The sequence below is a fragment of the Nonomuraea sp. NPDC001831 genome, assembly GCF_042892035.1.
Lineage (GTDB): Bacteria > Actinomycetota > Actinomycetes > Streptosporangiales > Streptosporangiaceae > Nonomuraea.
Genome location: NZ_JBIATU010000003.1, coordinates 1 through 226,305 on the forward strand (window position 1 = coordinate 1; position 226,305 = coordinate 226,305).

The window sequence follows — 226,305 nt, forward strand, 5'->3', positions numbered from 1 at the left end:
ACAACGCCAAGCCGTTTCGATGGACCAAGACTGCGGACCAGATCCTCGACCGCATCTGCCACTACTGCGACCGAATCTCAAAACCGGCTCACTAGGGACGCGCGCTCAGGAGTGCGCCGCCGAGACCCAGGAGGCGTGCAGGTCGGCGTAGACGCCGGGCTGGGTGACCAGCTCGGCGTGCGGGCCGCGCTGCACCAGGCGGCCGGCGTCGAACACCAGCACCTCGTCGGCGTTCTCCGCCGTCGAGAGCCGGTGGGCGATCGAGACGGCCGTGCGGCCCCTGGTGACGCCCTCCAGCGCGCGGGCCAGGCGCACCTCGGTGGCCGGGTCGACGGCCGAGGTGGCCTCGTCCAGCAGCAGCAGGTCGGGGTCGGCGAGGTAGGCGCGGGCCAGGGCGACGAGCTGGCGCTCGCCCGCCGACAGCGACTCCCCGCGCTGGCCGACGGGCGTGTCCAGGCCCGCGGGCAGGCCCTCGACCCAGTCGGCCAGGCCCAGCTCGGTCATCGCGAGCTGGATCTCCTCGCGGGTCGCCGGCGGCCTGCCGTACCGGACGTTGTCCTCCAGGGTGCCGTCGAACAGGAAGCCGTCCTGGGGGACCATGACGATGCGTTCGCGCAGGGAGGAGAAGCGCACGTCGCGCAGGTCGTGGCCGTCCACCGTGACGCGGCCGCCGACCGGGTCCATGAGCCGGGTCAGCAGCTTGGCGAACGTGGTCTTGCCCGACCCGGTCTCGCCGACGACGGCGACGCGCGAGCGCGGCGGGATCTCCAGCGAGACCTCGCGCAGCACGGGCGGGCCGCCCGGGTAGGAGAAGTGCACGTTCTCGAAGGCCACCGAGATCGGGCCCCGGGGCAGCTGCACGCCCTTCTCGCCGGGGTCGGCGACGTCCGGCGGGGTGTCCAGCACGCCCAGGATGCGGCGGTACCCGGCGACCGCGTTCTGGGCCTCGTTCAGCACCTCGGTGGCGGTCTGCAGCGGCGAGACGAACAACGTGACCAGGAAGAGGAAGGCCACCAGCTTGCCCGCGGTGATGTCGCCGGACACGCCGAGCCGGACGCCGAGCAGCACGATCCCGGCGATGGCCAGCGCGGCCACGATCTCGGTCAGCGGGAAGACGAAGCCGACGATGGTCTGGGCCTTGATCTGCGCGCTCCTGTTGGCGTCCACGGCCTTGTCGATGCGGTCCGCGGTACGCCGCTCGGAGGCGTAGGCCCTGATGACGGCGGCGCCGACGACGGACTCGCTGACCGCGGCGAGCATGTCGCCGGTCCGCTCCCGCACGGTCGTGTACGCCCGCGACAACAGCCGCTGGAACCGCGGCAGCGCGATCATCAGCGGCACGAAGCACACCCACACCAGCAGCGTGAGCTGCCAGGAGTAGACCAGCATGAGCACGCTGGCCACGAAGAGCTGGCCGAACGCCACGATGATCATCAGCCCGCCCCACTGCATGAACGTGCTGATCTGGTCGATGTCGTTGGTGACCCGCGAGACCAGCGCGCCGCGCCGCTCGCTGTTCTGGGTGAGCACCGACAGGTCGTGCACGTGCCGGAACCCGCGCACGCGCAGGCTGGCCAGCGACGACTCGGTGGCCTTGTACAGGCGCACGTTCATGATGTAGCCGGCCAGCGCGGTCAGCAGCACGGCCGCGGCGCACACCAGGACGGCCCGGGTGATGTACGGCAGGTCCGGCGTGCCGCTCTTGATGCCGGTGTCGATCGTCTGCTGCACCGCGATCGGCACGATGATCTTGCCGATGGTCGCCACGACGGCCAGCCCGAGCGTGCCGGCCAGCCCCTTGCGGAACTCGGGGGTGAGCGACAGGCCGTGCCAGATGGTGGCCAGCGCCGACCGCTCGACGTTGCCCTGGAGCGCCTCGCTCATGCGCTGACCTCTTCCTCTTCCTCTTCGGCGTCCTGGGCCAGCGACAGGTCGATGGCGGCCCGTTCGGCCTCCTCGCGCTCGTAGGCGGTCACCAGGTTGCGGTATCCGGGACAGCGCACGAGCAGCTCCTCGTGGGTCCCGCGGTCCTCGACCCGGCCGTGGTCGAGGTAGACCACCTCGTCGGCCAGGGCGATGGTGGCCATCCGGTAGGCGACGACCACGACGGTGGAGGCCTCCGCGCTGTCGCGCAGCCCGTGCAGGATCTTGGCCTCGACCTGGGGGTCCACGCTGGAGGTGGCGTCGTCGAGGATGAGCAGGCGCGGGCGGCGGACCACCGCGCGGGCCAGCGCGATGCGCTGGCGCTGGCCGCCGGACAGCGACGCGCCGCGCTCGCCGACGCGGGTGTCGAGCCCGTCGCCCAGGCGGCCGACGAAACCGTCGGCCTGGGCCAGGCGCAGCGCCGCCCACACGTCCTCGTCGCCGGCGTCCAGGCCGAGCGCGACGTTGCCGCGTACGGTGTCGTCGAACAGGAACGTCTGCTGCGGCACCAGCGCGGCCGAGCCGGCGATGGCGCCGTAGGGCAGGTCGCGCACGTCGACGCCGTCGAGCAGCACCTGCCCGGAGTCGGGGTCGACGAGCCGGACCAGGAGCTGGACCAGCGTCGACTTGCCCGACCCGGTCGGCCCCACCAGCGCGACGGTACGGCCGGGCGGCACGTCGAAGGTGACGTCGTGCAGCACCTCGGCCTGGCCGTAGGCGTAGGACACGCCGGCCACCTTCAGCTCGGCGGGCCCGGACGAGGCCACGGGCGTGTCGCCGTAGTCCATGGAGCCGTCGGCGTCGAGCACGGCCTGCACCCGCTGCCAGCCGACGACGCTGCGCGGCAGCTCGGCCAGCACCCAGCCCAGCGCCCTGATCGGGAAGGCCAGCAGCGTGAACAGGTAGGCGACCTGCACCAGGTCGCCGGAGTCGATCGAGCCGGTGGACAGGCGCAGCGCGCCGACCCCCAGCACGGCGAGCACGCCGATCGTGGGCAGCGCCTCCAGCATGGGGTCGAACAGCCCGCGCACCCGGCCGACGGCGATGTTGGCGTCGCGCAGCTCGTGGGCGCGGCGGCGGAACCGGTCGGTCTCCAGCTCCTCACGGCCGAGGGTCTTGATGACCAGCGCGCCGTCGAAGCTCTCGTGCGCGATCTCGCTCACCTCGGCGCGCAGCTGCTGGGCGCGGGTGGCCAGGGGGCTGAGCCTGCGCTGGTAGACCAGGTTCAGCACGGCGATGGCCGGGAAGATCAGGAAGCCCACCAGCGCGAGCACGAGGTCGGTGAACAGCATGGCGACGGCCGCGGTGAACAGCATGACCAGCACGCCGACGGCCATCGGCAGCGGCGCGAGCGGCGCCCAGGCGGCCTCGGCGTCCGCGCTGGCGTTGGACAGCAGTTGCCCGGTCGGGTGCCGGTGGTGCCAGGACAGCGGCAGCCGCAGGTACTGCTTGGTCACGTCCCTGCGCGACCTGGCCTGCATGCGGTACTGCACGACGCCGGCCAGGATGCGCCGTCCCGCCACGCCGATCGCCTTGAGCAGGGCGGTGCCGATGATCAGCAGCGCTCCCGTCCACAGGGCGCCGGCGGAGGTCCGGCCCTGGTCGAAGGCGGGCAGCACCACGTTCTGCGTCGCCCAGCCCAGTGCCCAGGCCGAGGCGACGGTCATGCCGCCGTAGACCGCGCTGGCCAGCGCGGCCATCGCGAACACGGCTCTCTCCGTGCGAATGGCCACCCCAAGGACACGCAGCCCTTGACGCATGACGGCCGAGGTGACCTTGCTCGCCACTCCGTGTTTTTCCCTTCAAACGTCGATATTTCTATCTATGTCCCTATCACGACCGATCATCTCCTTATTCCCACAGGTAGGCTTGGCGGGGTGACTCACGCTCGTGGCGAACGCACCGCGCTCTGCGACCTGTTCGACCGGCTCGGCCCCGACGCGCCCACCCTGTGCGAGGGGTGGACCACCTACGACCTGGCCGCCCACCTCGTGCTGCGCGAGCGCCGGCCGGACGCCATGGGCGGCATCGCGATCAGCGCGCTGGCGGGCTACACCGCCTCGGTCCAGAACGGCCTGAAGGCCAGACACCCCTACCCCGAGCTGGTGGGCATCGTGCGGCGGCCGGGCGGCGTCTACGGGCTGCTGCCCTTCCTGGACACCGCGGTCAACACCCTGGAGTTCTTCGTCCACCATGAGGACGTGCGCCGCGCCCAGCCCGGATGGGAGCCGCGCGAGCTGCCGGCCGACCTCGACGAGCTCATCTGGAAGCGGGTGTCGGCGGGCGCCCGGCTCATGCTGCGCCGCTCGCCGGTGCGCCTGGTACTGCGCCGCGTGGGCGGCGGTGCGGCAGGCGGCAGGGTGGCAGGCGGCAGGGTGGCAGGCGGCGGGGTGGCAGGCGGCGGGGTGGCGCTCGGCGGGGCGCGGGAGGGCGCCAAGGTTCAGGTCAGCGGCACGGCCCAGGAGCTGCTGCTGTTCTGCTTCGGCCGGCAGGAGCACGCCAGGGTGGAGCTGACCGGCGACGACGCGGCGGTGAGCCGGGCAACCGAAGCCCGGCTCGGATTCTGACCGAAACCCTCGGCCCAGAAACCCCTCGTCTTAAACCTCCAGCCCGTACGATGGCACAGGAAAGAAGCCCCCCGGTTAGGATCTTGGACATCTTCACAGAAGATGACCGTGATCGCCCAGATCCGGGTATATACGGCTGGGAATGGACTGCAGGAGGCCCCCCATGCAGGTCAAGAAGGTGGCTACGTACGTTCTGGTGGCGTTCGTGGTCTTCTACCTGTTCACCCGGCCGGCCCAGGCGGCGGCCGCGGTCAACGGCGTGTTTGACGGAATTGTCCAAGGAGCCAACCAATTGGCGGTCTTCTTTACGAATGTTCTGACCTGATGTTCGCGTTCTGTCCGCGCTAGGTGCTTCCACGCGCTGACAGATCGTGTTACGCAGGCAGGATGAGAGATCGCCCCAGCGGCAACAAGATCAATCAGCTCGATCCGCAGGCTCGGCGCGTCCTCGAACGGGCAGAGCTTGAGGGCATCGAGCTGATCCGTTTCCTGTACGCCGACCACGGTGGCGTGGTCCGTGGCAAGGCGGCGTCCCGGTCCCGGTTGGCCGAACGGCTCAACTCGGGCATCGGGCACACGGTGGCCATGATGGCGATGAACATGCTCGACCAGCTCCAGGAGGTCGAGCACCTGGGTCCGGTGGGCGAGGTTCGCATTGTCCCCGACCCGGCCACGTTCGTCCCGTTGCCCCATGCGCCGGGCGCCGCCGCGATGCTGTCGGACCTGCGCCGGCCCGACGGCTCACCGTGGGAGGCCTGCGCACGCACGTTCCTCAAGGACGCCGTGGCGGAGCTGGCCGGCGACGGCTACCGGATCGAGGCGGCCTTCGAGCCCGAGTTCACGCTCGGCCGCCGCCTGCCCGACCCCAATGGCGGCCCCGACCGGCTGGTGCCGCTCGACGACTCTCTCTGCTACGCCGGCACGGGCTTCGACACCGCGCACGACTACACGATCAAGCTCATGCGCGCGCTGGAGACCCAGGGCCTGCGCGTCGAGCACTACCACCCCGAGCTCGGCCCCGGCCAGCAGGAGCTGTCGGTGCGCCACGCGCCCGCGCTGCGCGCCGCCGACAACCACGTGCTCTACCGGGAGACCGTGCGCGGCGTGGCGATGCGCATGTCGATGTGGGCCTCGCTGGCCCCCAAGCCCCTGGCCGACCAGGCCGGCAACGGCGCCCACCTGCACCTGTCGCTGTGGCGCGACACCCAGAACCTGTTCGCCGAGGACGGCGCGGAACGCGCGCACTTCATCGGCGGCCTGCTCGCCCACCTGCCCGGCCTGACCGCCCTGACCTGCGGCAGCGTCAACAGCTTCCGCCGGCTCGCACCCCGCATGTGGTCCAGCGCCTACGCGGTCTACGGCCCCGACAACCGGGAGGCGGCCGTGCGCGTGTGCTCGCCGCTGGGCGAGAGCGGCGAGCCGAACCTGGAGCTGAAGCCGTCGGACTCCTCGGCCAACCCGTACCTGTCGCTCGGCGCGGTCATCCACGCCGGGCTCGACGGCGTCCGCCGCAAGCTCGACCCGGGCGAGGCCGTGGACATCGATCCCGACACCATGCCGGACCGCTACCCCCGCCTGCCCGGCTCCCTGGAGGAGGCGCTCGACGCGCTGGAGGCCGACGAGGTGCTCATGGAGGCGCTCGGGCCGTTGCGGCGCAGCGCGTACCTGGCGGTCAAACGTTCGGAGGCGGCCGCGTTCGCCGCCAAGGACGCCTCCTACGAGCTCTTCCACCACATGCGCGTGTTCTGACCGCCTGCCGGCCCCAGCGCCGCCGACCCCGCGCGGGCGGGGCCGGCGAGCGGCCTCAACGGACCGGGGACCGCAACGGACCGGGCGGCCCCAGTGGACCGGGCGGCCTCAAACGGACCGGGCGGCCCCAGTGGACCGGGCGGCCTCAAACGGACCGGGTGGTCTCAGCGGACCGGGTGGCCCGCCATCCGCAGCGTCTCCTTGACGTCGCCGATCTTCAGCGTGCCGAAGTGGAACACGCTGGCGGCCAGCACGGCGTCGGCCCCGGCCGCGATCGCCGGCGGGAAGTCCTCCAGCCGGCCGGCCCCGCCGCTGGCGATCACCGGCACCCGCACCGCGGCGCGCACCGCGTGCAGCAGTTCCAGGTCGTAGCCGTCGAGGGTGCCGTCGCCGTCCATGGAGTTGAGCAGGATCTCGCCGACGCCCAGCTCCTCGCCGCGCGCCGACCACTCCACCGCGTCGATGCCGGTGCCGCGCCGGCCGCCGTGGGTGGTGACCTCGAACCCGCTGGGCATGCCCGGCGCCCGGCGGGCGTCGACCGACAGCACCACGCACTGCGCGCCGAACCGCCGCGACGCCTCGGTCAGCAGCTCGGGCCTGGCGATGGCCGCGGTGTTCAGGGACACCTTGTCGGCCCCGGCCCGCAGCAGCCGGTTGACGTCGTCGACCGCGCGCACGCCGCCGCCCACGGTGAGCGGGATGAACACCTGCTCGGCGGTCCTGCGCACCACGTCGAGCATGGTCTCCCGCTCGCCCGAGGAGGCGGTGATGTCGAGGAAGGTCAGCTCGTCGGCGCCCTCCTCGTCGTAGCGCCTGGCCAGCTCGACCGGATCTCCCGCGTCGCGCATGTTCTCGAAGTTGACGCCCTTGACGACCCGTCCGGCGTCGACGTCGAGACAGGGGATCACTCTTACCGCTACGGTCATGCTCGCAGTGCCTCGATTTCGATCTCGACCAGCATTCGAGGGTCCACCAGTCCGGCGACCCTCACTCCTGTGCAGGCGGGCCGCACGTGCCCGAAGACTTCGTAGATGGCCCGGCCGACGAGGTCGAAGTGGCGCTGCTCCACCACGTAGTAGCGGACCATGACGACGTCCTCGCGGGTCAGGCCGCCGACCTCGACGGCGTCGAGCGCGATGTCGATGGCGGTCAGGCTCTGCCGGTAGGCGTCGCCGACGTGGCGCACCTCGCCGTCGATCGTGGCCGTGCAGCCGGAGACGATCACGCGCTCGCCCACGACCACGGCGCGGGCGTAGCCGTACTTCTCCTCCCAGATGCCGCCCGAAAACACCCTCGGACCGGTGCTTTCCATGCTGACGCTCATTCCGCCCCCTCCCGGCGAAGCTAAACGCGTACCGCGGCCAGCGCGTCCTCAAGAGTGAACGCGTGAGCGTACAGGGCCCTGCCCACGATGGCTCCCTCCACTCCGTCCGGGACGAGAGAAGCCAGTGCCACCAGGTCGTCAAGACTGGACACGCCGCCACTGGCGATCACGGGCTTGTCGGTGTGTGCGCAGATCCGCCGGTAGAGGTCGAGGTTGGGCCCCTGCAGCATGCCGTCCTTGGTCACGTCGGTGACGACGTAGCGGGGGCAGCCGTCGGCCTCCAGGCGGTCGAGCACCTCCCACAGGTCGCCGCCCTCCTTCGTCCAGCCGCGGGCGGCCAGCGTGGTGCCGCGCACGTCGAGGCCCACCGCGATCCGGTCGCCGTGCTCGGCGATGATCTTCCGGCACCAGTCGGGGTTCTCCAGGGCGGCGGTGCCGATGTTGACCCGGCGGCAGCCGGTGGCCAGGGCGGCGGCCAGCGACTCGTCGTCGCGGATGCCGCCGGACAGCTCGACCTTGACGTCGAGCTTGCCGATCACCTCGCTGATCAGCTCCTTGTTGGAGCCCCTGCCGAACGCGGCGTCGAGGTCGACCAGATGGATCCACTCGGCGCCCGCCTCCTGCCAGGCCAGCGCCGCGGCGAGCGGCTCGCCGAAGCCGGTCTCGGTCCCGGCCTCACCCTGGACGAGGCGTACGGCCTGGCCATCGGCGACGTCCACGGCGGGAAGCAATACGAGCGACATTCAGGTCCTCCGGTCGAAAGCGAGGGTCACGACAACAGGTGCGAGCAGCAGGGAGAAGACGAACACGGCGAGGCTCACCGCCGGCGAGCCCCAGACCAGCCACACGATCGCCTGCACGATCAGGAAGCCGAGCGCCACCGCGACGTTCTGGGCGCGATGGCGGCGGGCGATCAGGCCGCCCTGCCGGGCGAACCTCACCGGGCGCGGGATCAGGCGGGCGGTCAGGGCGCGGCGCCGGGCGCGGCGCGCCTGCCGCTCCTCGTTGAGCCGGATCGCGCGCGCCCGCCCGGCCTCCCGCTCGGCCCGCCGGCGCGCCCGCTCCTTGCTCATACCGTCTCTAGCCAGTTCCTCAGCAGGGCGGCTCCGGCGTCGCCGGACTTCTCCGGGTGGAACTGGGTGGCCATGAGCGGGCCGTTCTCGGCGGCGGCCACGAACGGCACGCCGTGCTCGGCCCAGGTCACCACGGGCGCGGCGAAACCGGGGTCGGCCGGCTGCAGCTCCCACTCGCGCACGCCGTAGGAGTGCACGAAGTAGAAACGGGTGTCGGCGTCGAGCCCGGCGAACAGCACGCTGTCAGCGGGCGCCTTGACCGTGTTCCACCCCATGTGCGGCAGCACGGGCGCCTCCAGCCGCTCGACCGTGCCCGGCCACTCGCCGCAGCCCTCGGTCTCGACGCCGTGCTCGACGCCCCGCGCGAACAGGATCTGCATGCCGACGCAGATGCCCAGCACCGGACGCCCGCCGGCCAGCCGGCGGCCGATGACCCGGTCGCCGTGCACGCCCTTGAGCCCGGCCATGCAGGCCGCGAACGCACCGACGCCCGGCACGACCAGCCCGTCGGCGTCGAGCGCCGCGTCGAAGTCGGCGGTCACGGTGACGTCCGCGCCCACCCTGGCCAGGGCCCGCTCGGCCGAGCGCAGGTTGCCCGAGCCGTAGTCGAGCACCACGATGTTCTTGCTCACCACCACAACACCCCCGCCGTGATCGCCATCGCCGCGCCGAGCGCGCAGCACGCCGCGCCCACCTTGAGACCCTGCTTGGCCAGCGAGAACACGCCTCCGGCGAGGAACAGCCCGAGGAACACCATCACGCCCGCGATGAGGTTGTCGGTCATAGCACGCCCTTGGTGCTCGGCACGCCCGAGGCGCGCGGGTCGAGCTCGGACGCCTCGCGCATCGCCCTGGCCAGCGCCTTGAACTGGGCCTCGACGATGTGGTGGGCGTTGCGCCCGTACGGGACGTGCACGTGCAGGCAGATGGCCGCCTGGGCCACCAGTGACTCCAGGATGTGCCGGGTCATCGTCGTGTCGTAGTCGGGGCCGATCATCGGGGCCATGCCCGCGGGCTCGGTGTGCACGAGGTACGGCCGCCCGGACAGGTCGACCGTGACCTGGGCCAGCGACTCGTCCAGCGGGCACGACGCGCTGCCGAACCGCCGGATGCCGGACTTGTCGCCCAGCGCCTGGCGGAAGGCCGCGCCCAGCGCCAGCGCGGTGTCCTCGATCGTGTGGTGGGAGTCGATGTGCAGGTCGCCCTCGGTCTTGACGGTCAGATCGAACAGACCGTGCTTGCCGAGCTGGGCCAGCATGTGGTCGAAGAAGCCCACCCCGGTCGAGACGTCGACCAGCCCGGTGCCGTCGAGGCCCACCTCGACCAGCACCGAGGTCTCCTTCGTTGCCCGCTCCACGCGCCCTACGCGACTCACAGAACCTCCTCCATCGCGGCGCGGAAGGCCGCCATCTCCTCGCCGGTGCCGATCGACACACGCAGCCATTCTGGCGGGCCCACCTCGCGGATGAGCACACCGCGCGCCAGCAGCCCCTCCCACACCTTGCGCCGGTCGGGGAACCGCCCGAACAGCACGAAGTTGGCGTCGGAGTCGGCCACCGACAGCCCCTTGCCGCGCAGCCACGCGACCGTGGCGTCGCGCTCGGCGCGCAGCGCGTCGACCGTGCCGAGCAGCTCGGCGCGGTGGCGCAGCGCGACCCGGGCGGCCGTCTGGGTGAGCGTGGACAGGTGGTACGGCAGCCGCACCAGCAGCAGCGCCTGCACCACGGCCGGGTGCGCGGCCAGGTAGCCGAGGCGGGTGCCGGCCATGGCGAACGCCTTGGACATCGTGCGGGTGACGATCAGCCTCGGGTGGCGCGGCAGCAGCGTGAGCGCCGACGGAGTGCCCTGGCGGGCGAACTCGGCGTAGGCCTCGTCGATCACCACCACGCCCGGCGCGGCGGCCAGCACGGCCTCGATCGTCGACAGCGGCTGCGCGGTGCCGGTCGGGTTGTTGGGCGAGGCCAGGAAGACGATGTCGGGCCGGTGCTCCTCGATCGCCGCGACGGCCTTGCCGGGGTCGAGGGAGAAGTCGTCCTCGCGGACGGCGCTGATCCATTCGGTGCTGGTGCCGGTGGTGAGGATCGGGTGCATGGAGTACGACGGCTCGAACCCGATGGCGGTGCGCCCGTGGCCGCCGAAGGCCTGCAGGATCTGCTGGAGCACCTCGTTGGAGCCGTTGGCCGCCCACACCTGCTCGGGGCTCAGCCCGTGGCCCAGGTAGGCGGCCAGGTCGGCGCGCAGCTCGGTGGCGTCGCGGTCGGGGTAGCGGTTGAGCTCGCCCGCGTTCGCGGCCACGGCCCGCGCCAGGTCGGCGACCAGCGCGGGCGAGGGCGGATAGGGGTTCTCGTTGGTGTTGAGCCGGACCGGCACGTCGATCTGCGGCGCGCCGTAGGGCGAGCGGCCCTTCAGGTCGTCGCGGATCGGCAGGTCGGCGAGGGTCAGGTCGTCGGACGCGTTCACTCGGTCTCCGTGGGGACTCGCCAGTCGAAGCGGGCGCGGATCGCGGCGCCGTGCGCCGGCAGGTCTTCGGCGTCGGCCAGCACCGACACGTGGGCCGCCGCGCGGGCCAGCGCGTCGCGGGTGTAGTCGACGACGTGGATGCCGCGCAGGAACGACTGCACCGACAGGCCGCTGGAGTGGCAGGCGCAGCCGCCGGTGGGCAGCACGTGGTTGGAACCGGCGAGGTAGTCGCCGAGCGAGACCGGCGCGTAGGTGCCGACGAAGATCGCTCCGGCGTTGCGGACGCGGGCCGCGACCTCGGCCGCGTCGGCGGTGTGGATCTCCAGGTGCTCGGCCGCGTACGCGTCGACGACCTTGATGCCGTCGTCGATCGAGGAGACCAGCACGATGCCCGACTGCCGGCCGCCCAGCGCCTCGGTGATGCGCTCGGAGTGGCGGGTGGCCGAGACCTGGCCCGGCAGCTCCTTCTCGACCGCCTCGGCCAGCTCGAGGCTGGTGGTGACCAGGACGGCGGCGGCGATCGTGTCGTGCTCGGCCTGGCTGATCAGGTCGGCGGCGACGTGCACCGGGTCGGCGGTCTCGTCGGCCAGGATGGCGATCTCGGTGGGGCCTGCCTCGGAGTCGATGCCGATGCGGCCCTTGAGCAGGCGCTTGGCTGCGGCGACCCAGATGTTGCCGGGGCCGGTCACCATGGTCGCGGGCGGGCACTCCTCGGTGCCGTAGGCGAACATGGCCACGGCCTGCGCCCCGCCCACGGAGTAGACCTCGTCGACGCCGAGCAGCGCGCACGCGGCCAGGATGGTGGGGTGGGGCAGCCCGCCGAACTCCTTCTGGGCCGGGCTGGTGACGGCCAGCGAGGCGACGCCCGCCTCCTGGGCCGGGACGACGTTCATGACCACGCTGGAGGGATAGACGGCACGGCCGCCGGGCACGTAGAGGCCCACGCGGTCGACCGGCACCCAGCGCTCGGTCACCGTGCCGCCGGGCACGACCTGCGTGGTGACGTCGGAGCGGCGCTGGTCGCGGTGGACCAGCCGGGCCCGCCTGATCGACTCCTCCAGCGCGGCCCTGACCCGGGGGTCGAGCTCGTCGAGCGCCCGCCGGACGGCGTCGGCGGGCACGCGGGCGGAGGCGATCTCGACACCGTCGAACCTGGCGGTCAGCTCCCGTACGGCTGCCGCCCCGCGATGGCGCACGTCGTCGCAGATGGGCCGCACCTTCTCCAGGGCGGCCTCGACGTCGAGCTCGGCGCGGGGCAGCACGTCGCGCAGGTCCGCAGGAAGGGAACCGCGCATGTCAATACGGGAAATCACCCTGACAGTCTACGGAGTCCGGGCCCCGCATCCGCTTCTGTCCAGAATGCGGGACGCAGGTTGGACACGTTACGGGGGCCGCGAGCGCGGCGTTCGCCGGACGCCGCGCTCGCGGCCGCCAGAGCCCCGGACCGGGCCAAGCCGGGGCCGAGTGGCCGTGGCCGCCACGGGGGCGCGGTCACGGCCGGGGGAATGGCCTGGCCCCCTCCTGCCCGGCCCGCCAGGTGTCTAACACCCTGCGGCAAAGAAAACTCTCGGTGAGTTAAAAATAATCTTGCGGCTGTTTGCCCCGCTCGGCGCGGCGTAGGCGGTTCATAACGCCTTTCGCATTACATGTCCATTATGTCCACTCGCCTACCCTGGGCGGCATGGGACAGTGGCGAGCCCCCGGCGGCATCCTGGTGGAGGCGATCATCCTCGATGATCGCCCACTGCTGCGCGTCTCCCACCGCGTCAACGGCCGGACGTACCTGCGCGGCTACTGCAAGACGGTCTCCGAACTCGACGAACACGGCGTGGACCTCGGCGAACTGGTGGAAGCCGGCCCGCTTGACCATTTGTAGACCCCGGCCAGCCGCTGTCGATCAACCCCCCGGGGTACGGCATGGTCCATGGTGGGGCTGCCGGCCTACGCGCCGATGATGGCCCAGCTGGGCACCCTGACCTCCGTCCAGGGCGAGGGCTGGGCCGTGGAGATGAAATGGGACGGCGTACGCGCCCTCGCCTACGTCGAAGGCGGCTCGGTGCGCCTGATGTCCCGTAACAACAAGGACATCACCCCCGCCTACCCCGAGCTGCAGCTCATGGCCGGCTCCACCGGCCGGCACGCGGCCGTGATCGACGGCGAGATCGTCGCCTTCGACGAGACCGGACGCCCCAGCTTCGCCGCCCTCCAGCCCCGCATGCACCAGCGCAACCCCGCCACCGTCGCCGAGCTCACCCGGGCGGTGCCGGTGACGTTCATGGCCTTCGACATCCTGCACCTCGACGCCGACAGCCTGATCGGCCGCCCCTACCGCGAACGCCGCGAGCTGCTGGAGGGCACCCTGCGGCCCGGCTTCCGCTGGGAGGTGCCCGTGTGGTTCGCCGACCACGCCGACCGCGCCTTCGACTCCTCCCGGCAGCTCGGGCTCGAAGGGATCGTCTGCAAGCGGCTCGGCTCCCCCTACCGGCCCGGCCGGCGCAGCGGCGAATGGACCAAGGTCAAGAACGTCAGCGCCGCCGAGGTCGTCATCGGCGGCTGGCATCCCGGCGGCGGACGGCGGTCCGGCATGATCGGCTCGCTGCTGCTCGGCGCCTACGACCCGCGCGGCCGCCTGCTGTACGTCGGGCACGTCGGCACCGGGTTCACCCAGCAGATGCTGCGCGACCTCCAGGACCTCCTCGCCCCCCTGGAACGCCCCGGCCCGCCCTTCGACGAGCCCGTCCCGCGCGAGCACGCCCGCCACGCCCGCTGGGTCGAGCCCCGCGTCGTCGGCGAGGTCCAGTACGCCGAGGTCACCGGCGACGGTCGCCTGCGCCACCCCTCCTGGCGCGGCCTGCGGCCCGACCGCGAACCCGGCGAGGCGAGCACTGCCGAGTTCCTCGCCCCGGGCGACGCCGCGGCGGGCTGAGCGGCCGCAGGACATGGCGCGACACGTCCCGTTCGGCCACGTTGAGCGATGAAGTCATGACTTACAGTGATCGGAATCGCTTCGGACCGCTCAAGAGGACATCGTGTCGAAGACTCTGGTCACCACGCTGGCCGCGTTCGCCGGCGTCTCACTCGCCACCACACTCACCACGGCACTCACTGCCGCGCCCGCCACCGCCCTCGTCACCGCGCCCGCCACCGCCGAACCGCCGCCGCTCAAAGCGCCCGCCGCGCGGGGCTCTGCGCAGAGCCCCGCTCAGCGCCCTGCCCAGCGTCCCGCCCAGCGCTCGGCTCAGCGTCCCGCCCCGAGCCCTGCGCGGAGCCGGGACCGCAGCCCCGGCGCCGCGTCGTCGCCGCTCATGCGCCCGGGACGCGCCGCCCGCTACTGGACGCCCGGCAAACAGGCCAAGGCCAAGGCCGCCGCCCTCCCCCTCAGCACGACCGGCCACGACAGGGCCGCCCAGAACACCACTGCCCCCAGCACCACCGGCCCCAGCACCACCGGCCTCAGCACGGCCGACCCCAGCACGGCCGACCACAGCACGGCCGACCACAGCGCGGCCGAGCGGCGCAGCGTGCCCGGCGCCAAACGGCTCACCCCCGGCGGCGACGCCAACGGCTACGCCCCCGTGCGCCGGCCGTACACCGCCGACGGCACCAGCCGCGTCACCGGGCGCCTGTTCTTCGTCAACGCCACCGGCCGCGACGACTCCTGCAGCGCCTCCGTCGTCCGCTCGGCCAGCAGGCTGCTGGTCATCACCGCCGCCCACTGCGTCTACAGCAGCCCCGACGGCTCAGCGTCCGGCACCTGGCACACCAACTTCGCCTTCGTCCCCGCCTACGACGGCCGCGCCGCCACCGCCGCGCAGCGCGAGCCGTACGGCAGATGGGGCGGACGCCGCGCCTGGAAGCCCGACGCCTACACCGGACGCACCGGCGGCGACTGGAACTCCGTCTACGACGTCGCGCTCGTCGAGGTCGGCGGCCGCAACCGCACCCTGCAGGACACCGTCGGCGCCTTCACCCCCCTGCGCAACGAGGGCGGCCGCTTCACCATCGCCGCCCCCGGCTACCCCGGCGTGCTCGGCCGCCGGCCCTACGACGGCCGCGACCAGCTCTGGTGCCTCGGCCGCACCCAGCAGGCCCGCGGCGAGAACACCACCGGCGACCTGCTCGCCGCCCGGCTGGCCGGCGCCGCCGACCCGGCCGGACGGATGGAGACCTACAACTGCCACCTGGCCAAGGGCCACAGCGGCGGGCCGTGGGTCGTCCGCGGCAGCGACGACCTGGTCGGCGTGCTGTCGGCGGGCAAGGAGGACGGCGAGCCCGACGGCAACTCCGTCGCCACCGCGCTCAACGTGGAGGGCTACGGCGCGATCGTCCGCCAGGCCGACCCCAAGGGCGTCTACGACTCCCTCTCCCTCGACGCCGCCGGCCCCGGCGCGCCCGTCCGCCGCGGCGGCACCGCCACCGTCACCGCGACCGTCACCATGCGCGGGCTCATGGCCGCCGCCCAGGTGCCCGTCACCCTCACGCTCCCGACCGGCGCCACCCTGGCCTCCGTCGACGGCGCCACCTGCCGCCACGGCGACCACCGCGCCGAATGCGTGATCGACGTCATCCACCCCGGCCGGCCGGTCCGCATCTCCGCCAAGGTCGCCGTCGGCCGCGACGCCGACGCCGCCCTGCCGGTCACCATGCACGTCACCTCCACCCGCCTCGACCCCGCCCAGCGCGACAACTCCGCCGTCCTGCGCCTGCGCACCGCCGCCGGCTAGGCCGGGTCCGGCGCCTGCGCAGCCACTGGCTGAGCCGGGTCCGGTGCCGGCTCCCGCAGCGTGCGCGCCAGCAGCCAGGCCAGCACCGGGAAGGCGATCAGGCAGGCCAGCGCCGTCCTGATCGAGGCGGCCTCGGCCACCGCGCCCACCAGCGGGCTGGTCAGGCCGCCCACGCTCACCGCCAGCCCCAGCGTGACGCCGCTCGCCGTGCCCACCCGGTTCGGCAGGAGGTCCTGCCCCAGGGTCACGTGCAGCGAGAACGGGACGTACAGGGCGACCGACGACGCGGCGACGAAGACGTAGACCAGCGGGCCCGGCGCCAGCACCACCCCAGCCACCGCGGGCACCGCCGCCGCGTACGCCGCCCGCATCGCCCGCACCCGCCCCCACCGGGCCGCCAGCCGGCCCCCCAGCACCGTGCCCGCCGCCCCGCCCGCGAACAGCACGAACAACGCCACCGCGCCCGCCGCGCCGCCGCCCACGTACAGGGCCACGAACGCGCTCAGACCGACGTACACCACCGACCGGAAGACGATCACCGACGTCAGCCGGGCGAACCCCGGCCAGTCGTCACGACCCGCCGCCCGCCCCGCCGGACGCGCCCGGCCCCGGCCACCCGCCAGGGCCCGCACCGCCGGGAGCGTCAGCACCGCCCCCAGCACCGCCGGCCCGGCCAGCAGCGGCGAGGCCCCCAGCCCCCACGCCGACAACAGCGGTGTCACCAGCACCGGCGCCGAGGCGAACCCCAGCGTCCCGCCCAAGGAGAACCAGCTCATCCGCACATGGCCGCCCTCGCTGGCGATCCTGGCCAGCCGCGCCGACTCCGGATGGTAGGCCGCCACCCCCAGCCCCGACACCGCCGCCGCCAGCCACGTCACCGCGTACGACCCCGTCACCCCGGCGCACGCCACGCCCGCCCCCGCCACCACCATGGCCGACGGGATCAGCCACGGCATCCGCCACCGGTCCGTCAGCAGCCCGAAGACCGGCTGCACGACCGACGACGACAACGTGGCCGCCAGCACGATCCCCGACACCGCCACATAGCCGTACCCCCGCCCCGACACCAGGAACGGCACCAGCGCGGGCACCGCGCCCTGGTAGAAGTCCACGCACGCGTGCCCCGCCGCCAGCGACCGGATCCTGTTCACGCCACCGATGATGTCCCCGGCCCGACCTGGCCTGCTTCCGATAAAGTGCCAACCTATGCCGAATATCCGCCACACCCCCGTGGCGCCCACCGGCCGCCGCCCCCTGGCCCCCGGCACGGGCATCGACGCCCACCGGCACGACACCCACCAGATCGCCTACGCCTGCGCCGGCATGCTCTCCGTCACCACCGACGCCGGCACCTGGGTCGCCCCCGCCAACCGCGCCATCTGGGTGCCCGCCGGCACCGTGCACGAACACCGCGCCCACGGCAGCACCGACCTGCGCCTGGTCGGGCTCACCGACAACCCGCTCGGCCTCGACCGGCCCGCCGTCCTCGCCGTCGGCCCGCTGCTGCGCGAGCTCGTCATGGCCTGCACCGACGACGACGCCCCCGTGGGCGAGGAACGCGAACGGCTGCTCGCCGTCCTGCTCGACCGGCTCAGACGCGCCCCCGAGCAGCCCTTCCACGTGCCCGCCGCGCGCGACCCGCGCCTGGCCGCCGTCTGCGCCGTCCTGCACGACGACCCCGCCGACGGGCGCACCCTGGCCACCCTCGCCGCCCTGGCGGGCACCAGCGAGCGCACGCTGGCCCGGCTGTGCCGCCGCGAGCTGGGCATGAGCTTCCCCCAGTGGCGCACCCAGGTCCGCCTGCACCAGGCGCTGCTGCTGCTGGCCGACGGCCTGCCGGTGACCGTGGTCGCCCATCGCTGCGGCTGGGCCTCGGCCAGCGCGTTCATCGACGTCTTCCGGCGGGCGCTGGGGTACACGCCGGGCCGCGCCTTTACAATGTAGATTCGCTACACTTGTCAGACGTGAGCAAAACGAAAGGCAAGGGCGGCGGCACCCCGGCCACCATGGCGCTGACCAAGGCCAAGGCCGACTTCACGCTCCACCCCTACGACCACGACCCGAGCGCCCAGGCCTACGGCGAGGAGGCCGCCGACGCGCTCGGCGTGCCCTACGACCGCATCTTCAAGACGCTGGTGGCCGAGACCGAGAGCGGCCTCGCGGTGGCGGTCGTGCCGGTGTCGGGCAAGCTCGACCTCAAGGCCCTGGCCTCGGCGCTGGGCGGCAAGCGGGCCGCCATGGCCGAGGCGGCCAAGGTCGAGCGGGTGACCGGCTACGTGGTGGGCGGCATCAGCCCGCTCGGCCAGCGCAAGCAGCTTCCCACCGTGGTCGACTCCTCGGCGCTCGACCACGAGACGATCTACTTCTCGGCCGGCCGGCGCGGGCTCCAGATCGAGACCGCCCCCGACAACCTGATCACCCTCACCCGCGCGGTCACCGCCCCCATAGGCAAGGCGGGCTGAGGCGTCCGGCCGGGCGGCTACCGGGAGGCGCGGCCGGCGGAACGACGGGTCGGGCGGCCACCGGGAGCGGTGGCGCGGCCGGCGGAACGACGGGTCGGGCGGCCACCGGGAGCGGTGGCGCGGCCGGCGGAACGACGGGTCGGGCGGCTACCGGGAGCGGTGGCGCGGCCGGCGGAACGACGGGTCGGGCGGGCCCTGCCCGAGCAGCCACTCGAACAACCGCCGGTGATGCCGGAAGAAGGCGCGCTCGCCCTGCCGCCGGTTCTTCTTCTTGTCCTGCTCCTGCGCCTCGGCCTCCTTCAGGCCGGGCGTGAACCCGCCGCCGAACCGGCCCATGTCCGGCCCGGGGAAGCCCCTCGGCTCGGTGTGGTCCAGCGCCTGCTGCATCGACTCGACCCAGATCGGGCCGGGCAGCGACGCCCCCTGCACCGCGCCGTAGTACTGGTCGCCGATCTGCACGCCCTGCAGCGGGTAGCGGTAGGAGCCCCGGATGTCGCCGAGGCTCACCGCCGCCGCCAGGTCCGGCGTGTACCCGGCGAACCAGGCCGAGGTGTAGCCGTTGTTGGTGCCGGTCTTGCCGGCCGCCGGGCGGCCGATGCTCTGCCCCTGCATGGTGCCCTTGTCGAACACCCCGGACAGGACGTGGTTGACGGCGTCGGCGACCGGCCGTTCCATGACCTGCTCGCAGGACGGCGGCACGTGCGCGCGCCGGCCGCTCCGGTCGGTGATCTCCACGATCGCCAGCGGCCGGCAGTGCACGCCGCGGGCCGCGAACGTGGCGAAGGCCCCCGCGACCGTCACCGGGTCCATCTCGTTGACGCCCAGCGTGAACGTCGGCACCTCGCGCAGCGGCCGGCCGTCGGCCCGCACCGCCCCGAGCGCCCTGGCCGTCTTGACCACGTTGCACAGCCCGACCTTGCGCTCCAGCATCATGTAGAAGATGTTCACCGACTTCCAGGTGCCGGTCTCGATGCTGTGCGGGCCGCCCGAGCCCTCGCCGCTGGCGTTGAGTATGCGCGTGCCGGGGTCGTTGACCGGCCGGCCGTCGCAGTTGCGGTAGCCCTGCGCGGGCACCAGCTCCCCCGGCGTCTGGAAGCCGTCGCCGAACCGCCAGCCCTGCTGCAACGCCGTGGCCAGGGTGAACACCTTGAACGTCGAGCCGGCCTGGAAACCCTGGCCGCCGCCGTGCGCCACGTCGGCGGGCAGGTTGAAGGTGGTCCTCGGGCCGTTCTTCTTGTTGCCGCGGTTGCGGCCGAACTCCTTGCTGGCCGCCATCGCCCTGATCCGGCCGGTGCCGGGCTCGATCATGGCCTCCGCGGCGACCTCGGTGTCCTCGGGCGAGACGTGCCGCCGGATCGCGCGCTCGGCCGCGCGCTGCGCGACCGGGTCGAGGCCGGTCCTGATCACCAGGCCGCCCCTCGCCATCCTGGCCCGCCGCTCGGCCGGGGTGTTGCCGAACGCCGGGTTCGACAACATCTCGTTCTGGACGTACAGGCAGTAGTAGGGGTACGCGCTCTGCCCGCAGCCGCCCGGCTCGGGCTTCAGCCGCAGCGCCAGCGGCGTGCTCTTGGCGGCGTTCGCCTGGGCCTGCGTGATCAGCTTGAGCCCGGCCATGCGGTCCAGCACGAGGTCGCGCCGCTCCTTCAGCCGCGCCTCGTGCGAGCGGCCGAGCGAGGGATCGGTCGAGTACGGCATCCGCACCGCCCCCGCCAGCGTGGCGGCCTGGGTCAGCGTCAGCTTGGAGGCGGTGGTGGAGAAGAAGCGCCGGGCCGCCGCCTCCACGCCGTGGGCGCCGGCGCCGAAGTAGGCGATGTTGAGGTAACGCTCAAGGATCTCGTCCTTGCGGTACTTGTGTTCCAGGGCCATCGCGTACCGCAGTTCGGTGATCTTGCGGGCCAGGTTGGGGGCGCGTGCCTTGTCCCGTTCGGCATCGGTGCGAGCGCTCTCGACCAGGATGTTCTTGACGAGCTGCTGCGTCAGCGACGAGCCGCCCTGCCGGATGCCGCCCGCCTGCGTGTTGGTGAGCAGCGCCCGCAACGTGCCCCGGACGTCGAGGCCGCCGTGCTCGTAGAAGCGGGCGTCCTCGATGGCCACGATGGCCTTGCGCATCAGGGGCGCCACGGCCCCGAGCGGCACGGCCGTCCTGTTGGCCTCGTAGAACTGGGCGAACTGCCTGCCGTCCTTGTCCAGCAGCCTGGTCACCTGCGCCAGGGGCTCCTCGCGGGGCGCGGGCGGCAGGTCGACGAAGGTGTCGGCGACGTTCTTGGCGGCCAGGCCGCCGCCGCTCACCACGGGAACGGCCAGTGCCGCCGCCAGCACCCCGCCGAGCGCCCCCGCCATGGCGAGGCCACCGATGGATCTGAGTACGGTCACGCAGATGATCTGCAACCAGCAGATCATCGGCAAACGCCCACTTCCCCGGTCTTTACCGTTCTCTTCGGATGTTCAGACCAAGCGAGGCGAACTGCTCGTACGGCCGGTGGTAGCCCCGCTCGATGTGGTGCACGCCGCGCAGCGTGGACGTCCCGTCGGCCACCGCCGCGGCCAGCACGGCCGAGAACCCGGCCCTGATGTCGGGCAGCGTCACGTCGGCGCCCCTGAGCTTGGAGACGCCGCGCACCACGGCCGAGTGCCGGGCGTTGGTGTCGTGGTAGCGGCAGGCCGGCCCGCCCAGGCACTGGTCGAACACCTCGATCTCACAGCCCATCCGCTGCAGCGCGGGCACGTAGACCAGGCGGTTCTCGAAGACCGTCTCGTGCAGTACCGACATGCCCTGGCTCTGCGTGAACAGCACCATGAGCGGCGTCTGCCAGTCGGTCATGAAGCCGGGGTGGGTGTCGGTCTGCACGGCCGCCGAGCGCAGCCCCTCGGGCGGGGCGGTGGCGCACAGGTACTCGTCGTTGATGTCGAACCGGGCGCCCATCCTGGCCAGCGTGGTGATCGCGGTCACCAGGCGGTCCTGGGGGCAGCCGTGCACCCGCACCTCTCCCCCGGTGATCAGCCCGGCCGCCAGGTAGGAGAACGCCTCGATGCGGTCGCCGGTCAGCCAGGTGGAGGCGCCGCGCAGGTGCTCGACGCCCTCGATGACGATCCGGCGGTCGGGCGACAGCTCGATCCGGGCGCCCATGCGCTGCAGGAACAGCGCCAGCTCCACCACCTCGGGCTCCATGGCGGCGTTCTTCAGCACGGTCTTGCCCTCGGCCAGCACCGCCGACATGAGGATCGTCTCCGTCGCCCCCACGCTGGGGTACGGCAGTTCGAGCCGGGCCCCGTTGAGCCGCTTGGCCTTGGCCGAGATGCCGGTGTCGCCCACCTCCACCTCCGCCCCCATCGAGCGCAACGCCTCCACGTGGAAGTTCACCGGCCGCCGCCCGATCGGGTCGCCGCCGACCAGCGGCACGAACGCCTCCCCCGCCAGGTGCAGCAACGGCCCGAGCATGAGGATGGGGATGCGGTTGAGCCCGGTGAACGCGTCGGGCACCCGCGGCCTGATCTCCGCGCCGCGCTCGATGCGGATCTCGGGGCCGGCGATCTCGACATGGATGCCGAGCGCCTCCAGCATCGCCGCGGTGATGCCCACCTCGCCCACGTCGGGGGCGTTGTGGATGCTGCTCTCGCCGTTGCCCAGCATGGCGGCGACCATGTGCTTGGACACACCGTTCTTGGAGCCCCGTACGACGACGTCCCCGCGGAGGGGGCCGGAGGGCTCGATCAGCCAGACCTCTTCTGCAATCACGAAGCGAGCCTAACCGGGAGATACCATCGAGCTGGTTCGGATGCAGTTGTGAGGGGGAATGGCGTGACGAGGGAAGTACGCGCTTTTGCGGTAACTGTCCTCATACTCGCCACTCTCGGGGTCGCCGCCGGGCTGAGCTGGTCCGCGATCTCGCCGCGGGCCCCGTACCAGGTGACCGAGCACGGCCTGGTGCTGGCCGACCTCACCACGCAGGCGCTGATCGCGGCCGACGGCTGGTTCGCGGTGATCACGGGCGCGCTGGGGCTGCTCTGCGGCGGTCTGGCGTGGTTCGCCGGGCGGCGCTGGATGCTGGCGGTGCTGCTCGGATTGTGCGCGGGCGGGGTGGTGGGCAGTTTCCTCACGCTGTGGGCCGGGTCCACGTTCACGATCGGCGCGGTGGCCGTGGAGGCCGCGGCCGAGCCCGGGGTGCGGATCGTCCCCGGGGCGCTGAAGCTGACCGCCGAGGGGGTGCTGGTGGCCTGGCCGCTGCTCGCGGTCGGCCTGTTCGGGCTGCTGGAGGGCATGCACGGCTACCGCGAGTCGCCGCTGCGGCACCCGTACGGCATCGAGCCCTAGAGCGGCGGGCGGCGCAGGCCGTGGCCGGTGGCCTGCTCGAACGCGCGGGCCACGCGCAGCACCCTGGCGTCGGCGAACGGCCGCCCGACGATCTGCACCCCGACCGGCAGTCCCTCGGGCGTGAACCCGGCCGGCACCGAGGCCGCCGGCGCGTGCAGCACGCTGATCCAGTACGCCGAACGCATCCAGGCCAGGTAGTCGGGCAGCGGCTCGCCGTTGATCTCGCTCACGTGCGGCTGCTCCACCGGGAACGGTGGCACCTGGCTGACCGGCGCGAGCAGCACGTCGTAGGTGTCGAAGAAGCCGGCCATGCGCTGGTAGAGGCCGCTGCGCAGCCGTTCGGCGCGGGCCAGGTCGGCGCCGGTGACCGCGCGGCCCCGCTCGACGTTCCAGCTCGTGTTGGGGCCGAGGCCGGTCAGGTCGCCGAAGGACAGGGCGTAGTACCAGGCGCGGTAGATCCGGAAGGCGTCCTCGGCGTCGGACAGGTCGAGCGCGACCTGCTCCACGTGCGCCCCCAGCTCCTCGAACACGGCCGGCGCCGTCGCGGTCACCGCGGCCGTGCGCGGATCGACCGGCAGCCCGCCCAGGTCGGGGCTCCACGCCACCCGCATCCCGCGCACCCCCTGCTCGGGCTCGGGCGCGAACCGCTCCTTGATCGCGAACGGCGAGCGGGCGTCGAACCCGGCGACGGCCCCCAGCATCAGCGTGAGGTCGTCGACCGTGCGCGCCATCGGCCCCGGCACCGCCAGCGTGTACCAGGCGGCCGTGTCGGAGGGGTCGGGGACGCGGCCCGGCGTGGGGCGCAGGCCCACGACGTTGCAGAACGACGCGGGGTTGCGCAGCGAGCCGCCCATGTCCGAGCCGTCGGCCAGCGGGACCATGCCGGTGGCCAGGGCCGCCGCGGCCCCGCCGCTGCTGCCGCCGGCCGACCTGGCCAGGTCGTAGGGGTTCCTGGTGGCGCCGAAGACCTCGTTGACGGTGTGCGAGCCGGTGCCGAACTCGGGCGTGTTGGTCTTGCCGATCGTGATCGCCCCGGCGGCGCGTAGGCGGCGCACGATCAGGTCGTCCTTGTCGGGGACGTTCCGCGCGAACAGCGGCGAACCGTACGTGGTGCGGATGCCCGCGGTGTCCACCAGGTCCTTGTGGGCCACCGGGACGCCGTGCAGCGGCCCCTCGGGCTCGGCCGCGTCGGCCGCCCTGGCCGCTTCCAGCGCCTGCTCGGCCACCAGCGTCACGATGGCGTTGACCCGGGGGTTGACCTGCTCGATGCGGTCGAGGTGGGCCTGGAGCAGCTCCACGGCGCTCACCTGCCCGGCCCTGATCAGGCGGGCCATCTCGGTCGCGGTCAGGTAGTGCAGTTCGCTCACCCTGCGATCCTGCCCCACCCGCGCGCCGGGACACGACGGCGACCTTTGCCCACCTCCCCGGCCCGCCTTGGCACCCGCCCACAAGGCGGGCCCGGCAGCCCCGGCACGATCAGGCGCCGAGGCAGGCCGGGCCGCTTTCGGAGGGTCAGCCCCTCAGGCGGGCCCGGCCGCTTCGGAAGGTCAGGCGCCCAGGCAGGCCGGGCCGAGGAGTTGCTTGAGGTCGCCCATCAGCGCCGGCGACGGCGAGACCCGCAGGCGGTCGTCGACCCGCATGACGGTCGTCTTCGGCCCGTTGTGCACCTGGAGATGCACCTCCGAGGTGCCCGGATGCGTGGTGAGGATCTCCTTCAGCCGCCCGACCACCGGCGGCGTGCACCGGGTCAGCGGCAGGCTCACCAGCAGCGGCCCGCCCGCCTCCTGGGTCAGGTCGGGCGCGGTCACCTCCATGGCGATGACCTTCGCGACGTCCTCCCGCTTGTCGATGCGCCCCTTGACGAAGACGATCGCGTCCTCGGCCAGGATCGTCGAGCACAGCTGGTACGCCGACGGGAAGATCATCACCTCGATCGCGCCTTCGAGGTCCTCGAGCTGGGTGAGCACCCACGTGTCACCCTTCTTGGTGACCTTGCGCTGCACCCCGCTCAGGATGCCGCCCAGCGTCACGACCTGCCCGTCGGCCCGGCTCTCGTCCTGGACGGCGGCGATCGAGCAGTCGGCCCCCGCGGCCAGGATGTGCTCCACGCCGAACAGCGGGTGGTCGGAGACGTAGAGGCCGAGCATCTCCCGCTCGAACTGCAGCAGCGTGTTCTTGTCCCACTCCCCCGGCGGGATCTGCACGTCGAAGGTCTGGTCCTCGCCGCCGTCGATCGCGCCGAACAGGGAGTCCTGGCCGATGGCCTCGTTCTTCTTGATGTCGATGATCGCGTCGACGGCCTGCTCGTGCACCATGACCAGGCCCTTGCGCACGTGGCCGAGCGAGTCGAAGGCCCCGGCCTTGACCAGCGACTCGATCACGCGCTTGTTGCACACGATCGCGGGCACCTTGCGCAGGAAGTCCTTGAAGTCGGCGAAGCGGCCCTTGGACTTGCGCGCCGAGATGATGCCGTCGACGACGTTGCCGCCGACGTTGCGCACCGCCGACAGGCCGAAGCGGATGTCGGTGCCGCGCGGGGTGAAGTCGAAGTCGGAGTCGTTGACGTCGGGCGGGAACACCTTGATGCCCATGCGGCGGCACTCGTTGAGGTAGAGGGCCGACTTGTCCTTGTCGTCCTTGACGCTCGACAGCAGCGCCGCCATGTACGCGGCCGGGTGGTTGGCCTTGAGGTAGGCCGTCCAGTAGGAGACCAGGCCGTAGGCCGCCGAGTGGGCCTTGTTGAAGGCGTAGTCGGAGAAGGGCAGCAGGATGTCCCAGAGCGTCTTGACGGCCTCGGCGGAGTAGCCGTTGCTCTTCATGCCGCTCTCGAAGGACTCGAACTGTTTGTCCAGCTCGGCCTTTTTCTTCTTGCCCATCGCCCGGCGCAGCAGGTCGGCTTTGCCGAGCGAGAACCCGGCGACCTTCTGCGCGATGGCCATGACCTGCTCCTGATAGACGATCAGGCCGTAGGTCGTGTCGAGGATCTCGGCCAGCGAGTCCTTGAACTCGGGGTGGATCGGGGTGATCTCCTGCTGGCCGTTCTTGCGCAGGGCGTAGTTGGTGTGGGAGTTGGCGCCCATCGGGCCCGGACGGTAGAGGGCGCCGACGGCCGAGATGTCCTCGAAGTTGTCGGGCTTCATCAGCCGCAGCAGCGAGCGCATGCCGCCGCCGTCGAGCTGGAACACGCCCAGCGTGTCGCCCCTGCCCAGCAGCTCGTACGTCTTCCGGTCGTCGAGCGGCAGCTTCAGCAGGTCGATCTGCTCGCCGGTGGTGGACTCGATCATCTTCAGGCAGTCGTCGATGATCGTGAGGTTGCGCAGGCCCAGGAAGTCCATCTTCAGCAGGCCGAGCGTCTCGCAGGTCGGGTAGTCGAACTGCGTGATGATCGCGCCGTCGGAGTCGCGGCGCATGATCGGGATGTGGTCGGTGATCACCTCGCGGGACATGATCACGCCGGCGGCGTGCACGCCCGTCTGCCTGATCAGGCCCTCCAGGCCCTTGCCGAGGTCCATCGTCGCCTTGACGTCGACGTCTTCCTCGTAGAGCCGGCGCAGCTCGCCGGCCTCGTTGTAGCGCGGGTGGTCCTTGTCGAAGATGCCCGACAGCGGGATGTCCTTGCCCATCACGGCCGGCGGGAACGCCTTGGACACCTTGTCGCCCAGCGCGTAGGGATAGCCCAGGACGCGACCGGCGTCCTTGATGGCGGCCTTCGCCTTGATGGTGCCGAACGTGGCGATCATGGCGACCTTGTCGGCGCCCCACTTCTCGGTCACGTAGCGGATCACGTCGCCGCGCCGGCGCTCGTCGAAGTCGATGTCGACGTCGGGCATGGAGACGCGGTCGGGGTTGAGGAAGCGCTCGAAGATCAGGCCGTGCGGGAGCGGGTCGAGGTCGGTGATGCCCATCGCGTACGCCACCAGCGAGCCGGCCGCCGAGCCACGGCCCGGGCCGACCGGGATGCCGTTCTGCTTGGCCCACATGATGAAGTCGGCGACCACGAGGAAGTAGCTCGGGAAGCCCATCTGCTCGATGATGCCGATCTCGTACTCGGCCTGCCGCTTGTGCTCGTCGTCGTAGCCCTCGGGCCAGCGGCGGTCCATGCCCTCCCAGACGGTCTTGCGGAAGAACTCGCTCTCCGTCATGCCGTCGGGGATGGGGTAGGTGGGCATGAGGTTCTTGAACTCGAAGAACCCGGTCGGATCGACCTTCTCGGCCACCAGGAGCGTGTTGCGGCAGCCCTCGGCCCACAGGTCGGAGGAGTCGACGGCGCGCATCTCGTCGGCGGTCTTGATGTAGTAGCCGGAGCCGTCGAAGCGGAAGCGGTCGGGGTCGGACAGCTGCTTGCCGGTCTGGATGCACAGCAGGGCGTCGTGGGAGGCGGCGTCGGACTCGTAGGTGTAGTGGGAGTCGTTGGTCACCAGCGGCGGGATGGCGAGCTCTTTGCTGATGCGGGTCAGGCCGTCGCGGACGCGGCGCTCGATGTCGAGGCCGTGGTCCATGATCTCCAGGAAGAAGTTGTCCTTGCCGAAGATTTCCTGATATTTCGCGGCGGCCTTGAGCGCCTCGTCGTACTGGCCGAGCCGCAGCCTCGTCTGCACCTCGCCCGACGGGCAGCCGGTGGTGGCCATCAGGCCGTCGGCGTGCTCGGCCAGGATCTCGGCGTCCATGCGGGCCCACTTGCGCACGAAGCCTTCGGTGTAGGCGCGCGAGCTGAGCTTCATCAGGTTGTGCAGGCCGGTCTTGTTGCGCGCCCAGATCGTCATGTGGGTGTAGTAGCCACCCGCCGAGACGTCGTCCTTCTTCTGGTGCGGCTCGCCCCACAACACGGGCTTCTTGTTGTGCCGCAGCTCCGGCGCGACGTAGGCCTCGATGCCGATGATCGGCTTGATGCCGGCGCCCGTGGCCTGCTTGTAGAAGTCGTACGCGCCGTGCATGTTGCCGTGGTCGGTGATCGCGATGGCGGGCATGCCCAGGTCGCCGACCTGTTTGAACATCTGCTTGAGCCGGGCGGCCCCGTCGAGCATGGAGTATTCGGTGTGCACATGCAGATGGACGAACGAGTCGCTGGACGACATGGAGCGGCGCCTCCCCGGGTCTGGATGCGATGGTGCGCTCCGACTCTAGTGGGCCGGACCGACATCCCGGAGCCGCCTCGCGCGCCCCGCGGGACCGGCGCGCCGGAAGCGTCGCGGCCACCGGCCTCGATATCGTCTCCCTCACTCAAAGTAATGAAGGAGACACCGGGTGCGCACGCAGTCCGACGAGGGGTACAGCCACGCGCTGGGCAACCGCCAGATCCAGATGATCGCGATCGGCGGCGCGATCGGGGTCGGCCTCTTCCTCGGCGCGGGCGGCCGCCTGGCCGCCACCGGGCCCGCGCTCGTGCTCTCCTACGCCACCGCCGGGCTGGCCGCCTTCTTCGTCATGCGGGCGCTCGGCGAGCTGGTGCTCTACCGCCCGGCCTCGGGCTCCTTCGTCGAGTACGCGGGCGAGTTCATCGGCCCGTGGGCGGCCTTCGCCAGCGGCTGGATGTACTGGGTCAACTGGGCCTTCACCGGCATCGCCGAACTGACCGCCATCGCCGCCTACGTCCACTACTGGGCCGGTGGATTCCCCCAGTGGCTGACCGCGCTGCTCGCGCTGGGGTTCGTGCTGGCGGTCAACCTGCTGTCGGTGCGCGTGTTCGGCGAGCTGGAGTTCTGGTTCGCGATGCTCAAGGTGCTGGCCATCGTGATCTTCCTGGTGGTCGCGCTGGTGCTGGTGGTCTTCACCGTCGGCGACGCCGGGCCGCGCAACCTGGTCGCGCACGGCGGCTTCTTCCCCACCGGCTTCCCGCTGGTGCTGATGAGCCTGCAGTCGGTGGTGTTCGCCTACGCCTCGATCGAGCTGGTCGGCATCACCGCCGGCGAGACCGCCCGGCCGCACGAGGTCATGCCGCGGGCGATCAACGGCGTGGTCTGGCGCATCGCGATCTTCTACGTGGGCTCGGTGCTGCTGCTGGCGATGGTCCTGCCCTGGACGGCCTACAGCGCCGGCACCTCGCCGTTCGTCACGTTCTTCGCCGGGCTCGGGGTGCCCTGGGCGGCCGACGCGATGAACCTCGTGGTGATCACGGCCGCGCTCTCGTCCTGCAACTCGGGCCTGTACGCCACCGGCCGCATCCTGCGGTCGATGGCCACCAAGCGGGAGGCCCCCGCCTTCGCCGCCACGCTCAGCTCCCGGCACGTGCCGATCGGCGGGATCGTGTTCACCGCGGCCATGTTCCTCGGCGGCGTGGCGCTGTTCTACTACCTGCCCGAGCGCGCCTTCAACATCGCCACGGCGGTCGCCTCGCTCGGGGTGATCACCACGTGGGGCGTGCTGGTCCACTGCCAGACCCGGCTGCGCGCCACCGGGCACCGGTCGGCGTTCCCCATGCCGGGCTCGCCGTACACCAACTGGCTGACGCTCGGGTTCCTGGCGCTGGTGATCCTGCTGATGCCGTTCGCCGACCGCGATCAGCGGGTGGCCTTCTTCCTCATCCCGGCCCTGGTCGCGGGCATCGCGCTCGGCTGGCTGGTGGTACGCCGCCGCCGGACGCGGGCGGCCGCGCGGGAGGCGGGTTAGTCTCGTCCGGGCAGGAGTCGCCGCTCGGGGGAGGCCACACTGGACAAGCTGGACGACACACTCGATCCCGCGCTCGGCCGGGCGGCGAGCGCCGTCCCCGTCGCCGGGCCGCCGCACACCGCGGGGCCTGAGCCCGCCACCGAGTCCGCAACCAGGCCCCTCAGCGTGTCCGGCCCCGGGCCCGCCACCATGCCCCTCACCGTGTCCGCCCCCGGGCCCGCAACCGTGTCCGCCCCCGGGCCCGCAACCGTGTCCGCAACCGCGCCCGCAACCGGGCCGTCCAGCGGGCCCGCCGTCGAGCCCGCAGCCCCGGTCGGGGTCGGGGCGGGGCGGCGGGGGCGGCAGGTGTGGCGGGTCGTGGCGGCGGCAGCGGCGGTGGGAGCCGCGCTCGCGCTGATCGGCGTGCCGCTGGGCGTCTACCCGAAGCTCGCCTGCGCCGTGCTCTCCCCCGGCTGCGGGCCGCTCCAGGAGCCGCCCGGCCGGCTGCCGCGGCTGACCCGGCTGACGCCCGTCCAGGCCGCGCTGAGCGGCACGTACGTCGCGCTCGGCGACTCCTACTCCTCCGGCGAGGGCGTCTACGAGCAGGACGCCGGCCCCGTCAACGACGGCGCCGACCGCTGCCACCGCGCCCGCGGCTCCTACGTCCCGCTGGTGGCGCAGGCCCACCCGTTCACCGGCGGCAGCGCCTTCTACGCCTGCAGCGGCGCCACCACCCGCCAGCTCCTGTCCGGCCAGTACGGCCAGCGGCCCCAGATCACCCGCGTCGGCCCGTCGGCCAGCCTGGTGACGCTGAGCATCGGCGGCAACGACGCCGGGTTCACCGACGTCCTGACCGGGTGCATCGTCAAGCTGCCCTGGTCGTCGGCCTGCGTCAACCAGGACGCCGCCGTCGCCCGGCGCATCGCCGAGCTGCGGCCCAGCCTGACCAGGGTGCTCGGCGAGCTGCGCGCCCGCGCGCCGGGGGCCCGGATCATCGTCCTCGGCTACCCCAGGCCGTTCCCCGTCTCGCCGGTCCGCACGGTCGACAACCTGAGCGTGGCCGACCAGCGGTGGCTCAACTCCGTCACGCGCCGGCTCAACGACACGGTGGGCGCCGTCACGGCCGAGCACGACCGCGGCCTGGCCGGCCTCGGCGCCCCCGGCAGCGTCGAGTACGTCGACGCCTACGAGGCGTTCACCGGCCACGAGGCCGGCACGCCGCAGCCGTACCTCAACAGCCTGGCCGTGGACATGGACCCGCTGACCGTCAACGCCCGCAGCTTCCACCCCACCGGCGACGGCTACCGCCGATTCGCCGAGCTGATCAACCAGCAGATCGCCGCCGGCCCCGGCCGCCCGTTGCACAACTACCGCCTCACCACCCCCTGAGCCGCAAGCGGACGGGTGGCCTGCCCACGGCTCAGGCGTGACTCAGACACGGCCCGCCGCGGCTCGGCGGTGGCCAAGGCCCTCCTGCGGCTCAGAGGCGGCCCGCCGCGGCTCAGCGCTGGCCAAGAGGGGGCCCGCCCGCGGCTCAGGGGGGCTCAGGAGCGGGCGCGTTCCTCGGCCAGGTGGAGGCCCGCCTCGATGACGGCGTTCATGACGGACGCCAGCCGCTCCTCGCCCAGCTGGGGCGCCCGCGCCGCCATCCGCGCCACCAGCGCCCGCTCCCGCGCCAGGTCGCGCCCCGCGAACCCGCCCACCGGCTTGAGCCGCTGCACGACCCCCGCCAGGGCGGCGCGCCGCTCCAGGAGGGTGGCCAGCGCCGCGTCGACCCGGTCGATCGCCTCCCGGCACTCGGCCAGCGTGGCCGGCGACTCCGGCCGCAACAACGCGCCGACCAGCGTCACGGCCTCCTCGGCCGCCCGCACGTCCGCAGCCTCCTCCGCCCGCCCGGACGCGCCGGAGCCGCCAGAGCCGGCGGGCCCGGCGACCACGAGGCCGTCGGCGCCCGCCGCCACGGCCGCCGCCGCCAGCCCCGGGTCGCGCGAGACGTCGGCCAGCACCGGACGCCCCGACGCGGCCCGCGCCGCCCGCAGCACCCCGAGGTCGAGCCGGCCCCCCTCGCACAGGACCACTTGATCGTTCCCCTCGGCGGCGCAGTAGCCGGCCAGGCCCACCCATTCCTCCACCGACGCCGACGGCCGCCGCTCGACCACCACCGGCAGCCCGAGCCCGGCCGCCGCCCGCACCAGCGGGATGTCGCGCGTCCACGTGGCCCCCACCACCACGGCGTCGGCCAGCGCCGCGATCGCCGGCAGGTCGGCCGCCGAGTACGGCTCCACCAGCGTGGCCCGCTCCCCCAGCGCCTCACGCGCGTCGACCTGCCCGCGATGCGGGCGCAGGCTCACCCGCCCGCCGATCACCACGGCCGGGCCGTGGCCCACGCGCAGCCCGCCGATCGTCACCATGTGCCGCTCCAAGGTCGTTGTCATCTCGACTCCCCACTCGGGCCGGCCCAGCGAAGCCGGCAGGAAAACCAAAAAGGCAGAGACGGGGCGTCTCTGCCTTGTGCCGACTCCAGGTGGTCGCTAGCTGACGACCGGCCCTCCCGGAGCCGGCTCGGTAAAGGTGTAGCGACAAGTCATGTCTGAAACCTTACACCCGCCTCCACCTGCTGGACGTTCCTTCTCATATGGCGGACTGACCTTCCGGCGAGTCGCCGATGATCCCTCGCTATGGGAGTATTTCTTGGCCGAGAGGGAGGGTTTGAGGCCGTTGATGTCGGATCGCAAGCAGGACGGACGCCGCATCGCCGGCCGGTACGAGCTGCTGGAGCCCATCGGCAAGGGCGGCATGGGCATCGTCTGGCGCGCCCACGACGAGCTCCTCGACCGCACCGTCGCCATCAAGGAAGTCCGCTACGCCGCTGCCCTGGGCGACGAGGTGCAGCTGCTCAACCGGCGCACGATGCGCGAGGCGCGGGCCGCGGCCAGGTTCGAGCACCCCAACGTGATCGTCGTCCACGACGTGATCGAGGAGGACGGCCGGCCCTGGATCGTCATGCAGCTGGTCCAGTCGCGCTCCCTGGGGGCGGTGATCAAGCAGGAGGGGCCGCTGCCGCCCGAGCGGGTGGCCGAGATCGGCGTGGCCGTGCTCGACGCGCTGCACCGGGCGCACGAGGCCGGGGTGCTCCACCGCGACGTCAAGCCCGAGAACGTGCTGCTGGCCGACGACGGCAGGGTCGTGCTGACCGACTTCGGCATCGCCACGCTGGAGACCGAGACGCAGCTCACCGTGACGGGCCTGGCGGGCACCCCCGCCTTCATCGCGCCCGAGCGGCTCAAGGGGCTGCCCGCGCGCCGCGAGTCCGACCTGTGGTCGCTGGGCGCGACGCTCTACACGGCCGTGGAGGGCCGCTCGCCGCACGAGCGCGGCATGGCGCTGGCCACCATGCACGCGGTCCTGACCGACGAGCCCGACCCCGCGCCGCACGCCGGGCCGCTGGCCGGGGTGATCAGCGGGCTGCTGGTCAAGGAGCCGGTGCAGCGCCTGACGTACGAGGAGGCCGCGCGGATGCTGCGCGAGGCCGCCACCGCGTCGAGCCCGGCGGAGACCAGGCGGTTCCCCAGCCGGAAGCTGCGCGCCGCCGTCCCCGCCCCGGATCCCGTCGAGGACGAGGACGACACCCCGACCGACCCCGACCTGGCCGTCCCCCCGCCCAGGTCCGCCCCCCGGACCCCGCCCCGGACCACGCCGAGGCCCGCGCCCCGGACCGCGCCCACGCCGAGGAGCAGGGCCGCCGGCACGCCGCCGCCCGTCGGGGCCGGCCGCCGGATCCCGCCCGTGACCAGGGACACCGCGCTTCCCGACGAGCTCACCGGCGAGCCCACGGTGGGCAGCCGCCAGGAGGGCCGCAAGTTCGGGCCGATCGCGCTGGCCGCCGCGGCGGTCGTGCTGGTCGCCGGGGTCGGCGGCTATCTCGGCCTGCGCTCGGCCCCCGAGGACCACTCCTCCAGGCCGCCGCAGGCCAGGCAGTCGGCCAAGGCCCACACCTCGACGTCCGCGCCCGCCTCGGGCACCGAGTCGAAGCCGCCGGCCACGAGCACGCCCTCGTCCTCGCCGTCCTCCTCGCCCTCGGCCACGCCGGACAAGACCGAGGACGCCGACCCGCTGCCCAGCGGCTGGAAGATGTACAAGGACAAGGAGCTCGGCTTCTCCATCGGGCTCCCCAAGGGCTGGGACGTCTGGGACCGCGGTGGCCGTCAGGTCAAGTTCAAGGGCCCCGGCGCGGCCTCGAACGCCTACCTGATGATCGAGGAGGCGGCCAAGCCCGGCAAGGACCCGTACAAGGACTGGAAGAAGCAGGAGCCGTCGCTCAAGCACAACTTCGGCGGCTACAAGAAGATCGGCATCAAGAAGGTCGACTACATGAAGGCCGCCGCCGACTGGGACTTCACCTGGAACACCAACACGGGCAAGACCCGGGTGCGCGACCGCGGCTTCATCACCGAGAACGGGAAGGCGTACGCCATCTACTGGCACACCCTCAACAGCCACTGGAAGAAGGACTACCACTTCTTCGAGGGCTTCGCCGCGACCTTCAAACCCGCCAAGTAGGCTTCCCTGCGTGGAAAGGCAGGTCAGCAACCGGTATCGCCTCATCGAGCCCCTCGGGGAGGGCGGCATGGGGGTGGTCTGGCGTGCCTACGACGAGCTGCTCGACCGTACGGTGGCGATCAAGGAGGTCCGCTACACGGGCGTCGGCGACGCCAAGCGGGCCGACCTCAACCGCAGGACCATCAGGGAGGCCAGGGCAGCCGGCCGCCTCGACCACCCGTCGGTGATCGTCATCCACGACGTCGTCGAGGAGGACGGGCGGCCGTGGATCGTGATGCAGCTCGTCCGGTCCCGTTCGCTGGCCGAGGTGATCGGCGAGCGCGGGCCGCTGCCGGCGGCGCTGGTGGCGATGGTCGGCGGCCGGGTGCTCGACGCGCTGCGGGCCGCCCACGCCACCGGGGTGCTCCATCGTGACGTGAAGCCCGAGAACGTGCTGCTGGCCGACGACGGCAGGGTCGTGCTGACCGACTTCGGCATCGCCGCGCTGGAGGCCGAGTCGGGGCTGACGGCGACCGGCGGGCTGGTGGGCACCCCGGCGTACATGCCGCCGGAGCGGCTCAACGGCGAGGCCGCCCGTCCGGAATCCGACCTGTGGTCGCTGGGGGCCACCCTGTACGCGGCGGTGGAGGGGCGGCCGCCGTTCAAGCGCGACTCGTGGGCGGCCACGGTGGCGGCGGTGCTGCGCGACGAGCCCGAGCCGCCCGTGCGGGCGGGGGCGTTGCAGCCGGTCGTCATGGGGCTGCTGCGGCGCGACCCGGCGGCCAGGATGCCGGCCGGCGAGGCGGCGCGGCTGCTCCACCAGGTGGCGACCGGGCAGCCGCTGCTGGCCGACCAGACCCCCATGTGGTCGGCCCCCTTCCCGGCCCCCGCCGCCCCCGGCCCGTACCCCCAAGGCCGACCCCCGCACGGCCCGCCCGCCACCCCCATCGGCTCCCACCCCGCCCCCAGCGGCCCTTACCCGTCGCCGCAGGGAGCGCAGCCCGTCACCGGCGACGCGCGGCCGCCGCACCGGACGGTCCCGGGAGACCCGCGGCGGCGCGGCCGGACGATGTGGATCGCGGTGCCCGCCACGGTGGCCGCCCTGGCGCTCCTGGGCGGCGGCGGCGTGCTGCTCTACGACCGGTTGTCAGGGTCCGCCACGCCCACCCCGACGGCCGGCGCCCAGCCGCCCGCCACCGGCGAACCGGTCCCCGCCCCCTCGACACCGCCGTCGAAGTCCCCGTCGAAGTCCCCGACGCCCGAGCCGAGCCCGCAGCCGAGCGAGGAACCCACCGGCGAACCCACCGGCGAGCCGACCGCCACGGCCCCGGCGGTGCCCGCCGGCTGGCGCCCCTTCACCAGCGCCGCCGGCCACTTCTCCATGGCCGTCCCCAAGACCTGGACCGCCGCCAAGAACCCCACCAGGGACAGCATCCGCCTGTCCGGCCCCGGCACCCCCGGCGCGATGATCGTCGAGTGGACCGTCCCCGACATCCCGTGGAAGGACCCGCAACAGCACTGGCTCGGCCTGGAGAAGGAGATCAAGGCCAAGGGCGAGTTCGACCACTACACCAGGATCGGCATCACCCCCACCGAATACCTCGGCCTGCGCGCCTCCGACTGGGAGTTCACCCAGATGCGCAAGGGGCAGCTCATCCACGTCATCAACCGCGGCTTCCACACCGCGGCCGGCCGCCCGTACGCCCTGTACTGGGAGACCCTCGACTCCCGCTGGGCCGCCGACCGGCACTGGTTCGACACCTTCGTCAAGACCTTCCGCCCGGAATGACGCCGGAGCACGACGGCGAGCGCGAGCGGGCCCGGTTCTGGCGGCATCCGGCGGTCCCCGAGACCGACCTGCTCAAGGCCCGCTACGTCACCCACCGCTTCTCCCGGCACGTCCACGACGGGTACGCCATCGGGCTGATCGTGGCGGGCGTGGAGGAGTTCGACTACCGCGGCACCCTGCACCGGGCGGGCGCGGGCGAGCTGGTGCTGGTCAACCCGGACTCGGTGCACACCGGCCAGGCGGGCACGCCGGGCGGGTGGGCGTACCGGATGTTGTATCCGTCGGTCGAGGCGCTGGCCGGGATCGCGGCCGAGCTCGACGCGCCCCTGGCCACCCCGTACTTCCCCCGGCAGGTGGTGCGCGACCCGGAGGTGGCGGCGCTGCTCGGGCGGGCGCACCAGGCGGCCGAGCGCGGCGACGCGCTGGCCGCCTCCACGTTGTCGCGCACGCTGTTCGCCCGGCTGCTGAGCAGGCACGCCGCGCCCAGGCCGGACGCGAGCCCGCCGGGCGCGGGCCGGCGGGCGGTGCGCGAGGCGATGGCGCTGCTGCACGAGAGCCTGCTCGACCCGCCGACGCTGGAGGCGCTGGCGGCGGCGGTGGGGGTGCGGCCGTTCCCGCTGCTGCGCGCGTTCAAGGCCGTGACGGGTCTGCCGCCACACGCCTATCTCACCTCGCTGCGTGTGCGGCAGGCCCGCCGGCTGCTCCTTGAGGGGGTACGTCCGGCGCAGGTGGCGGCCGACGTGGGCTTCACCGACCAGGCCCACCTGAACCGGCACTTCAAGCGCGTCGTGGGCGTGCCACCCGCCGCCTACCAAAAGGCCGCAGGAACGTACAAGACCGGATATTTGCCCAGTTCATAAGCTGTTTCCCATGGAAACGACAACTCGCCGTTCCGCCGCGGTGCGTGACGGCCTCGGTGTGGGTCTGGCCGTGGGGTTGTCCGGTCTCGCGTTCGGCGCGGCGGCGATCACCGCCGGGCTCAGCGTGCCCCAGGCGTGCGTGCTGAGCCTGCTGGCCTTCACCGGCGCCTCGCAGTTCGCGCTGGCCGGGGCGATCGGCGCGGGCGGCGACCTGACGGCCGCGGCCGCGGGCGCGCTGCTGCTCGGCGGCCGCAACACCCTTTACGGCCTGCGCCTGGCCGACCTGCTGAACGTCCGCGGCCCGCGCCGGCTGCTGGCCGCCCACGGCGTGATCGACGAGACCACGGCCGTCACGCTGGCCCAGCCGGACGAGCCGTCGGCGCGCACCGGCTTCCTCACCACCTTCGCCAGCCTGTACGTCACCTGGAACCTCACCACCCTGGCCGGCGCGGTCGGCACGTCCTTCCTGGGCGACCCGCGCGTGCTCGGGCTCGACGCCGTGGGCCCGGCCACCTTCCTGGCCATCCTGTGGCCGCGGCTGGCCGGCAGCGGGCGGCTGCGGGTGCTCGCGGTGGCCGGGGCGGCGGTCGCACTGGCGGCCAGCCCCTTCTTCCCGCCGGGCGTGCCGGTGCTGCTGTCGGCGGTCGCGGTGCTGGTGGTGATGGTGCGATGACGGCGTGGTGGGCGATCGTCGCGGTCTGCCTCGGCTGCTACGCGCTCAAGCTGGCCGGGCTGGCCGCGCCGCGCCGGGTGCTGGACCATCCGGCGGTGCGCAGGTTCGCCGAGCTGGTGCCCGTGGCGCTGCTGTCGGCGCTGATCGCGGTGCAGATGTTCACCGAGCAGGGCAGGCTCGCGTTCGACCCGGCGCGTACGGCGGGGCTGGTGGCGGCCGTGGTCGCCCTGGTGCTGCGGGCGCCGTTCCTGGTGATCCTGGCGGCGGCGGCCGTCGTCACCGCGCTTGCCCGGATGTTTCTTGGGTAGTCGCCGTGCATGTCCGATTCTGCGGGGATGGTCGGTGGCCGCTACCGGCTGCTCAGGACGATCGGCCAGGGCGGTATGGGAACCGTGTGGCAGGCGCACGACGAGGTGCTCGGCCGTGACGTGGCCGTCAAGGAGGTGCTGCCGCCGCCGGATCTGAGCGGCCCTGAGCGCGAGGTGTTCGCCGTGCGCACGTTCCGCGAGGCGCGGGCGGCCGGCCGGGTGGCGCATCCGGGGGTGGCGGCCGTCTACGACGTGCTGGAGGAGGGCGGGCATCCGTGGATCGTCATGCAGCTCGTGCACTCCCGTACCTTGGGCGAGACCATCCGCGCCGACGGCCCGCTGCCGCCGGCCAAGGTCGCCGCCATCGGGTTGCAACTGCTGGAGGCGCTGCGCGCCGCGCACGCGGCGGGCGTGCTGCATCGTGACGTCAAGCCCGACAACGTGCTGCTGACCGAGGACGGCCGGGCGGTGCTCACCGACTTCGGCATCGCCACCACCGAGGACGAGGCCCCCGTCACCAGGACCGGCATCCTCATCGGCACCCCCGCCTTCATGGCCCCGGAACGGGCGGCCGGCGGCCAGGCCAGGCCCGCCTCCGACCTGTGGTCGCTGGGCGTGACGCTGTACATGGCGGTCGAGGGCCACTCGCCCTTCCACCGGGACAACGCCCTGGCCACGCTCGGCGCGGTCATGCACGCCGAGCCGGAACCGCTGGCCCGCGCCGGCGTGCTCGCCCCCGTGCTGCTCGGGCTGCTGCGCAAGAATCCCGCGCAGCGCATGTCGCTGGAGGAGGCCGAGCAGCGGCTGAGACTGGTCCTGACCGGCGGGCCGCTGGAGCAGACCGGCCCGGTGCCGGTGCCCCCGATGGCCGTACGCCGTCCGCGCAGGGCGCCGATCCTGGCCGTCGCGGCGGGCGCGTTGCTCGTGGGCCTGGTCACCGGCGGCGCGGCCTGGTGGACGAAGCAGTCGGACCAGCCGGTGCAGGGCCGCGCCCCGACGATCCCGGCGGTCGTCACCCCGCCCGGCAGCGACGCCCCGACCGACGCCCCGACGGACGCGCCGAAGACCGCCGTCACCGACTCCGAGCCCGCCCCCGCGACCTCGCCTCCCTCGCGGTCCGCCGCGCCCCGGCGCAGCGCCCCCTCGCCCACCAGCGGTGAACGGACCAGCACCCCCGCGAAGTCCCCGGCGAAGAAGCCGACGCCGACCAGGTCGGCGGCCCAGCGGGACGAGCAGGAGGACAAGAAGGACGACGCCCCCTCCAGGACCCCCGGCCAGGTCGACCCGTCGCAGGACGGCGAGGAGTAGCGGCCGGCTCAGGTGTCGGCGGCGACGGCGTCGAGCGCCTTCTGCAGGTCCTCGGGGTAGTCGGTGCTGAAGGACATCCACTCGCCGGTGGCCGGGTGCTCGAAGCCGAGCGAGACCGCGTGCAGCCACTGCCGGGTGACGCCCAGCCGGGCCGCGAGCGTGGGGTCGGCGCCGTAGAGCATGTCGCCGACGCAGGGGTGGCGCAGGGCCGACATGTGCACGCGGATCTGGTGCGTACGGCCGGTCTCCAGCTTGATGTCGAGCAGCGAGGCCGCCCGGAACGCCTCGATCGTGTCGTAGTGGGTGACCGACGGCTTGCCGCCCGCGACCACGGCGAACTTGCCCTCGCCCGAGGGGTGGCGGTCGATGGGCGCGTCGACGGTGCCCCTGAACGGGTCGGGGTGGCCCTGGACCAGCGCGTGGTAGCGCTTGTCGACCGTGCGCTCCTTGAAGGCCCGCTTCAGCGCCGAGTACGCGTGCTCGCTCTTGGCCACGGCCATCGCGCCCGTGGTGTTGGCGTCGAGCCGGTGGACGATGCCCTGCCGCTCGGCCGCGCCGCTGGTGGCGATCGTGTGGCCGGCGCCGAGCAGGCCACCGATCACGGTCGGGCCGGTCCAGCCGACGGTGGGATGGGCGGCCACCCCGATCGGCTTGTTGACCACGATGATGTCGTCGTCCTCGTAGACGATCGTCATGCCGGGCACCGGCTCGGCCACCGGCATCGGCGTGCTGGCCGGGGGCGGCAGCGTCACCTCCAGCCAGGCGCCGGCGTGCACGCGGTCGGACTTGGCCGGCTGCCCGCCGTCGACCTGCACCTCGCCGGCGGCGATCAGCTCGGCCGCGCGGGTGCGCGAGAAGCCGAACAGCCGCGAGATCGCCGCGTCGACGCGCTCGCCCTCCAGCCCGTCGGGGACGGGCAGACTCCGCCGCTCAGCCATCCTGGGGCTCCTTCCCGGTCCCCGCGGTGTCCCCCGCGGTGGTGTCGGTCTCCCTGGTGCCGTCGATCTGCACGTTGCGCCAGGCCAGCAGCACCGCCAGGATGCCGCCGCAGACGATCGCCGAGTCGGCGACGTTGAACACCGGGAAGTAGTCGATCACCGGGAAGTGCCCGGGCAGCACCTCGATGAAGTCCACGACGTGCCCCTGGAGCTGCGTCGAGCGGCCGAACCCCGACGGGTAGCGCAGCAGCCTGTCGGTCAGGTTGCCGAGCGCCCCGCCGAGGAGCAGCCCGAGGGTGATCGCCCACGGCAGGCTGTGGAGCTTGCGCGCGGTGCGCACGATCGCCACCACCACGCCCGCCGCGATGAACGTGAACACGAACGTCATCCCCGTGCCGATGCTGAACGCCGCGCCCGAGTTGAAGATCACCCGGAACTGCAGGACGTCCTGGAGGACGACGAGCGGCGCCTTGCCTTCGAGCGTTCGCAGCACGATCGTCTTGCTGATCAGGTCAGCCGCGTAGACGACGACCGCCAGCGAGGTGAGGATCGCGAGGAGACGTCCGCGTGGCCTGCCTAGCGGCGTTCCTCCTTCTGCTTGCAGGCCACGCACAGCGTCGCCCTCGGGAACGCCTGAAGACGTTCCTTGCCGATCGGCTTGTGGCACGATTCGCACACTCCATAGGTCCCTGCGTCGATCCTGGCGATCGCACGTTCGTTCTGCGCGACCAGATCGCGCGCATTCAGGGTAAGGGCGATCTCGCGTTCGCGCTCGTACGTCTTGGCGCCGGCGTCCGCCTGGTCGTCGCCCGCGCCCTGGGTGACGTCACCAGAGGCTATCTCCGACTCGTGGCGGAGGATGTCGGCCTCGAGCTCGTCGATCTCGGTCCGCAGCCGGCCGCGTACCTCGGCCAGCTCCTCTTCCGACCACATCGACGGTGTAGCGGTCTGCGTGACTGCCGCCATGGCTGCCTCCATGCTGATCAAGGCCGTGAATGGTGCGGGCAGCTTAGGATCCTCATAACGGAACGGCAAACGACCCGCCGGATGGTTTACCTCACCCGTACTATCCCGCCTCGCCCGTTCAACTCCTCCCCGGGGACGTCCATTCCCACAAATTTCCTCCTTGCCTACCAACGCCGCCGCCTGCGGGAGGAAACCTGGAAGTCTTCGGCTCCACTCTGCGTTATGGTTTGAGACTGCAAGGCGTTGATGGGGCCCCGCTGTGAGGGATATCACCCCGGAGCCGCCGGAAGAACGGCTCGGCAGAGCTCACTAGACCCGGCAGCAAGCGAATGAAGAGGGCCTCCTCCGGAGGCCAAGAAGGGTGGTACCGCGGAGCCGCGAGGCTTCGTCCCTTCGCGCACGCCACAACCGGCCGACGACGCGTGGAGGTCCCGCCCGACATGTCTTCCCCATCATTCCGCTCTCTTCCCGCGCAGGTCGACCTGCCCGCGCTCGAGCGCGAGGTCCTCGACCGCTGGCGGGACGGGAAGATCTTCGAGCGGTCCGTCGAGCAGAACGCCGGCAACCCCGCCTGGGTGTTCTACGAGGGCCCGCCCACCGCCAACGGCCTGCCCGGCGTGCACCACGTCGAGGCCCGGGTGTTCAAGGACCTGTTCCCGCGCTACAAGTCGATGCGCGGCTTCAGCGTCCCGCGCAAGGCCGGCTGGGACTGCCACGGCCTGCCCGTCGAGGTCGGCATCGAGCGTGAGCTGGGCCTGACCGGCAAGAAGGACATCGAGGACTACGGCATCGCCGAGTTCAACGCCAAGTGCCGCGAGTCGGTGCTGCGGCACGTCGACGCGTTCGAGCAGATGACCGAGCGCATGGGCTACTGGATCGACCTGTCCCAGGCGTACCGGACGATGGACCCGTCCTACATCGAGTCGGTCTGGTGGTCGCTGAAGGTCGTCTTCGACAAGGGGCTGCTGTTCCGCGACTTCCGCATCACGCCGTACTGCCCGCGCTGCGGCACCGGCCTGTCCGACCACGAGCTGGGCCAGCCGGGCGGCTACGAGAACGTCTCCAGCCCGTCGGTCTACGTGCGCATGCCCGTGACGTCCGGGCCGCTGGCCGAGCTGGGCGCGGCGCTGCTGATCTGGACCACCACGCCCTGGACGCTGGTGTCCAACACGGCCGTCGCCGTGCACCCCGACGTCACCTACGTCGCGGCCAGGACCGCCGACGGCGAGGTGCTGGTGGTGGCCGAGCCGCTGCTGTCCGTCCTCGGCGAGGACGTCACCGAGGTGGCCCGCTGCACGGGCCGCGAGCTGGAGCGCACCCGCTACAGCCGCCCCTTCGACCTGGTCGACATCCCCGGCGCCCACTACGTCGTGCTCGGCGACTACGTCACCGTCGAGGACGGCACCGGCCTGGTCCACCAGGCCCCCGCCTTCGGCGCCGACGACATGGCCGTCATCAAGCGGTACGACATGCCGATCGTCAACCCGATCGGCCCCGACGGCCGCTTCCTCGACGACGTCCCCATGGTCGGCGGCCGCTTCTTCAAGGACGCCGACGAGGAGCTCACCGAGGACCTGCGCCGGCGCGGCCTGCTGTACCGGGGCACGCACTTCGAGCACGCCTACCCCCACTGCTGGCGCTGCCACACCGCGCTGCTGTACTACGCGCTCCCGTCCTGGTACATCCGCACCACCGCGGTCAAGGACCAGATGTTGTCGGAGAACGCCAACACCAACTGGTTCCCCGAGACCATCAAGTGGGGCCGGTTCGGCGAGTGGCTGCGCAACAACGTCGACTGGTCGCTGTCGCGCTCGCGCTACTGGGGCACGCCGCTGCCGCTGTGGGTGTGCTCGGCCGACGAGAGCCACGTCACCTGCGTCGGCTCGCTGGCCGAGCTGGGCACGCTGGCCGGCCAGGACGTCTCCGCGCTCGACCCGCACCGCCCCTACGTCGACGACGTGACCTTCGACTGTCCCTCCTGCGGCGCGCTCGCCACCCGCGTGCCCGACGTCATCGACGCCTGGTACGACTCGGGCTCGATGCCGTTCGCGCAGTGGGGCGAGCACGGCAAGCCGGAGGGCGTCTACCCCGCGCAGTTCATCTGCGAGGCCACCGACCAGACCCGCGGCTGGTTCTACTCGCTGATGGCGGTCGGCACGCTGGTCTTCGGCCAGTCCTCCTACGAGAACGTGCTCTGCCTCGGCCTCATCCTGGCCGAGGACGGCCGCAAGATGAGCAAGCACCTGGGCAACATCCTGGAGCCGATCCCACTGATGGACCAGCACGGCGCCGACGCGCTGCGCTGGTTCATGGCCTGCTCCGGATCGCCGTGGGCGGCCCGCCGGGTGGGGCACAACGCGCTGGAGGAGATCGTCCGCAAGGTCCTGCTGACCCTGTGGAACACCTCCTCCTTCTTCACCCTGTACGCCAACGCCGAGTCCTGGAGCCCGTCCGAGCCCGCTCCCCCGGCCGCCGAGCGTCCGCTGCTGGACCGCTGGGTGCTGGCCGAGCTGCACCGGACGGTCGCCGAGGTCACCGCGTCCCTGGACGAGTACGACACCCAGCGTGCCGGCCGCCGCCTGGCCGACTTCCTCGACGACCTGTCCAACTGGTACGTCCGCCGCTCGCGCCGCCGCTTCTGGCAGGGTTCGCGCGAGGCGTTCGCCACCCTGTACGAGTGCCTGGAGACGGTCACCCGGCTGATGGCGCCGATCACGCCGTTCGTCACCGACTACCTCTGGGACGTGCTGCGCGCGCCCGGCGCGCCCTCCTCGGTCCACCTGACCAGCTGGCCGCAGGTGCGCGAGGACCTGCTCGACCCGGCGCTGTCGGACCAGATGGCCCTGGTGCGCCGGCTGGTCGAGCTGGGCCGCTCGGCGCGCGCCTCCTCCGGCGTGAAGACGCGGCAGCCGCTGCGCCGGGCGCTGGTGGGCGCGCACGACTGGCCGTCGCTGCCCGCCGAGCTGCGAGGGCTGGTGGCGGACGAGCTGAACGTCCAGGCCCTTGAGGACATGTCCGGATTCGACGCTGATCTCGTGTCGTACACGGTGAAGCCGAACTTCCGGGCGCTCGGGAAGCGGTTCGGGTCGCGTACCAAGCTGGTGGCCGCCGCGGTGACCGCCGCCGACGCCACCCGCGTGGCCCGCACGCTGCGTGGCGGCACCCCCGTCATGATCGAGGCGGACGAGCTGGGCGAGATCATGCTCGGCCCCGACGAGGTGATCGTCACCGAGCAGCCGCGCGCGGGCTGGGCCGTGGAGACCGGCGCCATCGGCACCGGCACCGGCGAGACCGTCGCCCTCGACCTGGAGCTGTCCGACGAGCTGCGCCGCGCGGGCCTGCTGCGCGAGGTGATCCGCCTGGTCCAGGAGGCCCGCAAGTCCTCCGGCCTGTCGATCACCGACCGCATCGACCTGTGGTGGACGGCCTCCTCGCCCGACCTGGCCGCCGCGCTGCGCTCCGGCGGCGGCACGGTCGCCGAGGAGGTCCTGGCCGCGTCCCTCACCGAGGGCGCCCAGGAGGACCTCCCGGCCCACCGCGACGAGGACCTGGGCCTGACGTTCCACCTCCGCCGCGCCTGACCCCGGCCTGCGCGGAGCCCTCGCCCCCGGACCGGCCCACGGAGTCCTCGCTCCCGGACCGGCCTGCGGAGCACTCGCTCCCCGACCGGCCCGCGGAGCCCTCGCTCCCGGACCGGCCTGCGGCGTGGCGGGCACGGTCCGACCGGCGACCGCGCGGGGGCGCCACCGATCACCTCAGTGGCGTCCCCGACGCGTGTGGCCGCCTCCTGCCACGTGACGAAGGGATCCGGTCCCGTGCCGAGTCTGATCCGCCGTGCTTCCGCTCAGGTGTTCGTCGACGCGTCCACCGTCGATCTGACCGGCGAGGAGCTCGTGGCGGAGTTCGAGTGGGACATGACCGCGACCGGCCTCGTCCAGGCCGATCCCGGCGGTGACGGCGCGCGCGTCGTGTGCGGCCAGGAGATCGGCGACGTCGGCGTCACCGCCGAACTGTGGGACGCCGCCCCGCCGTTGGCCGCCGACGACTGGCAGGACGTCGCCGAGGTGTCGGTGGCCTGGCGCTCCGCGTTCATGGACTTCGCGACGACGGACGGCGGGGAGAACCCGGCCGCACAGCTGGAACTGCCCGGCCCCGACGACTACCGGCTGCGCGTCCACGGACGCAACCGCGACGACGGCGACCCCCGGGACGACGACGCCCCCGTCGAGGAGTACCTGATCCAGGTGTGGCCCGCCCCCCAGGCCGGTCCCGTCACGGCCAAGTCCACCAGCCGGACGGCGGCCACGTGGAGAGCGCGGTGAGCTCCGCCCGGTCGCGGGGGCGTTCGGGCCGTCCCGGCGGTACCTCGTCCGGAGAAGGGCGGACAAATGGCCAGATGGACGTGGCCGTCCCTGAGCCCGGCCCGCCGGCGGATGCGCAGCGGGGCCGGGGTGGGCGGGTGTTACTCGGCCGGGTCGCGGTCGTGCTGGCACACCGGGCAGCTGGTCAGGCCGGCGTCCTCGGCCTCGGGGATCGTCATGGTCTCCACGCCCGTCTCCCCCGCGCCCCTGATCAGCGGGCAGGTGGCGCTGTGGTAGCGACGGGTGCCGGTGATGACCTTGACCGTCCGTGAGCTGCCGGCGGGCCCGGACGTGCCGCCGGTCTCGCCCTTCGAGCCCTCGCCCGTGTTGCCGGGCTTGTCGCCGGACGTCTCGCCCTTCGCCGCACTCTCCTTGCCGGCGGCCGTGCCGGGCTTGGCGTCCTTGCCCTCGGCCTTCGGCGCCTGGGCGGCCGTTCCCGCCGGACGGGCGGAAGGGGCCGGCGCAGCCCCAGAAGGCCGCTCGGACGCCCCGGCAGCCCCACCCGAGGACTCCGGCTGCACAGGCAGCCCGGAGGCCGTCACGCGAGGCTGCGGCGCCGTGTCGGGGTCGGACATGTCGTCGGCGGACGCTTCGGCGGGCCGTCCGGGCCGCTCAGCAGCCGGCGCGGGCCGGTCGGCGGGCCGGTCAGCAGTCGGCGCGGGCCGGTCGGTGGGCGACGGCCGGGCGGCCGAGGACGGCTTGCCCGGCTTGCTCTCAACCGCCGGCTTGCCGGAAACAGCCGCGTCATCGCCCGTCTGCCCCGAAGCCGCCGCACCCGCACCGGCCTTGGCGGGAGCCGCGCCCTTGGCCGACGAAGCCGGAGCCTCACCCTCACCCGCCCCGCCAGCCGACGGCTTCTCGGACGGGCTCTTGGGCGCGCTCTTGGACGGGCCAGGGGCCGGCGAACTCGTGGAGGCCGCAGTCGTGGAGGCCGCAGCAGGGCTCGAAGGAGCGGCCGACGGGCCCTTGGCGTCGTCCGGCGAAGGCGAAGAGGGACGCGCGGGCCGCTCGCGCTCCGACGGCGGCCGGAAGTAGGAAGTCTGGATCTCCCCCTGCTCGTCGTCCGGACCGGCCTCGGAATCAGGCGCGGCGGCGGAGGAGGGGGACTTGGCCGGGTCGCTCGCCTGCGCGGCGGCGGCCGGACGGCCGAACCACCCGGTGGCGCCCTCCTCGCGGGGGGCGGCGGGCTCCGGGGTGGGGGTGGAAGCCTTCGTGTCGGGCTTCGGCGGTACGACCGGCGGGCGCAGGTCCCGGGTCTCCGCGGAGGTCTCGGCCCGGCTCTCCGCCACGGCGGAGGGGGTGGCACCGGGGCCGGGGGCGACGACGGGCTCGGGGTCGGCGGCAGGCGGCAACTGCCGTCCGCCGAGCGCGGCGTCCGGAAGGCACGTGGTGCAGGGCGTGAAGCCCTCCTCGCGTGCCTCCTCGTGGGTGAGCTCCTCGTGATCCCGTCCGGCCAGCTGGCGGCAGCCCGGCACGTGGTATCTCTTGCGGCCCGGGATCACCAGCACGATCGCGTCCGGCGAGATGCCGCTCGCCGCGGGGCGGCGAGGCGCGGAGGCCGGAACGGCGGTCCGCTGAAGCGTCTGCGGGTGCGGATGCGGGTGGGGTTGTGGCCGCGGGTGCGGCTGGGGCCCGGCAGGACCGGTCTGGTTGTACGGCAGGCCGGGCGGCGGGAGCGGGGCCGGAGGGGTGGCCGGCGCAGCGGCCCGCCCACCACCGGGAAACAGCTCGTGACGCCGCAGCAACGCCCCGATCACCAGGAACAGCGCGGACAGCACGCTGACCACGATGGACCACATGATCAGGAACGGCTTAGCCAGTACGAAGCCCGCGATCAGCAGCACGACCGCCGCGAGCACCAAACCAGCACTGATAAGGATCACAGGGGGCTCTTTCGAGTGACAGGTCCTAGTGACCCGTTACTTTACCGGCGGTCGTTGTGCGGACCGTCGCCGCCGGGGAAGGCGCCCTGCGGAGCCTCGCCGCCGAACGGGTTGGGGCCACCGGGAAGAGGCTGCTGACCACCCTGGGGAACCGCGTGCGACATGGCGGGAGCCTGACCCTGCGGACCGGACATGACCGGGAACCCGCCGCTGCCCTCCGCGGAGACGTTGAGCTCGGCGAGCTGGTTCTCCAGGTAGAGCTTGAGGCGGCTGCGGTATTCGCGCTCGAAGCTGCGCAGCTCCTCGACCTTGCGCTCGAGCTCGTCGCGGGTCTGGACCAGCGAGCCCATCGCCTGGCGGTGGCGCTCCTGCGCGTCGCGCTCGAGCGTCTCGGCGCGGGCACGGGCGTCGCCGATGACCTGCTCGGCCTGGCGGCGGGCCTTGGTGAGGATCTCGTCGGCCTCACGGCGGGCGCGGGTCACCGTCTCGTCCGCCTCCCGGCGGGCGTCGGCGATCGCCTGGTCGGCGGTCTGCTGGGCGAGGGCCAGCACGCGGGCCGCGGTGTCCATGTTGTCCTCGGCGGGAGGCATGCTCATGGCCACGGGCTGCGGCTCGGGGGCGCGCATCGGCTGCGGCTCGGGGGCCCGCATGGGCTCCGGCTGCGGCGGCGCCATCATCTCCGGCTTCGGCTGCTCCTGGACGGGCGCGGAGGCCATGGGCATGCCCATGCCGCCCGGCACCTTCCCACGCAGGCACTCGGCCAGTTTGGCGCGTAGCTCCTCGTTCTCTTGGATCAGGCGGTCGAGCTCAGCCTCCACCTCGTCGAGGAAGGCATCGACCTCCTCCTCGTCGTAGCCCGGCCGCAGCCGGGTGGTACTGAACTGCTTGTTCCGCACATCAGCGGGCGTCAGCGGCATTTTTTGGTCTCCTTGGCGCGCTTGGAGTCTGTCCGGAGGGACGGTGAACCCGAATCACTTCAGCGCGGACACGAGTTGGATCACGACCGGCCACCCCACCAGCCCGCCTCACCGGCCGCCCAGTGACCCAGCGATCTGGATCAAGATCAGAACGACGATGAACAGGACAGTGAAGCTTAGGTCAAAGGCCACCGTACCCAACCGGAGCGGAGGAATGAAACGGCGGAGGAATTTGAGAGGTGGGTCTGTCGCGGTGTACGTGGCCTCCGCCAGCACCAGCACGACCCCGGAAGGCCGCCACTGCCGGGCGAACGCCTGCACCGTCTCAAAGATCATCCTGCCGATGAGCAGTACCAAATACAGAGACAGGACTACGACCAAGATCCCACTCACGATCTCCACGGCCCGGCCGCGCCTCCACTTCTGGTGTGCCCTCCCGGCCGCGCGTGGACCCGGTTGGGTGCGATGGACATACAGAGACTCTAACTCTGGTTGAAGAACCCGCGTTCCGCGATTCGGGCCTTGTCCTCGGCGGTCACCTCGACATTGGCAGGGGACAACAGGAACACCTTGTTGGTAACACGTTCAATGCTTCCATGTAGGCCGAAGACCAGACCTGCCGCGAAATCCACGAGCCGCTTCGCGTCGCTGTCAACCATTTCGGTCAGATTCATGATGACCGGGGTGCCGTCGCGGAAGTGCTCTCCGATGGTTCGGGCCTCGTTGTAGGTCCGGGGATGGAGGGTCGTGATGCGCGCCAGGTCGGTCGTACGGCGCTCCAGGATCGTCGTGGCGGGCCTGGGCGCGGGGACCCCGGAGTCGGCCTCCTCGTCGCGGTCCTGGACCGCCACGGGCCGTTCCTCGCCGGTCCGCTGGACATCGTCGTCGTAGGCGTACTCGTCGGTGTAGGTCTCGTACCTCTCGTAGCGGTCGTCCTCCACGAGACCGAGGTAGACCGCCATCTTGCGCATCGCGCCGGCCATCGCTACGTCGTCCTCCTGCTCATGGTCGCACTGGCTCGGACCCGTCGCCGGGGCCGAGGCGGCAGCCGTACCCCCTTGGAGCTCACCGCGGATCGACCTCTACTTGATCATGGGCCTGAAGACCCACTTGAGGGGACATTACCTGACGAAGGGCTTGCGACGGCCGAGCAACGCCGTACCGATCCGCACGTGTGTCGCACCGTACGCGACCGCCTCGTCGAGGTCCTGGCTCATGCCCGCGGAGACCATCGTGGCCCGCGGATGCTGCTCCTGGACGCGGGTCGCGACCTCGCGCAGCACGGCGAACGCGCGGCCGGGCTCCACCCCCAGCGGGGCGACCGCCATGACGCCGCCCAGCCACACCCCGTCGGCCAGCGCCACCTCGTCGGCCAGCGCGAGCACGTCGGCGGGCCGGGCGCCGCCCCTGGAGGGGTCGTCGTCGAGCGCCACCTGGATCAGGCAGCCGACCTTGCGCCCCTGCCGCACGGCCTCCTTGCTGATCGCCTCCAGCAGCCGGAGGCGGTCGAGCGAGTGGATCACGTCGGCGTACCCGACGACGGACCGCACCTTGTTGGTCTGCAGCTGGCCGACGAAGTGCCAGGTCAGCGGCAGGCCGGCCAGCTCGTGCGCCTTGGGCGCGGCCTCCTGGTCGCGGTTCTCGCCGACGTCGCGCACACCCAGCTCGCACAGGATGCGCACGTCTTCGGCCGGTCTGGTCTTGGTGACCGCGATCAGGGTGACCTCGCCGCGGTCGCGGCCCACCGCGTGGCAGGCCGCGCCGATGCGGGCCTCGATCTCGGTGAGACCGGCCGCGATCTCGTCCCTCCGCACGCCTGCCTCCCTCTCCCTGCCTCCATCGCCTCGCAGTTCGGCCTGCACGCCGTACGCCACGATGGCCCCCTTTCCGTGCCGCGGGTTGGATCCCGGCACACACGACGGCGCCGCTCCCGGATGCCTGCGGGGAGCGGCGGTGGGTGGTGAGCTACTTGAGGAAGTCGGGGACGTCGAGCTCCTCCTCCTGCTCCTCGAAGATCACCCGAGGACGTTTGGGAGGCTCCGACATGCGGGAGGTGATGGGCGTGGGCGGGTTGGCCGGTTCGGGCGTGGGCCTCGGGATGGAGACCGGGGCCTGCGGCTCGTCGTCGCCGAGTGCGGCGACGGGCTCGGCGGGCTGGACCGACTCCACCGGGCGCACCGGCTCCGGACGCGGCTCCGGGCGGGGCTCGGGACGCGGCTCCGGCCTGAACTCGCGCGGCTCGGGACGCGGCTCGGGGCGCGGCTCGGGCCTGAACTCCTGCCGGGGCTCCGGCCTGAACTCCTGGCGCGGCTCGGGCCTGAACTCCTGGCGCGGCTCCGGCCGCAGCTCGGCACGCGGCTCAGGACGAGGCTCCGGCCTCGGCTCAGGGCGCGGCGCGGGCGGCTCGGACTTCACGCTGGGCGAAGCCGGGACCCCGGGCCGCAGGGCCGAGGACGACACCGGCGCCGCGGGCTGCGCGGCCGGCCGGGCCGCGGGCCTGGGCAGCGGCTTCTCGACCGGCGGCGGCACGTCGTCGAAGCCCGCCGCGATCACGGTGACCCGCACCTCGTCGCCGAGCGCGTCGTCGATGACCGTGCCGAAGATGATGTTGGCGTCGGGCGCGGCGGCCATCGAGACGAGCTGGGCCGCTTCGTTGATCTCGAACAGGCCGAGGTCGGAGCCGCCCGCGATCGACAGCAGCACGCCGTGGGCGCCGTCGATGCTCGCCTCCAGCAGCGGGCTGGAGACCGCCATCTCGGCGGCGGCGACCGACCGGTCGTCGCCGCGCGCGTGGCCGATGCCCATGAGCGCCGAGCCCGCACCCGACATGACCGACTTGACGTCGGCGAAGTCGAGGTTGATCAGGCCGGGCGTGGTGATCAGGTCGGTGATGCCCTGGACACCGGACAGCAGCACCTGGTCGGCCGCCTTGAACGCGTCGAGCACGCTCACCTGGCGGTCGGAGATCGACAGCAGCCGGTCGTTGGGGATCACGATGAGGGTGTCGACCTCGTCGCGCAGTGTCTCGATGCCGGCCTCGGCCTGCGAGGCGCGACGCCGTCCCTCGAAGCTGAAGGGCCGGGTCACCACGCCGATCGTCAGCGCGCCGAGCGAGCGGGCGATGTTGGCCACGACCGGCGCGCCGCCGGTGCCCGTGCCGCCGCCCTCGCCGGCCGTGACGAAGACCATGTCGGCCCCCTTGAGGACCTCCTCGATCTCCTCACGGTGGTCTTCGGCCGCCTTGCGCCCCACGTCGGGGTTGGCTCCGGCGCCCAGTCCGCGCGTGAGCTCGCGGCCCACGTCGAGTTTCACATCGGCGTCACTCATCAGCAGCGCCTGGGCGTCGGTGTTTATGGCGATGAACTCGACGCCCTTGAGTCCCTCTTCGATCATCCGGTTGACGGCGTTCACTCCGCCGCCGCCGATGCCGACGACCTTGATGACCGCGAGGTAGTTCTGCGGTGCTGCCACGACGAGGGGCCTTTCCGCTCGTTGACTTGCCATTTCGGTGCGGATCGTCTCCGCTTTTTCTCAGTTTTCGTAACTCTCAACCTCAGGTTGAGATTTAGATTTATGTCAACCTGAGGATTGATACGGACAGTAGGAGGCCCCTACCAGGCGGGTCAACTAACCGCGCCGCAAGCACGTCCGGCGTGTCGCGGGCTGTCCGATTCGCTCCGGAGTCGCGCCTGGTCGGGGCCTTCCTGTGCCGAAGCTCCGATCTACAGGCTCTCACGCCGCGACCCCCACCTCGCACAGGCACGCGATGCCCTTGCCACGGAGTTGCCAGACCCTGACACTCGTGATCACTTCAAGGTGACGACGTCGGGAGAGCTGACGTCGTACAGGGTGGCCTTGCGGCTCAGGAGCGAGACCAGGATGCGGCCTTTCTCCTGCGGCCTGTCGGCCCCGCCCCACAGGACGGTACGGCCGTCGGACAGCTCCAGCGTCACGCCCTCGGCCGAGGCGGCGCGCACCTGACGGACCTTGCCCGCCACCACGGGCGGCAACGCCTGGACGACCTGGAGCGCCGCCATGGTCGCCGGGTCACCGGCGGCCGGCCGGTCGACCTTGAGCAACGGCAGCATGAACGGCGACGTGTCCTTGACCTCGATCACCACGCCCTGCTTGTCGACCACCGCGAACCGGCCGCCCGCGGGGATCACCGCGACCGGCTCGCGCTCGACCACCTCGATCTTGAGCGTGCCCGGCCACACCCGGTCGACCTTCGCCGTCGCGAGCTGCCGGATGCCGAGCACACGCGCCTGGACGTCGGCCAGGTCGACCGTGGCCAGCGGGTGCAGGTCGGGCACGGCGGCCTGCTGCTTGATGCGCTCGCTGGTGACTGTGAGATTTCCCACGATCTCGATCGACCGCACGCCCAGCACCGGCGAGAAGAACACCAGCCAGGCGGCCGAGCCGACCACGCCCGCCGTCAACAGCACCAGGAACGCGTTACGCGCCTTCATCGCCCTCCTCGCACGCCGGCTTCGAACGTACGCCGCCGGACCGCCCGGCGCCCGCCCGCCACGCCCGCACGGCTCAGGACAGGCGCGCCACGAGCTGCGGCCCGAGCTCGGTCACGTCGCCCGCCCCCATCGTGAGCACGATGTCACCCGGACGCGCCCGCCCGGCCACCAGGTCGGGCACCGCCGCCCGGTCGGGGGCGTAGGCCACCCGCTCGGCGGGCAGCGGCACGCGCCCGGCCACCATCGCGCCGGACACGCCGGGCTCGGGGTCCTCCCGCGCGCCGTAGACGTCGAGCACGATGACCTCGTCGGCCAGCCCGAGCGCGGCGCCGAACTCGTCGGCGAAGAACCGGGTGCGCGAGTACAGGTGGGGCTGGAAGATCGCGATGACCCGGCCGGTGCCCGAGTAGGAGGCCACGACGTCGCGCGCGGCCCGCAGGTCGGCGGCCAGCTCGGTCGGGTGGTGGGCGTAGCTGTCGAACACCGCGACGCCGCCCGCCTCGCCCTTGGCCTCGAAGCGCCGCTTGGCCCCCGTGAAGGCCGCCAGGCCGTCTCTGATGTCCTCGAACGCCAGCCCCAGCTCGTCGGCCACGGCGATGGCGGCGGTGGCGTTGAGGGCGTTGTGCGCCCCGGGGACGGCCAGCCGCACGTCTCCCCTGCCCTCGATGGAGAAGACCGTGCCGAAGCCGTCGGGACGCACGCCGGTCACCCGGTAGTCCTCGCCCCGCTCGCCGTAGGTCCTGACCCGCAGCCCGCGCTCGCGCGCCCGCCCGGCCAGCTCGGCGGCGCCCGGGTCGTCGGCGCAGACGATGAGCAGCGAGCCCACCCGGTCGGCGAAGCGGGCGAAGCTGTCGTGCACCGCGCGCGGATCGCCGTAGTTGTCGAGGTGGTCGGCCTCGACGTTGGTCACCACGGCGATGTCGGGGGCCAGCATGAGGAAGGAGCCGTCGCTCTCGTCGGCCTCGGCCACGAACACCCGGCCCGCGCCCTCGTCGGCGCCCAGCCCGGTGGTGACGAGCTGGCCGCCCACGCAGTAGGACGGCTCGGCGCCGCACTTCTGCAGCGCCACGGTCAGCATGGAGGTGGTGGTGGTCTTGCCGTGGGTGCCGGCGATGGCCACGCCGGTGCGGCCGCCCATCACCGAGGCCAGCGCGGCGGCCCGCGGGATGATCCGCAGGCCCTGCTTGAGCGCCTCGCCCAGCTCGGGGTTGGAGTCGCGGATGGCGGTGGAGACGACCACGGTGTCGACGTCCCGGATGTGCGAGGCGGCGTGCCCGATGTGCACGGTCGCGCCCAGCTCGCGCAGCTCGGTCACCAGCTCGGAGCTGCGCGCGTCGCTTCCGGTGACGCGGACGCCGCGCTTGAGCAGGATGCGGGCGATGCCCGACATGCCCGCGCCGCCGATGCCGATGAAGTGCACGCGGCCGAGGTCTTCGACGGCTACGGGATCGACCAGCTTGACGAGACTCATCGGGCTATCTCCAACACTTTCCTGGCAAGCATGATATCGGCGTCCTTGCGCCCCAGCCGGGAGGCGGCCTCCGACATGACGGCGACCCGTTCGGGGTCGTGGAGCATGGGCAGCACGTTCTGGATGATCCAATCGGGTGACAGGTCGGCGTCGCCGACCATCAGGCCGCCGCCGCCGCGCACGACGCGCTCGGCGTTGACGGTCTGCTCGCCGTTGCCGTGCGGCAGTGGCACGTACGCGGCCGGCAGCCCCACGGCTGTCAGCTCGGCGCAGGTCAGGGCCCCGCTGCGGCACAGCGCGACGTCGGCGGCGGCGTAGGCGAGGTCCATGCGGTCGACGTAGGGCAGCAGCACGTACTGGGGGTCGCCGGGCGGCGGCTCGTGCTCGACGGTGTTGTTCAGGCCGAGCACGTGGAGCACCTGGATGCCGGCCCCGCGCAGCACCGGCGCGGCGGCCAGCGCGGCCTCGTTGATCGACCTGGCGCCCTGCGAGCCGCCGAACACCAGCAGCGTGGGCCGGTCGTTCTCCAGCCCGAACCAGGAGCGCGCCTTGTCGCCGGTGGACAGCCGGTCGAGGGTGACGATCTCGCGGCGCAGCGGGGTGCCGATGAACTCGGCCTTGGGCAGCGCGGCGTCGGGGAAGCCGGTGAAGACGTGGTCGGTCAGCCGGGCGCCCAGCCGGTTGGCCAGACCGGGACGGGGATTGGCCTCGTGGACGACGATCGGCAGGCCCTTGCGCTTGGCCGCCAGGTAGGCGGGCGTGGCGACGTAGCCGCCGAACCCGACCAGGATGTCGGCGCCGACCCGGTCGAGCACGCCCGACACGGCGTTGATCGCCCCGGCCAGCCGGCCCGGCACGGTCAGCAGGCTCGGGGTGATCGCCCTGGGCAGCGGCACGGCCGGCACCAGTTCGAGATCGTAGCCCCTGGCGGGCACGAGCCGCGTCTCCAGGCCGCGCTCGGTGCCCACGCAGGTGATGCCGACGCTCCGGTCAAGATGGCGCAGCGCGTCCGCAAGGGCGAGCGCGGGCTCGATGTGCCCGGCCGTCCCCCCACCGGCGAGGACCACCCTCATCTCGGTCACTCCCTAACGTCTCACTCGGCCTCTGGACGTACCTCCCAGGCCCAGCCAGCTTAGGCCCCGTGCGGCGGGTCCGGGGCCACGCGCGGCCAAGGCTTCGCGCGCGCCGGGCTCGCGTTTGGCGAACGACAGCAGGATGCCCAGCGCGGCGAGCGTGGGGAGCAGGGACGATCCGCCGTAGGAGACCAGCGGCAGCGGGATGCCGGTGATGGGCAGCACGCCGAGCACGGCGCCCATGTTGACGGTCGCCTGCCCGACGATCCAGGCCACCATGGCGGCCGCGGCCAGGCGGACGAAGCCGTCGTTGACCCGGACGGCGACCCGCAGCCCCGCGTAGCCGAGCAGGCCGAACAGCGCCACCACGATCAGCGTGCCCATCAGGCCCAGCTCCTCGCCGAGGATGGCGAAGATGAAGTCGCTCTCGCCGTGGGGCAGCCAGCTCCACTTCTGGCGGCTGCTGCCCAGGCCGAGCCCGAACCAGCCGCCCGAGCCCATCGCGATCTGCCCCTGCACGGCCTGGTAGCCGGCGCCCTGGGCGTCGGCCCACGGGTCGAGGAAGGCCCCGATGCGCGCCATCCGGTACGGCTCCACCTTGATCATGATGACCGCGGCCAGCACCGCCAGCGCGAGGATGCCGCCGAACAGCTTGACCGGCGCCCCCACCACCCACAGCAGCGCCAGGAAGATCATGAAGAGCACGAGGGTGGTGCCCAGGTCGCGGCCGAGCAGGACCATGACGACCAGGATCGCGGTGCCGGGCATGAGCGGGATCAGCATCTGCCGCCACTCGATCCGGCCCTGTCTGGCCCGCCTGGCCAGCAGGTCGGCCCCCCACAGCACGAGCGCCAGCTTGGCCGGCTCCGATGGCTGGAGGGTGAACGGGCCGAGGTAGATCCACCGCTGCGCGCCCAGCTCTGACTCGCCGATGAACAGCACCATGACCAGCGCCAGCACCGCCAGCGCCATGAGCGGGTAGCCCGCCCAGCGGAAGAACTTCGGCGGCAGGCGCGAGCAGGCGTACATCACGGGCACGCCGACGCCGGCCGACAACGACTGCTTGATGAACCACGAGAACGGGTTGCCGGTCTTCTGCTGGGCCTCGATCGCGGAGGCCGACAACACCATCATGAGCCCGAGCGCGAGCAGCAGCGCGCTGCACATGATGATCAGGTAGTAGGTCGTCAGCGGCTTGTCGAGCAGCTCCTTCAGCACGGCGCGCTGCTCGCGGACCCAGCTCGCCGGGCCCTCCTCGGCCTTGGACCGGGCGGGCTCGCCGGCGGCCGGACGGGCGCCGGCGGTGCCGGTGCTACTGCTCACGCCGCCGCCTCAGCTCGTGGACGGCACGGGCGAAGGCCTCCCCTCGTGCCGGGTAGCCGGGGAACATGTCGAGCGAGGCGCCCGCTGGGGAGAGCAGCACGGTGTCCCCGGGGGAGGCCAGGCGCGCGGCTTCGGTGACGACGGTGTCCATCACACCAGTGTCTTGGCCCGGGATGTCCACGACGGGGACATTCGGCGCGTGTCGCGCGAGTGCTTCGGCGATCGCCGCGCGGTCGGCGCCCAGCAGCACCGCGCCGCGCAGCCGGGACGCCGCCCGCCGGACCAGGTCGTCGACGTCGGCGCCCTTGAGCTGACCGCCCGCCACCCACACGATCGAGGGGTAGGCGCTCAGCGCGGCCGCGGCGGCGTGCGGGTTGGTGGCCTTGGAGTCGTCGACGTAGTCGACGTCGCCGACCCGGTCGACGTGGGCCAGGCGGTGAGGGTCGGGCTTGAAGGCGCGCAGGCCCAGCCGCACGGCCTCGGACGGCACGCCGAGCGAGCGGGCCAGGGCGGCGGCGGCCAGGGCGTTGGCCACGTTGTGGGGGGCCAGGGGCCGGATGTCGGAGAACGTGGCCAGCTCTTCGGCCGCCTCGACCGGGTCCTCCACGAACGCCCGGTCGACCAGCAGGTCCTCGACCACGCCGAGCTGGCCGCTGCGCGGCGCCCGCAGGGTGAAGCCGACGGCGCCCTCGTACGGCTCGGCCAGGCGGGCGCACTCGGGGTCGTCGGCGTTGTAGATCACGGTGCCGGCGCGTTCGTAGATGCGGCCCTTGGCGGCGGCGTACTCGGCCATGGAGCCGTGCCAGTCGAGGTGGTCGGGGGCGATGTTCAGGATCGCCGCGGCGTGCGGGGCCAGGCTGCTGGACCAGTGGAGCTGGAAACTCGACAGCTCGACGGCCAGGGCGTCGTACGGCTCGGCGACGGCTTGGACGACCGGGACGCCCACGTTCCCCACGGCCAGGGCGTCGAGCCCGGCGGCCTGGAGGATCGAGGTGAGCATGCGCACGGCCGTGGTCTTGCCGTTGGTGCCGGTCAGCGCGAGCCAGGGGGCGGCGTGCGAGGGGCGCAGCCGCCAGGCCAGCTCCACCTCGCCGACGACCTCGACGCCGGCCGCCAGCGCGGCGGCCACCAGCGGGTGGTGCGGGGCCCAGCCGGTGGTGACGAGCCTGGTCGTGCCCTCGGGCAGCACCATCTCGCCGAACCTGGTCTCGACCCCGGCGCGGGCCAGCTCGGCCGCGGCGGCCAGCTGCCGCTCACCCTCCACGGCCTCCACGACCACGACCCGCTCGCCGCGCGCGGCCAGCGCCCCGGCCACCGCGGTGCCGGAGACGCCGAGCCCGGCCACGCACGTCAAGGTCATGGCTTGGGCATCCACTCGACGTAGAACAGCCCGAGCCCGAGCGCCGCGCAGAGCCCGGCGATCAGCCAGAACCGCACCACGATCGTGGTCTCGGCCCAGCCCTTCAGCTCGAAGTGGTGCTGCAGCGGCGCCATCCTGAACACCCGTTTCCCGGTCATCTTGAAGAACCCGACCTGGATGATGACGGACGCCGTGATGATCACGCACAGCCCGGCCAGGATGATCAGCAGGAGCTGCGTACGGGTGGCGATGGCCAGGCCGGCCAGCACGCCGCCCAGGGCCAGCGAGCCGGTGTCGCCCATGAAGATCTTCGCCGGCGGGGCGTTCCACCACAGGAACCCGACCAGCGCCCCCAGCACCGCCGCGGCCACCACCGACAGGTCGAGCGGGTCGCGCACCCAGTAGCAGTTGGGGCCGAGCTGGTCGATGCAGTTGTTGCGGAGCTGCCAGTTGCCGATCAGCACGTACGCGCCGAGCACGACGCCGGTCGCGCCGCTGGCCAGGCCGTCGAGGCCGTCGGTGAGGTTCACGGCGTTGGAGAACCCGACGATCATGAACAGCACCCAGATGGTGAAGCCGACGATGCCGATCGAGGGGCCGATGTCGCGCAGGAACGACAGCCGGGTCTCGGCGGGGGTGATGCCGTAGACGTTGGGCTGGCGGGTGATCAGCACGGCGAACACGGCGCCGACGACGAGCTGGCCCAGGGCCTTGGCGCCGCTGCGCAGGCCCAGGCTGCGCTGCTTGTAGATCTTGATGAAGTCGTCGAGGAAGCCGACCGCGCCGAGGCCGGTCATCAGGAACAGCACGAGCATGCCCGACACCGTCGGCGGCGACAGCGTGGCCAGGTGGGAGCCGCCGTAGGCCAGCAGCGCGGCCAGCACGAAGACGATGCCGCCCATGGTCGGGGTGCCGCGTTTGCCCAGGTGGGCCTGCACTCCCTCCTCGCGGATCTCCTGGCCGTAGCCGCGCCGCGAGAACAGCCTGATCGCCAAGGGGGTCCCCAGCATCGACAGGACCAGGCCCACCGCGCCGGCGATGACGATGTTGATCACTGAGCGGCACCTCCGAGAAGGAGCTCCGCCGTGCGTTCCAGGCCCATCGCGCGGGGGCCCTTGACGAGCACCGCGTCGCCGGGGCGCAGCAGGCCGGCCAGTGCGGCCGCCGCTGCCTCGGCATCAGGGACGTGTACGATCCGGGTCATCTGGGGAGCATATGGCCCTTCGCCACCTGGCGGTCCCGCGGCGGCCGAGGCCGCCTCGTTCGCGCCCTCCAGCACCGGGCCCGCGTCGGGACCGACGACGACCAGGCCCGTCAGGCCGGAACCGCCCGCCAGCCGCCCCAGTTCGGCGTTGAGCGCCGCGCTCTCCTCGCCCAGCTCGCGCAGCGCCGCGATGACCGCGAACCGCCGCCGCTGCTGCCCCATCACGCCGAACATGTCGAACGCGGCCCGCATCGAGTCGGGGTTGGCGTTGTAGGCGTCGTTGACCACCGTGACGCCGTCGGGCCGGTCGGTGACCTCCATGCGCCAGCGGCTGCGCGGCGTGGCCTCCGACAGCTCCTCGGCGATCGTGGCGACCGGCAGGCCCAGCTCGTAGGCCGCGGCGGCGGCGGCCAGGGCGTTCTCCACCGCGTGGGCGCCGTAGAGCTGGAGCGTGACCGGCGCGGCCCCGGACGGGGTGCGCAACGTGAACGAGGCGCGCCCGCGCCCGTCGACCGTCTCCTGCTCGGCCCTGATGGCCGCGCCCTCGCCGCGCCCGAAGTACGTGACGCGCGCGTCGGTGCGCGCGGCCATCTGCGACACCAGCGGGTCGTCGGCGTTGAGCACCGCCACCCCGGTGCGCGGCAGCGCCTCCACCAGCTCGCCCTTGGCCTTGGCGATGGCCTCCTTGCCGCCGAACACGCCGAGGTGGGCGGTGCCGACGTTGAGCACCACGCCGATCGTCGGCGGCGCGATGCGGGTGAGGTCCGCGATGTGGCCGATGTTGCGGGCGGCCAGTTCGAGCACCATGAACCGGGTGTCGACGTCGGCGCGCAGCACGGTCAGCGGGTGGCCGAGCTCGTTGTTGAAGCTGCCGACGGGCGCGATGGTCGGGCCCATCCGGCCGGCCAGCCTGGCCAGCAGGTCTTTGGTGCTGGTCTTGCCCGCCGAGCCGGTCACGCCGATCACGGTGGCCTGCGGCAGCGCGGCGGCCTGGGCGGCGGCCAGCGCGGCCAGCGCGACCGCGGCGTCGGGGACGATCACCGCCGGCGCGTCGACCGGCCTGGAGGCCAGGACGGCGACCGCTCCGGCCCGGATCGCCTGCGCGGCGTAGTCGTGGCCGTCGACCCGCTCGCCGGCGAGGGCGACGAACAGCGATCCCGGCTCCACCGCGCGTGAGTCGATCACTACGGGCCCGCGCACCACGGCGCGGGGGTCTGCCATGCCCGACAGGGCGCCCGAGGTTATCTCGGCGATCCTGGCCAGCGGCAACGGGATCATCGGTGCTTCCTGCTTTCCTTGCGTGCGTCGATCGCTTCGGCGACCACTTCGCGGTCGTCGAACGGGATCACTTCGCCTGAGACGTACTGGCCCTGCTCGTGACCCTTGCCCGCGACGACGATCACGTCACCGCGGCCGGCCCGGCCGACGGCCAGGTCGATCGCGGCCGCGCGGTCGGGCTCAATGATCACATGGGCGCGGTCGCGGGGCGGAACGCCGAGCGCTCCCTCCATCATCGCGGCCAGGATGGCGAGCGGATCCTCCGAGCGCGGGTTGTCGTTGGTGAAAATCGCCACATCGGCCAGCCGGGCGGCGATCTCGCCCATGAGCGGGCGTTTGCCGGTGTCGCGGTCGCCGCCGCAGCCCAGCACGATCGTCAGCGTGCCCGCGGTCACCTCCCGCAGCGAGCGCAGCACCGACTCCACGGCGCCCGGCTTGTGGGAGTAGTCCACGAGCGCCTGGAACTCCTCCTCGGCGGAGGTGATGCGCTGCATGCGCCCGGGCACCCCGGTGAGGCTGCCCACGCCGTGCACGGCGGTCTGGAGCGGCACCCCCGACTCCACCAGGCAGACGATCGCGCCGAGCGCGTTGGCGACGTTGAAGGGGCCGGGCAGCGAGATCTGCGCGTCGGCCTCGACCCCGCCAGGACCGGCCACCCGGAACGCGCTGCCGTCGGCGCCGAGCCGGACCTCCAGGGCCCGCCACTCCGCCTCCGGGTCGCCGAGCGCCGAGAACGTCGTCATCGGCACCTTGGCCCGGTGCAGCAGCTCCCGGCCGTGCGGGTCGTCGATGTTGGTCACGCCGACGCGGCTCAGCTCGGGCTGGAACAGCCTGGCCTTGGTGGCGAAGTAGTCCTCGAAGTCCTTGTGGAAGTCGAGGTGGTCCTGGGAGAGGTTGGTGAACAGCGCGACGTCGTAGAAGATGCCGTCGACCCGGCCGAGCGCCAGCGCGTGGCTGGAGACCTCCATGGTGGCCGCGGTGACCCCCTGCTCGCGCATCAGCGCGAACAGGGCGTGCAGCTGCGGGGCCTCCGGCGTGGTCAGCGTGGGCTCGAAGCGGAGGTCTCCGGCGGCGATCTCGACGCCGCCGACCAGGCCCGTCGTGTGGCCGGCCGCCCGCAGGCCGGCCTCCACCATGAAGGTGGTGGTGGACTTGCCGCTGGTGCCGGTCACCCCGATGACCTGGACGTCGTGGGCCGGCTGGCCGTAGACCCAGGAGGAGACCTGCCCGAGCAGCGCGCGCGGGTCGGGCACGATCAGCACCGGCAGGCCGGTGGCCACGGCGGCCTCCCGCCCGGCCGGGTCGGTGAGGACGGCCACGGCTCCGCGCGCCATCGCCTCGGCGGCGAAGGTCGCGCCGTGCACGCGGTTGCCCGGCAGCGCCACGTAGAGATCGCCGCGCTGCACGGCGCGGGAATCGATGGTGACGCCGGTCAGGGCGGCATGGGGCGACCTCGACGTGCCGGAATCGGCGTCGAGCATGGTCGCGAGCCCGGTCAGCGGACGGGGCGGGCTGGTCTTGGGACGCATAGACGACGGGGGACGCACGGCGAGAGCGTACCTTCCCTGCTCACTGTCCCGCGCGCGTACGCACCGGCGACGCGTCCGAGCCTGTGGGAGGAATCTTCCTGCTCTTGATGGCGAACGTCATCACATCCTTGAACACGGGGGCCGCGAGCTGGCCGCCGAAATGGCCGTTCTTGGGGTTCTGGAGCACCGAGAGCACCACCAGCCGGGGCGCGTCGGCGGGCGCGAACCCGACGAAGGAGGCCGTGTAGCCGTCGTAGCGGCCCAGCTCGGCGTCGTAGCGGTCGGCCGTGCCGGTCTTGCCCGCCACCCGGTAGCCGGGGATGGCGGCCAGCGCGCCGGTGCCCTCGGCGCTCACCGCGGTCTCCAGCATCGTCGTGATCTCCTTGGCCGTCGTCTCGCTCACCACTCTGGTCTGCCTGCCCGCGGGAGCCGGGACGAACCTGCCGGACGCGTCGGTGGTGCCCGCCACGATCTGCGGATCGACGCGGACGCCGCCGTTGGCGATGGTCTGGTAGACGCTGGCCGTCTGCAGGGCGGTCACCGACACGCCCTGGCCGTAGGCGACCGTGCAGCTCTGGCTGCCCGACCAGTTCTTGTAGTTGGGCAGCAGGCCCGCCTCGGCGTTGGGCACGCCGCCCGCCGGGGTGGTGCCGAACCCGAACGCCCTGAGCATCGCGTACAGGCGCTCGCTGCCGACCTTGCGGGCGGCCATGATCGTGGCGACGTTGCTGGACTGGGCCATGGCCTGCCGGAAGGTCATGGCCTCGGGCTTGTGGGCGTGGGCGTCGCGCAGCACCCGGTCGGCGCACCTGATGTTGTCGGGCACCTGGAACACCGTGTCGGGGGTGACCTCCTTGGCCTCCAGCGCGGCGGCGGCGGTGATCACCTTGTTGGTGCTGCCGGGCTCGAACACGTCCGCGGCGGCCTTATTGACGTAGGAGGAGGCGGGGGCCCGGCGCCAGTTGCCCAGGTCGAGCTCGGGCGCGTTGGCCATGGCGATGATCTGGGCGGTCCTCACGTCCATGACGATGACCGCGCCGCTGCTCGCGCCCGACTCGCGCACCTGCTCGGCGACCGCCTTCTGGGCGGCCCACTGGATGTCGCGGTCGATGGTGAGCCGTACGTCCTGGCCGTTGACGGGCGCGGTGCGCTCGCTGCTGGTCATGGGGATGCGCAGGCCGTCGCGGCCGGTCTCGACCCGCTGCTTGCCGTCGCGGCCGGCCAGGATCGTGTTCTTGGCCTGCTCCATGCCGCCCAGGCCGTTGCCCTCGTCGCCGACGAAGCCGATGAGGCTGCCGGCCAGGTCGCCGGCCGGGTAGTCGCGGCGGTAGGTCTTCTTCGCGCTGAGCGCGGGCACGCGGGCCTGCAGCAGGCGGGTGGCCACGACCGGGTCGACGTCCCGGGCCAGGAGCTGGTAGCGGCTGCCGGTCCTGGACAGCTTGGCGGTCATCTCCTCCACGGTCTTGCCGAGCTGCCTGGCCAGGATCGCGGCCACGTTCGCGCGGGCGGCAGCGGGGACCTTGGAGGGGTCGATGGACACCTCGCGGGCCTCCGACGTACGGGCCAGGGCGTTGCCGTTGACGTCGGTGATCGTGCCGCGCTTGGCGGGGATCTCCTCGACGTGCTGGCGCTGGCCGACGGCGGCGGCCTCGTAGACCTTGGAGTCGAGGCCCTGCATCTGGATCAGTCGGCCGGCGAAGATCGACAGGATGAAGGTCATGCCGATCAGGCCGATGTTGATGCGCCGGCGCGGGCTGCCCAGGCGCAGCACCAGCGGGGGCCTGGGCGGGCGCGGCGGGGTGGGCGGGCGGCGCGGGCCCCTGGGGGGCGGCACGTCCGCGCCCCGGCGCAGCATGCCGCGCTCACGCCCGCGCGCCTGGTCCAGCCCTGAGGCGCGCACCTGGCCGGACGCCGGGCCGCGCGCCTGACCGGCCCTGGGACCGCGGGTCTGGTCGGGCCTGCCGCCGCGCCCCTGGTCGGGCCGGGATCCCCGGCTCTGGGCCGGCCCCGAGCCGGGCCGCGCCGATTCGGACCGCGAGCCGCGCGCCTGGTCGGACCGCGAGCCGCGCCCCTGGTCGGATCGCGAGCCGCGCGCCGGGTCGGGCCGGGAGCCACGGGCCTGGTCGGGGCCGGGACCGTCGCCGCGGCGGCGCGGCCCCTCCTGCGGCGCCCTGTCCCGGGCGCCGTCGTCGCGCCCCTGGGCGGCGCGCCCGCGCGCCCGGTCGCCCTCGTCCCGGGCGGCACGGCCACGCGAACGGTCCTCGCCGTCGCGGCTCTGCGGGGACCGCCCGCGCGGGCGGTCGTCGTCGCGCCCCTGGGCGGCGCGGTTGCGGGAGTCGTCGCGGGAGTCGTCGCGCGGGCGGCGGCGTGGGCCGTCGCCCGGGTCGCGGCGCGAGCGGGCGCCCTCGTCGTCGTCGCGGGGCCGGGCGCGGTCGCCGTCGTCGCGGCGCGGCCGGCCGCGGGAGCCGCCCGCGGAGTCGCGGCGGGCGCTGCCGCGCGCGTCGTCGCCGGGGTCGTGGGGCCGACGGCCCCTCAGGTCGTCGTCGAACGGCAGGTCGAACGGGTCGGGGGGACGCTTGCGCGGCGAATCGTCCGGTGCCGCCGGGCGGCCGGCCCCGTCGGAACGGGCAGAGCCCCCTCGCCCTGACCGCCCCGGACCCCCCGGCGTACGACGAGCGGCGCCGGGCCCTCCGGGAGAGCCGGCGCCGCCAGCGCCGCGGCCGGGACCCTGTCCCCTGCCGCCTGAATCCCTCACCGCTCCGGGACCGCCTGGGTACTCGGCTCGCCCTTGTCCCAGGGCCGCAGGTTCTTGTCCAGGTGGTAGCCCTGCGCCTCGGCGCGGTCGGCGATGTTCTGGGGCTGCATCTTGCGCTCGTACTCCAGCCGGAGCGCTTCCTTCTCCTGCTGGGCCACCGCGATCTCCTCGCGCAGCTTGGCGTCGGTGATGGCGTCGCGGTTGAGCATGATGTTGAGCAGCAGCAGGCTCACCAGCCCACCGCACATCAACCCGACGACGAGCAGCACGAACGGCGCCCGCTGCCGCTTGGTCGAGGTTCGCCGCGCGGCGGGACGGCGCGCGGCGGGACGGCGCGCGGGCGCGGCGCTCTCGCCGGGACGCGCGGCCGCCGGCCGCCGGCCGCCGGTGTCAGGACGGGGCCGCGGCTTGGTCTGGTGCGAGACGCCCGGCCTGCGCGTGCCCGGCTTGGGCATGGCGCGGCGGACGGGCGCGACCCGGCCGGTCTCCTGCTCAATCGTCAACGCGGATCCTCTCTGCCGCCCGTAGCCGGGCCGAGGCCGCCCGCGGATTACGGGCGAGCTCTTCATCGCTGGGGAGCTCGGCTCCCCTCGTCAGCAGGCGGAACCTCGGCTGGTGTGCCGGTAGCGGGACGGGCAGCCCTGGCGGGCTGGTGTCCTTGGTTCGCGCCGTGAGGGCCTGCTTGGTGAGCCGGTCCTCAAGGGAGTGGTAGGCGAGCACGACGACCCGCCCACCCAGCGCCAGCGCGTCGAGCGCCGCGGGCAGCGCCGCCTCCAGGGCGGACAGCTCCGCGTTGACCTCGATGCGCAGCGCCTGGAAAGTCCTCTTGGCGGGGTTGCCGCCGGTGCGCCTGGTCGCCGCGGGGATCGCGTCGCGCACGATGTCGGCGAGTCTCTTGGTGGAGGTGATGGGCTCCTTGGCGCGTTCCTTGACGATAAGCCCCGCGACCCTCGGCGCGAAACGTTCCTCGCCGTAGTCGCGCAGGATTCGTGCCAGGTCGGCGGCCGGATAGGTGTTGACCACCCGCTCGGCCGTCAGCTCCTGCTCGGTGTCCATGCGCATGTCGAGCGGGGCGTCGTAGGAGTAGGCGAAGCCGCGTTCGGCCTCGTCGAGCTGCGGCGAGGAGACGCCGAGGTCGAACAGCACGCCGTTGACCGTGGGATGTCCGGCCTCGGCGATGACCTGGGCCAGGTCGCCCGAGGAGGCGTGGACCAGGGTGGTGCGGCCGGCGTAGGGGGCGAGCCTGCGGGTGGAGAAGTCGATCGCGAAGGGGTCGCGATCGATCCCGATGAGACGAAGGGAGGGGAAGGCGGCGAGCAGGGCCTCGGAGTGGCCGCCGAGCCCGAGATTGGCGTCGACGACGACCGGCTCCGGCCCCGACAGCGCCGGGCCCAGCAGCTCCAGTACGCGCTCGAGCATCACCGGAACGTGACCGCCCGTGCCTGCGTTGTCGTCCATCTCCAACCCCCCCTCTCGCGTCCTGCTCGCGGATGAACGCGTATCGGTCAATCGTCAGTCATTCCTGGGTCCCCACCCGGCGCCGCCCGGCCAGGTCCCCATCCGCACCCTCTTCGTGGACGCCCGCCCTCTGACACCGGGGAAGGTGCATCAGTTGGCAGGCAGTGGTTGCGGGTGGAGACCTCGCCGAACGACATCACCGACGGATCGACCGTGGTCACTACAAGATCCCTGGCAGCACCTCCTCCGACAGATCGGCGAACGCCTGCTCCTGCGCGTTGAGATAGGTGTCCCAAGCCTGGGAGTCCCAGATCTCCAGCCGGGTGTTGGCCCCGATGACGACGCAGTCACGTTCCAGGCCGGCGTACTGGCGCAGGCTCTGCGGGATCGTGACGCGTCCCTGCTTGTCTGGTTTCTCGTCGGACGCGCTGGCGAAGAAGACGCGGCTGTAGTCACGCACCGCCTTGGCGGTGACCGGGGCGGTGCTGAGAGCCTCGGTTATGCGCTGGAACTCCTCTACTGGAAAGACGTAGAGGCATCGCTCCTGGCCTTTGGTGATCACAAGACCCTCCGCCAGCTCCTCACGGTACTTAGCCGGCAGGAACAGCCGTCCCTTGTCGTCAAGACGCGGTTGATGGGTGCCGAGGAACATCGGCGCCACCTCCCGTGCCTCAGTGAAGCGCTCAGCACTGGTGCACCGGGCCCTCCACTGCGCACCACCATACTCCACTTCTCCCCACCGTCAACTGATTCGAACCGTCTTCATCATCAGTTTCCGTTGCGTTACCGCAGGTCAGGGCGGTGGAGCGGGGGTGGGGGGCGCCGGGGGGCGGGCCAACCCTCATGGGCGTGTCGAGGGTTGGAAAGACCGGCGGTATAGGGGCTCGCGGCGGGCGTGAAGGCGGGGGTGGAGGAAAGTGGGACGGCCAAGGGGGTCAGTGTCACGGGATTCGCACTGCTATGCGACAAGAACAGGAACATCAGCGGGGTTCCCTGGAATATCCACAAATGTCGCTCAAGAACCCGCAGCGTCGTAGGGTCGTACAGACAATGGAAAAGGAATGGCATGGCTCCCGTAATGGCACCGTGCGGGACAGCCGTCGCACTATGGAGGCCTGGTGGCACTAACCCATGACGTCCCTCCCCAGCTTGACGAGCTGGTCTCCACCGCCCACCGAATCCGGCAGGCCATCGAGTCGGTGATCGAGGGAAAGAGCGACGCCGTCCGTCTCACGCTGACCGTCCTGCTCGCCGAGGGCCACCTTTTGATCGAGGACGTGCCGGGCGTCGGCAAGACGATGCTCGCCAAGGCGCTGGCGCGGTCCATCGACTGCCCGGTGCGCCGCGTGCAGTTCACGCCCGACCTGTTGCCCAGTGACATCACCGGGGTCAGCGCCTACAACCAGCAGACGCGTGAGTTCGAGTTCAAGCCCGGGCCGGTGTTCGCCAACATCGTCGTGGGCGACGAGATCAACCGCGCCTCCCCCAAGACGCAGTCGGCGTTGCTGGAGTGCATGGAGGAGCACCAGGTCACCGTGGACGGCGTGACGTACTCCTTGGACGCCCCCTTCATGGTGATCGCCACCCAGAACCCCATCGAGATGGAGGGCACCTATCCCCTCCCCGAGGCCCAGCGCGACCGGTTCACCGCCCGGGTCGCCATGGGCTACCCGGAGCCGACCGCCGAGCTGGAGATGCTCGACGTGCACGGCAGCACCTCGCCGCTGGACAAGCTGGAGCCGGTCGCCACGACCGCCGAGGTGCGCGCCCTGATCGAGGCCGTGCGCGGCGTGTACGTCTCGCAGCCGGTCAAGAAGTACGCCATCGACCTCGTCGTGGCCACCCGGCACTCCCCCGACCTGCGGCTGGGCGCCTCCCCCCGGTCCACGCTGCAGCTCGTCCGCGCGGCCAGGGCGCACGCGGCGCTGGCCGGGCGCGACTACGTCATCCCCGACGACCTGCAGGACCTGGCCGTGCCCGTGCTGGCGCACCGGCTGCTGCCCAGCGTCGAGGCCCAGGGCCAGCGCCGTCTGCCCGAGCAGGTGGTGACCGACCTCGTCAGGCGGGTGCCGGTGCCGGAGACGCGAGCGTCGTGAGGGCCGGACTGCGGGCGCTGACCTCCCGCGGCAGGTCGTTCCTGGCCTCGGGGATCGCGGCGCTGCTGATGGCGCTGATCCTGGGCGAGAACGACCTGTTCAGGATCGGCGTGCTGGTCACGGCGCTGCCGCTGCTGGCCGCGCTGGTGGTGGCGCGCACCAGGTACCGGCTGAGCTGCGCGCGGAGGCTGGACCCGCCCAGGGCGGAGGTGGGCGGGGAGGCCACGGTGACGTTGCGCCTGGAGAACGTGACCAGGCTGCCGACCGGGCTGCTGCTGATCGAGGACACCGTGCCGTACGCGCTGGGCGTGCGGCCGCGGTTCGTGCTCGACCGGGTCGAGTCCAAGGGGGTGCGGGAGATCGACTACCGGGTCCGGTCCGACCTGCGGGGCAGGTACACGATCGGGCCGCTGTCGGTGCGCATCGCCGACCCGTTCGGGCTGGTGGAGCTGACGCGGGCGTTCACCATCAGCGACACGCTCGTGGTGACGCCGCAGGTGGTGGCGTTGCCGCACGTACGGCTGTCGGGCGAGTGGACGGGCGGCGGCGACAGCCGCACCCGGAGCGTGGCCGCGGCCGGCGACGACGACGTGGCGCCGCGCGAGTACCGGCAGGGCGACGACCTGCGCCGGGTGCACTGGCGCTCGACCGCCCGGCACGGCGAGCTGATGGTGCGCCGCGAGGAGCAGCAGTGGCAGAGCCGCGGCGCGCTCCTGCTGGACACCCGCAGGCACGCCCACCGCGGCGAGGGCCCGCGCTCCTCCTTCGAGGTGGCGGTCTCGGCCGCGGCCTCGATCGGCGTGCACCTCGCCCACGAGGGCCTGGGCCTGCGGCTGGTCACCGACCAGGGCGCCGAGCACCTGACCGACCAGGGGCTCAGCTACTCGCTGCTGGACACGCTGGCCGTGGTGCGGCACAGCTCGGCCCGCTCGCTGGAGATGGGCATCTCGGCCCTGCGCCAGGGCGGCGGCGACGGCCTGATCGTGGCCGTGCTCGGCGCGCTCGACCCGGAGGAGGCCAGGGAGCTGGCCAGGCTGCGGCACAGCGGCGTCACCGGTGTCGCGGTCCTGCTCGACGCCGGCACCTGGGAGGGCGCCGGCCGGGGCTCGCACGAGAACTTCGACGCCGTGCAGGGCGTCCTGGCCGGTTACGGCTGGCGGATCGTCCGCCTGCCCGCCGGCACCTCCATCGCCTCGGTCTGGCCGGACGCCGCCAACCGCGGCAGGTACGCGCTCAACCCCACGGGAGGTGCGGCATGAGGCTGACGGCCGCCTCGGGTGTGGCCGCGTTCACCGCGGCGATCCTGCTCTATCCGCTCTTCCAGGGCGGCGCCTGGTTCTGGACGTCGCTCGGCGCGGTGCTGGCCGTGATGGCCGCCGGGCTGATCAGCTCGCGCCTGTCGCTGCCCGCCTGGGCCGCGCCGCCGGCCGGGCTGGCCGCGTTATGGATCTTCCTGACCGTGGTCTTCGCCTCCGGCAAGGCGTGGGCGCTGGTGATCCCGACCAAGGAGTCGGTGTGGGAGCTGGGCCGGCTGCTCGGGGCCGGCTGGGCCGACATCCAGCGCTACGCCGCGCCCGTGCCGCCCACGGACGGCATCACGCTGCTGACCGCGGGCGGCGTGGGCGTCATCGCGATCGCCGTGGACCTGCTCGCCGCGCGGCTGCGGCGGGCGGCGCTGGCCGGGCTGCCGCTGCTGGCGCTGGCCACCGTCCCGGCGACGATCCTGGCCGAGCCGATCAGCTGGCCCGCCTTCATCATCGCCGCGCTCGGCTTCGTCAGCCTGCTCATCGCCGACGGGCGCGAGCGGGTGGGCCACTGGGGACGGGCGGTGCTCGTCCGCCGGACCAGGGCGGCGACCGGGCCGCGTCCGGACACCGGCGGGGCCAGGGCCGACACCAGCGGCCTGCGGCTGTCGGGCAAGCGCATCGGGTTTGCCGCCATCGCGCTGGCCGTGCTGCTGCCGGCCGCGCTGCCGGTGATGGAGCCGGTCTCCTTCTTCCAGTTCGGCGTCGGCGGCCGGGGCGGCGGCAAGGGCAACTCGATCAGCATCGCGAGCCCGATCGCCAGCCTGCGGGGGCAGCTCGAACTGCCCGAGCGGCGCGTGGTGCTCACCTACAACAACAACGACAACAAGCCCAGGTACCTGCGGATCTACGCGCTGGACACCTTCGACGGCCAGCAGTTCGGCATGACCGAGCCGAAGGGCTCGCCGGACAACAGGACGGACAACGGCCCGCTGCCGCCGCCTCCCGGCCTGAGCGCGAGCACGAAGGTCAGCAACGTCGTCACCCGGATCCGGATGAGCGACGAGATCGAGCGGCTGCAGTTCCTGCCGCTGCCGTACCCGCCGCGGCAGATCCGGGTGGACGGCGACTGGCGCGCCGACGTGGGCACGCTGATGGTCTTCTCCATCCCCGACGAGGCGGCCGGCCTGGAGTACGAGGTCGCCACCAGTGAGCCGGCCGCCACGCCGGAGCTGCTGGAGTCGCTGGAGGGCGTCCAGCCGAGCGTGGACCGGCGGTACCTGAAGCTGCCGGACAACCTGCCGCCGGAGATCGTCCGGCTGGCGCGTTCGCTGACGGCGCAGACCAACTCCAACTACGAGGCGGCGGTGAAGCTCCAGCAGTTCTTCACCAAGGACGGCGACTTCCGCTACGACCTGCGCACGCAGGGCCACGGCAACTCCGCGCTGCGGGACTTCCTGCTGCGCGACCGCACGGGCTACTGCGAGCAGTTCGCGGCCTCGATGGCGGTGCTGGCCAGGATCGTCGGCATCCCGTCGCGGGTGGCGATCGGCTACACCGGCGGCACGAAGGCCGGCGACAACTGGACGGTCACGACCGGCGACTCGCACTCCTGGCCCGAGCTGTACTTCGAGGGCGTGGGCTGGCTGCCGTTCGAGCCGACGCCGTCCGGGTCGCTGGGGCAGGGCAGCGCGCGGGTGCCGGACTACACGGTCCCGCCGGCACCTTCGACCACGCCGTCCACCTCGCCGAGCAGCGGCGCGACCGAGTCCGGCGCCGACGACCCGATCAACCCCTCCACCCGGCGCAACCCGCGCGAGCTCGACCGTGAGGGCCTGATCGCCACGGGCGGCCTGCCGCCGGACGACTCGATGCCGCTGATCGGCAAGATCGGCATCGGCGCGGGCGCTCTGCTGCTGCTCCTGCTGGTCCCGGCGGCGCTGCGGCTGCTCACCAGGAACCGGCGGGTGCGCGCGCTGGGCTGGAAGGTCTCGCAACCGGCCGACGACCTGACGGCCAGGATCGCGACCGCCCACCACCCGTCGATCGCGGCCGTGTGGGCCGAGCTGGACGACGTGCTGTGCGACTACGGCATGACCCGCGGCGCCAGCGAGACCCCGCGGGCGCTGGCCCGGCGGCTGAGCCAGCAGTACGAGTTCGACGCCGAGTCGGCGGCCGCCATGACGGCCATCGCGACGACGGTCGAGCGGGTGCTGTTCGCCAGGGACCCGGGCACGATCGGGCCCATGAGAAAGGACCTGCGCAAGGTGCGGCAGGCCCTGGCGGCGACGGTGTCGCGGGGAAGGCGGATGCGGGCGGTGCTGCTGCCGCCCTCGACGCTGCGGCGGCTGCGGGCGCTGGGCGAGCGCCTGCTGGACGGCTTCGACCTGCTGGAGAACATCAGGCTGCGGCGGACGGCGGCCCACAAGGGCGCCTGAACCGCCTGTCCAGGACCGAGCGTGCGGTCGCTCCCCTGAAGGGGAACGGCCGCACGTTCGCGTAAGGCGGAGGTTCGGAGCCGGTGAGCAGCGGCGAGGAGGTCAGCGCTCGTCGTGACGACGGCGCCAGCGCTCCTCCATGCGCTCCATGAAGGTGCCCCGGCCGGCGCGCCGGGGCTGCCTGCCCGCGCCGCCCGCGCCCGGGGCCGGCGGCGAGTCGCCGAACCCGTTCATGCGCTTCCAGCTGGACAGACCCCACAGACACGCGGCGAGCATGACCACGAAACCGCCGACGCCGAGCGGGATCTGACTCATGACCACGCCGACCATCATGATCACGACGCCGAGCGCAAAGCCGATGGAGGCTTTGATCAGGCGACGCTTGTAATGGCTGCGCGGGTCACTGATCCTTACGGTGTTGGCCCACTTCGGGTCCTCGGCGTAGAGGGCCTGCTCGATCTGGTCGAGCAAGCGCTGCTCGTGCTCAGAGAGCGGCACGGCGCCTCCCAAGGACAGCCCCAGGACGGGGAAGACGGCAACGGACGACACGGGGTGTCCGAACCTCGCGGTCGGTTATCCCCAGAATACGAGGCTGTAGACGTAGGCGAAAGCAAACGTCCAACGCAGACCAAACCGGAGGTGACGTCATGGCTCCATTGTGGACCATCTCGCACCCCTTCCCCCAAAATCGCGACATCCTTCTCCTACCCGACTGACCGATCAAGTAGGACATGGGCGTCATGTCTCTATTTCATCAAGCTTGCCACGTACCAGCGACGCTGGGAGCACCGCATCGGGGCCAAATCTCCGGATCGCCTTGTCCATCGCCTGTTCGGCCTCGCGCCAGCCGGTCTCGCGCTCGCCCAGACCGAGTTGGTGAGTGGCCTCGCCGGCCGGGCGGAGGTTCTCCATCCGGACCCCGACCAGGCGCAGGCGCACCCGCTGGAGACCGGCGGCCTCGAACAGCTCGCAGGCGGTGGCGTAGATCACCTGGGCGACGTCGGTCGGCTCCCGCAGGGTGCGCGAGCGGGTGATCGTGGTGAAATCGGCCCGGCGCAGCTTCACACTTACCGTTCTGCCCACGTGTCCGCCCTTACGCATCCGGGCCGCCACGCGCTCGGCCAGGCGCAGCAGCTCGCGCCGGATCACCTCGGGATCGTCGACGTCGGCGGCGAAGGTCTCCTCGTTGCCGATGCTCTTGTCGGGCACGTGCGCGGTCACCGGACGCTCGTCGCGCCCCCAGGCCAGCGTCGCCAGGTGGCCGCCGACGGCCTGCCCGAGCTCGCGCTGGAGCGTGCCCAGGGGCACTCTGGCCAGGTCGCCGACGGTGCGGATGCCGAGCCGGACGAGGGACTGCTCGGTGCGCTCCCCCACGCCCCACAACGCCGAGACCGGCAGCGGGTGCAGGAAGTCGACCACCTGCCCTTCGGGCACCACCAGCAGCCCGTCGGGCTTGCACTGCTTGGAGGCCAGCTTTGCCACGAATTTGCTGGAGGCCACCCCGACCGAGCAGGTGATGCCGTAGCGGTCGAGCACCTGCTCCCTGATCATGGCGGCGATCGCCGCGGGCGGGCCGAGCCGCCGCCGGGCGCCGCCGACGTCGAGGAACGCCTCGTCGGAGGCGATCGGCTCGACCAGCGGGGTGATCGAGTGGAAGATCTCCATGACGCCCCTGGAGACCTCGGAGTACTTGCCGTGGCTGGGCGGGATGATCGTGGCCTGCGGGCACAACCGGCGTGCCCTGCTCATCGGCATCGCCGAGTGCACGCCGAACGCCCTGGCCTCGTAGGTGGCGCTGAGCACGACGCCGCGCCCGGCCGGCGAGCCGACGATCACCGGGCGGCCCCGCAGCTCCGGCCGCTCCAGCAGCTCGACGCTGGCGAAGAAGGCGTCCATGTCGACGTGGAGAATCGGGCAGCCGCTGTCATCGACCCCGGTCCGCGGCGCGGGGCCGATGCCTGTGATCTGCTTGCGGGACACGCCTGCGAGTCTATCCGAACAGACGTTCCAGACTAGGGGCGGTGGCCGAGCACGTGCACCTGGGTGGCGACGTCCCGCAGCACGGGGTGGACGGCGGCGGCCTGCTCCAGCGCCGCCAGCGCCTCGGCCGCGCCGGGCTCGCCGTCGACGAGCCGGCTGGGCACCAGGTCGGCGAAGACGCGCACGCCGTGGACCGCGCCGACGGTGAAGCCCGTGGCGGTCAGCAGCTGCGCCAGGGTCTCGGCGGTGAACCGCCGCGGCGTGGGGTCGCGGTCGCCCCACGTGCCGCGCGGGTCGGCCAGCACGGCCCTGGCCTCGTCGAACTGCCCGGCCAGCGCCCGGTGGATCGCGCTGGCCACGGGGTTGGCGGCCAGCACGCTGACGGCGCCACCCGGGCGCAGCAGCCCGGCGACGGCGGCCAGCGCGCCGGTGGGGTCGTCGACGTACTCCAGGACGCTGTGGCACAGGACCAGGTCGGCGCTGTCGCGGTCGAGCAGGTCGCCGAGGTCGGCGGTGTCGCCCTGCAGGCCGCGCACGCCCACGCCCTTCTCCTTGGCCCGGCGCTCCAGCGCGGCCAGCGAGTCGGGGCTGGGGTCGACGACGGTGACGGTGTGGCCGAGCTCGGCCAGCGGCACGGCGAACCCGCCGGTGCCCCCGCCGGCGTCGACGATGTCGAGCCTGGCCCGGCCGACGGCCTCGGCACGCTCGGCCAGCACCGACCGCAACGCGCCCCACACGACGGCGGTGCGCACCGCCGGGGTCTTCGTGGTGACGCCTTCTGCTCGCAACGTCGGCTCGCCTCTCTCTCCTCCGCGGGCGGCCCTCGCCCTGTGCGGACGGGCCCAGCCTACGCGGTACGCGCCGTCGCCCGCAGGCCGGACCCTGACCGTCGAAGGGCGCCGCCATCCTCTCGGGCGACCGCGGCCGCCAGGCGTCGGCCGGCACGCCGTCCTTGTGCGTGAGCCGGGCGAACCACCTGCCGCGCACGGTGGCAGGCAGGGGTGCCGTACGCGGGATTCGCAGCGGTCTCGGGGGCTGCGGTCACGCTGGGACCGATGCTCACCCGGGAAAGCCGGACAAGGCCGGAAAAGGGCGCGTCGCGGCTGGTGACGCGCCACTTCCCCGGACCGGCTCACGGCCCCGCGGCAGGCCGGGGACCGCACCGGAAGGCCGCGCGCCGGCGCGCCTTCCGCCGCCTCTTCGCGAGCCGTACGGACCGTCTGAGTGGAACGTACCCCGAAACGGCCTTCGCGGCCTTTGTCTAAAGGGTGAGGCTTGGCTTGAGTTGCTTGAACCGGGCCAGCAGGCCGTTGATGAACTGCGGCGACTCGTCGGTCGACAGCTCGCCCGCCAGGTGCACCCACTCGCTGATGACCACGCCCTCCGGCACGTCGGGCATCCACAGCAGCTCGTACGTGCCCCCGCGCAGCAGGTTGCGGTCGACCGCGGGCATGCGGTCGAGCGTCCAGCCCTCGGAGTAGGTGGTGATCAGCTCGTCGATGCGGGCATGGTGGCGGGCGACGCCCTCGACGATGGCCGAGGTGTACTCGTTGACCGGCGGCTCCTGCCGCTCGACGCGCTCGGCGAGGATCTTCAGCGGATCCTCCGAGCGCAGCTCGGCCTCGAAGAGGATGTCAAGGGCGCGCCTGCGTGCTTTGCCGCGTGCAGACACCTCAGGCCCGGCCGAGGTATTCGCCGCTACGGGTGTCGACCTTGACCTTCTCGCCGGTGGTGATGAACAGCGGCACCTTGATCTCGGCGCCGGTCTCCAGCGTGGCCGGCTTGGTGCCGCCGGTGGAGCGGTCGCCCTGCAGGCCGGGCTCGGTGTTGGAGATCAGCAGCTCGACGGCGGCGGGCAGGTCGACGTAGAGCGCCGAACCCTCGTTGAAGGCGATCGTGGCGAGGGTGTTCTCCAGCATGTAGTTGGCGGCGGTGCCGACGGTGCGGGCGGGCACGTTGACCATGTCGTAGGTCTCGGTGTCCATGAAGACGAAGTCGTCGCCGTCCTTGTAGGAGTACTGCATCTCGCGCTTGTCGACATTGGCCACGTCGACCTTCACGCCGGCGTTGAAGGTCTTGTCGACGACCTTGCCGGAGAGGACGTTCTTGAGCTTGGTGCGCACGAACGCGCCGCCCTTGCCCGGCTTGACGTGCTGGAACTCGACAACGCTCCAGAGCTCACCGCCCTCGAGCTTCAGCACCATGCCGTTCTTGAGGTCGTTGGTCGTCGCCACTCGTTCTCTCCCGCGTGTGGCCGCTCTAAAGGACGAGCAGCTCCTTGGTGGTCTTGGTGAAAAGTTCCGGCCCGCCCTCACGGGTCACGAGGGTGTCCTCGATGCGAACCCCGCCCCGCTCGGGGAGGTAGATCCCAGGCTCGACGGTGATCGGAACTCGATCCTCTAGTCTACCGGTCCTGGAGGGGCCCAGGAACGGGTCCTCGTGGATCTCCAGGCCGACGCCGTGGCCCAGGCCGTGCCGGAAGTGCTCGCCGTGGCCCGCCGCCTCGATCAGGCCGCGGGCGGCCGCGTCGACGTCCTTTGCCAGGGCTCCCGGGGTCAGGGCGTGCCGGCCGGCTCGCTGGGCGCGCCTGACCAGGTCGTACAGGTCGCGCTGCCAGGCGGCGGGCGCGCCCAGGCAGACCGTCCTGGTCATGTCGGCGTGGTAGCCGTGGTAGCGGGCGCCGAAGTCCATCGTGACCAGGTCGCCGGCGCGCAGCTCGCGGTCGGTGGGGGCATGGTGCGGGATCGCGCCGTGCTCGCCGGCGGCGACGATCGTGTCGAACGCCGGCTTGTCGGCGCCCAGCTCGGTCATGCGGTTGTCGAGAAGGCGGGCCAGGGCGCGCTCGGTGAGGCCCGGCGCGATCATCGGGAGCACGTCGGCGAAGGCCTGGTCGGTCAGGGCGCAGGCGGTGCGGATGAGCTCCAGCTCCGCCTCGTCCTTGACCGCGCGCAGCTCCTCGACCAGCGGGCCGAGCGGCACCAGGCCCCCGCCCTTGCCGTCGCCCTCCTTCAGGCCCGCCTCCAGGCGGCGGAAGGTCGCCACGGTCATGGCGGCGGCCTCGATGCCCACGCCCGGCGCGGCCAGCCGGCCGGCCACGTCGGGCGCCTCGACCGCGGGCACGTCGAGGGCGCGCGTCTTGTCGATGTAGCGGTTGTCGGTCGCCAGCAGCGCCGAGCCGTCCGCCCTGACCAGGACGGCCGCGTTCGAGCTGACCAGCCCGGTGAGGTAGCGGACGTTGACGGGGGAGGTGACGAGGAGCGCGGGGACCTCGTGGGCGGGCAGCGCCGCGGCCAGGCGTGCCCGGCGCGCCGCGTGGTCGATGGTCATCCCGCCAATGTACGCGCGCCCCGGCCCTCCCCCACCCGGTCAGGATCGGGGGAAAGCACGGGCCTCCCGTCCGTCACGGTCAGGAGAGGGGAAACCGTCCCGTCACGGTCAGGAGAGGGCGAAGTCGTCCAGGAAGGAGGCGAGCGGGCCCGACAGGGGGACGTCGCCCTTCACCTGGGCCTTGCGCAGGTCACGGTAGACGCCGGCGATCTGGCCGCGGGCGGGCTCGAAGTGGCCGTCCTGGAGCTTCTCGGCGGCCTTCCTGAGCTTGTCGTGGACCTTCTCGGCGACGTGGGGGTTGATGTCGCCGATGTCCTCCTGGGCCGTCACCGCCTCGTCGAACTTCACCAGCCAGTGGTCCCAGCCGCCCGCCGGGGTCTGCCGGGGGCCGAGGGTCGCCTTGGGGCCGACGGTCTGGACCAGGCTGGTGGCGGTGTCGCCCGGGGTGAGGTCGGTGGGCTCGGCTTCGGGCGGCTCGGAGGTCGGGCCGGCGGTCAGCGTGACGTCCGGCGACAGGACGGGCGTGGGGGGCGCGCTCGCGCTCGGCTCGGCCACCGGCGTCTCCTTGCGCGAGCCCGCCCACACCACCATGGCGACGGCCACCACGGCGATGACGGCGACGGCGATCCCCATCTGGACCAGCAGCTTGTTGCCGGTACGCGGCGGCGCCTGGTCCAGCCCGGCGGACTCGTAGACGGCGGTGTCGCCGGCCCGCGGGACGCCGTTGAAGTCGTAGACCCGCGTGTCGCCCGGCCGGCCCGCCGCGGCTCCGGCGAGGTTCGGGGCGGTGTTCACGCCGGTGTTCGCGCCGGTGTTCGCGCCGGTGTTCGCGCCGGTGTTCGCGCCGGTGTTCGGGGCCGCTCCCGGGGCCGCGCCGGGCCGGGCGATGGCGGCCAGGGCCCGGCGGACGGGCTCGCCGCCCGAGGGCCGCCTGGCGGGGTCGGGCGCGAGCATCGCGAGGACGAGCCGGTCCAGCTCGGCGGGGATCTCGGGCCGGATCGCACTGGGCGGGACGATCCCCTGCCCGGCACCCCCGGGGGTCCCGGTTCCGGATGCCGGGGTTCCTGGGGCCGGGGTTCCTGGGTCCGGAGTTCCTGGGGCCGGAGTTCCCTGGGCCGGAGTTCCGGGGGCCGCGGTTCCCGGGGCGGCGGGCGGGGACGGCGGGGTGGCGCGCATGCCGGTCACCGGCAGGTCAGGGGTGGCGGCGGGCGGGCGGCCGCACAGGAGCTCGTAGCAGACGGCGCCGAGGGCGTACAGGTCGGCGGCGGCCGTGGCGGGACGGCCGGAGGCGCGCTCAGGGGCCAGGTAGCGGCGTTCGGCCTGGGACGGCTCCTCGTCCGGCAGCCCGAACCCGACGACCTTCAGCACGCCGCTGGCCGCCCGCCGGAAACTGCCGGAGTCGATCTGCCCGTGGAACACCCCGGCGCGGTGCGCGGCGTCCAGCCCCGCGGCCGCCTGCCCGACCAGGTCGCACACCTCGACGATCGGCATGGGTCCCTCGGCCGCCAGGTCCTCCCCCACGCTGGTCCCGGTGAGGAACTCGGTCACCAGGAAGGGGGCGCCCTCCTGGTCGCCCACGTCGAGGACCATGGCCACGTTGGGGTGGATCACCCTGGCCACCGCCTGCGCGTGCTGCTTCAGCGCCTCCCGGGCGGCCTCGCCGGCCGCGCCCGCGCCCAGGATCTTCACGGCCACGACCCAGTCGGCGCGGGTGTCGTAGGCCCGCCACACCTCACCCATCGGACCGCTGCCGATGAGCTCGTCAAGCCGGTACCGGTCGGCGACCATCGAAGGCGTAGCGTCGGACATATCCCCGCCAAAAACTCGAAAAGTGGGCTATTTCCGACCCACCATAGGGCCCTCCAGCCCCTCCCCGCCCCATGATCCACACTTCGCACCCCCCACCACACCGCGCCTGCCGCCCCTCGACATAACGACTTTCGTTATTTACGATTATCGTTATGCCCATGAAGTGGATCAACCGGCTCGAGGTCCTGTTGAGCATCGGCCTCGTCCTCGGCTGCCTCGGCGCGCTCACCGCCCTGGGCGCCACCGTCCTGATCGCCGTGTTCGGCACGGCCAACGGCATCGGCGTGCCGCTGCACGTCTCCGGCGTGACGCCGCCCGTGACCCCCGTCCCGGGGGTGGAGATCGTCGGCGCCACGGCCGACGTGACACTCCGCCCCGTGGGGCCCTCGCCCGCGGCGGCGCTGCTCTACCTCCTGCTGTGGGCGCCGCCCACGGCGACCGGGCTGCTCGCGCTGTACACCGTGGTCCGCGCGTTGCGCAGGGCGCGGTCGGGCGACCGGGCGCTGTTCTCCGCCGTCACGGCCGGGCACCTGCGGCGGCTGGGCTGGATCCTGATCGCCGGTTCGCTCGTGTCGGCCGCGCTCGGCACGGCGGCGCAGGCCATACTGTCCGGCATGCTGCTGACGACCGGTCCGGCGTTCGTCCCGGCGCCGGGCGTGCCGCTCGCGGGCCTCGTGGCGGGGCTGTGCGCGCTCGGGGTGTCGGAGATCGTCCGCCGGGGCGTGGCCCTGCTCGACGAGGTCGAGGCCACGATCTGATGCCCGCAGGCACCATCCGGGTACGCCTGGACGAACTGCTCGCCCAGCGCGGCATGACGCTCACCGAGCTGTCGCACAAGGTCGAGATCACCGTCGTGAACCTGTCGATACTCAAGAACGGCCACGCCAAGGCCATCCGCTTCTCCACGCTGACCCGGCTGTGCGAGGCCCTGGACTGTCAGCCCGGCGACCTGCTCACCTACGACTGAGGGCGGGTGGCCGTACGGCCACCCGCCCTCAGGAGAACTCCGGTCAGGCCGTCGCGGGCTCCGGCGCGCGCGGCGTGCGGGCGGCCGAGGCCGGGGCGTCGTCGAGCGGCTGCGGCGGCGCGTTGAAGACCGCCTCGTCCAGGCGGCCCTCCGAGCGGGCCACCAGGACCGGGACGACCATCTGGCCGGCCACGTTGGTCGCGGTGCGGATCATGTCGAGGATCGGGTCGATCGCCAGCAGCAGGCCGACGCCTTCGAGCGGCAGGCCCAGCGTGCTCAGCGTGAGCGTCAGCATGACGATCGCGCCGGTCAGACCGGCGGTGGCGGCCGAGCCGACGACCGAGACGAACGCGATCAGCAGGTAGTCCCCCACCCCGAGGTGCACGCCGAACACCTGCGCGACGAAGATCGCGGCCAGCGCCGGGTAGACCGAGGCGCAGCCGTCCATCTTGGTGGTGGCGCCGAAGGGCACCGCGAAGGAGGCGTAGTCACGGTCGACGCCGTTGCGCTCGACGGTGACGCGCTGGGTCAGGGGCAGCGTGCCGACCGAAGAGCGGGAGACGAAGGCCAGCTCGATGGCGGGCCAGGCGTTGCGGAAGAACGTGATCGGGTTGACCTTGCCCCAGACCGCGAGCAGCGTCGGGTAGACGGCCAGCAGGACGATGAAGCAGCCGACGTACACGCCGACGCTGAACTTGGCCAGCGGGGCCAGCAGGTCCCAGCCGTACGTGGAGACGGCCTTGCCGATGAGGCCGGCGGTGCCGATCGGGGCCAGGCGGATGACCCACCACAGGGCCTTCTGCACCAGTTCGAGCACCGAACGGCTGAGGTTGAGGAACGGCTCGGCCTTCTCGCCCACCGCCAGGGCCGCCGCGCCGAGGACGACACCCAGGAAGACGATCTGGAGGACGTTCACCTCGGTGAAGGCCGTGACGATGTTGGTGGGCAGGATGCCGGTGACGAAGTCGAGCCAGGTGCCGGCGCCCTCGGTGTCGACGGCCTTGGCCGCGCCGGTGTCGAGGGTGACGCCCTGGCCCGGGTTGATGATCAGGCCGAGCGCGATCGCGAAGGCCACCGAGACGAACGCGGTGATCAGGAACCACAGCAGGGTCTTGGAGGCCAGGCGGGCGGCGCCGTTGACGTTGCGCAGGTTGGCCACGCTGACCAGCACGGCGGTGAACACCAGCGGCGGCACGGCGAGCTTGAGCAACTGGACGAAGATCTTGCCGACCTGGGTCAGCGTCTCGGCCAGCCAGGCCACGTCCCAGATCTTGGCGACGAACCCCAGGGCGACGCCGACCACGAGGCCGAGCAGCAGCTGAAGGGAGAAGGTGAATCTCTTCACGGGAGGAAGGCTCCGGAAGTCAGGCATGCCGCGGCGAAGGGGGCATGCGGGTGAGGAAGGGGGGAGTCTGGGGGACGCGCCGATCAGCGACAGAGGGATCCGTGCAGACGGCACAGATCCACGTGCAGACGCTCGACGAGCCGCACGATGACCACAGAGAACCTCACGAGGACGTACAACACCATCCCAAACGGGGCATATTCCCGCTCGGCATTGTGACGTGCGTCACACCCCTTCCGGAGCCCGCCCGATCAGGCGGCCAGCTCCTTGACCTTCTCCAGCAGGCGGACGCGCTCCTCGTGGGTACGGCCGAGCGGCGCGACGTTGAGCGTCGTCACCCCCGACTCCTTCAGCGCCGCGATCCGGTCGCGGACGAAGCCCTCGCTGCCGATCAGCGACATGTTCTCCAGCAGCTCGGCGGGCACCAGCGCGGCGGCCTCGTCCTTCTTGCCCTCCAGGTAGAGGTCCTGGATCTGCTCGGCCTCCTTCTCGTAGCCGTAGCGCCGGGCCAGGTCGTTGTAGAAGTTCTTGCCCTTGGCGCCCATGCCGCCGATGTACAGGGCGGCCATCGCCCGGCCGAAGTCGCGCAGCCCGGCCACGTCGTCGCCGATGGCCAGCGCCGCCTGGGCGATCACGTCGAGCTCCCCCAGCTCGGGGTCGCGCTTCGCGCGGCCGGCGGCCAGCGCCGGGCCCCACACGTCGGCGGCCTTCTCCGGGTAGTAGAAGATCGGCTCCCAGCCCTCGGCCAGCTCGGCGGTCATCTCCACGTTCTTGGGGCCGATGGCGGCGACGACGATCGGGATGCGCGGGCGCACCGGGTGGTTGATGATCTTCAGCGGCTTGCCCAGGCCGGTGCCCTCACCGGCGGGCAGCGGCACCTGGTAGTTGCGGCCCGCGTGCTCCAGCCGCTCGCGCCGCCACACCTTGCGGCAGATCTCGATGACCTCCCGGGTACGCCCGATCGGCGCGGTGTACGGCACCCCGTGGAAGCCCTCGATGACCTGCGGCCCCGACGTCCCGATGCCCAGCGTGAAGCGCCCGTCGGAGACGAAGTCCATGCCCGCGGCGGTCATGGCCAGCAACGTCGGCGTACGGGAGTAGATCGGCAGGATGCCCGAGGCGATCTGCACCCGCTCGGTCTTCGCCGCGATGTACCCCATCTGGCTGACGGCGTCGAAGCTGTACGCCTCGGCCACGAAGACGATGTCGAGGCCCGCCTTCTCGTAGTCGGCCAGCTCGGCGACCGTCTCCTTGAAACCGCCCGAGTAGTTGAGTGCCATACCGATGCGCATGCCGGGCTCCCGATGAACCGAATGTTGTTCCGTTGCGACGTCAACAGGTTAGCGTGTCGGCGTGTCGCGCGGCGAAGCACTAGCCTGGTTCGGGTGCTGAGCCGGGTCGTCGTCATCGCCTCCGCAGTGGTCGCCCTGGCCCTGGCGGGTCATTCGCTCATCCCGTCGCTCGGCGGATTCACGCCCGTCCTGGAGAGCCTGCTGCCCTGGATGGGGCTGGCGGTGCCGCTGCTGCTGCTCCTCGCCCTGCTGGCGCGGTCCAGGGCGGCCGCGCTCGCGGCGCTGGCGCCCGGCCTGGTGTGGGCGGCGATGTTCGGCTCCACGCTGCTGGCCGCGCCGCCCGGCGGCCCCAGCGACCTGGCCGTCGGCACGGTCAACGTCGGCGTGCGCAACAGCGCCTCCGGCGAGGCGGTCAAGGCCATCGCCGAAGGGCTCGACCTGCTGGCCGCCCAGGAGCTGACCCCGGGCGGGCCCGCGGCCAAGCAGCTCAACAAGCTGTTCCGCTACCACTACCCGGTCAGCACGGTCGGCCTGTGGAGCCGCTACCCGATCAGCGAGACCCGCCCGCTCGACGTCGGCATGGGCTGGCCGCGGGCGCTGCGCGCGGTGGTGAGCACCCCCAAGGGCAAGGTCACCGTCTACGTCATGCACCTGGCCTCGGCCAGGCCCGGTCACACCGCCTCCCGCGACGCCTCTCTGGCCCACGCCCGCCGGCTCGTCGACGCCGACCCCAGCAAGCGCGTCCTGCTGCTCGGCGACCTCAACACCGCCACCACCGACCGCGGCATGCGCGGCCTGACCCCGCCGCTGACCGACGCCCAGAGCGTGGCCGGCGACGGGTTCGGCTTCACCTGGCCGGCCGAGTTCCCGATCACCCGGCCCGACCACATCCTGTTCAGGGGCATGACGGCGACCAAGGCGGGGGTGGCCCCGGCGACCGGCAGCGACCACCGCGCGGCGATCGCCTCCCTGCGCTTCTAACCGCTTCCAACCGCCTTCCAGCGGCCTTCCAGCAGTTCCCGGTGCGCCTCCAGCGGCTTTCCAGCAGTTCCCGGTGCGCCTCCAGCGGCTTTCCAGCAGTTCCCGGTGCGGCTCTAGCGGCCTTCCAGCAGCTCCAGGTCCTGTGGCGTGTCGATGTCGGCCGGGTCGCCGTGCTCGTCGCAGGCGACCTCGGTGACCAGCCCGGGATGCGCCTTCATGAACGCCCGCGCCCCCACGTCGCCCACCGCCAGCTCCGCCACCCCGGCGAAGTGCTCGCGCGCGATCAGCACCGGGTTCGCCCGCCGTCCGCCGTAGGTGGCCACCGCCAGCCCGGCCCCCGACGCGGCCAGCGCCCGCACCGCGCCCGCCCGGACGAGGGGCTGGTCCACCAGCGCGACCACCACGGCCGTCGCCTCCAGCGGCAGGGCGGCCAGCCCGGCCCGCAGCGAGGAGCCCATGCCGGTGCGCCAGTCCGGGTTGCGCACGGTGACCGCCCCGCGCAGCTGCACGGTCGCCGCGCCGAGCACGACCACCACCGGATGGCAGCCGCCCTCCTCCAGCAGCCGCACCCCGCGGTCGACCAGCCGTTCGCCGCCGAACTTCACGAGCGCCTTGGGCGTGCCCAGCCGGGCGCCCTCCCCCGCGGCGAGCAGCAGCCCGGCGATCACGCCGGCTCCCCGTGGATGCGGCCGCCCGTCTGCGACAGGGGCCGGCCCGAGCCGCCCCACCGGAGCTGGATCAGCTCGGCGGCGATCGACACGGCGGTCTCCTCCGGCGTGCGGGCGCCCAGGTCGAGGCCGATGGGCGATCTCAGCCGGGCCAGCTCGGCCTCGGTGAGCCCGGACTCTCGCAGGCGGGCCAGCCGGTCCTCGTGCGTACGGCGCGAGCCCATGGCCCCGATGTAGCCCGCCTCGGTCCGCAGCGCCACCTCCAGGAGCGGCACGTCGAACTTGGGGTCGTGGGTCAGCACGCAGATCACCGTGCGCTCGTCCACCTGGACCGAGGCCAGGTAGTCGTGCGGCCACTTGACCACCACCTCGTCGGCCTCGGGGAACCGCTTGGCGGTGGCGAAGACCGGCCGGGCGTCGCAGACCGTGACGTGGTAGCCGAGGAACTTGCCCACCTTGGCGACGGCCGCGGCGAAGTCGATCGCGCCGAAGACCAGCATGCGCGGCGGCGGCGCGAACGACTGGACGAACACCGACAGGTCGTCCAGGCGCCGCTCGCCGTGCCCGCCGTAGTGCCTGATGCCGGTCAGGCCCTGGGCGAGCATGCCGCGGGCGTCGTCGTCCACGGCCTCGTCGAGGCGGTCCAGGCCCAGGGTGCCCGACGAGCGGCCGGGCCAGACGATCCGGCGGGCGCCGATCGGGCCGGGGCCGGCGACGATGGTGGCGACCGCGACCGGCTGGTGCGCCTCGACCGCGGCGAAGATCTCGCCCAGCTCGGGGAAGGTCTCGATGGAGACCGGCTCGACCAGGATGTCGATGATGCCGCCGCAGGTCAGCCCGACGGCGAAGGCGTCGTCGTCGCTGACGCCGTACCGCTGCAGGACGGGGGCGTCGGCCTCGGAGGCCAGCTCGAAGACCGCCCCCTCGACGCACCCGCCCGAGACGCTGCCCACCACCTCGTCGCCGCGCACCGCCATCGCCGCGCCCGGCGGGCGTGGCGCGCTGCTGAACGTGCTCACCACGGTCGCCAGCCCGAACCTGAGCCCCGACCTCCACCACCGCATGATCTCCGGGAGCACGTCACGCATGGGCGAGCCTTTCGCTGAGTTCCTCGTAGGCGGCCAGGCTGTGCCCGGCCACCAGGTCGTCCAGATGCGGCAGGGCGGCCCGCATGCCTCCGGTCAGCGGCTGGTAATCCTCATATCCCTTGTGCGGATTGACCCAGATGAGCCGGTACGCCTGCCGGGCCAGCCTGGCGAGCTGGGCGCCCAGGAGCGCGGGGTCACCGCGTTCCCAGCCGTCGGAGGCGATGACCACGATCGCCCCCCGGGCGCTGTGACGGATCAGGTACTCCTTGAACTCCTCTCCGAGCCGGGTGCCGCCGCTCCAGTCGGGGATGACCGCCGACGCCGCGTTCAGCGCCGTGCCGGGGTCGCGGTGGCGCAGCTCGGCGGTGACCTCGGTGAGCCGGGTGCCGACCGAGTAGACCCTCGTGGCCCGCGGCTCGGTCCTGACCAGCGCGTGGGCGAACCGCAACAGGGTCTCGGCGTAGGGGGCCATCGACCCGCTGACGTCCACGAACAGCACCACCTGCCGGGGCCTGGTCGTGTGCCGGCGCCGCCGGAGCCGGGCCACCTCGCCGTTGCGCAGCGCCTCGCGCACGGTGCGGCGCTGGTCCAGCCTGCCCCGGTGGGCCCGCTCGAAACGGCGCGAGCGGCGCGCGGCCCGGCCGCGGCCGAGCAGGGCCAGCATGCGGTGCACCTCGGCGCGTTCCGCCTCGGTGAGCCGGGCGACGTCCCGGTGCCGCAGCACCTCGGCGCGGCTGGCCGTGGCCGGGGCGGCGGCGTCCTCGCCCGCGCCCGCCTCGTCGCCGTCGCCGGCCGCCAGGTGCCGGGTGACGCTGGTCGTCGCGGTACGGGCCGCCGCCGCCCGCCGTCCGCCGAACCAGGCGGCGAAGCAGCGGTCGTAGCGGGGCAGGTCGTCGGGGGTGGCGCACAGGGTGAGCCGGCCGGCCCAGTAGAACGCCTCCCGGTCCCCGGCGTCGAGGTGGCCGAGGGCCTGCAGCAGGCTCCGCGTCCGCTCGTGGTCGGCGTCCACGCCCGCCGCGCGCAACGTCCTGACGAAGCCCGTCACGGTCCGGACCAGCTCATCCACCGGACAGCAGCCCGTCGGCCAGGACGGCGGCGACGTCCTCGCGGTACTTCAGCGCGGCGCCCAGCGTGGCCGCGGCCAGGTCGGGATCGAGCTCCCTGGCCCCGAGCGTCAGCAGCGCCTCGGTCCAGTCGAGCGTCTCGGCCACGCCCGGCGGCTTGACCAGGTCCGCCTGCCGCAGCCGTTCGGCCGCCCGCGCCACCTGCAGGGCCAGCTCCTCGGTGCAGCCGGGCAGGCGGCGCAGCAGGATCGCGACCTCGCGGTCGAAGCTCGGGTGCTCCAGCCAGTGGTAGAGGCAGCGCCGCTTGAGCGCGTCGTGCACCTCGCGGGTGCGGTTGGAGGTGACCACGACGACCGGCGGCGTCGCGGCCCTGATCGTGCCCAGCTCGGGGATGGAGACGGTGAAGTCGGAGAGCACTTCGAGCAGGAACGCCTCGAACTCGTCGTCGGCCCGGTCGATCTCGTCCACCAGCAGCACGCTCGGCTGGGTCTCCACGGCCTTCAGCAGGGGACGGGCGATCAGGAAGCGGCGGTCGTAGATCTCCCCCTCCAGCCGGGCGGCGTCGGTGATCCCGGCGGCCTCGGCGGCCTTGAGGTGGAGGAGCTGGCGGGCGAAGTCCCAGTCGTACAGGGCCTGGGACGCGTCGAGGCCCTCGTAGCACTGCAGCCGGATCAGCGGGGCCCTGAGCATCGTCGCGAGGGTCTTGGCCAGCTCGGTCTTGCCGACGCCCGCCTCTCCCTCCAGGAACAGCGGCCGCCCCATCCGCAGCGCCAGGAAGGCGGCCGTGGCCAGCCCCCGGTCGGCCAGGTAGTCGTGCCGGTCGAGCAGCTCGGTGAGCTTGTCCGGCGACTCGATGTCCATTGCCCTGATTGTCCGCCGCAGCACGCCTTCAGGCTACGTCGCAACCCCGGCCCGGCGATATCGGCTCGCCCTCATCATCGGGTTTCAGTCGCCGGACTTCCTCGGGTTTCAGTCGCCGGACTCGGCCGCCTCGCCGCGTTCGCGGATCAGCGCGGCCAGCTCGGCCGTGGCCCGGCGGGCGCGGGCCTTCTCCGAGCCCTGGATGCCCATGGCGCCGATCGTCCGGCCGTCGGAGAAGTCGATCTTCGGCCACGGGTCGCCCACCAGGAGGGTCACGTCGATGACCTCGGGCCAGGTGTAGCGGTGGACGCGCAGGGCGTTGACGACGGTCAGGCCCTGCTCGTCGGCCTCCACCCGGACCCGGCCCAGCAGGTGGAGCACATACGCCACCGCCAGGCCGAAGCCCACGATCGCCACCCGGTCGGGCAGCTTGAACGGGTCGGCGATGAAGATCGCCATGAGGACCGCCCCTGCCACCACCACCAGGGCGAAGGCGTAGGGCACGACCCGGCCCCGGCGGGGACGCCAGGTCACGGGCAGGGGCGGCGGGGTCACGGGCTCGGGCACGAGGGAAACCTACCGCAGGTCAGTGGAGGTCCCTCAGGAGGAGGGCGGTCTCCAGGGCGGCCAGGGCCGACTCGTAGCCCTTGTCCTCCTTGCTGCCGGGCAGCCCGGAGCGGTCGAGCGCCTGGTCCATCGTCTCGCAGGTGAGCACGCCGTTGCCGACGGGCGTCTCCTCGTCGAGCGAGACGCGGGTCAGCCCGCTGGTGACCGAGTCGCAGACGTAGTCGAAATGGGCGGTCTCGCCCTTGATGACCGCGCCGAGGGCGACCACCGCGTCACAACGCCGGGCCAGGGCCTGGGCCACGACGGGGATCTCCAGCGAGCCGGGCACGCGGACCACGGTCGCGGTGGCGCCGCTGTCGTCGCACGCCTGCACGGCCCGCGCCACGAGCTGGTCGGTGATCTTGGCGTGCCAGCTCGCCGCCACCACGCCCACGACCAGGCCCGCCGCGTCCACCACGGCCACTCCGGGACGGCCTTCGCCACTCATGACGCCTCCGAGATCTCGTGCGGGACGCTGGAGGAGATGTCGTGGCCGAGCCGGTCGCGCTTGGCCTCCAGGTACCGCTCGTTGTGCGGGTTCAGGGCCACGGGCATGGGCTCGCGGCCGAGCACCTTGATGCCGTAGCCGTCCATGCCCTTGAGCTTGGCCGGGTTGTTGGTGAGCAGCCGCACCGAGCGCACGCCGAGGTCGGCCAGGATCTGCCCGGCGTTGGAGAACTCGCGGGCGTCCACCGGCAGCCCCAGCTCGACGTTGGCGTCGACGGTGTCGCTGCCGTTGTCCTGGAGGCTGTAGGCCTTGAGCTTGGCCAGCAGGCCGATGCCCCGGCCCTCGTGGCCGCGCAGGTAGACGACGACGCCGCGGCCCTCCTGCGCGATGGCGCCCATGGCGTGGTCGAGCTGCACGCCGCAGTCGCAGCGCAGCGAGCCGAACACGTCGCCGGTCAGGCACTCGGAATGGGCCCTGACCAGGATGTTCTCGCCGCCGCCGAGGTCGCCGTAGACGAGCGCGACGTGCTCGCCGCCGTCGAGGGCGCTGGAGTAGCCGTAGGCCCGCCACATGCCGTACGCGTTGGGCAGGCGGGTCTCGGCGACCCTGGTGACCATGCTCTCGGCGCGGCGGCGGTGGTCGACGAGCTGCTCGATGGAGACCAGCGCCAGGTCGTGCTCGTCGGCGAAGCGGCGCAGCTCGGGCAGCCTGGCCATGGTGCCGTCGTCGTTGACCACCTCGGCCAGCGCGCCGGCGGCCGACAGCCCGGCGAGCCTGGCCAGGTCGACGGCCGCCTCGGTGTGGCCGCGCCGGGCCAGCACGCCGCCCTCGCGGTAGCGCAGCGGGAAGATGTGGCCGGGCCGGACCAGCTCGTTGGGCTCGGTGGCCGAGTCGGCGAGGGTGCGGATGGTCCTGGCGCGGTCGGCGGCGGAGATGCCGGTGGTGACGCCGTCCCGGGCGTCGACGGTGATCGTGTACGCCGTGCGCATGCGCTCGCGGTTCTGGGACACCATGAGCGGCAGCCCGAGCCGGTCGAGCTCCTTGCCGTCCATGGCCACGCAGATCATGCCGCTGGTGTGCCGGATCAGGAACGTGCACAGCTCCGGCGTGGCCTTCTGGGCGGCGAAGATCAGGTCGCCCTCGTTCTCGCGGTTCTCGTCGTCGACGACCACGACGGGACGGCCGTTGCGGATGTCCTCGATCGCCCGTTCGATCGGGTCGAGCTTGAACTCGCTCATGCCACTGCCACCACTTCCGGACGGGCGGCGCGGTACTCGCGCAGCCACTTGGCGAAGCCCGTGAGGACCATGACGAAGAACACGGCGTAGACGGCGCCGGAGACGTAGAGGCCGGAGTTGAACGCCACCGGCACGCCCACCAGGTCGACCAGCACCCAGACGATCCAGAAGTCGACCAGCGCCCGGCCCTGCGCCCAGGTGGCGACCGCGCCGCCGACGAAGATGTAGGCGTCGGAGGCCACGACGGCCACCGGCGCGCCCGGGTACCACGACAGGTCGAACGCCTTGAACAGGACGGTCACCACCGCGGTGCCCACGGCCAGCGCCGCCAGCATCCGCCACCGCTCGCCGCCCGTGGCCGGCCGGACGGACAGGGCGTGCTCCTGGGTGCCCTGCCGCCACTTCCACCACCCGTAAACCGCCAGCACGGCGAACAGGGCCTGCTTGAGCGCGTTGCCGGTGACGTGCGCGCTGATCGAGGCGAGGAACAGCAGCACCGAACCGGTGAACTGCACCGGCCAGGTCCACATGGACTTGCGCATCGCGAACGCCACCGTGGCCAGGGCGAACACGTTGCCGGCCAGGTCGGTCCACTTCACCGGCAGACCGAAGATGTCAATCGATGCGTCCACCCAGCTCATCGGGCGCCCACCAGCCTCTCCACATACTTGGCGATCACGTCGACCTCAAGGTTCACCACGTCGCCGACCTGGCGGTCGCCCATGGTGGTCAGCTTCAGCGTGGTCGGGATGAGGCTCACGCCGAAGCTGTCGTCGTCAACCGTCGTGACGGTCAGGCTGATTCCGTCGATGGCGATCGAGCCCTTCTCGGCCACGTACCGGCTGAGCGGGCCGGGCAGGGAGAAGCGCAGGTCGTCCCAGTTCTCGCCGGGGGCGCGGGACAGCAGGCGGGCGGTGCCGTCGACGTGGCCCTGGACGATGTGGCCGCCGAGGCGCTGGTCGGCGCGCACGGACCGTTCGAGGTTGACCGCCGAGCCCGCCGTGAGGCCGCCGAGCGAGCTGCGGTCCAGCGACTCCCTGATGACGTCGACGGTGAACACGTCGTCCTCGACCTCGACGACCGTCAGGCAGACGCCGTTGACGGCGATCGAGTCCCCGTGGGCGGCGTCGGAGGTGACGAGCGGGCCGCGTACGGACAGCAGAGCGCCGCCGCCGGCCGGCTCGATGGCGACGACTTCGCCCTTCTCCTCGATGATTCCGGTGAACATCACTTCTCCCTGCCTTGATGCGGAGCGGGCCGCGCGGTCAGCCGCAGATCCGGCCCGATGGGGGAAAACTCGTCGAAGGTGAGGCGGTGGGCGCCGCTGATCGTGCCGACGCCCGCCGGGCCGAGCGCGGCCCTGCCCTCGCCGAGGAGGGCGGGGGCGAGGTAGGCGATCACTCGGTCGATGAGGCCCTGCCGCAGGAACGCGCCGGCGAGGGTGGGGCCGCCTTCCAGGAACACGCCGACCACCTCGCGGGCGGCCAGCTCGCGCAGGAGGGCGTGCAGGTCGAGGCCGCCTTCCGGGTGCCGGGGCAGGCGCAGCAGGCCGGCCTTGAGTTCGGTCACGGCGTCGTCGGCGACGGCGACCAGCGTGGGGGCCTCGTCGTCGAGGACGCGGGCCGCGGGCGGCGTCCTGCCCTCGGTGTCCACGACGACCCGCAGCGGCGGGCGGGCGCCCAGCGGCCGCCCGGCCAGCGGCGGGCTGCCGGCCAGCAGCGCCCCCGCGTCGCCCTCCCGCGCGTGCGCCCCGGCGTTCTCCGGGAGGCGGACGGTGAGGTGGGGGTCGTCGGCCAGCACGGTGCCGATCCCGGCCACGATCGCGTCGCAGGCGGCGCGCAGCCGGTGCACGTCGGCCCGCGCCTGCTGCGAGGTGATCCACTGGCTGGTGCCGTCGGCGGCGGCCGACCTGCCGTCGAGGGTCGCGGCGAACTTCCAGGTCACGTGCGGCCTGCCGAGCCGGGCGTAGGTGAGCCATTCCTCGTTGACCCGCTCGGCCGCCTCGGCCAGCACGCCCTGCGTCACGCTCACCCCGGCCGCGCGCAGCCGCGCCGCGCCGCCGGCGGCCTTCGGGTTGGGGTCGGCCACGGCGACGACCACGCGGGCCACGCCCGCGGCCAGCAGCGCCCGGCTGCACGGCCCGGTGCGGCCGGTGTGGTCGCAGGGCTCCAGCGTCACGTACGCCGTGCCGCCCCGCGCCTGCTCGCCCGCCTGCGCCAGCGCCACGACCTCGGCGTGCGGCCCGCCCGCGTAGGCGTGGAAGCCCTCGCCGACGACCTGCCCGGCGGCCGACAGCACGACGCAGCCGACGACGGGGTTGGGGCTGGTGCCGCCGTGTCCGCGCGCGGCCAGCTCGACGGCGCGCGCCATGTGCGCGGCATCGGCGGCTGAGATGTCCACCCGGGTCTCCTACTCGCCAGTAGCTTCAAGCCACGGCGGGCCCCGGGGGGTTTTCGGGTGCCGGCACGGCACCACGTCAGGCGCCCGGCTGGGACGCCGGACACCTCGCGCGCTTCCTCCCATCCGGACTTTAACCGTCGGTCCCGGAATTTCACCGGGTCAACCGGCCGATGGCATCGGCCGGGTCGCGGACTGTAACCGCCGGTTCGGACTTTCACCGACCCCGGAGCACGCTAGCTCTCTTCTTGTACCAGTTTGCCATGCCGATTACGGAAAGCGCGACCGCCCCCGTGCTATTTGAACAAGCGCTCGCTCAGGCAGCCATCAACTTGCGCGCCCGCCGGGCCGAGGGCGCGTAGCGGACCTGCTCGGGGACCAGGCCGATGCCGGTGTGCAGGGCGCGCAGCGTGGCCGAGGCCCACAGGTCGCCGACGGGCGTGGCGGGCAGGCCGTACAGGCGGCGGGCCCAGCGCGGCAGCGTGGCCAGGGCCAGCACGGTCAGCGCGGGCACGGCGGGCCGCAGCGCGGACAGCGCGCCGGGCAGCGGCGTGTGCAGCGACAGCCGCAGCGGGTGGGCCGCCTCGGGCACGAGCCGCAGCCCCGGACGCCGGCCGTCGATGTAGGCGCGCAGCTCGGCCACCGAGCCCGGCACGTCGTCCCCGTCCAGGCCCACGACCTCGGCGGCGCGCCGCCACTCGGCGACGAACCGGTCGGCGTCGGCGTCGGACAGCCGCACGCCGGCACGGCGGGCCACCGTCAGGTAGGAGTCGACCTCGCCGACGTGCACCCAGCGCAGCGCCTCGGGGTCGTCGAGGTGGTAGGTCTCGCCGGTGTCGGGGTCGCGGGCGGTCAGCGTGGCGTGGATCCTGCGCACCCGGCGGCCGGCCCGCTCCACCTCCGCGCGCGTGCCGTACGTGCGCACCCGGACGAACTCGCTGGTCCGCAGGAAGCGCGACCACGCCTCGGCCGGGTCGAGCAGCGCCGAGTTCTGCAGCACGCCGCGCATCGCCCGGGGGTGCAGCCCCTGCATCAGCAGCGCGCGGAAGCCGCCGACGAGCTGGATCGGCTCCCCCATCACCCGCCAGGTCACCGACTCGGGGCCGAAGATCCCATAGTCGTCGTCCATAAGTGAACAGTTACCCCAATAGGTGGTGAAGCATGCAGAAAACCCCCGGCCGGGAACCGGCCGGGGGTTTTCGTCGAGGCTACGGAGATCAGCCGGTGAAGCCGATCGCCGTGTAGTCGCGGGCCTGGTACCCGAAGGTGCCGAAGTTGGCCAGCGTCTTCTTGGTCGCCTGGATGGCCGGACGCTGGTACAGCGGGATGGTGTGCACCTGGTCCCAGATCAGCTTGTCGGCGGCGTTGGCCAGCTGGTAGGCCTTGGTCTGGTCCATCTCACCGACAGCGGCGTCGATCGCGGCGTCCAGCGCCGGGTCGCTGCCCTTGGGGAAGTTCGACTCGGAGCCGGTCTTGTAGATCTGCGGCAGGCCGCCGAGGGGCAGCGGCGTGCCGATCCAGGAGAACGGCACCAGGTCGAAGTCGCCCTTGATGATGTAGTCGGTGAAGAACTTGTCATCGGGGACCGGACGGATCGTCAGCTTGATCCCGGCCTCCTTGAGCATGGCCTGGGTGAGCTCGCCCTCGGTCTTGGCGTACGGCACGCCCGCCGGGACGACGAAGTTCAGCGAGAACTCCTTGCCGTCCTTCTTGCGGACGTCGCCCTCCTGCTTCCAGCCGGCCGCGTCGAGCAGCTCCTTGGCCTTGGGCAGGTTGTACTTGCCCAGCTCGCCGGAGTTGTCGACGTACGCCTTGTGGTTGTTCATGAAGACGTGGTTGCCCAGCGTCTGCAGCGGCCAGTCCATGTCCTTGAGGTCGGACTGCGTGATCACGTCACGGTTGATCGCGTACGCGACGGCCTGGCGGACCGACTTGTCCTTCAGGAACTCGCTCTGGTTGTTGACGGTGATGTGCCGCCAGTTCGGGCTGAGCGACTTGCGGATGTCCACGTTCGGGACTTCCTTGGCCCGCTTGAGGTCGGCCGGGCTGCCCGGCGGGATCTCCACCGCGTCCAGCTCGTCGTTGGCGAAGGCGTTCACCTGCGCGGCGGGCGTCTCGATGGTCCGGTAGATGACCTTGTCGAGCTTGGGCTTGCGGCCCCACCACTTGTCGTCGCGCACCACGGTGAGGGTCTTGGTGCCCTCGTTGATGCTCTCGACCTTGAAGGGCCCGGCGGTGACCGGGATCTTCTGCAGGTAGTCCTTCTCGTACTTCTCCGGGGTCTCCATGTGGGAGGCCGGGTAGAGGTGCGGCGAACGGGAGAACTGGCCCTGCCACTCGGGGTAGTTCTTGCCGTAGGTCACGATGGCGACCTTGTCGGAGTCACCCTTGGTGATCGACTCGATGCGGTCCCAGCCGTCGGTGGAGGCCGGCTTGAACTTCTTGTTCTTGCCGTTGTTGGCCTTCCACGCCGCCTCGAGGTCCTTCCAGGTGATCGGCGTGCCGTCCGACCACTGGGCCTTCTCGTTCAGCGTGTAGGTGACGACCTGCTTGCCCGACGACAGGTCCATCTTGACGTCGGTGAGGTAGTCGGGGTTCGCCTTGAAGTTGGCCTGGGAGTCGGCGACCATCAACATCGGCATCAGGGAGTCCAGCATGTCCGCCGTGTCCAGCTGGTTGCCGTCGACGTGGTTGCCGTTCCACTGGCTCGGCCACTGGCCGACCGCCAGGGTGAGCGTGCCGCCGTCCTTGACCTGCTCGTACGGGACGGGGTTGATCGAGATGCCCGGCAGCTCCGACATCTGCTTCTGAGCCTGCTGCGACTGCTCGGCGCTCGGCTTCTTGGCCTCGCCGCCACCACCGCCACAAGCCGCCGCGGCCATGGCGAGGACGGCGATTCCCGCCGCCGCCCGGTAACGAACCTTCACTTTTCCTCCTGATCGTCCGAGGCCGTGATGACCTCGACTTCCTCCGCGTAGTGGCAGGCGGCGCCGTGGTCCACGGCGGTCGCGAGCCGGGCAACCGAGGGCTCTTCGTCCACGCAGCGCCGGCGTTCGGCCTCGGTGAGGAGGGCGAACTTGGGGCAACGCGTGCGGAACCGGCAACCCGATGGCGGGTCGGCCGGGCTGGGCAGGTCGCCTTCGAGCAGGATCCGCTTGCGCGTGCGCTCCATCTCGGGGTCGGGCAGCGGGATCGCTGACAGCAGCGCCTGCGTGTAGGGGTGCGCGGGGCGGTCGTAGACCTCCTCGACCGTGCCGATCTCGGCGATCCTGCCGAGGTACATGACCGCGACGCGGTCGGCCAGATGCCGGACCACGGCCAGGTCGTGCGCCACGAACAGGTACGACAGCCCCAGGGTGTTCTTCAGCTCGTCCAGCAGGTTGATCACGCCGGCCTGGATGGACACGTCCAGTGCCGAGACCGGCTCGTCCAGGACGAGCAGCTTGGGCTCCAGGGCCAGGGCGCGGGCGATGCCGATGCGCTGGCGCTGGCCGCCGGAGAAGCTCTGCGGGTAGCGCTCGGCGTACTCGGGCGCCAGCCCCACCAGTTCGAGCAGCTCGGCGACCCGCTGCTTGACGTTCTTGCGCCCGTGGGCGCGCAGCGGCTCGGCGATGATGTCGCCGACCGGCATGCGCGGGTCGAGCGCCGCCATCGGGTCCTGGAAGACGATCTGCAGGTCGCTCCTGAGCGCCTTGCGCCCGGACGGGCCGAGCTTGGCGCTGTCCTGGCCGAGCACGACGATCCGGCCGCTCTGCGGCGGGGCGAGCTGCATGATCTGCTGCAGGGTCGTGGTCTTGCCGCAGCCCGACTCGCCGACCAGGGCCAGCGTCTCGCCCTCGGCGATGTCGAAGCTGATGCCGTCCACGGCGTGCACGGTGCCGACGCGGCGCTTGAACACCGCGCCCTTCATCAGCGGGTAGTGCCGGATGAGGTTGTCCAGCTCCAGCACGGTCGCGCGCTGCTCGCGCGGCACGCGGACCACCTCGCTGACCGGGATGACCGGGACCGGGAACACGTCCGTGCCGGTCAGGCCCTTGTACTCGATCTCGCGGGAGCGGATGCAGGCGACGTGCCTGCCGCCGCCGACGTCGGTGAGCGGGGGCTCCTCGTCGTCGCACGAGTCGATCTTCATCGGGCAGCGCGGCGCGAACGGGCAGCCCGGCGGCAGCGCCGCCGGGGAGGGCGGGTTGCCCTCGATCGGCACCAGCGGCCCCTCCTCGCCGTCGATCCTGGGGATCGAGGCGAGCAGTCCCATCGTGTACGGCATCCGCGGCCGGTAGTAGATGTCGTCGACGTTGCCCTGCTCGACCGGCTTGCCGGCGTACATGACCAGCACCCGGTCGGCCATGCCCGCGACGACGCCCAGGTCGTGCGTGATCATGACGATGCCGGCGCCCGTCTCGCGCTGGGCGGTCTTGAGCACCTCCAGCACCTGGGCCTGGATGGTCACGTCGAGCGCGGTGGTCGGCTCGTCGCAGATCAGCAGGTCGGGGTCGTTGGCGATGGCCATCGCGATCATCGCGCGCTGGCGCATGCCGCCGGAGAACTCGTGCGGGAACGCCTTGGCCCGCACGTCCGGGTGCGGGATGCCGACCAGGTCGAGCAGTTCGACGGCGCGCTTGGCGGCCTTGTCCTTGCCCAGCTTCTGGTGGACGCGCAGCGCCTCGGAGATCTGGTCGCCGATCGTGTAGACGGGCGTGAAGGCCGACAGCGGATCCTGGAAGATCATGCTCATCGACTTGCCGCGGACCTTGACCAGGTCGTCTTCCTTCATCCCGATCAGCTCCTGGCCGTGGAGCTTGACCGAGCCGCTGATCTGGGCGTTGCGCGGCAGCAGACCCATGATCGCCAGGGACGTCACGGACTTGCCCGAACCGGACTCGCCCACGATGCCCAGGACCTCGCCGCGGGCGACCTCGTAGCTGACGCCGCGCACGGCCTCGATGCCGCCGGGGAACGTCACGGTGAGGTCTTGAACCTCCAGGATGCTCATGAGTTGCTCCCCGGGTCGAGTGCGTCGCGCAGGCCGTCTCCGATGAGGTTGATGCTCAGGACCAGCAGCACCAGGAGCCCGGCGGGGAAGGCGAACAGCCAGGGGTAGCCGGTGGCGTTGCGGGAGCCCTCGGCGATCAGCGTGCCGAGCGAGACGTCGGGCGGCTGGATGCCGAAGCCGAAGAAGGACAGCGCGGCCTCGCCGATGACCGCGCCACTCACGTTGAGGGTGGCGTCGATGATCAGCAAGGAGGACAGGTTCGGCACGATGTGCCGGAAAATGATCTTCCAGCGGGGGATGCCCATGTAGACGGCCGCCTGCACGTACTCGCGCTCACGGAGCGAGAGCGTCATGCTGCGCACCACCCTGGAGGTGATCATCCAGGCGAACGCCGCCAGCAGGACCACGAACCAGAGCCAGGAGGCGCCGCGCAGGCGCGGCGAGGCGATCGCGATGATCAGGAAGCTGGGCAGGACGAGGAGCAGGTCCACGCCCCACATGAGGACGCGGTCCACCCAGCCGCCGAAGTACCCGGCGAAGGCGCCGACCATCGCGGCCAGGCCGGTCGAGATGAGCGCCACGAGCAGGCCGATGATGATCGACTTCTGCATGCCGCGCAGGGTGACGGCGTACATGTCCTGGCCGATCGAGGTGGTGCCCCACCAGTGGTCGGACGAGGGAGCCGACAGGAAGGCGAGGAAGTCCTTGTCCTTCCAGTCGTAGGCGCCGAAGTAGGGGCCGAGGTAGGCCAGCGCCACCAGCAGCACCAGGGCGATGAAGCCGTAGCGGGCCTGCCGGTTGCGCAGCATCCGCCCGAGAACAACCTTGGAACGCACTTAGCTCACCCGCACTCGAGGGTCGAGGGCCGCCACCAGCAGGTCCGACAGGAAGCCGGCGAACAGGACGCAGACGGAGGCGAACATGCTGACCGCGGCCACCGAGTTCACGTCGTTCTGGTTGATCGAGTCGACCAGCCAGGCGCCCATGCCGTTCCAGGCGAAGATCTTCTCGGTGAAGGTGGCGCCGGTGAGCATCGTGCCGAAGGCGAAGGCGAAGTACGTGGCCGCGGGGATCAGCGCGGTGCGCAGCGCGTGCTTGACCAGGGCCGTCCTGCGCCGCAGGCCCTTGGCCATCGCGGTGCGGACGAAGTCCTGGCCGAGCACGTCCAGCATCATGTTGCGCTGGATGCGGCTGTAGAAGGCGATCGAGCCCAGGCTGAGCGAGATGGTCGGCAGGATCAGGTGGTTCAGCCGGTTGGTGAACTGCTCCCAGCCGGACAGCTTGGGGTTGTACTCGCCGGTGAACTCGATCAGCGAGAAGCCGAGCCCGCGGTTGAGGTTGTAGGCGGCGATCGCGAGCAGCGTGGCCAGCACGAACACCGGCACCGCCATGATCACGAACGAGCCGACCCCGATCGCCCGGTCGGATATCCGGTACTGCTTGACCGCCGACAGTGCGCCGAGCGCCACTCCGAGGACGAACCCCAGGATCGTGCCCACCAGCAGCAGCCGGAGGCTGACGAAGATCCGCCGGCCCATCTCGTCGTTGACCGAACCGCCGTTCCAGGTCTTGCCGAAGTCACCCGTGACGACGCCCTTGGCCCAGGTCGCGTAGCGCTCCAGGACGGGCGTCTTGTCGTTGAGGTTGTAGCTGTCGAGGGTGGCGTCGATGACTTCCTCGGCGACAGGAGGCTGGCGGCCTTCATACGCGCCGCGAGGGTTCATGGTCGTCGCGGCGAGCATGTAAGCCAAGCTGGCCGCGATCGCGACCAAGATCAGATTGATCGCCAACCTGCGGAGCAGGTACTTGCCCATTACCCTCCGTTCGCACTGAACGAGGGCCCGGAAACCCCGGTAGGAGAAGACCCCCGCAATGGAAAAAGACCGTCTTACGCCGCGAAAAGTCATGACGCGGAACGGCGATCAAAACGCAGGATATCTAGCCAAACATCACAGTCAGCAATAGTTCGACATAACGGTAAGGTCACTAAGCATGGTGGCAGCCTGCCGTCGATCATGGGTCCGTAGGGGGGTTGAGCTGGGGAAACGTGCGCTACCAAGATCGGTAACCGGCGCTATCGGATCAGCGTATGTCACAGAATCCTGACAAAAAATAACCCAATCTCTAAGTGACGCAGGTCATACTGATCAATAGACTGAGGATTCGTATTTTGCGACGTCGCGGCTTTTGATCTCAGGCGGGTGGCCGGGACGGGCCGGTCCGCGGGCACGCTGCCGCCCGCCCCGAAGACGTCCCCGGGACGCTCCCCCCACGCTCACGCTCCGCTCACCACCCCAGCGCCGCCGGCCCCTCGCCTCAAGACCGGCCCTGCCCCGCCCCCCGCACCAAGCGGTCCTCACACTCCCACCAGGCCCGCCCCCTCGGCGCCTGCGCACCTCCGCCCAAGCCGACCTGCATTGGACTCCACTTCCCCTGGGCCCGCACCCCGAGCGGGTCTGCACACCGCTGGGCCTGCAACTCCTCGGGGCCCGCACCTTCGGTGAGCCTGCGCTTCCCAGTGGGCTCGCGCCTCCCAGCGGACCGAGGCGCGACGGCAGGAGTGTGGTGCGCTCCTTGCGGAAAACCCGCGGGAGTGCCTGAGGCACCTGGCGAAGGTTCCGCCCAGGGGGCGGCGTACGCCTCCTGGAGAGGCGAAGGAGCCACGGACCTGCGCGGAGCACGCCTCACGCAGGGGTGGAGGGGCCACGGGAGCGCGCGGGGCACGCCCGTGGCGGCGGGCAAGGGCAGCGGTGAACGGGGAAGGGTCAGCGGGTGGCGGCGGCGCGGAGGGCGTCGATGGCAGCCACCGGGTCGGCGGCCCCGTAGACGGCGCTGCCGGCCACGAACACGTCGGCGCCCGCCTCCGCGCAGCGCTCGATCGTCTCGGCCGTCACACCCCCGTCGACCTGCAGCCAGATCGACCCGCCGTGCCGCTCGATCAGAGCCCGCGCCGCCCGCACCTTCGGCAGCACCATGTCCAGGAACTTCTGCCCCCCGAACCCGGGCTCGACCGTCATCAGCAGCAGCATGTCGATCTCACCGAACAGCCCCTCGAACGGCTCCACCGCCGTGGCCGGGTTGAGCGCGAGCCCCGCCCTGGCGCCGAGCGACCGGATCTCGCGCAACGTCCGCACCGGCGCCTTGGACGCCTCCGCGTGGATGGTCACACTGCCCGCCCCGGCCTCGGCGTACTGGGGGGCCCAGCGGTCGGGGTCGGCGATCATGAGGTGGCAGTCGAGGGGTGTCTGGGTGGCTTTGCGCAGGGACTCCACCACGGGCAGCCCGAGAGTGAGATTGGGCACGAAGTGGTAGTCCATGACATCCACGTGCAGCCAGTCGGCGTTCGGCACGGCGGCGGCCTCGTCGGCCAGCCGCGCGAAGTCGGCGGCGAGGATGCTGGGCGAGATCTGTACGGCCATGATGCGCCAGTCTATTGAACCGCCCGCTCCCCCCTCGACACCCCTCCCACCCCCGCCACCACTCGGGCAAGAGCGGGCGGGCGGGGTCAGGGGCGTTTGCGGAGGAGGGCCAGGAACATGGCGTCCGTGCCGTGGCGGTGGGGCCAGAACTGCGCGTGCGGCCCGTCGCCGAGCCCGTCGACCTCCGGCAGGTAGTCGCGCGCGTCGAGCTGCTCCACGTCGCCCCTGCGGCCCATGACGTCGCCGACCACGACGCGCGTCTCGGCCAGGTGCGGCGAGCAGGTCACGTACGCCACCACCCCACCCGGGCGCACGGCGTCGAGGGCCGTGCCGAGCAGCCGCCGCTGCAACGCGCCCAGTTCGGCGATGCTGGCCGGGTCGCGCCGCCACCGGGCCTCCGGACGCCGCCGCAGCGCGCCCAGCCCCGTGCAGGGGGCGTCGAGCATGACCCGGTCGAACACCCCGGGCCGCCAGGCGGGTTCGGTGCCGTCAGCGGTGACGACCGAGGCGGTCCTGGTGGTCTGCCAGACCAGCCGCGCCCGGTGGTACTGCACGTCGGCGGCCAGCACGCGCGCCCCACCGGGGAACGCCACGGGACCGCCGCCCGCCGCACCGCCGACGCTCACCGCGGCGCCGTCGGCCGCCGCACCGCCGTCGCCCGGACGGCGCTCACCGTCGCCCGGACGGCTCTCGCCGTCGAGACCCGCCAGGTCGCCGTACGTGGCGACGGCGTCGAGCAGGCCCGCCTTGCCGCCCGGCCCGGCGCACATGTCGAGCCAGAGCTCGTCCTCGCCGTCGAGCGGCACGCGGGTCAGGGCCAGCGCCACCAGCTGGCTGGCTTCGTCCTGGACGGCCGCGCGGGTCTCGGCCACGGCTTCGATCTGCCCGGGGTCGCCCTCGCGCAGGTAGGCCGCGTACGGTGAGTAGCGGCCGGGCGCGGCGCCGGACTCGGCCAGCTCGGCCACCGAGCTGCGCCCCGGCCGGGCCACCAGCGTCACCAGCGGCCGGACGTTGTCGGCGTCGAGCAGGTCGGCCAGTTCCCCGCCGCCGCCCAGCGCGTCGCGGAAGGCCGAGACGATCCACCGGGGATGCCCGTAGGCGACGGCCAGATGGCCGACCGGGTCGTGGTCGGAGTCGGGCGCGACGATGGGGATCCAGTCCTCCAGCTCGCGCGAGCCGATCTTGCGCAGCACCGCGTTGACGAACTTGGCCGCGCCCTGGCCGACGCGCAGGCGTACGAGATCGACGGTGGTGCCGACGGCGGCGTGCGGCGGGACGCGCATGCGCAGGAGCTGGTGGGCCCCCAGCCGCAGGGCGTCGCGCACGGCCGGGTCGGGCGCGCGGTCGCTGCACATCTCGATGATCGCGTCGTAGGTGCCGAGGCCGCGCAGCGTGCCGTAGGCCAGCTCGGTGGCCAGCGCCGCGTCACGCCCCCGGATGTCGCGCTCGCGCAGCAGCCGCGGCAGGAGCAGGTTGGCGTAGGCGTCGCGCTCGTCGACGGCCCGCAGGAGGTCGAAGGCCGCGTTGCGGGCGTGGTCGCGGGCAGGGCGGCGCGGACGGGGCTTGGTGCCCGTGGGGCCGCCCGTCGACCGGCGGGGCTCACGCGAAGGCATCGTCACCCGCAAGCCGGACGCCGCGCGCCCACTCGACCGCGCCCATCGCCCGCTTGCCCTGCGGCTGCACCTCGCCCAGCTCGACCGGGTCGGTGGCGGTGCCGACGAGCACGTGGCTCTTCGTGGCCAGGATCCGGCCGGGCGCGAGCCGGTCGGCCTGGACGGCGACCTTGGCCGGCCCCAGCTTCACCCGCTGGCCCCTGAACTCGCTCCACGCCCCCGGGCCGGGGGTGCAGGCGCGGATCAGGCGGTCGACCCGCATGGCGGGCTTGGACCAGTCGACCCGCGCGTCGGCGACGTTGATCTTGGGTGCCATCGTCACGCCGTCGAGCGGCTGGGGACGGGCCTCCAGCGCGCCGTCCTCGACGCCGTCGAGCGTGGCGGCCAGCAGGCCGGCGCCGGAGACCGACAGGCGTTCGAGCAGGGAGCCGCTGGTGTCGTGGGTCAGGATCTCCTCGGTGACGACCCCGTAGACCGGGCCCGCGTCGAGCTCCTTGACGATCTGGAACGTCGTCGCGCCGGTGATCTCGTCGCCGTGCAGCACCGCGTGCTGGACGGGCGCCGCGCCGCGCCAGGCGGGCAGGACCGAGAAGTGCAGGTTGATCCAGCCGTGGCGGGGCACGTCGAGGGCCGACTGCGGCAACAGCGCGCCGTAGGCCACCACCGGGCAGCAGTCGGGCTCCAGCGCGCGCAGCGTGTCGAGGAAGGCGGGATCGCCGACCTTGGCCGGGCGCAGCACCTCGATGCCGGCCTCCTCCGCGAGCTCGGCCACCGGCGAGGGGTGGACCTTGCGCCCCCGCCCTGACTGGGCGTCGGGACGGGTGATGACGGCCACGACCTCGTGCCGGGGCGAGTCGATCAGCATGCGCAGCGACGGCAGCGCCGTCCGGGGTGTGCCCGCGAAGACCAGCCGCATCGTCAGAGCGCCCTTCCGCCGGTGGCGTGCGGCGACATCTTGATCACGGGGGCGGACAGGCCGCTCCACTCGGCCTCGCGGATCGCCTTCATGGCCAGCTTGCGCTGCTTGGGGTCCATGCGGTCGATGAACAGGATGCCGTCGAGGTGGTCGGTCTCGTGCTGGAAGCAGCGGGCCATCAGGTCGGTGCCCTCCAGCGTGACCGGCTCGCCGTGCATGTCGAAGCCCTTGGCCACGGCGCGGACGGCGCGCGGCGTCGGGTAGGACAGGCCGGGGAAGGACAGGCAGCCCTCCTCGCCGTCCTCGTCGAGGTCGGCGGACAGGTCGAGGTCGGGGTTGACGAGGTGGCCGAGCCGGTCGTCGACGTAGTAGGTGAACACCCGCAGGCCGACGCCGATCTGCGGGGCCGCCAGGCCCGCGCCCGGGGCGTCCATCATCGTGTCGGTGAGGTCCTTGACCAGCTTGCGGAGCTCCTTGTCGAAGTCGACGACCGGGGCCGCCGCGGTGCGCAGCACCGGATCTCCGAACAGCCGGATCGACTGGATCGCCAAGGGGCTCACTCCTGTTCTCGAACGTGGATCAGCCCAGTTTACCGGCGATGGGCCGGCGGCCGGTCGTGGCGCAGGGAGCGGGCCTTCATCGCGGCCTTGCGCGCCGCCTTGGCCACCGCCCGGTCGTCGTGGGAGCCGGCGAGCATGTCGAGGACGGCCAGCGTGTCGGGGTGGCCGACCGCGGGCATCTCGCCGACGAGCTTGATCAGGTCTTCGCCCGGCTCGGGCATGTCGAGGCGGCCCGCGGCCGGGCCGGACAGGTGCATGAGCGCGGCGAGGTTGTCCACCGCGATCCAGGTGTGGTCCTCGGGGCTGAGCGGCGGGGCCTCCAGGTCGCGGATGTGCAGCCAGGAGGCGGCGTAGCGGCGCATGAGCGGGTGGTCGAGCGCCTGCCGGACGGGCTGCTCGGCCTCGGGACCCAGCTCCTCCAGGATCGCGCCGACCGCGCCGCGCTGCCCGGCGGTGCCGGAGGCGGCGATCTCGATCAGCTCGCGGGCGGCCGCCTCGGGGGGCCGCCGCTCCAGCCAGCCCGCCACGGCGCTCTGCGTGGCGGTGCCCTTCACCAGCGCCTCGACCAGCTCGGCGGCCGACAGGTCGGCGAAGACCTGCACCTCGGCGGCGGTGGGCGCGTCGTGGCCCTCGCGCAGCAGGTCGCGCCGGACGGCCCAGACCCCGAGCGGGGTGAGCGCCGTGCGCCCGGCCTCGGTCTGTTCCACCAGCCCGCAGTACGTCAGCAGCGAGAGCGCCTCCAGCAGCTCGGCCGGCAGCGCGGCGGCCAGCCTGCGCATCTCGACCGGGCCGGGCGCGCAGGCGACCTCGTGCGACTGCAGGATGCCCCTGGCCAGGTTGCCCACGGCGACACCGGAGCGCACCGAGTAGATCGTGGCCAGCATCTCGGCCAGGTGGTCGTCGACCACGGAGGAGCCGGTCAGGCCCTCGTCGGCGCGGTCGAGGACGTCCATCACCACGCCGTCCCAGAACTCCAGCGTGGCCTCGACCGTGAGCTGCATCGACAGCGGGCCGCGCGAGGCCCGGCCGCCCAGGATGCGCAGCAGGCCGGTGTTGACCGCGACGATCCAGATCAGCCGCAGCCGGGACTCCTGAAGCCCCAGCTCTTCGGCGGCGGCCCTGGCGTCGGACTCGCTGAGCATGCCGTCGGCGCCCACCTCGCGGCTGCCCGTCCAGGCGGTCAGCCGGATGGCGTCGGCGACGAGCGGCACCGCGGGCACCGCGCGGGCCAGCTCGGCGTCGCTCGCCAGCAGGACGGGCGGGAAGGTCAGCGCCTCGTGCTCCACGGAGGTCTCCTCAGGTGGCCGTGGAGGCACGGCGGCCTGCTCATCGATCAGCTTGCGCAGCTCGGCGAGGTCGAAGACATTGTTTGCCACCCAGGAAACTTACTGCACAGCAGTCACAAGGGCATACTCAACGGATGGCCCGGGAGCGCGCCTTGAACGCCGCCTTGCGCGCCGCCTTGGCCACCGTGTCGTCGGGGATGGAACGTCCGAGCAGCTCCAGAACCTCGACGACGTCGGGGTGGTCGACCCGCCACATCTCCTCGATCAGATGGGCCGGCGGACCGGACGCCGCCATGTTCTCGGCGAAGATCTCCGGATCCTCCCGCGCGGCGGGCATCGCCAGGGCGAGCATGTCGACGCTGACCCAGAGCAGTTCGTCCTGGGTGAGCGGCGGCGCGCCGAGACCACGTGCGGCCAGCCAGTGTATGACGTGCGGGCGCAACTCCTGGTCGTCGAGGTGGTCGCGCACCTGCGGCTCGGCCTCGGCGCCCAGCCGGTCGACGATGGTGATCGCGATGCCGCGGGCCACGGCGGGCGCGCCGGAGGCGGCGCTCAGCAGCTCGGCCGCGGCCTCGCCCGGCGCGCGGCCGGACAACCAGCGGGAGATGTCCTGCTCGGCCAGCTCGGCGGGCAGCCCTTCGAGCAGCCCCTCGATGAGACCGCGCGCGTCGGCCTCGCCCAGGTCGGGGGCGATCGGGGCGTCGAGGCCGAGCGAGAGGTAGTGTTCGCGCAGCCCCCAGACCGCCAGGGGCGTCAGCTGGGCCGCCTCGCCGTCGAGGCGGACCATGCCCCATCCGGCCAGCCGGTCGAGCGCCCCGGCCACGTCGATGCCGCCCTCGCCGGAGACCTCCTCCAGGTAGTCGGCGACGACCTCGAGCGGCACCGGCGCCTGGAGGCGGTAGAGCATGTCGAACAGGTCGTAGAGGCCGTCGTCGAGCTCGGCGTGGCCGGTGATCTCGCCGCCGGTGTCGTCCTCCAGCAGGCGGGCCACGGTGTCGGCCCAGGCGCGCAGCGGCTCGCCGTCGCCCGGCGGGGGGCCGCCGGCCAGCTTCGGAACGGTCCGCAGCGCCTCGACCAGCTCCGCCTCCGAGGCCAGCCGGACGGCGGGCAGCGGCGTGCAGCCCGGACAGTCGCACGGCGCCTCGCCCAGGTCGGGCAGCTCCCCGGACGGGATCGGCACCGCCTGTTCGAGCGATTCCGGCCCGATCGAGCTGAACAGGCTCTTGGCCATGCCGAAGTTGGCCGGGTCGGCGAGGGCCTCGGGCATGCGGGGGCCGATGTCGTCGAGCCGCGCGCGCATGCCGGCCACGGTGGCCGGGCTGGCGTGACCGGCCTCGCCGAGGTAGTCCACCAGCGTGCGGGCGGCCGCCACGGTCTCGGGCGCGCTCTCGGGCGGCGCGATCACCTTGCGCGGGTAGATGGACAGCAGCAGCTCGTCGAAGGTCTCCGGCGTGAAGTCGCGCAGTTCGTTGACGTTGAGATAGTCGCTGGCGTAGTCGCAGAGCAGGCGGACCTCGTCCGCGTCCACCTCGACTTCCCGCGCGCGCCCCCATGCGCGCAGGTCGTCGATGGCCTGGTTCACCCATTCGATCGACACAGGGGCACGCTAACGGCTGACCAACAGATGAGCGAATCGGGGAAACGGTCTAAATCAGGTCGAGTGGGTCGACACTCACCCTCACGACATCTGGTGTCTTACGCGCCGCACGCACCCCACTGGCCCCCTTGAGCGCGGCCGACAACGCCGCCCCGCCGCCGCGCCGTACCCGGATCATGGCCCGTTCCAGCCCCGACTCGTCCACCGGCACGGGACCGAGCACCTCGGCGTCCGGCGGCAGGCGCACCTCGTCGAGCATCTGCCGGACCGCGCTCGCCGAACCCGTCAGCGTCGCCATCCGCACGGCGGGCGGGAACCCCAGCTCGGCCCGGTCGCCCAGTTCGCGCTCGGCGTGCGTGATCGGATCCCACCGCAGCAGCGCCTGCACGGACGGCAGCCCGGCGTCCCCGAGCACCACCAGCTCGGCGGACGGCCGCAGCAGCGCGGCGGCGTTCATCCACCGGCGCAGCGTCTCCTCCCCCGCCCGCAGGTCGGCCCGGCCGAGCAGCGCCCACCCGTCGAGCAGCACGGCCGCCGCGTAGCCGCCCTCGGCCACCGGCTCGGCGCCGGGCGTGGCGACCACGAGGGCGCGCGCGGCGGGCACGCCGGCCAGCACCCCGTCGCGGCCCGAGGTGCGCACCGGCACCGACGGGAAGGCCCGCCCCAGCTCTTCGGCGGTGCGGCGGGCGCCGGTCACGACCGCCCGCAACCGGGGGCTGCCGCAGGACGGGCACCGCCAGTCCGCGTCGACCCGGCCGCACCAGCGACAGTAGGGGGCGGCGTGCCCGGCCCTGAGCGCGAGCGGCCCGTGACACAGCGACTCGCCGCTCCCGAGACCTTCCGGCGTCCCGCCCGCCGCGTCCGTGGCGGTGGCCAGAACTGCGGCGTCCGGCTCGGCCTCGCCGAGAGCCGCGGCCTGCCGGCCGCCGGCGACCGGCCCGGCCAGGTGCGGGGCGATCCTGGTCGGCGGCAGGACGCAGCGCGCCGGGGCGCGGCAGTGGCGGCAGGCCAGCGCCGGCAGGTAACCGCGCCTGGGCACCTGCACCAGCACCGGCCCGCTCTCCAGCCCCTGGCGCAGCGCCCGCCAGGCCAGGCTGGGCAGCCTCGCCTGCCGGGCCGCCTGGTCCTTGGCCAGCTCGGCGTCCTCACCGGCGGGACGCACCCGCGGGGCCAGGCTCCTGATCGTCGTGCGGGCGGCCACGATCGGCCTGGCCCAGCGCGCGGCGATGAGCTGGGTGGCCTCGGCCGTACGCGCGTAGCCGCCGATCAGCATGGCCGCGCCCGTCCGGTGGGCGCGCAGGCCGAGGACCTCCCTGGCGTGGGGGTAGGGGGCCAGGCGTTCGGCGTGCAGGTCGTCGCCGTCGTCCCAGATGGCCACCAGGCCGAGCTCGGCGACGGGGGCGAACATGGCGGCCCGGGTGCCCACGACGGCGCGCACCTGGCCTCTGAGGACCTTCAGCCATCGCCTGTACCGCTCGGCGGGCCCGAGGTCGGCCGTGAGCGCCACATGCCTGCCGGGGCCGAGCAGCCGCTCGAACTCGGCGTCCGCGAGCGCGACGTCCTTGCCGTCGGGCACCACGAGGACCGCTCCCCGGCCGCCGTCGAGGGTGGCGAGCACCGCCTCCGCCATGGCCACGGCCCATCCCGTGGCGCCGGGCAGCGCCGACCACACGGCCCGGGGGGCGCGGCCATGGCGCAGCGCGTCCAGGAAGGAGGGGCCGGTCGGGTAGGCGTCCCAGGCGCTCTTGCGACCGTCTCCCGGCCGCTCGGGGGCGTCCGTCCCGTTCACGCGCCGGGTGCCGGCCGCCGTCTCCAGTCCCCGTCCTGAGAAGGACGTGCCCTCCACGCCTCGCGCTCGCCCGGCCTCCGCAGGCGCACCGGAGGCGACGGGCGCCCCCGAAGCGACCTGCGCGACCGCGACAGCTCCGCTCCCAGCGGTTCGGACGATGCCGGGAACCCCACTCCCGGCCGCCTGCGCCGCGACGAGAGACGCGCTCCCGGCAGCCTGGGTCACGGTACGGGAAGCACCCTGCACCGCCTCGCCGGAGGGTGCGGGCGCTGGGCCCGGGTCGGCGGCGGACAGCTCGGCGGAGCCGGCCGGGGCCAGATTGGCGGGCGGCTCGGCGCGGGGCACCTCGGCATCGCGCAACTCGGCGGGTACCGGGCCGGCGGCGGCCGGGCCGGCCGGGGCCAGGTCGGCCGGGGCCGAAGTGGCGGGGGGCGGGACCTCGGCCTCGGCCTTGGCGTGGCGCGGCGGAACGGCCAGGCGCAGAACGTCGGTGAGGGTGCCCGCGTAACGGTCGGCCACCGCGCGGGCCAGGCCGGCGATCTCCGGCGTGAGCACCTGCTCGGGAGAGACCACCCGTTCCAGCGGCGTCAGCCTGCCCTCATGATCGCTCTCGTCGACCCGCTCCAGCAGGAACGCGTCGATCAGCTTGCCCGCGAACCGCACCCGCACCCGCACCCCCGGCCGGGCCGCCTCGTGCATGGCGGCGGGCACCAGGTAGTCGAAGGGCCGGTCGAGGTGCGGCAGCGGGCTGTCCACGACCACCCGCGCCACGGGCCGCTCGGGCGCCGCGACCACCGCCCCCTTGGTGTCCTTGGACGACGCAGGAGGCCGCACGGCGTCGAGCGGCAGGAGGGCGTCGTCGGAGTGGGTCACGCACTAACGTCTACCAGACCCCGCGCCCCGCCATCCCCACACCACCGGCGCACCCCCCGCACCGCCCCCGCCGACCACCCGCTCCCCCACCAGCCCGAACAGCGCAAGAGAAGCACACAGGACACGACAAGCACGCAGAACGACGCCCACCGCCGACGCCCGAGAAAGCAACCCGAGATCGTCACTGGGCCGCAGGCGCGGCAGAGCATCAGCCCAGCAGTCACCAGCGGGCCGGCAGCCCCAAGAGATCAGCAGTCACCGGCGAGCCCCAAGCCCTCAAGAGACCAGGCGAACGCCCGCACCGAACCACCCCGGCCGACGACAAGTGCCGCACCCCACCCTCGAAAGGGCCGGATGCGGCACCTGCGCAGAAACCAGAGACCGGGTAGGTCAGAGACCGGCAGCCGTCCGAAGCGCCTCGGCGCGGTCGGTGGACTCCCAGGAGAAGCCCTCACGGCCGAAGTGCCCGTACGCGGCGGTCTCGGAGTAGATCGGGCGCAGCAGGTCGAGGTCGCGGATGATCGCGGCCGGACGCAGGTCGAAGACGCGCAGCACGGCGGCCTGGATCTGCTCCACCGGCAGCTTCTCGGTGCCGAAGCACTCCACGAACAGGCCCACCGGCTGCGCCTTGCCGATCGCGTACGCGACCTGCACCTCGCACCGGTCGGCCAGCCCGGCCGCGACGACGTTCTTGGCCACCCAGCGCATCGCGTAGGCCGCCGAACGGTCGACCTTGGACGGGTCCTTGCCCGAGAACGCGCCGCCGCCGTGGCGGGCCATGCCGCCGTAGGTGTCGATGATGATCTTGCGGCCGGTCAGGCCGGCGTCGCCCATCGGGCCGCCGATCTCGAAGCGGCCGGTCGGGTTGACCAGCAGCCGGTAGCCCTCGGTCTCGATCTCCAGGCCGTCGAGCACGGGGTCGACCACGTGCTCCTTGATGTCGGGGGCGAGCATCTCCTTGAGGTCGATCTCGGCCGCGTGCTGGGTGGAGACGACCACGGTGTCGAGGCGGACGGGCTTGTCGCCGTCGTACTCGATGGTGACCTGGGTCTTGCCGTCGGGGCGCAGGTAGGGAACCTTGCCGGTCTTGCGGACCTCGGACAGGCGCTGGGCGAGCCGGTGCGCGAGCGTGATCGGCAGCGGCATCAGCTCCGGCGTCTCGCGGCAGGCGTAGCCGAACATCAGGCCCTGGTCGCCGGCGCCCTGACGGTCGAGCTCGTCGGCGTCGCCGCCCACGCGGTGCTCGTAGGCGTCGTCGACGCCCTGGGCGATGTCGGGCGACTGCGCGCCGATGGACACCGACACGCCGCAGGAGGCGCCGTCGAAGCCCTTGTGGGAAGCGTCGTAGCCGATCTCCAGGATCTTCTCCCGGATGACGCCGGGGATGTCGACGTAGGTCTCGGTCGTGACCTCGCCTGCGACATGGACCTGGCCGGTAGTGATCAGCGTCTCGACGGCGACCCGGCTCTTGGGGTCGTCCTTGAGCATGGCGTCGAGAATCGCGTCACTGATCTGGTCGGCGATCTTGTCCGGGTGGCCTTCGGTGACCGACTCGGAGGTGAACAGGCGACGTGACAACTCAGTGGCTCCTCATGCAGCGGCTGCTGACGGATGTGGGGCCCGGGACGGAAGAACACGCCAGGGCCTCGCCGAAGTCTAGCCCCACCCGGCGTCCGGTCGCGAAACCGTCCCGTGTCCGTGTCCGGTCACGTGTCGGCGCACAGGTCCGACATGTGTCCGGTCACAGGTCGGGAAGGGGATCCGGCGGCAGCGTCTCCGGCGCGAAGACCTCGGCGTCGGCGGCGGACACCACCGCCGCGTACTCCTCGTCGAACTCGAACACGGTGTTGCCGAGCTCGATGAACGGGCCGGGCAGGATCGGGCCGAGCCTGGTGTGCCGCGGGTACGTGGCGAACACCGCGACCGGCCGGTCGCTCCTGAGGGTCCTGGTGGTGAGCACCGAGACGGACGAATCGGTGACGACGATGAGGAAGTGGCCCGTTCCCGTCGGCCCCACGGACAACGCGGGGAAGACGTAACGGATACCTCCCTGGTCTTCCAGCAATCTCCTGCAACGATCCCTGACAGCGGAACCCACCGGCATTCCGTCCCCCTTTGCCCCCAAGTATCGGTAGGTGTCCGGGGTGCCGCAACTGGCGATCAGGTAATCGTTCTTGCGCGAAGAACGCGCGTCAGGACAGCCGGGGGGCGACCAGGTCCCAGACGGCGTCGGCGACGTCGTCCTTGGGGCCGCGCGGCACCTCGACCGGCGCGCCGCCGGCGACGAGGACGGTGGCGGCGTTGTCGGGCGTGCCGAACGCCAGCCCCTCCCCCACCTGGTTGACGACCAGCAGGTCGCAGCCCTTCCTGGCCAGCTTGGCCTGCCCGTTGGCGAGCACGTCGTCGGTCTCGGCCGCGAACCCGACGATCACCCGGGGAGCGGCGCCGCCCTCGCGCCGCAGCCGGCCCAGCTCGGCCAGGATGTCGGGGTTCTTCGTCAGGTGGATGGGGTCGGGCTCGCCGTCGGTCTTCTTGATCTTCGTCTCGTGCCGGGACGCCGGGCGGAAGTCGGCCACCGCGGCGGCCATGACGACGGCGTCGGCCTTCTCGGCGGCGGCCAGCACCGCTTCGCGCAGCTCGGCCGTGGACCCCACCCGCACCACCGCGGCCCCCGCGGGATCGGGGAGGGCGACGTTGGCCGCCACGAGGGTGACCTCGGCGCCGCGCGCGACCGCCGTGCGGGCCAGGGCGTACCCCTGCAGGCCGGACGAACGGTTGCCGATGTAGCGGACCGGGTCGATCGCCTCGCGGGTGCCCCCGGCGGAGATCACCACCTTGCGCCCGGCCAGGTCGCGCGGCCTGCCGCGCAGCACGCGCAGGCAGACCTGGAAGATCTCGGCGGGGTCGGGCAGGCGGCCAGGGCCGGTGTCGGCGCCGGTGAGGCGCCCCACGGCCGGGTCGATGACGACGGCCCCGCGTTCGCGCAGGGTCGCGACGTTGGCGCGGGTGGCCGGATGTTGCCACATCTCGGTGTGCATGGCCGGGGCGAACACGACCGGGCAGCGCGCCGTCAGCAGCGTGTTGGTCAGCAGGTCGTCGGCGAGCCCGTGGGCCGCCTTGGCCAGGGTGTTGGCGGTCGCCGGCGCCACCACGACAAGATCGGCGCGCTGGCCGATGCGGACGTGGGGCACCTCGTGAACGTCGTCCCAGACGTCGGCGGACACGGGGTTGCCCGACAGGGCGGCCCACGTGGGCTCGCCCACGAAACGCAGGACCTCGCGGGTCGGGACGACCCGCACCTCGTGACCTGACTCGGTGAACAGCCGCAGCAGCTCACATGCCTTGTACGCGGCGATGCCGCCGCTGACGCCGAGGACGACCTTCATCGAAGGGGTCAGACCGCGCCTTCGATGGGCTCGGCGTTGAGCAGGCCTTCGGAGACCTCGCGCAGCGCGATGGACAGCGGCTTCTCCTGAGCATGCGTCTCGACCAGCGGCCCGACGTATTCCAGCAGGCCCTCGCCGAGCTGGGAGTAGTAGGCGTTGATCTGGCGGGCGCGCTTGGCACCCATGATCACCAGGGAGTACTTGCTGTCGACGATGTCGAGCAGCGCGTCGATCGGCGGGTTGGTGATGCCCTCCGCGGCCGGGGTGGTGCCTGCCACGATTGTCAGACCTCTCGGTTGATGGTGGTGGTGACCCCCTGAGGGTCAGTCATCAAGGCTATCAGCCGGTGGCACACTTCTTGGACACTCGTGTTCACCAGCGTGAGGTCGAACTCCGACTCGGCCGCCATCTCGACCCGCCCGGCCCGGAGCCGGCGCTCGATGACGTCCTCCGGCTCGGTGCCGCGGCCGCGCAGCCGCTTCTCCAGCTCCTCCCACGTCGGGGGGGCCAGGAAGACCAGCAGGGCGTCGGGCATGGTGGTGCGCACCTGCCTGGCGCCTTCCAGGTCGATCTCCAGGACGGTCGGCACGCCCTGGGCGAGCTTGTCCAGCACCGGCTCACGCGGGGTGCCGTAGCGGTTGCCCGCGAACTCGGCCCACTCCAGCAGCTCGCCGGCCTCGACGAGCCGGTCGAACTCCGCGCCGTCGACGAAGAAGTAGTGGACCCCGTTGACCTCGCCGGGACGGGGCCTCCTGGTGGTCACCGAGACCGACAGCCACACCTCGGGGTGTGCCCGCCGGAGCTCGGCGACGACCGTGGACTTGCCGACGCCCGACGGCCCTGACAGGACCGTCAGACGCCTCCTGCTCAGGGGGAGGAAGCCGACCTTCGCTCCCGATCCGACTGCCTCGTGGGCCCTTGCTTCGCCGGACCAGGACCTGTCGGTCACTTCCTACCCCCCGTTGAACCTGCGCTTTCTTGTGGAACAGAGATTAGCTCTCGTTGCCACCGAACTCGCGCTCGAGGGAAGCCCTCTGGTTCGCGCCGAGACCCCGCACGCGGCGGGACTCGGCGATGGCAAGCCGCTCCATGAGCTGCTTGGCGCGGACCTTGCCCACGCCGGGGAGCGATTCCAACAGGGCCGACACCTTCATCTTGCCGATGACGTCGTCGGTCTGCCCATCCTTGAGCACCTCAGCCAGAGAAACCGCGCCATGCTTGAGCCGGTTCTTGACCTCGGCACGCTCTTTACGGGCCTTGGCAGCCTTCTCAAGGGCTGCGGCGCGCTGCTCAGGGGTCAGGGGAGGAAGAGCCACGCCGGGTCACCTCGAATTTCTGTCGATGTACTCGGACGGGAAGGGAAACTAGCTGGTCATCGCCCCCTAAGCAACGTCAAGAGCGGTTTCTCTCCTCACAAAATCCACTTCATCACTGTCCGTGAGCGTAAAATTACACACTGCTGATCAAATCGCCCTCACTTCCCTCTTCACGCGTCCGCTCCGGACGGCGTCCCGGAACTGGGCGAAGATCGCCCGCGCGGCACCGGACGATGTCCGAAACCAGGGCCGGACCAGGACCGAAACCAGAATCGGGAAGGGTGCGCGAACGCCGCGCGGATGCATTACGATCTTGTGAAGCGAGGGCTGCGCGAACGGTCCGGCGACACCTGCCGCCATGCCCGCGCCCGCACGGAGAACCGCGCGCGGGAAGCGCGCCTCCGCTCACGCGGACAAGCACATCTCCGCGCACGCCTGAAGCGCGCAGGAAGGCGCGTCTTCGGGCGCTGCGGAGAGCCCTGCCCTGCCGCGCGCGGCCACGCACGAGCCGGGAGCCGGCGCGGCGGGCCGCGGGCGGGTGCCCCGGGGCCGCGGCCCCGGGCCTGGGTTCAGGAGGCGGTCGTGCGGCGCAGTGAGGCGGCGATGGCGGCGGCGGCCGCTCCCGGGTCCGCCGCGCCCGTGATCGGACGCCCGATGACCAGCAGGTCGGCGCCGTCGGCCAGCGCCTGCTCAGGTGTCGCCACGCGCACCTGGTCCTGGACGTCGGCCCCCTGAGGGCGCACGCCCGGCGTGATGAGGGTGATGCCGGGCCCCACCTCGGCCCGCACCGCCGCGACCTCGTTGGGCGAGCACACCAGCGCCGTGGCCCCGGCCTCGACCGACAGGGCCGCCAGGCGGCGCACGGCCTCGTCGGCCGGCCCGGCCAGGCCCATGCGGTCGAGGTCGGACTCGTCCAGCGAGGTGAGGATCGTCACAGCGGCGATCTTGGTCTGCGGGGCGGACTCGACCGCGGCCCGGATCATCGCCGCGCCGCCGGCCGCGTGCACGGTCAGGATGGCCGGACGCAGGCGGGCGACGGCCTTGGCGGCGCCCGCGACGGTGTTGGGGATGTCGTGCAGCTTGAGGTCGAGGAAGATCTGGACGCCGCTGGCGCCGCGCACGGAGGCGATCACGTCGGGGCCATAGCGCAGGTACAGCTCCAGGCCCACCTTGATGGTGCTGACGTGCGGCGTCACCAGGCTCGCCCACCTGGCGGCGGTCTCCAGGTCGGGGGCGTCGAGGGCGACGGCGATGGGTGCGGGCGTCAAGGGGAGATCTCCTCGGAGTCGACTGGAAGGTGCCGGGGAGCGCTCCCCGGCGGCCGGTGTGCCAGGCCGACGGCGTCGGCGAGGCGTTGGAAGCCGCGTGCCCGCAGCAGGTCCTCCAGCTCGCGCTCGATGCGCAGGCACGCGTAGGGGTCGTGGAACAGCGCGGTGCCCACCCCGACCAGGCAGGCGCCCGCCAGGATGAGCTGGAAGGCGTCCCTGCCGGTCATCACGCCGCCCATGCCGATCAGCGGCACCCCGGGCAGGGCCGCGTGCACCTGCCACACGCACCGGACGGCCAGGGGCAGGATGGCGGGCCCCGACAGCCCTCCGGTGACGGCGGCCAGCGACGGGCGCAGCGCCTCGGTGTCGATGGCCATGCCGAGCGGGTTGTTGATCATGGACAGGGCGTCCGCGCCGGCGTCCACGCAGGCTCGGGCGACCGAGACGATGTCGGCCACGTCGGGCGCGAGCTTGGCCACCACGGGGACGTCGTAGCGCATGATGGAGCGCACCGAGGCGATCACCTCGGCCGCGGCGCTGCCCTCGCGCGCGAAGACACGCCCTCTGTCCTCCATGTTCGGGCAAGAAAGGTTGACCTCCAGCGCGGTCACCCCGGGCGCGTCGGCGAGCCTGCGGGCCAGCTCGGAGTACTCGGCGACGGTGCCGCCCCCGATCGAGACGATGGTCTTGATGCCGCGCTGGGCCAGCCAGGGCAGCTCGCGCTCCAGGAACGCCTCGATGCCCGGCCCCTGGAGCCCGACGGCGTTGAGCATGCCGGAGGGCGTCTCGGCCATGCGCGGGGTCGGCCGGCCCGCCCTGGGGGCCATGGTGATGGACCGGGTGGTCAGCGCGCCGAGCCGGTGGAGGTCGAAGAACTGGGCGAGCTCGCGTCCGGAGCCCGCGCAGCCGGCGGCCGTGGTGACGGGGTTCGCCAGCTCGACGTGCGCCAGAAACGTACGCATATCAACTGACATGTCGTGCACCGCCTCCGGGGGCGCCGAGCGCGTCGAACGGGATCGTTCCCACGTCCTCGAAGCGCACCCGCTCCCCCCGGAACACCGGTCCCTCCGCGCACGCGCGGACCATCCTGGTCGCGCCGTCGTCGCCGATGACGGGGATGACGCACGTCATGCACACCCCGATGCCGCAGGCCATCTGCTCCTCGACGGCCACCTGCACCGGGATGTCGAACTCCATCGCCACCGCCGTCACCGCCCGCAGCGCCGGCATGGGCGCGCAGGCGTAGACGGCGTCGGCCCGGGTGTCGGCGATCACCGAGGGCAGCGCGTCGGTGACCTTGCCGCGCAGGCCGAGCGAACCGTCCTCGGTGGTCAGGGTCGTGGTCTCGGCGATGCGGCGGGCCCGCATGGCGCCGAAGACGCGGTCGGCCCCGGCGCCGCCGAGCACGAAGTCGACCCGGCAGCCGCGCGCCAGCAGCGCGTCGGCCAGCGGGAACAGCACGGCAGAGCCGTACTCGGCGCCGACCAGCACGCAGTTGACCGGGTCGCGCGGCAGCGGGAAGGGCCGGCCGAGCGGCCCGACCAGGTCGAGCGTGTCGCGGGCACGCCGCTCGGCCAGCCAGGACGTGCCCGGCCCGGCGGCGGTGAAGACGAGCTCGACCGTGCCGCCGTAGTCGGACTTGACGTCATGGATGGACAGCGCGCGGCGCGTCACCATCGACGTGTGGGCCCCGCCGACCGCCACGGAGACGAAGTGGCCGGGGCGGTAACGCTCGGCGATGCCGGGCGCCACCACCGTCAGCGCATGGTAGGCGTCGACCCGGCGCGTCGTCAGCACCGTGCCCGTCACCTGCACAGGTGTGCCGGCCAGTCGTCTTCACCTCCCGCGCGGGTCAGCCGCGTAGTGCCTGTGCGTGCTCCTGGAGTGACCGCACGCCGACGTCGCCGCGGACGATCGCCTGGATCCCGGCCGCCGCCGCGGCCAGCCCCGCGACGGTGGTGATGCACGGGATGCCGCGCAGCACCGCCGCGGTGCGGATCTCGTAGCCGTCCAGGCGCGGCCCGGACTGACCGGGGCTGCCGAACGGCGTGTTGACGATCAGGTCCACCTCGCCGTCGAGAATCGCCTGCACGCTCGTAGGCTCACCTCCGGGCCCGGTCCCCTCGCTGTGCTTTCGCACGATCTTGGCATGGACACCGTTGCGGCGCAGCACCTCGGCCGTGCCCTCGGTGGCGAGGATCTCGAAGCCGAGGTCGGCCAGTGCCTTCACAGGGAAGATCATCGCACGCTTGTCCCTGTTGGCCACGGACACGAACGCGCGTCCCTTGGTCGGAAGTTCGCCGTAGGCCCCGGCCTGGGACTTGGCGAACGCCACGCCGAAGAACGCGTCGATGCCCATGACCTCGCCCGTGGAGCGCATCTCGGGCCCGAGCACGGTGTCGACGCCCCGGAAGCGGTTGAAGGGCAGCACGGCCTCCTTGACCGCGATGGACGCCTCCAGCGGCAGCGTGCCGCCGTCGCCGGTGGCCGGCAGCATGCCCTCCGCGCGCAGCGAGGCGATCGAGGAGCCGAGCATCACCCGGGCCGCCGCCTTGGCCAGCGGCGTGGCCGTCGCCTTGGACACGAACGGCACGGTACGGCTGGCCCGCGGGTTGGCCTCCAGGACGTACAGGACGCCGGCTGACATGGCGTACTGGACGTTCAGCAGCCCGCGCACGCCCACCCCCGCGGCGATGGCCTCGGTGGCGGCGCGGATGCGCTTGACGTCGTGGCTGCCGAGCGTGAGCGGCGGCAGCGCGCAGGCCGAGTCGCCGGAGTGGATGCCGGCCTCCTCGATGTGCTCCATGACGCCGCCGAGGAACAGCTCCTGGCCGTCGTAGAGCGCGTCGACGTCGATCTCGATGGCCTCGTCGAGGAACTTGTCCACCAGGACCGGGTGGCCGCCCTCCTGGGCCGCCATGTACGTCGTCAGCGTCTCGTCGTCGTAGACGATGGCCATGCCGGCCCCGCCGAGCACATACGAGGGCCGGACGAGCACCGGGTAGCCGATCTCCCCGGCGATCTCCAGCGCCTCGGGCACCGTCAGCGCGGTGCCGTGCTTGGGCGCGGGCAGCCCGGCCTCGGCCAGCACCCGCCCGAACGCGCCGCGCTCCTCGGCCAGGTGGATCGACTCGGGCGAGGTGCCGACCACGGGCACGCCCGCGTCCTTCAGCGCCTGCGCCAGGCCGAGCGGCGTCTGGCCGCCGAGCTGCACGATCACGCCCACGACCGGGCCGGTCTGCTGCTCGGCATGCACGACCTCCAGGACGTCCTCCAGGGTGAGCGGCTCGAAGTAGAGCCGGTCGGAGGTGTCGTAGTCGGTCGAGACGGTCTCGGGGTTGCAGTTGACCATGACGGTCTCGAACCCGGCCCGCGACAGCTCGAAGGAGGCGTGCACGCACGCGTAGTCGAACTCGATGCCCTGCCCGATGCGGTTGGGGCCGGAGCCGAGGATGATGACCTTCTCCCGCTCGCCGGAGGGGACCTCGGTCTCCTCGTCGTAGGTGGAGTACAGGTACGGCGTCCTGGCGGCGAACTCGGCGGCGCAGGTGTCGACGGTGTTGTAGACCGGCCGCACGCCGAGCGCGTGGCGCAGGCCGCGCACGTGGGCCTCCTCGACGCCGCGGATCTCGGCGATCTGCGCGTCGGAGAAGCCGTGGTGCTTGGCGCGGGTCAGCGCGGCGGCGGTGAGCTCGGGCGCGGCGGCGATCTCCTGGGCCTCCTCCTCCAGCAGCAGGAGCTGGTCGAGGAACCAGGGGTCGACGCTGGTGGCCTCGAACAGCTCGGCCGCGGTCGCGCCCGCGCGCACGGCCTGCTGCATCGTGCGCAGCCGCCCGTCGTGCGGGGTGCGGCAGGCCGCCAGCAGCTCGTCCTTGTCCTGGACGGGCCCCGCCCAGGTGAAGGCGGAGTCCTTCTTCTCCAGCGAGCGCAGCGCCTTCTGCAGCGCCTCGGTGAAGGAACGGCCGATGGCCATGGCCTCGCCGACCGACTTCATGTGCGTGGTCAGCGTGCGGTCGGCGCCGCGGAACTTCTCGAAGGCGAAGCGCGGCACCTTGACCACGATGTAGTCGAGGGTCGGCTCGAAGGAGGCCGGGGTCTCCTTGGTGATGTCGTTGGGGATCTCGTCGAGGGTGTAGCCGATGGCCAGCTTGGCGGCGATCTTGGCGATCGGGAAGCCGGTGGCCTTGGAGGCCAGGGCGCTGGAGCGGGAGACGCGCGGGTTCATCTCGATGACGATCATGCGCCCGGTGCGCGGGTCGACGGCGAACTGGATGTTGCAGCCGCCGGTGTCCACGCCGACCTCGCGGATGACCGCGATCGCCACGTCGCGCATGTTCTGGTACTCGCGGTCGGTCAGGGTCAGCGCGGGCGCGACGGTGACGCTGTCGCCGGTGTGCACGCCCATCGGGTCGATGTTCTCGATGGAGCACACGATGACGACGTTGTCCGCCTTGTCGCGCATGACCTCCAGCTCGTACTCCTTCCAGCCGAGGATGGACTCCTCCAGGAGCACCTCGGTGGTCGGCGAGGCGTCGAGGCCGGCGCCGGCGATGCGGCGCAGGTCGTCCTCGCCGTAGGCGAAGCCGGAGCCGACGCCCCCCATGGTGAAGCTGGGCCGTACGACCAGCGGGTAGCCCAGCTCGCCGGCGGCGGCCAGGCAGTCCTCCATCGTGTGGCAGATGACCGACTTGGCCGACTCGGCGTTGAGCCCGTGCTCGCGGGCGACCTTGGCGACGATCTCCTTGAACTTCTCGCGGTTCTCGCCCGCCTGGATCGCGTCGAAGTCGGCGCCGATCAGCTCGACCTCGTACTTCTCCAGCACGCCCGACTCGTGCAGCGCGACCGCGGTGTTCAGCGCGGTCTGGCCGCCCAGGGTGGGCAGCAGCGCGTCGGGGCGCTCCTTGGCGATGATCTTCTCGACGTACTCGGGGGTGATCGGCTCGACGTACGTGGCGTCGGCGAACTCGGGGTCCGTCATGATCGTGGCCGGGTTGCTGTTGACCAGGATGACGCGGAAGCCCTCGGCCCGCAGCACGCGGCAGGCCTGCGTGCCGGAGTAGTCGAACTCGCACGCCTGGCCGATCACGATCGGGCCGGAGCCGATCACCAGGACCGACCGGATGTCCTCACGCTTGGGCACGGCTCATGACCTCACAGAACTCGTCGAAGAGATAAGCGGCGTCGTGCGGACCCGCGGCGGCCTCGGGGTGGTACTGGACGCTGAAGGCGCGCCCGTCGAGCAGGCGCAGGCCCTCCACGCACCGGTCGTTGAGGTTGACGTGGCTGACCTCGGCCGGGCCGTAGGGGGTCTCGAACGGCTCGCCGATCGGCGCCTCGACGGCGAACCCGTGGTTGTGGGCCGAGATCTCGACCTTGCCCGTGCGCACGTCCTGGACCGGCTGGTTGACGCCGCGGTGGCCGTAGCGCAGCTTGTACGTGGACAGCCCGAGCGCCCGGCCGAACAGCTGGTTGCCGAAGCAGATGCCGAAGAACGGCACCCCGGCCTCAAGGACGCTGCGCAGCGCCGACACGTCGGCGGTGGCGGGGTCGCCAGGGCCGTTGGAGAAGAACACGCCGTCGGGCTCGACCGCCATGATCTGCTCGTACGTGGCCGTGGCGGGCAGCACGTGCACCTCGCAGCCGCGCTCGGCCATGCGCTGCGGGGTCATGCCCTTGATGCCGAGGTCGACGGCGGCGACCGTGAAGCGCCTCCCGCCGACGGCGGGCACGACGTAGGGCTCGGCCGTGGCCACCTCGGCGGCCAGGTCGGCGCCCTCCATGGCGGGCGCGCGCCGCACCCGCTCGACGAGCTCCTCGACCGTCGCGGAGGGGGCCGAGAAGATGCCGGCCCGCATCGCGCCGCGCTCGCGCAGGTGGCGGGTCAGGGCGCGGGTGCCGGTGATGGCGATGCCGACGACGCCCTGCTGCTTGAGGTAGTCGTCGAGCGAGCGGTCGGCCCGCCAGTTGGAGACGATCCTGGACGGCTCGCGCACGACGTACCCGGCGACCCAGACGCGGCCCGACTCGGGGTCTTCGTCGTTGACGCCGGTGTTGCCGATGTGCGGGGCCGTCATGGCGACGATCTGCCGGTGGTAGGAGGGGTCGGTGAGGGTCTCCTGGTAGCCGGTCATGCCGGTGTTGAAGACCATCTCGCCGAACGTCTCGCCTTCGGCGCCGTAAGGAGTTCCGTGGAAGACGCGGCCGTCTTCCAGGACGAGCACCGCGGTGTTCAAACCAGCTTCCCTTCGAGAACGGTCGGCGTGCCGCGCAGGAACGTGGCCACCACCCGGCCGGGCAACGTCATCCCCTCGTACGGGGTGTTCCTGCTCTTGGAGGCGTAGGCGGAGGGGTCCACCTCGGTGCGGGCCGACGGGTCGTACAGCGTGATGTTGGCCGGCGCGCCCGGCTCCAGCGGACGGCCGTGGCCGGACAGGCGGCCGATGCGGGCGGGGGTGATCGACATGCGCTCGGCGACCCCGGCCCAGTCGAGCAGCCCCGTCTCGACCATGGCCTCCTGGACGACGCTCAGCGCGGTCTCCAGGCCGATCATGCCCATGGCCGCGGCCGGCCACTCGGTCTCCTTGTCCTCGACCGGGTGCGGGGCGTGGTCGGTGGCGACGACGTCGATCGTGCCGTCGGCCAGCGCGGCGCGCAGCGCCTGGACGTCGGCGTGCGTGCGCAGCGGCGGGTTGACCTTGTAGATCGGGTTGTAGGCGCCGACCGGGGACTCCTCGACGAGGTCGTCGGTGAGGAGCAGGTGGTGAGGGGTGACCTCGGCGGTGATGTTCCAGCCCTTGGACTTGGCCCAGCGGATGATCTCGACCGAGCCGGCGGTGGAGACGTGGCAGACGTGCAGGCGGGAGCCGACGTGCGCGGCCAGCAGGCAGTCGCGGGCGATGACCGCCTCCTCGGCCACGGCCGGCCAGCCGGTCAGGCCGAGCCTGCCGGAGACGACGCCCTCGTTCATCTGGGCGCCCTCGGTGAGCCTGGGCTCCTGGGCGTGCTGGGCGACGACGCCGTCGAACGCCTTGACGTACTCCAGGGCGCGGCGCATCAGCACGGCGTCGCTGACGCACTTGCCGTCGTCGGAGAAGACCCGGACCCGGGCCGCCGAGTCGGCCATCGCGCCGAGCTCGGCGAGCTGCCTGCCCTCCAGGCCGACGGTCACCGCGCCGACCGGCTGCACGTCGCAGTGGCCGAACTCGCGGCCGAGCCGCCACACCTGCTCCACCACGCCGGCGGTGTCGGCGACGGGCGAGGTGTTGGCCATGGCGTGCACGGCGGTGTAGCCGCCGCGGGCCGCGGACTGGGTGCCGGTCTGGACGGTCTCGGCGTCCTCGCGGCCGGGCTCGCGCAGGTGGGTGTGCAGGTCGACCAGGCCGGGCAGCGCGATCGCGCCGCCGCCGTCGACGGTCTCGCCGCCGGGGCCGGCGTCGAGGCCGGCGCCGATCTCGGCGATGCGCCCGTCGGCGATCCGCAGGTCCACCGGCTCCCCGCCGAGGATCCGCACGTTCTTGATGATCACTGGATCTCTCCCCCGAGCAGCAGGTACAGGACGGCCATGCGGATGGTCACGCCGTTGGCGACCTGCTCCACGATGGTGGAGCGCGGCGAGTCGGCCACCTCGGCGGCGATCTCCATGCCCCGGTTCATCGGCCCGGGGTGCATGACGATGGCCTCGTCCGGCATCTTGGCGAAGCGGTCGCGGTCGAGGCCGTAGCGGCGGGAGTACTCGCGCTCGCTGGGGAAGTAGGCGGCGTTCATCCGCTCCTTCTGCACCCGCAGCATCATGACCGCGTCGGACTTGGGCAGCACGGCGTCGAAGTCGTAGGACACCTCGCACGGCCAGGTGCCGACCGAGACGGGCAGCAGCGTGGGCGGCGCGACCAGGGTGACCTCGGCGCCGAGCGTGTTGAGCAGCAGCACGTTGGAGCGGGCGACCCGGCTGTGCAGCACGTCGCCGACGATGGTGACCCGGCGGCCTTCGAGCCCGCCGAGGCGGCGGCGCATCGAGAAGGCGTCGAGCAGCGCCTGCGTGGGGTGCTCGTGGGTGCCGTCGCCGGCGTTGACGACGCTGCCGCGCACCCAGCCGGCCAGCCGGTGCGGCGCGCCGGAGGAGCCGTGGCGGATGACGACGGCGTCGGCGCCCATGGCCTCCAGGGTGAGCGCGGTGTCCTTGAGCGACTCGCCCTTGGAGACGCTCGACCCCTTGGCCGAGAAGTTGATGACGTCGGCCGACAGCCGCTTGGCCGCCGCCTCGAAGGAGATCCTGGTGCGGGTGGAGTCCTCGAAGAACAGGTTGACCACCGTGCGGCCGCGCAGCGTGGGCAGCTTCTTGATGGATCGTTCCGAGACCCTGGCCAGCTCCTCGGCGGTGTCGAGGATGAGCAGCGCGTCGTCCTTGGTGAGGTCGCCCGCCGAGATGAGGTGCCGGTTCACCTGTCGTCCTCCTTCATGAGCAGGACGGCGTCGCGGCCGTCGATCTCGGAGAGGTAGACCTTGACCTTCTCGCTCTTGGCGGTGGGCAGGTTCTTGCCCACGTAGTCGGCGCGGATGGGCAGCTCGCGGTGGCCGCGGTCGACCAGCGTGGCGAGCTGCACGGCGGTCGGGCGGCCGAGGTCGTTGAGCGCGTCGAGCGCGGCGCGGACGGTGCGGCCGGAGTAGAGCACGTCGTCGACGAGGACGACCACCTTGCCGTCGATGCCGTCGGGCGGCAGCTCGGTGCGCCCCAGCGGGCGGACGGGGCCGCGGCGCAGGTCGTCGCGGTACATGGTGATGTCGATCGAGCCGACGGGGATCTTGAGCCCTTCGAACTGCTCGACGCGGTCGCCGAGCCGGCGGGCGAGCGTGGCGCCGCGGGTCGGGATGCCGAGGAGGACGACGTCACCGGCGCCCTTGGTGCGTTCGAGGATCTCGTGCGCGATTCGGGTCAGCGCCCGGTGGATGTCCGGGCCTTCTAGCACGGCCCTGGAATCGGACATGGAGGGATCTCACCACCTTTCCCGCCTCACGGGACGGGTCTTAAAAGGGTGTTGGTCGGGACACACAGTACCAGGGGCTACCTGGTAGAACGTGAGCGCCCCGCCCTGCCGTCCGGGTGTGGCGGGCGTCCCGGCCGGCCGTTCGGCCCGGTCAGCCGGGCGAATTTGGCAATTACCGACATACCGGTATAAAACCTGCTCTAAGTCTTCTCGGGGGAGGTTTCACATGGCGCTGTCGGCACGCGAGCGGTCGGTGCTCAAGGCCATCGCCCGGCAGGTCAGGGCCGAGGACCCCGAGCTGTACGCGGCCATGTCCCGGCACGGCGCTCCGGCGTCGCTGGCCTGGCCGCTGGCGCTGATGGCGCTGTGCCTGGCGGTGTTCGCCGTCGTGCTGCTGCTGACCGGTTCACCCGACCCCCTGCCGCACGCCGTGATCAGGTAAAACCCCCGCAACCTCCCGTGTCGGCGTCCTTCGCGTAGGGCACGTCCCCGAGGGCCGTACGCGCTCGGCGGCGGCTCTTCCTGGGGACTCGCGCGGGGGGCACGCATGGGGGAACCACGTCCGCCCTCGGAAGGCGTGACCACGGCGGCGCGCGGCAGGCGCCCGGCGGCCGCCGGCGGCCTCGGCCTCGGCGCGGCCGTCGCGCTGGTCATGGGGAACGTCGTGGGCACCGGCATCTTCCTGCTGCCGGCCTCGCTGGCCGCGTTCGGCACGGTGAGCCTGGTCTCCATGGTCCTGGTCACCGCGGGCGCCATCGCGATGGCGATCGTCTTCGGCCGCCTGGGCGGGCGCACCCCGGCGGCGGGCGGCCCCTACGCCTACGCCCGCGAGGCGTTCGGGGAGTTCGCCGGGTTCTGGATCGCCTGGTCGTTCTGGCTGACCGCGTGGATCGGCAACGCGGCCATCGCCGTGGCGTGGGTGGGTTACGTCCAGTACCTGGCCCAGGGCCTGTTCGGGCTCAACTGGGGCAGCACGCTCGGCGCGATCCTCATCGGCCTGACCGGGCTGTGGATCCCGGCCGTGGTGAACCTGGCCGGGGTGCGCAACGCGGCCGCCTTCCAGGTGGTCACCACGGTCCTGAAGTTCGCGCCGCTGCTGTTCGTGGCCATCGTGGGCCTGTTCTTCGTGCACCAGGACAACTACCCGCAGTTCAACGCCAGCGGCGGCAGCTGGGTCTCGGCCGTCTCCCTGGCGGGGGCGGTCACGCTGTTCATCTACTCGGGCGTGGAGAGCGCCGCCATCGCGGCCGACCGGGTCAGGGACCCGGTCCGCACGATCGGCCGGGCCAGCGTCATCGGCGTGCTGGCGTGCGCCGTCATGTACATCCTCAGCACGGTCGCCGTGATGGGCACCGTGCCGCAGGACGAGCTCGTCGGGTCCACCGCGCCCTTCGCCGCGGCGCTGGACCACATGTTCGGCGGCACCGGCGGCGGGCTGCTCATGGCGGCTTGCGCCGTCGTCTCGGGCATCGGCGCGCTGAACGGGTGGACCCTGCTGGTCGCCGAGATGCCGCTGGCCGCCGCCAAGGACGGCATGTTCCCGCCCGCCTTCTCCGTGGTCACCCGCCGCGGCGCGCCCCTGACGGGCATCCTGGCCGGGACCGTCCTGACCTCGCTCATGCTGCTGGTGGGCTACGCCTCCGCCAACGCCTTCGACACGATCGTGCTGCTGGCCTCCTTCACCACGGTCATCCCCTACTTCTTCTCGGCCGCCGCGCAGCTGTTCTGGCTGGTCACCCGGGAGCGGCGGATCGACCGCGGGCGGCTGGCCCGCGACCTGGCCGTCGCGGTGCTCGCGCTGCTGTTCTCGTTCTGGATGGCGTACGGCTCCGGGCCCCCCGCCGTGCTCGGCGGGACGCTGATGATGTTGGTCGGCGTGCCCGTCTACGTCTGGCTGAAGGCCAGACACGGCGAGTACGGCCCGCGTGATGTCCGGCGCCCTGAGGGGATATCTGAAAAATGACCTTTCATGTCGATTCAGAGGTCGGCCGACTGCGCCAGGTCCTGCTGCACAAGCCGGAGCTGGCCCTCAAGCGGCTGACGCCCAGCAACAAGGACGCCTTCCTGTTCGACGACGTGCTGTGGGTGCAGCGCGCGGTGGAGGAGCACGAGGAGTTCGAGCGGGTGCTGCGCGGGCGCGGCATCGTCGTCCACATGCTGGCCGACCTCCTGCGCGACGTGGTGGACATCCCCGAGGCCCGCAAGCACATCCTGGACGCGGTCATCGACGAACGCTGGCTCGGCCCGACCGCCATCGACGACATCCGCAACACCCTCGACGGCATGGACGCCGGCACCCTGCAGATGCACCTGACCGGCGGCATCACCAAGCGCGAGCTGGTCGCGATGGGCTGCGACCCCAAGTCGGTGGCCTTCCACACCACCGCCGACGACGACTTCGTCCTGCCGCCGCTGCCCAACCACCTGTTCACCCGCGACACCTCCTGCTGGATCTACGACGGCGTGTCGATCAACGCGATGCGCAAGAAGGCCCGCATGCGCGAGACGGTCAACCTGGAGGCCGTCTACCGGTTCCACCCGATGTTCGCCGCCGGCTTCGACCGGCCCTACGACGGCGGCTTCCACTGCTGGCTGCCCGGCCACGCGATGGCCCCGGCGACCCTGGAGGGCGGCGACGTGCTGGTCATCGGGCGCGGCGCGGTGCTGGTCGGGATGAGCGAGCGCACCCAGCCGCAGGCGGTCGAGATGCTGGCCCAGCGGCTGTTCGCGGCCGGGTCAGCGACCCGGATCGTGGCGCTGGACATGCCGAAGGCGCGCGCGTTCATGCATCTCGACACGGTCATGACCATGCTCGACATCGGGGTGTTCACCAAGTACGCCGGGCTCGGGATGTTGCCGGCGTACACCATCGAGCCGGGCGAGACCTCCAAGGAGCTGCGGGTCACCGACCACCCGCCCCAGGACATGCACAAGGCCATCGCCCGCGCCCTCGACATGGACGACATCACCGTCCTGACCCCCCACCAGGACGTGTACGCCGCCGAACGCGAGCAGTGGGACGACGGCTGCAACGGCCTGGCCGTCGAGCCCGGCGTCGTCATCGCCTACGAGCGCAACACCACCACGAACAACCACCTGCGCGACAACGGCATCGAGGTCATCACCATCCGGGGCAGCGAGCTCGGCAGAGGGCGCGGCGGCCCGCGGTGCATGAGCTGCCCGCTGGAGCGCGACGGCATCTAGCGGACATCCGGCCGGCACCCGGACGGCGCCCGGGCGGCTTCAGGGAAGGGGCGACATGGCGTTCAACCTGCGCAACCGCAGTTTCCTCAAGGAACTGGACTTCACTCCGGAGGAGTTCGGCTTCCTGCTGCACCTGTCGGCGGAGCTGAAGGCCGCCAAGTACGCCGGGATCGAACGGCAGCGGCTCAAGGGCAAGAACATCGCGCTCATCTTCGAGAAGACCTCCACCCGCACCCGCTGCGCGTTCGAGGTGGCCGCCCACGACCAGGGCGCGCACGTCACCTACCTGGACCCGGCCGGCTCGCACATCGGGCACAAGGAGTCGGTCAGGGACACCGCGCGGGTGCTGGGCCGTATGTTCGACGGCATCGAGTACCGGGGCAGCAAGCAGTCCTACGTCGAGGACCTGGCGGCGCTGTCCGGCGTGCCGGTGTGGAACGGCCTGACCGACGAGTGGCACCCCACGCAGATGCTGGCCGACATGCTCACCGTCCAGGAGCACAGCGACAAGCCGCTGCGCGAGGTGTCCCTCGCCTACCTGGGGGACGCGCGCAACAACACCGGCCATTCGCTGCTGGTCACCGGCGCGCTGCTCGGCCTGGACATCCGGCTGGTCACCCCGGCGGCGCTGCGGCCCGACCGGGACCTCGCGGTGCGGCCTGCCGAGGAGCTGGCCAGGTCCACCGGCGCCCGGATCACCATCACCGAGGACGTGGCCGAGGGCGTCAGGGGCGCCGACTTCCTCTACACCGACGTGTGGGTCTCGATGGGCGAGCCGAAGGAGGTGTGGGACGAGCGGATCGAGCTGCTGCTGCCGTACCAGGTGAACGACGACGTCGTCCGGGCCACCGGCAATCCGGACGTGAAGTTCATGCACTGCCTGCCGGCCTTCCACAACCGGGAGACCGGCGTCGGCGCCGACATCCACGCCAGGACCGGCCTGGAGGCCCTGGAGGTGACCGACGAGGTCTTCGAGTCGCCGCGCTCCATCGTCTTCGACGAGGCCGAGAACCGGCTGCACACCATCAAAGCGGTCATGGTCGCAACCCTGGGGGACTGAATGCGGGTCATCGTCGCACTCGGCGGCAACGCGGTGCTCAAGCGCGGCCAGAAGCCGGACGCCGACGTGCAGAGGGACAACATCGCCACCGCCGTCAGGACGCTGGCGCAGCTGGCCGGCGAGCACGAGCTGGTCATCACCCACGGGAACGGCCCCCAGGTCGGCATGCTGGCGCTGGAGAGCGCCGCGGACCCGAACCTGAGCCGGCCCTACCCCTTCGACACGCTCGGCGCGCAGACCCAGGGCATGCTCGGCTACTGGATGCAGCAGGCGCTGCAGAACGCCCTGCCCGGCCGGCAGGTGCTCGCCATGGTCACCCAGACCCTGGTCAGCGCCGTCGACCCGGCCTTCGACGACCCCACCAAGTTCGTCGGCCAGATCTACGAGGAGGACGAGGCCCGCAAACTGGCCGCCGAGTACGGCTGGACGGTCAAGCAGGACGGCGACCACTGGCGCCGCGTCGTCCCCTCCCCCACCCCGCAGCGCATCGTGGAGACCCGGCTGATCCGCAGGATGGTCCGCGAGGGCGTCGTGGTGGTCTGCGCGGGCGGCGGCGGCATCCCGGTCGTGCGGGACGCCCGCGGCCGGCTGGCCGGCGTCGAGGCCGTCATCGACAAGGATCTGACCGCCTCGATGCTGGCCGAGGCGCTGGAGTGCGACGCCTTCCTCATCCTGACCGACGTCCCGCGGGTGTACCGCGGCTTCGGCACCCCCGACCAGAGCGAGATCGCCTGCACCACCCCGCACGAGCTGCGCGGCCTGCGCTTCCCGGCCGGGTCGATGGGACCGAAGGTCGAGGCGGTGTGCCGGTTCGTCGAGACGACCGGCGACATGGCCGCCATCGGCAGGCTGGACGAGGCGCAGGACATACTCGCCGGTTCCGCGGGCACGATTGTCACGCCCAACGGGATGTGGCCGTTGACGAGCACCCTCTAGGAGACCGACGTGACACTGGCCGCACGGCTGCTGCGCACCAAGCCGACCGAGCGCATCGTGGCCGAGGGCGGGCAGGGCGAGGGCGGCGAGCTGCGGCGCACGATGACGTTGTGGCAGCTCACGCTGTTCAGCGTGGGCGCCACGCTGGGCACCGGCATCTTCGTCATCCTGGGCCAGGCGGTGCCCAAGGCGGGTCCGGCGGTGGTGCTGGCGTTCGTGCTGGCGGCGGTCACGGCGCTGTTCTCGGCCCTGTCGTACGCCGAGCTGGCCGGGACGATCCCGGTGTCCGGGTCGTCCTACTCCTACGCGTACGCGACGCTGGGCGAGCTGGTGGCGTGGGTGTGCGGCTGGTGCCTCATGCTGGAGTACGCCGTGTCCGTCGCGGCCGTGGCCGTGGGCTGGGGCGAGTACCTCAACGCCTTCCTGCGCAGCCTGTTCGGCTGGACGCTGCCCGAGGCGATCACCCGCTCCCCCGGCCAGGACGGCGGCGTGGTCAACGTCACCGCGATCCTCATCGTGCTCCTGGCCACCTGGCTGCTGCTCTACGGGGCCTCGGAGTCGGCCACGGCCAACGCGGTGTTCGTGCTGATCAAGATCGCGGTGCTGGTGTTCTTCTGCGTGGTGGCGTTCACGGCGTTCCAGTCGGGGAACTTCACCCCGTTCGCGCCGCTCGGGGTGGCCGGGATCACGGCGGCCGCCTCGCAGGTGTTCTTCTCCTACATCGGCTTCGACGCCGCCTCCACCGCGGGCGAGGAGGCCAGGAATCCCAAGCGCGACCTGCCCCTGGCCATCCTGCTGTCCCTGCTCATCGTCACCGCCGTGTACGTCCTGGTCGCCGTGGCCGCCATCGGGGCCAAGCCGTGGACCGAGTTCGACCCGGAGAGCACCGAGGCGAGCCTGTCGCAGATCGTCGACCAGGCCACCGGCGCCACCTGGCCGGGGGTGATCGTCTCCTTCGGCGCGGTGATCGCCATCGCCAGCGTCGTACTCACGGTCATCTACGGCCAGACCCGCATCCTGTTCGCGATGTCCCGCGACGGGCTCATCCCCCGCATCTTCCAGCGGGTGAACCCGCGCCACCAGGTGCCGGTCGCCAACACCCTGATCGTGGCCCTGTTCATCTCGGTCCTGGCCGGGCTGGTGCCGCTCGGCCAGCTCGCCGAGGCCACCAGCATCGGCACGCTGTTCGCCTTCCTCATCGTCAACCTCGGCGTGCTGGTCCTGCGCTACCGCAGCCCGGAGCTGCCGCGCAGCTTCCGTACGCCGCTCTTCCCCCTCACCCCGGTGCTCGGCGCGATCTTCTGCGTCATCGTGATGGCCGGGCTGGCCGGCGTCACGTGGGCCGCCTTCGGCCTGTGGATGCTGGTCGGCCTGATCTGCTATTTCCTGTACGGCTACGGGCATTCACGGCTGAATGCCGAGGTGCGGTGACATGAAGTTCGACAAGGTCCTGGCCGGGTACATCGCCGAGCCGCGCGGCGCGGACGGGCTCGCGCTGGCCGTCGTGCTGACCCGGCAGACCGGGGGCAGCCTGACGGTCGCGACCGTCCAGCCGCCCGTGACGACCACGCCGGGCCCCGCCCGCGCCGACGAGGGCGCCTGGCGCTCCTACCTGCGCGAGCAGGCCGAGACCGCCCTCGCGCAGGCCCGCGAGCTGGCCGGCGACCAGGCCGAGTACGTGCGTCACACCAACAAGGGCAGCGGGCGCGGCCTGGTGGAGGTGGCCCGCAGGCGCGGCGCCGACGTCGTGGTCATCGGCTCGGCGCCGGGCGGCACCCGGTCCCGCATCACCGTCGGCAGCACCGCCGACCAGCTCCTGCACTCCTCGCCGGTGCCCGTGCTGCTGGCCCCGCGCGGCTACGGCGACGACCCCCCGGCCGCGTTCGAGCGCATCACCGTCGCCTACCGCCGCGGGCCCGGCGCCGACGCCGCCGTCCGGGGCGCGGCCAAGGCCGCGGTCACCCTGGACATCCCGCTGCGGCTGGTCACCCTGGTGGTCAGGACCGGCCGCCGCGTCCAGGTCGAGGAGGACATGCTCGTACGGCTGCGCGACCAGGCCGCCGCGGACCTGCGCGCGGCGGCGCGGGGGCAGCGGCGCCGGCTTCAGGTCGAGGTGGAGCTCCTGGAGGGCCGGAACGTGGCCCAGGCGCTCGGGACGACCACGTGGCTGCCGGGCGAGCTGCTCGTGTGCGCCTCCAGCGACGCCGGGCCGCTGCGCCGGGTCTTCCTGGGCGACACGTCCATCAAGATCGTCCAGGCCGCGACCTGCCCGGTCATGATTCTGACCCGCGAGACCTGACGCTCGATTTCACTCGTCAAACTATGACGAAGTAGTGTTGCCACCGGTACAAGAGGGGCGTTTGTTGCGTTCCCTCCCGGACCGGATTCGGCATCTTTTTTCCAATCAGCTTGACCTTAGGCTCCCACCCCTTTACCGTCACTGTGCGTAACCACACCGCGCGGCGTTCTGGGGTAAACCCAGGGCCACGGCTACCGATGGTGCCGAGCCTGGCACCGTACCCCCCGGTGGCTGGGGCATATGCCGCAAGGGAGCACAATCTACTAAGAGCGATACATACGAGAGCCGGGGGGCCACACGATGCCGTCTGAGTACGCAAAGTCGCTGGGTGCACGACTTCGCGCCATCCGCACCCAGCAGGGGCTGTCCCTGCATGGAGTCGAAGAGAAGTCGCGCGGCAGGTGGAAAGCCGTGGTCGTGGGCTCTTACGAGCGTGGCGACCGAGCTGTCACGGTGCAGAAACTTGCCGAGCTTGCCGACTTCTACGGGGTGCCCGTCTCCGAGCTGCTGCCCGGAGGCGCCGCGCCGAGCCCGCTCGGGCCCACTCCCAAGCTTGTGATCGACCTGGAGCGCCTGGCGACACTGCCGAAGGAGAAGGCCGGAGCGCTTGCCCGTTACGCCGCCACCATTCAGAGCCAGCGTGGCGACTACAACGGCAAGGTCCTGTCGATCCGCCAGGAGGACCTGCGTTCGTTGGCTGTGATCTATGACAAGTCGCCGAGCGAGTTGACCGAGGAGCTCATCAGCTGGGGCGTGCTCGACGCCGAGGCGCGCCGGGCCGTCGAGTCCTTCTAGCACCCACCGCTTCACCCCCGAAGGGCCCGCCAATTCCCCTGGCGGGCCCTCCGTCGTACCGCCACGAAAATGAACTTTCAATTATTCGGCGAACGCGACAAAGGGCCCCGAATCCACAAAAACCGATTCGTGAGGCCCTCACGCGCTCCGAGAGGCCGGGCGCGGACGAGAGAAGACCCTCCGGCTTATCAGAGGGACAGCGGGGACCACCGAGGGCTGACCGGCCTCCTTCGGGCACGCGTGTCAGCAACAGCCGCCTTGCTCACGTTCATCGGCTTTGTTGGACCCCGCCACCCGCGCTCTTCCGCGCGGCGGCGTCGCCTGGAGAGCCGGGCGGCGGGGTCAGCCCGCCAGCGGCACGTCCACCGGAAGCTGGGGCTGGGCGGGAACGCCGAGCAGGTCTTCCACCGTCGAGACGAACGTCTCGGCCTCGGCCAGGATCTCACTGGCGTCGGCCGCGCTGATGCCACGGACCACGCCGGCCTCCGCGGCCGCGCGCTTGGCGGCGCTCACGGAGAAGTAGGCGGCCCACTCGGCCAGGTGCGGCTCGGCCTCGGGCAGCAGCTCCCACGCGCTGCGCAGCCGCCGCCGGCGACCTTCCATGGGACGGGGACGGGCGGCCAGGATCGCCGCGGCCGCACGAAGAGCCGCCAGGTGGGCGGCCACGTATCGGGATGCCGGGGTGCGGGCGGCGGTCGCCTCCGCCAGGCAGGAACGTGAATCGGTCAAGTGTGCCCGAACCGCAGGCGACAGCCGAGGCCCGGGCGTTTCTCTAGGCCGTGGTGCCATCTTGCGCGCCTCCTTGGAGTCGTGGGCGGCGGCCGGCGTCTCCACCGGTGAGGCCAACACTCTCAGACGCCACCGACATTTCCGCCGGGCCGGCCGGACGAGGAGCTTCCCCTCTCCCCGTCCGGCCAGGACACGCCCACTCGTCTCCGCCGACGACGAGGACGCGCCCTTCGCCCGTGGAGCCTGGCCGCGGAAATCGCTTGGGGAAGCGAACGGCCGCGGCCAGGCCCTTGGGTGACGTTGAGCCGCGAGCCTCACCGCCACTAGGTCGAACATAATTTCGATCACGCTCGGTGTCAACCTGTTCCACGAACACAGGTTCGATGACCATGGGGCGAAACGATCGATCCGTCCCGTGACGTCCCTCCGTTCGGGCATGAGGATCGCCACCCGCGAGGGCGCCCGGAGCGCACGAAGCCGCCGCCACCGGGGGCGGTGGCGGCGGCGGGACGGCCGGATCGGACGGGACGGCGGCTCAGGAGACGGAGATGGCCCCCGACGGGCACAGGGACACCGCGCGCCGCACGGCCTCCTCCTGCCCTTCCTCGGGCACCTCGCGCAGCAGCACCACCGTGCCCTCGTCCTCACTCTGGTCGAACACCTCCGGCACCGTCAGGGCGCACATGCCCGCCCCGATGCACACCGTCGTATCCGCTGTGATCTTCATCGTGACCTACCAAGTGACAGGGAGGCGGTGCACTCCATAGACGCTCATGTCCGAGCGCATCGGCACCTCCTCAGGCGTTACGGCCAAGCGTAGGCCAGGCAGGCGCCGCAGCAGCGCCGGGTACGCGATGCGCATCTCGGCCCGGGCGAGCTGCTGCCCGAGGCACTGGTGGATGCCGTGGCCGAACGTCAGATGCCCGCCGACCGGCCGGCGGACGTCGAGGCGGTCGGCGTCCTGGAAGCGGGAGGGGTCGCGGTTCACGGTGGGCAGGTGGAAGGCGACCGACTCGCCCGCCCTGACCAGGTGGCCCTCGATCTCGACGTCCTCCAGGGCGCTGCGCACCGGGCCGATGTGGATGATCGTGAGGTAGCGCAGCAGCTCCTCCACGCCGTTGTCCACCACCGAGGGGTCGTCGCGCATGGCGGCGAGCTGGCCGGGGTTGGTGAGCAGCGCGTACGTGCCCAGCCCCAGCATGTTGGCGGTCGTCTCGTGCCCGGCCAGCAGGAGCAGGAACGCGACCCCGGTCAGCTCCTCGTGGTTGAGATCCTCGACGAGCCCGCTGAGCAGGTCGTCGGCCGGTTCGGCCCGCTTGCGACCGATCAGCTCCGACAGGTACGCCCCGATCCTGGTGAACGCGGCCAGGGCGTCGTCGGCCTTGGTCTCCAGGTTGACCAGGATCTTGGTCTCCTCCTGGAACACCGCGCGGTCCTCGTACGGCACCCCGAGCAGCTCGCAGATCACCAGCGACGGGATCGGCAGCGCGAAGGACTGCACCAGGTCTGCGGGCGGCCCGGCGGCCTGCATGGCGTCGAGGCAGGAGTGGGTGATCTCCTCGATCCTGGGTTCGAGCGCCTTCATCCGCCGCACGGTGAACTGCCCCATGAGCAGCTTGCGGTAGCGCGTGTGCTCGGGCGCGTCCATGCGCAGGAAGAACCCGGGCGGCAGTTCCTGCACGAGCTGCGCCCGGGTGGGCACGATGGGGTGCAACCGCTCCGGACGGTTGCTGAAGCGGGGGTCGGCCAGGATCGCGCGGGCGGCCGAGTAGCCGGTGACCAGCCAGCCGAGGTGGCCGTCGGCGAAGGTGAGGCGATGCATGGCGCCCTGTTGTCGCAGGGCCGTGGCTTCCTCGGGCGGATCGAACGGCCGCCGGCGGGTCACGGGAAAGGTCAGGTCGGACATGCTGGCTCCTTTCCGAGCTCACTCCCTAGAAAACCTCAACCGATGCAAAACTTCAATGCATGAAATTCGTGTATCGGTGTAGAGTTCCGTCATGGTAGGACTGCGGGAGCGCAAGAAGCAGCGCACGCGCCGGGCGCTGATCGAGGGAGCGCTCCGGCTGTTCGGCGAGAAGGGCTACGAGGAGACCACGCTGGCGGAGATCGCCGCCGCCGCCGAGGTCTCCACCCGCACCTTCTTCAGCTACTTCGCCAGCAAGGAGGACGTGCTCTTCTACGACTCCGAGCACCAGATCGAGCGCGCGCTGGCGTTCCTGTCCGCGCCCGCCCCCGGCCAGGCGCCCGCCGACCTGCTGCGCGCCTTCATCGAGGACGCGTTCTCGACCACGGACGACGGCCAGGACACCTGGTCGGAGCAGACGGCGCTGCGCCTTGAGCTCATCATGCGCGAGCCGCCCCTCCAGGCGCGGGCCCTGCACCTGCTGTTCGACAGCCAGCTCCGGCTGGCGGAGGCGCTGTCGGCGGCCTACCCCGGCCGGCTCGGCCGGGTCGAGGCGGCGGCGGCCGTGGGGGCGCTGATCGGCGCGGTGAAGCTGGCCGTGATGGCCACCCTCAACGACGGCCTCCCGGTGGAGCAGGCCCGCGACGCCGCCCGCCGGGCCGCCGACATCGCCCTGCACGGCCTCCACGGCCTCCCCCGCCGCCCCGCCTCCGCCGACCGCTCTGCCGGGGTCGCCGCGGGTGGCGCGTGACGGCGCGCGTCTGACAGGCTGTCGGCGCGGGCGGCGGGCCGCCTACGGGAACGGCCGCGTGAGGGGGATCGGTGCGGGGACGGACGGGCACTCTCATCCTGCTGCTGTCGGGGCCGGTCCTGGCGGCGGCGTACGCGGCCGTCAACTACGCGGCTCTGCGCACGGCGTCGGGGACGCGGGGCCCCGACCCGGCAGACCCGATGACCTCCGGCGGCCTGACGTCGCTGGGCTCGGACCTGTGGTGGATCGTCAGGGGCATCGCGCTGGTGGCGGGCGTCGCGGCGGCGGGGATCGCCGTGGTGGGCCTGCTGCTGCGCCGCGCGGCCCGGGGTCGCGGCCCGCTGCTGGTGTCGTCGGGCGTGCTCATCCTGCCGTACGCGCTCGGGCTCGCGGCGGCCGTCTACAACCCCGCGCCGAGGCTGGCCGGTTTCTACGACCATCAGGCCTTCGCCGACGCGCTCCCGCCGTACCAGTACTTCTCGGCCGTGCTCCTGCTGGTGGCGGCTCTGGCCCAGGCCGTCGGCATGGTCCGTGCGTACACCGCGGCCCGGACGGCGTCACCGCGCTGACCCGCCGGCGCAGCGGTCGCTGACCCAGGTGGTCCAGCCCTGGCGGGCGCCGCCCGCGCCGGTCGCGGCCCACCCCGCGGGCGCCGGCCCCGAGCCGGGCGGGACGACGGCGGTGCAGGCGCCGGCCGGCGGCCTGCCGTCGTAGAGCTCGGCCTCGGTCCAGGAGACGCGGTAGGCCAGGACGGCCCGGATGTTCCACATCACCCGCCGGTCCACGGCCACCCGTCCCGGGCCCGTGAGCACGGGCAGCCAGTCGGGCCCTGCGGCGGGCGCGGACTTCGGCGCCAGGTCGGCGGCGAAGACCAGGTTGACCGCCGCCAGCACGGCCAGCACCCCCGGCCATCCGCGGCGGGCCGTCAGCAGGGCCGCGCCCGCCAGCCCCGCCAGCAGGGCGAGCGCCGCGAGGGAGGCGGTGACCAGGTCGAAGGAGTCCCGCACCCGGCTGAGGAAGATCACCTCGGGGAAGTCGAAGGCGATGAACGCGTACCGCTGGAGCCGGTCCCCCGCGTACCAGACCACCACGCCGCCGGTCGCCGCGAGCAGCCCGGCCGCCGCGAGCGCGTGCCGCACGACGGCCCCGCGGCCGGCCCTGGCCAGCACGAGCAGCCCGGCCAGGGTCCAGGCGAGCGCCACGCAGGCCAGGTAGCGGCCATAGGCGTAGTTGCCGATCCGGTGCTCGTCGGGGAGCGCGGCCGAGGAGGCGTAGGCGATGCCCAGGGTCGTGGCCAGCAGGACGGCCGCCAGCACGCGCCGCGGCCCCGGCGCCGACCGCCTGGCCACGACGGCGACGGCGCCCGCGAGCCCGACCCCGGCCAGCCCCCAGGTCCCGGCGATCAGGTACCAGAGCTGCCCGGCCGCACCCGCCAGCGCCCAAGCCTGCCCGTCGAGCCCGCTCACCCGCTCGGCCAGGAGGCCGGACAGGTCACGCGCCCCGCCCGGGTACAGCGCCGCGGACAACACCCGGTTGAGCGCCGTCGCGGCTCCCGCCGTCACCACGGCGGCCACCAGCCCGGCCGCCGCGCCCCTGCGGCGCGCGAAGAACCTGCCCGCCGCGTCCCGGCGGCCCGCGACGAGCATCCCCGCCATCGCCAGGAGGGTCACCGCCAGGACGACGGTCCCGCGCAGGTGCACCGCCATCGCGAACCCCGCCAGCCCGCCCGCCAGCACCCCCGCCCTGGCCGACCCCCTGGCCACGAGGTCGTGCAGCGCGACCAGCCAGGCCAGGACGAGGGTGGGCAGGACCGCGTCGGCCAGCGCCAGCCCCGAGAACAGCAGCAGCGACGGCGACAACCCGCCCGCGAACGCCGCCGCCATCGCCGCCCGCGGCCCCGTCCCCAGCCGCCGCAGCAGCAGGTACGCCAGCGGGAACGCCCCCGCCGCCGCCATCGACCCCACCCCGACGACCAGCCGGTAGGCCACCACCGGGTCCTGCGTGAACCAGAACACCGGCGTCAGCAGCAGCGGGTAGCCGCCCTGGTAGAAGGTGAAGCCGGTCAGATCCGCCCCGGGCCCGCCGGCCAGCCACCGGGCGGCGATCAGGTATCCGGTCTCGTCCGGGTTGGCCACCGGCCCGGCGTGCTGCCGGAACAACCACAGCCGCAGCGCGACCTGCGCCACCCACCCGATCGCCAGCAACCACCACGACCGCGACCGGCCCCCGCGCCGCACGTACGGGGCAGGAGCCGGAACACGAGCTGCGAACGTCGTCGTCATGGAATCCCCCCTCAAGTCGGGGGAAGTCCAGCAAGAAGCGGATAACCCGGCCGTCACCGGATCCGGTTACGCGGACGTTATGCGCGCCTGAACGCGCCTCTCACATGCACCGGCACGCCCTTGCCGAGCAGGCCGGGCAGCACCTCGGCGACGTTCATCGGCATGCGCACGCAGCCGTGCGAGGCCGGGGAGAGCGGCACCGACAGCGCGCCGTGGAAGGCGATGCCGCCGTTGAAGAAGATCGGGTTGTAGAGCTGCCCCAGGTACGACTTGTGCCAGCCGCTGGCCCGCCACGTCGTGCGGAAGTCGCCGGTCGGCGTGCGGGCCGAGCCGCAGAAGCGCTGCTCCTTGCCCTGCCAGGTGGTCGTCTCGCAGTACGGGACGCCGCTGCCGGAGGAGATGTGGGTGATGAGCCGCACCTGGCCGTCGACGTACAGGACCATGACCTGCTTGGTCAGGTCGACCTCGGCGCGGGTCGGCTTGCCGTTGCCCACCAGCACCTTCGGGGTCCTCGGCCGTTCCAGCGCCTCCCACGTCCTGCGGGCGATCGTGCTGGTCGGCGTGATGCCGTTGACCTTCTGGAAGGCCCAGACGGCGGCGAGGGTGGCGCCGCCGTAGCGGCCGTCGGCCTTGCCGGGCAGGTAGCCCAGAGCCGCCAGGCGCCGCTGCAGCCAGGCGACGGACGTGCCCTTCGCGCCCAGCTTCAGCGTCTTGCGCGGCGCCGTGACGGGCGCTGTGACGGGCGCTGCGGCGGGCGCTGTCTCCGGGCCCGCCTTGGCCCCCGCCGCGCCGGAGGTGCCGGCCGTGCTCGGCGCGCCGGTGACGCCGGTGACGCCGGTCGTCGCGGCGGAGGTGTGCGCCTGCGCGCCGCAGCCCGTGAGTACGACGGCCCCAGCCGTCAGCAGAGCAGCCATTCCGGGCAGCCGTCGAGCCCCCACCGGTACCACCTCTCATATCACGAACTATCCGGATCGATGGACCCTACACCACCCGCCATGAACAGGTAATAAGCCGGTCAACCTGTTTAGAGTGTCCTCATGTCCGAGAAGTTGCCGGCTAACGCCGTCGTCGTGGAGGCCGCCCTGCGCGCGGCGGGCGCCACCGGAGAGATCGTCGTCCTGCCCGAGAAGGCCCCTACCGCGGCGACCGCCGCCGCCCAGCTCGGCTGCGAGGTGGGGGCGATCGCCAACAGCCTGATCTTCGACGCCGACGGCGCGCCGCTGCTGGTCCTGACCAGCGGCGCCCACCGGGTGGACGTCGAGCTCGTCGCCCGTACGGCCGGCGTCGCCGAGGTGCGGCGGGCCACGCCGGAGTTCGTCAGGGCCGCGACCGGTCAGCCGATCGGCGGGGTGGCCCCGGTCGGCCATCCGGCCCCGGTCCGCACCCTGGTGGACAACTGGCTGAGCAAGCACGAGGTGGTGTGGGCGGCCGGCGGCCACCCGCTGACGGTGTTCCCGACGACGTTCGAGGAGTTGGTGGCGATCACCGGAGGCACTCCCGTCGACGTCGAGTGACGTCGAGTAATGTGCGACGGGTGATCGAGTTTCGCGGGGCGGGCCCGGCCGAGTTCACCGAACGCCTGGACACGGTGATCGACATCTACACGGCGGCGATGAACCCGCCCCCCGAGCAGATCGCCGGCCGCAAGACCATCATGCGCAACCACGGCACATATCCCCATTTCCAGTGCTATTTCGCAGAATTGCGCGACCCGACCGGCGTGGCACGCCCCCAGACCGTCGGCTTCGCGTACGGCTTCCGCGGCGCGACCGGACAGTGGTGGCACGACGTGGTGAGCCGGGCGCTGGCCGACGAGGCGGGCGATGAGGCCGCGCGCGCCTGGATGGGCCACGCGTTCGAGCTGGCCGAGATCCACGTGCACCCCGACCACCAGGGCGCGGGCATCGGCCGGGCCATGATCCGGACTCTGTGCGCCGGCCGCGCCGAGCGCTCGGCCGTGTTGTCCACCCACGACCGCCCCACGGCCGCCCGCCACCTCTACGCGAGCATGGGCTTCACCGACCTGCTGACCCGCTTCGTCTTCCCCGGCGGCCACGAGGAGTACGCGATCGTCGGCCGCCCGCTGCCCCTCGACTGAGGGCGTCGCACGTCGCCGCAGGTAAAGCCGGTACTTGTGGGGTTTGCCTGGTCATGCCCGAGGGCATCTTCATGACAGAAAGTGACGGACACGTTACCGACTGGATACCACCCCCTGCCCGTCACCCGCCCGGTCCCCCTGCGGGCGGGTGACGGGCAACCGCGCGTAAGGGGACGGGGCGGCGGGACAGGCGGTGCGGTCAGGCGGTGCGGTCAGGCGGTGCGGTCAGGCGGTGCGGTCAGGCGGTGCGGTCAGGCGGTGCGGTCAGGCGGTGCGGTCAGGCGGTCGCGGCGACCGGCGTCAGGCGCTGGAACACCTCGCGCGAGGCGCTGGACCGGTTGAACGTGATGAAGTGGATGCCGGGCGCGCCCTCGTCGAGCAGCCGCTGGCACAGCTCCGCGCCGTGCTCGATGCCGAGCGCCCGCACCGCGGCCGGGTCGTCGGCGGCCGCCTCGAAGCGGGCCGCCACCTCGGCCGGGAACGGCGCCCCCGACAGCTGCTCCGACCGCGCGATCGTGCTCATCTGGGTGACCGGCATGATGCACGGGATGATCGGCGTGTCACAGCCCTGGGCCGCCACCCGGTCGCGCAGCCGCAGGTAGTCGTCGGCCTGGAAGAACATCTGGGTGATCGCGTAGTCGGCCCCCGCGCGGCACTTGCGCACGAAGTACTCGGTGTCGGACTCGATCGACGGCGAGCGCGGATGCTTGTACGGGAACGCCGCCACCCCGACGCAGAACTCGCCCGCCTGCCGGATGAGCCGCACCAGCTCCTCGGCGTAGAGCACGCCCTCGGGATGCCGCACCCACTCGGCGGTCGGGTCGCCGGGCGGGTCGCCGCGCACGGCCAGGATGTTGCGCACCCCCGCGTCGGCGAAGCGGCCGACCAGGTGGCGCAGCTCGCGCACGGAGTGGTTGACCGCCGTGAAGTGCGCCACAGGGGTGAGCGTGGTGTCGTGGGCCAGGCGCTCGACGATGTCGACCGTGCGGTCGCGGGTCGAGCCGCCGGCCCCGTAGGTGACCGAGACGAACGTGGGACGCAGGGACTCCAGCTCCCTGATCGCCTTCCACAGCTGCCGCTCGCCCTCGTCGGTCTTCGGCGGGAAGAACTCGAAGGAGAACGACCGGCCACCGGTGGCGAGCAGCTCACGGACGGTGGGGACACGATCGGGCAGGATGGAGGGTCGACCAAGCGCCATGGCCCAAGCGTACAGGCCGGTGTCCGGATCGGCCGCCCCTAGACCGGGGACCCGACCCCGAGTCCGCGCCCACTAGTCTCAAGGCATGACCACTGACGCCGCGAGCATGGACGCCCTGCGCACCCAGGTGGAGCGCGCCCTCGGGGAGTTCGTCGAACGGCAGCTGCCCGCCTCGGGCGACGCCGAGCTCGAACCGCTGCGCGCCGCCGCGGGCGACCTGCTGGCCGGCGGCAAGCGCCTGCGTCCCGCGTTCTGCTACTGGGGCTGGCGCGGAGCGGGCGGCACCGACGTGCCCGAGATCTTCACCGCCGCCGCGTCGCTGGAGCTGTTGCAGGCCAGCGCGCTCGTGCACGACGACGTGATGGACAAGAGCGACCTGCGCAGGGGCATGCCGGCCGCCCACCGCCGCTTCCAGTCCCTGCACGAGAAGGAGGGCTGGCACGGCTCGGCCGAGCAGTTCGGCGAGGGGGCCGCCATCCTGCTGGGCAACCTGCTGCTGGTGTGGTCGGGTGAGATGTGGCGCACCAGCGGCCTGCCGCCGGCGTCGCTGGCCGCCGCCCAGCCCGTCCACGACCACATGCGCACCGAGCTGATGTGCGGCCAGTACCTCGACCTGCTGGAGCAGGCCCACGGCGAGAACACCTTCGAGTCGGCCCTGCGGGTGGCGTTGTTCAAGAGCGGCAAGTACTCGGTGGAGCAGCCGCTCAGGCTCGGCCTGGTGCTCGCGGCCGGCGCGCTGGAGCCGTGGATGGACGAGCTGTGCACCGGCTACGGCCGCCGCGTCGGCATCGCCTTCCAGCTCAGGGACGACATCCTCGGCGTGTTCGGCGACCCGGCCCAGACCGGCAAGCCGGCCGGCGACGACCTGCGGGAGGGCAAGCGCACGATGCTGGTGGCCCGCACCCTGGCCGGGGCGCCTCCGCAGGCGGCCGCGACGGTGCGCAGGCTGCTCGGCGACCCCGCGCTCGACGAGAACGGGGTGCGCGCCCTGCGCGAGATCATCACCGACAGCGGCGCGCTGCGGGAATGCGAGGACCTGATCGCCGGCTATCTCGCCGACGCGCTGGCCGCGCTCGACGAGGCGCCGGTCACCGCCGAGTCGCGCACGGCGCTGACCGAGCTGGCCATCGCCGCGACGTCCCGCAAGACCTGACCCCGGGCCCCTCGTGGGGCCCCTCGTGCCCGCGGCCGGCCCGGGCGGCGCCGGCCTGGGCGGCCCGCTTCGGCGGGCGGCGTCGGTCTGGGCGGCCCGCTTCGGCAGGCGGGCTCGGCGCGGAGCGGCGGGCGCCCGTCGTGGACGGGCGCCCGGTCGTGTGTCAGGGGATCAGGCGTTCGGCGAACTCGGCGCGGTCAGGCGTTCGGCGAACTCGGCGCGGTCAGGCGTTTGGCGAACTCGGCCGCCGCCGCCCCCGGGTCCTCCGCGTCGGTGATCGCGCGTACGACCACCACGCGGCTCACGCCGTACGACATGACCTCGTCGAGGTTGGTGAGGTCGATGCCGCCGATCCCGAACCACGGCCGCGGCGCGGCCGACCCGGGGGCCGGTCCCAGCGAGGCCGCGTGCCGCAGCAGCGCCGGGCCGGGCGCGTGGCGGCCCGGCTTGGTCGGCGTGGGCCAGATCGGGCCGCAGCAGAAGTAGTCGACGCCCTCCTCCACGGCCGCGGCGGACGCCTCGGCGACGGAGTGGGTGGACCGGCCGATGACGATGTCGTCGCCGAGTATCTCTCGCGCGACCGTCACGGGAAGGTCGTCCTGCCCCAGGTGGAGCACGTCGGGCCGGGCGGCGAAGGCGATGTCCGCCCGGTCGTTGACGGCCAGCAGCTTGCCGTGCCGGTCGCAGGCGTCGCGGAAGACTTCCAGGAGCGCGAGTTCTTCGCGTGCCTCCAGGCCCTTCTCCCGCAGCTGGATGATGTCCACGCCGCCGGCCAGCACCGAGTCGAGGAACTCTGCCAGGTCGCCGCGGTCGCGGCGGCCGTCGGTGCAGAGATAGAGGCGGGCCTCAGAAACCGAGGGCCTGGGCACGCCGCTTGACCTCCGTGTGACGGCCGGCCTTGATCGCCTCGATGGGCGACCCCGGCAGGGACTCGTCTGGGGTGAAGAGCCAGCGCAGCGACTCGACGTCGTCGTAGCCGGCGTCCTGCAACACGGTCAGTGTGCCGGGCAGGCCCTTCATCACGTCCTTACCGTCGAGGAACACCGCGGGAACCTGTGGCCCGCCGCCGCCGCGGCGCACGCCGAGCAGCTTGTGGTCCTTGAGGAGTTGCTTGGCCCGCCCGATCGAGAGCTCGAGGCGTGAGGCCACTTCGGGGAGAGTGAGCCACTCGTCGACGAGCTGGTCGGTCTCCCGGTCGATCTGTGCAACAGAAAGCGTCACGAAACCACAACTACCACATGCCGTCCTTGCTCAAACAACACAATCCCGTAGGGGGACCTCTGGATCTACCAGGCGTTCTGTGTCGAGGCGGTGCCCGCCTTCGATGATCCTACGGCCCTGCACGTAGTCCCGGGGCCGGTCGACGGCGAGCACGGCGGCGAGGGTGTCGCCGGAGGTCAGCCAGACGGCCGACCACTTGCCCTCGGGCTCGCCCCGGTAGAGCAGGCGGTCGCCGGAGGGGTGGTGGCCGATGTACTGGACCATGTGGCCGAACTGCTCGGACCAGAAGTAGGGCGCCGGGTCGTAGACGGCCTCCTCCCCCAGCAGGGTCGCGGCGGCGACCTCGGGCGAGCCGAGCGCGGTGTCCCAGTGCTCGACGCGCAGGCGGACGCCGTAGCGGCGCGACCACCAGGCCGCGCAGTCGCCGGCGGCGACCACGTTCGGCATGGACGTGCGCAGGTGCTCGTCGGTGACGACGCCGTTGTGCAGGTCGATGTCGGAGCCGGCCAGCCATTCGACGGCCGGGCGCACGCCGATGCCGGTGACGACCACGTGCGCCTGGACGAACTCGCCGCCCACCAGCCGCACGCCGCCCTCGTCCACCTCGTCGACCATGGTGTTCAGGCGCAGGTCGATGCCGTCGTACCAGTGTCGCGTGCGGGCGCCGATCTCCGGGCCCACGGCGTTGGCCAGCGGGGCGGGGCCGGCCTCGATCACGGTCACCGAGCAGCCGGCCTTGCGCGCGGCGGTGGCGACCTCGGCGCCGATCCAGCCGGCGCCGATGATCGCCACGTGGGCCCCGGCCACCAGGCCGGCGCGCAGCTCGTGGGCATCGTCGAGGGTGCGCAGGACGTGCTGGGGGCCGTCGCCGGGCACGGTGATCGGCTCGGTGCCGGTGGCGATCACCAGGCCGTCGTAGCCGAGCTCGCCCTCGGTGGTCTCCACGACGCCCTCGCGCAGGGCCTTGGCGGTGACGCCCGGCCAGAAGTCGACCTCCAGCGCGTCGAGGTCGGCCTCCAGGAAGCTGGAGTCAGCCGCGCCTGACAGGACGGCCTTGGACAACGGCGGACGGTCGTAGGGCCGATGGCGCTCCTGGCCGATCAGCGTGATCCGTCCGGTGAAGCCGCGCCCGCGCAGCGCCTCCGCGCTGCGCAGCCCGGCCAGGCCCGCTCCCACCACTACGACATGGTTCACGTTCATGACCATAACGGGGGCGGTGCCGGCACGTCGCGCCGAGGCCGTAGGCTGGAGGCGCAAGACGCGCGGGAGTCCGGCCGTCACCGGGCTGAGAGGAAGGCTTGAGCGGGCCTTCGACCGCAAGACACCTGATCCGGATCATGCCGGCGAAGGGAGCGCGGATGAATGTGATCGTGGGCGGCGGGGTCGTCGGGTTGTCGATCGCCTGGCGGCTGGCCCGCGAGGGGCTGCCCGTCACGGTGGTCGACCCGGCCCCGGGACGCGGGGCGTCCTACGCGGCGGCCGGGATGCTGGCGCCCGTCAGCGAGGTCGCCTACACCGAGGAGCCGCTGCTGCGGCTGGGGGCCGCCTCGCTCCGGCGGTGGCCGTCCTTCGCCGCCGAACTGGCCGCCGACGCTGGGCTCGGCCCGGACCTCGGTGCGGGTCCTGGGGCAGGTCTCGGCACGGGGCTGAGTGGCGGTCCCGGTGGGGGGGCCGGTGGCGGGGCCGGGGAGGCGTTCGGGGGCGCGTTCGGGATGATCGGGCCGCAGGGGGCTGGCGGCCGGGCGCTCGACCTGCGCGCCGACGGCACACTCGACGTCGCCTTCGGGGCCGACGACCTCGCGGCGCTCGACGACCTGGCGGCGTTCATGGACAAGCTGGGGCTGCGGGTCGAGCGGCTGACCGGGCGCGAGTGCCGCCGTCTGGAGCCCATGCTGGCCCCTTCGGTGCGCGGGGGGCTGCTGGCCCCCGGTGACGCCTGGGTCGATCCGCGCCGGGTCACGGCAGCGCTGCTGGCCGCGCTCGACCGGCTGGGCGTGCCCGTGGTGCGGGCGCGGGTGACCGGACTGCTGCGCGACGACGACGCCGTTCCAGACGCCGTTCCAGACGCCGTGGCAGGCGCTGGGACCAGCCCTTGGAGCAGTTCCGGGACCGGCGGCGCTGTGACGGGGGTGCGGCTTGAGCCCGTGCCCGGTCAGCCTGAGCCGGCGGTGCGGGAGATCGCGGCCGAGCGGGTGGTGCTGGCCGCCGGGGCGTGGAGCGGGGAGCTGGCCGACGTGCCCGTCCGGCCGGTCAAGGGGCAGATCATGCGGTTGCGCTCGGCGCAGCCGCTGCTCGGGCGGTGCGTACGCGGGACGGTGCACGGCACGCCCGTCTACCTCGTCCCCAGGGGCGACGGCGAGCTGGTGCTCGGGGCGACCCAGGAGGAGCTGGGGTTCGACACCCGGGTGACCGCGGGCGGACTCTACGAGCTGCTGCGCGACGCCAGGGAGCTGGTGCCGGGCGTCACCGAGCTGGAGGTCGCCGACGTGGTCGCCGGGCTGCGTCCGGGCACCCCCGACAACCTGCCGATCATCGGGGCGGGCGAGGCTCCGGGGCTGGTGCTGGCGACCGGCCACCACCGGGGCGGGGTGCTGCTGGCCCCCCTCACGGCCGCCCTGGTCACGGCGGCGGTGCTGACACCGCCCGCGACGCCCCCGGCCGCGACGACGGCGCCCCCGGCAACGGCCCGGACAGGCACACAGACGGCGGCCCGGACTGCGGCCCAGACGGCGGTGCTCTCGACGAGGCTCTCGACGGGCGCGCAGCTTTCGGCGGGCGCGGGGATTCTGACGGGTGAGGAGGGCGAGCTGGCCGCGCTGTGCTCGCCCGCGAGATTTCGGGATATTTCATGATTGTGACGATCAACGGCGCCGCGCACGAGGTGGCCGACGGCACCACCGTGGCCCAGGCCGTACGGACGCTGACGACGGCCACCACCGGCGTGGCCGTGGCCGTGAACGACGAGGTGGTCACGCGGAGCTCGTGGGAGACGACGGCGCTCGGCGACCGCGACCGCGTCGAGGTGCTGACGGCGGTGCAGGGTGGATGAGCTGATCATCGCCGGGGAGAAGTTCGCCTCCCGGCTCATCATGGGCACCGGCGGCGCGCCCTCCCTGGACGTGCTCGACCAGGCCCTGGTCGCCTCGGGAACCGAGCTGACCACGGTGGCCATGCGGCGGCTCGACCCCGGCGCCCGCGGCTCGGTCCTCGACGTGCTGCGCCGCCGCGACATCAAGGTGCTGCCGAACACCGCGGGCTGCTTCACCGCGGGCGACGCCGTGCTGACGGCCCGGCTGGCCCGCGAGGCGCTGGGGACGAACTGGGTCAAGCTCGAGGTCATCTCCGACGAGCGCACGCTGCTGCCCGACCCGATCGAGACCTTCGACGCGGCCGAGCGGCTGGTGGCCGACGGGTTCGTGGTGCTGCCGTACATCGGCGACGACCCGGCGCTGGCGCGGCGGCTGGAGCAGGCCGGCTGCGCGGCGGTGATGCCGCTGGGCGCGCCGATCGGCTCGGGGCTCGGGATCAGGAACCCGCACAACATCGAGCTGATCGTGGAGGCCGCCGGGGTGCCGGTGATCCTCGACGCCGGCATCGGCACGGCCAGCGACGCCGCCCTGGCCATGGAGCTGGGCTGCGACGCGGTGCTGCTGGCCACGGCGGTCACCCGGGCCCAGCGGCCCGAGCTCATGGCCTCGGCGATGAGGGCGGCCGTGGCGGCCGGACGACAGGCGCGGCAGGCGGGCCGGATCCCGCGCCGGCGCTACGCCGAGGCGTCCTCGCCGACGACCCCCTAGCGACGCCCGGGAGACACCCCTGGGCCCCCGGCGGGCCGGCTCGCCCCGGCCCTCCCGCCGGTCGGGGCCGCTTCCGCGGGAACGTCTCCGCATCGGTTTCGGGCGCGCGGGCCCTGCCGGTGGCAAAACGCCCGTAAACTCAGGGGGGTGGTGGATAAGACGACTGCGGACCCCCTGGTCGGGCGGCTCCTCGATGGGCGCTACCGCATCGAGAGCCGGATCGCCCGGGGCGGTATGGCGACCGTCTACCTGGCGCTCGACGTCCGGCTGGATCGCACTGTCGCGTTGAAGGTCATGCACCGCTCGCTCGCCGAGGACCCGGCCTTCGTCCGCAGGTTCATCGGCGAGGCCAAGTCGGTGGCCAGCCTGTCCCACCCCAACGTGGTGCACGTCTTCGACCAGGGCACCGACACCGACGTCGTCTACCTGTCGATGGAGTACGTGCCGGGCCGCACGCTGCGCGACATCCTGCGCGAGCGCGGCAGGCTGCCCGCCCGCGAGGCGCTGGAGATCATGATCCCGGTGCTGGCCGCCCTGGGCGCGGCCCACCAGGCCGGGATGGTCCACCGCGACGTGAAGCCCGAGAACGTGCTGATGACCGACGACGGCCGGGTCAAGGTCGTCGACTTCGGGCTGGCCAGGGCGATCGAGGCGACCAACCAGACCCGTACCGGCGTGATGATCGGCACGATCGGCTACATGTCGCCCGAGCAGGTCACCACCGGCGGCGCCGACGTGCGCAGCGACGTCTACGCCGCGGGCATCATGCTGTTCGAGCTGGTGACCGGGCAGCAGCCCTACGACGGCGAGACGCCGATGTCGGTGGCCTACCGGCACGTGCACGACACGGTGCCGCCGCCGTCGTCGCTGGTGCCCGAGGTGCCGCCGCTGATCGACACGCTGGTCGGGCACGCCACGGCCCGCGAGCCCCACGACCGCCCGGCCGACGCCACGGCGATGCTGGTGGAGGCGGTCGACGCCCACCGGATGTTGCCCCGGCTGAGCACCCCGCCGGCCATGACGGCGGTGTTCAACCAGTCGATGCCGCCGCGGCCGAGCGGCGCGGGCGCCCCGTCGATGCCGCTGGCCGCGCCCGCCCACACGCTGATCCAGCCGCGCGCCGAGGTGACGCCGCCGGTGTCGCCGCCGCCGCCGTCCGGACGTTCGTTCCGGCCCAACTGGTTCCTGGTCGCGCTGGCCGCGGTCATGGTCGTCGCGGTGGCGCTGACCGGCTGGTACTTCTCCCAGACCAAGTACGTGCAGGTGCCCGACCTGGTCGGCCAGAACATGGTGGTCGCCGAGCGCACCGCCACGGGCAAGGGCTTCAAGGTCAACAAGGTCGCCGGCGAGTACGACGAGGACACCCCCGAGGGGCTGGTGCTGCGTACCGATCCCGAGGGCAAGACCGAGCTGGAGAGCGGCAGCACGATCACGCTGGTGCCCTCGCTCGGCCCCAAGCGGGTGATCGTCCCCAGCGTCAGGGGCCTGACCAGCGACGAGGCCCGCATCAAGATCGCCGAGGCCGGGCTCACCGTGGGCAGCGTCAAGCGGCTGCCCAACGGCGAGGTCGAGCGGAACAAGGTGATCCGCAGCTCTCCCGAGGCCGGCGAGAAGGTCAAGGAGGGCGCGAAGGTCGGCATCTTCGTGAGCGCCGGCATGGTGATGCCCGACGTGACCGGCATGCCGAAGGACGAGGCCGCCGCCTACCTCGGCGGCCAGGGCTTCCAGGTGCAGGTCAACGAGGTCGACGACGACGCCGAGCCGTGCACGGTCATCGCCCAGGCGCCGAAGGCCAAGTCCGAGGTCGACAAGGGCACCCCCGCGATGATCACGGTGGCGCGCTGCCAGACCGACTTCTGGGACTGGTTCAAGGGCGACAACGAGGCCCGCGACGACCAGGAGTTCCGCTTGGTGCCCGCGGTCATCGGCAAGAACGTCAAGGACGCCAAGTCGGAGCTGGAGTCGCTGGGTTTCCGCGTGCGGATCCAGCGGCTGGCCAACGGCGGCGTCGTGCAGTACCAGCGGCCGTTACCGAACAGTGAGCGGCCGCCCGGCGCGACCGTCTTCCTCTGGCAGTAGCGCGCCGGGTCAGGCCAGGTGCCCGTGCAGGCGCACCCTGGCCAGCCCGCCGTCGGGGTAGATGTCGACCCGTACGTGGGTGACCGGTTCGGGGTGGCCGAGCCGGAAGCGGTGGGGCGCGTCGGGCTGCAGCCGGGTCTTCGGCAGCAGCGTGACCTCGCGCCCGCCGGACAGACCGCCGGACAGACCGTCGGACAGACCACTGGACAGCCCGGTGAGCGCGACGTGGCTGGGGGCGTTGAAGATCAGGTTCGTGGTGTCGATCTCCGCCAGGCGCAGCAGGCCCGGCGCGGCCAGGCGGATGAGCAGCCAGTCGTTGCCCGGCTCGCGGCGGCGCGCGGTCTCCCAGCCCTCTGCCTGGTGGCGGGCCAGGCCGGGGGCGATGACGTTGTTCGGCGCGGAGTAGAACTCGTCGGAGCAGGCGGTGACCAGGCCGCCGTTCTGGAGGGCGGCCAGGTCGAGGCTCAGCCCGTCGTAGACGGACAGGTCGGGGCGTACCTCGCCGTGCACGCGCAGGCGGGCGATGCCGCCGTCGGGGTAGATGTTCAGGCGGACGTGGGTGTAGCGGGTGTCGTCGCCGGTGACCTCGACGTGGTGCTTGGCGTCGCCCCTGAGCGCGGTCCTCGGGACGATCTCCGTCCAGTCGGCGGCGGCCACCTCGGCGGGCGAGGGATGGCCGGGCACGGCGGCGGCCTCGACCGAGGCGTACGGCGGGTAGTTGCCCTTGAACCAGGCCGTGTCGATCACCACGCCGCGGATCGCGCCCGGCAGGCCCAGCCGCACCAGCGCCCAGTCGTGGCCGGGCGTGCGGCGGCGGCGGGTCTCCCAGCCGTCGTAGACCTGCCCCTTGTTGCCGAACGTCTCGGCGCGGAAGCCGGGGCGGCCCGGCCTGATCAGGCTCTCCTTCTCGGCGAAGGACTCGTCGCTGGCCGCCACGACCGCGCCGCCGAGGGTGCGCAGCGCCAGGTCGGGCAGGGCGGTGAAGCCGGGCATCTACTGCTCCCCCAGGATGAGGCGGCCGTGCGGCTCGCCGTCCACGGGACGGCCGCGCAGCCAGGTGGTCAGCACCGCGCCCTTGAGCAGGCGGCCGTGGTAGGGGGTGACGGGGTTGCGGTGGTGCAGGCGGGCGGCGTCCACCGGGTTGTCGGCGTCGGGGTCGAAGGCGACCAGGTCGGCGTCGCCGCCGGGGCGGATCGCGCCCTTGCCGGGGAGCCGGGCCGTCTCGGCGGGCGCGGCCGACATCCAGCGCACGACGTCGGCGAGGGTGTGGCCGCGCCGGGCGGCCTCCGTCCAGACCGCGGACAGGCCGAGCTGGAGGGAGGCGACGCCGCCCCAGGCGGCGGCGAAGTCGGGCACCTTCAGGTCGGCGGGCGAGGGTGAGTGGTCGGAGACGACGCTGCTCAGCACGCCGCGGGCCAGGCCGTCCCACAGCAGCTCGCGGTTGGCGCGCGAGCGGATGGGCGGGCAGCACTTGTACGCCGTGCGCCCCTCGGGCACCTGTTCGGCCTCCAGCGTCAGGTAGTGGGGGCAGGTCTCGGCCGTGACCGCCACGCCGTCGGCCTGGGCCCGCGCCAGCACGTCGAGGCATTCGGCGCTGGAGACGTGCAGGACGTGCACGCGCGCGCCGGTCTCGGCGGCCAGCGCGACGACCTTGGCGACCGCGCTGCGCTCGGCGGCTCCCGGCCGCGACTCCAGGAACTCCCGGTACGTCGGCCCGCCCGGCTCGGCCAGCAGCTCGGGGTCCTCGGCGTGCACGACGACGAGCCCGCCGAACCCGGCGACCTCGCTCAGCACCGCCCGCAGCTCGGCCGTGGCGAGCGGCGGGAACTCCTCGACGCCCGACGGGGACATGAAGCACTTGAAGCCCCGGACGCCGCGCTCGTGCAGCGGCCGCAGCTCCTTGAGGTTGCCGGGGACCGCGCCGCCCCAGAACGCCACGTCCACGTGGCACTGCCCGCGGGCGGCCCGCAGCTTGGCCTCCAGGGCCTCCACGCTGACGGTCGGCGGCAGGGAGTTGAGCGGCATGTCCACGATCGTGGTGACGCCGCCCGCGGCGGCCGCCCTGGTGGCCGAGGCGAAGCCCTCCCAGTGGGTGCGGCCCGGCTCGTTGACGTGCACGTGCGTGTCCACCAGGCCGGGGAGCAGGGGCAGGTCGCGCAGGTCGATGTCCTCGGCGGCGTCGAGGGGCTCGGCGTAGTCGTACAGGGCCTCGACGCGTTCGCCCCGTACGGCCACGGCCGCAGCCCGCTCCCCCTCGGGCGTGACCACCCTGCGGGAGCGGACGACGAGGTCGTGGACGGTCATCTGCCCTCCAAGTGCTCGGCGGCCACGCGGGCGGCCAGGCGTTCCAGCAGCGGCCCGGCCTCGGCCATGCAGCGGGCCGGGTCGGGCTCCAGGTCGGTCAGGGCGTAGGCGGCCTCGATGCCGGCGTCCTTGAGCTCGGTGTCGCCGAGGGTGCGCCGGCCGCAGACGGCGACCACCGGCACGCCCGCCCTGGCCGCCGCCTGGGCCACGCCGATCGGCGCCTTGCCGCGCAGGGACTGCTCGTCGAGCGAGCCCTCGCCGGTGATCACCAGTCGGGCGTCCTGGACGAGCGCGCCGAAGCCGAGCAGGTCGAGCAGGTATTCGATGCCGGGCCGCAGCTCGGCGTGGAGGAAGGCCAGCGCCGCGAACCCGACGCCGCCCGCCGCGCCCGCCCCGGGGGCTCCGGCGACGCCCATGGCGCGCGGGGTGTCGTCGTGCTCGACGGCGCCGACCAGGCCGTGGGTCTGGGTGGCGACGGCGGCCAGCCGGGACAGCCCCGCCTCCAGCACCTTGACGTCCTCGGGGGTCGCGCCCTTCTGCGGCCCGTAGACGGCGGCGGCTCCGTGCGGGCCGAGCAGCGGGTTGTCGACGTCGCTCGCCACCACGAACTCCACCCCCGAGACGTCGGCGAACCCGGACAGGTCGATGCGGGCCAGCCCGCGCAGCGCGGCGCCGCCGTCGGGCAGCTCGGCGCCGTCGTCGTCGAGCAGTCGTGCGCCGAGCGCCCGGACCAGGCCCGCTCCCCCGTCGGTGCAGGCGCTGCCGCCGAGCCCGAGGACGACCCGCCGGGCGCCCCTGCGCAGGGCGTCGGCGATCAGCTCTCCGGTGCCGTAGGAGGTGGCGGTCAAGGGGGCGGGGCCGGCGGACAGCCGCCGCAGCCCGGACGCCTCGGCCAGCTCGACCACAGCCGTCGGCGTGCCGCCGGCCGCCCGCCAGGCGTACGCCGCGCTCACGCGTTCGCCGGTAGGCCCGGTGACCTCCACGGTGACGCGGTCGAACCCGCAGGCCACGGCCGCCTCGACGGTGCCGTCGCCGCCGTCGGCGACCGGCAGCTCGACCGTGGGCACCCCGAGCCCCGCCGACACCCGCGCCGCGACCTCGGCGGCCGTGAGGGAGCCCTTGAACTTGTCGGGTGCCACCAGAACCTGCTTTACCACTACGAACTCCCACAAGATGCTGAACAATGGCCGGACACGCCTTCCTGCCCGGTGCGAGCGGGCAGGAAGGCGTGACTCATCATCACATCAGCCCCCCGGCCGGCGGCGGCCGAGGGTAGGCGCCCTCAGTGAAAGGCGCCCCCAAGGAAGGTGCCCACAGTGAAAGGCGCCCCCAAGGAAGGTGCCCACAGTGAAAGGCGCCCTCCAGGAAGGTGCCCTCAGTGAAAGGCGCCCTCCAGGAAGGTGCCCTCAGTGAAACAGGCGGCCGCGCCCGCCGCCCATGGGCCGCGAGCACGAATCTGAGCGGCTTTGGCGGGTTCTGAGGTGTGTGATCCTCCAATTAGGCTCACATCCCGTAAGGAGGCGTTTCATGCGCATATCTGAGCGGGAGAGGCGGCGCCGGCTGGGCGTGCGCCACAACCTGGCGGCCAAGGCGGCGACGCCGGAGGAGGCGACGGCGTCCGTGGTGGTGCTGCACGCCACCGACCCGGCGACCGTGTTCCTGTCGGCGGGCGCCCGGCTCACCGCGCCCGGGATCGAGCCGGTCGAGCGGGCCCTGTACGAGGACCGCACGCTGGTGCGCATGCACGGGATGCGCCGCACGGTGTTCGTGGTCCCGGCCGCGCTGGTGCCCGTCGTGCACCACTCCTCCACGCTCGCGGTCGCCACGAAGGTGCGCAGGGCGCTGGTCAAGGAGCTCACCGCGGCCGGCGGCTGGGACGAGACGTGGCTGGCCGACGTGGAGTCGTCGGTGCTGCGCGTCCTGGCCGAGGAGGGCACGGCGACGGCGGCCCGGCTGGGCCTGCTGGAGCCGCGGCTGCGCGAGCAGTTCCGGGTGGCCGTGGGCAAGCCGTACGAGGCGCTGCACAGCGTCGGGCAGCGGCTGATCACTCTGATGGGCATGGAGGGCCGGCTCGTCCGCCAGGGCCGTCCGTCCGGCTCGTGGACGAGCACGCAGCACCTGTGGGCCGTCGCCCCGCCCATGGAGGAGTCCACGGTCCCGCAGGCCCAGGCGGAGCTGGTGCGCCGCTGGCTGGCCGCGTTCGGCCCCGGCACTGAGGCCGACGTCAAGTGGTGGACCGGCTGGACGCTGCGCGAGGTGCGGGCCGCGCTGGCGGCCGTCGGCGCGGTGGAGGTCGAGCTGGACGAGGGCGCGGGCTACGTCCTGCCCGGCGATCTGGACGAGACGCCCGAGCCCGAGCCCTGGGCGGCGCTGCTGCCCGCCCTGGACCCGACGCCGATGGGCTGGCAGGGCCGCGACTGGTACCTGCCGAAGGAGCACCGGGCCGAGCTGTTCGACCGCAGCGGCAACGTCGGCCCCACCGTGTGGTGGGACGGGCGGGTCGTCGGCGGCTGGGGGCAGCGGCCCGGCGGCGAGATCGTGTGGCGGGCGCTCACCGACCTGGGCTCCGAGGCCGTGGCGGCCGTGGAGGCCGAGATCGCCGCTCTGGCCTCCTGGCTCGGCGGCGTGCGCATCACACCGCGCTTCCGCACCCCCTTGGAGCGGGCGCTGGCGGAGTAGGGCGTAAGCGCGCGCCCCTGGAGCACGCGCCCCTGGAACGCGCCCCTGGAACGCGCGCCGGCGGAGTAGGGCGTCACGAGACCGCGCGGATGAACTCCTCAAGCGAGTAACGCCCGTCCTGGTCGCTGTCGGCCTCCTGGCTCAGCGCCCCGAGGGCCTCGGCGGGCAGGTCGGGGAAGTGCCGCTTCAGCTCGGCCTCGCTGACGAAGCCGTCGCCGTCGGTGTCGATCTCGGCGAAGGTGCTCTTGAGCTGCGCCAGCCGCTCAGCGGGGAGTTCTGCCGACACGGGACCGCCTTTCGGTACCGAATATCACGTTCCGGACGTTCACCACCCTAGTGCTGGATCTCCCTGCCCGCCGAGTGCCCGCGCTCGGCGGCCAGCCGCATCAGCCTGCGGTGGGCCTCGGCGCCCGCCCGTCCGGCCGCGTCGTGGGACGTCGTGCGCAGCTCGCCGTCCTCGACCACGGTCCGGCCGCCGACCAGGACGCGGGCCACCGGCGGCGGGGGCCCGAACACCAGCGCGCACACCGGGTCGGCCACGGCGGCGGTGAAGGGCCCGCCGGTCCGCCACAGGACGACGTCGGCCAGCTTGCCCGGCTCCAGCGAGCCGAGCTCGGCCTCGCGGCCCAGGTTGCGCGCCCCGCCCAGGGTGGCCAGCTCCAGCGCCTGGCGGGCCGACAGCGCGCGGGGGCCGTACCGGGCCCGCTGGAACAGCAGGGCCTGCCGCATCTCCCCGGCCAGCGAGGTCAGCTCGGAGGAGGCGCTGCCGTCCACGCCGAGGCCGACGTTCACCCCCATGCGCAGCATCTCCGACACGCGGGCGATCCCGCTGCCCAGGCGGCCGTTGGAGGAGGGGCAGTGGGCCGCGCCCGTGCCGGTGCGGGCGAGCTTGGCGATGTCGGCGTCGCTGAGGTGCACGGCGTGCGCGAGCCACACGTCGGGCCCCAGCCAGCCGAGCTTGTCCATGTAGTCGACCGGGCGCAGGCCGAACCGGTCGATGCAGTGCTCGTCCTCGTCGAGGGTCTCAGCCAGGTGGGTGTGCAGGCGGACGCCCTTGGCCCTGGCCAGGGCCGCCGACTCGGTCATCAGCTCCGTGCTGGCCGAGAACGGCGAGCACGGCGCGACCGCGACCCGCACCATCGAGGACGGCGACGGGTCGTGGTGGGCGTCCACCGCCTCGGCCGTCGCGGCCAGCACGTCGTCGAGCTGCTCGACCACCTCGTCCGGCGGCAGCCCGCCCTGCGAGCGGCCCAGGTCCATCGAGCCGCGCGCCGGGTGGAAGCGCAGGCCGATCTCCCGCGCCGCCTCGACCTCGGCCGCGAGCAGGTCGCCGCGGCCCTTGGGGAAGACGTAGTGGTGGTCGCTGGAGGTGGTGCAGCCGGACAGCGCCAGCCAGCCGAGCCCGGCCGTGGCCGCGCCCCTGACGACCTCGGCGTCCATGGCGGCCCACACGTCGTAGAGCGCCACCAGCCACTCGAACAGGGTGGCGTCCTGGGCCAGCCCCTGGGAGGCCCACTGGTAGAGGTGGTGGTGGGTGTTGACCAGGCCGGGGGTGGCCAGGCAGCCGGAGCCGTCCACGCGCCGGGCGCCGGGGATGGCGGGCGCGGGGCCGGGGCCGAGCGCGGCGATCCGGTCTCCCTCGACGACGAGGTGGCCCGAGGGGATCTCGGGGCCGGCGACGGGCGCGATGTGCACGTTCTCGATCAGCAGGGTCATCGGGACGCCTTCCGCGCGGCGGCCAGCCGGACCGCGTCGAGGATCTTCTCGTAGCCGGTGCAGCGGCACAGGTTGCCCGCCAGCGCCTCGCGGATCTCCGCGTCGGACGGCCGGGGCACGCGTTCGAGCAGGTCATGGGCCTGAACGACGAGCCCGGGGGTGCAGAACCCGCACTGCACGGCCCCGCACTCGACGAACGCCTCCTGCACCGGGTCGAGCCGGTCGCCGGCGGCCAGCCCCTCGACCGTGCGCACCTGCCGTCCCTCGGCCTGCCCGGCGGCGACCAGGCACGAGCAGACCGGCAGCCCGTCGAGAAGGACCGTGCACGAGCCGCATTCGCCCTGCTCGCAGGCGTTCTTGGAGCCGGGGAGCCCGATCCGCTCGCGCAGCACGTACAGCAGGCTCTCCCCCTCCCAGACGTCGTCCACGCTGTGGGCGCGGCCGTTGACGGTGACGTTCAGGCGCATCAGGCGGCCCTCCTCGCGAGGTGGTCGGTCCAGGCCCAGGTGAGCGTGCGCCGGGCCATCACGCCGAGCGCGTGCACCCGGTAGGCGGCGGTGCCGCGCACGTCGTCGATCGGCGCGGCGGCCCGCGCGCACAGCTCGCCGAAGCGGGCCAGCAGCGCGGGGTCGAGCGGGGCGTGCCAGTCCAGCTCCCTGGCCAGCAGGTCCTCCGCCTCCAGGGCGCGGCGCGGCGTGGGCGCGGCCGAGCCGATCCCGGTGCCGACCCGCCGCCGGCCGGGGTGCAGCGCGACCGCGAACGAGCACACCGCGATCACCATGGCGTTGCGCGTGCCGACCTTGGAGAAGTACTGGGGCCCCTGGGCGGGTTCGACGCGCACGGCCCTGATCAGCTCGTCCGGCTCCAGGGCGGTGCGCTTGACCCCGAAGTAGAACTCGGCCGCGGGGATCAGCCGGGTGCCGCGCTCGCGCGACTCGACCTCGACGACCGCGCCCGCCGCCAGCAGCGGCGGATGGCTGTCGCCCGCGGGCGAGGCCGCGCCGAGGTTGCCGGCGACCGTGCCGCGGTTGCGGATCTGCGGCGAGCCGACCGTGCGCGCGGCCTGCGCGAGCCCCGGCAGCACGCCGCCCAGCTCGTCCACGACCGTGGCGTACGTGACGCCCGCCCCGATCCGGCAGATGCCGTCGGTCATGTGCCATTCGCGCAGCTCGGCCACCTGGTTGAGGTCGAGCAGCGCCTCCGGCCTGCGCACGTCGAAGTTGATCTCGACCATCACGTCGGTGCCGCCCTGGACGGGCAGCGCTCCGGGCCGGTCCGCCTTGGCGGCCAGCGCCTCAGCCCACGTGGTGGGCCGCAGAAAGTCCATCGTCCTCACTCCCAGGCGAATCCCGCGTCGGGTGCGTCCTCACGCAGCACACTGCCCTCGATCAGCCCGTAGGGACGGTCGGCGGCGTAGAAGACCTCGTTCTCGTTGTCCAGGCCGAACGGCGACAGGTCGACCAGGAAGTGGTGCTTGTTGGGCAGCGTGAGCCGGACCTCGCAGACCTGCGGGCAGGTCGTCAGCACCCGCTCGCCCATCGCGTAGAGGGTCTGCTGCAACGACAGGCTGTGCGTCTGCGCGAAGGCGTCCAGCAGGCAGGCGCGCACCTGCGCGTACGGCGGGCGCCCGCCCGTCCCGATGTGCCGCCAGCGGGCGGTGACCGCGGTGGCCAGGACGCGGTCGGTCGTCGGCTGGAGGGTGGTGTACTCGTCCACGAGGTAGCCGTGGAACTCCGAGCCGGTCGAGTTCAGCACGACCAGGTCCGTCAGGCCGGACACGACGGTGGTGCGGCCGTCCCTGTCGTGGTGGACGACGCAGGTGCGCACCTCGCCGCCGTCGCGCACGAAGGAGTGCCGCGACGGGCCGGGGATGCGGTTCCAGGCGTACTCCTCGATCTCCACCCGCGCGTGGTGGATGGACGGGTGCGCGGAGACGTAGTGGCGGGCCAGTAAGAGGGCGAAGTCCTCGATCTCGCCGACGCCGTGCTTCCTGGCGAAGGCGTAGGCGGTGTTCTTCTGCGTGTCGGTGGGCAGGACGGCGGCGTTGCTGCCGTTCCTGTGCACCTCCTCCATGTCGCCCGACAGCGAGGTGCTGACGTTGATGTCCTTGAGGTGGTGGACGGCCCCGTCCCTGACCACGTGGACCAGCCTGGTCTCCGCCTTGCCGTAACGGTTGGGGCCGAGCTTGACGGTCATCTAACTCCCTCGGTAGGTGGAGTAGGCGTACGGGCTGAGCAGCAGCGGCACGTGGTGGTGGGCTCCGGGGTCGGTGACGGTGAAGGCGATGACGACCTCGGGGTAGAAGGTGTCGGCCAGGTAGGCGCCGGTGTCGAAGACGACGCGGTGCACGCCCTCCCCGGTGTCCCAGCCCTTGATCCGGCCGTCGTCGTCGGTGCTGCCCCGGGCCAGCACGCGGCCCTCGTGCTCCAGCCGGACGCGCACCCCGGCGGCCGGGCGGCCCGAGACGGCGTCCAGGACGTGCGTCGAGAAGCTCATCTCCCCTCCCCTTCCATGAGCCTCCCCAGCCGGAGCCGGGTGATCTTGACCAGTTCGTCGCGGACGGCCCCGCGCTCGGTCTCCTCGTCGTTGTCCAGCCGGGCGCGCAGCCGGGCCAGCAGCTCGGCCCCGCTCAGGCCGGCGGCGCAGACCAGGTAGACGTACCCGAACCGCTCCTCGTACGCGCGGTTGCCCGCGGCCAGCGCGGCCCGGAGTTCCCCGGCCCCCGGCGCGTCCGCGTGCGCGCCCGCCTGCTCCTGGCGCGACCAGCGCGACTCCCGGCCGTCCCCGGACGGGCGTTCCCCGATGCGCGGGTGGGCCGCCAGCGCCTCCAGCACGTCGGGCCACTCCAGCTCGCGCACCGCCGCCTCGGCGGCCTCGGCGAGCCGTTCCGGGGCGGCGTAGGGCCTGCGGGCGGCCACCGCCGCCGCGAACGCGCGGGAGGCGCAGCAGGCCAGCAGCTCCGCCTCCGCCTCCGCGCGCGGCCGCCGGTTGAACGCGGCCAGGGAGTTGCACATGTCAGCAGTACACACACGGGCCCGGTTCCCGGTCCATCCGTGAGAACTCCCAAGTACGCAACGGGATGGCCAGGACTTTTCGTGTCATGCTCCAACCCGGCCCCGGCCGGGACGCCCCTGAGCTGCGCCTACACTGGGAGCCATCATGACCTTGACATCCCTGATCGGCGGGCACGTGTCCGTCACCGGCGGCCTGGCGACCGGCGGCCTGAAGTACATGGCCGAGATCGGCGCCGAGATGGTCCAGGTGTTCGTCACCAACCCGCGCGGCTGGGCGCTCAACGACGGCAAGCCCGCCGAGGACGCCAAGCTGGCCGAGTCCGGCGTCACCGCCTTCATCCACGTCCCGTACCTGGTGAACTTCGGCTCGCCCAACCCCGAGACGCTGGCCAACTCCATCGCCGTCGTCCGCCACGGGCTGCGGCGCGGGGTGGAGACCGGCGCCAAGGGCGTCGTCGTCCACACCGGCTCGGCCGTCACGCAGTCCCGCGACGACGCGCTGCGGCAGATCCGCGAGACCCTGCTGCCGCTGCTCGACGAGATCCCCGAGGGCGGCCCCGACCTGCTGCTGGAGCCCATGGCGGGCCAGGGCGCGATGCTCTGCGCGACCGTCCAGGACCTGGAGCCCTACCTCGCCGCGCTCGACTGGCACCCGCGGGCCTGCGTCTGCCTCGACACCTGCCACGCCTTCGCCGCCGGCCACGACCTGGCTGCCGAGGGCGGGGTGCGGGAGACGTTCGACGCCCTGCACGCCATCGCGCCCGGCCGGCTCAAGCTCATCCACGCCAACGACAGCAAAGACGTGTGCGGGGCCAAGAAGGACCGGCACGAGAACATCGGCGCGGGCCACATCGGCGCGCAGCCGTTCGCCGAGATCATGCGGCATCCGGCGGTGGCGGGCGTGCCGATCTGCATCGAGACGCCCGGCAAGGCCGACAAGCACCGCGAGGACATCGAGCTGCTGAAGAAGCTCCGCGACGAGGGCTGACCCAGGGCGATCCCCGGCAACGGGGATGAAAGCCCGTCCTGGTCATCAATCGTGATAGGGGCGCCTGCTCGCACGATCCGGCCGCCCCCGAAGGCCGGATCGCGGGGCCGGGGTCCGTGGCCTCCGCAGGCGCCCCTTCACCTGATCGGCAGGCGGGCCCTACCCCCCGGTCAAAGGCCCGACAGCCGTGGTGACCTGGCTGGTCACCGGTGAAGCCGACGCATCAGGCCCTTGCTTGGGCCTTGCGGCCCGTCCCCCCCGATGCGCCGGGTGGCTTCGATGCCGAAACACTACGGTCGCGATCTTGTGGGCGAAACCCTGTTTACGGTCAGCTCGCTGAACGGTCTGTAGTCATCGACATACGGAGGGTGGCCGGGCGGCGAGCGGTCACCGGCGAGCGACGAACGGCAGATTCCTGGGTCCTCCCAGCGGCCGGCGGGCACCTGAAGGGCAGCGCGGGAACCGCCGCCAAGGGCCCGCCCCCGACGTGACCTGGGAAATCTTTTACCATCGCGGCGGCAGACGACCCGGCGGCCGGGGCCCGGCGCCCGCCGGACACGCCCAGCTTCACGCCCACCCATCGGCACCAGCCCGCGGGGACGCGCGGGCCGGCGGTCAGGAGAAGACGCCGCGATGCTGGCGGACGAGCTGTTCGCGCACCTGACGGCTGTGCCGCCGGCTGACCTGCAGCGTCTCGGTGCCGACGGTGAGCGTGACCCGGCCGCCCTCGAAGCGCAGCTCGCTGACGTGCCGGGCCGAGACCAGGGTGCTGCGGTGGACGCGGATGAACCCCGCCTCCGACCAGCGGCGTTCGAGCGCGGCCAGCGACATGCGGACGAGGTAGCTGCCGTCGCCGGTGTGCAGCCGCACGTAGTCGCCCTTGGCCTCGGCGAACCAGATGGCCTGCTGCGGCACGAACCTGGTGCGCCCGCCCAGCTCGACCGGGATCACGTCGTCCTGGCTCGGCTCGGCGAGCGGCGCGGAGGCCGCCTCCAGCCGCCTGACCGCCTCCGCCAGGCGCTCGGCCCGGACCGGTTTGAGCAGGTAGTCGACGGCCTCCAGCTCGAACGCCTGCACCGCGCACTCCTCGTGCGCCGTGACGAACACCAGCTTGGGCGGGCTGGGGAAGCCGCCGACCAGCCGGGCGAGGTCGAGGCCGTCGAGGCCCGGCATCCGGATGTCGAGGAAGATCGCGTCGAGCCGCTCGCCGCCGCCGATCATCTGCACCATGTCCTGCAGCGCGGTGACGCCGTCGGCCGCGGTGGCGACGTGCTCGATTCTCGTGTCCTGGCGCAGCAGGTAGGCGAGCTCCTCAAGAGCGGGCAGCTCGTCGTCGACTGCCAGGACCCTCAGCATGGGCTCCACGCTGCCGTATCAAAGCAAAGGTCACAAGCGACACGCCAGCTCTGGGTAAGGAATTGACTACAGTGAGGTGAATTGCGTCTTGGGGACGCGCAGCCGTACCCGGGTGCCGGCGCCGAGGGCGGTCTCCACCACGAGGCCGTAGCCGTCGCCGTAGATCTGGCGCATGCGCAGGTCCACGTTGGCCAGGCCGATGCCGCCGCCCTCGCGGGCCGGATCGCCGTCGAGCATGCGCCTGGCGCACTCGGGGTCCATGCCGGTGCCGTCGTCCTCGACGGTGATGTGGGCCTCGGGGCCGGCGTCGCGGACCACGACCCGCACCTCGCCGCCGCCGCGCCGGCCGCGCATGCCGTGCTTGATGGCGTTCTCCACCAGCGGTTGCAGGCACAGGAACGGCACCGGCACCGGCAGCACCTCGGGCGCGACCTGCAGGCTGAAGCGCAGCTTGTCGCCGAAGCGGGCGCGCTCCAGCAGCAGGTACCGGTCGACGCAGGTCAGCTCGTCGGCCAGGGTGGTGAAGTCGTGGGCCCGGCGCAGGGCGTAACGGGAGAAGTCGGCGAAGTCGAGCAGCAGCTCGCGGGCGCGCTTGGGGTTCGTCCGGACGAACGAGGCGATCGTGGTCAGCGCGTTGTAGACGAAGTGCGGCGAGATCTGGGCGCGCAGCGCGCGCATCTCGGCCTCCAGCGCCCGCCGCCGGGAGGCGTCGAGGTCGGCCAGCTCCAGCTGCCCCGACACCCAGCGGCCCAGCTCGGTCACGGCGCGCACGAGCGCCGCGCTGACCTCCTCGTCGAAGGCCGCCAGCGTGCCCACGACCGTGTCGTCCACGGTCAGCGGCACGACCACGGCCCCGTGCGGCCGCCCGGCGAACACCTGCGCCCGCCCGGCGGCCAGCGTGGTGCGGGCGTAGGTGAGCACGTCGTCGGTGCACGGGCCGTTCCAGGCCAGCGCGGCGTCGGTGGAGGTGATCGCGACGGCCCGGGTGCCGAGCAGCGCGTGCAGGTGGCGTACGGCCTTGCGCGCCGAGTCGCGGTCGAGCCCGCCGCGCAGGGCGGGCGCGGCCAGCCCCGCGACGTGCAGCGCGGTGAAGGTGGCCTCGTGTTTGCCGCCTTCGGGGAGCGCGGGGCGGCGCGTCCTGGCGCAGGCGTAGCCGAGGAGGAAGAGCAGGAGGGAGAGCGCCACGCATGCGGTGGTCTGCATGCGCCAAACCGTAGCCAATAACCGGTCGTGTTCGGGTGGAAACCCGCAGCGAAGTCTACGGGGGGCCCTCGCCGGGTTCCTCCTGGTAGGAGTAGCGCTGTTCGCGCCAGGGATCGGCCAGGTTGTGGTATCCGCGTTCCTCCCAGAAGCCGCGCCGGTCCTCCAGGAGGTATTCGACGGCGCGCACCCACTTGACGCTCTTCCACGCGTACAGGTGGGGGACCACGATGCGCACGGGGAAACCGCGGTCGGGGCTGAGCGGCTTCTCGTCCAGCTCGGTGGCGAACAGGGTGTCGGGGGCGGCGAAGTCGGACATGCGGAGGTTGGCGCTGTAGCCGTACTCGGCCCAGATCATGACGTGGCGCACGCCGGGGTCGGGCGGCGCGAGCTCCATGATCGTGGCCGGCGTGACGCCCCGCCACTCGTTGGCCATGAGGGAGAACTTGGTGACGCAGTGGAAGTCGGCGACGCGCGTGGCCCGGGGCAGCAGCTCGAAGTCCGCCCACGTCAGGCAGTGCTCCTCGCCGGAGGCCGTGGCGCCGAAGACGCGGAAGTCCCAGCTGTCCGGCTTGAACGCGGGCACCCTGCCGTAGTGGATCACGGGGCGGCCGCGCGGGACGTACTGGCCTGGAGGCAGGCGCGACTCCTCCACGATCACTCCCCTCACCGATCTCGCGTCTTGGGCCATCCTGCCATCGCCGCGCCCGCGCCCCGCGTCCGGGGCTGCGGCCGGGCCTTTCGTACTCAGGAGTAACTTGAGTACGAAAGCCCATGCGACGGCCTGGCCTGCGAGATCACCATGAACTCATGAGCAAGCCCATCCGTCCCACGCAGACCGCCGCGTTCTACGTCCAGGCGGTCCTGTCGTTCGCCGTCTCCGTGTCGTCCGTGGTGATCGCTCTGATCTACCTGCCGGCCTCCGGCTGGATCAGGGCGTTCCTCGCGCTCGGCCTGCTGTACGTGGTCACCTCCACGGTCAACCTGTGCAAGGTCGTCCGCGACCGGCAGGAGCTGGCCGAGGTCACCAACCGCGTGGACCAGGCCAGGCTGGACAAGCTGCTGGCCGAGCACGACCCGTTCAAGGTCGACGCGGCCTGAGCTACAGGGTGTACTCCTGGATCGAGTCGGCGAGCTGCACGCACAGCTCCTCGGCGTCGAGCCGCTTCTCGATCTGCTTGAGGTCGTCGATCTTGGCCCGCGTCTCGGCGCGCTTGGGAGCCAGCAGGGAGCAGCAGTCCTCGTCGGGCAGCTCCGAGATCTCCAGCGTGCCGATGCGCCGGGCCTCGGCCATGATCTCGGTCTTGTCCCAGCCCACGAGCGGGCGCAGGATCGGCAGGTCGACCGCGTTGTCCTGGGCGGTGATGTTGGCCAGCGTCTGGGAGGAGACCTGGCCGAGCGCGTCGCCGGTGATCAGCGCGCCGGCGCGGATGCGGTGGGCGACCTCCTCGGCCGTCTTCAGCATGAGCCGCCGCTGGGCGATCACGGCCAGGCGGTCCTGGCCCGAGTTGCGGATCGACTGCTGCGCCTTGCCGAACGGCACCACCCACAGCCGCGACCTGCCCTGGAACCGGTCGAGCTTCCTGACCAGCGCGTACGCCTTGTAGATCGACTCGGAGGTGGTGAACGGGATGCCGGAGAAGTGCAGGAAGTCGACGTGCAGACCGCGCTTCATCATCCGGTAGGCCGCCACCGGCGAGTCGATGCCGCCCGACATGAGCACCAGCGCCCGGCCGCTGCTGCCGACCGGCAGGCCGCCCTGGCCGGGGATGCCGTCGGTGAAGACGAACACCTCGTCCCGGTCGACCTCGATGAAGACGGTCAGCTCGGGGTTCTTCAGGTCGACGGGCAGGTGGTACTCGTCGTTGATCGCGCCGCCGACCAGCCGGTCGAGCTCGTTGGAGCGCAGCGGGAAACGCTTGTCGCGGCGGCGGGAGCGCACCGCGAAGCGGGCCCCGCGGGCGACCTCCTCGCGGTCGCGGATCAGCTCCAGGCCGGCCTTGAGCACGGTGTCGGGGTCCTTGGCCACCCGCCAGGCGCGGTGGATCCACACCAGGCCGGGCACGTCGGCGACCCGCCGGGCCACCGCGTCGGCCTGCTCGACGTCCGATCCCTCGGGCAGGAAGATCGCGACGACGCCGTGACGCCGGCGCACGTCGGTCTTGAGGCCGAGATCCTGCAGCGCGAAGCGGATGTTGTCGATCAGGCGACGCTCGAACAGCTCACGGTTCTTGCCCTTGAGAACGATCTCGCCCAGCTTGAGCAGAACGCATGGCTCGCCCAGGGCGGACATCGTCATGGTGGAACCTCCGGGGAAGACGGGGAAAGCGCGGCCGCTAGGAAGGCAACGCCGCGACCTGTCGAGTTTAGTCCGCGTCGAGGCCCTGCTCGATCGCATATCGGACCAGTTCCACCCGGTTGTGCAACTGGAGCTTGCTCAGCGTGTTCTGCACGTGGTTCTGGACCGTGCGGTGCGAGAGCACCAGGCGGTCGGCGACCTGCCGGTAGGTCAGGCCCTTGGCGACCAGCCTGAGCACCTCCGTCTCGCGCTCGGTCAGCCTGGGGCCGTCGTCGTCGGCGCGTCCGGCGGCGGGACGCGCGGCCAGCCGCCGGTACTCCCCGAGCACCAGCCCGGCCAGGCCCGGCGTGAAGACGGCGTCGCCCTCGGCGGTGCGGCGGACGGCGTCGAGGAACTCCTCCCGGCTCGCCGACTTCACCAGGTATCCGGACGCGCCCGCCTTGACGGCCGCCAGCACGTCGTCCTGCTCGGCGCTGGCCGACAACACCAGGACCTTGGGCGCCGGCTCGGCCCCGGCCAGCCCGGCGGCCACCTCCGCGCCGGACATGTCGGGCAGGCGCAGATCCAGCACGACGACCTGGGGGCGTACGGCCGCGGCCGCCCTGATCGCCTGCCGCCCCTCCCCCACCACGGCCACGACCTCGTAGCCCGCCTCGGACAGATCCCTGGCCACGCCATCGCGCCACATGGGATGGTCGTCCACCACCATGACCCGCACCATGACGTCACTCTAACCGGGCCGCTCCTCGCCTATCGGCAGGGAAGACTGATCTCGATCTCGGTCCCGGACGGCGTGGAGGCGACGGCGACCGTCCCGCCCAGGTCGGCGACGCGCCCGCGGATGGACTGCGCGACGCCCAGGCGGCCCTCGGCGGCGGCCCGCTCCAGGCGTCCCGCCGGGATGCCGGGGCCCTCGTCGCGCACGGTCACCATGACCACGTCGTCGCAGGACTCGGCGAACACCCAGGCCCGCGCGCCCGCGCCGCAGTGCTCGCGCACGTTGTCCAGGGCGGCCCCGACCGCGGCCGCCACGCCCTCGGCCGCCGGCGTGGGCAGGACGAGCGGCGTGGCCGGGGTGGAGACCGTCACCAGCGGCGAGCCGTGCCGCATGAGCAGGGAGCGCAGGTCCGTGGCGCCGGTCGGGGCGGGACGGGCGGCGATGAGCTCGCGCAGCGCGGCCTCCTGCTCGCCGGCCAGGCGGCCCAGCTCGGCCGCCTCGCCGCCGATCTGCCGGCCGCGCCGCTGGACCAGGGCCAGCACCTGCAGGACGGAGTCGTGCAGGTCGCGGGCCAGCCGGTCGCGTTCGCGCTGGGCGGCCTCCATCTCGGCCGCGCGCTGCATGCGTTCCTCGGCCTCCTTGGCCAGCCGGGCCACGTGTCCGACAACCACTCCTGACAGGAACAGCAGGACCGCGCCGTTGATCATCACGGGCGCCTCCGGGGCGCGCACGCGCAGCCACAGGTCCGCGGCGGCGACCAGGGCCGCCGCCACCGCGCCCGCGCGCCGACCGCCGTACACGGCCCAGGCCAGGACGGGCGCGGCGACCCAGGTGGCGGGGACGGGCATGGTGCCCGCCACACCCTGCCGGACGCCCTCCACGTACGGGGACGTCAGCAGGCAGGCCAGCGCCACCACCAGGTCCACGGCCAGCAGCGGCCGTCCGCGCAGCTTTTCGGACGCGTACGCGTACGTGGCCGCGGCCGTCCACAACGCCATCAGGGCGATCACCAGCCAGCCGGCGACGGGCTGCTCGTACCCGCGGTGCTGGGCCATCAGCACGGCGGCGTACAGCAACGACGCGGCGCGGAAGACCGCGATCGCGCGCCAGAAGGGGCCCTCGATGGTCATGAGACCCTCTCACGTTTCCGACACGCCGGTTGACCGATAGTTGCGGTATCCATGCGGAAGGGACGGATCGGATGACACAATCCGTCAACCCCTAATCACAAGGAATGTCGATATATGACCGCTGTTAATCATTTCACCCACGGACCGCTCACACCGCTGCTGGCGTACCTGATGTCGTGCCTGGGTTCGATGCTCGGACTGCGGCTCACCGCACAGGCGCACGCCAGCCGCGGCGCGTCGCGGGTGCGCTGGCTGATCGGCGCGGCCATCTCCATCGGCGGCACCGGCATCTGGGTCATGCACTTCGTCGCGATGATGGGCTTCGCGGTGGAGGGCACGCAGATCAAGTACGACGTCCCGCTCACCGTCGCCTCGGCCGCCGTGGCCGTCGTGGTGGTCGGCACCGGGCTGTTCCTGGTCTCCTACGGCCGCGGCCGGGCGCTGGCGCTGCTCGGCGGCGGCCTGCTCACCGGGCTCGGCGTGGCCAGCATGCACTACCTCGGCATGTACGCCATGAACATGAGCGCCCACGTCTCCTACGACCGCACGATCGTGGCCGGGTCCGTGGTGATCGCCGTCGTGGCCGCGACCGCCGCGCTCTGGTTCACGCTGCGGGTCAAGAAGCCGGTCTGGATCACCGGCGCGGCGCTGGTCATGGGCGTGGCCGTCTCGGGTATGCACTACACCGGCATGTACGCCATGCGCGTCTCCGTCGACGCCGAGCCCGGCATGGTCACCGGCGCGGACGCCCTCGACTTCCTCGTCCCCCTCATGACCGTGATCAGCCTGATCACGCTGACCATGCTGCTCATGGTGATCCTCGCGCCCTCGGAGGAGGAGCTGCACGAGGACGCCGAGATGGTCGCCCGCCTGGAGCTGCGCCGGCGCGCCGCCCAGCAGCAGCAGCGCCTGGCCTACCCCGCGCCGCCGGCCGCCCCCCGCCCGCAACAGCCGCAGATGATGCGCACGCGCCGCAGGTAGCCGCCGGCGCCGGGCGTCCGGACGGGGCCGGACGCGGCGAGGGCGCGCCGGAGGTGGATCACCTCGGCGCGCCCCGCGGTCGAGCTATCTCCTGGGTACGGCTTGCGGCGCAAAGTGGGCCGCCGACTCGCTGCGCCCCAAGCCGTACCCCGAGGGGGGTTGTAAGCGGTAACCCCGCTGCCCAGAAGGTACGGCCCGGCGCTTGCAAGCCGCTTTCAGCCAGCCGTAGAAAGCCTCACCCGGCCGGCGTCTCAGCCGAAGAACACCTCCGCCTCGGAGTACCGGGAGGCCGGCACGGTCTTCAGCTCGGCCGTCGCCTCGTCGAGCCCGACCCGGACGATGTCGGTGCCGCGCAGCGCGACCATCGTGCCGTAGTCGCCCTCGTGCGCGGCGTCGATCGCCTGCAGCCCGAACCTGGTGGCCAGCACCCGGTCGTAGGCCGTCGGGGTGCCGCCGCGCTGGATGTGGCCGAGCACGGTGGTGCGGGCCTCCTTGCCGGTGCGCTTCTCGATCTCCTTGGCCAGCACCTCGCCGATGCCGCCGAGCCGGACGTGCCCGAACGCGTCGAGCGTGCCGGTCTGCAGCTCCATCTGGCCCTCGATCGGGTGGGCGCCCTCGGCCACGACGATGATCGGCGAGTAGCGGGTGCGGAAGCGGGACTCGACGTACTCGCAGACCCGGTCGATGTCGAACGGCTTCTCGGGGATGAGGATCACGTTCGCGCCGCCGGCCATGCCCGCGTGCAGCGCGATCCAGCCCGCGTGGCGGCCCATGACCTCGCAGATCAGCGCGCGGTGGTGGGACTCGGCGGTGGTGTGCAGCCGGTCGATGGCCTCCATCGCGATGTTGACCGCGGTGTCGAAGCCGAAGGTGTAGTCGGTGCCGGACAGGTCGTTGTCGATGGTCTTGGGCACGCCCACGACCTTGACGTCACGGTCGTAGAGCTGCTTGGCCACGCCGAGCGTGTCCTCGCCGCCGATGGCGATCAGGGCGTCGACGCCGGTGGCGGCGAGGTTCTCCTTGATGCGGTCGACGCCGCCCTCGATCTTGATCGGGTTGGTGCGGGAGGATCCGAGAATGGTGCCGCCCCGCGGCAGGATGCCTCGCACGGCCTGGATGTCGAGCGGCATCGTGTCGCCTTCCAGGGGCCCGCGCCAGCCGTCGCGGAACCCCACGAACTCGTGGCCGTACGTGCTCACCCCCTTACGCACCACGGCCCTGATGACGGCGTTGAGACCTGGACAGTCTCCGCCTCCGGTGAGCACTCCAATACGCATGGCGGGTTCCTCCCGATGGGGTTCACGAACCATTGCTCGGTGACAGCTCGCATTGTGCCTGCCGCGACGCTCAGTGGTCTAGACCAAACGCCCGGCCGTCGATCATTTCCTGGACGGAGCAATCGTCAACCCAGGGTTGACGGTGTGGCGGCGTCAACCTATGGTTGACGCATGGATAAAACCGTACGTCTCGACGACCTCATCGCCGCCATCAAGAGCCGTCATCCCGACGACGACCCGCTCGGCCAGCTCTCCGACGCCGTCACGCTGGGCGAGCACCTCGGAGAGGTGGCCGACCACCTGATCGGCCACTTCGTGGACAAGGCCCGCCACTCCGGCGCCTCCTGGACCGACATCGGCCGCAGCATGGGCGTGACCAAGCAGGCCGCGCAGAAGCGCTTCGTGGTCAAGGAGAGCGGCTCGCTCGCCGACGACCTGCGCAACTACGCCCGCTACACCGACAAGGCCCGGGTCGCGGTGGTCAAGTCCCAGGAGGAGGCGCGCCTGTCGGGGCACGACCACATCGAGGTCGGGCACCTGGTGCTCGGGCTGCTGCACGTGCCCGAGGCGCTGGCCGCCTCGACCATGGCCACGCTCGGGGCCTCCCCCGAGGCGGTCAGGGAGGCCGTCACGGCGGCCATGGGGCCCGGCGGCGGGCAGTCGCCCGTCACCCTGCCGTTCTCCGCGCAGAGCGCCAAGGCGCTGGAGCTGACGCTGCGGGAGGCGCTGCGGCTCGGGCACAACTACGTCGGCACCGAGCACCTGCTGCTCGGCGTGCTCTCCCTGGAGGAGGGCCCGGTGGTGGCGGCCCTCGCCGAGCTCGGCGTGCGCAAGGAGGCGGCCGAGCGGGAGATCAGGGAGCGGCTGACGGCGATCCTGCGCGAGCGCCGCCCATAGCGGCGTTCCGCGGCGGGCCCGCGCGGCCCTGAGGAGGGTGGGCGGGGTGACCGGAGAGCCCGGCGGGGCCGGCGGCGAACCGGGTCAGCACGTTCGCCGTGGCGCGGCGGGTGAAGGCGGCCGCGGACTCCGGGACGCCGTGGCCGCAGCGCCTGCCGCGCATCGCGCACACCCAGCGCATCGTGCCCGAGGCGAACACCCCGGCCCCGCTCGGCGCCGTGTAGTACGTGCTCTGCGACGTCGTCCCGCGTCCCCCGCACGAGAACGGCGAGTCGGCCAGCACCTCCACGCCCTTGGGCGAGCCGCGCGAGACCTTGTCGGTCTCCGGGCCGACCATGCCGGGGAAGCGCCGCCCATGGGTGCCCGCGAAGATCCAGTGCCCCGGCCTGCGGACCGTGTAGGCGCCCTGGGCGGGGAAGCAGTCGTACATCTGGCCCACCAGAGCGCTCTCCGGGCGGGAGTCCCGCCACAGGGGGCAGAGCCGTTCCTTGTCGCAGGCGACCGTCCTGCCCTTGATCGCGATACGCCAGTAGACGGCGTTCGCGCCGAGGAAGGCGAGGTTCGTCCCGCTGTCCCTGGCCTTCGTGACGGCCGTGCGCATGGCGGGCGACCAGTACTCGTCGTGGCCGAGCGAGACCACGGCCCGGGCGCCGTCCAGCACGCCGGGGCCGAGGTCGAGGCTGGTGAGGTAGGCCAGGGGCACGCCGCTGCGCTCGGCCACGGCCAGGGCCGGCTGCTCGAAGTCGAGGAACAGGCGGGCGCCGCCGCCGTCGTACGGGCGGTCGAAGGTGACCTCGCGCGAGCGGCCGGCGAACCCGCCGGGCCCCAGGTACAGGCTGCGGCCGCCCCACAGGTTGTACGCCTGCCAGGTGGTGACCGCGTTCACCAGCACCACCCGGCCCCGGGTGGAGGCCGAGCGGACGGTGATCGGCACGTACCGCTGGGCGCCGGTCGAGGCGTCGAGCCTGATCAGGTAGGCGCCCTCCGTCCAGCCGCGGGTGTCCACGGTGAGCGAGGGCTTCCAGCGGGCGGCGGTCACCGTGCCGTCCACGGTCCTGGCCGGCGGCTGGCGCACGCCCTTCACCTGCGGGGACTCCCACACCTTGGCCGGGTGCGCGCCCATCCTGAACGCGCCGGCGGTGAAGCGCGGGGCGGTGGTGGAGACGTGCAGGGCGAAGGACTGGCCGGGCAGGACGCTCACGTGGTCGGCGTAGCCCTCGATCTCGTGGTCGGCCCCGCGGGTGGTGATCCGCCAGGACTCCCCCGCGTTCACCGGCGGCGGCGGCGACGGGCGGTCCGGCTCCGACGGCTGCGGGACGGGCGGCGCCGGCGACGCGGACGGCGCCGGCCGCACGGGACCGCCGCCGCATCCGGCGGCCGGCAGGACGGCGATCAGCAGGGCGAGGAGCAGCAGGAGCTTGCGCACCCGGCCATCGTCGCGGCCCGCCCCCGGGCCGGGCCACGACTTGGCCTGATCCTTACCCCGCGCCGCCGCCCGCCTGGGGCCGCGCCCTTCCCGGCGTTCCTACGCGGGCAGCACGCAGGACGGGCTGGGCACCTCGTACGACTGGCCGGCCGGCTCGGGCACCCCGTCCGCCAGCGTGAACAGGGTCACCTCGCCGGAGTTCTGGTTGGCGACGTACAGGCGGTCGCCGGCGATGGCGAAGTGCCGGGGCCAGGCGCCGCCCGAGGGCACCTCGGCCACCGGGGACAGGTCGGCGGCGCGCAGAACCGAGACCGTGTCGGGCCCGCGGTTGGCGACGTAGACCAGGTCGCCGTCAAGCTGCAGATGGCTGGGCGCGTTGTCGCCCCCGGCGCGCGAGGCGGGCACGACGGTGCGGCGCTCGCCCTCGACGAGGGTCACGGTGCCGTCCAGCTCGCCGGCCACGTACAGGCGGTCGCCGGCGAAGGCGAAGTGGCGGGGGCCGGTGCCGGGGGCCAGGGTGATCGGGTCGAGCGGGGAGCCGTCCAGGCGGTAGCGGCGGATCTCGTCGGTGCCGAGGTCGGAGACGTGCAGGACGTCGTCGTGGAAGACGCACATGTGGGCGTGCGACCCTGCCTGGCGGTCGGGGTCGGGGCCCGAGCCCTCGTGCCGCAGGACGACGGGGTCGCCGGTGAAGGCGCCCCGCTCGTCCAGGTGGTGCAGGCCGGCGGTGCCGTCGCCGTAGTTGGCCACGGCCAGCAGGCTGCCCGAGGGGTGGACGGCGACGTGGCAGGGGCTGTCACCGTCGCTGGAGCGTTCGTCCAGCGGGGACAGGCCGCCCTCGGTGGTGAAGGCGGTGAGCCAGCCGCGCTGCAGCTCGCCGGCCGCGTACAGCACCGGCAGGGTGGGGTGCGCGGCCAGGAACGACGGCGAGGCCACGCGGGTCAGCTCGCCGCCCACCGTGACGATGCCGGGACCGTAGCCGCCTATGTAGAGGTTCACAACGGGATCCTTCTTATGGTTGACTGGGGCAATGAATTCGTTGACGGAGGCAAGGGTTTCTGAGGTCAGAGCCTTCAACCGGTTCTATACGAAAGTGATCGGCGTCCTCCAGGCAGGCATGCTCGACTCGCCCTACTCGCTGACGGAAGTCAGGGTGCTGTTCGAGCTCGCGCACGCCGGGAGCATGGAGACCGGCGAGCTGCGCGGCCTGCTCGACCTCGACGCGGGCTACCTGAGCCGGATCCTGGCCCGGTTCGAGGGCGACGGGCTGGTCGCCCGCGAGCGGTCGGCCGCCGACGCCCGCAAGCAGCTCGTCCGGCTGACCGAGGCGGGCGCGGCCACGTTCGCCGGGCTCGACCGCCGCTCGGCCGAGGAGATCGAACGGCTGCTCGGCGGCCTGCCCGAGGCGGACCGGGCGCTGCTGGTCGGCAGCATGGCGACGATCAGGCGGCTGCTCGGCGAGCCCGCCGCCCGCTCGTACGTGATCAGGCCACCACGGACGGGCGACCTGGGCTGGGTCGCCTACCGGCACGGCGCCCTCTACAGCGAGGAGTACGGCTGGGGCACCGAGTTCGAGCAGCTCGTGGCCAGGATCGTGGGCGCCTACGACCCCGCCCGCGACGCCGGCTGGATCGCCGAGGTCGACGGCGAGCGCGCCGGGTGCGTGTTCTGCGTGCACCAGGACGACACGACGGCCAAGCTGCGCATGCTGCTGGTCGAGCCGTCGGCGCGGGGTCTCGGGATCGGGCGGCGGCTGGTGGCCGAGTGCCTGCGCCACGCCAGGGACCGGGGCTACCGGCGGATCGAGCTGTGGACGCGCGACTGCCTGGTGAGCGCGCGGCGCATCTACCAGGCGGCCGGGTTCGAGCTGGAGTCGGCGGAGCGGGGCGTGGAGAACGGCGCCGAGGTCACCGAGGAGATGTGGTCGCTCGACCTCGCGGCCACCAGTTGAGCGGCCCGGCCAGGCGCATCAGGCTCGGCACCAGCACCGCCCTGATCACGGTGGCGTCCGCCAGCACCGCGACGGCCATGCCCACCCCGAGCATCTGCACGAACGCCACCCGCGCGGTCGCGTAGGCGGCGAACGTGAGCGCCAGGATGCCGCCCGCCGCGGTGATCAGGGGCGCGCCGCCCTGCATGCCGGCGGCGACGGCCTGCCCGGTGTCGCCCGTCCTGTCGTACTCCTCCTTGATCCTGGACAGCAGGAAGACCTCGTAGTCCATCGACAGGCCGTAGGCGACGCAGAGCATGAGGATCGGGATGCTCGGGTCGAGCGTGCCGGTCGGGGTGAAGCCGAGCAGGCCCGCCAGGTGGCCCTCCTGGAAGACCCAGACGACGGCGCCGAACATGACGCCGAGGCTGAGGACGTTCAGCAAGGTCGCCTTGAGCGGGAGCACCAGGCTGCCGGTCATCAGGTACAGCACGGCGAACGTGAGGCCCAGCATGAGCGCCAGCACCAGCGGCAGGCGGTCGACGACCGAGGCGCGGTAGTCGGCCAGCTCGGCGGGATAGCCGCCGACCAGGACCTCGAAGGGCGGCGGCACGGCCCGTACCGACTCCACCAGCCGGACGGGGTCACCGGCCAGCGCCTCGGCGGAGGGCACCACCGACAACCACGCGCCCGGCCCGCGGAAGCGGGCCGGGTCGCCGTCGCCGACGCGCCGCCCGGCCACGTGGGCGCCGGCGGCCGAGTCCACCTGGGCGACCCCGGGAACCTGAGAGAGCCGCATCGCGTACGCCGAGACGTCGGCGGCCCGCGCCGCGCCCGTCGAGACGATCTGGACGGCGTCGGTCTCCTCCGCCGGGAAGGTCTGCCGGATGACCTCCTGGGTCTGCCGCGAGGACGCCTCCGGCGGCAGGATGCGATCGTCGGCCGTGCCGAAGCGCAGGCCGAGGGACGGCGAGGCGAGCACCAGCAGCAGCGCCGCCGCCAGGCCGCCGAACACCACCGGCCGGCGCATGACCCGGACGGCCAGGCCGTGCCAGAACCCGGCTCCAAGGGCCTCCGTTCCGCCGTGCCCGGGACGCCCCGGCCTGGGCACCATCGCGCCGCCGGCCGCGGCCAGCACCGCGGGCAGCACGATCACCGCCGCGAACAGGCCGCCGGCCACGACCGCGATGCCCGCGTAAGCGAAGGAGCGCAGGAAGTCGAAGGGCAGCGCGAACAGCACGGTCAGCGAGGCGGCCACCGTGAGTCCGCTGAACAGCACGGTGCGCCCGGCGTGCTCGACGGCTCCGGCGACGGCCGCCGCGCGGTCGCGTCCGGCGCTCACCTCCTCGCGGAAACGCTGGACGACGAACAGGCAGTAGTCGATGCCGAGCCCGAGGCCCATGGCGAGGGTGAGGTTGAGTGCGAAGGTGGAGACCTCCGCGAACACCAGGACGCCGCGCAGCAGCGCCAGGCCCACCACCATGGCCAGCACCCCCGCCAGGATCGGCGCCAGGGCGGCCGTCACGCGCCGCTGGTAGAGCCAGAGCAGCACGAACGCCAGCGGGAAGATGACCAGCTCGGCCCGGACGAAGTCCTGTCTGGCCAGCGGCACGGTCTCGCGGAACACCTCTTCCCCTCCGCCGGCCCGTACCTGGAGCGGGCCCTGCTCGCCGACGATCCGCGGCACCAGCGCGGGCAGCACCCGCGCCCGCACGTGGTCGGCGTCGCCGGGGACGCGCACCACGATCAGCGCGTGCCGGCCGTCCCTGCTGCGCAGGGTGGCGGGCCTGCCCCTGGTCCAGTACGAGGAGGACTCCGCGACGCCGTCCGAGCGGCCGATCCGGTCGGTGAGGGCGCGGCCCGCCGCCTCGGCCGCGGGGTCGTCGACGGTGCCCGACCTGGGGGTGACCAGGAAGACCAGGTCGGGGCTGCCGGCGCCGAACCGGCGGGCGAGCTCGGCCTGGGCCCGGTCGGACTCCGAGCCCGGCGCCTCGAAGCGGGCCAGGGAGAGGCGGGAGACCGTACCGGCGGCCAGGACGCCTGCGACGACGAGCAGGAGCGCGGACAGGGCCAGCACGAGCCGGCGGCGGCGGACGAGGAGGTGGCCCAGCCTGCGCAGCGGCGGCTCGGCGGCGGCGCGCGGGCCCCGGGTGGCGACGTTCACGGCCATGCGGGCACCGCCCGCGCCGGGCCTGATGGGCAGGTTCGCATGGGATCTCCCGAAAACTCGGTAAACTACTCGTGTTTCGCTGTCGAACCCAGAAATACAAGTAAATGCTCGTATTTGTCAACGAGGTGACCCATGCCTGAACGCACGGTCCGCAGGCAGGCGCGCGGCCTGAAGCGGATGGCCGAGATCCTCGACGCGGCGGAGTCGGTGATCGCCGAGGTCGGCTACCCGGACATGACGACGAACCAGGTCGCCGCGCGGGCGGGGCTCTCCCCCGGGTCGCTGTACCAGTTCTTCCGGAACAAGGAGGAGATCCTGGACGGCCTGGTGTCCCGCTACACCGACGACCGGGACGAGTTCTGGGCGGCCCGGCTGGCGGCGATCACCCCGGACGTCCCGCTGGAGACACTGGTGGGGCAGCTCGTGGACGAGAGCGTGGCGTTCAAGGCCGACTCACCGGCGTACTGGTCGCTGCTGTACGGGTCGGCCACCGGCGACCGGCTCGCGGCGGCCTCCCAGCGCATGCACGCCTCGCTGGCGGAGCGGATCGCGGCGCTGCTGCGACGGCGTTCGCCCGAGCTGCCGCAGGAGCGGGCGCTGCTCAACGCGACGATGGCGCTGGCCATGGTGAAGGCGGTGCTGCCCATGCTGGGGCCGGCGACGCCCGAGCGCGGCGCGGAGCTCGTGGCCGAGCTCAAGCTCATGCTGGTCCGCTACCTGACCTGAGCCCGCGATCACGGGTGGGGCCGCTACCTGACCTGAGCCTGCGATCACGGGAGGAAGGGGCCGTTACCTGACCTGAGCCTGCGATCAGGGACGGAAGGGGCCGCTGACCTCGAAGGTGTGGCCCTCGGTGCGGCCGCGCCTGGCCGAGAAGTAGAGCCGGTCGCCCCTCGGCGAGAACGCCAGCCCCGTGAGCTCGGCCCCCTCGTGCCCGGTGAGCCGCAGGAACGGCGTGACGGCCCGGTCGGGCGCGATGACGTCGATCTCCGTGGTCTCCCTGGCCACGTAGAGGTCGCCCGAGGGGGCGGCGGTGATCGCGCGCACGCCCTCGCACAGCCGGTCGAGCGTGGAGGTGTGGGCGTCGTAGGCCCACAGGCCGGTGTCGCCCTTGGTGGTGAAGTAGCAGACGCCGCCCGCGTAGTGGCAGCCGTCACCGCCGTCGAAGTGGCGGGCGTCCTCGACCTGGTGGCGGGCCGCGGTGAGCAGCGCGGCCGGGGACGGCACCGGCCGCCAGCCGCCCGACGCGCACAACACCTCCAGCGTGCCCTCCGTCAGGTCGCCCCAGTCGCCGGGGCGGAAGCGGTAGAAGCAGCCGTCGTGCTCGTCCTCGGTCATGTAGACGACGCGCCGCTCGGGGTCGCAGGCGGCGGCCTCGTGCCGGAAGCGGCCCATGGCCAGGCGGGGGCGGGCCGCGCGGGCGCCGTAGGGGTCGCACTCGAAGACGCGGCCGCGGTCGCCGAGCTCGCACGACAGCCAGGTGTGCCACGGCGTGGCGCCGCCCGCGCAGTTGAGGTCGGTGCCGGACAGGATGCGGTAGGCGTCGGCGACCGAGCCGTCGGCGTGGAAGCGCAGCGCGGAGGCGCCGCCGAGCAGGGGCAGCTCGGAGTTGGAGACGTAGATCCAGCCGGCGCCGTCGGGGAAACAGGCGCCGCCGTCGGGCGCGGCGTGCCAGGTGAGCCCGGCCACCTTGTCGCCCGACCGGGCCACCACCCGGCCGGTGAAGCCCGGCGGCAGCGCGAGCCCGTCGGCGGACGCCGGCGTGAGCGGCCCGTACGGGCTGATGCCGCCCTGCAAGAGCGGGCCCGTGCGGAGGAGAGTCTTGTGGGACATCGTGGGGCCTCCCTCTAGGTGCCACGCTAGTCGACCGCACCGACATGAATGGCAAGGACTCGTGACATCAAACTCTGCGCAAACCCCGCGCTCCGTCGTGGCGTGAGATCGCCGCGGGCCCCTGGACGATGCGGGACAGTCCGTACCCACTGGGCGGAAGATCGCCCACCCCGGGGGCGGACACACGAAAGCCCGGGCACTGTGGTCGTGCCCGGGCTCTTCGGGTGGTGCGGCCGGCGGCCGCGCGCGGTCAGCGCTGGGCCTGGAACATCCAGTGCTGCTTGTCGATGTCCTGCGTCACGGCGATGAGCAGGTCCTGGCTGACGGGGTCGGCCTCGTCGGTGGCGCGGATGCGGTCGTACATGCGCTTGCTGATGCCGTCGAGGATGTCAGTGATCGTCGCCACCACCTTGCCGTCCTCCAGCCAGCCGCGCTCGGGCTGCTGGAGCTGGGTGGACCTGGCGACGGTCGCCGAACGCCCGTCGGGGTTCACGCCGAGGGCTACCGCGCGCTCGGCGATGGTGTCCATATGGGTACGGGCCAGGTCGGTCAGCTCGTCGAGCTGAAGGTGAATCGGGCGGAAATGGGCGCCGACGAGGTTCCAGTGCGCCTGCTTGGCGATCAGCGACAGATCGATCAGATCGACCAGGGCGCCCTGCAGGGCTTCGGCGACGGCGTTCTTGGCTTCGCCCGAGAGCGGACCGGTGATCGTAGCCATGTCGTATTTCCTCCCCTTCAGTGGTGCTTTCGCCTATTTAGAACGTCATCCGGGGCTGGATTCTTCCGATCTTTCCCTTGTTGACAGTGTAATAGTGACAGTGTCACTGTGGAGGTATGAGCGACACCTGGACCATCGGCGAGCTGGCCGAGCACGCGGCGCGGGCGCTGCGCGCCGGGGCGCAGCCGGTCAACGGCCGGGTCCGCGACGTGCCCGGGGAACGCCTGATCAGGTGGTACACCACCATCGGCCTCGTGGACCCGCCCCTGACCCGGCGCGGCAGGATCGCCCGCTACGGCCGGCGGCACCTGCTGCAACTGGTGGCGGTCAAGCGCATGCAGGCGGCGGGGCACTCGATCGCCGAGATCCAGACGGCGCTGGCCGGCGCGACGAACGCCACGCTGGCGGCGGCCGCCGGTCTCGCCGACGTGCCGTCCGCGGCCGAGGGGCGGGCGGTCCCCGTCTCCCCGCCGGACGGCCCGCGCTTCGCGGGGCCCGCGTCCGTCATCGCCACGACGGCGAACGGGACGCCCGGCGGCGAGCCGGGCCGTGAGAGGTTCTGGGCCGAACGGCCGGTCCGCCCCGCCCCGGCCGGGAGCGAACGCCCCGCCGACGCGGAAGCGGCGCGTGCCGGGGGCGGCCCGGTCGCCGGGGTCGTGCTCGCGGACGGGGTGCGGGTGGTGTGGGACGGGGGGCGCCCTCCGTCCGAGGACGACGTTCAGGCGGTGCTGGCGGCGGCTGGGCCGCTGCTCGCGGTGCTCGTAGAGAGGAGACTGCTGTGAAGATCACTTCGCTGGAGCCCGCACGGTGCCTGCCGGTGCCGGACGCCGGGTTCGGCGCGCTGCTGACCGAGCGCGGCAACCTGCCGCTGGACAGCGTGGACGTCCGCGCCGACATCGCCGGGCTCGTCGCCGGGGTCGAGGTCGAGCAGGGGTTCCGCAACCCGTTCGACGTCACGCTGGAGGCGACCTACGTCTTCCCGCTGCCCGACCGGGCGGCGGTGACGGGGTTCCGGATGGAGGCCGACGACCGGGTCGTGGAGGGCGTGCTGAAGGAGCGCGGCCAGGCCAGGGCCGACTACGACCAGGCGCTGCGCGAGGGCCGGCGGGCGGCCATCGCCGAGGAGGACCGGCCCGACGTCTTCACCATCCGGGTGGGCAACATCCTGCCCGGCGAACGCGTCTCGGTCCGGCTGACCATGAGCCAGCCCCTCCCCTACGAGGACGGCGCGGCGACCTTCCGGTTCCCGCTCGTCGTGGCCCCCCGGTACGTCCCGGGCACCCCGCTCGACGGCGACCCGGCGGGCTCCGGGGTGGCGCCGGACACCGACGCCGTGCCCGACGCGTCGAGGATCACGCCGCCGGTGCTGCTGCCCGGCTTCCCCAGCCCCGTGCGGCTCTCGCTCACCGCCCGCGTCGACGCCTCCGGGCTCGATCTGCGGGAGCTGGCCTCCAGCCTGCACGTGGTCGAGGAGGACGGCCACACCGTGCGCCTGCGTCCGGGCGAGCGCCTCGACCGTGACTTCATCCTGCGGCTGTCGTTCGAGGCGTCCACGTCCCTGCAGCTCGACGGGCGGGGGACGTTCGCGCTCACCGTCGTCCCGCCCGCCCTGCAGGCCGCCCGCGCGCCGCGGGACGTGGTGCTGGTGCTCGACCGTTCGGGCAGCATGGGCGGCTGGAAGATGGTCGCGGCGCGGCGGGCGGCGGCGCGCATCGTCGACACGCTGACCGCGCACGACCGTTTCAACGTGCTGACGTTCGACTCGGTGGTGGAGACGGCGTTCGAGGGGCTGGTGGAGGCGTCCGACCGCAACCGGTACCGCGCGGTCGAGCACCTGGCGCGGGTCGACGCGCGCGGCGGCACCGAGCTGCTCGAACCGCTGCGCCGCGCCATCGCCCTCCTCGGCGCGCCCGGCGACAGGGAGCGGGTGGTGGTGCTGGTCACCGACGGCCAGGTGGGCAACGAGGACCAGATCCTGGAGCAGGCCGGCGGCGCGCTGTCGGCGATGCGGGTGCACACGGTCGGCATCGACCGGGCGGTGAACGCCGGCTTCCTCGGCCGGCTCGCCGGGCTGGGCGCCGGCCGGTGCGAGCTGGTCGAGTCCGAGGACCGGCTCGACGCGGCGATGGAGCAGATCCACCGCAGGATCGGCGCGCCGCTGGTGACGGACCTGTCCCTGAAGGGGCTGGAGACCGAGCCCGGCTCGGTGACCCACCTCGGCTCGATCTTCCCGGGGGTCCCGCTCCGTGTGTACGGACGGTGCCGCGAGGGCGCCGAGGCCGTCACCGTGCGCGGCACGTCGGCCGGGGGGCCGTGGGAGGAGCGGGTCACGGGGGTGACCACCGGCAGCCCCGCCCTGCGCGCCGTCTGGGCCCGCGCCCACCTGCGTGAGCTGGAGGACCGGTACGCCATGGGCGAGCACGGCCTGGAGCCGCGGATCGTCGAGGTCTCGCTGGAGAACGGCGTGCTGTGCAGGTTCACGGCGTACGTGGCGATCGACACGCGGCAGGTCGCGGAGGGCGCGCCCGAGCACCGGGTCATCCAGCCGGTCGAGCCGCCCAGCGGGTGGGAGCTGCCGCCGAACCCGTCCATGGGCGGGCGGTTCGTGGCGCAGGCGATGACGATGGCGCGTCCCGCGAGCGCTCCGCGGATGATGCCGCCGGCCCCGGCGTCTCTCGACCAGGGCTTCGACCGGGGCTTCGGCGCGCCGCCTACGCTCGGCGGCCCCGCCCCGGCCGACGCCCCCTTCCCGGCCCCGCCTCTGGCGGGCGGCCCCGCGGGTCCTTCGCCGTCCGCGCCCGGCGGCGGGGCGCCGTCCGCGCCCGGTTCCGGTGGCGGCCCTGGGCCCGGGGCCTCGCCGAAGTTCGCGCCTCCGTCGTCGCCGCGTCCGGCGCTCCGGCTGGAGTCGGTCCGGCCGCAACTGAAGGCCGAGCTCGACCGGCTCAGGGCGATGCGCGTGCCGGACGCGCCGTACCTGGCCGACCTGGGCTCGCGTCTGGCGGCGCTGGCGGCGTACCTGGGCGGGAACGAGGCGCTGGCGACGCTGGCCTCCGATCTGGAGGCGGCCGAACGTCCCGGCACGGACCTCCGCGCCCTGCACGACCACGCCGTCGCAACGCTGGCCGCCCTCACCGGCGCCCCCGCCGACCGCGTCCCGGCCGACCCCGCCCGCCCGGAGGACCCCGCCCTCCCGGAGGACCCCGTCGCTCCCGGTGACCCGCTCCCCGGGGACGGCCCGCTCGCCCCGGGCGACCCCGAGCCCGGCAAGCGCCACCGCCCCTTCTGGAAACGCGGCTGACGCTCACCTGACACCCCGGCCGCGCTGCGCCACCCCGCAGCGCTGCCGGGTGTCAGGGGTCGGCGGTGGCGCCGTTTTCAGAACCGCCGTTTCCGCCAAAGGCGGGAATTCTGGATTCTTTGCCGATTTCACCGCCTAATCAACTCGACGAGCTGCAGGCCCGGCGCAATGGGCCGGTGGCGGGCGTCCGTGGGACTGCGGGACCACCCGACAAGCCCCGGCGCCGCGGACGACCCGGCACATCCGCGTACCGGCGCACGGAAAACCCCGGCACCCGCGAGCACCCATTATGAATTCCACGCCCGGTCATATCCCGGCCGCGATATTCAGGCGTCCCCGGGAAAAGGCGTGCCATTCTCATGTGCCACCATCCCCCGCGGCCTCCTATTCTGGACGGGTGAGCACACTCGTCCTGGACGGCGGCCTGTCCACGCATCTGGAGTCGCTCGGCGCGGATCTGCGCGACGAGCTCTGGTCGGCGCGCCTGCTGCTGGAGCAGCCCGAGCTGATCAGGCGGGTGCACGCCGACTACTACGCGGCGGGCGCCGACGTGGCCACCACGGCGAGCTACCAGGCCACCATCCCCGGCTTCCAGCGCCGCGGGCTCGACCGCTCCGAGGCCGAGCGGCTGATCAGGTTGTCGGTCGAGCTGGCCGGGCAGGCCCGCGACGAGGCCGGCCACGGCCTGGTGGCCGCCTCGGTCGGCCCCTACGGCGCCTATCTGGCCAACGGCGCCGAGTACACCGGCGACTACGACCTCGACGAAGACGGCCTGCTGGCCTGGCACCGTCCGCGCTGGGAGATCCTGGCCGCCGCCGGGGCCGACCTGCTGGCCTGCGAGACCATCCCGTCCTACGCCGAGGCGCGGGCGCTGGCCGCGCTGCTGGCCTCCACTCCGGGGGTCAAGGCGTGGGTGAGCTTCTCCTGCCGCGACGCCGAGCGCATCAACGACGGCACCCCGATCGACCGGGCCGCCGCGCTGTTCTCCGGGAACCCGCAGGTGGTGGCGGTAGGCGTCAACTGCACGGCGCCGCGGCACATCCCCGGGCTGGTCGCCCGCCTGTCCGGCGGCCTGCCGGTCGTGGTCTACCCGAACTCGGGCGAGACGTGGGACGCCGAGCAGCGCCGGTGGCTGGGCCTGTCCGACCCGGTGGAGTACGGCCTGGCCGCCAAGGAGTGGGAGCGCGCGGGGGCGTCGCTGATCGGCGGCTGCTGCCGTACGACCCCTGAGCACATCAGGCAGATCCGCGCCCACCTGACCTGACGCCCGGCCCGCCGAGACGTCACCATCACACCGGAACCCCCCGGCCGCAGGACTCCCCCGCACACCGTACGGACGAAGCCCTGGCCGTCCGCCCGCGCACGCCGTACGGACGGAGCCCCGCCCCCACGACGCGCGCACGCCGTACGGACGAAGCCCCGGCCGCGGGACCCCCGCGCACGCCGCGCCACGGGCGTGGGCGCGCGCGAGGGCCGCGAGCGGCCGGTACGGGCGGGCCGCTAGGCGGTCGCCGGAGCCGTGGTGCGACGGCGGCCGAGGAAGGCGTCGAGCGCCAGGGCGCCGCCGCCGGTGAATCCCACCGCCAGGCTCGCCGCCGCCAGCGCGAGGACGAACTCGTAGCCCCCTTCACCGGCCCCGAAGCCGCTGGAGCCGTGGACGAACACGATGGCCCCGATCATGTCGAGGGCCAGCAGCGTGCCCGCGATCGGCAGGGCGGCGCCGAGGATCAGCGCGATCCCGCCGGCCACCTCCAGCACCGCCACGGCCGGTGCGGCCACCCCGGCCAGCGGGATGCCCGCGGACTCGAAGAACTTCGTGGTGCCCGCGATGCCCATGTCGGCGAACTTCTGGTAGCCGTGCACCAGGAAGATCACGCCGACGGCGATCCTGGCCAGCAGCAGGGCGATGGGACGCGCCCGGTCGATCATGGACCCTCCAAGGGAGTCGTTCAGATTTGAACAACCACTCTACCGGTAGTTCAAATCTGAACAACAAGTACACTTGGGACGTGACGGACACCCGCTGGCTCGACGAGACGGAGATGGCCGCCTGGCGCGCCTTCCTGTCGGCCTCCCACCTGCTCGAACGGCGCATCGAGGAGCAGCTCAAGGCCGCGGCCGGGCTGACGCACCCGCAGTACGAGATCCTGGTGCGGTTGTCGGCCGCTCCGGAGCGCCGGATGCGCATGACCGAGCTGGCCCGGGGCGTGGTGGTGTCGAAGAGCGCGCTGACGTACCAGATCACCCAGTTGGAGAAGGCGGGGCTGGTGGAGCGCGCCACGTGCCCGTCCGACGAGCGCGGGGTGCTGGCGGTGCTCACGGACGCGGGCGAGCGCTGCCTGGAACGCGTCGCTCCCGGGCACGTGGCGGTCGTGCGGGACTACCTGATCGACCGGCTCAGCCGCGCCGAGCTGACCTCACTGACCAGCGCGATGACGAAAAGCGAACAAGCTCTCAGGAGCTGAGACGAGCAGGGCTCTCAGGAGCCGGCCTTGGCGGCGGCGCGGCGGGCGCGTTCCATCTCGACGCGGGCGCTGGCGGCGTACTTGTCGACGTACTCCTGGCCGGACAGCTCCATCAGCGCGTACATGATCTCGTCGGTGACCGCGCGCAGGACCAGCCGGTCGTCCTCCATGCCGTAGTAGCGGGAGAAGTCGAGCGGCTTGCCGAACCGGACGCCCGGCCGGATGCCGAGCTTGGGGAACAGCCGCCCGGGCGGCATCATCTCGTACGTGTTGACCATCGCCCACGGGATGACCGGCGCCCGCGACTCCAGCGCCAGCCGGGCCACGCCGGTCTTGCCCTTGTAGAGGCGGCCGTCGGGCGAACGGGTGCCCTCGGGGTAGATGCCGAGGACGTTGCCCTCGCGCAGGATGCGCAGGCCGGTACGGAGCGCGGCCTCGCTGGCCTTGCCGCCGGAGCGGTCGATCGGCACGGTGCCGACGCCGCTGAAGAACAGCCGGGTGAAGAAGCCCTTGATGCCGGTGCCGGTGAAGTAGTCGGCCTTGCCGAGCGAGATCACCTTGCGGCGGATCTGCAGCGGGCCGAAGAAGTGGTCGGCGAAGGAGAGGTGGTTTCCGGCCAGGATCGCGGGCCCCTGCTTGGGTACGTTGTCGCCGCCCTCCGTCCACGGGCGGAAGAGCATGAGGATCGGCTTCAAGATGGCCTTGACCACCCAGTAGAACACCCGGCCACCTCTTCCCCAGGACATCGTGATTGAGCAGAGTCATCTTCCCATCCCTGGCGAGATGCAACTACACCAGCTCTCGCACAATCACCCCTGAACGTGCGACGATCGGGCAGTTCCGGGATGAAATTGCGTCAAGGAGCTGTTATGCCGCTCATGCCAGGCGCGGAGCCCTACCACCACCGAGCGGGTCAGGTCGGTGTGCTGCTGTGCCACGGGTTCACCGGCACGCCGCAGTCGCTGCGGCCCTGGGCCGAGTACCTGGCGGGCCATGGGGTCAGCGTCTCGCTGCCCCGCCAGCCGGGGCACGGCACCACGTGGCAGGAGATGAACCGCACCCGCTGGGAAGATTGGTACGCCGAGGTGGAGAAGGCGTTCGCCGACCTCCAGGGGCGCTGCTCGGAGATGTTCGTGGCGGGCCTGTCGCTGGGCGGCTGCCTGGCGCTGCGGCTGGCCGAGGTGCACGGGGACGCGATCAGGGGCGTGGTGGTGGTCAACCCGTCCATCGCCAGTGACGTGCCGCTGCTGAGGCTGGCGCCGCTGCTGAAGTGGTTCCTGCCGTCGGTGCCCGGCGTCGCCAACGACGTCAAGAAGCCCGGCGTGACCGAGCTGGCCTACGCCCGTACGCCGGTCAAGGCGGCCGCGTCGCTGCCGGGGCTGTGGTCGCTGGTGCAGGCCGACCTGGCGAAGGTCACCCAGCCGCTGCTGGTCTTCCACAGCCGTGACGACCACGTGGTGAAACCGACGAGTGTGGCGATCATTCGCCAGAAGGTCCCGCAGGCCACGATCGAGGAGCTCACGGACAGCTACCATGTTGCGACGCTTGACAACGATGCCGACAGGATCTTTGCCGGTAGCCTCGACTTCATCCGGACACATGCCTCGGTACCCTTGCAGAGGGACTGATCGCACCCAGGGGGAAGTCGCGATCGCTGCGGAGAGGCCCATCTAGGTGACGCCCCAGAGTGACGAGGACGAGGTCTGGCGGCAGATCGTCGCGTCCTTCAACGACACAGCCGAGCGCGACTCGGCCGACCAGCCATGGCCGGACAGCGAGAACGTGCCCGCCGAGCCCACCCGCAGGGTGGTCAAACCGTCCGAGGAGCCCGAGCTCGGCCAGTCCGCGCCCGACCGCGACGACCGCGACGACCGCGACGAACCCGCCCGCGACGACGAGGACGAGGGGCACTTCGAGCCGCCTCCCCCGCCGCCGCTGCCCAAGCTCGACCTGCCCACCAAGCTCGCCTGGGTGGCGCTGTTCGGCGGGCCCGCCTACCTGCTGGTGGCGGCGATGGCCAGCTGGCAGATGGAGGGGTGGGCGCTGTTCACCGCGGTGGCGGCGTTCATCGGCGGGTTCGTGGCGTTGGTCGTGCGCATGGGCGACGGGCCGCCCAACGACTCGGGCTGGGACGACGGCGCCGTCCTGTAGGCCGGCCCGCTACGACTTGGCCGTGGTGGTGCGGGGGGCGAAGGACTCCACCACGTCGGTGTAGCGGTCGGCCGCGTCGACGGCGTGGCCGACCGCCCACAGCGCCCCCTTGCCGGCCAGGTAGGCCACCGCCTGGAGGCGTACGCTGCTGCGGCCCTTCTCGGCGGCGCCGCGGATGATCTGGCAGGCGTCCTTCTCGCAGCGCATCACGAACGGCTGGGCCGCCTGCTCCGGGTCGTAGCCGGTCATCCAGTAGCGGCCCTTGCCGTCGCCGGTGACGCCGTAGAGGCGGGCGCCGGTGGCCGGGATCGCCAGGCGCTGCCAGCGCTTGCCGTTCCAGGTGAGCACGAGCGGCGAGATCTCGCCGGGACCGTGGTAGATCCCGCCGACGGCCACCGCCCGCTTGGAGCTGTCGACCTGGATGTCACGCAGGTAGCCGCCGGGGACGGCGGGCACGGACATCGACTTCCAGGCCCCGGACGTGTAATGCATGATCAGCGGCGCGCCGCCGGTGTCGCCGACGGCGAAGCCCGAGGCGACCGCGTAGAGCGCGCCCTTCTCCTTGGTCTCCTGGACGGTCCAGGTGTTGCCCTGGCCGGTGAGGATGAGCCCGTACTTCTCCCGGCTGCCGACCGCGACCACCCGGCCCGCCTTGGCGTCGATGCCGCCCAGCCAGTCGCCGGCGTGCAGCCCCTGCGGCCGGACCCGGTCGAAGCCCGTGACGTCGCCGTGGGCCAGGTAGGGCAGGCCGTCGTGGCCGTCGCCGACCGCCCACACGTCGGAGGCCCCGGCGGCGGCCAGGCCGCGCAGGTTGCCCGCGGCGGTGGCGTCGCGCACGGCCACCTCGTTCCAGGAGGCGCCGTTCCAGTGGCGGATCGTGCCGCGGTTCTTCCAGACGTCCCAGATCTCCTGCTGGCCGACCGCCCACACGTCGCCCGGCGAGACGGCGAGCACGTCGGAGAGCGAGCCGTCCGCGTCGAGGCGCGCGCTCGTCGACTTCTGCCACGCCTCGGCGGCGGGGCGGGGCTCGGCATGCGCGGCGGGCGTGACCTGCGGCAAGGCCACGGACGTCGCCAGAAGGACGGAGAGCGCACGCCGCTGAGAGCGACGGGTCATGAACAAATGCTACGGGCTGGCCCGGGCGGCTCGCCCGTCAGAGTCCAACCTGCAACTCGGCGAGCACCGGCAGATGGTCGCTGGCCCCGGCCAGATCGGCGTTCCCGGCCGCCACTCCCCCGCAGGACAGGACGCGTGCCTCGCGCGCGGCGAACACCGCGTCGATGCGCTCGGCGGGCCGCGCGGCCGGGAAGGTCAGCCCGTCGCCCGCGGGCGCGACGGCGTGGCAGTCGGACAGCCGGGCGGCCAGGAAACGCCAGGCCGGCTGGTGTCCCCGCTCGTTGACGTCGGCGCCGACCACGACGGCGGCGCCGTGCGCGGCGGCCGCCCGTTCCATGAGGGACATGGCCTCGCCCGCGTGCCGCAGCCGGGCGGCGAGGTGCAGGTCGAGGTGGAGCGAGCCGACGGCCAGCCGCGCGCCGCCGATCTCGACGACGGCAACGGCCAGCACCCGGCGTTCCAGGCCGGGGAACGCCTTGAGCCGGTGCAGCCGCGCCTGCAGCACCCGGGCCCGCGGCCCGGCCAGCACGCACACGCCGCCGGCGCGTCCGGGCGTGGCCACCCGCAGCCCGCCGGCCTCGGCCAGGGCCCGGCGCCTGGCCCGCCACCGGACGAACCTCGGCGCCTCCTGGACGCACACCAGGTCGGCCCGCATGGCGGCGAGCACCCGGCGCAGCGCGGGCACGTCGTCGCGCATGCTGCGCACGTTGTACGAGGCGACCCTGACCAGCACGCCCTCGCGCATGCCCGGCGTGCCGGACGAGGGAGCCACGGCCGGCACGCGCTAGCGCCGCCTGGCCAGGTCGGCGGCCCCGACGACCCCGGCGGACGCGCCCAGCTCGGCCAGCCGGATCTCGGCGAGCGGCCGGTGGCCGTGGCCGGTGAGCTGCCTGGCGAACACCTCGCGGGCCTCGTCGAGGAACAGGTCGGCGGCCCGTGAGACGCCGCCGCCGACGATGAAGCAGCCGGGGTCGAGCACGGCGGCCAGGTCGGCCATGCCCTGCCCGAGCCAGTCGGCCAGGCTGCGGAAGGCGGCCAGCGAGGCCTTGTCGCCCAGCCGGGCGGCCTCGGTCACCTCTTCGCCCTCGATCCGGCCGCCGGCCAGGCCGAGCAGGATCTCGGCGCGGTCGGGCTGCCGGGCGGCGATCTCCCTGGCCTCCTTGACCAGGGCCTGGCCGCTGGCGTACTGCTCCCAGCAGCCGATGTTGCCGCAGCCGCACACCCGTCCGTCGGGCACGACCTGCATGTGGCCGAGCTCGGCGCCCATCCCCCAGCGGCCGCGGTAGAGGGCGCCGTCGATGACGATGCCGCCGCCGATGCCGGTGCCGAGCGTCAGGCAGACGACGTGGGACTGGCCGCGCCCGGCGCCGAACCTGGTCTCGCCCCAGGCCATGGCGTTGGCGTCGTTCTCGATCACGACGGGCAGGCCGACCAGGTCGCTGATCTTCTTCTGCAGCGGCTCCTCGCGCCAGGCGAGGTTGGGGGCGAAGCGCACGATCGAGCGGGTCTCGTCGACGAACCCGGCCGCGCCGACGCCGACCGCCTCGACGTCCCTGCCCTGCGACAGCTCGCGGACGACGTCCGCGACCGTGTCGGCGACCACGTCGGGCCGGTCGGCCGCGGTCGGCCTGAGCGTGTGTTCGACGATCTCGCCGTTGTCGTCGACCACGCCCGCGGCGACCTTGGTACCGCCGATGTCGACACCGATCGTGAGCATGCCGCCTGTCTCCCTATCCCAGATCTATGTGTTCCACGTCGCCGCGGTCGCGGTCACGGGTGTCGCGCGGCCCGCGGGGGGCGGGCCTGCTCAGCGCGTCGAAGGCGCCGCGCACCGCGGCGAACAGCTCGCCGCCCGCGGCCACCAGGTGACCGGTCACGTCGGAGCCCGACTCCCGCTGCGCCGCGATCGCCCGGCACACCGGGCAGGCGCGGCAGATGTACTCGTCGTGGGGCTCGGACACCGCCTCGCTCCACACGTCCCGCTCCTTGCGGGCGCCGCCGCCCGTGAAGGAGTTGTAGACGGTCCTGCCGACCTGGCGCGTGGCGCGCCCCTGGATCGTCTCGAACAGCTTGCGCGCCTCGTCGGCCACGGTGCCGATGGGGTCTCTGTCGTTGTTGTCGGTCATCTGGCCCTCCCTGCGTATGGTTCGCTCATCCTGCTCAACTCATTCGGAGCCGGATTCGCTCCCCACACTGAACCGTATTCTCAGCGCGCCGTCGCGGAGCACGGCGGAGCCGATCTTCCTGCGGGCCAGCGCCGCGGGCAGCGCGAGGATCCGGCGGTACGGGCCGGCGGTGATGATGAGCTCGTCGCCCTTGCGGGCCAGGTCGACGTCGTCGTGGTCGGCCCCTGGGAGGGCGAGCGTCAGCTCGTCGGCGCTTAGCCGCAGCGGCGGCTCGACGGCGGGCGCGGCGAACGGGTCGGTGTCCCCGTAGACGGAGGCGCCCACCTCGGCCAGCGCGCGCCGGCCGACCGGCTCGGCCGGCAGGTACGGCACGGTGTGGACGGGCAGCGGCGCGAACGACTCCTCGGCCTCGGCCAGCAGCCTGGCCTGCGCGCTCACCCAGTTGGCCCGCCACTCGTCGGCGCCGCCGGCCGGGAAGACCCGGTTGGCGATGACGGCGTCGACGCGGTAGCCGTACAGGTTGAGCGAGGTGAGGGTGCGCCTGGCCTCGGCGAGCACCACGGCCTCGGGGGTGAGCACCAGCCGCACGGACGCGCTGTCGCCGGTGAGCAGCTCGCGCACCTCCATCAGCCCGCGGTGGAACCGCTCGGCGGCGTTCATGACGTCGTCGTCCGGCGCGCTGATCCTGGCCACGCTGCGCATGAACGGCGAGACGACCTTGACGAGCTTGCGGCCGACCGGCATGAGCCTGGTGACGTGCCAGTCGAGCGCCTCGGGCAGCGCCAGCAGCCGCAGCGTCTCGGCGGTGGGGGCGCAGTCGATGACGATGACGTCCCAGGCGCCCTGACGGGCGTGCTCGCGCAGTTCGAGCAGGGCGATGACCTCCTCGGCGCCGGGCAGCACGGTGATCTCCTCGGAGGTGATCTCGTCGAGGCCCAGCTCGGTGAGCACGCCCCTGGCGTAGTGCTGCAGGTCGCCCCAGTGGCGCTCCAGGGTCTTCTGCGTGTCGACCTGGTGCAGGTGGAGGCCGGGCGCGATCTCGCCGGGCTCGACGGCGAGCGCGTCGGCCAGCGAGTGCGCGGTGTCGGTGGAGACGATGAGCGTCTTGAGCCCGCGCTCGGCGGCCAGCGTGGCGGTCGCGGCGGCGGCGGTGGTCTTGCCCACGCCGCCCTTGCCGGTGAAGAGCAGGACGCGGGGGCTCACCGGGTACGGCCCTCGACGCGCTTCTTCAGGCCCTTGAGCGCGGTGTCCACGATCACCTTCTCGGCCTTGCGCTTGATCATCCCGATCATGGGCACCGTGAGGTCGACGGTGAGCTCGTACGTCACGTCGGTGCCACTGCCCGTCTCGGTGAGCTGGTAACTTCCGCGCAGGTCGCCGACCATCTTGCCCGGCTCGACCACCTGCCAGCGCACGCCGTCGTCGCCGTCCCAGGTGTAGGCCAGGGTGTAGGTGTCGTTGATCACGCCCGCGTCGAGGACGAACCGCACCTGCTCGGGCCGCCCGTCGGCGCCCGTGCTGACGACCTCGGCGCGCTTGATCGATCCGGCCCATTCGGGATAGGCGGGGAAGTCGGCGATGACCGCCATGACCTCTGCGCGGCCGGCGCCGATGGTGGTGCTCGAAGTGGTGCGATCAGCCATGCGACCACCGTAATGCAGAATCCGCCCGTTGCGGCGGAGCGCCGGTCACGGGCCGTCCAGCTCACCATTCCAGGACGAACGGCTCACCATTCCAGGACGAACGGCTCTCCTCTCCCGCGGAAGTGGCCGACGTTCACGCACTCGGTGCGGCCCACGCGGGCGCGGCGGTGGAGGGGCTGGTGAACATGGCCGAACAGGGCGTAACGCGGCTGGGTGCGCCGGATGGCCGCCAGCGTGGCCTCGCTGCCGCGCTCGAAGCGCCTGGCCACGACGTCGTAGAGCAGCTCGGGCAGGGCGGGCGGGATGTGGCAGCACAGCACGTCGACCTCGCCGATCGCCTCGACCTTGGCGGCGTACTCCTCGTCGCCGATCTCGTACGGGGTGCGGTAGGGGGTCTTGAGGCCGCCGCCGACGAAGCCGAAGCGCAGGCCGCCGATCTCCACCACCTCACCGTCGAGCACCTGATGGCCCGGTTTGAGGTAGTCGGGCCACAGGCGGGGAATGTCCACGTTGCCGTAGGTGAGGTAGGCGGGGGTGGGCATGGCCGCGAAGAGGGTGGCGTACTGGGCGCGCACGTTGCGCTCGATGTGCTCGCGCGGGTCGCCGTCGAGGGTGGCCCACAGGCGCGCCGACATGGCCCTGGCCTCGTCGAAGCGCTTGGCCGTGCGCAGGGCGATGAACTCGGCGGCCCGCTCCGCGCCGAACAGGTCGGCGAAGATGCCGTTGGCGTGGTCGTCGTAGTCGATGAAGAGGATCAGGTCGCCCAGGCACACCAGCGCGTCGGCGCCCTCGCCCGCGCGGGCCAGCGCGTCGGCCCTGCCGTGCACGTCACTCACCACGTGGACCCTCATGGGGAAATCCTAGGTGGGACGGCTGCTAGCGTGATGAACGCCCTTCATAACGCTCCCATGACGATGCTACCGGCGCGTAACTTAAGGCGGTAACGTCCAGGCGGTCCCCGTAGAGGAGTTGAAAGTTCGTGCGCGAGTACAGCGTCCCCGTCCTGGTCGATGTGCCTGCCTCAGCAAGCCTGCCCGACACGGTCTTCGACCGGGCCGAGCGGGAGCCCGGCACCGTGATCATGCGCCGCAAGACCGACGACGGCTGGCCCGTCGTGACCGCGGGCGAGTTCCGCGACCAGGTGGTCGAGGTGGCCAGGGGGCTCATCGCGGCCGGGATCGAGCACGGCGACCGGGTCGCGCTGATGTCGCGCACGCGTTACGAGTGGACGCTGGTCGACTACGCCCTGTGGTCCGTCGGCGCGGTCACCGTCCCGATCTACGAGACGTCGTCGGTGGAGCAGGTCCGGTGGATCCTGGCCGACAGCGAGGCCAAGGCGGCCTTCGTCGAGCTCGACGCGCACGAGGAGACCGTGCGCGAGGCCGCGCCCGAGCTCAAGGCCGTGTGGCGGGTCGAGGGGCGGCTCGACGCGGAGGGCGTGCCCGACTCGGCCGTCGAGGAGCGCAGGAAGCAGGTCGTCGCCGCCGACCTGGCCACGATCGTCTACACCTCGGGCACCACCGGCCGTCCCAAGGGCTGCCGCATCACCCACGACAACCTGCTGTTCACCGCGCTCAACGTGCTGCGCGGGCCGCTCGACCCGCTGTTCAGCTCGAACGCCCCGGCGGCGCTGCTGTTCCTGCCGCTCGCGCACATCTTCGCGCGGATGATCCAGGTGGTGCTGGTCGAGGCCGGCGCGATCATGGCGCACACCCCGAACATGAAGAACGTCGCCCCCGACCTCCAGGACTTCAAGCCGACGTTCCTGCTGGGCGTGCCGCGCGTGTTCGAGAAGGTCTACAACGGCGCCGAGCAGAAGGCCGCCGCGGGCGGCAAGGGCAAGATCTTCGCTCGCGCCGTCGACGTGGCGGTGGCCTGGAGCAAGGCCGAGGCGTCCGGCGGCGCGCCGCTCGGCCTGCGGCTGCGCCACCTGCTGTTCGACCGGCTGGTCTACGCCAAGCTGCGGGCGGCCACCGGCGGCCGGCTGTCGGCCGCCGTCTCCGGCGGCTCGGCGCTCGGCGACCGGCTCGGCCACTTCTTCCGGGGCGTCGGCATCGAGGTCTTCGAGGGCTACGGCCTGACCGAGACCTCCGCCCCCATCTCGGTCAACATGCCGGGCGCCAACAAGATCGGCACGGTCGGCAAGCCGCTGCCCGGCGTCTCGGTCCGCATCGGCGACGACGGCGAGATCCTGGCCAAGGGCCGCAACGTCTTCCACGGCTACTGGAAGAACGACGCCGCCACCGCCGAGGCGGTCGACGCCGACGGCTGGTACCACACGGGCGACGTGGGCGAGCTCGACGCCGACGGCTACCTGCGCATCACCGGCCGCAAGAAGGAGATCCTGGTGACGGCCGCGGGCAAGAACGTCGCCCCCGGCCCGCTGGAGGACGCGCTGCGCGCCCACCCGCTGGTGTCCCAGGCGATGATCGTCGGCGAGGGCCGCCCGTTCGTCGCCGCGCTGGTCACGCTCGACCCCGAGGCGACGCCCGCCGGGCGCGGCGCGGCCGAGCTGCGCACCGACCCGGCGATCCTGGCGCAGGTCCAGGAGGCCGTCGACCGGGCCAACGGCATGGTGTCGAAGGCCGAGCAGATCAAGAAGTTCACGATCCTCGACGCCGACCTCACCGAGGAGAGCGGCCACCTGACGCCGACGCTGAAGGTCAAGCGCAACCTGGTGATGCGCGACTACGCCAAGGAGATCGACGAGCTCTACCGCCACTAGCCGTCAGGCGGCCCTCACCAGCTCACCGGCCGGCTCATCGGCCGGGTCGCCGGCCCGCTCGGTCGCGGCCAGGATCGCGGCCAGGGCCTGGCGGGTGGCCTGGAGCTCGGCCAGCTGCTCGTCCAGGCCGGTGAGCCGGCCGCGGAGGGCGTCGAGGGTGCACGCGTCCAGCACCTCGCCGGAGCCGGAGGCGCACGGGAGCACGTCCTTGATCACTTTGGTCGGCAGGCCCGCGGCGAGCAGCGTGCGGATGCGCCGGACCACGACGGGCGCGTCCGTTCCGTAGCGCCGGTGACCGCCGTCGGCCCGGTACGACGTCAGCAGCCCCTGCTCCTCGTAGTAGCGCAGCAGCCGGGGGCTGACCCCGGTCTCCGCGGAGAGCGCGCCGATCTTCACGTGATGCTCCTCACACCCGCTTGCATCTCACATCGATGTGAGCTTCTAGCGTGACGTCCATGAGAGAAATTCCTCGCGAAACTGTACAGACGTTCACCATTGGCGGAGACCTGGAGGTGCGCCGGATCGGCTACGGGTCGATGCGGCTGGCCGACGCCCCTGACCCCGCGCGCCCGGCGACGGAAGCGCCCATCTGGGAGGCGCCGGCGGACCGGGCGGGCGCCGTGGCCGTGTTGCGCCGGGCGGCCGAGCTGGGCGTGAACCTCTTCGACACCGCCGACTCCTACGCGCTCGGCGCCAACGAGGAGCTGATCGCCGAGGCGCTGCACCCGTACGGGGACGGCGTGGCGGTGGCCACCAAGATCGGCGTGCTGCGGCCCTCCCCCGCCGAGTGGGTGCCGCTCGGCCATCCGGCCTACCTGCGCCAGCAGGCCGAGCTGAGCCTGCGCCGGCTGCGGGTGGAGCGCATCGACCTGCTCCAGCTGCACCGCCTGGACCCGGCCTACCCGCTCGCCGACCAGATCGGCGCGCTCAAGCAGCTCAGGGACGAGGGCAAGGTCCGGCACATCGGCCTGTCGGAGGTGAGCGTCGAGGAGCTGCGCCGGGCGGCGGAGATCACGCCGATCGCGGCCGTGCAGAACATGTACAACCTGGCCACCCGGCAGCACGAGGACGTCGTGGACCACGCCGCCGCGCACGGCATCGCGTTCCTGCCCTTCTTCCCGATCGCGGCGGGCTCGCACGCCGGGCCCGGCACGCCGCTGGCGGCGGTGGCGGCCGAGATCGGCGTCACCCCGGCCCAGGCGTCGCTGGCCTGGCTGCTGCGCCGCTCCCCCACGGTGATTCCGATCCCGGGCACCTCCTCGATCGGGCACCTGGAGGAGAACGTGGCGGCGTTGTCGGTCGAGCTCTCCGACGAGCAGTACGACCGGCTGTCGGCGGCGGTCGCTTGAGGCCGCCGTCCGCGAGCGGGGGCGCGGCGCGGCCCCTCGACCGGTGACGGGCCTCATCTCGGGACGGGCCGAGCCTCCGCCAGGACGAGCCGGCCGGCCCGTTCCGACAGCGCCTGCCTGGCCGCCTCCGGCAGGCCGGTGTCGGAGACGACCACGTCGGCCTCGCCGAGCTCGGCGATCGTGCTGATGCCGACGGTCCCCCACTTGGTGTGGTCGGCCAGCACGACGAGCCGGGAGGCCGCCTCGACCAGCGCGCGGTCGGTCTCGGCCTCCATCATGTTGGGGGTGGTGAAGCCCGTCCGCGCGGTCATGCCGTGCACGCCCAGGAAGAGCAGGTCCACGTTGAGCCGGCGGACGGCGGCGACGGCGACCGGGCCGACCAGGGCGTCAGAGGGGGTGCGCACGCCGCCGGTGAGCACGACCGTCTGGTCGGGGCGGCCGGCGTGCTGGAAGACGTCGGCGACGCGGACGGAGTTCGTCACGACGGTCAGGCCGGGGACCTGGCCCAGGTGGTGGGCGAGCGTCCAGGTCGTGGTGCCGGCCGACAGGGCCACGGCCGTGCCGGGGCGGACGAGCGCGACGGCGTGCCCGGCGATGGCCTGCTTCTCCGCCTCCTGCTGCACGGACTTGGCGGCGAAGCCGGGCTCGTTCGTGGCGCCGATGGTGGTCGCGCCGCCGTGCACCTTGGCCAGCAGGCCGCGCTCGGCCAGCAGCTCCAGGTCACGCCGGATCGTGATGTCGGAGACGCCGAACGTGCGCACCAGGTCCACGACCCGGACGCCGCCGTTCTGCCGGACGAGGTCCAGGATCGCCTGCTGACGCTGCGGGGCGAGCATCGCATCACCAGATCCCAACAGGTTCCGACACATCCCGTCCGCATCATGACATGACACCGACCTGGTGAATGCGTCGAAAACGTCATGAAACAGTGCGTTGACAGCGGTAGGGCTTCGTCTTTCGATGAATGGGTGTGAGCGAACTCGGGGGAATCTGAAGGGTCCGGCAAGGAGGAACCACCATGGACCGACACATGCCGATCTCCCGCCGCCGTCTACTGCTCGGAGCCGCCGCGTTCGGCGTGCCCGCCGTCCTCGTCGGGTGCGGATCCGGCAGCCCCGCCACCGGGCCCGGCAGGTCGTCCGGCGCTGGGACGGGCACGGTCACGATCGGCTCGAACGCCTCCGACGAGGTCCCCAAGAAGGCCCTGGAGACCGTGCTCAAGGGCTTCACCCAGGCCGTCCCGAAGGTCAACACGGTCGACCACAACACGTTCCAGGAGAACATCAACCGCTATCTCAAGGGCACGCCCGACGACGTGTTCACCTGGTTCGCCGGCTACCGGATGCGCTTCTTCGCCGAGCAGGGCCTGGCGACCGACATCTCGGACGTGTGGCGGGAGATCGGCGGCGACTACACGCAGGCGTTCAAGGACCAGTCGACCGGCACCGACGGCAAGCAGTACTTCGTGCCGTTCACCTACTACCCGTGGGCCGTCTTCTACCGCAAGAGCCTGTGGCGGGCCAAGGGGTACGAGCCCCCGCGGACCCTGGACGAGTTCACCGCCCTGGCCAGGAGGATGAAGGCCGACGGGCTGGTCCCGATCGCCTTCGCCGACAAGGACGGCTGGCCGGCGATGGGCACGTTCGACATCCTGAACATGCGCACGAACGGCTACGACTTCCACATCTCGCTCATGGCAGGCAAGGAGTCGTGGACCGACCCCAGGGTCAGGCAGGTCTTCGACACCTGGCGGGGGCTGATGGAGTACCACCAGCCGGCCGCGCTCGGGCGTACCTGGCAGGAGGCCGGGCAGTCGCTCGCGCAGAAGAAGACCGGCATGATCCTGCTCGGCATGTTCGTCGCCCAGCAGTTCCCCGAGGCCGACCGCGACGACCTCGACTTCTTCACCTTCCCCGAGATCGACCCCGCCCACGGCACCGACTCGATCGACGCCCCCATCGACGGCTACATGATCTCGGCCAAGGCCCGGAACGTGGACGGCGCCAAGGCGCTGCTGAAGCACCTGGCCAAGGGCTCGTCCCAGAACGAGGCGACCAGGCTCGACCCGGGCACGCTGGCCTCCAGCTCCAAGGCCGACACCAGCGGCTACAGCGCCCTGCAGAAGCGCGGCGCCGAACTGGTCTCCCAGGCCACCCATCTGGCGCAGTTCCTCGACCGCGACACCCGGCCGGACTTCGCCTCCACCGTGATGATCCCGTCCCTGCAGGCGTTCGTCGGCGCGCCGGACGAGATCGACTCCCTGCTGGCGGGCATCGAGAAGCAGAAGGCCAACATCTTCCGCTGATGGCCGTCAAAACCCGTCGCTACTCCGCCCGGGACGTGACCGTGCTGGTCATCGGGCTGGGGATGGCCGTCATCGTCAACGTGGGCCTCATCTGGGGGCCCGCGCTGGCCTCCGTCGCGCTGTCCGGCACCGACTGGAACGGCATCGGGCCGATCGAGTGGGTGGGCGGGCGCAACTACCACGACCTGGCCACCGCGTACCCGCCGTTCTGGTCGGCGGTGCGCAACAACGTGTTGTGGCTGGGCTTCCTGGGGCTGGTCGCGACGCCGTTCGGACTGTTCTGCGCGGTGCTGCTGGACCGGCGGCTGCGCTGGTCGCGGGTCTACCAGAGCGCGCTCTACCTGCCGGTCGTGTTGTCGCTGGCCGTGGTGGGCTTCATCGCGCAGCTCGTCTACTCCTCCGACTACGGCGTGCTGAACGCGGTCACCGGCCTGACCGTGGACTGGCTGGGCGACCGGTCGATCAACATCTGGGTCGTGATGGTCGCGGCCGGCTGGCGGCACGTCGGCTACGTCATGATCATCTACCTGGCCGGGCTCAAGGCCGTGGACCCGGCGCTGAAGGAGGCCGCCGCCATCGACGGCGCCACCGAGGCGCAGGCCTTCTTCCGCGTGGTGTTCCCGACGCTGCGGCCGGTCAACGTGATCGTGCTGGTCATCACCGTGATCGAGGCGCTGCGCGCGTTCGACGTCGTCTACGCCGTCAACAAGGGCAGGAACGGCCTGGAGCTGCTGTCGGTGCTGGTCACCGAGAACATCGTGGGCGAGGCCGGCCGCATCGGCTTCGGCTCGGCCATCGCCGTCATCCTGCTGGTCATCTCGCTGGGGTTCATCGTCACGTACCTGTCGCAGCTGTTCAAGGAGGAGCGATGACGCTCACCGCGCCCGCCGCCGCTCCCCCGGCGCAAGGCCGGCGGCCGCCCGCCCGCCGGCCCCTGCGGCCGCTGCGCGTCCTGCTGCACGCCTTCCTCGCGCTGGTCGCGCTGGGCTGGCTGCTGCCGCTGGCCCTGTCGGTCTACGCCTCGCTGCGGCCGTACGAGGAGACGGCCCGGCTGGGTTACCTGTCGGTGCCCGAGCACCTCACGCTCGGCTACTACGCCGAGGCGTGGAGCCAGGCCGAGCTGCCCCGCTACTACCTGAACACGCTGATCATCGTCGTCCCCGGGGTGCTGGTCACGCTGTCGCTGGCCTCGTTCACGGCGTTCGCCGTCGCGCGGGTGCGCGTCCCGGGGCGCAAGGCGCTGCTGATCGTGTTCACCGCCGGGAACCTGATGCCGCCGCAGGTGCTCATCACCCCGCTCTACACCCTCTACACGCTGGTGCCGCTGCCCGCCTGGCTGTCGGACTCCCAGTCGCTCTACGACTCCTACCTCGGGCTGATCCTCATCCACGTGGCGTTCCAGTTCGGCTTCTGCGTCTTCGTCATCGCGAACTTCATGCGGACGATCCCGGAGGAGATCACCGAGGCGGCGCTCGTGGACGGCGCGAGCGTGTGGAAGCGCTACTGGCGGCTCACCCTGCCGCTGTGCAGGCCGGTGCTGGCGGCGCTGGCCACCCTGGAGTTCACCTGGATGTACAACGACTTCCTGTGGGCGCTGGTGCTGATGTCCTCGGGCGACAAACTGCCGGTGACCTCGGCGCTGAACAACCTGCGCGGCCAGTTCTTCACCGACTACAACCTGCTGGCGGCCGGGTCCCTGCTGGTGGCGCTGCCCACGCTGGTCGTCTTCCAGCTCCTGCACAAGCAGTTCGTCGCCGGGCTCACGCTGGGCTCGACCAAGGGCTAGGTGTTCTGGTCCCATGAGGTCGATCAGGTGAGGTCGATCAGGCGGGGCGGAGCAGGGTGTGGAAGCGGGTGGCGACCTGCTCCCACGTCCACTCGCGGGTGATCCAGTCGCGGCCGCGGGCGCCCATCTTGCGCGCCCGCGCGGGGTCGGAGAGCAGGTCGACGACCGCCTGGGCGACGTCCGCGACGTCCGAGCCGTCCACGACCAGGCCCGTCTCCCCGGGCCGGACGGCGTCCGGCGCGCCGCCGGAGTCGCCCGCGACCACCGGCAGGCCGGTCGCCGACGCCTCCAGGAAGACGATCCCGAGGCCCTCGACGTCCACGCCGTTGAAGCGGGTGCGGCAGGGCATCGCGAAGACGTCGGCCGCCGCGTAATAGCCGGGCAGGCTCGCGGCGGGGACCGTGCCGGTGAACCTGATCGACTCGTGCCCGCCCGCCAGACGCTCCAGCCGCGACCGGTACGGGCCGCCGCCCACCAGCAGCAGCACCGCGTCCGGCACCGCGCGCAGCACCCTGGGCCAGGCCCGGATGAGCTGGTCCTGGCCCTTGCGCGGGACCAGCCGGGACACGCAGGCCACCACCGGCCGGCCGTCGAGGCCCAGCTCCGCCTTGGCGGCCCCCGGGTGGAACTGCTCGACGTCCACGCCGGGCGCCAGGCGTACGAGCTTGTGCGGGGGGATCGCCGCGGCCAGGCGCTGCCGTGTGTAGTCGCCCAGGTAGGTCACCACGTCGGCGTGCGCGCCGATCCTGCGCAGCACCGAGCGGAAGCCCGGCGCGCCCGCCCACGACGCCTCGTGGCCGTGGGTGAGCATCACCACCCGGCGCGCGCCGGCCGCGCGCAGGCGGGGGGCGAGCAGGCCGAGCGGCGCGGCCGCGCCGAAGACGACGGTCTCGGCGCGGTGCTCGGCCACCAGCCCGGCCGCCCTGCGCGCGACGGCCGGAGTGGGCAGCATCAGCCGCGTCGGGTGCCGGACGACCCGGTACGGCTGACGCCGGTCGAACTCCTCGCATCCCGGCCAGGCGGGGGCGTAGACGGCCACACCCGGCGTACGGAGCGCGAGTCCGTGCACGAACGACTGGATGCCGCCCGGCCTGGGCGGGAAGTCGTTCGTCACGAAGACCACGTCGGTCACGGTTCGGGGACGCCGTTCAGTCTCGCCCACGAGCGGGCCAGGGCGATGCGCTCGGGGCTGGAGGGATGGGAGGCATAGAGCACATATTCCACCGCATCCGGCGACAAGTCGGAAATGTTGGTTATGGCGAGGCGTTTCTGCATCGCGACAAACGTGGCCGGATCCCTGGTGAGGTCGAGGGCGTGCACGTCGGCCCGCGCCTCCACGTGCCGCGTGATCAGGTTCTGGGCCGGGTCGGAGACCAGCGAGGCCAGCGTCATCAGCCCCATGAGCACGCCGATGGCGCGCGGGTCGGCCACCGAGGCGATCCCCGTACGCCGCCGCAGCGGCCCGACCAGCAGGAACAGGCCGATCGCGCCGAAGGCGGCCAGCAGGCCGCCGAGCAGCGTGCCGTCGAGCACGTCGGCGTGCTTGGCGTGGCCCAGCTCGTGCGCGACGACCAGCTCGACCTCCGACTCCGGCGCCTTGAGCAGCGTGTCGTACACGACGATCCGGCGGGTGGCCCCGAAGCCCGACACGTACGCGTTGAGCGCCGTGGTGCGCCGCGAGGCGTCGGCGACCAGCACGTCCTCGACCGGGACGCCGTCCCGCTCGGCCATGGCCAGCAGCTCCGACCGCAACGAGCCCTGCGGCATGGAGGTGAAGTCGTTGAACAGCGGCTCGAACACCACCGGATAGACGTACGACACGCCCAGGGTGAGCGCGAAGGCGCCCACGGCGGCCGGGATCCACCAGCGGCGCACCTTGCGCGCCAGCGCCACGAGGGCCAGCAGCATGACGGCCGTCAGCAGCACGCTGACGCCGGTGTTCTTGAGCCGGTCGGCGGTCCAGCCCGCCCAGTCCTGGGTGGACAGGCCGTAGTCGCGCAGGATCGTCTCGAACCACATGCCGAGCGGCCACCTCAGCACCTCGGTGATCGCGGTGAGCACCACCACGCCGAGAACCACCCGCACCCACCACGGGCCCCTGAGCACGCCGAGCACCTTGGCCGCGAACGGCGTCAGGACCAGCAGCCCGGCGAACAGGACCGTGAGGCCGAGCGAGATGTAGCCGGGCAGGGTCGTGGCCGCGTCGAACGCCTGCGCCCTGGCGATCTGGGCGGCGCTGAAGTCGCGGGCGGGGTCGGGGGCGACGGCGGGCGCGCCCGCCGCCAGGACCCGCCAGGGGGTGGTGAACGCGGCCACCGCCAGGATCACGCCGCCGACCAGAGCCAGGGCGGCGCCGGCCGCGCGCCTGGAGCGGGATTCCGCGCGTTGGCGTTCGCGGGCGATCAGGTGCTCCGCCGTTCCCGTCAGCTTGCCGGTTCCCGGACGGGGGCCGGCGTCCGCGGCGAGCGGGGCTGCGGGGTCGTCCGTGCCCTCGGCGGCCTGCGCGGGGGCCGAGGCGTCGGCGGCGGGGGCGTCGGCGCGGGTCGCGTGGGGGCGGTCGTCGGGGGTGGGGGGCTGGGGGTGACGGGGGTCCTCGGTGTCGGGGTCGGCGTCCGCGTCGGGGCGGGCGTCCGGGCGGGCGTCCGGATCGTCCGGGTCGTCGGGGTGTCCCGGGGATTCGGGGGGCTCGTTGGTGCCGGACGGCTCCTGCGGCGCACCGTCGCCGGGCCGGTCTCCGCCGTCGTCCCTGATGGCCACACCTCCGCCGTGCGCCGCCGTGCCGGGCTCGTCGGCCACTCCGGCGACCGCTCCGGCGGGCTCGTCCCCTTCCCGGGGCGGGTCGTTCCGCTCGCTCATCTGCCTCCCCTTCACGCGAGCTGCTCTCGTACGTACTCGCGCCACCGTGCCGCCAGTGTCTCGGCGGTGAGCCCCACGGAGGCGAGCGCCTGATCGACGCCGGCCACGCGGGCATCACGGTAGAGCCGTACCAGGGTCCCGTCACCGAACCGGTCTGCGAGGAAGCGACACGCCATCCAGGCCTCCTGGTACGCCCGCGCGAGCCGTCCGGGGTCGGCCGCCGTGGGGGCGAAAGCCGCAGGTCCGGGCAACTCGCTCGGCAGTCGGCCGGCCCGTACGTCGGCGGCCAGTTCGGCGGCGGCCGTCCCGACGGGGAGCCCGGCGTCGCGGTAGGCCACGTAGTCGGCGAACCCCTCGTAGAGCCAGACGGGCAGCCGGTCGGTGCCCGCGGCGACGTGGGTGAGCTCATGGGTGAGGACGACGTCGCGTCCCGTGGGGGTGAGCCGGGCGAAGGAGCCCGGCACGACGATCACCCTGGCGCCGTCGGCCACCGCGGCCAGCCCGTCCAGCGGGCCCGTGCCCGCCAGCCCGGCCGCCTCCGCGTCGGAGTCCGGCACGACGACCAGCGCGCGTACCGGCCGGCCGAGCACCGCGGACACCCGCGCTCCGGCGAGGTCCGCGCGGCGGGCCAGATCGGCGAGCACGCCGGGGTCGGCGCGATGCCCCACGACCACGGACCGTGCGCCGCGGGCCACCTGACCGCCGTCGCTCCACAACCCGCGCGCCCCGGCGGGCAGGACGGCGGCGGGCGGCGCGTCGGCGACCACGAGAGCCGCCGCCAGCAGGACCGAAAGGAGCAGGCGCGGACCACGGAGGGACGGACGCACCTGCGAGGACACGGCCCGATGCTAGTAGGCCCACACCCCTCCCGGCCCCTTCACGAGACCAGCCCCTTCACGAGACGAGCCCTTTACGAGACCAGCCCTTCACGGGCCCGGGCATGCGACAGGCCCCGGCCCGGACCGGGGAGGGTCCGGGCGGGGCCCGTTGTCACGCGCCGGGACGCACCGCGCCGACGAACGACGACTTCCGCCATCCGCCCAGTTTGTCGATGCGCACCCGTTCGCCGGTCCGCGGCGAATGGACCATCTTGCCGTGGCCGACGTACATGCCGACGTGGCCCAGCCCGTTGAAGAACATCAGGTCGCCCGGCTTGAGATTGCGCCAGGAGACCTTCCGCTTGATGCGGGCGAACTGGCTGTTCGTCACGCGCGGGAGTCGTACTCCGGCCTTCTTCCAGGCGTACTGGACGAGTCCGGAGCAGTCGAACGCACCAGGGCCCGTGGCCCCGTACCGGTACGGGTCGCCGACCTGATGCTTGGCGACGGCGACGGCCCTGCGGGCCTTCGACGCCTGCCGCGCGGCCTTCGCCGACTTCGCGGACCTGACGGTCTTCGCCGACTTGGCCGACTTCGCAGTGGCCGCCTTGGCGGTGCTGGACACCGCGGTGAGCCTGACGGCCGATTCGCTCACCGTCTGCGCCCCGGCCGGTACGGCATGGAGAACCGCACCTCCGGCCGTCACGGTCATCGTGAGTGCGACGCCCCTCAGGGCGAGACGGGACAGACGGGGGTTATGCAGGGAGGTAGACAGGATTTCTCCTTGTGTCTTCCACGAACGCCTACCGGGTTAGCTGACGGATTCGGGCCTGGAAGTCGCCCTACGGCGCGATGACGCGCCGATTCACCCCTGATCCCGGGGGATGACGGGATCTTTGGGTCCCCGGCTCCGTGCCTCCTGGCTGCACGGACTCGGCAGGTCGCCACCCGATGTTGTGCCTGAACGGGGATATCGGCGGCGACCGCTGGATTTCTCTCTGGTCCGCATCGGGGTTCCGATGTCGATCCGCGGTGCGCATGGCTTGCTGACCGCGACGCCAGAAACTACGCCGAGGGGTCAAGATTTGGCAAAGGGAGACACGGCCTGTAAAGATCAGATAAGGACAGGAGTCAAGGGTGAAACCGCTGCTGGAACCGAGGGTTCCGTTACAGATTTGTGACCCTTCTCACACTTCCCGGCACACCTGATTGTCAGGGCGCTTTCGCCCCATTTGTCCCATTCGCCTCAGGGGTCACGCACACCGGTTCGGGCGGGGCCGAGTCAGGGGCGGATGGCTCCGACGAGAGGGCGGCCGTAGTCGGCGAGGCGGACGACCTTGACGACGTCACCCGTCTGCGGCGCGTGGACGATCTTGCCGCCGCCCGCGTAGATGCTGACGTGCCCGAGCCCCTCGCTGAAGATCAGGTCCCCCGGCTGGAGGTCCTTGAGGTCCACCTTGCGGCTCGCGCCCCAGGCCCACTGCTGCCAGGTCGTACGCGGCAGCGAGACGCCGGCGGCGCGCCAGGCGGCCTGGGTCAGCCCTGAGCAGTCGTAGCCGCGCGGGCCCGTGCCGCCGAAGATGTACGGCTTGCCGACCTGGGCGAAGGCGAAGTTGAGCACGGCGGCCGCGCTGCCCGAGGCGGGACCGGTGTACTTGATGCCGGTGCTGTTGGGGTTGCCCGGGTTGTAGGCCCCCAGCTTGTCCAGGAGCTTCTTCTGCTGGCCGACCAGCTTCAGCACCTCGGCCCGCTCCTTCTGGACGGCGTCCCGCTCCTTGTCGGCGTCGGCCAGCGCGGTCTCGGCGTTGTCGCGCTCGGCCTTGAGCCCCTTGTTCTCCCGGTCGAACGCGGCCAGCTTCTCCAGCCGCTCGCGCGAGAGCTGCCCGGCCATGGCCAGCCCGGCCAGCAGATTCTCGGGGTCGTTGACGCCGACCATGCCAGGCAGGGAGGTGACGTCCCCGCCCAGCTTGTACGAGTCCACCGCCACCTTGATGATCTCGGCGCGGAGGTCGGCGACCGTCTGCAGCTTCTGCTTGTAGCGGTCGTTCAGCCTGGTGTAGGCGTCCTTGGCCTTCTTGTAGTTCTCGGTCGCCGTGTTGTACCGGTCGACGACCTTGTCGGCCTTGTCGTTGAGCTTGTCCAGCTTGGCCTTGGCCTGTTTGAGAGTGGGCTTGGGATCAGCGAGCGCCGCACCCATCGGGACCGTCATCAGTCCGATCGCGAGACCCGCGGCCACCGCCACCCGGCCAAACCTCACAGCGTCGCCTCCCAGGGATTACACCTGGGGCGAAATAGTACAGAAGTGGCGGGTGGCGTCTCGCCAATAGTGCTAATTCGTAACTTATGCGCGGCCCAACCGGCGCAGCAGCAGACCGGACGGAACCGGTCTGGCGCCCATCCGGCGTACGGACTCGGCCACCTCGCGGTCGGAGGAGACGACGGCGATGGCCCGGCCGGGCGGCTCGGCCCGGACGAGCTGGCGGATGAGGTCGTCGGCGATCTCCCCCGGCGCGCTGAAGAGCACCCGCACCCCGCGCGGCGCCACCACCTGCACCGGCGCGTTGAGCTCGGCGCCGTCGAAGACCACCGTCACCTCGACGCGGGTCTGGGCGACCAGCCCGCCGAGGCCGGTCATCAGCCGGTTGCGCTGGTCGGCGAGGGTGAGCGTGCCGTAGCCGGTCTTCGTGACGTTGTAGCCGTCGATGATCAGGTGCACCTGCGGCAGTGCCAGGAGCTGGTCGAGGAGCTGGGGGTCGTCGTCGGCCAGGGCCCGCGCGGGCACGCCGCGCACCCCGGGACGCTCGCCGGTGCTGGCCGCGACCGAGTCGGCGGGCCTGCTGATCGTGGTGGGCAGCGCCAGCTCCCTGCGCAGCCCGGCCGAGGCGTCCTGCAGGGCGTCGAGCAGCACCCTGATGCGGGCGTCCTCGATGCTGCGGCCCTCGCGGGCGGCCCGGCGGGAGGCTTCGAGCTGCCTCTCCACGTCGGCCAGGCGCTCGCGCAGGCGGCGCAGCTCGGCCTCGCCCGCGTTGCCGGCGGTGGAGGCGGCGTGCCGGGCGTCGTCGGCGGCCTGTTCCATCTCCTCGGCCCTGCGGGTGGCGGCCTTGGCCCGCTCGCGGGCGTCGTGGAGCTTGCGCCGCAGGTCGGAGTTCTCGGCGCGGGCCGCCTTGATCTGCTCGCGCAGCCGGTCGGCCTCCTCCTTGGCGGCGCTCTTCTGGGCGGCGAGCTGCTCGCGCAGCCGCGTCACGGCCTCCTCGCGCTCGGACCCCTCGGCCGCCACGGCGGACTGCTCCAGGTCGGCGCGGGCGGTTTCGATCATCTCCGCCCAGCCGGGCGGTCTGGTGAGATAGGCTGCGGCAGCCACCAGCACGGGGTCGGCGGCGGGCGGCACACTGCCCTCGGCCAGCGCGGCGACCAGCTCGGGCCACCCGGCGGCGACGGACTCGGCGACCAGTTCGCGGAACTTCTTGTCGTTCTCCAGCTGCGCGGCGATCGGCGCGCTGCCCAGCTTGGCGCGCTTGCGCGGGTCGAACTTGGCGATGCCGCGCAGCGGCGGCGGCACGGAGACGGCGGGCATCGTGCCGAGGACCTGCGCGGCCAGGTCGACGACGTTGAGGCGCACCTGCTCGGGAAGCGGGCGAGACAGGCCTTCACCCGCTGAACTCATCCCACTTGTCCCTTCGTGACATGCCCTTTCAGACAAGGGTACGGCTCTTGCGTACCTGACCGTAACGGTCCCTTGAACCTAGACAAGCGCTTGGTAGGGGGTATACGACTGAGCCGGGGCAGCGGTCCGGCGCGGAGGTGAGCGGTGACGGAACAGATGCGCACGTCCACGCGTGACCTGGAGGAACTGCGCGAGCGGGCGTCCCGCTGGCTGCGCGGCCGGGTCGGCGGGGACGCCACGGTGTCGGAGCTGTCGCGGCCCTCCGGCAACGGCATGTCGAGCGAGACGCTGTTCTTCACCGCCACCTGGGCCGCCGGGACCCGGCGGTGCGTGGCCAGGCTCGCACCTGCGGCGGAAGCCGTCCCGGTGTTCCCCTCCTACGATCTGCGGGCCCAGTTCGAGGTCATGCGGCTGGCCAGGGAGAAAGCTGGGATCCCAGCGCCCAGGCCGCTCTGGTTCGAGCCCGACCCCGCGCCGCTCGGGACGCCGTTCTTCGTCATGGAGCGGGCCGAGGGCGACGTGCCGCCGGACGTCATGCCGTACACGTTCGGGGGCTGGCTGCACGACGCCTCCCCCGGCGACCGGCGGCGGCTGCAGGACGCGAGCGTCGGGCTGATGGCGGCGCTGCACGAGACGCCGTACACGGGACAGGACGTCGCGGTGCTCGGCCCGCTCGCCCCCGGTGGCACGGACGGCCTGCGCGCGCACGTCGAGGCCCAGCGCGCCTACTACCGGTGGGCGCACGGCGCACGGCCGATCCCCGTGCTGGAGCGGGCCTTCGACTGGCTCGGCTCACACTGGCCGGACGACCCCGGCCCCGACGTCCTGACCTGGGGCGACGCCAGGATCGGCAACGTGATGTACCGCGACTTCACGCCGGTGGCGGTGCTGGACTGGGAGATGGCCGCCGTGGGCCCGCGCGAGCTGGACGTCTCCTGGATGATCTTCCTGCACCGCTTCTTCCAGGACCTCGCGGTGGCGATGGGTCTGCCCGGCATGCCGGACTTCATGCGCCGCGACGACGTATGCCAGAAATATCGCGAAATAACTGGCTACGAGCCCCGCGACCTCGACTTCTACGAGATGTACGCCGCCCTCCGCCACGGCATCATCATGGCCCGGGTGTGGCAGCGCAGGATCCACTTCGGCGAGCAGCCCATGCCGGACGACCCCGACGACCTGGTGCTCCACCGGGCCGCCATCGAGGAGCTGCTCACCCGCTAGCGTCGTAGACCAGCAGCGCGATCTGCACCCGGTTGTTCAGGTCGAGCTTGGTCAGGATGCGCGAGACGTGCGCCTTGACCGTGGGCACGCTCATGAACAGCTCCCGCCCGATCTCGGCGTTCGACCTGCCCTGCCCCACGGCCAGCGCGACCTCGCGCTCCCGCTCGCTCAGCCGGCCGAGCAGCCCCCGCGCCCGCTCGGTGCGGTCGCGCCCGCCGCCGTCGGACACGTGCGAGATGAGCTGCCGGGTCACCGCGGGCGACAGGATCGGCTCCCCCGCGGCCACCCGCCTGACGGCGTCGACCAGGTCGCCGGGCGGGATGTCCTTCAGCAGGAACCCGGCCGCCCCCGCGCGCAGCGCCCGCACCACCTGGGCGTCGGCGTGGAACGTGGTCAGCACCACGACCTCGGGCGGCGCGGCGGTGCGGCGCAGCGCCTCGGTCGCGGTGAGCCCGTCGACGCCCGGCATGCGGATGTCCATCAGGACGATGTGCGGCCGGTGCTCGGCCACCCGCGACGGCACCTCGGCCCCGTCGGCCGCCTCGCCCACGATCTCGATGTCCGCGGCCCCGCCGAGGATCATCGACAGCCCGGCCCGCACCATCGCGTCGTCGTCCACGATCAGCACCCTGATCGGCGCGTCCATCGGCCCTCCGTCGGTCAACGTCCGTCCTCGTCCTTCTCCGGCGGCCACGGCAGCCAGGCGCGCACCCGGAACTCGCCGCCGGTCACGCCGTGCTCCAGCCGGCCGCCGGCCAGCTCGGCGCGTTCGGTCAGCCCGATGAGCCCGGCGCCCGCCCCCGGCATGCGCGGCCCGTGCCGCGACCACACCGGGTTGCGCACCTCGGCCGAGACGCCGTCGCCCGGCTCGCCCGCCACGGCGACGGCCACCGGCGCGCCGCCCGCGTGCTTGCGCGCGTTGGTGAGCGCCTCCTGCACGATGCGGTAGACGTTGCGGCCCACCCCGGCCGGGACGCCGTCGGCGGCGCCCAGGTCGAGGCGTACGTCCATGCCGGCCTGGCGGCACTCCTCGACCAGCGCGGGCAGGTCGGCGAGGGTCGGCTGCGGCCGGTCGGGCACCGGGTCGGCAGCCCCGGGCGGGGTGTGGCGGAGCACGCCGATCACCTCGCGCAGGTCCTGGAGCGCCAGATGGGCGTTGCTCCTGATCGCCCCGGCGGCCCTGGCGACGTCCTCGGCGGGCGCGTCAGGACGGAACTCCAGCGCCCCGGCGTGCAGGCTGAGCATCGAGATGCGGTGGGCCAGCACGTCGTGCATCTCGCGGGCGATGCGCTCGCGTTCGAGCCGCTTGGCGTCCTCGGCGGCGGTCTCGGCCCGTTGCCTGAGCGACCAGACGAGCTGCCGCCTGGCCCGGATGACGATGCCCCAGGCGTAGACGGTCAGCACGATCGTCACCCCGAACGCCGCGCCCCACAGCGGCGTCAGGTCCGGCTGGGGCCGCAGCAGCACGTACGGGGCCAGGGTGACCAGCGCCAGCAGCGTGACCGGCCCCGACACCTTGAACGGCCGGTGCACCGCCACGGTGAACAGCGCCACCAGCGAGGCCCCGCCGACCAGCTCCAGATAGGACGACAGCAGGATCGTCACCAGCGCGAAGCCCACCGGCCAGCGGCGCCGCAGCCACACCCCCGCGCACGCCAGCGCCCCCACGATCTGCTCGACGGCCAGCAGCGGCTCCGGCTCGTGCCTGATCTCCTCCAGGCTGATGAACGTCACGCCGCAGGCCAGCAGGAACAGCGCGATGTCGGAGACCCAGTCGAGGGTCGAGCGCCGCACCCGGCCGCCGCGCCCGTCGCCGAGCAGCGTGGACGGCAACGCCCACCGGTATTCCAGGGCCGGATCGCCCTCCCCCCGCAGTTCCCTCACATTTGTCGAGGTTATGCCCTGCGCGGGAGCCGGCGACAGCGACCAAAGTCGGTGTCGCCGCAGACCGATGGCCGAGGCGGGCGGGCCGCCGCGGCGGCGAGTGTGGAGGGCATGAAAGCGGTGGTGGAGGTGTTCGGCTGGCTGCTGGTCCTGCAAGGGGCCGGCGGGCTGCTCAACACGCTGTTCGGCTGGTGGGGGTGGGCGCACGGCCTGCTCGTGGTCAACGTGCTGTCCTTCCTCGACGGTTACGAGGTCTTCGCGGCCGTCGTGATCGGCGTGCTCGGCTTCGCGCTGCTCGCGGTGGCGGACGCGGCCGGGCGGAGGGCCGGCGGGGCGGAGGAGGGCCGATGAGCGGGACGGCGCTGCGTCCGCCGCGGCACCGGCCCGACCGCCGGGCGGTGGCGTGGTGGACGGTGCAGTGGCTCGTCCTGATGGTCCCCGTGGCGGTGGCGGCCGTGGGCGCGTACCTGGTGTTCACGCCGCGTACGCCGGGGCTCGGGGTGGCGGCGGGTGCGTTCGCGGCGGCCTGCCTGCTGGTGGCGCTGGCCGAGCCGCGGGCGGCCTACCGGGTGCAGCGGTGGGAGGTCACCGAGGAGGCGGTCTACGTCCGTCAGGGGTGGCTGACGCACACGTGGAAGGTGGCGCCGATGTCGCGGATCCAGCGGGTCGACACCGAGCGGGGGCCGGTGCAGCGGCTGTTCGGGCTGGCCGACGTCACCGTGACCACCGCCTCGTCCGCGGGGGCCGTCAAGATCACGGCGCTGGACCACCGGCTCGCCGCGGACCTGGCCGAACGGCTCACCGCGCGCACCCAGGCCACGCCCGGGGACGCGACGTGACCGGCTGGCAGCGGCTGTCGGGCCGGGGGCGGTGGAACGCGGCCGCCAGGTCGCTGGCGTTCGCGGCCGGGGCCGTGGCCGCGCTGGCGCGCTTCCTGGTGGGCCAGGACTGGGAGACGGGCGGCGTGGTCGCCGCGTGCGCGGGGGCCGCCGTGCTGATCGTGGCGGGGGCGGTGGCCTACGAGGAGGCCCGGCTGCGCACGACCGCCTGGCGGCTCACCGCCGACCGGCTCGAACTGCGTTCGGGCGTGACCGTCCGGCAGCACCGCGCGGTCCCGCTGGACCGCGTGCGCAGCGTGGACCTGCGCGCCGACCCGGTGCGCCGGGCGTTCGGCCTGACCGTGGTCAAGGTCGGCACGGGCGAACGCGCGGCCGAGGGCTCGGAGCTGGTGCTGGACGCCCTCGACCGGCACTCGGCCGAGATGCTGCGCCGCACGCTGCTGCGCCAGGACGCGCCCGCGCCCGAGGACGGCCCCCTCGCCGAGCTGCGCTGGTCGTGGATCCGGTACGCGCCCCTGTCGGTCTGGACGTTCACCGGGGCGGCGGTGGTCCTGGGCGCGGCCTACAAGGGGCTCGGCGCCGTCGGGCTCAAGGACTTCACCGACCGGGCGGCGAGCGGCCTGTCGGGCTGGGTGAGCGCGCAGCCGTGGCTCGCGGTCCCGCTGGTGCTGGCGCTCAACGCGGCCGTCGGCGCGCTCGGCGCGTTCCTGCTGTACGCCGAGTCCTGGGGGCGCTATCGCCTGGAACGCGAGCCCGGCCGGCTCAGGCTGCGCCGCGGGCTGCTGACCACCCGTTCGCTGACCCTGGAGGAACGGCGGCTGCGCGGCGTCGAGATCAGCGAGCCGCTGCTGCTGCGGCTGGGCGGCGGCGCCCGGGTCAAGGCCGTCGCCACCGGCCTGGCCAAGTCGGACGACGAGACCGAGGACGTGGCCGCCCTCACCCCGCCGCTCCCCCGAGCCGAAGCCGCCCGCGTCGCCGCCGCGATCGCCGACACGAGCGCGGGCGCCGGAGCCGGCCTGGGCGACGGGGCGGGGGGCGTGTCGTTGAGCGGGCATCCGGCGGCGGCCGGGCGGCGGCGGGTCGTGCGGGCGCTGGTGGTCACGGTCGTGCTGGCGGCGGGCGCTGGACTCGCCTGGTGGCTGCTGCCCGCGTCGTGGCCGCGCGCGTGGGTGTGGGCGGCGCCCGTCCTGGCGCTCCCGGCGGGGTTGTGGCTGGCCGCTGAGAGCCGGCGGGCTCTCGGGCACGCGCTGGGCCCGCGGCACCTGGTCATGCGCCGCGGCGCGCTCGTCCGCCGGACGGTGGCGCTGGACCGGGCCGGCATCACCGGCTGGACGTTCCGGCAATCGTTCTTCCAGCGGCGCGCGGGCCTGCTGACCGTCTCGGCCTGCACGGCGGCGGGCGGCGGCCACTACGAGGTGCTGGACGTGGGCCGCGGCGACGGGCTCGACCTGGCGGCACGAGCGGTGCCGGGGCTGCTGGAGCCGTTCCTGACCGGCGGACGGCGCGGCGGACAGGGCGGCGGACAGGGCGGCGGGCGGCCGGCCGCGTGATCCACCACGGTTGCCCATGCCCCTGTAGCGGACAAGCGTGATCGCGCGGCCCGGCGGCTTGCTGGTCACTACGCTATTTGTCGCGCTTGCAACGGAGTTGCAGCCTTGTTAACCGTTGGCGTCAATCGCCCACCGAGCGAATGAGCTCTGCACGATGCCGGGACCGGCGTCGCCTGCCGCCCGCGGAGGACCCGCGGGGCTCAGCTTCCCGACGGCTGCCTGGCCAGCTCGGCCAGGTACGCCCTGGCCAGGGCGAGCGCGCCGTCCTGGGCCTCCTTGCGCGGCATGAGCCGGGCCTTGGGCGAGTTCGCCGGCTCGCCCTTCGGCCGCTCGGCGCCGGAGTAGTCGACCCTGACCACCAGCGCGCCGGTACGCGCGATCACCGTGCCGCTGGCGGCCGACACCTCGCCCTGCCTGGTCTGCACGTACTGACCGTAGGCCTGCTCGCCGAGCCCCTCGATGTCACCCAGCTCGCCCCACGTGATGCCGCCGATGGCCGATCCGGCGGTGTTCTTGTCGCCGCCGTACTCGCCGGCGTAGTACGCCTTGGCGGCGCCCGGGTCGATCGCGCCCGCCCGGTTGGTGAAGCGGTGGGTGGTGATCAGCACGCTGCGGATCCTGACGTTCCCGGCCGTGCCCGGCAGGTCGAGGTTGAGCCAGCGGCACTCGGTCTCGTCGTCGTTGCCCGACTCGGTGGCGCGCGCCCTGGTGGCGGGCTTCGGCACCAGACGGGTGGCGGCCTCCGTGACGGCCTGGCAGGCGGGCGGGAAGGCGGCCAGCTCCGTGGGCGAGGGCGTCGGGCGGGCGGCCGGGCTCTGGGTGGCCGTGGCCTGGTCGGGCTTGGCCAGCACGCCGGGATGTTGCGCCTGCCAGGCGGCCACGCCCTTGGCGAAGTACGCGATCAGGCCGCCGACCTCGCGGATCGCGTTCTCCTCGGTGATGGACCTGGTGCTCTCGTTGGACAGGATCTGCGCGTCCTTGCGCTGCTGCCCGGCCTGGAACTTGACCCGGATCGTCATGTCCCCGACCCGGGCGTGGGCCTGGCCGAAGGAGTACCACAGCAGCTTGCCGTCGCGCCGCCAGGTGTACTGGGCGAACGCCCCCTCGCCGACGCCGGGGACGTCCTTGACCGGCGAGACGTACTCCTTCTCGTCGGGGTCGAGCGAGGGCTTGGCGGTGGCGCCGTAGTTGGCGCCGCGGTACTCCATCTCGTAGGAGTTCTGGGCCATCGAGCGGCCGGTCTTGGCGCCGTCGCCCTTGTGCTGCTCGATCCTGACGTCGATCTCCCTGCTGCGCCAGAACTCGCCGAACGAGATGCGCTGGTTCTGCCAGTTGCAGGTGAAGGCGACGGTGTAGTCGGAGTCCCTGGAGGACTTGGTCACCGTCGCGCCGGGCGCCAGCCGTTCGACCTCGTCCGCGGGCAGCATCGAGCAGGCGTCCGGGCCGGGCGCGGCGGCGGCCGGCGCCACGGACCGCGCCGCCGACGACGACGGCCCGGCGGCCGTCCCGGCGCCGCCCTTGCCGGACAGCAGCAGGTAGGCCCCCACGCCGCCGCCGGCCACGGCCACCACGAGGGCCGCGGCGAGGGTGGGCAACAACCACGCCGGGCGGCGTCCGGGCCGACCGGCGGGCGGCCCCGGCGGTCCGCCCATCGGCCCCGTGGGCGGCAACGACGGCGGCCCCCACTGCGGCTCCGACGGCGGCCCCCACTGCGGGCCGGGCTGCGGACGGGGCTGTAGACCGGGCTGTGGGCCTGGGTGCGGGCGAGGCGGCGGGCCCGGTTGCGGCGCGAGGGGCGGGCCGGGGGGCGGCGTCGGCGGCCTTCCCTGCGGCTCGAACCGCCTGCCCGGCACCGGATGAGGGGTGGTCGGCGGCTCGTACTCGCTACCGGGGTTCACTGCGACTCCTGAGATTGCCGTGACTTGCGGTGAGACATGGCGAAACGCCCCTTGCACGCATGACGGTCATCCCGGCAGCGCCCCGGAGACCAGCCGGGCGATCCGCAGGGCCGTCTCCTTGTCGACCGGCGTCTTGACCGACACCTCGTCCCGGTGCCAGACCACCTCGCCGAGCAGGTTGCTGGACCGGAAGAGCACGACGCTGTCGGACCGGCCGACCGTGCTGGAGGACATCAACAGCTCGAACCGGTTCTGCACGAACGCCGCCTCCCCCACCCCCGCGACGTCCACGACCTCGCCGGCGGCCATCCGCGCCCGGGTGCCCTGCGCCGCGTTCCTGGTGCCCTTCTCGCTGGCGAACCGGCGCGCGGCCACCTGCGGCCCGCCGAGGTCGCCGTCGGGCTTCTCGATCCAGGTCCGTACGGTGATCCGCCGGCCCCGCCGCTCCTCCAGCCCCGCGACCCACTGGCACTCGCCGTCCCGCGTGGCGCTGCGCCGGACGGCGCCCTTCACCAGATCGGCGGCCTGGGCGTCGGTCAGCAGGCGGCAGGGGTCGGGGGCGGCGGCGTACCGGCCGGTCTCCGGCTGACCGGCCAGGGCGTCCACGGCGTACCAGCCGGCGCCGAGCACCGCGACGCCGGACGCGACGGCCACCGGCAGCAACCACCGCCGGCGACGCCCGGGGACCGGGCCGGAGCGCACCGGCGCGCCGCTGAGCACCTGGCGGACCTGGGCCGCCGTGGGACGGGCGGCGGGGTCCTTGGCCAGCATCGCCATGAGCAGCCCGCCGAACTCCCGGCCCGCCCGCGCGGGGAAGGGCGGGTCGTGCAGCAGCACCGCCGCCGCGACCGCCGCGGGAAGCTGCCGCTCGAACGGCGCCCGCCCCTCCACGGCGGTGTACAGGCTCGCGCCCAGCGACCACAGGTCGGACGCCGGGCCCGGCGCCTGCTCGTTGAGCCGCTCGGGCGCCATGTAGCCGGGCGAGCCGCCGCTGCCGCCGTCGCCCTGACCGCCCATGGGGACGGCGATGCCGAAGTCGGTCAGCATGGCCGAGCCGTCGGCGTCGAGCAGGATGTTGGCCGGCTTGACGTCGTGGTGGAGGATGCCGTGGGAGTGCGCGACCTCCAGCGCCGACAGCACCTGCAGCCCGATGCGCGCCGCGTACGGGGGCGGCAGCGGCCCGTTCTCCCTGATCACCTTGTCCAGGGACCGGCCGGTGACCAGGTCCATGATGATCCACGGCTGGTCGCCGTCGAGCACCACATCGTGGACGAGCACGATGGCCGGGTCGCGCAGGCGTCCGGCCGACCTGGCCTCGTGGATGGCGCGGCCGGCGAACTCGGCCCGCTGGTGGGGGCTCAGCCCCGGCGGCACCCGCACCTGCTTGACGGCGACCTCGCGGTCGAGCGTCTCGTCCAGCGCCCGCCACACCGTGCCCGCGCCGCCCTGCCCGAGCCGCTCGACCAGCCGGTAGCGGCCGGCCAGCAGGTAGTGGTCACTTCGCACGGCGCAACGCCTGCTCGCTCGCCCGGGCCGCCTTGATCGCCGCCTGCCGGACGTCCTCGTCGGTCGGCTTGTCGGCCAGGGTGGCGTACTCGACGGCCACCACCAGGTTGGCGATCCGGTAGTAGACGTGGGCCGAGTGGACGCGCCCGGTCCTGCCCTTCAGCTCGAACCCGAACGCCTCCTCGCCGAGGCCCGCCAGGTCGTGCACGGGGGTGCGCGTGGAGCGCATGTCGGACTTGACGCCGATCTCTGGCCAGGTCCAGTCGATCTGGTCGTACTTGGCCCAGTAGCGCTTCTGGTTCTGGAACAGGGTGCGGGCCGTGGCGGCGGTCATCGACCAGGGATCGACGGTGTCGGAGTCCTTCTGCACCTGCAGCCCGATGCCGGTGCCGGCGACCGGCCAGCCGCATTCGGGGCCCACCTCGTCGCTGTCCGGCTGGGCCTTGGGCGGGCTCTGGGTGCGCAGCAGGCCGCCGACGTCCTGCGGGGTGAGCAGGGTGCACACGTCCATCGGCACGGTGAACGCGGCCGGCGGCCCGTCGTCCTCGCGCAGCACGACGAAGCCGGTGGCTCCGGCGGCGACCACGAGCACGGCCCCGACCGCCCCCCACAGCAGCAGCGGCCGCCCGCGCCGCCGCACCCGGCGGGGCGCGGTGGCCTGCTCGCCGGCCGCCAGGACCGGCGGCGGGCCGCCCGCGGCCACCTGCCTGAGCGCGTGCACGACGTGGCGCGGATCGGGACGGGCGTCGGGATGGCGCGCCATCATGGCGGCCAGCAGCGGCCCGAGCGGCCCCGGCGCGAGCGGCACCGGCTGCGTCACGGTCGCCCTGACCCGCTCGGCGATCGAGCCCTGGTAGGCGTTCGCGCCGGTCACGGCGACGAACAGGGTCGCGCCGAGCGACCACAGGTCGCTGGACGGGCCGCCGGGCTCGCCCTCCAGCCGCTCGGGCGCGATGAACCCGGGCGAGCCGATCATGAGCCCCTGCTCGGTGAGCGCGGCCTGCCCCTCCTGCCGGGCGATGCCGAAGTCGGTCAGCACCACCCTGCCGTTGTCGGTCAGGAACACGTTGCCCGGCTTGACGTCGCGGTGCTGCAGCCCCTGGGCGTGGGCGGCCTGCAACGCCTCCAGCACGTCGGCGCCGACGCGGGCGGCGTACTCGGGGGGCATGGGGCCGAACTCGCGCACGGTGTCGGCCAGCGTACGGCCCCGCAGCAGCTCCATGACCAGCCACGGCCGCTCGTGCTCGACGATGACGTCGTGCAGCGCCACGATGCCGGGATGGCGCAGCCGGGCGGTGACCTGCGCCTCGCGCACGGCCCTGGTGACCGCGTCGGCGCGATCCTTGGCCGGCATGCCCTCGGGCAGGGTGAGCTCCTTGACCGCCACCTCGCGGTCGAGCATCTCGTCCTTGGCCAGCCATACCTTCCCCATGCCGCCGGCGCCGAGTGGGCGCAGCAGGGCGTAGCGGCCGGCAAGTCTTCCCGCGGACATAGAGGGAAGGGTAACTAAGGATCAAGAAGGATGGTTATTCGAGCACGTTTCCCGTTCATCCCCCTATGCCGTCCCGGGCTCCCTTCCGCGCGCTCCGGCGTGGTCCGGCGGAGTAACTGTCGGTCCCCCTCTCTATGGTCTTGGAACGTGGACGCGGTTCAAGGCACCCTCGACGAGCTCGGCACCCCACTGAGCGACGTCACGTTCGTCGTGTTCGACCTGGAGACCACCGGCGGCTCGCCGGCCGAAGACTCGATCACCGAGATCGGCGCGGTCAAGGTGCGGGCGGGTGAGGTGCTGGGCGAGTTCTCCACCCTGGTCGACCCCGGGGGGCCGATCCCGCCGTTCATCTCGGTGCTGACCGGCATCACCGACGCCATGGTGGTGGCCGCCCCGCGCATCGAGGCGGTGCTGCCGAGCTTCCTCGAGTTCATCAGGGGCGCCACGCTGGTGGCCCACAACGCGGGCTTCGACACCCGCTTCGTCAAGGCCGCCTGCGCCGCCCACGGCTATCCCCCGCCCGCCAACCCGGTCGTCGACACCGTCGACCTGGCCCGGCGGGTGCTGACCCGCGACGAGACGCCCAACGCCAAGCTGTCCACGCTCGCCCGGTTCTTCCGCAGCCCCACCGATCCGTGCCACCGCGCCCTGCAGGACGCCAGGGCCACCGTCCACGTGCTCCACGGGCTGATCGAGCGGGCCGGCTCCTTCCAGGTCCACACGCTGGAGGAGCTGAAGTCGTTCGTCCGCGCGCCCACGCCGGAGCAGCAGCGCAAGCGCCACCTGGCCGAGTCCGTCCCGCACGCCCCGGGCGTCTACTTCTTCGAGGACGACCGCGGCGAGGTGCTCTACATCGGCAAGAGCACCAACCTGCGCAACCGCGTGCGCTCCTACTTCACGGCCGCCGAGACCCGTCCGCGCATCCGCGAGATGATCGGCATCGCCGAGCGCGTGCGCCACGTCGTCTGCGCCACCGGGCTGGAGGCCGAGGTCAGGGAGCTGCGGCTGATCGGCGGCGCCAAGCCGCGCTACAACCGCCGCTCCCGCTTCCCGGAGAAGGTGGTCTGGCTCAAGCTCACCACCGGTCCCTTCCCCCGCCTGTCGATCGTGCGCGAGCTGAAGGACGACGACGCCACCTACCTCGGCCCGTTCAGCAGCTCCCGCCTGGCCGACGAGGCCCGCATCGCCCTGCACGAGGCCGTGCCGCTGCGCCAGTGCACCCAGCCGATCAGCCTGCGCACCCGCCGCGCGGCCTGCGTCCTGCACGAGATGGGCCGCTGCGGCGCGCCCTGCGCGGGCAAGGAGAGCCCGGAGGAGTACGCCGCGCACGTCGAGAGCGCCCGCCGGGCCATGACTTCCGACGCCTCGCTCGTCTACACCGCCGTCTCGGCCCGCATGGAACGCCTGTCGGTCGAGCAGCGCTACGAGGAGGCGTCCGTCGACCGCGACCGGCTGGCCGCGTTCGTCCGGGCGGCGGCCCGCATGCAGCGCCTGAGCGCCATCACCCGCATCCCCGAGCTCGTGGCCGCCAGCCCGGCCTTCGACGGCGGCTGGGACATCCACGTCGTCCGCTACGGCCGGCTGGCCGCGGCAGGCGTGATGCCCAAGGGCGCCCACCCCACGCCGTTCGTCGCCTCGCTCAAGGCCATGGCCGAGGCCGTCATCCCGGGCCCCGGCCCGGTCCACGCGGCCAGCGCCGAGGAGACCGAGTGCATCCTGCGCTGGCTGGAGTCGCCGGGCGTGCGGCTGGTCGAGGTCGACGGCGTGTGGTCGATGCCCGCCCGGGGCGCCGCCCGCCACAAGGCCCGCATCGACCTGGCCTACCGCGGGCTTGATCAGCGACGCGACCGAGAGGGACGTCCTTTGCGATGACCGGATACAGTTAATACATGGTCACGGCAATCGTCCACATCAAGGCCGAGGTAGACCGGATCCCGGAGGTCGCCCAGACGATCGCCGAGATCGACGGGGTCAGCGAGGTCTACTCCATCACCGGCGAATGGGATCTGCTCGCCATGGTCCGGGTCGCCCGCTACGAGGAGGTGGCCGAGGTCATCCCCGGGCGGGTCAACAAGGTCGACGGCGTCGAGCACACCGAGACGCACATCGCCTTCCGCACCTACTCCAGGCACGACCTCGACGCGGCCTTCTCGATCGGCTTCCCCGAATCCGACTGACCCCCTCCCCCGCGGCCCCCACGCAAGTCCCCGCGTAAGCCCCTGGCAAGTCCCCGCGTAAGCCCTGCGCCCGCACCCGCGCCGCTCCTGCGTTCGCCCGGGTCCGGCTCTGCGTTCGCTTTTCGCGTGCGATTTTGGGCCCGGCCGTTCTCCGGCCGGGCCTGACGTGTTTCCGGGCCCGAACCGTCCCGACGGACCGTCCTCGACAGGCCAACCGCAGGCTGGCGGGCCCGGAACGCGGATCGGCCCGGACGGGGAACCCCGTCCGGGCCGATCTCGATCAGGCGAAACCCTAGTGGGTGAGGCTCCGGTCGTCGCCGGAACCGATCGCGGCGTGCTCGCCGTGCTCCCCGTGCTCGCCGTGGTGCCCGTCGTCGAGCGGGATCTTCTCCCCGCCGTACGCCTTGGACATCCGGCCGCGGAGCTTGCCGAGCGGGCCGCGCATGCCCTTGGGCGGGATGCCGGCGGCGTCCTCCTCCACGGGCAGGGCCGGCACCGCCTCCTTGCCCCGCATGTGGGCCTCGAGGTCGTCGGACGCCGGCGTGTGCACCTCGATGAACTCACCGTGCGGCAGGCGCTTGATGACACCCGACTCCACACCGTGCCCGATGACCGCGGCGTCGCTGCGCTGCAGGCCGAGGCACATGCGGTAGGTGATCAGGTAGGCCAGCGCCGGCGCGACGAAGACCAGCACCCGGCCGATGTACGTCGTCCAGTTGAGGCTGACGTGGAAGTTCGCCGAGATCTCGTCGTTGGCGCCGAGCAGCCACAGCACACCGTAGAACGTCATCGCCGCGATGCCGATCGAGGTGCGGTGGGGGTTGTTGCGCGGGCGGTCGGCGACGTGGTGCTCACGGTTGTCCCCGGTGACCCACCGTTCGATGAACGGGTAGAGCGCGAGACCGGTCATGATGATGCCCATCGGCACCAGCGCCGGGATGATCACGCTCATCGGCAACGTACCCGCGTGGGCCGTGCCGAACAGGTTCCACTCCCACGGCGGCATGAGCCGCAGCGAGCCTTCGAGGAAGCCCATGTACCAGTCGGGCTGCGAACCGGCGGAGATGTCCGCCGGCGTGTACGGCCCGAACAGCCAGATCGGGTTGATCTGGGCGAACGTCGCCAGCCCCGACACCACGGCGAGCGTGAACAGGAAGTAGGCGCCCGCCTTGGCCATGAAGGCCGGGTAGAACGGCGCGCCCACCACGTTCTGGTTGTTGCGCCCCTTGCCCGGCATCTGCGTGTGCTTCTGCACCCACATGAGCACCATGTGAGCCGAGACCAACGCCAGCAGGATGCCCGGGATGAGCAGGATGTGCAGCGAGTAGAACCGGGAGATGACGTCCTCGCCCGGATACTCCCCGCCGAACAGGAAGAACGTGACGTACGTGCCCACCAGCGGCAGCGAGATCGCCACACCCTCGGTGATCCGCAGACCGGCGCCGGAGAGCAGGTCGTCGGGGAGGGAGTAGCCGGTCAGGCCCTCGGCCAGCGCCAGGGTCAGCAGCAGCACGCCGATGATCCAGTTGAGCTCGCGCGGCTTGCGGTAGGCGCCGGTGAAGAACACCCGCAGCATGTGCACCGTCATGCCGGCCACGAAGAGGAGGGCCGCCCAGTGGTGCATCTGCCTCATCAGCAGACCACCCCGGACGTCGAAGCTGATCTCCAGCGACGACGCGTAGGCCTCCGACATCATGACGCCCTTGAGCGGCGCGTACGAGCCGTCGTAGGCGATCTCGCCCATGCTCGGCTTGAACCACAGCGTCAGGAACGTGCCGGTGAGCAGCAGGATGATGAACGAGTAGAGCGCGATCTCACCCAGCAGGAACGACCAGTGGTCAGGGAAGATCTTGCGCAGGTTGCGCTTGAGGAAGTTCGCCCCGCCCAGACGGTCGTCCAGGAAGGTCGACGGCCCGGCGATGGCCTTCGGTACGGCGTTCAGGTCGCTCATGCCTGGCCTCCCTTCTCCCTGGCCTCGGCCTCGGCGTCGCCGCGCTCCCAGTAGCTGGGGCCGACGGGCACGTTGAAGTCACCCTGGGCGATCAGATAGCCCTCGCTGTCGACGGTGATGGGCAGCTGCGGCAGCGGCCGGGCGGCCGGGCCGAAGATGACCTTGGCGCCGTCGGCCGCGTCGAAGGTCGACTGGTGGCACGGGCACAGGATGTGGTGGGTGGTCTGCTCGTAGAGCGCCGCCGGGCAGCCGACGTGCGTGCAGATCTTGGAGTAGGCGACGATGCCGTCGTGCGTCCAGTTCTGCTTGACGCCGCTCTTGAGCTCCTCCGGACGGAACTTGATCAGGATCAGCGTGGCCTTGGCGAGCGCGTTGAGGTCGTGCTCGTAACCCTCGGGCACCACCGACAGGATGCCGCCGGGCGAGTTGAAGTCGGCCGCGCGGATCGGCTGGCCGGTGCCCTCGACGACCAGGCGCAGCGGCTTGCCCTCCTTGGTCTTCTCACCCCAGACCGTGTGGCGCAGCAGCTTGTTGAACTTCGCGCCGGGCATCTTGGAGTTGTCGAGGTCGCGCAGCAGCACCAGCGGCACCAGGCCGAGCGGCGCGGCGGCCAGCAGCAGCGTGCGGCGCATCAGCTTGCGCTTGACGAAGCCGCTCTCGTTGGCGCCCTGCAGGAAGGTCTCGGAGACGACCTCGCGGTCGTCCTCGTCGGAGGCCATCGTGTGGCGCTCCTGGACCAGCGCGTACTTCGGCATGATCTGGCGGACCCAGACCACGATGCCGACCGCGAGGCCGAGGACGGCCAGGGTCAGCGTGCCGCCGAGGGCGAGGTTGGAGACCCCCGTCGCCTCGGGGCTGCCGACCTGGAACACCACGTAGGAGATGAGGAAGGCGATGCCGGCCAGGAAGGTGATCGCGAAGCAGAGCGCCACGATCTTCTCGGCCTTGCGGGCCTTGCTCTCGTCCTGCAGCGTCACGCCGGGGACGTCGCGGTCGGCGGCGTCCGCTTCCTTCTCCGCGGCGCCCAGCATCGACGTGCCCGGCGCGGGAGTGCCGATGACGCGCTTGGGCACGCGTTCGTCCGGCTGCTCGATCTCGTGCTCGTTGTCTGTCATGACTTCTGTCGCTTCTTCGCGGTGATCCAGATGGCGGCGAGGGCTAGGGCGGCGATGCCTACCACGAACGCTACGAGACCTTCGGTGACCGGGCCGATGCGCCCGAGGCCGAACCCTCCGGGGTCCTTCTGCTCACGGACCTGGGTGATGTACGCGATCATGCTGCGCTTCTCCTCAGGCGTGATCGTCGAGTCGTTGAAGACCGGCATCGCCTGCGGGCCGGTGACCATCGCCTCGTAGATCTGCGTCGGTGAGGACTCGTTGAGGTTGGGCGCGTACTTGCCCTGCGTCAGGGCACCGCCGGCGCCCGCCCAGTTGTGGCACTGGATGCAGTTGGCCCGGAACAGCTCGCCGCCCTTGCCGGCGTCACCGAGCTTCGGGTCGACCTGCTCCTTGCCGGGGACCTGCGGACCGCCGCCGAGCGACTGCACGTAGGCGGCGACCTGACGGGTCGTGTCCTCGTTGACCCAGTGGGCCAGGGGCTTGCGCGGCGCCTGCGGGCCGGGGTTGCCGGCGGGCATGCGGCCGGTGCTCATCTGGAAGTCGACCGCCGCGGCGCCGACGCCGACGAGCGTGGGGGCGGTGTTGGTGCCCTCCGCGTTCATGCCGTGGCAGCTCGAGCAGTGGGCCACGAACAGGCTCTTGCCCTCGGCCACGTCGTCGACCTTGCCTGCCGCCAGCGCCGCGTCGGCAGGCTTACCCGCCTGGACAAAGGCGGCGTATACCATCCCGACCAGCGCCAACGCCAAAATCAGGACGGCGTATCTCGCGAGGGGATGCCGCCGCCAAGCGGTGATCCTAGTCACAGAGATCCCGTTCCTTAACGAATGATGTAGATGGTCGCGAAAAGACCGATCCAGACGACGTCTACGAAGTGCCAGTAGTAGGACACGACGATCGCGCTGGTGGCCTGCTCATGCGTAAAGCGCTTCGCGGCGTACGTGCGTCCCAGCATGAACAGGAACGCGATCAGGCCACCGGTCACGTGCAGGCCGTGGAAGCCCGTCGTCAGGTAGAACACCGAGGTGTAAGCGTTGGCGGACAGGGTCGCGCCCTCTGACGCCAGCTCGCCGTACTCGTACAGCTGACCGGCGACGAAGATCGCGCCCATCAGGAAGCTGACGATGTACCAGAAGCGGAGCTTGCCGACCTGCCCCTTCTCCGCGGCCCACACGCCCAGCTGGCACGTCACACTCGACAGGACCAGGATGATCGTGTTGACCGTCGCGAACGGGATGTTCAGGTGAGCGCCTTCTGCCTCAACGCCTGCAGGAAGGAAGGCAGGGCCCCACTCGATGCCCTTCCCCTCGCTCACCGACCGGATGGTGAAGTACATCGCGAACAGCGCCGCGAAGAACATGAGCTCAGAGGACAGCCAGACGATCGTCCCGACACTGACCAGGTTCGGCCGCCGGTACGACTGTGCTGTCGTCGTCGAAGTTATTGCGGATGCTGTCGCCACGGGCAGCATTATTGCGGCTCCGGTGTTCGGTCCGGCCAACGACCCCCCGTTAGGAGGAACAAACCGGCCATCAACCTGGGATAATTGGGACAAAACGCCTGTCAAGCCCGGTGGCCTGGGATTGCATCCCGGCGCAACGGTACGATCCAGGTGACCATACAGCTTCGACCGATAGCGAGCGCGACAGTGACGTCCTCTGGGAGCACCGACGACACGATGAAGGTCCTCGTCTACAGCGACGACGCCGCCACCCGGGCCGAGGTCCGGCAGGCGATCGGCCGGCGGCCGGCGGCCGACGTGCCCTTCGTCGAGATCATCGAGTGCGCCACCGAGCCCAAGGTCCACCAGTGGCTCGGCTCCGGCGAGATCGACGTGGCGGTCCTCGACGGCGAGACCCAGCCCGCCGGCGGCATGGGCGTCTCCCGTCAGGCCAAGGACGAGGTCTACGACTGCCCGCCCGTCTGCCTGATCATCGCCAGGCGCGACGACCGCTGGCTGGCCGAGTGGTCCAAGGCCGACGCCGTCGTCCCGCAGCCCATCGAGCCCATGGTCCTGGCCGACACCGTCGCCGACCTGATGCGCCGCCGATCCGCCACCCGACTCAACGCGAAGTAGGTGCCCATGGACTCCCGGACGACCTGGCCTGCCCTGTTTTCCGCCCTCCTTTCCGGCGAGCACCTGTCGGCCGACGAGACGGCCTGGGCGATGCGGGAGATCTTCTCGGGCAACGCCACCTCCGCCCAGATCGCGGGCTTCGCGCTGGCCCTGCGGGCCAAGGGCGAGACGGTGGCCGAGGTGGTGGGCCTGGCCCGGACGATGCTGGAGTTCTCCACGCCGCTGAACGTCGAGGGGCCCGTCCTCGACGTCGTCGGCACGGGCGGCGACCGCGCCCACACCGTCAACGTCTCCACCATGGCCGCCATCGTGGCCGCCGCGGCGGGGGCCAGGGTCGTCAAGCACGGCAACCGCTCGGCCTCCTCGCTGTGCGGGGCCGCCGACGTCCTGGAGCACATGGGCATCAGGCTCGACCTGACGCCCGAGCAGACCGCGCGGGTGGCGCGCGAGGCGGGCATCGCCTTCTGCTTCGCGCCCGTCTACCACCCGGCGCTGCGTTTCGCCGGTCCGGCGCGCAAGGAGATCGGCGTCCCGACGGTCTTCAACTTCCTGGGCCCGCTGACCAACCCGGCCCGGCCCAGCGCCCAGGCCATCGGCGTCTACGACGCCCGCATGCTGCCCGTGATCGCCGGCGTCTTCGCCGAGCGCGGCGTGTCGGCCCTGGTCTTCCGCGGCGACGACGGGCTCGACGAGCTGACCATCACCGGCACCTCCACGGTGTGGGTGGTGCGCGACGGCACGGCCACCGAGGCCAGGTTCGACCCCGCGATCCTGGGCATCCCCCGGGCCGACGCGGGCGCGCTGCGCGGTGGCGACGTGCAGTTCAACGCGCAGGCCGTGCACGACGTGCTGGGCGGCAAGAAGGGGCCGGTGCGCGACGCCGTCCTGCTCAACACCGCGGCCGCGCTGGTCGCCCACGAGGGCGCCGGCGACGACCTCGACACGGCGATGATCAAGGGCTACGAGCGCGCCACGCAGGCGGTCGACTCCGGCCTGGCCGCCGACACGCTGCGCCGCTGGGTCGAGGTCAGCAGCTCCTACCGCCCGTCGTGACCGTGAGCGCGCCCCTGAGGCGCGCTCACGTCCTTCGGCGGCACGTGGTCCCGAGGGCCTCGGCAGAGCCTCCAGGGCCTGCTCAGGGCCGGGTGGCGGTCAGTCGCTCAGAAGGTGATGCTCGGACCGTCCTTGAGCGTGCTCCACTTGAGCCAGTCCTTCCAGTTCTCCTGCCAGTGGCCCCACCCGTTGGTGGGCTCCAGCTTGCGCGGCGAGCCGGTGATGATGATCGGGTCCCCGATCAGGGTGTTCTTGATGAACCAGGCCGCGTTCTCCGGGCTGACGTTCACGCAGCCGTGGCTGACGTTGGAGTTGCCCTGGGAGCCCACCGACCAGGGCGCGCTGTGCACGTACTCGCCGCTGTTGGAGATGCGCACGGTGTTGTAGACGGTGAGCTGGTAGTAGCCCGACTGTCCCGGGCCGATGCCGGGCGAGGTCATGACGGTCACCGGCTCCCGTGACATCGCCAGGTGCACGCCCGAGGTGGTGTAGTACTTCCACTGGCCGCCCTGCCCGGCGCTCATCGGCATGGTGCGGATGCGCTTGCCGTCCCGGCGGACCGTCAGCACGTGCTCGTCGGTGCTGCCCCGGGTGATCTGGGAGCGGCCGATCTTGAAGTCGAGGGTGACGTCGCGCTTGCCGTACAGGCCGGGGCCGCCGCGCACGCCGGCCAGCTTCGCCTCCAGCCGCACCTTCGTGTACGCCGGCCAGTAGTCCTGCGGCCGGAAGTCCACATGGCTGTCGTCGAACCAGTGCCAGGCCCCCTCCACCGGCTTGGAGCTGCGGATGGTCAGGTTGCGCTCGACGGCCACCCGGTCGCTCACCGGCTTGTCGAAGGCGATCATGACGGGCATGCCGATGCCCACCGTCAGCCCGGTGTCGTCCTTGTTGGGAGTGATCGTCTGGATGTCGAATGTCTTGTCGCCCTTGACCGTGCTGAACGTGCTGGAGGTCTCGCTCTGCTTGCCCGAGGCGTCCACGCTGACGACGGTGACCGTGTAGCCGGTGCTCGGCCGGGCGGTGGTCGTGCTGCGCCAGCGGGTGCCGTCGCCGCTCAGGACGCCCTTGAGCCGGCCCGCCTTGCCGCCGTCCACCCGGACGCTCTTGATCGTGCCGCCGTGCGCGGACACCACCACGGGCTGGTCGGTGGCCACGTTCACGGCCTTGTCCTGCGGCGTGACGCCCACCGCGGGCTGCCGCGCGACCGCGGTCAGCTCCTTCGTCTCGTTCGCCGCGCCGCTCAGCGAGCACGCCGTGAGCAGCGCCAGGGCCAGCAGGCCGGCCGATCCATTCGCCACGCGTCTCACGAGTGACCCCCTCGCCCAAGATCCAACCTTCTCCTCCCTTATTACCCTGAGTGATCTATTCACGACATCCGTGACCTGGTAAAGAACACGAAAAAGCGGGCGTCCTCCCCTATAGGAAGGACGCCCGCTTCGAGCCGCTTGTCAGTGCCGGATCAGTGCGAGAAGTTGCCCCGGTAGTACTGGAACACGAACCCGATCATGGCCATGATGATCAGGAACACGCCGATCAGGAACATCCAGAAGCCGATCACGAACCCGGCGAAGGCGAAGGCCGCCGCCAGGCACAGGAACAGCGGCCACCAG

General features: G+C 72.4%; 210 protein-coding genes and 3 riboswitches (1 of these 213 only partly in view). Of the genes, 68 read left to right on the forward strand and 142 right to left on the reverse strand.

Annotation, left to right across the window (positions count from 1 at the left end):
* Window positions 1–105 precede the first annotated feature (105 nt).
* Together ACFYYW_RS10985 and ACFYYW_RS10990 are read right to left on the reverse strand one after the other, a co-directional pair.
* A complete protein-coding gene (locus tag ACFYYW_RS10985; protein WP_352326359.1) occupies window positions 106–1,884 on the reverse strand; it encodes an ABC transporter ATP-binding protein in 1,779 nt (592 codons plus the stop codon).
* Window positions 1,881–3,683 carry an ABC transporter ATP-binding protein gene (locus tag ACFYYW_RS10990; protein WP_352326370.1) on the reverse strand — a complete coding sequence of 601 codons (1,803 nt, stop codon included), beginning with the start codon at window positions 3,681–3,683 and terminating at the stop codon, window positions 1,881–1,883. The genes ACFYYW_RS10985 and ACFYYW_RS10990 overlap by 4 nt, the downstream gene beginning before the upstream one ends.
* Window positions 3,684–3,800: 117 nt before the next feature.
* On the opposite strand from ACFYYW_RS10990, the gene ACFYYW_RS10995 reads away from it, so the two are divergent.
* The 3 genes from ACFYYW_RS10995 (at window position 3,801) to ACFYYW_RS11005 (ending at window position 6,239) form a co-directional block, all read left to right on the forward strand.
* The gene (locus ACFYYW_RS10995) at window positions 3,801–4,490 is read left to right on the forward strand and encodes a TIGR03085 family metal-binding protein (protein ID WP_387647327.1); all 690 of its coding nucleotides are present in this window, start codon (window positions 3,801–3,803) and stop codon (window positions 4,488–4,490) included.
* Between the two features lie 163 nt (window positions 4,491–4,653).
* Window positions 4,654–4,815, forward strand: coding sequence for a hypothetical protein (locus tag ACFYYW_RS11000; RefSeq protein WP_185844438.1), 162 nt, complete (start codon window positions 4,654–4,656; stop codon window positions 4,813–4,815).
* A 62-nt stretch (window positions 4,816–4,877) separates the two neighbouring features.
* Entirely contained in the window at window positions 4,878–6,239 is a 1,362-nt protein-coding gene (locus tag ACFYYW_RS11005) for a glutamine synthetase family protein (RefSeq protein WP_387647330.1), read from the forward strand.
* A 164-nt stretch (window positions 6,240–6,403) separates the two neighbouring features.
* Here the strand turns inward: ACFYYW_RS11005 and hisF are convergent, their stop codons facing one another.
* From hisF to hisD, 9 genes are read right to left on the reverse strand one after another with little or no spacing between them, the layout of a single operon-like run.
* Entirely contained in the window at window positions 6,404–7,165 is a 762-nt protein-coding gene (gene hisF / locus ACFYYW_RS11010; protein WP_352326355.1) for an imidazole glycerol phosphate synthase subunit HisF, read from the reverse strand.
* Window positions 7,162–7,551, reverse strand: a complete 390-nt coding sequence (locus ACFYYW_RS11015; RefSeq protein ID WP_352326354.1) for a Rid family hydrolase — start codon at window positions 7,549–7,551, stop codon at window positions 7,162–7,164. Before ACFYYW_RS11015 ends, hisF begins: the two co-directional genes overlap by 4 nt.
* Before the next feature lie 32 nt (window positions 7,552–7,583).
* Window positions 7,584–8,306: a bifunctional 1-(5-phosphoribosyl)-5-((5-phosphoribosylamino)methylideneamino)imidazole-4-carboxamide isomerase/phosphoribosylanthranilate isomerase PriA gene (priA, locus tag ACFYYW_RS11020; RefSeq protein WP_352326353.1), complete on the reverse strand. Its 723-nt coding sequence runs from the start codon at window positions 8,304–8,306 to the stop codon at window positions 7,584–7,586.
* Window positions 8,307–8,636 carry a hypothetical protein gene (locus ACFYYW_RS11025; RefSeq protein WP_352326351.1) on the reverse strand — a complete coding sequence of 110 codons (330 nt, stop codon included), beginning with the start codon at window positions 8,634–8,636 and terminating at the stop codon, window positions 8,307–8,309.
* Window positions 8,633–9,268 (reverse strand): imidazole glycerol phosphate synthase subunit HisH, encoded by a 636-nt coding sequence (hisH, locus tag ACFYYW_RS11030; protein WP_364421014.1) that lies wholly within the window; start codon window positions 9,266–9,268, stop codon window positions 8,633–8,635. Before hisH ends, ACFYYW_RS11025 begins: the two co-directional genes overlap by 4 nt.
* A complete protein-coding gene (locus ACFYYW_RS11035; protein ID WP_352326349.1) occupies window positions 9,265–9,420 on the reverse strand; it encodes a hypothetical protein in 156 nt (51 codons plus the stop codon). The genes hisH and ACFYYW_RS11035 overlap by 4 nt, the downstream gene beginning before the upstream one ends.
* Window positions 9,417–10,010: an imidazoleglycerol-phosphate dehydratase HisB gene (gene hisB / locus ACFYYW_RS11040; RefSeq protein ID WP_352326348.1), complete on the reverse strand. Its 594-nt coding sequence runs from the start codon at window positions 10,008–10,010 to the stop codon at window positions 9,417–9,419. The genes ACFYYW_RS11035 and hisB overlap by 4 nt, the downstream gene beginning before the upstream one ends.
* The gene (locus ACFYYW_RS11045; RefSeq protein ID WP_352326346.1) at window positions 10,007–11,095 is read right to left on the reverse strand and encodes a histidinol-phosphate transaminase; all 1,089 of its coding nucleotides are present in this window, start codon (window positions 11,093–11,095) and stop codon (window positions 10,007–10,009) included. Before ACFYYW_RS11045 ends, hisB begins: the two co-directional genes overlap by 4 nt.
* Entirely contained in the window at window positions 11,092–12,408 is a 1,317-nt protein-coding gene (gene hisD / locus ACFYYW_RS11050) for a histidinol dehydrogenase (protein ID WP_387647337.1), read from the reverse strand. Before hisD ends, ACFYYW_RS11045 begins: the two co-directional genes overlap by 4 nt.
* A 368-nt stretch (window positions 12,409–12,776) precedes the next feature.
* Between hisD and ACFYYW_RS11055 the strand changes: the two genes are divergently transcribed.
* The 3 genes from ACFYYW_RS11055 to ACFYYW_RS11065 all read left to right on the forward strand — a co-directional run bounded on the left by ACFYYW_RS11055 (window position 12,777) and on the right by ACFYYW_RS11065 (window position 15,819).
* Window positions 12,777–12,971: a hypothetical protein gene (locus tag ACFYYW_RS11055; protein WP_387647340.1), complete on the forward strand. Its 195-nt coding sequence runs from the start codon at window positions 12,777–12,779 to the stop codon at window positions 12,969–12,971.
* A gap of 48 nt (window positions 12,972–13,019) precedes the next feature.
* Complete coding sequence (ligD, locus tag ACFYYW_RS11060; protein WP_352329315.1) at window positions 13,020–14,021, forward strand: non-homologous end-joining DNA ligase; 1,002 nt, start codon at window positions 13,020–13,022, stop codon at window positions 14,019–14,021.
* Window positions 14,022–14,124: 103 nt separating this feature from the next.
* A complete protein-coding gene (locus ACFYYW_RS11065) occupies window positions 14,125–15,819 on the forward strand; it encodes a trypsin-like peptidase domain-containing protein (RefSeq protein WP_387647342.1) in 1,695 nt (564 codons plus the stop codon).
* On the opposite strand, the gene ACFYYW_RS11070 is transcribed toward ACFYYW_RS11065, so the two are convergent.
* On the reverse strand, window positions 15,816–16,970 hold the full coding sequence (locus tag ACFYYW_RS11070; protein WP_387647345.1) for an MFS transporter: 1,155 nt from the start codon (window positions 16,968–16,970) through the stop codon (window positions 15,816–15,818). The genes ACFYYW_RS11065 and ACFYYW_RS11070 overlap by 4 nt on opposite strands.
* 55 nt (window positions 16,971–17,025) lie before the next feature.
* Here ACFYYW_RS11070 and ACFYYW_RS11075 point away from each other — a divergent pair, with 55 nt between their 5' ends.
* Together ACFYYW_RS11075 and ybaK are read left to right on the forward strand one after the other, a co-directional pair.
* Window positions 17,026–17,763 (forward strand): helix-turn-helix transcriptional regulator, encoded by a 738-nt coding sequence (locus ACFYYW_RS11075; protein ID WP_352329320.1) that lies wholly within the window; start codon window positions 17,026–17,028, stop codon window positions 17,761–17,763.
* 62 nt (window positions 17,764–17,825) lie between these two features.
* Window positions 17,826–18,281, forward strand: a complete 456-nt coding sequence (gene ybaK / locus ACFYYW_RS11080; protein WP_358294295.1) for a Cys-tRNA(Pro) deacylase — start codon at window positions 17,826–17,828, stop codon at window positions 18,279–18,281.
* 147 nt (window positions 18,282–18,428) lie between these two features.
* Here the strand turns inward: ybaK and ACFYYW_RS11085 are convergent, their stop codons facing one another.
* Both ACFYYW_RS11085 and murA read right to left on the reverse strand, forming a co-directional pair.
* Window positions 18,429–20,654 (reverse strand): transglycosylase domain-containing protein, encoded by a 2,226-nt coding sequence (locus tag ACFYYW_RS11085; RefSeq protein ID WP_387647348.1) that lies wholly within the window; start codon window positions 20,652–20,654, stop codon window positions 18,429–18,431.
* A gap of 52 nt (window positions 20,655–20,706) precedes the next feature.
* Window positions 20,707–22,017 (reverse strand): UDP-N-acetylglucosamine 1-carboxyvinyltransferase, encoded by a 1,311-nt coding sequence (murA, locus tag ACFYYW_RS11090; RefSeq protein ID WP_352324923.1) that lies wholly within the window; start codon window positions 22,015–22,017, stop codon window positions 20,707–20,709.
* Window positions 22,018–22,080: 63 nt separating this feature from the next.
* Here murA and ACFYYW_RS11095 point away from each other — a divergent pair, with 63 nt between their 5' ends.
* Window positions 22,081–22,593, forward strand: a complete 513-nt coding sequence (locus ACFYYW_RS11095) for a hypothetical protein (RefSeq protein ID WP_387647351.1) — start codon at window positions 22,081–22,083, stop codon at window positions 22,591–22,593.
* Here the strand turns inward: ACFYYW_RS11095 and ACFYYW_RS11100 are convergent.
* On the reverse strand, window positions 22,590–23,960 hold the full coding sequence (locus ACFYYW_RS11100) for an amidase (RefSeq protein ID WP_387647354.1): 1,371 nt from the start codon (window positions 23,958–23,960) through the stop codon (window positions 22,590–22,592). The genes ACFYYW_RS11095 and ACFYYW_RS11100 overlap by 4 nt on opposite strands.
* Window positions 23,961–24,140: 180 nt before the next feature.
* Complete coding sequence (dnaE, locus tag ACFYYW_RS11105; RefSeq protein ID WP_352324920.1) at window positions 24,141–27,668, reverse strand: DNA polymerase III subunit alpha; 3,528 nt, start codon at window positions 27,666–27,668, stop codon at window positions 24,141–24,143.
* 169 nt (window positions 27,669–27,837) lie between these two features.
* Between dnaE and ACFYYW_RS11110 the strand changes: the two genes are divergently transcribed.
* Both ACFYYW_RS11110 and ACFYYW_RS11115 read left to right on the forward strand, forming a co-directional pair.
* On the forward strand, window positions 27,838–29,199 hold the full coding sequence (locus ACFYYW_RS11110) for an amino acid permease (protein WP_352324919.1): 1,362 nt from the start codon (window positions 27,838–27,840) through the stop codon (window positions 29,197–29,199).
* Between the two features lie 357 nt (window positions 29,200–29,556).
* Complete coding sequence (locus ACFYYW_RS11115) at window positions 29,557–30,567, forward strand: SGNH/GDSL hydrolase family protein (RefSeq protein WP_387647358.1); 1,011 nt, start codon at window positions 29,557–29,559, stop codon at window positions 30,565–30,567.
* Window positions 30,568–30,722: 155 nt separating this feature from the next.
* Here ACFYYW_RS11115 and ACFYYW_RS11120 read toward each other — a convergent pair whose 3' ends face one another.
* Window positions 30,723–31,613 (reverse strand): chorismate mutase, encoded by an 891-nt coding sequence (locus ACFYYW_RS11120; RefSeq protein ID WP_387647362.1) that lies wholly within the window; start codon window positions 31,611–31,613, stop codon window positions 30,723–30,725.
* Window positions 31,614–31,899: 286 nt separating this feature from the next.
* On the opposite strand from ACFYYW_RS11120, the gene ACFYYW_RS11125 reads away from it, so the two are divergent.
* Genes ACFYYW_RS11125 through ACFYYW_RS11150 form a run of 6 tightly spaced genes read left to right on the forward strand, consistent with a single transcriptional unit; the run spans window position 31,900 to window position 38,655 of the window.
* Complete coding sequence (locus ACFYYW_RS11125) at window positions 31,900–33,738, forward strand: serine/threonine-protein kinase (RefSeq protein WP_387647365.1); 1,839 nt, start codon at window positions 31,900–31,902, stop codon at window positions 33,736–33,738.
* 10 nt (window positions 33,739–33,748) lie between these two features.
* Window positions 33,749–35,506 carry a protein kinase gene (locus ACFYYW_RS11130; RefSeq protein WP_387647367.1) on the forward strand — a complete coding sequence of 586 codons (1,758 nt, stop codon included), beginning with the start codon at window positions 33,749–33,751 and terminating at the stop codon, window positions 35,504–35,506.
* Complete coding sequence (locus ACFYYW_RS11135) at window positions 35,503–36,366, forward strand: AraC family ligand binding domain-containing protein (protein ID WP_387647370.1); 864 nt, start codon at window positions 35,503–35,505, stop codon at window positions 36,364–36,366. The genes ACFYYW_RS11130 and ACFYYW_RS11135 overlap by 4 nt, the downstream gene beginning before the upstream one ends.
* A gap of 10 nt (window positions 36,367–36,376) precedes the next feature.
* On the forward strand, window positions 36,377–37,039 hold the full coding sequence (locus ACFYYW_RS11140) for an AzlC family ABC transporter permease (protein WP_387647372.1): 663 nt from the start codon (window positions 36,377–36,379) through the stop codon (window positions 37,037–37,039).
* Window positions 37,036–37,347, forward strand: a complete 312-nt coding sequence (locus ACFYYW_RS11145) for an AzlD domain-containing protein (protein ID WP_387647375.1) — start codon at window positions 37,036–37,038, stop codon at window positions 37,345–37,347. The genes ACFYYW_RS11140 and ACFYYW_RS11145 overlap by 4 nt, the downstream gene beginning before the upstream one ends.
* A gap of 9 nt (window positions 37,348–37,356) precedes the next feature.
* Complete coding sequence (locus ACFYYW_RS11150) at window positions 37,357–38,655, forward strand: protein kinase (RefSeq protein WP_387647378.1); 1,299 nt, start codon at window positions 37,357–37,359, stop codon at window positions 38,653–38,655.
* Window positions 38,656–38,663: 8 nt separating this feature from the next.
* On the opposite strand, the gene ACFYYW_RS11155 is transcribed toward ACFYYW_RS11150, so the two are convergent.
* From ACFYYW_RS11155 to ACFYYW_RS11165, 3 genes are read right to left on the reverse strand one after another with little or no spacing between them, the layout of a single operon-like run.
* Complete coding sequence (locus tag ACFYYW_RS11155) at window positions 38,664–39,593, reverse strand: RluA family pseudouridine synthase (RefSeq protein ID WP_387647381.1); 930 nt, start codon at window positions 39,591–39,593, stop codon at window positions 38,664–38,666.
* Window positions 39,586–40,143 (reverse strand): signal peptidase II, encoded by a 558-nt coding sequence (lspA, locus tag ACFYYW_RS11160; protein ID WP_387648888.1) that lies wholly within the window; start codon window positions 40,141–40,143, stop codon window positions 39,586–39,588. Before lspA ends, ACFYYW_RS11155 begins: the two co-directional genes overlap by 8 nt.
* A 26-nt stretch (window positions 40,144–40,169) precedes the next feature.
* Window positions 40,170–40,559: a TraR/DksA C4-type zinc finger protein gene (locus ACFYYW_RS11165; protein WP_357705396.1), complete on the reverse strand. Its 390-nt coding sequence runs from the start codon at window positions 40,557–40,559 to the stop codon at window positions 40,170–40,172.
* A 440-nt stretch (window positions 40,560–40,999) separates the two neighbouring features.
* Here ACFYYW_RS11165 and ileS point away from each other — a divergent pair, with 440 nt between their 5' ends.
* Both ileS and ACFYYW_RS11175 read left to right on the forward strand, forming a co-directional pair.
* Window positions 41,000–44,140 (forward strand): isoleucine--tRNA ligase, encoded by a 3,141-nt coding sequence (ileS, locus tag ACFYYW_RS11170; protein ID WP_387647384.1) that lies wholly within the window; start codon window positions 41,000–41,002, stop codon window positions 44,138–44,140.
* 234 nt (window positions 44,141–44,374) lie between these two features.
* Window positions 44,375–44,881, forward strand: a complete 507-nt coding sequence (locus ACFYYW_RS11175) for a hypothetical protein (RefSeq protein ID WP_387647386.1) — start codon at window positions 44,375–44,377, stop codon at window positions 44,879–44,881.
* Window positions 44,882–45,021: 140 nt separating this feature from the next.
* Here the strand turns inward: ACFYYW_RS11175 and ACFYYW_RS11180 are convergent, their stop codons facing one another.
* From ACFYYW_RS11180 to mraZ, 18 genes are all read right to left on the reverse strand, one after another.
* Window positions 45,022–46,803 (reverse strand): hypothetical protein, encoded by a 1,782-nt coding sequence (locus ACFYYW_RS11180; protein ID WP_387647388.1) that lies wholly within the window; start codon window positions 46,801–46,803, stop codon window positions 45,022–45,024.
* A 41-nt stretch (window positions 46,804–46,844) separates the two neighbouring features.
* Window positions 46,845–47,720, reverse strand: coding sequence for a DivIVA domain-containing protein (locus ACFYYW_RS11185; protein ID WP_352325076.1), 876 nt, complete (start codon window positions 47,718–47,720; stop codon window positions 46,845–46,847).
* Window positions 47,721–47,828: 108 nt separating this feature from the next.
* Window positions 47,829–48,122 carry a YggT family protein gene (locus ACFYYW_RS11190; RefSeq protein WP_125630468.1) on the reverse strand — a complete coding sequence of 98 codons (294 nt, stop codon included), beginning with the start codon at window positions 48,120–48,122 and terminating at the stop codon, window positions 47,829–47,831.
* A gap of 80 nt (window positions 48,123–48,202) precedes the next feature.
* Window positions 48,203–48,703, reverse strand: a complete 501-nt coding sequence (locus ACFYYW_RS11195) for a cell division protein SepF (RefSeq protein WP_125630470.1) — start codon at window positions 48,701–48,703, stop codon at window positions 48,203–48,205.
* A gap of 138 nt (window positions 48,704–48,841) precedes the next feature.
* The gene (locus tag ACFYYW_RS11200) at window positions 48,842–49,534 is read right to left on the reverse strand and encodes a YggS family pyridoxal phosphate-dependent enzyme (protein ID WP_352325075.1); all 693 of its coding nucleotides are present in this window, start codon (window positions 49,532–49,534) and stop codon (window positions 48,842–48,844) included.
* A gap of 151 nt (window positions 49,535–49,685) precedes the next feature.
* Window positions 49,686–51,191 carry a cell division protein FtsZ gene (gene ftsZ / locus ACFYYW_RS11205; protein ID WP_387647393.1) on the reverse strand — a complete coding sequence of 502 codons (1,506 nt, stop codon included), beginning with the start codon at window positions 51,189–51,191 and terminating at the stop codon, window positions 49,686–49,688.
* Window positions 51,192–51,526: 335 nt separating this feature from the next.
* The gene (locus ACFYYW_RS11210; protein WP_387647395.1) at window positions 51,527–52,189 is read right to left on the reverse strand and encodes a cell division protein FtsQ/DivIB; all 663 of its coding nucleotides are present in this window, start codon (window positions 52,187–52,189) and stop codon (window positions 51,527–51,529) included.
* 73 nt (window positions 52,190–52,262) lie between these two features.
* Window positions 52,263–53,660, reverse strand: a complete 1,398-nt coding sequence (gene murC / locus ACFYYW_RS11215) for a UDP-N-acetylmuramate--L-alanine ligase (protein WP_387647397.1) — start codon at window positions 53,658–53,660, stop codon at window positions 52,263–52,265.
* Window positions 53,657–54,733 (reverse strand): undecaprenyldiphospho-muramoylpentapeptide beta-N-acetylglucosaminyltransferase, encoded by a 1,077-nt coding sequence (gene murG, locus ACFYYW_RS11220; protein ID WP_387647400.1) that lies wholly within the window; start codon window positions 54,731–54,733, stop codon window positions 53,657–53,659. The genes murC and murG overlap by 4 nt, the downstream gene beginning before the upstream one ends.
* A gap of 12 nt (window positions 54,734–54,745) precedes the next feature.
* Entirely contained in the window at window positions 54,746–56,056 is a 1,311-nt protein-coding gene (gene ftsW, locus ACFYYW_RS11225) for a putative lipid II flippase FtsW (protein ID WP_387647402.1), read from the reverse strand.
* A complete protein-coding gene (gene murD, locus ACFYYW_RS11230) occupies window positions 56,046–57,416 on the reverse strand; it encodes a UDP-N-acetylmuramoyl-L-alanine--D-glutamate ligase (protein ID WP_387647405.1) in 1,371 nt (456 codons plus the stop codon). Before murD ends, ftsW begins: the two co-directional genes overlap by 11 nt.
* Window positions 57,413–58,471: a phospho-N-acetylmuramoyl-pentapeptide-transferase gene (gene mraY / locus ACFYYW_RS11235; RefSeq protein ID WP_352325068.1), complete on the reverse strand. Its 1,059-nt coding sequence runs from the start codon at window positions 58,469–58,471 to the stop codon at window positions 57,413–57,415. The genes murD and mraY overlap by 4 nt, the downstream gene beginning before the upstream one ends.
* A complete protein-coding gene (gene murF, locus ACFYYW_RS11240) occupies window positions 58,468–59,898 on the reverse strand; it encodes a UDP-N-acetylmuramoyl-tripeptide--D-alanyl-D-alanine ligase (protein WP_352325067.1) in 1,431 nt (476 codons plus the stop codon). The genes mraY and murF overlap by 4 nt, the downstream gene beginning before the upstream one ends.
* Window positions 59,895–61,427 carry a UDP-N-acetylmuramoyl-L-alanyl-D-glutamate--2,6-diaminopimelate ligase gene (locus ACFYYW_RS11245; protein ID WP_352325066.1) on the reverse strand — a complete coding sequence of 511 codons (1,533 nt, stop codon included), beginning with the start codon at window positions 61,425–61,427 and terminating at the stop codon, window positions 59,895–59,897. The genes murF and ACFYYW_RS11245 overlap by 4 nt, the downstream gene beginning before the upstream one ends.
* A gap of 40 nt (window positions 61,428–61,467) precedes the next feature.
* The gene (locus ACFYYW_RS11250) at window positions 61,468–64,182 is read right to left on the reverse strand and encodes a penicillin-binding transpeptidase domain-containing protein (protein WP_387647409.1); all 2,715 of its coding nucleotides are present in this window, start codon (window positions 64,180–64,182) and stop codon (window positions 61,468–61,470) included.
* Complete coding sequence (locus ACFYYW_RS11255; protein ID WP_387647412.1) at window positions 64,179–64,685, reverse strand: hypothetical protein; 507 nt, start codon at window positions 64,683–64,685, stop codon at window positions 64,179–64,181. The genes ACFYYW_RS11250 and ACFYYW_RS11255 overlap by 4 nt, the downstream gene beginning before the upstream one ends.
* On the reverse strand, window positions 64,675–65,640 hold the full coding sequence (gene rsmH, locus ACFYYW_RS11260; RefSeq protein WP_364411687.1) for a 16S rRNA (cytosine(1402)-N(4))-methyltransferase RsmH: 966 nt from the start codon (window positions 65,638–65,640) through the stop codon (window positions 64,675–64,677). Before rsmH ends, ACFYYW_RS11255 begins: the two co-directional genes overlap by 11 nt.
* A 220-nt stretch (window positions 65,641–65,860) precedes the next feature.
* Entirely contained in the window at window positions 65,861–66,292 is a 432-nt protein-coding gene (mraZ, locus tag ACFYYW_RS11265) for a division/cell wall cluster transcriptional repressor MraZ (RefSeq protein ID WP_352326976.1), read from the reverse strand.
* Between the two features lie 466 nt (window positions 66,293–66,758).
* Between mraZ and ACFYYW_RS11270 the strand changes: the two genes are divergently transcribed.
* The 3 genes from ACFYYW_RS11270 to ACFYYW_RS11280 are packed head-to-tail and all read left to right on the forward strand — an operon-like array spanning window position 66,759 to window position 71,418.
* Window positions 66,759–67,736, forward strand: coding sequence for an AAA family ATPase (locus ACFYYW_RS11270; protein WP_387647417.1), 978 nt, complete (start codon window positions 66,759–66,761; stop codon window positions 67,734–67,736).
* Complete coding sequence (locus ACFYYW_RS11275) at window positions 67,733–68,995, forward strand: DUF58 domain-containing protein (RefSeq protein WP_352326974.1); 1,263 nt, start codon at window positions 67,733–67,735, stop codon at window positions 68,993–68,995. The genes ACFYYW_RS11270 and ACFYYW_RS11275 overlap by 4 nt, the downstream gene beginning before the upstream one ends.
* On the forward strand, window positions 68,992–71,418 hold the full coding sequence (locus ACFYYW_RS11280; RefSeq protein WP_387647420.1) for a transglutaminaseTgpA domain-containing protein: 2,427 nt from the start codon (window positions 68,992–68,994) through the stop codon (window positions 71,416–71,418). Before ACFYYW_RS11275 ends, ACFYYW_RS11280 begins: the two co-directional genes overlap by 4 nt.
* Window positions 71,419–71,520: 102 nt before the next feature.
* On the opposite strand, the gene ACFYYW_RS11285 is transcribed toward ACFYYW_RS11280, so the two are convergent.
* From ACFYYW_RS11285 to ACFYYW_RS11315, 7 genes are all read right to left on the reverse strand, one after another.
* A complete protein-coding gene (locus ACFYYW_RS11285) occupies window positions 71,521–71,916 on the reverse strand; it encodes a DUF3040 domain-containing protein (protein WP_352326972.1) in 396 nt (131 codons plus the stop codon).
* Between the two features lie 240 nt (window positions 71,917–72,156).
* Window positions 72,157–73,398 (reverse strand): DNA polymerase IV, encoded by a 1,242-nt coding sequence (gene dinB, locus ACFYYW_RS11290; RefSeq protein WP_387647423.1) that lies wholly within the window; start codon window positions 73,396–73,398, stop codon window positions 72,157–72,159.
* Window positions 73,399–73,430: 32 nt separating this feature from the next.
* Window positions 73,431–74,186 (reverse strand): methyltransferase domain-containing protein, encoded by a 756-nt coding sequence (locus ACFYYW_RS11295; protein ID WP_364411695.1) that lies wholly within the window; start codon window positions 74,184–74,186, stop codon window positions 73,431–73,433.
* Window positions 74,187–74,659: 473 nt separating this feature from the next.
* Window positions 74,660–75,070, reverse strand: coding sequence for a transcription antitermination factor NusB (gene nusB, locus ACFYYW_RS11300; protein ID WP_387647426.1), 411 nt, complete (start codon window positions 75,068–75,070; stop codon window positions 74,660–74,662).
* A gap of 1 nt (window position 75,071) precedes the next feature.
* Window positions 75,072–75,632 (reverse strand): elongation factor P, encoded by a 561-nt coding sequence (gene efp / locus ACFYYW_RS11305; RefSeq protein WP_352326968.1) that lies wholly within the window; start codon window positions 75,630–75,632, stop codon window positions 75,072–75,074.
* A gap of 25 nt (window positions 75,633–75,657) precedes the next feature.
* The gene (locus tag ACFYYW_RS11310; protein ID WP_387647429.1) at window positions 75,658–76,725 is read right to left on the reverse strand and encodes a M24 family metallopeptidase; all 1,068 of its coding nucleotides are present in this window, start codon (window positions 76,723–76,725) and stop codon (window positions 75,658–75,660) included.
* Window positions 76,726–76,833: 108 nt separating this feature from the next.
* The gene (locus tag ACFYYW_RS11315; protein WP_387647431.1) at window positions 76,834–78,534 is read right to left on the reverse strand and encodes a protein kinase; all 1,701 of its coding nucleotides are present in this window, start codon (window positions 78,532–78,534) and stop codon (window positions 76,834–76,836) included.
* 158 nt (window positions 78,535–78,692) lie between these two features.
* Between ACFYYW_RS11315 and ACFYYW_RS11320 the strand changes: the two genes are divergently transcribed.
* Both ACFYYW_RS11320 and ACFYYW_RS11325 read left to right on the forward strand, forming a co-directional pair.
* Entirely contained in the window at window positions 78,693–79,292 is a 600-nt protein-coding gene (locus tag ACFYYW_RS11320) for a DUF2975 domain-containing protein (RefSeq protein WP_387647433.1), read from the forward strand.
* Window positions 79,292–79,501 (forward strand): helix-turn-helix domain-containing protein, encoded by a 210-nt coding sequence (locus tag ACFYYW_RS11325; protein ID WP_387647436.1) that lies wholly within the window; start codon window positions 79,292–79,294, stop codon window positions 79,499–79,501. Before ACFYYW_RS11320 ends, ACFYYW_RS11325 begins: the two co-directional genes overlap by 1 nt.
* Before the next feature lie 43 nt (window positions 79,502–79,544).
* Here ACFYYW_RS11325 and ACFYYW_RS11330 read toward each other — a convergent pair whose 3' ends face one another.
* Together ACFYYW_RS11330 and ACFYYW_RS11335 are read right to left on the reverse strand one after the other, a co-directional pair.
* Complete coding sequence (locus tag ACFYYW_RS11330; RefSeq protein WP_387647438.1) at window positions 79,545–80,846, reverse strand: dicarboxylate/amino acid:cation symporter; 1,302 nt, start codon at window positions 80,844–80,846, stop codon at window positions 79,545–79,547.
* 251 nt (window positions 80,847–81,097) lie between these two features.
* Window positions 81,098–82,138: an LLM class F420-dependent oxidoreductase gene (locus ACFYYW_RS11335; protein ID WP_352327129.1), complete on the reverse strand. Its 1,041-nt coding sequence runs from the start codon at window positions 82,136–82,138 to the stop codon at window positions 81,098–81,100.
* A 93-nt stretch (window positions 82,139–82,231) separates the two neighbouring features.
* On the opposite strand from ACFYYW_RS11335, the gene ACFYYW_RS11340 reads away from it, so the two are divergent.
* The gene (locus ACFYYW_RS11340) at window positions 82,232–83,119 is read left to right on the forward strand and encodes an endonuclease/exonuclease/phosphatase family protein (RefSeq protein ID WP_352327128.1); all 888 of its coding nucleotides are present in this window, start codon (window positions 82,232–82,234) and stop codon (window positions 83,117–83,119) included.
* Between the two features lie 113 nt (window positions 83,120–83,232).
* Here the strand turns inward: ACFYYW_RS11340 and ACFYYW_RS11345 are convergent, their stop codons facing one another.
* The 36 genes from ACFYYW_RS11345 to pyrR all read right to left on the reverse strand — a co-directional run bounded on the left by ACFYYW_RS11345 (window position 83,233) and on the right by pyrR (window position 123,486).
* On the reverse strand, window positions 83,233–83,784 hold the full coding sequence (locus ACFYYW_RS11345; protein ID WP_387648892.1) for an NTP transferase domain-containing protein: 552 nt from the start codon (window positions 83,782–83,784) through the stop codon (window positions 83,233–83,235).
* Complete coding sequence (locus ACFYYW_RS11350; RefSeq protein ID WP_352327127.1) at window positions 83,784–84,875, reverse strand: XdhC/CoxI family protein; 1,092 nt, start codon at window positions 84,873–84,875, stop codon at window positions 83,784–83,786. Before ACFYYW_RS11350 ends, ACFYYW_RS11345 begins: the two co-directional genes overlap by 1 nt.
* The gene (locus ACFYYW_RS11355; protein WP_387647443.1) at window positions 84,868–85,941 is read right to left on the reverse strand and encodes a VWA domain-containing protein; all 1,074 of its coding nucleotides are present in this window, start codon (window positions 85,939–85,941) and stop codon (window positions 84,868–84,870) included. The genes ACFYYW_RS11350 and ACFYYW_RS11355 overlap by 8 nt, the downstream gene beginning before the upstream one ends.
* The gene (locus ACFYYW_RS11360; protein ID WP_387647445.1) at window positions 85,934–86,800 is read right to left on the reverse strand and encodes an AAA family ATPase; all 867 of its coding nucleotides are present in this window, start codon (window positions 86,798–86,800) and stop codon (window positions 85,934–85,936) included. The genes ACFYYW_RS11355 and ACFYYW_RS11360 overlap by 8 nt, the downstream gene beginning before the upstream one ends.
* A gap of 108 nt (window positions 86,801–86,908) precedes the next feature.
* Window positions 86,909–87,367, reverse strand: coding sequence for a PH domain-containing protein (locus ACFYYW_RS11365; protein WP_352327124.1), 459 nt, complete (start codon window positions 87,365–87,367; stop codon window positions 86,909–86,911).
* A gap of 19 nt (window positions 87,368–87,386) precedes the next feature.
* Window positions 87,387–87,854, reverse strand: coding sequence for a 6,7-dimethyl-8-ribityllumazine synthase (gene ribH / locus ACFYYW_RS11370; RefSeq protein WP_352327123.1), 468 nt, complete (start codon window positions 87,852–87,854; stop codon window positions 87,387–87,389).
* Complete coding sequence (locus ACFYYW_RS11375; protein WP_364411702.1) at window positions 87,851–89,092, reverse strand: bifunctional 3,4-dihydroxy-2-butanone-4-phosphate synthase/GTP cyclohydrolase II; 1,242 nt, start codon at window positions 89,090–89,092, stop codon at window positions 87,851–87,853. Before ACFYYW_RS11375 ends, ribH begins: the two co-directional genes overlap by 4 nt.
* Window positions 89,089–89,733: a nicotinamide mononucleotide transporter family protein gene (locus ACFYYW_RS11380; protein WP_352327121.1), complete on the reverse strand. Its 645-nt coding sequence runs from the start codon at window positions 89,731–89,733 to the stop codon at window positions 89,089–89,091. Before ACFYYW_RS11380 ends, ACFYYW_RS11375 begins: the two co-directional genes overlap by 4 nt.
* On the reverse strand, window positions 89,730–90,320 hold the full coding sequence (locus tag ACFYYW_RS11385) for a riboflavin synthase (protein ID WP_352327120.1): 591 nt from the start codon (window positions 90,318–90,320) through the stop codon (window positions 89,730–89,732). The genes ACFYYW_RS11380 and ACFYYW_RS11385 overlap by 4 nt, the downstream gene beginning before the upstream one ends.
* The gene (gene ribD / locus ACFYYW_RS11390; RefSeq protein ID WP_387647450.1) at window positions 90,320–91,492 is read right to left on the reverse strand and encodes a bifunctional diaminohydroxyphosphoribosylaminopyrimidine deaminase/5-amino-6-(5-phosphoribosylamino)uracil reductase RibD; all 1,173 of its coding nucleotides are present in this window, start codon (window positions 91,490–91,492) and stop codon (window positions 90,320–90,322) included. The genes ACFYYW_RS11385 and ribD overlap by 1 nt, the downstream gene beginning before the upstream one ends.
* Window positions 91,493–91,597: 105 nt before the next feature.
* Window positions 91,598–91,728, reverse strand: a riboswitch (FMN riboswitch).
* A gap of 77 nt (window positions 91,729–91,805) precedes the next feature.
* On the reverse strand, window positions 91,806–92,618 hold the full coding sequence (locus ACFYYW_RS11395) for an oxygenase MpaB family protein (protein WP_352327118.1): 813 nt from the start codon (window positions 92,616–92,618) through the stop codon (window positions 91,806–91,808).
* 88 nt (window positions 92,619–92,706) lie between these two features.
* Complete coding sequence (locus ACFYYW_RS11400) at window positions 92,707–94,416, reverse strand: ABC transporter family substrate-binding protein (protein ID WP_352322580.1); 1,710 nt, start codon at window positions 94,414–94,416, stop codon at window positions 92,707–92,709.
* A complete protein-coding gene (locus ACFYYW_RS11405) occupies window positions 94,413–96,482 on the reverse strand; it encodes a dipeptide ABC transporter ATP-binding protein (protein ID WP_387647454.1) in 2,070 nt (689 codons plus the stop codon). The genes ACFYYW_RS11400 and ACFYYW_RS11405 overlap by 4 nt, the downstream gene beginning before the upstream one ends.
* Window positions 96,479–97,318 (reverse strand): ABC transporter permease, encoded by an 840-nt coding sequence (locus ACFYYW_RS11410; protein WP_352322582.1) that lies wholly within the window; start codon window positions 97,316–97,318, stop codon window positions 96,479–96,481. The genes ACFYYW_RS11405 and ACFYYW_RS11410 overlap by 4 nt, the downstream gene beginning before the upstream one ends.
* Entirely contained in the window at window positions 97,319–98,296 is a 978-nt protein-coding gene (locus ACFYYW_RS11415) for an ABC transporter permease (RefSeq protein ID WP_352322583.1), read from the reverse strand. It abuts the gene before it with no gap.
* Between the two features lie 951 nt (window positions 98,297–99,247).
* Window positions 99,248–99,901: a ribulose-phosphate 3-epimerase gene (gene rpe, locus ACFYYW_RS11420; protein ID WP_352322584.1), complete on the reverse strand. Its 654-nt coding sequence runs from the start codon at window positions 99,899–99,901 to the stop codon at window positions 99,248–99,250.
* A gap of 86 nt (window positions 99,902–99,987) precedes the next feature.
* A complete protein-coding gene (locus ACFYYW_RS11425; protein ID WP_387647457.1) occupies window positions 99,988–101,514 on the reverse strand; it encodes an RsmB/NOP family class I SAM-dependent RNA methyltransferase in 1,527 nt (508 codons plus the stop codon).
* A complete protein-coding gene (gene fmt, locus ACFYYW_RS11430; RefSeq protein WP_387647460.1) occupies window positions 101,501–102,430 on the reverse strand; it encodes a methionyl-tRNA formyltransferase in 930 nt (309 codons plus the stop codon). The genes ACFYYW_RS11425 and fmt overlap by 14 nt, the downstream gene beginning before the upstream one ends.
* A gap of 2 nt (window positions 102,431–102,432) precedes the next feature.
* Window positions 102,433–102,981 (reverse strand): peptide deformylase, encoded by a 549-nt coding sequence (def, locus tag ACFYYW_RS11435; RefSeq protein WP_387647461.1) that lies wholly within the window; start codon window positions 102,979–102,981, stop codon window positions 102,433–102,435.
* A gap of 38 nt (window positions 102,982–103,019) precedes the next feature.
* Complete coding sequence (locus ACFYYW_RS11440; protein ID WP_352322588.1) at window positions 103,020–104,366, reverse strand: hypothetical protein; 1,347 nt, start codon at window positions 104,364–104,366, stop codon at window positions 103,020–103,022.
* Between the two features lie 37 nt (window positions 104,367–104,403).
* Window positions 104,404–105,873 carry a hypothetical protein gene (locus ACFYYW_RS11445; RefSeq protein ID WP_387647464.1) on the reverse strand — a complete coding sequence of 490 codons (1,470 nt, stop codon included), beginning with the start codon at window positions 105,871–105,873 and terminating at the stop codon, window positions 104,404–104,406.
* 49 nt (window positions 105,874–105,922) lie between these two features.
* Window positions 105,923–108,535 (reverse strand): primosomal protein N', encoded by a 2,613-nt coding sequence (locus ACFYYW_RS11450; protein ID WP_387647467.1) that lies wholly within the window; start codon window positions 108,533–108,535, stop codon window positions 105,923–105,925.
* A gap of 390 nt (window positions 108,536–108,925) precedes the next feature.
* A complete protein-coding gene (metK, locus tag ACFYYW_RS11455; protein ID WP_352322591.1) occupies window positions 108,926–110,113 on the reverse strand; it encodes a methionine adenosyltransferase in 1,188 nt (395 codons plus the stop codon).
* Window positions 110,114–110,276: 163 nt separating this feature from the next.
* Window positions 110,277–110,600 (reverse strand): hypothetical protein, encoded by a 324-nt coding sequence (locus ACFYYW_RS11460; protein WP_352322592.1) that lies wholly within the window; start codon window positions 110,598–110,600, stop codon window positions 110,277–110,279.
* Window positions 110,601–110,727: 127 nt separating this feature from the next.
* On the reverse strand, window positions 110,728–111,921 hold the full coding sequence (coaBC, locus tag ACFYYW_RS11465; protein ID WP_387647471.1) for a bifunctional phosphopantothenoylcysteine decarboxylase/phosphopantothenate--cysteine ligase CoaBC: 1,194 nt from the start codon (window positions 111,919–111,921) through the stop codon (window positions 110,728–110,730).
* A gap of 8 nt (window positions 111,922–111,929) precedes the next feature.
* Window positions 111,930–112,199: a DNA-directed RNA polymerase subunit omega gene (gene rpoZ / locus ACFYYW_RS11470; protein WP_043638590.1), complete on the reverse strand. Its 270-nt coding sequence runs from the start codon at window positions 112,197–112,199 to the stop codon at window positions 111,930–111,932.
* Between the two features lie 5 nt (window positions 112,200–112,204).
* The gene (gmk, locus tag ACFYYW_RS11475; RefSeq protein ID WP_387648894.1) at window positions 112,205–112,792 is read right to left on the reverse strand and encodes a guanylate kinase; all 588 of its coding nucleotides are present in this window, start codon (window positions 112,790–112,792) and stop codon (window positions 112,205–112,207) included.
* Window positions 112,793–112,913: 121 nt separating this feature from the next.
* The gene (gene mihF / locus ACFYYW_RS11480) at window positions 112,914–113,237 is read right to left on the reverse strand and encodes an integration host factor, actinobacterial type (protein WP_020541698.1); all 324 of its coding nucleotides are present in this window, start codon (window positions 113,235–113,237) and stop codon (window positions 112,914–112,916) included.
* Between the two features lie 569 nt (window positions 113,238–113,806).
* Complete coding sequence (pyrF, locus tag ACFYYW_RS11485; RefSeq protein ID WP_352322594.1) at window positions 113,807–114,505, reverse strand: orotidine-5'-phosphate decarboxylase; 699 nt, start codon at window positions 114,503–114,505, stop codon at window positions 113,807–113,809.
* A complete protein-coding gene (locus tag ACFYYW_RS11490; RefSeq protein WP_352322595.1) occupies window positions 114,502–115,479 on the reverse strand; it encodes a dihydroorotate dehydrogenase in 978 nt (325 codons plus the stop codon). The genes pyrF and ACFYYW_RS11490 overlap by 4 nt, the downstream gene beginning before the upstream one ends.
* Window positions 115,469–116,320, reverse strand: a complete 852-nt coding sequence (locus ACFYYW_RS11495; RefSeq protein ID WP_352322596.1) for a dihydroorotate dehydrogenase electron transfer subunit — start codon at window positions 116,318–116,320, stop codon at window positions 115,469–115,471. The genes ACFYYW_RS11490 and ACFYYW_RS11495 overlap by 11 nt, the downstream gene beginning before the upstream one ends.
* A gap of 37 nt (window positions 116,321–116,357) precedes the next feature.
* Window positions 116,358–119,645, reverse strand: coding sequence for a carbamoyl-phosphate synthase large subunit (gene carB, locus ACFYYW_RS11500; protein WP_352322597.1), 3,288 nt, complete (start codon window positions 119,643–119,645; stop codon window positions 116,358–116,360).
* Window positions 119,632–120,738, reverse strand: a complete 1,107-nt coding sequence (gene carA / locus ACFYYW_RS11505; RefSeq protein WP_387647476.1) for a glutamine-hydrolyzing carbamoyl-phosphate synthase small subunit — start codon at window positions 120,736–120,738, stop codon at window positions 119,632–119,634. The genes carB and carA overlap by 14 nt, the downstream gene beginning before the upstream one ends.
* Window positions 120,735–122,030, reverse strand: a complete 1,296-nt coding sequence (locus ACFYYW_RS11510) for a dihydroorotase (RefSeq protein WP_352353187.1) — start codon at window positions 122,028–122,030, stop codon at window positions 120,735–120,737. The genes carA and ACFYYW_RS11510 overlap by 4 nt, the downstream gene beginning before the upstream one ends.
* Window positions 122,027–122,944, reverse strand: coding sequence for an aspartate carbamoyltransferase catalytic subunit (locus ACFYYW_RS11515; RefSeq protein WP_352322600.1), 918 nt, complete (start codon window positions 122,942–122,944; stop codon window positions 122,027–122,029). The genes ACFYYW_RS11510 and ACFYYW_RS11515 overlap by 4 nt, the downstream gene beginning before the upstream one ends.
* Window positions 122,941–123,486: a bifunctional pyr operon transcriptional regulator/uracil phosphoribosyltransferase PyrR gene (pyrR, locus tag ACFYYW_RS11520; protein ID WP_352322601.1), complete on the reverse strand. Its 546-nt coding sequence runs from the start codon at window positions 123,484–123,486 to the stop codon at window positions 122,941–122,943. Before pyrR ends, ACFYYW_RS11515 begins: the two co-directional genes overlap by 4 nt.
* A 226-nt stretch (window positions 123,487–123,712) precedes the next feature.
* Between pyrR and ACFYYW_RS11525 the strand changes: the two genes are divergently transcribed.
* The 8 genes from ACFYYW_RS11525 (at window position 123,713) to ACFYYW_RS11560 (ending at window position 131,780) form a co-directional block, all read left to right on the forward strand.
* Window positions 123,713–123,928 carry a DUF3040 domain-containing protein gene (locus tag ACFYYW_RS11525; RefSeq protein ID WP_387647480.1) on the forward strand — a complete coding sequence of 72 codons (216 nt, stop codon included), beginning with the start codon at window positions 123,713–123,715 and terminating at the stop codon, window positions 123,926–123,928.
* 105 nt (window positions 123,929–124,033) lie between these two features.
* Complete coding sequence (locus ACFYYW_RS11530; RefSeq protein WP_387647483.1) at window positions 124,034–125,449, forward strand: amino acid permease; 1,416 nt, start codon at window positions 124,034–124,036, stop codon at window positions 125,447–125,449.
* Complete coding sequence (locus ACFYYW_RS11535; RefSeq protein ID WP_387647485.1) at window positions 125,446–126,690, forward strand: arginine deiminase; 1,245 nt, start codon at window positions 125,446–125,448, stop codon at window positions 126,688–126,690. The genes ACFYYW_RS11530 and ACFYYW_RS11535 overlap by 4 nt, the downstream gene beginning before the upstream one ends.
* Before the next feature lie 55 nt (window positions 126,691–126,745).
* Window positions 126,746–127,750: an ornithine carbamoyltransferase gene (gene argF / locus ACFYYW_RS11540; protein ID WP_364331553.1), complete on the forward strand. Its 1,005-nt coding sequence runs from the start codon at window positions 126,746–126,748 to the stop codon at window positions 127,748–127,750.
* The gene (arcC, locus tag ACFYYW_RS11545; RefSeq protein ID WP_352322606.1) at window positions 127,751–128,686 is read left to right on the forward strand and encodes a carbamate kinase; all 936 of its coding nucleotides are present in this window, start codon (window positions 127,751–127,753) and stop codon (window positions 128,684–128,686) included.
* 9 nt (window positions 128,687–128,695) lie between these two features.
* Complete coding sequence (locus ACFYYW_RS11550; protein ID WP_387647489.1) at window positions 128,696–130,117, forward strand: amino acid permease; 1,422 nt, start codon at window positions 128,696–128,698, stop codon at window positions 130,115–130,117.
* A 1-nt stretch (window position 130,118) separates the two neighbouring features.
* Window positions 130,119–130,985 (forward strand): universal stress protein, encoded by an 867-nt coding sequence (locus ACFYYW_RS11555; RefSeq protein ID WP_364411727.1) that lies wholly within the window; start codon window positions 130,119–130,121, stop codon window positions 130,983–130,985.
* 300 nt (window positions 130,986–131,285) lie between these two features.
* Complete coding sequence (locus tag ACFYYW_RS11560; RefSeq protein WP_026214021.1) at window positions 131,286–131,780, forward strand: transcriptional regulator; 495 nt, start codon at window positions 131,286–131,288, stop codon at window positions 131,778–131,780.
* Window positions 131,781–132,122: 342 nt separating this feature from the next.
* On the opposite strand, the gene ACFYYW_RS11565 is transcribed toward ACFYYW_RS11560, so the two are convergent.
* The 3 genes from ACFYYW_RS11565 to ACFYYW_RS11575 form a co-directional block, all read right to left on the reverse strand.
* Window positions 132,123–132,509 carry an SAV_6107 family HEPN domain-containing protein gene (locus ACFYYW_RS11565; RefSeq protein WP_352322609.1) on the reverse strand — a complete coding sequence of 129 codons (387 nt, stop codon included), beginning with the start codon at window positions 132,507–132,509 and terminating at the stop codon, window positions 132,123–132,125.
* Between the two features lie 535 nt (window positions 132,510–133,044).
* Window positions 133,045–133,236: a (4Fe-4S)-binding protein gene (locus tag ACFYYW_RS11570; RefSeq protein WP_357705325.1), complete on the reverse strand. Its 192-nt coding sequence runs from the start codon at window positions 133,234–133,236 to the stop codon at window positions 133,045–133,047.
* 6 nt (window positions 133,237–133,242) lie between these two features.
* Entirely contained in the window at window positions 133,243–134,415 is a 1,173-nt protein-coding gene (locus ACFYYW_RS11575) for a cytochrome P450 (RefSeq protein ID WP_387647493.1), read from the reverse strand.
* A gap of 91 nt (window positions 134,416–134,506) precedes the next feature.
* On the opposite strand from ACFYYW_RS11575, the gene ACFYYW_RS11580 reads away from it, so the two are divergent.
* On the forward strand, window positions 134,507–135,163 hold the full coding sequence (locus ACFYYW_RS11580) for a TetR/AcrR family transcriptional regulator (protein ID WP_387647496.1): 657 nt from the start codon (window positions 134,507–134,509) through the stop codon (window positions 135,161–135,163).
* A gap of 71 nt (window positions 135,164–135,234) precedes the next feature.
* Window positions 135,235–135,732: a hypothetical protein gene (locus ACFYYW_RS11585; protein WP_387647498.1), complete on the forward strand. Its 498-nt coding sequence runs from the start codon at window positions 135,235–135,237 to the stop codon at window positions 135,730–135,732.
* Here ACFYYW_RS11585 and ACFYYW_RS11590 read toward each other — a convergent pair.
* Together ACFYYW_RS11590 and ACFYYW_RS11595 are read right to left on the reverse strand one after the other, a co-directional pair.
* Window positions 135,721–137,445 carry a hypothetical protein gene (locus tag ACFYYW_RS11590; protein WP_387647501.1) on the reverse strand — a complete coding sequence of 575 codons (1,725 nt, stop codon included), beginning with the start codon at window positions 137,443–137,445 and terminating at the stop codon, window positions 135,721–135,723. The genes ACFYYW_RS11585 and ACFYYW_RS11590 overlap by 12 nt on opposite strands.
* Window positions 137,446–137,522: 77 nt before the next feature.
* Window positions 137,523–138,359, reverse strand: a complete 837-nt coding sequence (locus tag ACFYYW_RS11595) for a L,D-transpeptidase family protein (RefSeq protein WP_387647503.1) — start codon at window positions 138,357–138,359, stop codon at window positions 137,523–137,525.
* A gap of 123 nt (window positions 138,360–138,482) precedes the next feature.
* On the opposite strand from ACFYYW_RS11595, the gene ACFYYW_RS11600 reads away from it, so the two are divergent.
* Together ACFYYW_RS11600 and ACFYYW_RS11605 are read left to right on the forward strand one after the other, a co-directional pair.
* Window positions 138,483–138,959: a YbaK/EbsC family protein gene (locus tag ACFYYW_RS11600; RefSeq protein WP_352328950.1), complete on the forward strand. Its 477-nt coding sequence runs from the start codon at window positions 138,483–138,485 to the stop codon at window positions 138,957–138,959.
* A 20-nt stretch (window positions 138,960–138,979) separates the two neighbouring features.
* A complete protein-coding gene (locus ACFYYW_RS11605; RefSeq protein ID WP_352328952.1) occupies window positions 138,980–139,543 on the forward strand; it encodes a GNAT family N-acetyltransferase in 564 nt (187 codons plus the stop codon).
* Window positions 139,544–139,820: 277 nt separating this feature from the next.
* Here the strand turns inward: ACFYYW_RS11605 and metF are convergent, their stop codons facing one another.
* On the reverse strand, window positions 139,821–140,741 hold the full coding sequence (metF, locus tag ACFYYW_RS11610) for a methylenetetrahydrofolate reductase [NAD(P)H] (RefSeq protein ID WP_387647507.1): 921 nt from the start codon (window positions 140,739–140,741) through the stop codon (window positions 139,821–139,823).
* An 85-nt stretch (window positions 140,742–140,826) separates the two neighbouring features.
* Between metF and ACFYYW_RS11615 the strand changes: the two genes are divergently transcribed.
* Complete coding sequence (locus tag ACFYYW_RS11615; RefSeq protein WP_387647510.1) at window positions 140,827–141,894, forward strand: polyprenyl synthetase family protein; 1,068 nt, start codon at window positions 140,827–140,829, stop codon at window positions 141,892–141,894.
* A 197-nt stretch (window positions 141,895–142,091) separates the two neighbouring features.
* Here ACFYYW_RS11615 and thiE read toward each other — a convergent pair whose 3' ends face one another.
* The 3 genes from thiE to ACFYYW_RS11630 are packed head-to-tail and all read right to left on the reverse strand — an operon-like array spanning window position 142,092 to window position 144,315.
* On the reverse strand, window positions 142,092–142,763 hold the full coding sequence (gene thiE / locus ACFYYW_RS11620; RefSeq protein ID WP_352331277.1) for a thiamine phosphate synthase: 672 nt from the start codon (window positions 142,761–142,763) through the stop codon (window positions 142,092–142,094).
* Window positions 142,741–143,115 (reverse strand): Rv2175c family DNA-binding protein, encoded by a 375-nt coding sequence (locus ACFYYW_RS11625; protein WP_352331275.1) that lies wholly within the window; start codon window positions 143,113–143,115, stop codon window positions 142,741–142,743. Before ACFYYW_RS11625 ends, thiE begins: the two co-directional genes overlap by 23 nt.
* A 30-nt stretch (window positions 143,116–143,145) precedes the next feature.
* Window positions 143,146–144,315: an FAD-dependent oxidoreductase gene (locus tag ACFYYW_RS11630; RefSeq protein WP_358294043.1), complete on the reverse strand. Its 1,170-nt coding sequence runs from the start codon at window positions 144,313–144,315 to the stop codon at window positions 143,146–143,148.
* Window positions 144,316–144,367: 52 nt separating this feature from the next.
* Window positions 144,368–144,484: riboswitch (TPP riboswitch) on the forward strand.
* Between ACFYYW_RS11630 and ACFYYW_RS11635 the strand changes: the two genes are divergently transcribed.
* The 4 genes from ACFYYW_RS11635 to pknB all read left to right on the forward strand — a co-directional run bounded on the left by ACFYYW_RS11635 (window position 144,474) and on the right by pknB (window position 148,991).
* A complete protein-coding gene (locus ACFYYW_RS11635) occupies window positions 144,474–145,967 on the forward strand; it encodes an FAD-dependent oxidoreductase (RefSeq protein WP_387647513.1) in 1,494 nt (497 codons plus the stop codon). (Overlaps the previous riboswitch by 11 nt.)
* Complete coding sequence (gene thiS, locus ACFYYW_RS11640) at window positions 145,964–146,164, forward strand: sulfur carrier protein ThiS (protein WP_352331034.1); 201 nt, start codon at window positions 145,964–145,966, stop codon at window positions 146,162–146,164. The genes ACFYYW_RS11635 and thiS overlap by 4 nt, the downstream gene beginning before the upstream one ends.
* Window positions 146,157–146,912 (forward strand): thiazole synthase, encoded by a 756-nt coding sequence (locus ACFYYW_RS11645; RefSeq protein WP_364390689.1) that lies wholly within the window; start codon window positions 146,157–146,159, stop codon window positions 146,910–146,912. The genes thiS and ACFYYW_RS11645 overlap by 8 nt, the downstream gene beginning before the upstream one ends.
* Window positions 146,913–147,062: 150 nt before the next feature.
* Entirely contained in the window at window positions 147,063–148,991 is a 1,929-nt protein-coding gene (pknB, locus tag ACFYYW_RS11650; RefSeq protein WP_387647517.1) for a Stk1 family PASTA domain-containing Ser/Thr kinase, read from the forward strand.
* 9 nt (window positions 148,992–149,000) lie between these two features.
* On the opposite strand, the gene alc is transcribed toward pknB, so the two are convergent.
* From alc to ACFYYW_RS11665, 3 genes are read right to left on the reverse strand one after another with little or no spacing between them, the layout of a single operon-like run.
* Entirely contained in the window at window positions 149,001–149,984 is a 984-nt protein-coding gene (gene alc / locus ACFYYW_RS11655) for an allantoicase (RefSeq protein ID WP_387647520.1), read from the reverse strand.
* Entirely contained in the window at window positions 149,985–151,295 is a 1,311-nt protein-coding gene (gene allB, locus ACFYYW_RS11660) for an allantoinase AllB (RefSeq protein WP_364411750.1), read from the reverse strand.
* Window positions 151,292–152,434: a glycerate kinase gene (locus tag ACFYYW_RS11665; RefSeq protein ID WP_387647522.1), complete on the reverse strand. Its 1,143-nt coding sequence runs from the start codon at window positions 152,432–152,434 to the stop codon at window positions 151,292–151,294. Before ACFYYW_RS11665 ends, allB begins: the two co-directional genes overlap by 4 nt.
* 388 nt (window positions 152,435–152,822) lie before the next feature.
* On the opposite strand from ACFYYW_RS11665, the gene ACFYYW_RS11670 reads away from it, so the two are divergent.
* Window positions 152,823–153,974 carry a winged helix DNA-binding domain-containing protein gene (locus tag ACFYYW_RS11670; protein WP_387647525.1) on the forward strand — a complete coding sequence of 384 codons (1,152 nt, stop codon included), beginning with the start codon at window positions 152,823–152,825 and terminating at the stop codon, window positions 153,972–153,974.
* A gap of 73 nt (window positions 153,975–154,047) precedes the next feature.
* Here the strand turns inward: ACFYYW_RS11670 and ACFYYW_RS11675 are convergent, their stop codons facing one another.
* From ACFYYW_RS11675 to uraD, 7 genes are read right to left on the reverse strand one after another with little or no spacing between them, the layout of a single operon-like run.
* On the reverse strand, window positions 154,048–154,260 hold the full coding sequence (locus ACFYYW_RS11675; RefSeq protein ID WP_387647528.1) for an EF-hand domain-containing protein: 213 nt from the start codon (window positions 154,258–154,260) through the stop codon (window positions 154,048–154,050).
* Window positions 154,261–154,307: 47 nt separating this feature from the next.
* Window positions 154,308–155,690, reverse strand: coding sequence for an 8-oxoguanine deaminase (locus tag ACFYYW_RS11680; protein WP_387647531.1), 1,383 nt, complete (start codon window positions 155,688–155,690; stop codon window positions 154,308–154,310).
* Entirely contained in the window at window positions 155,687–156,157 is a 471-nt protein-coding gene (locus tag ACFYYW_RS11685; protein WP_387647534.1) for a (2Fe-2S)-binding protein, read from the reverse strand. The genes ACFYYW_RS11680 and ACFYYW_RS11685 overlap by 4 nt, the downstream gene beginning before the upstream one ends.
* The gene (locus ACFYYW_RS11690) at window positions 156,157–157,017 is read right to left on the reverse strand and encodes an FAD binding domain-containing protein (RefSeq protein ID WP_387647536.1); all 861 of its coding nucleotides are present in this window, start codon (window positions 157,015–157,017) and stop codon (window positions 156,157–156,159) included. The genes ACFYYW_RS11685 and ACFYYW_RS11690 overlap by 1 nt, the downstream gene beginning before the upstream one ends.
* Window positions 157,018–157,022: 5 nt before the next feature.
* Window positions 157,023–157,886 (reverse strand): factor-independent urate hydroxylase, encoded by an 864-nt coding sequence (gene pucL, locus ACFYYW_RS11695; protein WP_387647539.1) that lies wholly within the window; start codon window positions 157,884–157,886, stop codon window positions 157,023–157,025.
* Window positions 157,887–158,186 carry a hydroxyisourate hydrolase gene (gene uraH / locus ACFYYW_RS11700; protein ID WP_352326777.1) on the reverse strand — a complete coding sequence of 100 codons (300 nt, stop codon included), beginning with the start codon at window positions 158,184–158,186 and terminating at the stop codon, window positions 157,887–157,889.
* A complete protein-coding gene (gene uraD / locus ACFYYW_RS11705) occupies window positions 158,183–158,704 on the reverse strand; it encodes a 2-oxo-4-hydroxy-4-carboxy-5-ureidoimidazoline decarboxylase (protein ID WP_387647541.1) in 522 nt (173 codons plus the stop codon). Before uraD ends, uraH begins: the two co-directional genes overlap by 4 nt.
* A 145-nt stretch (window positions 158,705–158,849) precedes the next feature.
* Between uraD and ACFYYW_RS11710 the strand changes: the two genes are divergently transcribed.
* A complete protein-coding gene (locus tag ACFYYW_RS11710) occupies window positions 158,850–159,692 on the forward strand; it encodes a deoxyribonuclease IV (protein ID WP_352326779.1) in 843 nt (280 codons plus the stop codon).
* A gap of 615 nt (window positions 159,693–160,307) precedes the next feature.
* Here ACFYYW_RS11710 and ACFYYW_RS11715 read toward each other — a convergent pair.
* The 3 genes from ACFYYW_RS11715 to ACFYYW_RS11725 all read right to left on the reverse strand — a co-directional run bounded on the left by ACFYYW_RS11715 (window position 160,308) and on the right by ACFYYW_RS11725 (window position 162,903).
* Window positions 160,308–161,048: a LytR/AlgR family response regulator transcription factor gene (locus ACFYYW_RS11715; RefSeq protein ID WP_387647544.1), complete on the reverse strand. Its 741-nt coding sequence runs from the start codon at window positions 161,046–161,048 to the stop codon at window positions 160,308–160,310.
* Between the two features lie 66 nt (window positions 161,049–161,114).
* The gene (locus ACFYYW_RS11720) at window positions 161,115–162,251 is read right to left on the reverse strand and encodes a sensor histidine kinase (protein WP_387647547.1); all 1,137 of its coding nucleotides are present in this window, start codon (window positions 162,249–162,251) and stop codon (window positions 161,115–161,117) included.
* Window positions 162,252–162,306: 55 nt separating this feature from the next.
* Window positions 162,307–162,903, reverse strand: coding sequence for a molybdopterin-dependent oxidoreductase (locus ACFYYW_RS11725; RefSeq protein WP_352330710.1), 597 nt, complete (start codon window positions 162,901–162,903; stop codon window positions 162,307–162,309).
* A 155-nt stretch (window positions 162,904–163,058) separates the two neighbouring features.
* On the opposite strand from ACFYYW_RS11725, the gene ACFYYW_RS11730 reads away from it, so the two are divergent.
* Entirely contained in the window at window positions 163,059–163,349 is a 291-nt protein-coding gene (locus tag ACFYYW_RS11730) for a YiaA/YiaB family inner membrane protein (protein ID WP_352330712.1), read from the forward strand.
* Between the two features lies 1 nt (window position 163,350).
* Here ACFYYW_RS11730 and thiI read toward each other — a convergent pair whose 3' ends face one another.
* The 3 genes from thiI to macS all read right to left on the reverse strand — a co-directional run bounded on the left by thiI (window position 163,351) and on the right by macS (window position 166,395).
* Window positions 163,351–164,547, reverse strand: coding sequence for a tRNA uracil 4-sulfurtransferase ThiI (thiI, locus tag ACFYYW_RS11735; RefSeq protein ID WP_352330713.1), 1,197 nt, complete (start codon window positions 164,545–164,547; stop codon window positions 163,351–163,353).
* A 67-nt stretch (window positions 164,548–164,614) separates the two neighbouring features.
* On the reverse strand, window positions 164,615–165,268 hold the full coding sequence (locus tag ACFYYW_RS11740) for a response regulator transcription factor (RefSeq protein ID WP_364331652.1): 654 nt from the start codon (window positions 165,266–165,268) through the stop codon (window positions 164,615–164,617).
* 29 nt (window positions 165,269–165,297) lie between these two features.
* A complete protein-coding gene (gene macS, locus ACFYYW_RS11745; protein WP_387647551.1) occupies window positions 165,298–166,395 on the reverse strand; it encodes a MacS family sensor histidine kinase in 1,098 nt (365 codons plus the stop codon).
* A gap of 114 nt (window positions 166,396–166,509) precedes the next feature.
* Between macS and ACFYYW_RS11750 the strand changes: the two genes are divergently transcribed.
* A complete protein-coding gene (locus tag ACFYYW_RS11750) occupies window positions 166,510–167,376 on the forward strand; it encodes an MHYT domain-containing protein (protein ID WP_387647554.1) in 867 nt (288 codons plus the stop codon).
* A gap of 251 nt (window positions 167,377–167,627) precedes the next feature.
* On the opposite strand, the gene ACFYYW_RS11755 is transcribed toward ACFYYW_RS11750, so the two are convergent.
* Window positions 167,628–168,653, reverse strand: coding sequence for a 6-phosphofructokinase (locus ACFYYW_RS11755; RefSeq protein ID WP_352331196.1), 1,026 nt, complete (start codon window positions 168,651–168,653; stop codon window positions 167,628–167,630).
* Between the two features lie 171 nt (window positions 168,654–168,824).
* Here ACFYYW_RS11755 and ACFYYW_RS11760 point away from each other — a divergent pair, with 171 nt between their 5' ends.
* Window positions 168,825–169,550 (forward strand): Clp protease N-terminal domain-containing protein, encoded by a 726-nt coding sequence (locus ACFYYW_RS11760; protein WP_387647557.1) that lies wholly within the window; start codon window positions 168,825–168,827, stop codon window positions 169,548–169,550.
* Here ACFYYW_RS11760 and ACFYYW_RS11765 read toward each other — a convergent pair.
* Together ACFYYW_RS11765 and ACFYYW_RS11770 are read right to left on the reverse strand one after the other, a co-directional pair.
* The gene (locus tag ACFYYW_RS11765) at window positions 169,507–170,976 is read right to left on the reverse strand and encodes a N,N-dimethylformamidase beta subunit family domain-containing protein (RefSeq protein WP_387647560.1); all 1,470 of its coding nucleotides are present in this window, start codon (window positions 170,974–170,976) and stop codon (window positions 169,507–169,509) included. The genes ACFYYW_RS11760 and ACFYYW_RS11765 overlap by 44 nt on opposite strands.
* A gap of 99 nt (window positions 170,977–171,075) precedes the next feature.
* Window positions 171,076–171,975: a lactonase family protein gene (locus ACFYYW_RS11770; RefSeq protein WP_387647562.1), complete on the reverse strand. Its 900-nt coding sequence runs from the start codon at window positions 171,973–171,975 to the stop codon at window positions 171,076–171,078.
* Between the two features lie 94 nt (window positions 171,976–172,069).
* On the opposite strand from ACFYYW_RS11770, the gene ACFYYW_RS11775 reads away from it, so the two are divergent.
* A complete protein-coding gene (locus ACFYYW_RS11775) occupies window positions 172,070–172,927 on the forward strand; it encodes a helix-turn-helix domain-containing GNAT family N-acetyltransferase (protein WP_352322902.1) in 858 nt (285 codons plus the stop codon).
* Here ACFYYW_RS11775 and ACFYYW_RS11780 read toward each other — a convergent pair.
* On the reverse strand, window positions 172,884–175,076 hold the full coding sequence (locus tag ACFYYW_RS11780) for an MMPL family transporter (protein WP_387647565.1): 2,193 nt from the start codon (window positions 175,074–175,076) through the stop codon (window positions 172,884–172,886). The two genes, ACFYYW_RS11775 and ACFYYW_RS11780, sit on opposite strands and share 44 nt — an antisense overlap.
* Window positions 175,077–175,208: 132 nt before the next feature.
* Here ACFYYW_RS11780 and ACFYYW_RS11785 point away from each other — a divergent pair, with 132 nt between their 5' ends.
* A complete protein-coding gene (locus ACFYYW_RS11785; RefSeq protein WP_387647567.1) occupies window positions 175,209–175,802 on the forward strand; it encodes a TetR/AcrR family transcriptional regulator in 594 nt (197 codons plus the stop codon).
* An 84-nt stretch (window positions 175,803–175,886) separates the two neighbouring features.
* Here the strand turns inward: ACFYYW_RS11785 and ACFYYW_RS11790 are convergent, their stop codons facing one another.
* A complete protein-coding gene (locus tag ACFYYW_RS11790) occupies window positions 175,887–176,909 on the reverse strand; it encodes an alkaline phosphatase PhoX (protein WP_387647569.1) in 1,023 nt (340 codons plus the stop codon).
* A 250-nt stretch (window positions 176,910–177,159) separates the two neighbouring features.
* Complete coding sequence (locus ACFYYW_RS11795; RefSeq protein ID WP_352322906.1) at window positions 177,160–177,627, reverse strand: DNA starvation/stationary phase protection protein; 468 nt, start codon at window positions 177,625–177,627, stop codon at window positions 177,160–177,162.
* 116 nt (window positions 177,628–177,743) lie between these two features.
* Here ACFYYW_RS11795 and ACFYYW_RS11800 point away from each other — a divergent pair, with 116 nt between their 5' ends.
* From ACFYYW_RS11800 to mmuM, 3 genes are all read left to right on the forward strand, one after another.
* On the forward strand, window positions 177,744–178,409 hold the full coding sequence (locus tag ACFYYW_RS11800; RefSeq protein WP_387647571.1) for a helix-turn-helix domain-containing protein: 666 nt from the start codon (window positions 177,744–177,746) through the stop codon (window positions 178,407–178,409).
* The gene (locus tag ACFYYW_RS11805) at window positions 178,406–180,925 is read left to right on the forward strand and encodes a VIT domain-containing protein (RefSeq protein WP_387647573.1); all 2,520 of its coding nucleotides are present in this window, start codon (window positions 178,406–178,408) and stop codon (window positions 180,923–180,925) included. Before ACFYYW_RS11800 ends, ACFYYW_RS11805 begins: the two co-directional genes overlap by 4 nt.
* 397 nt (window positions 180,926–181,322) lie before the next feature.
* Window positions 181,323–182,189, forward strand: a complete 867-nt coding sequence (mmuM, locus tag ACFYYW_RS11810) for a homocysteine S-methyltransferase (protein ID WP_387647575.1) — start codon at window positions 181,323–181,325, stop codon at window positions 182,187–182,189.
* Window positions 182,190–182,425: 236 nt separating this feature from the next.
* Here mmuM and ACFYYW_RS11815 read toward each other — a convergent pair whose 3' ends face one another.
* Entirely contained in the window at window positions 182,426–182,854 is a 429-nt protein-coding gene (locus ACFYYW_RS11815; RefSeq protein WP_352322910.1) for a DoxX family protein, read from the reverse strand.
* Between the two features lie 80 nt (window positions 182,855–182,934).
* Between ACFYYW_RS11815 and ACFYYW_RS11820 the strand changes: the two genes are divergently transcribed.
* Window positions 182,935–183,390: a MarR family transcriptional regulator gene (locus ACFYYW_RS11820; RefSeq protein WP_352322911.1), complete on the forward strand. Its 456-nt coding sequence runs from the start codon at window positions 182,935–182,937 to the stop codon at window positions 183,388–183,390.
* A gap of 14 nt (window positions 183,391–183,404) precedes the next feature.
* Here ACFYYW_RS11820 and ACFYYW_RS11825 read toward each other — a convergent pair whose 3' ends face one another.
* Window positions 183,405–184,112 (reverse strand): lysophospholipid acyltransferase family protein, encoded by a 708-nt coding sequence (locus ACFYYW_RS11825; RefSeq protein ID WP_387647577.1) that lies wholly within the window; start codon window positions 184,110–184,112, stop codon window positions 183,405–183,407.
* 147 nt (window positions 184,113–184,259) lie between these two features.
* On the opposite strand from ACFYYW_RS11825, the gene ACFYYW_RS11830 reads away from it, so the two are divergent.
* A complete protein-coding gene (locus ACFYYW_RS11830) occupies window positions 184,260–185,018 on the forward strand; it encodes an alpha/beta fold hydrolase (RefSeq protein WP_352322913.1) in 759 nt (252 codons plus the stop codon).
* Between the two features lie 46 nt (window positions 185,019–185,064).
* Window positions 185,065–185,541 (forward strand): hypothetical protein, encoded by a 477-nt coding sequence (locus tag ACFYYW_RS11835; protein ID WP_352322914.1) that lies wholly within the window; start codon window positions 185,065–185,067, stop codon window positions 185,539–185,541.
* Window positions 185,542–185,550: 9 nt separating this feature from the next.
* On the opposite strand, the gene ACFYYW_RS11840 is transcribed toward ACFYYW_RS11835, so the two are convergent.
* The 7 genes from ACFYYW_RS11840 to ACFYYW_RS11870 form a co-directional block, all read right to left on the reverse strand.
* The gene (locus tag ACFYYW_RS11840) at window positions 185,551–186,657 is read right to left on the reverse strand and encodes a hypothetical protein (RefSeq protein WP_352322915.1); all 1,107 of its coding nucleotides are present in this window, start codon (window positions 186,655–186,657) and stop codon (window positions 185,551–185,553) included.
* Window positions 186,658–186,694: 37 nt separating this feature from the next.
* Window positions 186,695–187,429: an endonuclease/exonuclease/phosphatase family protein gene (locus ACFYYW_RS11845; protein WP_387647581.1), complete on the reverse strand. Its 735-nt coding sequence runs from the start codon at window positions 187,427–187,429 to the stop codon at window positions 186,695–186,697.
* 12 nt (window positions 187,430–187,441) lie between these two features.
* Window positions 187,442–188,374 (reverse strand): ROK family glucokinase, encoded by a 933-nt coding sequence (locus ACFYYW_RS11850; protein WP_387647584.1) that lies wholly within the window; start codon window positions 188,372–188,374, stop codon window positions 187,442–187,444.
* 13 nt (window positions 188,375–188,387) lie between these two features.
* Window positions 188,388–188,783, reverse strand: coding sequence for a hypothetical protein (locus ACFYYW_RS11855; protein ID WP_352322918.1), 396 nt, complete (start codon window positions 188,781–188,783; stop codon window positions 188,388–188,390).
* 39 nt (window positions 188,784–188,822) lie between these two features.
* On the reverse strand, window positions 188,823–189,986 hold the full coding sequence (locus ACFYYW_RS11860) for an ArsA family ATPase (protein WP_352322919.1): 1,164 nt from the start codon (window positions 189,984–189,986) through the stop codon (window positions 188,823–188,825).
* Window positions 189,983–190,426 carry an SRPBCC family protein gene (locus tag ACFYYW_RS11865; RefSeq protein ID WP_387647587.1) on the reverse strand — a complete coding sequence of 148 codons (444 nt, stop codon included), beginning with the start codon at window positions 190,424–190,426 and terminating at the stop codon, window positions 189,983–189,985. Before ACFYYW_RS11865 ends, ACFYYW_RS11860 begins: the two co-directional genes overlap by 4 nt.
* Window positions 190,427–190,509: 83 nt before the next feature.
* Window positions 190,510–191,277 (reverse strand): metallophosphoesterase, encoded by a 768-nt coding sequence (locus ACFYYW_RS11870; protein ID WP_352322921.1) that lies wholly within the window; start codon window positions 191,275–191,277, stop codon window positions 190,510–190,512.
* Window positions 191,278–191,405: 128 nt separating this feature from the next.
* Between ACFYYW_RS11870 and ACFYYW_RS11875 the strand changes: the two genes are divergently transcribed.
* On the forward strand, window positions 191,406–193,151 hold the full coding sequence (locus tag ACFYYW_RS11875) for an AMP-dependent synthetase/ligase (RefSeq protein WP_387647590.1): 1,746 nt from the start codon (window positions 191,406–191,408) through the stop codon (window positions 193,149–193,151).
* Between the two features lie 3 nt (window positions 193,152–193,154).
* Here ACFYYW_RS11875 and ACFYYW_RS11880 read toward each other — a convergent pair whose 3' ends face one another.
* The gene (locus ACFYYW_RS11880) at window positions 193,155–193,547 is read right to left on the reverse strand and encodes a MerR family transcriptional regulator (RefSeq protein WP_387647593.1); all 393 of its coding nucleotides are present in this window, start codon (window positions 193,545–193,547) and stop codon (window positions 193,155–193,157) included.
* Between the two features lie 59 nt (window positions 193,548–193,606).
* Here ACFYYW_RS11880 and ACFYYW_RS11885 point away from each other — a divergent pair, with 59 nt between their 5' ends.
* Window positions 193,607–194,500 (forward strand): aldo/keto reductase, encoded by an 894-nt coding sequence (locus ACFYYW_RS11885; RefSeq protein ID WP_387647596.1) that lies wholly within the window; start codon window positions 193,607–193,609, stop codon window positions 194,498–194,500.
* Between the two features lie 53 nt (window positions 194,501–194,553).
* Here the strand turns inward: ACFYYW_RS11885 and ACFYYW_RS11890 are convergent, their stop codons facing one another.
* Complete coding sequence (locus ACFYYW_RS11890) at window positions 194,554–195,336, reverse strand: DeoR/GlpR family DNA-binding transcription regulator (RefSeq protein WP_387647599.1); 783 nt, start codon at window positions 195,334–195,336, stop codon at window positions 194,554–194,556.
* A gap of 182 nt (window positions 195,337–195,518) precedes the next feature.
* Here ACFYYW_RS11890 and ACFYYW_RS11895 point away from each other — a divergent pair, with 182 nt between their 5' ends.
* The 3 genes from ACFYYW_RS11895 to ACFYYW_RS11905 are packed head-to-tail and all read left to right on the forward strand — an operon-like array spanning window position 195,519 to window position 198,591.
* The gene (locus ACFYYW_RS11895) at window positions 195,519–196,805 is read left to right on the forward strand and encodes an ABC transporter substrate-binding protein (protein WP_387647602.1); all 1,287 of its coding nucleotides are present in this window, start codon (window positions 195,519–195,521) and stop codon (window positions 196,803–196,805) included.
* The gene (locus tag ACFYYW_RS11900; protein WP_387647605.1) at window positions 196,805–197,677 is read left to right on the forward strand and encodes a carbohydrate ABC transporter permease; all 873 of its coding nucleotides are present in this window, start codon (window positions 196,805–196,807) and stop codon (window positions 197,675–197,677) included. The genes ACFYYW_RS11895 and ACFYYW_RS11900 overlap by 1 nt, the downstream gene beginning before the upstream one ends.
* Complete coding sequence (locus ACFYYW_RS11905) at window positions 197,674–198,591, forward strand: carbohydrate ABC transporter permease (RefSeq protein WP_387647607.1); 918 nt, start codon at window positions 197,674–197,676, stop codon at window positions 198,589–198,591. The genes ACFYYW_RS11900 and ACFYYW_RS11905 overlap by 4 nt, the downstream gene beginning before the upstream one ends.
* A 37-nt stretch (window positions 198,592–198,628) precedes the next feature.
* Here ACFYYW_RS11905 and ACFYYW_RS11910 read toward each other — a convergent pair whose 3' ends face one another.
* From ACFYYW_RS11910 to ACFYYW_RS11935, 6 genes are all read right to left on the reverse strand, one after another.
* On the reverse strand, window positions 198,629–199,723 hold the full coding sequence (locus ACFYYW_RS11910; protein ID WP_387647610.1) for a glycosyltransferase family 4 protein: 1,095 nt from the start codon (window positions 199,721–199,723) through the stop codon (window positions 198,629–198,631).
* Complete coding sequence (locus tag ACFYYW_RS11915) at window positions 199,720–201,447, reverse strand: M48 family metallopeptidase (RefSeq protein ID WP_387647613.1); 1,728 nt, start codon at window positions 201,445–201,447, stop codon at window positions 199,720–199,722. The genes ACFYYW_RS11910 and ACFYYW_RS11915 overlap by 4 nt, the downstream gene beginning before the upstream one ends.
* Before the next feature lie 11 nt (window positions 201,448–201,458).
* Complete coding sequence (locus ACFYYW_RS11920) at window positions 201,459–202,286, reverse strand: hypothetical protein (RefSeq protein WP_387647616.1); 828 nt, start codon at window positions 202,284–202,286, stop codon at window positions 201,459–201,461.
* Between the two features lie 151 nt (window positions 202,287–202,437).
* The gene (locus ACFYYW_RS11925; RefSeq protein WP_387647618.1) at window positions 202,438–202,920 is read right to left on the reverse strand and encodes a C40 family peptidase; all 483 of its coding nucleotides are present in this window, start codon (window positions 202,918–202,920) and stop codon (window positions 202,438–202,440) included.
* A gap of 130 nt (window positions 202,921–203,050) precedes the next feature.
* Window positions 203,051–203,214: riboswitch (cyclic di-AMP (ydaO/yuaA leader) on the reverse strand.
* A gap of 333 nt (window positions 203,215–203,547) precedes the next feature.
* Window positions 203,548–204,474 (reverse strand): NlpC/P60 family protein, encoded by a 927-nt coding sequence (locus tag ACFYYW_RS11930; protein ID WP_352322933.1) that lies wholly within the window; start codon window positions 204,472–204,474, stop codon window positions 203,548–203,550.
* Between the two features lie 132 nt (window positions 204,475–204,606).
* The gene (locus ACFYYW_RS11935) at window positions 204,607–205,929 is read right to left on the reverse strand and encodes an NYN domain-containing protein (protein WP_352322934.1); all 1,323 of its coding nucleotides are present in this window, start codon (window positions 205,927–205,929) and stop codon (window positions 204,607–204,609) included.
* Window positions 205,930–206,073: 144 nt separating this feature from the next.
* Here ACFYYW_RS11935 and ACFYYW_RS11940 point away from each other — a divergent pair, with 144 nt between their 5' ends.
* The gene (locus tag ACFYYW_RS11940; protein WP_387647622.1) at window positions 206,074–207,153 is read left to right on the forward strand and encodes a phosphotransferase family protein; all 1,080 of its coding nucleotides are present in this window, start codon (window positions 206,074–206,076) and stop codon (window positions 207,151–207,153) included.
* Here the strand turns inward: ACFYYW_RS11940 and ACFYYW_RS11945 are convergent.
* Both ACFYYW_RS11945 and ACFYYW_RS11950 read right to left on the reverse strand, forming a co-directional pair.
* Entirely contained in the window at window positions 207,143–207,799 is a 657-nt protein-coding gene (locus ACFYYW_RS11945) for a response regulator transcription factor (RefSeq protein WP_352322936.1), read from the reverse strand. The genes ACFYYW_RS11940 and ACFYYW_RS11945 overlap by 11 nt on opposite strands.
* Window positions 207,800–207,813: 14 nt before the next feature.
* Window positions 207,814–209,037, reverse strand: a complete 1,224-nt coding sequence (locus tag ACFYYW_RS11950; protein WP_364411815.1) for a histidine kinase — start codon at window positions 209,035–209,037, stop codon at window positions 207,814–207,816.
* A gap of 111 nt (window positions 209,038–209,148) precedes the next feature.
* Between ACFYYW_RS11950 and ACFYYW_RS11955 the strand changes: the two genes are divergently transcribed.
* Genes ACFYYW_RS11955 through ACFYYW_RS11965 form a run of 3 tightly spaced genes read left to right on the forward strand, consistent with a single transcriptional unit; the run spans window position 209,149 to window position 211,426 of the window.
* On the forward strand, window positions 209,149–209,388 hold the full coding sequence (locus tag ACFYYW_RS11955) for a hypothetical protein (protein ID WP_387647626.1): 240 nt from the start codon (window positions 209,149–209,151) through the stop codon (window positions 209,386–209,388).
* Entirely contained in the window at window positions 209,385–209,876 is a 492-nt protein-coding gene (locus ACFYYW_RS11960; protein WP_352330118.1) for a PH domain-containing protein, read from the forward strand. Before ACFYYW_RS11955 ends, ACFYYW_RS11960 begins: the two co-directional genes overlap by 4 nt.
* Window positions 209,873–211,426: a PH domain-containing protein gene (locus ACFYYW_RS11965; protein ID WP_387647629.1), complete on the forward strand. Its 1,554-nt coding sequence runs from the start codon at window positions 209,873–209,875 to the stop codon at window positions 211,424–211,426. The genes ACFYYW_RS11960 and ACFYYW_RS11965 overlap by 4 nt, the downstream gene beginning before the upstream one ends.
* A gap of 200 nt (window positions 211,427–211,626) precedes the next feature.
* On the opposite strand, the gene ACFYYW_RS11970 is transcribed toward ACFYYW_RS11965, so the two are convergent.
* The 3 genes from ACFYYW_RS11970 to ACFYYW_RS11980 form a co-directional block, all read right to left on the reverse strand.
* Window positions 211,627–213,078, reverse strand: a complete 1,452-nt coding sequence (locus ACFYYW_RS11970) for a hypothetical protein (protein WP_387647631.1) — start codon at window positions 213,076–213,078, stop codon at window positions 211,627–211,629.
* Window positions 213,079–213,390: 312 nt separating this feature from the next.
* Entirely contained in the window at window positions 213,391–214,830 is a 1,440-nt protein-coding gene (locus ACFYYW_RS11975; protein WP_387647632.1) for a serine/threonine-protein kinase, read from the reverse strand.
* A complete protein-coding gene (locus ACFYYW_RS11980) occupies window positions 214,820–216,322 on the reverse strand; it encodes a serine/threonine-protein kinase (RefSeq protein ID WP_387647635.1) in 1,503 nt (500 codons plus the stop codon). Before ACFYYW_RS11980 ends, ACFYYW_RS11975 begins: the two co-directional genes overlap by 11 nt.
* A gap of 147 nt (window positions 216,323–216,469) precedes the next feature.
* Here ACFYYW_RS11980 and ACFYYW_RS11985 point away from each other — a divergent pair, with 147 nt between their 5' ends.
* Complete coding sequence (locus tag ACFYYW_RS11985) at window positions 216,470–218,194, forward strand: DEDD exonuclease domain-containing protein (RefSeq protein WP_387647638.1); 1,725 nt, start codon at window positions 216,470–216,472, stop codon at window positions 218,192–218,194.
* A 17-nt stretch (window positions 218,195–218,211) separates the two neighbouring features.
* Complete coding sequence (locus ACFYYW_RS11990; protein ID WP_125630767.1) at window positions 218,212–218,499, forward strand: Lrp/AsnC family transcriptional regulator; 288 nt, start codon at window positions 218,212–218,214, stop codon at window positions 218,497–218,499.
* A 292-nt stretch (window positions 218,500–218,791) separates the two neighbouring features.
* Here ACFYYW_RS11990 and ACFYYW_RS11995 read toward each other — a convergent pair whose 3' ends face one another.
* Genes ACFYYW_RS11995 through ACFYYW_RS12010 form a run of 4 tightly spaced genes read right to left on the reverse strand, consistent with a single transcriptional unit; the run spans window position 218,792 to window position 223,036 of the window.
* Complete coding sequence (locus ACFYYW_RS11995; protein WP_352326593.1) at window positions 218,792–220,450, reverse strand: ubiquinol-cytochrome c reductase cytochrome b subunit; 1,659 nt, start codon at window positions 220,448–220,450, stop codon at window positions 218,792–218,794.
* Entirely contained in the window at window positions 220,447–221,565 is a 1,119-nt protein-coding gene (locus ACFYYW_RS12000; protein WP_352326594.1) for a Rieske 2Fe-2S domain-containing protein, read from the reverse strand. Before ACFYYW_RS12000 ends, ACFYYW_RS11995 begins: the two co-directional genes overlap by 4 nt.
* On the reverse strand, window positions 221,562–222,371 hold the full coding sequence (locus ACFYYW_RS12005; protein ID WP_352326595.1) for a c-type cytochrome: 810 nt from the start codon (window positions 222,369–222,371) through the stop codon (window positions 221,562–221,564). The genes ACFYYW_RS12000 and ACFYYW_RS12005 overlap by 4 nt, the downstream gene beginning before the upstream one ends.
* A 14-nt stretch (window positions 222,372–222,385) precedes the next feature.
* On the reverse strand, window positions 222,386–223,036 hold the full coding sequence (locus ACFYYW_RS12010; protein ID WP_125630774.1) for a heme-copper oxidase subunit III: 651 nt from the start codon (window positions 223,034–223,036) through the stop codon (window positions 222,386–222,388).
* Between the two features lie 207 nt (window positions 223,037–223,243).
* Between ACFYYW_RS12010 and ACFYYW_RS12015 the strand changes: the two genes are divergently transcribed.
* Together ACFYYW_RS12015 and trpD are read left to right on the forward strand one after the other, a co-directional pair.
* Window positions 223,244–223,642: a hypothetical protein gene (locus tag ACFYYW_RS12015; RefSeq protein WP_387648896.1), complete on the forward strand. Its 399-nt coding sequence runs from the start codon at window positions 223,244–223,246 to the stop codon at window positions 223,640–223,642.
* A gap of 6 nt (window positions 223,643–223,648) precedes the next feature.
* Entirely contained in the window at window positions 223,649–224,695 is a 1,047-nt protein-coding gene (gene trpD, locus ACFYYW_RS12020; protein ID WP_352326597.1) for an anthranilate phosphoribosyltransferase, read from the forward strand.
* Between the two features lie 107 nt (window positions 224,696–224,802).
* Here trpD and ACFYYW_RS12025 read toward each other — a convergent pair whose 3' ends face one another.
* Window positions 224,803–226,002, reverse strand: coding sequence for an Ig-like domain-containing protein (locus ACFYYW_RS12025; protein WP_364411830.1), 1,200 nt, complete (start codon window positions 226,000–226,002; stop codon window positions 224,803–224,805).
* Between the two features lie 152 nt (window positions 226,003–226,154).
* A protein-coding gene (locus ACFYYW_RS12030) for a cytochrome c oxidase subunit 4 (RefSeq protein WP_352326599.1) crosses the window boundary here: on the reverse strand, window positions 226,155–226,305 show its 3' end. Its footprint extends 263 nt past the window's final position; the window shows 151 of its 414 coding nt (coding positions 264–414); its start codon lies off the right edge, out of view; its stop codon occupies window positions 226,155–226,157.

What these genes read in the sequence shown, in the direction of transcription:
- argF (WP_364331553.1), top strand. Translation starts at nt 126,746, where the DNA reads ATGGCGTTCAACCTGCGCAACCGCAGTTTCCTCAAGGAACTGGACTTC.
- ACFYYW_RS11375 (WP_364411702.1), bottom strand. Translation starts at nt 89,092, where the DNA reads ATGAGCGAGTTCAAGCTCGACCCGATCGAACGGGCGATCGAGGACATC.
- pucL (WP_387647539.1), bottom strand. Translation starts at nt 157,886, where the DNA reads ATGACCGTCAAGCTCGGCCCCAACCGTTACGGCAAGGCGGAGACCAGG.
- ACFYYW_RS12010 (WP_125630774.1), bottom strand. Translation starts at nt 223,036, where the DNA reads ATGCTGCCCGTGGCGACAGCATCCGCAATAACTTCGACGACGACAGCA.
- arcC (WP_352322606.1), top strand. Translation starts at nt 127,751, where the DNA reads ATGCGGGTCATCGTCGCACTCGGCGGCAACGCGGTGCTCAAGCGCGGC.
- macS (WP_387647551.1), bottom strand. Translation starts at nt 166,395, where the DNA reads ATGACCATCGAGGGCCCCTTCTGGCGCGCGATCGCGGTCTTCCGCGCC.
- ACFYYW_RS11755 (WP_352331196.1), bottom strand. Translation starts at nt 168,653, where the DNA reads ATGCGTATTGGAGTGCTCACCGGAGGCGGAGACTGTCCAGGTCTCAAC.
- ACFYYW_RS11560 (WP_026214021.1), top strand. Translation starts at nt 131,286, where the DNA reads ATGCCGTCTGAGTACGCAAAGTCGCTGGGTGCACGACTTCGCGCCATC.
- ACFYYW_RS11595 (WP_387647503.1), bottom strand. Translation starts at nt 138,359, where the DNA reads ATGGCTGCTCTGCTGACGGCTGGGGCCGTCGTACTCACGGGCTGCGGC.
- fmt (WP_387647460.1), bottom strand. Translation starts at nt 102,430, where the DNA reads ATGCGGCTGGTCTTCGCGGGCACACCCCGGACGGCGCTGCCGTCGCTG.
- ACFYYW_RS11335 (WP_352327129.1), bottom strand. Translation starts at nt 82,138, where the DNA reads ATGCGCATCGGTATGGCACTCAACTACTCGGGCGGTTTCAAGGAGACG.
- ACFYYW_RS11795 (WP_352322906.1), bottom strand. Translation starts at nt 177,627, where the DNA reads ATGGCTACGATCACCGGTCCGCTCTCGGGCGAAGCCAAGAACGCCGTC.
- ACFYYW_RS11055 (WP_387647340.1), top strand. Translation starts at nt 12,777, where the DNA reads ATGGGACAGTGGCGAGCCCCCGGCGGCATCCTGGTGGAGGCGATCATC.
- ACFYYW_RS11490 (WP_352322595.1), bottom strand. Translation starts at nt 115,479, where the DNA reads ATGTCAGTTGATATGCGTACGTTTCTGGCGCACGTCGAGCTGGCGAAC.
- dnaE (WP_352324920.1), bottom strand. Translation starts at nt 27,668, where the DNA reads ATGTCGTCCAGCGACTCGTTCGTCCATCTGCATGTGCACACCGAATAC.
- ACFYYW_RS11960 (WP_352330118.1), top strand. Translation starts at nt 209,385, where the DNA reads ATGAGCGGGACGGCGCTGCGTCCGCCGCGGCACCGGCCCGACCGCCGG.
- thiI (WP_352330713.1), bottom strand. Translation starts at nt 164,547, where the DNA reads ATGACGATGTCCGCCCTGGGCGAGCCATGCGTTCTGCTCAAGCTGGGC.
- ACFYYW_RS11750 (WP_387647554.1), top strand. Translation starts at nt 166,510, where the DNA reads ATGACCGCTGTTAATCATTTCACCCACGGACCGCTCACACCGCTGCTG.
- ileS (WP_387647384.1), top strand. Translation starts at nt 41,000, where the DNA reads ATGTCTTCCCCATCATTCCGCTCTCTTCCCGCGCAGGTCGACCTGCCC.
- ACFYYW_RS11855 (WP_352322918.1), bottom strand. Translation starts at nt 188,783, where the DNA reads ATGACCGACAACAACGACAGAGACCCCATCGGCACCGTGGCCGACGAG.
- ACFYYW_RS11900 (WP_387647605.1), top strand. Translation starts at nt 196,805, where the DNA reads ATGGCCGTCAAAACCCGTCGCTACTCCGCCCGGGACGTGACCGTGCTG.
- ACFYYW_RS11555 (WP_364411727.1), top strand. Translation starts at nt 130,119, where the DNA reads ATGAAGTTCGACAAGGTCCTGGCCGGGTACATCGCCGAGCCGCGCGGC.
- ACFYYW_RS11210 (WP_387647395.1), bottom strand. Translation starts at nt 52,189, where the DNA reads ATGAAGGCGCGTAACGCGTTCCTGGTGCTGTTGACGGCGGGCGTGGTC.
- ACFYYW_RS11635 (WP_387647513.1), top strand. Translation starts at nt 144,474, where the DNA reads ATGAATGTGATCGTGGGCGGCGGGGTCGTCGGGTTGTCGATCGCCTGG.
- ACFYYW_RS11405 (WP_387647454.1), bottom strand. Translation starts at nt 96,482, where the DNA reads ATGAGCATCCTGGAGGTTCAAGACCTCACCGTGACGTTCCCCGGCGGC.
- ACFYYW_RS11890 (WP_387647599.1), bottom strand. Translation starts at nt 195,336, where the DNA reads ATGCTCGCCCCGCAGCGTCAGCAGGCGATCCTGGACCTCGTCCGGCAG.
- ACFYYW_RS11690 (WP_387647536.1), bottom strand. Translation starts at nt 157,017, where the DNA reads ATGGACTTTCTGCGGCCCACCACGTGGGCTGAGGCGCTGGCCGCCAAG.
- ACFYYW_RS11015 (WP_352326354.1), bottom strand. Translation starts at nt 7,551, where the DNA reads ATGGAAAGCACCGGTCCGAGGGTGTTTTCGGGCGGCATCTGGGAGGAG.
- ACFYYW_RS11720 (WP_387647547.1), bottom strand. Translation starts at nt 162,251, where the DNA reads ATGCAGACCACCGCATGCGTGGCGCTCTCCCTCCTGCTCTTCCTCCTC.
- ACFYYW_RS11575 (WP_387647493.1), bottom strand. Translation starts at nt 134,415, where the DNA reads ATGTCCGACCTGACCTTTCCCGTGACCCGCCGGCGGCCGTTCGATCCG.
- ACFYYW_RS11165 (WP_357705396.1), bottom strand. Translation starts at nt 40,559, where the DNA reads ATGGCGGCAGTCACGCAGACCGCTACACCGTCGATGTGGTCGGAAGAG.
- uraH (WP_352326777.1), bottom strand. Translation starts at nt 158,186, where the DNA reads ATGAGCTTCTCGACGCACGTCCTGGACGCCGTCTCGGGCCGCCCGGCC.
- ACFYYW_RS10985 (WP_352326359.1), bottom strand. Translation starts at nt 1,884, where the DNA reads ATGAGCGAGGCGCTCCAGGGCAACGTCGAGCGGTCGGCGCTGGCCACC.
- ACFYYW_RS11415 (WP_352322583.1), bottom strand. Translation starts at nt 98,296, where the DNA reads ATGGGCAAGTACCTGCTCCGCAGGTTGGCGATCAATCTGATCTTGGTC.
- priA (WP_352326353.1), bottom strand. Translation starts at nt 8,306, where the DNA reads ATGTCGCTCGTATTGCTTCCCGCCGTGGACGTCGCCGATGGCCAGGCC.
- ACFYYW_RS11945 (WP_352322936.1), bottom strand. Translation starts at nt 207,799, where the DNA reads ATGGACGCGCCGATCAGGGTGCTGATCGTGGACGACGACGCGATGGTG.
- ACFYYW_RS11670 (WP_387647525.1), top strand. Translation starts at nt 152,823, where the DNA reads ATGCGCATATCTGAGCGGGAGAGGCGGCGCCGGCTGGGCGTGCGCCAC.
- ACFYYW_RS11320 (WP_387647433.1), top strand. Translation starts at nt 78,693, where the DNA reads ATGAAGTGGATCAACCGGCTCGAGGTCCTGTTGAGCATCGGCCTCGTC.
- ACFYYW_RS11120 (WP_387647362.1), bottom strand. Translation starts at nt 31,613, where the DNA reads ATGACAACGACCTTGGAGCGGCACATGGTGACGATCGGCGGGCTGCGC.
- ACFYYW_RS11885 (WP_387647596.1), top strand. Translation starts at nt 193,607, where the DNA reads ATGAGAGAAATTCCTCGCGAAACTGTACAGACGTTCACCATTGGCGGA.
- ACFYYW_RS11315 (WP_387647431.1), bottom strand. Translation starts at nt 78,534, where the DNA reads ATGTCCGACGCTACGCCTTCGATGGTCGCCGACCGGTACCGGCTTGAC.
- ribH (WP_352327123.1), bottom strand. Translation starts at nt 87,854, where the DNA reads ATGAGTGGCGAAGGCCGTCCCGGAGTGGCCGTGGTGGACGCGGCGGGC.
- ACFYYW_RS11870 (WP_352322921.1), bottom strand. Translation starts at nt 191,277, where the DNA reads ATGAGGGTCCACGTGGTGAGTGACGTGCACGGCAGGGCCGACGCGCTG.
- murF (WP_352325067.1), bottom strand. Translation starts at nt 59,898, where the DNA reads ATGATCCCGTTGCCGCTGGCCAGGATCGCCGAGATAACCTCGGGCGCC.
- ACFYYW_RS11185 (WP_352325076.1), bottom strand. Translation starts at nt 47,720, where the DNA reads ATGCCGCTGACGCCCGCTGATGTGCGGAACAAGCAGTTCAGTACCACC.
- hisF (WP_352326355.1), bottom strand. Translation starts at nt 7,165, where the DNA reads ATGACCGTAGCGGTAAGAGTGATCCCCTGTCTCGACGTCGACGCCGGA.
- uraD (WP_387647541.1), bottom strand. Translation starts at nt 158,704, where the DNA reads ATGTGCAACTCCCTGGCCGCGTTCAACCGGCGGCCGCGCGCGGAGGCG.
- ACFYYW_RS11310 (WP_387647429.1), bottom strand. Translation starts at nt 76,725, where the DNA reads ATGACCATCGACCACGCGGCGCGCCGGGCACGCCTGGCCGCGGCGCTG.
- alc (WP_387647520.1), bottom strand. Translation starts at nt 149,984, where the DNA reads ATGCCCGGCTTCACCGCCCTGCCCGACCTGGCGCTGCGCACCCTCGGC.
- ACFYYW_RS11380 (WP_352327121.1), bottom strand. Translation starts at nt 89,733, where the DNA reads ATGAGCTGGGTGGACGCATCGATTGACATCTTCGGTCTGCCGGTGAAG.
- pyrR (WP_352322601.1), bottom strand. Translation starts at nt 123,486, where the DNA reads ATGTCCGATTCCAGGGCCGTGCTAGAAGGCCCGGACATCCACCGGGCG.
- ACFYYW_RS11840 (WP_352322915.1), bottom strand. Translation starts at nt 186,657, where the DNA reads ATGACCCGTCGCTCTCAGCGGCGTGCGCTCTCCGTCCTTCTGGCGACG.
- ACFYYW_RS11850 (WP_387647584.1), bottom strand. Translation starts at nt 188,374, where the DNA reads ATGCTCACGATCGGTGTCGACATCGGCGGTACCAAGGTCGCCGCGGGC.
- ACFYYW_RS11785 (WP_387647567.1), top strand. Translation starts at nt 175,209, where the DNA reads ATGCCTGAACGCACGGTCCGCAGGCAGGCGCGCGGCCTGAAGCGGATG.
- ACFYYW_RS11830 (WP_352322913.1), top strand. Translation starts at nt 184,260, where the DNA reads ATGCCGCTCATGCCAGGCGCGGAGCCCTACCACCACCGAGCGGGTCAG.
- ACFYYW_RS11630 (WP_358294043.1), bottom strand. Translation starts at nt 144,315, where the DNA reads ATGAACGTGAACCATGTCGTAGTGGTGGGAGCGGGCCTGGCCGGGCTG.
- ACFYYW_RS11680 (WP_387647531.1), bottom strand. Translation starts at nt 155,690, where the DNA reads ATGACCCTGCTGATCGAGAACGTGCACATCGCGCCCGTCGCCGGCCCC.
- ACFYYW_RS11535 (WP_387647485.1), top strand. Translation starts at nt 125,446, where the DNA reads ATGACCTTTCATGTCGATTCAGAGGTCGGCCGACTGCGCCAGGTCCTG.
- ACFYYW_RS11245 (WP_352325066.1), bottom strand. Translation starts at nt 61,427, where the DNA reads ATGCGTCCCAAGACCAGCCCGCCCCGTCCGCTGACCGGGCTCGCGACC.
- ACFYYW_RS11385 (WP_352327120.1), bottom strand. Translation starts at nt 90,320, where the DNA reads ATGTTCACCGGAATCATCGAGGAGAAGGGCGAAGTCGTCGCCATCGAG.
- ACFYYW_RS11615 (WP_387647510.1), top strand. Translation starts at nt 140,827, where the DNA reads ATGACCACTGACGCCGCGAGCATGGACGCCCTGCGCACCCAGGTGGAG.
- ACFYYW_RS11195 (WP_125630470.1), bottom strand. Translation starts at nt 48,703, where the DNA reads ATGGCCGGCGCGATGCGCAAGATGGCGGTCTACCTCGGTCTCGTGGAG.
- murG (WP_387647400.1), bottom strand. Translation starts at nt 54,733, where the DNA reads ATGAGGGTGGTCCTCGCCGGTGGGGGGACGGCCGGGCACATCGAGCCC.
- ACFYYW_RS11895 (WP_387647602.1), top strand. Translation starts at nt 195,519, where the DNA reads ATGGACCGACACATGCCGATCTCCCGCCGCCGTCTACTGCTCGGAGCC.
- ACFYYW_RS11995 (WP_352326593.1), bottom strand. Translation starts at nt 220,450, where the DNA reads ATGAGCGACCTGAACGCCGTACCGAAGGCCATCGCCGGGCCGTCGACC.
- ACFYYW_RS11935 (WP_352322934.1), bottom strand. Translation starts at nt 205,929, where the DNA reads ATGAGTTCAGCGGGTGAAGGCCTGTCTCGCCCGCTTCCCGAGCAGGTG.
- ACFYYW_RS11350 (WP_352327127.1), bottom strand. Translation starts at nt 84,875, where the DNA reads ATGCGTGACGTGCTCCCGGAGATCATGCGGTGGTGGAGGTCGGGGCTC.
- ACFYYW_RS11800 (WP_387647571.1), top strand. Translation starts at nt 177,744, where the DNA reads ATGAGCGACACCTGGACCATCGGCGAGCTGGCCGAGCACGCGGCGCGG.
- mraZ (WP_352326976.1), bottom strand. Translation starts at nt 66,292, where the DNA reads ATGTTCCTCGGCACCCATCAACCGCGTCTTGACGACAAGGGACGGCTG.
- ACFYYW_RS11005 (WP_387647330.1), top strand. Translation starts at nt 4,878, where the DNA reads ATGAGAGATCGCCCCAGCGGCAACAAGATCAATCAGCTCGATCCGCAG.
- ACFYYW_RS11730 (WP_352330712.1), top strand. Translation starts at nt 163,059, where the DNA reads ATGAGCAAGCCCATCCGTCCCACGCAGACCGCCGCGTTCTACGTCCAG.
- ACFYYW_RS11025 (WP_352326351.1), bottom strand. Translation starts at nt 8,636, where the DNA reads ATGAGCAAGGAGCGGGCGCGCCGGCGGGCCGAGCGGGAGGCCGGGCGG.
- ACFYYW_RS11970 (WP_387647631.1), bottom strand. Translation starts at nt 213,078, where the DNA reads ATGGGCGGACCGCCGGGGCCGCCCGCCGGTCGGCCCGGACGCCGCCCG.
- ACFYYW_RS11780 (WP_387647565.1), bottom strand. Translation starts at nt 175,076, where the DNA reads ATGGCCGTGAACGTCGCCACCCGGGGCCCGCGCGCCGCCGCCGAGCCG.
- ACFYYW_RS11980 (WP_387647635.1), bottom strand. Translation starts at nt 216,322, where the DNA reads ATGTCCGCGGGAAGACTTGCCGGCCGCTACGCCCTGCTGCGCCCACTC.
- ACFYYW_RS11760 (WP_387647557.1), top strand. Translation starts at nt 168,825, where the DNA reads ATGGATAAAACCGTACGTCTCGACGACCTCATCGCCGCCATCAAGAGC.
- ACFYYW_RS11905 (WP_387647607.1), top strand. Translation starts at nt 197,674, where the DNA reads ATGACGCTCACCGCGCCCGCCGCCGCTCCCCCGGCGCAAGGCCGGCGG.
- allB (WP_364411750.1), bottom strand. Translation starts at nt 151,295, where the DNA reads ATGACCGTCCACGACCTCGTCGTCCGCTCCCGCAGGGTGGTCACGCCC.
- ACFYYW_RS11280 (WP_387647420.1), top strand. Translation starts at nt 68,992, where the DNA reads ATGAGGCTGACGGCCGCCTCGGGTGTGGCCGCGTTCACCGCGGCGATC.
- coaBC (WP_387647471.1), bottom strand. Translation starts at nt 111,921, where the DNA reads ATGAAGGTCGTCCTCGGCGTCAGCGGCGGCATCGCCGCGTACAAGGCA.
- ACFYYW_RS12000 (WP_352326594.1), bottom strand. Translation starts at nt 221,565, where the DNA reads ATGACAGACAACGAGCACGAGATCGAGCAGCCGGACGAACGCGTGCCC.
- ACFYYW_RS11685 (WP_387647534.1), bottom strand. Translation starts at nt 156,157, where the DNA reads ATGCGCCTGAACGTCACCGTCAACGGCCGCGCCCACAGCGTGGACGAC.
- ACFYYW_RS11790 (WP_387647569.1), bottom strand. Translation starts at nt 176,909, where the DNA reads ATGTCCCACAAGACTCTCCTCCGCACGGGCCCGCTCTTGCAGGGCGGC.
- ACFYYW_RS11955 (WP_387647626.1), top strand. Translation starts at nt 209,149, where the DNA reads ATGAAAGCGGTGGTGGAGGTGTTCGGCTGGCTGCTGGTCCTGCAAGGG.
- ACFYYW_RS11580 (WP_387647496.1), top strand. Translation starts at nt 134,507, where the DNA reads ATGGTAGGACTGCGGGAGCGCAAGAAGCAGCGCACGCGCCGGGCGCTG.
- ACFYYW_RS11815 (WP_352322910.1), bottom strand. Translation starts at nt 182,854, where the DNA reads ATGATCGACCGGGCGCGTCCCATCGCCCTGCTGCTGGCCAGGATCGCC.
- murC (WP_387647397.1), bottom strand. Translation starts at nt 53,660, where the DNA reads ATGAGTCTCGTCAAGCTGGTCGATCCCGTAGCCGTCGAAGACCTCGGC.
- metF (WP_387647507.1), bottom strand. Translation starts at nt 140,741, where the DNA reads ATGGCGCTTGGTCGACCCTCCATCCTGCCCGATCGTGTCCCCACCGTC.
- ACFYYW_RS11150 (WP_387647378.1), top strand. Translation starts at nt 37,357, where the DNA reads ATGTCCGATTCTGCGGGGATGGTCGGTGGCCGCTACCGGCTGCTCAGG.
- ACFYYW_RS11145 (WP_387647375.1), top strand. Translation starts at nt 37,036, where the DNA reads ATGACGGCGTGGTGGGCGATCGTCGCGGTCTGCCTCGGCTGCTACGCG.
- ACFYYW_RS11000 (WP_185844438.1), top strand. Translation starts at nt 4,654, where the DNA reads ATGCAGGTCAAGAAGGTGGCTACGTACGTTCTGGTGGCGTTCGTGGTC.
- ACFYYW_RS11075 (WP_352329320.1), top strand. Translation starts at nt 17,026, where the DNA reads ATGCCGAATATCCGCCACACCCCCGTGGCGCCCACCGGCCGCCGCCCC.
- ligD (WP_352329315.1), top strand. Translation starts at nt 13,020, where the DNA reads ATGGTGGGGCTGCCGGCCTACGCGCCGATGATGGCCCAGCTGGGCACC.
- ACFYYW_RS11710 (WP_352326779.1), top strand. Translation starts at nt 158,850, where the DNA reads ATGACCTTGACATCCCTGATCGGCGGGCACGTGTCCGTCACCGGCGGC.
- ACFYYW_RS11740 (WP_364331652.1), bottom strand. Translation starts at nt 165,268, where the DNA reads ATGGTGCGGGTCATGGTGGTGGACGACCATCCCATGTGGCGCGATGGC.
- ACFYYW_RS11990 (WP_125630767.1), top strand. Translation starts at nt 218,212, where the DNA reads ATGGTCACGGCAATCGTCCACATCAAGGCCGAGGTAGACCGGATCCCG.
- ACFYYW_RS11360 (WP_387647445.1), bottom strand. Translation starts at nt 86,800, where the DNA reads ATGGACATCGAGTCGCCGGACAAGCTCACCGAGCTGCTCGACCGGCAC.
- ACFYYW_RS11530 (WP_387647483.1), top strand. Translation starts at nt 124,034, where the DNA reads ATGGGGGAACCACGTCCGCCCTCGGAAGGCGTGACCACGGCGGCGCGC.
- ACFYYW_RS11600 (WP_352328950.1), top strand. Translation starts at nt 138,483, where the DNA reads ATGTCCGAGAAGTTGCCGGCTAACGCCGTCGTCGTGGAGGCCGCCCTG.
- ACFYYW_RS11135 (WP_387647370.1), top strand. Translation starts at nt 35,503, where the DNA reads ATGACGCCGGAGCACGACGGCGAGCGCGAGCGGGCCCGGTTCTGGCGG.
- ACFYYW_RS10990 (WP_352326370.1), bottom strand. Translation starts at nt 3,683, where the DNA reads ATGCGTCAAGGGCTGCGTGTCCTTGGGGTGGCCATTCGCACGGAGAGA.
- ACFYYW_RS12015 (WP_387648896.1), top strand. Translation starts at nt 223,244, where the DNA reads ATGAAGGTCCTCGTCTACAGCGACGACGCCGCCACCCGGGCCGAGGTC.
- ybaK (WP_358294295.1), top strand. Translation starts at nt 17,826, where the DNA reads ATGGCGCTGACCAAGGCCAAGGCCGACTTCACGCTCCACCCCTACGAC.
- ACFYYW_RS11930 (WP_352322933.1), bottom strand. Translation starts at nt 204,474, where the DNA reads ATGACGGTCCCGATGGGTGCGGCGCTCGCTGATCCCAAGCCCACTCTC.
- ACFYYW_RS11570 (WP_357705325.1), bottom strand. Translation starts at nt 133,236, where the DNA reads ATGAAGATCACAGCGGATACGACGGTGTGCATCGGGGCGGGCATGTGC.
- ACFYYW_RS11140 (WP_387647372.1), top strand. Translation starts at nt 36,377, where the DNA reads ATGGAAACGACAACTCGCCGTTCCGCCGCGGTGCGTGACGGCCTCGGT.
- ACFYYW_RS11525 (WP_387647480.1), top strand. Translation starts at nt 123,713, where the DNA reads ATGGCGCTGTCGGCACGCGAGCGGTCGGTGCTCAAGGCCATCGCCCGG.
- ACFYYW_RS11425 (WP_387647457.1), bottom strand. Translation starts at nt 101,514, where the DNA reads ATGCCTTCGCGTGAGCCCCGCCGGTCGACGGGCGGCCCCACGGGCACC.
- rsmH (WP_364411687.1), bottom strand. Translation starts at nt 65,640, where the DNA reads ATGGACGACAACGCAGGCACGGGCGGTCACGTTCCGGTGATGCTCGAG.
- ACFYYW_RS11865 (WP_387647587.1), bottom strand. Translation starts at nt 190,426, where the DNA reads ATGGCTGATCGCACCACTTCGAGCACCACCATCGGCGCCGGCCGCGCA.
- ACFYYW_RS11590 (WP_387647501.1), bottom strand. Translation starts at nt 137,445, where the DNA reads ATGACGACGACGTTCGCAGCTCGTGTTCCGGCTCCTGCCCCGTACGTG.
- ACFYYW_RS11715 (WP_387647544.1), bottom strand. Translation starts at nt 161,048, where the DNA reads ATGCTGAGGGTCCTGGCAGTCGACGACGAGCTGCCCGCTCTTGAGGAG.
- ACFYYW_RS11035 (WP_352326349.1), bottom strand. Translation starts at nt 9,420, where the DNA reads ATGACCGACAACCTCATCGCGGGCGTGATGGTGTTCCTCGGGCTGTTC.
- ACFYYW_RS11155 (WP_387647381.1), bottom strand. Translation starts at nt 39,593, where the DNA reads ATGGCTGAGCGGCGGAGTCTGCCCGTCCCCGACGGGCTGGAGGGCGAG.
- rpe (WP_352322584.1), bottom strand. Translation starts at nt 99,901, where the DNA reads ATGGCCGTACAGATCTCGCCCAGCATCCTCGCCGCCGACTTCGCGCGG.
- trpD (WP_352326597.1), top strand. Translation starts at nt 223,649, where the DNA reads ATGGACTCCCGGACGACCTGGCCTGCCCTGTTTTCCGCCCTCCTTTCC.
- ACFYYW_RS11395 (WP_352327118.1), bottom strand. Translation starts at nt 92,618, where the DNA reads ATGGACGACGACTATGGGATCTTCGGCCCCGAGTCGGTGACCTGGCGG.
- murD (WP_387647405.1), bottom strand. Translation starts at nt 57,416, where the DNA reads ATGACCTTGACGTGCGTGGCCGGGCTCGGCGTCTCCGGCACCGCGGTG.
- ACFYYW_RS11325 (WP_387647436.1), top strand. Translation starts at nt 79,292, where the DNA reads ATGCCCGCAGGCACCATCCGGGTACGCCTGGACGAACTGCTCGCCCAG.
- thiS (WP_352331034.1), top strand. Translation starts at nt 145,964, where the DNA reads ATGATTGTGACGATCAACGGCGCCGCGCACGAGGTGGCCGACGGCACC.
- ACFYYW_RS11915 (WP_387647613.1), bottom strand. Translation starts at nt 201,447, where the DNA reads ATGAGCGAGCGGAACGACCCGCCCCGGGAAGGGGACGAGCCCGCCGGA.
- ACFYYW_RS11125 (WP_387647365.1), top strand. Translation starts at nt 31,900, where the DNA reads ATGTCGGATCGCAAGCAGGACGGACGCCGCATCGCCGGCCGGTACGAG.